The sequence below is a fragment of the Kribbella sp. NPDC056951 genome, from assembly GCF_042674205.1.
Taxonomy (GTDB): Bacteria; Actinomycetota; Actinomycetes; order Propionibacteriales; family Kribbellaceae; genus Kribbella; species Kribbella yunnanensis.
On the sequence record NZ_JBHUQZ010000004.1, the window covers coordinates 113525 to 344210 of the forward strand.

Annotated in this window: 212 protein-coding genes and 1 tRNA gene (2 of these 213 cut by a window edge); 76 read left to right on the plus strand and 137 right to left on the minus strand. The window is 67.5% G+C overall.

What is annotated here, in order from left to right:
* Positions 1–83, plus strand: partial view of a helix-turn-helix transcriptional regulator gene (locus ACFTSF_RS18630; RefSeq protein ID WP_344165379.1) — the end only. It extends 790 nt beyond the left edge of the window; the window shows 83 of its 873 coding nt (coding positions 791–873); its start codon lies off the left edge, out of view; its stop codon occupies positions 81–83.
* 281 nt (positions 84–364) lie between these two features.
* On the opposite strand, the gene ACFTSF_RS18635 is transcribed toward ACFTSF_RS18630, so the two are convergent.
* The 9 genes from ACFTSF_RS18635 to ACFTSF_RS18675 form a co-directional block, all read right to left on the minus strand.
* Entirely contained in the window at positions 365–1234 is an 870-nt protein-coding gene (locus ACFTSF_RS18635) for a helix-turn-helix transcriptional regulator (protein WP_344165279.1), read from the minus strand.
* A gap of 16 nt (positions 1235–1250) precedes the next feature.
* Entirely contained in the window at positions 1251–2165 is a 915-nt protein-coding gene (locus ACFTSF_RS18640) for an alpha/beta fold hydrolase (protein WP_380154931.1), read from the minus strand.
* Between the two features lie 17 nt (positions 2166–2182).
* The gene (locus ACFTSF_RS18645) at positions 2183–2884 is read right to left on the minus strand and encodes a TetR/AcrR family transcriptional regulator (protein ID WP_380154932.1); all 702 of its coding nucleotides are present in this window, start codon (positions 2882–2884) and stop codon (positions 2183–2185) included.
* Between the two features lie 14 nt (positions 2885–2898).
* Positions 2899–4116 carry an FAD-dependent monooxygenase gene (locus ACFTSF_RS18650; RefSeq protein ID WP_380154933.1) on the minus strand — a complete coding sequence of 406 codons (1218 nt, stop codon included), beginning with the start codon at positions 4114–4116 and terminating at the stop codon, positions 2899–2901.
* 85 nt (positions 4117–4201) lie between these two features.
* Complete coding sequence (locus tag ACFTSF_RS18655; RefSeq protein WP_380154934.1) at positions 4202–4828, minus strand: DUF2461 domain-containing protein; 627 nt, start codon at positions 4826–4828, stop codon at positions 4202–4204.
* Between the two features lie 18 nt (positions 4829–4846).
* Positions 4847–5392, minus strand: a complete 546-nt coding sequence (locus tag ACFTSF_RS18660) for a LuxR C-terminal-related transcriptional regulator (RefSeq protein WP_380154935.1) — start codon at positions 5390–5392, stop codon at positions 4847–4849.
* Between the two features lie 122 nt (positions 5393–5514).
* Positions 5515–6633 carry an epoxide hydrolase family protein gene (locus ACFTSF_RS18665; RefSeq protein ID WP_380154936.1) on the minus strand — a complete coding sequence of 373 codons (1119 nt, stop codon included), beginning with the start codon at positions 6631–6633 and terminating at the stop codon, positions 5515–5517.
* Positions 6634–6675: 42 nt separating this feature from the next.
* Positions 6676–6963: a hypothetical protein gene (locus ACFTSF_RS18670; RefSeq protein ID WP_380154937.1), complete on the minus strand. Its 288-nt coding sequence runs from the start codon at positions 6961–6963 to the stop codon at positions 6676–6678.
* 187 nt (positions 6964–7150) lie between these two features.
* Complete coding sequence (locus ACFTSF_RS18675) at positions 7151–7429, minus strand: DUF1905 domain-containing protein (protein WP_376025602.1); 279 nt, start codon at positions 7427–7429, stop codon at positions 7151–7153.
* Between the two features lie 67 nt (positions 7430–7496).
* On the opposite strand from ACFTSF_RS18675, the gene ACFTSF_RS18680 reads away from it, so the two are divergent.
* On the plus strand, positions 7497–8015 hold the full coding sequence (locus ACFTSF_RS18680; RefSeq protein WP_380154938.1) for a GNAT family N-acetyltransferase: 519 nt from the start codon (positions 7497–7499) through the stop codon (positions 8013–8015).
* Here the strand turns inward: ACFTSF_RS18680 and ACFTSF_RS18685 are convergent.
* Both ACFTSF_RS18685 and ACFTSF_RS18690 read right to left on the minus strand, forming a co-directional pair.
* The gene (locus ACFTSF_RS18685; RefSeq protein ID WP_380154939.1) at positions 7969–8952 is read right to left on the minus strand and encodes a cation diffusion facilitator family transporter; all 984 of its coding nucleotides are present in this window, start codon (positions 8950–8952) and stop codon (positions 7969–7971) included. The two genes, ACFTSF_RS18680 and ACFTSF_RS18685, sit on opposite strands and share 47 nt — an antisense overlap.
* Position 8953: 1 nt before the next feature.
* Entirely contained in the window at positions 8954–9349 is a 396-nt protein-coding gene (locus tag ACFTSF_RS18690; protein WP_344165310.1) for a metalloregulator ArsR/SmtB family transcription factor, read from the minus strand.
* Between the two features lie 85 nt (positions 9350–9434).
* Here ACFTSF_RS18690 and ACFTSF_RS18695 point away from each other — a divergent pair, with 85 nt between their 5' ends.
* The 3 genes from ACFTSF_RS18695 (at position 9435) to ACFTSF_RS18705 (ending at position 18553) form a co-directional block, all read left to right on the plus strand.
* Positions 9435–12479 carry a BTAD domain-containing putative transcriptional regulator gene (locus ACFTSF_RS18695; RefSeq protein ID WP_380154940.1) on the plus strand — a complete coding sequence of 1015 codons (3045 nt, stop codon included), beginning with the start codon at positions 9435–9437 and terminating at the stop codon, positions 12477–12479.
* 2 nt (positions 12480–12481) lie between these two features.
* A complete protein-coding gene (locus ACFTSF_RS18700; RefSeq protein ID WP_380154941.1) occupies positions 12482–15448 on the plus strand; it encodes a BTAD domain-containing putative transcriptional regulator in 2967 nt (988 codons plus the stop codon).
* A gap of 135 nt (positions 15449–15583) precedes the next feature.
* Positions 15584–18553, plus strand: a complete 2970-nt coding sequence (locus ACFTSF_RS18705; protein ID WP_380154942.1) for a BTAD domain-containing putative transcriptional regulator — start codon at positions 15584–15586, stop codon at positions 18551–18553.
* On the opposite strand, the gene ACFTSF_RS18710 is transcribed toward ACFTSF_RS18705, so the two are convergent.
* Both ACFTSF_RS18710 and ACFTSF_RS18715 read right to left on the minus strand, forming a co-directional pair.
* The gene (locus ACFTSF_RS18710; protein WP_380154943.1) at positions 18550–24306 is read right to left on the minus strand and encodes an RHS repeat domain-containing protein; all 5757 of its coding nucleotides are present in this window, start codon (positions 24304–24306) and stop codon (positions 18550–18552) included. The two genes, ACFTSF_RS18705 and ACFTSF_RS18710, sit on opposite strands and share 4 nt — an antisense overlap.
* 2 nt (positions 24307–24308) lie before the next feature.
* Positions 24309–28250, minus strand: a complete 3942-nt coding sequence (locus ACFTSF_RS18715; protein WP_380154944.1) for a LamG-like jellyroll fold domain-containing protein — start codon at positions 28248–28250, stop codon at positions 24309–24311.
* Positions 28251–28425: 175 nt separating this feature from the next.
* Here ACFTSF_RS18715 and ACFTSF_RS18720 point away from each other — a divergent pair, with 175 nt between their 5' ends.
* Positions 28426–28938, plus strand: a complete 513-nt coding sequence (locus ACFTSF_RS18720) for a DinB family protein (RefSeq protein ID WP_380154945.1) — start codon at positions 28426–28428, stop codon at positions 28936–28938.
* On the opposite strand, the gene ACFTSF_RS18725 is transcribed toward ACFTSF_RS18720, so the two are convergent.
* From ACFTSF_RS18725 to ACFTSF_RS18755, 7 genes are all read right to left on the minus strand, one after another.
* On the minus strand, positions 28917–29546 hold the full coding sequence (locus ACFTSF_RS18725; protein ID WP_380154946.1) for a response regulator: 630 nt from the start codon (positions 29544–29546) through the stop codon (positions 28917–28919). The two genes, ACFTSF_RS18720 and ACFTSF_RS18725, sit on opposite strands and share 22 nt — an antisense overlap.
* Positions 29543–30685 (minus strand): sensor histidine kinase, encoded by a 1143-nt coding sequence (locus ACFTSF_RS18730; protein ID WP_380154947.1) that lies wholly within the window; start codon positions 30683–30685, stop codon positions 29543–29545. Before ACFTSF_RS18730 ends, ACFTSF_RS18725 begins: the two co-directional genes overlap by 4 nt.
* Positions 30686–30692: 7 nt before the next feature.
* Entirely contained in the window at positions 30693–31127 is a 435-nt protein-coding gene (locus ACFTSF_RS18735) for a hypothetical protein (RefSeq protein ID WP_380154948.1), read from the minus strand.
* Between the two features lie 172 nt (positions 31128–31299).
* A complete protein-coding gene (locus tag ACFTSF_RS18740; protein ID WP_380154949.1) occupies positions 31300–31725 on the minus strand; it encodes a hypothetical protein in 426 nt (141 codons plus the stop codon).
* Between the two features lie 42 nt (positions 31726–31767).
* Entirely contained in the window at positions 31768–33366 is a 1599-nt protein-coding gene (locus tag ACFTSF_RS18745; protein WP_380154950.1) for an ABC-F family ATP-binding cassette domain-containing protein, read from the minus strand.
* A gap of 407 nt (positions 33367–33773) precedes the next feature.
* On the minus strand, positions 33774–35183 hold the full coding sequence (locus tag ACFTSF_RS18750) for an ATP-binding protein (protein WP_380154951.1): 1410 nt from the start codon (positions 35181–35183) through the stop codon (positions 33774–33776).
* Between the two features lies 1 nt (position 35184).
* Complete coding sequence (locus ACFTSF_RS18755) at positions 35185–35868, minus strand: response regulator transcription factor (protein WP_344165348.1); 684 nt, start codon at positions 35866–35868, stop codon at positions 35185–35187.
* A 165-nt stretch (positions 35869–36033) separates the two neighbouring features.
* Here ACFTSF_RS18755 and ACFTSF_RS18760 point away from each other — a divergent pair, with 165 nt between their 5' ends.
* The 5 genes from ACFTSF_RS18760 to ACFTSF_RS18780 are packed head-to-tail and all read left to right on the plus strand — an operon-like array spanning position 36034 to position 41709.
* A complete protein-coding gene (locus tag ACFTSF_RS18760) occupies positions 36034–37827 on the plus strand; it encodes an ABC transporter substrate-binding protein (protein ID WP_380154952.1) in 1794 nt (597 codons plus the stop codon).
* Between the two features lie 4 nt (positions 37828–37831).
* Complete coding sequence (locus ACFTSF_RS18765; RefSeq protein ID WP_380154953.1) at positions 37832–38806, plus strand: ABC transporter ATP-binding protein; 975 nt, start codon at positions 37832–37834, stop codon at positions 38804–38806.
* Positions 38803–39816, plus strand: coding sequence for an ABC transporter ATP-binding protein (locus ACFTSF_RS18770; RefSeq protein ID WP_380154954.1), 1014 nt, complete (start codon positions 38803–38805; stop codon positions 39814–39816). Before ACFTSF_RS18765 ends, ACFTSF_RS18770 begins: the two co-directional genes overlap by 4 nt.
* Positions 39813–40739: an ABC transporter permease gene (locus ACFTSF_RS18775; protein WP_380154955.1), complete on the plus strand. Its 927-nt coding sequence runs from the start codon at positions 39813–39815 to the stop codon at positions 40737–40739. Before ACFTSF_RS18770 ends, ACFTSF_RS18775 begins: the two co-directional genes overlap by 4 nt.
* A gap of 10 nt (positions 40740–40749) precedes the next feature.
* Positions 40750–41709, plus strand: a complete 960-nt coding sequence (locus ACFTSF_RS18780) for an ABC transporter permease (RefSeq protein WP_380154956.1) — start codon at positions 40750–40752, stop codon at positions 41707–41709.
* Here the strand turns inward: ACFTSF_RS18780 and ACFTSF_RS18785 are convergent.
* The gene (locus ACFTSF_RS18785; protein WP_344165364.1) at positions 41706–41957 is read right to left on the minus strand and encodes a bacterial transcriptional activator domain-containing protein; all 252 of its coding nucleotides are present in this window, start codon (positions 41955–41957) and stop codon (positions 41706–41708) included. The two genes, ACFTSF_RS18780 and ACFTSF_RS18785, sit on opposite strands and share 4 nt — an antisense overlap.
* A 22-nt stretch (positions 41958–41979) precedes the next feature.
* On the opposite strand from ACFTSF_RS18785, the gene ACFTSF_RS18790 reads away from it, so the two are divergent.
* Positions 41980–42978 carry a 2-dehydropantoate 2-reductase gene (locus ACFTSF_RS18790; RefSeq protein WP_380154957.1) on the plus strand — a complete coding sequence of 333 codons (999 nt, stop codon included), beginning with the start codon at positions 41980–41982 and terminating at the stop codon, positions 42976–42978.
* An 80-nt stretch (positions 42979–43058) separates the two neighbouring features.
* On the opposite strand, the gene ACFTSF_RS18795 is transcribed toward ACFTSF_RS18790, so the two are convergent.
* Positions 43059–43955 (minus strand): GNAT family N-acetyltransferase, encoded by an 897-nt coding sequence (locus ACFTSF_RS18795; RefSeq protein ID WP_380154958.1) that lies wholly within the window; start codon positions 43953–43955, stop codon positions 43059–43061.
* A gap of 13 nt (positions 43956–43968) precedes the next feature.
* Positions 43969–44535: an isopentenyl-diphosphate Delta-isomerase gene (gene idi / locus ACFTSF_RS18800; RefSeq protein WP_380154959.1), complete on the minus strand. Its 567-nt coding sequence runs from the start codon at positions 44533–44535 to the stop codon at positions 43969–43971.
* 209 nt (positions 44536–44744) lie between these two features.
* Between idi and tyrS the strand changes: the two genes are divergently transcribed.
* Positions 44745–45950: a tyrosine--tRNA ligase gene (gene tyrS, locus ACFTSF_RS18805; RefSeq protein WP_380154960.1), complete on the plus strand. Its 1206-nt coding sequence runs from the start codon at positions 44745–44747 to the stop codon at positions 45948–45950.
* 1290 nt (positions 45951–47240) lie between these two features.
* Here the strand turns inward: tyrS and ACFTSF_RS18810 are convergent.
* The 12 genes from ACFTSF_RS18810 to ACFTSF_RS18865 all read right to left on the minus strand — a co-directional run bounded on the left by ACFTSF_RS18810 (position 47241) and on the right by ACFTSF_RS18865 (position 65204).
* The gene (locus ACFTSF_RS18810; RefSeq protein ID WP_380154961.1) at positions 47241–48386 is read right to left on the minus strand and encodes a lytic transglycosylase domain-containing protein; all 1146 of its coding nucleotides are present in this window, start codon (positions 48384–48386) and stop codon (positions 47241–47243) included.
* Positions 48383–49150, minus strand: a complete 768-nt coding sequence (locus tag ACFTSF_RS18815) for a phosphate ABC transporter ATP-binding protein (protein WP_380155292.1) — start codon at positions 49148–49150, stop codon at positions 48383–48385. Before ACFTSF_RS18815 ends, ACFTSF_RS18810 begins: the two co-directional genes overlap by 4 nt.
* Before the next feature lie 120 nt (positions 49151–49270).
* Positions 49271–51904: a hypothetical protein gene (locus ACFTSF_RS18820; protein ID WP_380154962.1), complete on the minus strand. Its 2634-nt coding sequence runs from the start codon at positions 51902–51904 to the stop codon at positions 49271–49273.
* A gap of 83 nt (positions 51905–51987) precedes the next feature.
* Positions 51988–53001 (minus strand): PstS family phosphate ABC transporter substrate-binding protein, encoded by a 1014-nt coding sequence (locus ACFTSF_RS18825; RefSeq protein WP_380154963.1) that lies wholly within the window; start codon positions 52999–53001, stop codon positions 51988–51990.
* A 158-nt stretch (positions 53002–53159) separates the two neighbouring features.
* Positions 53160–54842, minus strand: a complete 1683-nt coding sequence (locus ACFTSF_RS18830; protein WP_380154964.1) for a PPC domain-containing protein — start codon at positions 54840–54842, stop codon at positions 53160–53162.
* 28 nt (positions 54843–54870) lie between these two features.
* A complete protein-coding gene (locus ACFTSF_RS18835; protein WP_380154965.1) occupies positions 54871–55749 on the minus strand; it encodes a sortase in 879 nt (292 codons plus the stop codon).
* Entirely contained in the window at positions 55746–57431 is a 1686-nt protein-coding gene (locus tag ACFTSF_RS18840; protein ID WP_380154966.1) for a phosphate ABC transporter substrate-binding protein PstS, read from the minus strand. Before ACFTSF_RS18840 ends, ACFTSF_RS18835 begins: the two co-directional genes overlap by 4 nt.
* Before the next feature lie 11 nt (positions 57432–57442).
* Positions 57443–58507, minus strand: coding sequence for a phosphate ABC transporter permease PstA (pstA, locus tag ACFTSF_RS18845; protein WP_380154967.1), 1065 nt, complete (start codon positions 58505–58507; stop codon positions 57443–57445).
* A complete protein-coding gene (gene pstC / locus ACFTSF_RS18850; protein WP_380154968.1) occupies positions 58507–59499 on the minus strand; it encodes a phosphate ABC transporter permease subunit PstC in 993 nt (330 codons plus the stop codon). The genes pstA and pstC overlap by 1 nt, the downstream gene beginning before the upstream one ends.
* The gene (locus tag ACFTSF_RS18855; RefSeq protein ID WP_344165481.1) at positions 59496–59831 is read right to left on the minus strand and encodes a hypothetical protein; all 336 of its coding nucleotides are present in this window, start codon (positions 59829–59831) and stop codon (positions 59496–59498) included. The genes pstC and ACFTSF_RS18855 overlap by 4 nt, the downstream gene beginning before the upstream one ends.
* 142 nt (positions 59832–59973) lie before the next feature.
* Positions 59974–60504 carry an isochorismatase family protein gene (locus tag ACFTSF_RS18860; RefSeq protein WP_380154969.1) on the minus strand — a complete coding sequence of 177 codons (531 nt, stop codon included), beginning with the start codon at positions 60502–60504 and terminating at the stop codon, positions 59974–59976.
* Positions 60501–65204, minus strand: a complete 4704-nt coding sequence (locus ACFTSF_RS18865; protein WP_380154970.1) for a DUF2961 domain-containing protein — start codon at positions 65202–65204, stop codon at positions 60501–60503. Before ACFTSF_RS18865 ends, ACFTSF_RS18860 begins: the two co-directional genes overlap by 4 nt.
* Positions 65205–65390: 186 nt before the next feature.
* On the opposite strand from ACFTSF_RS18865, the gene gndA reads away from it, so the two are divergent.
* Complete coding sequence (gene gndA / locus ACFTSF_RS18870; RefSeq protein ID WP_380154971.1) at positions 65391–66866, plus strand: NADP-dependent phosphogluconate dehydrogenase; 1476 nt, start codon at positions 65391–65393, stop codon at positions 66864–66866.
* Positions 66867–66976: 110 nt separating this feature from the next.
* Positions 66977–67414, plus strand: coding sequence for a DUF6319 family protein (locus ACFTSF_RS18875; RefSeq protein ID WP_380154972.1), 438 nt, complete (start codon positions 66977–66979; stop codon positions 67412–67414).
* Positions 67415–67570: 156 nt separating this feature from the next.
* Here the strand turns inward: ACFTSF_RS18875 and ACFTSF_RS18880 are convergent, their stop codons facing one another.
* Complete coding sequence (locus ACFTSF_RS18880) at positions 67571–68185, minus strand: Type 1 glutamine amidotransferase-like domain-containing protein (RefSeq protein WP_344165495.1); 615 nt, start codon at positions 68183–68185, stop codon at positions 67571–67573.
* Positions 68186–68541: 356 nt separating this feature from the next.
* Between ACFTSF_RS18880 and ACFTSF_RS18885 the strand changes: the two genes are divergently transcribed.
* Entirely contained in the window at positions 68542–69153 is a 612-nt protein-coding gene (locus tag ACFTSF_RS18885; RefSeq protein WP_380154973.1) for a hypothetical protein, read from the plus strand.
* A 5-nt stretch (positions 69154–69158) separates the two neighbouring features.
* Here the strand turns inward: ACFTSF_RS18885 and ACFTSF_RS18890 are convergent, their stop codons facing one another.
* Positions 69159–70169: an alcohol dehydrogenase catalytic domain-containing protein gene (locus ACFTSF_RS18890; RefSeq protein ID WP_380154974.1), complete on the minus strand. Its 1011-nt coding sequence runs from the start codon at positions 70167–70169 to the stop codon at positions 69159–69161.
* An 11-nt stretch (positions 70170–70180) separates the two neighbouring features.
* Positions 70181–70924 carry an SDR family oxidoreductase gene (locus tag ACFTSF_RS18895; protein ID WP_380154975.1) on the minus strand — a complete coding sequence of 248 codons (744 nt, stop codon included), beginning with the start codon at positions 70922–70924 and terminating at the stop codon, positions 70181–70183.
* A 113-nt stretch (positions 70925–71037) separates the two neighbouring features.
* Between ACFTSF_RS18895 and ACFTSF_RS18900 the strand changes: the two genes are divergently transcribed.
* On the plus strand, positions 71038–71952 hold the full coding sequence (locus tag ACFTSF_RS18900; protein ID WP_344165508.1) for a LysR family transcriptional regulator: 915 nt from the start codon (positions 71038–71040) through the stop codon (positions 71950–71952).
* Here the strand turns inward: ACFTSF_RS18900 and ACFTSF_RS18905 are convergent.
* Positions 71938–72075, minus strand: a complete 138-nt coding sequence (locus tag ACFTSF_RS18905) for a hypothetical protein (RefSeq protein ID WP_344165511.1) — start codon at positions 72073–72075, stop codon at positions 71938–71940. The genes ACFTSF_RS18900 and ACFTSF_RS18905 overlap by 15 nt on opposite strands.
* Before the next feature lie 237 nt (positions 72076–72312).
* On the opposite strand from ACFTSF_RS18905, the gene ACFTSF_RS18910 reads away from it, so the two are divergent.
* Both ACFTSF_RS18910 and ACFTSF_RS18915 read left to right on the plus strand, forming a co-directional pair.
* Entirely contained in the window at positions 72313–72849 is a 537-nt protein-coding gene (locus ACFTSF_RS18910) for a DUF6817 domain-containing protein (RefSeq protein ID WP_380154976.1), read from the plus strand.
* A 39-nt stretch (positions 72850–72888) separates the two neighbouring features.
* Positions 72889–73302, plus strand: coding sequence for a hypothetical protein (locus ACFTSF_RS18915; RefSeq protein WP_380154977.1), 414 nt, complete (start codon positions 72889–72891; stop codon positions 73300–73302).
* Between the two features lie 74 nt (positions 73303–73376).
* Here ACFTSF_RS18915 and ACFTSF_RS18920 read toward each other — a convergent pair whose 3' ends face one another.
* From ACFTSF_RS18920 to ACFTSF_RS18945, 6 genes are read right to left on the minus strand one after another with little or no spacing between them, the layout of a single operon-like run.
* Positions 73377–74099 carry a PIG-L deacetylase family protein gene (locus ACFTSF_RS18920; RefSeq protein WP_380154978.1) on the minus strand — a complete coding sequence of 241 codons (723 nt, stop codon included), beginning with the start codon at positions 74097–74099 and terminating at the stop codon, positions 73377–73379.
* A 10-nt stretch (positions 74100–74109) separates the two neighbouring features.
* Positions 74110–75414, minus strand: a complete 1305-nt coding sequence (locus ACFTSF_RS18925; RefSeq protein ID WP_380154979.1) for a D-arabinono-1,4-lactone oxidase — start codon at positions 75412–75414, stop codon at positions 74110–74112.
* Positions 75411–76577: an amino acid deaminase/aldolase gene (locus tag ACFTSF_RS18930; protein ID WP_380154980.1), complete on the minus strand. Its 1167-nt coding sequence runs from the start codon at positions 76575–76577 to the stop codon at positions 75411–75413. The genes ACFTSF_RS18925 and ACFTSF_RS18930 overlap by 4 nt, the downstream gene beginning before the upstream one ends.
* A 49-nt stretch (positions 76578–76626) precedes the next feature.
* Positions 76627–77733, minus strand: coding sequence for a succinyldiaminopimelate transaminase (dapC, locus tag ACFTSF_RS18935; protein WP_380154981.1), 1107 nt, complete (start codon positions 77731–77733; stop codon positions 76627–76629).
* The gene (locus ACFTSF_RS18940; RefSeq protein ID WP_380154982.1) at positions 77730–78596 is read right to left on the minus strand and encodes an alpha/beta fold hydrolase; all 867 of its coding nucleotides are present in this window, start codon (positions 78594–78596) and stop codon (positions 77730–77732) included. The genes dapC and ACFTSF_RS18940 overlap by 4 nt, the downstream gene beginning before the upstream one ends.
* A complete protein-coding gene (locus ACFTSF_RS18945; RefSeq protein WP_344165534.1) occupies positions 78584–79069 on the minus strand; it encodes a MarR family transcriptional regulator in 486 nt (161 codons plus the stop codon). Before ACFTSF_RS18945 ends, ACFTSF_RS18940 begins: the two co-directional genes overlap by 13 nt.
* 86 nt (positions 79070–79155) lie before the next feature.
* Here ACFTSF_RS18945 and ACFTSF_RS18950 point away from each other — a divergent pair, with 86 nt between their 5' ends.
* Positions 79156–79533, plus strand: a complete 378-nt coding sequence (locus ACFTSF_RS18950; RefSeq protein WP_380154983.1) for a DoxX family protein — start codon at positions 79156–79158, stop codon at positions 79531–79533.
* A gap of 11 nt (positions 79534–79544) precedes the next feature.
* Here the strand turns inward: ACFTSF_RS18950 and ACFTSF_RS18955 are convergent, their stop codons facing one another.
* The 6 genes from ACFTSF_RS18955 to ACFTSF_RS18980 are packed head-to-tail and all read right to left on the minus strand — an operon-like array spanning position 79545 to position 84508.
* Entirely contained in the window at positions 79545–79838 is a 294-nt protein-coding gene (locus tag ACFTSF_RS18955) for a GroES family chaperonin (RefSeq protein WP_376026441.1), read from the minus strand.
* Between the two features lie 41 nt (positions 79839–79879).
* Positions 79880–80143 carry a DUF3618 domain-containing protein gene (locus ACFTSF_RS18960; protein WP_344165541.1) on the minus strand — a complete coding sequence of 88 codons (264 nt, stop codon included), beginning with the start codon at positions 80141–80143 and terminating at the stop codon, positions 79880–79882.
* Between the two features lie 17 nt (positions 80144–80160).
* Complete coding sequence (locus tag ACFTSF_RS18965) at positions 80161–81204, minus strand: glucose 1-dehydrogenase (RefSeq protein WP_380154984.1); 1044 nt, start codon at positions 81202–81204, stop codon at positions 80161–80163.
* Between the two features lie 4 nt (positions 81205–81208).
* Positions 81209–82051, minus strand: a complete 843-nt coding sequence (locus ACFTSF_RS18970) for a transglutaminase domain-containing protein (protein ID WP_380154985.1) — start codon at positions 82049–82051, stop codon at positions 81209–81211.
* Positions 82048–82992 (minus strand): alpha-E domain-containing protein, encoded by a 945-nt coding sequence (locus tag ACFTSF_RS18975; RefSeq protein ID WP_344165550.1) that lies wholly within the window; start codon positions 82990–82992, stop codon positions 82048–82050. Before ACFTSF_RS18975 ends, ACFTSF_RS18970 begins: the two co-directional genes overlap by 4 nt.
* A gap of 16 nt (positions 82993–83008) precedes the next feature.
* Positions 83009–84508, minus strand: coding sequence for a circularly permuted type 2 ATP-grasp protein (locus ACFTSF_RS18980; RefSeq protein WP_380155293.1), 1500 nt, complete (start codon positions 84506–84508; stop codon positions 83009–83011).
* A 202-nt stretch (positions 84509–84710) separates the two neighbouring features.
* Here ACFTSF_RS18980 and bcp point away from each other — a divergent pair, with 202 nt between their 5' ends.
* From bcp to ACFTSF_RS18995, 3 genes are all read left to right on the plus strand, one after another.
* A complete protein-coding gene (gene bcp / locus ACFTSF_RS18985; RefSeq protein ID WP_344165556.1) occupies positions 84711–85178 on the plus strand; it encodes a thioredoxin-dependent thiol peroxidase in 468 nt (155 codons plus the stop codon).
* Between the two features lie 302 nt (positions 85179–85480).
* Complete coding sequence (locus ACFTSF_RS18990) at positions 85481–87139, plus strand: substrate-binding and VWA domain-containing protein (protein WP_344165559.1); 1659 nt, start codon at positions 85481–85483, stop codon at positions 87137–87139.
* Between the two features lie 48 nt (positions 87140–87187).
* A tRNA-Leu gene (locus ACFTSF_RS18995) sits at positions 87188–87268 on the plus strand.
* 9 nt (positions 87269–87277) lie between these two features.
* Here ACFTSF_RS18995 and ACFTSF_RS19000 read toward each other — a convergent pair.
* Positions 87278–87712 (minus strand): VOC family protein, encoded by a 435-nt coding sequence (locus ACFTSF_RS19000; protein ID WP_344165562.1) that lies wholly within the window; start codon positions 87710–87712, stop codon positions 87278–87280.
* A 32-nt stretch (positions 87713–87744) separates the two neighbouring features.
* On the opposite strand from ACFTSF_RS19000, the gene ACFTSF_RS19005 reads away from it, so the two are divergent.
* The gene (locus ACFTSF_RS19005; RefSeq protein ID WP_380154986.1) at positions 87745–88971 is read left to right on the plus strand and encodes an RNA polymerase sigma factor; all 1227 of its coding nucleotides are present in this window, start codon (positions 87745–87747) and stop codon (positions 88969–88971) included.
* 235 nt (positions 88972–89206) lie between these two features.
* Positions 89207–90310, plus strand: a complete 1104-nt coding sequence (locus ACFTSF_RS19010) for an IS701 family transposase (RefSeq protein ID WP_380154987.1) — start codon at positions 89207–89209, stop codon at positions 90308–90310.
* A gap of 56 nt (positions 90311–90366) precedes the next feature.
* On the opposite strand, the gene ACFTSF_RS19015 is transcribed toward ACFTSF_RS19010, so the two are convergent.
* The 7 genes from ACFTSF_RS19015 to ACFTSF_RS19045 all read right to left on the minus strand — a co-directional run bounded on the left by ACFTSF_RS19015 (position 90367) and on the right by ACFTSF_RS19045 (position 95762).
* Entirely contained in the window at positions 90367–91155 is a 789-nt protein-coding gene (locus ACFTSF_RS19015) for a maleate cis-trans isomerase (protein WP_380154988.1), read from the minus strand.
* Positions 91152–91814 (minus strand): transglutaminase family protein, encoded by a 663-nt coding sequence (locus tag ACFTSF_RS19020; protein WP_380154989.1) that lies wholly within the window; start codon positions 91812–91814, stop codon positions 91152–91154. Before ACFTSF_RS19020 ends, ACFTSF_RS19015 begins: the two co-directional genes overlap by 4 nt.
* Before the next feature lie 9 nt (positions 91815–91823).
* Positions 91824–92942 (minus strand): acyl-CoA dehydrogenase family protein, encoded by a 1119-nt coding sequence (locus ACFTSF_RS19025; protein ID WP_380154990.1) that lies wholly within the window; start codon positions 92940–92942, stop codon positions 91824–91826.
* 72 nt (positions 92943–93014) lie between these two features.
* Entirely contained in the window at positions 93015–93389 is a 375-nt protein-coding gene (locus tag ACFTSF_RS19030) for an ectoine synthase (protein WP_344165580.1), read from the minus strand.
* Between the two features lie 16 nt (positions 93390–93405).
* On the minus strand, positions 93406–93672 hold the full coding sequence (locus ACFTSF_RS19035) for a phosphopantetheine-binding protein (protein WP_344165583.1): 267 nt from the start codon (positions 93670–93672) through the stop codon (positions 93406–93408).
* The gene (locus ACFTSF_RS19040) at positions 93669–95099 is read right to left on the minus strand and encodes an AMP-binding protein (RefSeq protein ID WP_380154991.1); all 1431 of its coding nucleotides are present in this window, start codon (positions 95097–95099) and stop codon (positions 93669–93671) included. The genes ACFTSF_RS19035 and ACFTSF_RS19040 overlap by 4 nt, the downstream gene beginning before the upstream one ends.
* A gap of 219 nt (positions 95100–95318) precedes the next feature.
* Positions 95319–95762: a MarR family transcriptional regulator gene (locus tag ACFTSF_RS19045; RefSeq protein WP_344165589.1), complete on the minus strand. Its 444-nt coding sequence runs from the start codon at positions 95760–95762 to the stop codon at positions 95319–95321.
* Positions 95763–95901: 139 nt separating this feature from the next.
* Between ACFTSF_RS19045 and ACFTSF_RS19050 the strand changes: the two genes are divergently transcribed.
* From ACFTSF_RS19050 to ACFTSF_RS19065, 4 genes are all read left to right on the plus strand, one after another.
* Positions 95902–96222, plus strand: coding sequence for an SMR family transporter (locus ACFTSF_RS19050; RefSeq protein WP_344165592.1), 321 nt, complete (start codon positions 95902–95904; stop codon positions 96220–96222).
* 27 nt (positions 96223–96249) lie between these two features.
* On the plus strand, positions 96250–96654 hold the full coding sequence (locus tag ACFTSF_RS19055) for a DMT family transporter (protein ID WP_380154992.1): 405 nt from the start codon (positions 96250–96252) through the stop codon (positions 96652–96654).
* A 96-nt stretch (positions 96655–96750) separates the two neighbouring features.
* Complete coding sequence (locus tag ACFTSF_RS19060) at positions 96751–97236, plus strand: nucleoside deaminase (RefSeq protein ID WP_380154993.1); 486 nt, start codon at positions 96751–96753, stop codon at positions 97234–97236.
* The gene (locus ACFTSF_RS19065; RefSeq protein WP_380154994.1) at positions 97233–97874 is read left to right on the plus strand and encodes a DsbA family protein; all 642 of its coding nucleotides are present in this window, start codon (positions 97233–97235) and stop codon (positions 97872–97874) included. Before ACFTSF_RS19060 ends, ACFTSF_RS19065 begins: the two co-directional genes overlap by 4 nt.
* On the opposite strand, the gene ACFTSF_RS19070 is transcribed toward ACFTSF_RS19065, so the two are convergent.
* The 4 genes from ACFTSF_RS19070 to ACFTSF_RS19085 form a co-directional block, all read right to left on the minus strand.
* Entirely contained in the window at positions 97871–98458 is a 588-nt protein-coding gene (locus ACFTSF_RS19070; RefSeq protein WP_380154995.1) for a hypothetical protein, read from the minus strand. The two genes, ACFTSF_RS19065 and ACFTSF_RS19070, sit on opposite strands and share 4 nt — an antisense overlap.
* A gap of 3 nt (positions 98459–98461) precedes the next feature.
* Positions 98462–99067, minus strand: coding sequence for an RdgB/HAM1 family non-canonical purine NTP pyrophosphatase (gene rdgB, locus ACFTSF_RS19075; RefSeq protein ID WP_344165611.1), 606 nt, complete (start codon positions 99065–99067; stop codon positions 98462–98464).
* Positions 99064–99780 (minus strand): ribonuclease PH, encoded by a 717-nt coding sequence (gene rph / locus ACFTSF_RS19080; RefSeq protein WP_132405575.1) that lies wholly within the window; start codon positions 99778–99780, stop codon positions 99064–99066. Before rph ends, rdgB begins: the two co-directional genes overlap by 4 nt.
* A gap of 174 nt (positions 99781–99954) precedes the next feature.
* The gene (locus ACFTSF_RS19085; protein ID WP_380154996.1) at positions 99955–100794 is read right to left on the minus strand and encodes an SGNH/GDSL hydrolase family protein; all 840 of its coding nucleotides are present in this window, start codon (positions 100792–100794) and stop codon (positions 99955–99957) included.
* 147 nt (positions 100795–100941) lie between these two features.
* Here ACFTSF_RS19085 and ACFTSF_RS19090 point away from each other — a divergent pair, with 147 nt between their 5' ends.
* From ACFTSF_RS19090 to ACFTSF_RS19100, 3 genes are all read left to right on the plus strand, one after another.
* Complete coding sequence (locus ACFTSF_RS19090) at positions 100942–102114, plus strand: Gfo/Idh/MocA family protein (RefSeq protein WP_380154997.1); 1173 nt, start codon at positions 100942–100944, stop codon at positions 102112–102114.
* Between the two features lie 464 nt (positions 102115–102578).
* Positions 102579–103379: a hypothetical protein gene (locus ACFTSF_RS19095; RefSeq protein ID WP_380154998.1), complete on the plus strand. Its 801-nt coding sequence runs from the start codon at positions 102579–102581 to the stop codon at positions 103377–103379.
* A gap of 106 nt (positions 103380–103485) precedes the next feature.
* Positions 103486–104451 carry a DNA glycosylase AlkZ-like family protein gene (locus tag ACFTSF_RS19100; RefSeq protein WP_380154999.1) on the plus strand — a complete coding sequence of 322 codons (966 nt, stop codon included), beginning with the start codon at positions 103486–103488 and terminating at the stop codon, positions 104449–104451.
* Here ACFTSF_RS19100 and ACFTSF_RS19105 read toward each other — a convergent pair.
* Genes ACFTSF_RS19105 through ACFTSF_RS19115 form a run of 3 tightly spaced genes read right to left on the minus strand, consistent with a single transcriptional unit; the run spans position 104438 to position 106784 of the window.
* Positions 104438–105283 (minus strand): alpha/beta fold hydrolase, encoded by an 846-nt coding sequence (locus ACFTSF_RS19105; protein WP_380155000.1) that lies wholly within the window; start codon positions 105281–105283, stop codon positions 104438–104440. The genes ACFTSF_RS19100 and ACFTSF_RS19105 overlap by 14 nt on opposite strands.
* The gene (locus ACFTSF_RS19110; RefSeq protein WP_380155001.1) at positions 105264–106010 is read right to left on the minus strand and encodes an MBL fold metallo-hydrolase; all 747 of its coding nucleotides are present in this window, start codon (positions 106008–106010) and stop codon (positions 105264–105266) included. Before ACFTSF_RS19110 ends, ACFTSF_RS19105 begins: the two co-directional genes overlap by 20 nt.
* A gap of 9 nt (positions 106011–106019) precedes the next feature.
* Positions 106020–106784 (minus strand): TetR/AcrR family transcriptional regulator, encoded by a 765-nt coding sequence (locus ACFTSF_RS19115; RefSeq protein WP_380155002.1) that lies wholly within the window; start codon positions 106782–106784, stop codon positions 106020–106022.
* A gap of 75 nt (positions 106785–106859) precedes the next feature.
* On the opposite strand from ACFTSF_RS19115, the gene ACFTSF_RS19120 reads away from it, so the two are divergent.
* A complete protein-coding gene (locus tag ACFTSF_RS19120; RefSeq protein WP_380155003.1) occupies positions 106860–107003 on the plus strand; it encodes a hypothetical protein in 144 nt (47 codons plus the stop codon).
* On the opposite strand, the gene murI is transcribed toward ACFTSF_RS19120, so the two are convergent.
* Positions 107000–107812 (minus strand): glutamate racemase, encoded by an 813-nt coding sequence (gene murI, locus ACFTSF_RS19125; RefSeq protein WP_344152386.1) that lies wholly within the window; start codon positions 107810–107812, stop codon positions 107000–107002. The genes ACFTSF_RS19120 and murI overlap by 4 nt on opposite strands.
* A gap of 194 nt (positions 107813–108006) precedes the next feature.
* On the opposite strand from murI, the gene ACFTSF_RS19130 reads away from it, so the two are divergent.
* Positions 108007–108366, plus strand: a complete 360-nt coding sequence (locus ACFTSF_RS19130; RefSeq protein WP_344152389.1) for a hypothetical protein — start codon at positions 108007–108009, stop codon at positions 108364–108366.
* Between the two features lie 13 nt (positions 108367–108379).
* On the opposite strand, the gene ACFTSF_RS19135 is transcribed toward ACFTSF_RS19130, so the two are convergent.
* The 4 genes from ACFTSF_RS19135 to ACFTSF_RS19150 are packed head-to-tail and all read right to left on the minus strand — an operon-like array spanning position 108380 to position 111503.
* Complete coding sequence (locus ACFTSF_RS19135; protein WP_344152392.1) at positions 108380–109327, minus strand: pyridoxal-phosphate dependent enzyme; 948 nt, start codon at positions 109325–109327, stop codon at positions 108380–108382.
* Positions 109328–109329: 2 nt separating this feature from the next.
* A complete protein-coding gene (locus tag ACFTSF_RS19140; protein ID WP_344152395.1) occupies positions 109330–109608 on the minus strand; it encodes a MoaD/ThiS family protein in 279 nt (92 codons plus the stop codon).
* Between the two features lies 1 nt (position 109609).
* Positions 109610–110062 carry a Mov34/MPN/PAD-1 family protein gene (locus tag ACFTSF_RS19145; protein ID WP_380155004.1) on the minus strand — a complete coding sequence of 151 codons (453 nt, stop codon included), beginning with the start codon at positions 110060–110062 and terminating at the stop codon, positions 109610–109612.
* 1 nt (position 110063) lies between these two features.
* The gene (locus tag ACFTSF_RS19150) at positions 110064–111503 is read right to left on the minus strand and encodes an MFS transporter (protein WP_380155005.1); all 1440 of its coding nucleotides are present in this window, start codon (positions 111501–111503) and stop codon (positions 110064–110066) included.
* 106 nt (positions 111504–111609) lie between these two features.
* On the opposite strand from ACFTSF_RS19150, the gene ACFTSF_RS19155 reads away from it, so the two are divergent.
* Positions 111610–112557 (plus strand): LysR family transcriptional regulator, encoded by a 948-nt coding sequence (locus ACFTSF_RS19155; RefSeq protein WP_380155006.1) that lies wholly within the window; start codon positions 111610–111612, stop codon positions 112555–112557.
* On the opposite strand, the gene ACFTSF_RS19160 is transcribed toward ACFTSF_RS19155, so the two are convergent.
* Together ACFTSF_RS19160 and ileS are read right to left on the minus strand one after the other, a co-directional pair.
* Complete coding sequence (locus ACFTSF_RS19160) at positions 112526–113503, minus strand: aldo/keto reductase (RefSeq protein WP_380155007.1); 978 nt, start codon at positions 113501–113503, stop codon at positions 112526–112528. The genes ACFTSF_RS19155 and ACFTSF_RS19160 overlap by 32 nt on opposite strands.
* A gap of 10 nt (positions 113504–113513) precedes the next feature.
* Entirely contained in the window at positions 113514–116627 is a 3114-nt protein-coding gene (gene ileS / locus ACFTSF_RS19165; RefSeq protein ID WP_380155008.1) for an isoleucine--tRNA ligase, read from the minus strand.
* A gap of 62 nt (positions 116628–116689) precedes the next feature.
* Here ileS and ACFTSF_RS19170 point away from each other — a divergent pair, with 62 nt between their 5' ends.
* Positions 116690–117484, plus strand: a complete 795-nt coding sequence (locus tag ACFTSF_RS19170; RefSeq protein WP_380155009.1) for a phosphotransferase family protein — start codon at positions 116690–116692, stop codon at positions 117482–117484.
* A 395-nt stretch (positions 117485–117879) separates the two neighbouring features.
* Here the strand turns inward: ACFTSF_RS19170 and ACFTSF_RS19175 are convergent, their stop codons facing one another.
* Positions 117880–118431 carry a DUF2017 domain-containing protein gene (locus ACFTSF_RS19175; RefSeq protein ID WP_344152416.1) on the minus strand — a complete coding sequence of 184 codons (552 nt, stop codon included), beginning with the start codon at positions 118429–118431 and terminating at the stop codon, positions 117880–117882.
* Entirely contained in the window at positions 118428–118715 is a 288-nt protein-coding gene (gene clpS / locus ACFTSF_RS19180; RefSeq protein ID WP_344152419.1) for an ATP-dependent Clp protease adapter ClpS, read from the minus strand. Before clpS ends, ACFTSF_RS19175 begins: the two co-directional genes overlap by 4 nt.
* 94 nt (positions 118716–118809) lie before the next feature.
* On the opposite strand from clpS, the gene ACFTSF_RS19185 reads away from it, so the two are divergent.
* Together ACFTSF_RS19185 and ACFTSF_RS19190 are read left to right on the plus strand one after the other, a co-directional pair.
* Positions 118810–120099 (plus strand): nicotinate phosphoribosyltransferase, encoded by a 1290-nt coding sequence (locus tag ACFTSF_RS19185; RefSeq protein ID WP_380155294.1) that lies wholly within the window; start codon positions 118810–118812, stop codon positions 120097–120099.
* Positions 120096–120566, plus strand: a complete 471-nt coding sequence (locus ACFTSF_RS19190; protein WP_380155010.1) for a MarR family winged helix-turn-helix transcriptional regulator — start codon at positions 120096–120098, stop codon at positions 120564–120566. Before ACFTSF_RS19185 ends, ACFTSF_RS19190 begins: the two co-directional genes overlap by 4 nt.
* 91 nt (positions 120567–120657) lie before the next feature.
* Here ACFTSF_RS19190 and ACFTSF_RS19195 read toward each other — a convergent pair whose 3' ends face one another.
* The gene (locus ACFTSF_RS19195) at positions 120658–122046 is read right to left on the minus strand and encodes a PepSY-associated TM helix domain-containing protein (RefSeq protein WP_380155011.1); all 1389 of its coding nucleotides are present in this window, start codon (positions 122044–122046) and stop codon (positions 120658–120660) included.
* A 97-nt stretch (positions 122047–122143) separates the two neighbouring features.
* The gene (locus ACFTSF_RS19200; protein WP_380155012.1) at positions 122144–123328 is read right to left on the minus strand and encodes a D-arabinono-1,4-lactone oxidase; all 1185 of its coding nucleotides are present in this window, start codon (positions 123326–123328) and stop codon (positions 122144–122146) included.
* A 143-nt stretch (positions 123329–123471) separates the two neighbouring features.
* On the opposite strand from ACFTSF_RS19200, the gene ACFTSF_RS19205 reads away from it, so the two are divergent.
* Positions 123472–124458 (plus strand): hypothetical protein, encoded by a 987-nt coding sequence (locus ACFTSF_RS19205; RefSeq protein ID WP_380155013.1) that lies wholly within the window; start codon positions 123472–123474, stop codon positions 124456–124458.
* Between the two features lie 19 nt (positions 124459–124477).
* Positions 124478–125494, plus strand: a complete 1017-nt coding sequence (locus tag ACFTSF_RS19210) for a YdcF family protein (RefSeq protein WP_380155014.1) — start codon at positions 124478–124480, stop codon at positions 125492–125494.
* A gap of 265 nt (positions 125495–125759) precedes the next feature.
* Here the strand turns inward: ACFTSF_RS19210 and ACFTSF_RS19215 are convergent, their stop codons facing one another.
* Both ACFTSF_RS19215 and ACFTSF_RS19220 read right to left on the minus strand, forming a co-directional pair.
* Positions 125760–126524 carry a sulfite exporter TauE/SafE family protein gene (locus tag ACFTSF_RS19215; RefSeq protein ID WP_380155015.1) on the minus strand — a complete coding sequence of 255 codons (765 nt, stop codon included), beginning with the start codon at positions 126522–126524 and terminating at the stop codon, positions 125760–125762.
* 46 nt (positions 126525–126570) lie between these two features.
* The gene (locus tag ACFTSF_RS19220) at positions 126571–127272 is read right to left on the minus strand and encodes a FadR/GntR family transcriptional regulator (protein ID WP_380155016.1); all 702 of its coding nucleotides are present in this window, start codon (positions 127270–127272) and stop codon (positions 126571–126573) included.
* An 81-nt stretch (positions 127273–127353) separates the two neighbouring features.
* On the opposite strand from ACFTSF_RS19220, the gene ACFTSF_RS19225 reads away from it, so the two are divergent.
* The 4 genes from ACFTSF_RS19225 (at position 127354) to ACFTSF_RS19240 (ending at position 136022) form a co-directional block, all read left to right on the plus strand.
* Positions 127354–128610, plus strand: coding sequence for an SLC13 family permease (locus ACFTSF_RS19225; RefSeq protein ID WP_380155017.1), 1257 nt, complete (start codon positions 127354–127356; stop codon positions 128608–128610).
* A complete protein-coding gene (locus ACFTSF_RS19230; RefSeq protein ID WP_380155018.1) occupies positions 128604–129992 on the plus strand; it encodes a carboxyl transferase domain-containing protein in 1389 nt (462 codons plus the stop codon). The genes ACFTSF_RS19225 and ACFTSF_RS19230 overlap by 7 nt, the downstream gene beginning before the upstream one ends.
* An 18-nt stretch (positions 129993–130010) precedes the next feature.
* Positions 130011–132983: a BTAD domain-containing putative transcriptional regulator gene (locus tag ACFTSF_RS19235; RefSeq protein WP_380155019.1), complete on the plus strand. Its 2973-nt coding sequence runs from the start codon at positions 130011–130013 to the stop codon at positions 132981–132983.
* Positions 132984–133046: 63 nt separating this feature from the next.
* Entirely contained in the window at positions 133047–136022 is a 2976-nt protein-coding gene (locus tag ACFTSF_RS19240) for a BTAD domain-containing putative transcriptional regulator (RefSeq protein WP_380155020.1), read from the plus strand.
* Here ACFTSF_RS19240 and ACFTSF_RS19245 read toward each other — a convergent pair.
* The 4 genes from ACFTSF_RS19245 to ACFTSF_RS19260 form a co-directional block, all read right to left on the minus strand.
* Positions 136012–136578, minus strand: coding sequence for a DUF3105 domain-containing protein (locus ACFTSF_RS19245; protein ID WP_380155021.1), 567 nt, complete (start codon positions 136576–136578; stop codon positions 136012–136014). The genes ACFTSF_RS19240 and ACFTSF_RS19245 overlap by 11 nt on opposite strands.
* The gene (locus tag ACFTSF_RS19250; protein WP_380155022.1) at positions 136575–137735 is read right to left on the minus strand and encodes a hypothetical protein; all 1161 of its coding nucleotides are present in this window, start codon (positions 137733–137735) and stop codon (positions 136575–136577) included. Before ACFTSF_RS19250 ends, ACFTSF_RS19245 begins: the two co-directional genes overlap by 4 nt.
* The gene (locus ACFTSF_RS19255; RefSeq protein WP_380155023.1) at positions 137732–138823 is read right to left on the minus strand and encodes a HesA/MoeB/ThiF family protein; all 1092 of its coding nucleotides are present in this window, start codon (positions 138821–138823) and stop codon (positions 137732–137734) included. Before ACFTSF_RS19255 ends, ACFTSF_RS19250 begins: the two co-directional genes overlap by 4 nt.
* Before the next feature lie 326 nt (positions 138824–139149).
* Positions 139150–140229 (minus strand): aldo/keto reductase, encoded by a 1080-nt coding sequence (locus ACFTSF_RS19260; RefSeq protein ID WP_380155024.1) that lies wholly within the window; start codon positions 140227–140229, stop codon positions 139150–139152.
* 111 nt (positions 140230–140340) lie between these two features.
* Here ACFTSF_RS19260 and ACFTSF_RS19265 point away from each other — a divergent pair, with 111 nt between their 5' ends.
* From ACFTSF_RS19265 to ACFTSF_RS19310, 10 genes are all read left to right on the plus strand, one after another.
* The gene (locus ACFTSF_RS19265) at positions 140341–141225 is read left to right on the plus strand and encodes an AraC family transcriptional regulator N-terminal domain-containing protein (protein ID WP_380155025.1); all 885 of its coding nucleotides are present in this window, start codon (positions 140341–140343) and stop codon (positions 141223–141225) included.
* 120 nt (positions 141226–141345) lie between these two features.
* The gene (locus tag ACFTSF_RS19270) at positions 141346–142467 is read left to right on the plus strand and encodes an inositol-3-phosphate synthase (RefSeq protein ID WP_380155026.1); all 1122 of its coding nucleotides are present in this window, start codon (positions 141346–141348) and stop codon (positions 142465–142467) included.
* A gap of 469 nt (positions 142468–142936) precedes the next feature.
* Positions 142937–143911: an SCO3242 family prenyltransferase gene (locus tag ACFTSF_RS19275; RefSeq protein ID WP_380155027.1), complete on the plus strand. Its 975-nt coding sequence runs from the start codon at positions 142937–142939 to the stop codon at positions 143909–143911.
* The gene (locus tag ACFTSF_RS19280) at positions 143908–144732 is read left to right on the plus strand and encodes a sugar phosphate isomerase/epimerase family protein (RefSeq protein ID WP_380155028.1); all 825 of its coding nucleotides are present in this window, start codon (positions 143908–143910) and stop codon (positions 144730–144732) included. The genes ACFTSF_RS19275 and ACFTSF_RS19280 overlap by 4 nt, the downstream gene beginning before the upstream one ends.
* Positions 144729–145280 carry an EboA domain-containing protein gene (locus ACFTSF_RS19285; protein WP_380155029.1) on the plus strand — a complete coding sequence of 184 codons (552 nt, stop codon included), beginning with the start codon at positions 144729–144731 and terminating at the stop codon, positions 145278–145280. Before ACFTSF_RS19280 ends, ACFTSF_RS19285 begins: the two co-directional genes overlap by 4 nt.
* Positions 145281–145288: 8 nt before the next feature.
* Positions 145289–146140 (plus strand): TatD family hydrolase, encoded by an 852-nt coding sequence (locus ACFTSF_RS19290; RefSeq protein WP_380155030.1) that lies wholly within the window; start codon positions 145289–145291, stop codon positions 146138–146140.
* On the plus strand, positions 146137–147282 hold the full coding sequence (gene eboE, locus ACFTSF_RS19295) for a metabolite traffic protein EboE (RefSeq protein WP_380155031.1): 1146 nt from the start codon (positions 146137–146139) through the stop codon (positions 147280–147282). Before ACFTSF_RS19290 ends, eboE begins: the two co-directional genes overlap by 4 nt.
* Positions 147279–148646: an alkaline phosphatase family protein gene (locus ACFTSF_RS19300; RefSeq protein ID WP_380155032.1), complete on the plus strand. Its 1368-nt coding sequence runs from the start codon at positions 147279–147281 to the stop codon at positions 148644–148646. Before eboE ends, ACFTSF_RS19300 begins: the two co-directional genes overlap by 4 nt.
* A 140-nt stretch (positions 148647–148786) precedes the next feature.
* Positions 148787–149104, plus strand: a complete 318-nt coding sequence (locus tag ACFTSF_RS19305) for a hypothetical protein (protein WP_380155033.1) — start codon at positions 148787–148789, stop codon at positions 149102–149104.
* 12 nt (positions 149105–149116) lie between these two features.
* Entirely contained in the window at positions 149117–149956 is an 840-nt protein-coding gene (locus ACFTSF_RS19310) for a hypothetical protein (RefSeq protein ID WP_380155034.1), read from the plus strand.
* A gap of 46 nt (positions 149957–150002) precedes the next feature.
* On the opposite strand, the gene ACFTSF_RS19315 is transcribed toward ACFTSF_RS19310, so the two are convergent.
* The 7 genes from ACFTSF_RS19315 to ACFTSF_RS19345 form a co-directional block, all read right to left on the minus strand.
* Entirely contained in the window at positions 150003–151067 is a 1065-nt protein-coding gene (locus tag ACFTSF_RS19315) for a hypothetical protein (RefSeq protein WP_380155035.1), read from the minus strand.
* Positions 151068–151223: 156 nt separating this feature from the next.
* Positions 151224–152519, minus strand: coding sequence for an FAD-binding oxidoreductase (locus ACFTSF_RS19320; RefSeq protein ID WP_380155036.1), 1296 nt, complete (start codon positions 152517–152519; stop codon positions 151224–151226).
* A gap of 68 nt (positions 152520–152587) precedes the next feature.
* Positions 152588–153181, minus strand: coding sequence for a HutD family protein (locus ACFTSF_RS19325; protein WP_380155037.1), 594 nt, complete (start codon positions 153179–153181; stop codon positions 152588–152590).
* Positions 153181–153477, minus strand: a complete 297-nt coding sequence (locus tag ACFTSF_RS19330) for a hypothetical protein (RefSeq protein ID WP_344152509.1) — start codon at positions 153475–153477, stop codon at positions 153181–153183. Before ACFTSF_RS19330 ends, ACFTSF_RS19325 begins: the two co-directional genes overlap by 1 nt.
* A 77-nt stretch (positions 153478–153554) precedes the next feature.
* Complete coding sequence (locus ACFTSF_RS19335; RefSeq protein WP_380155038.1) at positions 153555–154493, minus strand: hypothetical protein; 939 nt, start codon at positions 154491–154493, stop codon at positions 153555–153557.
* On the minus strand, positions 154490–156151 hold the full coding sequence (locus ACFTSF_RS19340) for a hypothetical protein (RefSeq protein ID WP_380155039.1): 1662 nt from the start codon (positions 156149–156151) through the stop codon (positions 154490–154492). Before ACFTSF_RS19340 ends, ACFTSF_RS19335 begins: the two co-directional genes overlap by 4 nt.
* Positions 156152–156277: 126 nt before the next feature.
* The gene (locus tag ACFTSF_RS19345; RefSeq protein WP_380155040.1) at positions 156278–157390 is read right to left on the minus strand and encodes a sugar phosphate isomerase/epimerase family protein; all 1113 of its coding nucleotides are present in this window, start codon (positions 157388–157390) and stop codon (positions 156278–156280) included.
* A gap of 187 nt (positions 157391–157577) precedes the next feature.
* Between ACFTSF_RS19345 and ACFTSF_RS19350 the strand changes: the two genes are divergently transcribed.
* Entirely contained in the window at positions 157578–158357 is a 780-nt protein-coding gene (locus ACFTSF_RS19350; RefSeq protein ID WP_380155041.1) for an SDR family NAD(P)-dependent oxidoreductase, read from the plus strand.
* 19 nt (positions 158358–158376) lie between these two features.
* On the plus strand, positions 158377–158955 hold the full coding sequence (locus ACFTSF_RS19355; protein WP_380155042.1) for a nicotinamidase: 579 nt from the start codon (positions 158377–158379) through the stop codon (positions 158953–158955).
* Here ACFTSF_RS19355 and ACFTSF_RS19360 read toward each other — a convergent pair.
* The 6 genes from ACFTSF_RS19360 to ACFTSF_RS19385 are packed head-to-tail and all read right to left on the minus strand — an operon-like array spanning position 158948 to position 165264.
* Positions 158948–160480 (minus strand): AbgT family transporter, encoded by a 1533-nt coding sequence (locus ACFTSF_RS19360; protein ID WP_380155043.1) that lies wholly within the window; start codon positions 160478–160480, stop codon positions 158948–158950. The genes ACFTSF_RS19355 and ACFTSF_RS19360 overlap by 8 nt on opposite strands.
* Positions 160477–161415, minus strand: coding sequence for an alpha/beta hydrolase family esterase (locus ACFTSF_RS19365; RefSeq protein WP_380155044.1), 939 nt, complete (start codon positions 161413–161415; stop codon positions 160477–160479). Before ACFTSF_RS19365 ends, ACFTSF_RS19360 begins: the two co-directional genes overlap by 4 nt.
* Before the next feature lie 37 nt (positions 161416–161452).
* Positions 161453–162196 carry a creatininase family protein gene (locus tag ACFTSF_RS19370; protein ID WP_380155045.1) on the minus strand — a complete coding sequence of 248 codons (744 nt, stop codon included), beginning with the start codon at positions 162194–162196 and terminating at the stop codon, positions 161453–161455.
* Positions 162183–162905, minus strand: a complete 723-nt coding sequence (locus ACFTSF_RS19375) for a FadR/GntR family transcriptional regulator (RefSeq protein ID WP_380155046.1) — start codon at positions 162903–162905, stop codon at positions 162183–162185. The genes ACFTSF_RS19370 and ACFTSF_RS19375 overlap by 14 nt, the downstream gene beginning before the upstream one ends.
* 32 nt (positions 162906–162937) lie before the next feature.
* Positions 162938–164434, minus strand: coding sequence for a glycoside hydrolase family 20 protein (locus ACFTSF_RS19380; protein WP_380155047.1), 1497 nt, complete (start codon positions 164432–164434; stop codon positions 162938–162940).
* Complete coding sequence (locus ACFTSF_RS19385) at positions 164434–165264, minus strand: alpha/beta hydrolase family esterase (RefSeq protein ID WP_380155048.1); 831 nt, start codon at positions 165262–165264, stop codon at positions 164434–164436. The genes ACFTSF_RS19380 and ACFTSF_RS19385 overlap by 1 nt, the downstream gene beginning before the upstream one ends.
* Positions 165265–165338: 74 nt before the next feature.
* On the opposite strand from ACFTSF_RS19385, the gene ACFTSF_RS19390 reads away from it, so the two are divergent.
* On the plus strand, positions 165339–165920 hold the full coding sequence (locus tag ACFTSF_RS19390) for a TetR/AcrR family transcriptional regulator (protein ID WP_380155049.1): 582 nt from the start codon (positions 165339–165341) through the stop codon (positions 165918–165920).
* On the opposite strand, the gene ACFTSF_RS19395 is transcribed toward ACFTSF_RS19390, so the two are convergent.
* The 3 genes from ACFTSF_RS19395 to ACFTSF_RS19405 all read right to left on the minus strand — a co-directional run bounded on the left by ACFTSF_RS19395 (position 165917) and on the right by ACFTSF_RS19405 (position 169190).
* Complete coding sequence (locus ACFTSF_RS19395; protein WP_380155050.1) at positions 165917–167365, minus strand: M1 family metallopeptidase; 1449 nt, start codon at positions 167363–167365, stop codon at positions 165917–165919. The two genes, ACFTSF_RS19390 and ACFTSF_RS19395, sit on opposite strands and share 4 nt — an antisense overlap.
* Positions 167366–167436: 71 nt before the next feature.
* Positions 167437–168087 (minus strand): response regulator, encoded by a 651-nt coding sequence (locus ACFTSF_RS19400; RefSeq protein WP_380155051.1) that lies wholly within the window; start codon positions 168085–168087, stop codon positions 167437–167439.
* Positions 168084–169190, minus strand: coding sequence for a sensor histidine kinase (locus tag ACFTSF_RS19405; protein WP_380155052.1), 1107 nt, complete (start codon positions 169188–169190; stop codon positions 168084–168086). The genes ACFTSF_RS19400 and ACFTSF_RS19405 overlap by 4 nt, the downstream gene beginning before the upstream one ends.
* A gap of 112 nt (positions 169191–169302) precedes the next feature.
* Between ACFTSF_RS19405 and ACFTSF_RS19410 the strand changes: the two genes are divergently transcribed.
* The gene (locus ACFTSF_RS19410) at positions 169303–169557 is read left to right on the plus strand and encodes a PLD nuclease N-terminal domain-containing protein (protein ID WP_380155053.1); all 255 of its coding nucleotides are present in this window, start codon (positions 169303–169305) and stop codon (positions 169555–169557) included.
* On the opposite strand, the gene ACFTSF_RS19415 is transcribed toward ACFTSF_RS19410, so the two are convergent.
* The 3 genes from ACFTSF_RS19415 to ACFTSF_RS19425 all read right to left on the minus strand — a co-directional run bounded on the left by ACFTSF_RS19415 (position 169554) and on the right by ACFTSF_RS19425 (position 172782).
* A complete protein-coding gene (locus ACFTSF_RS19415; protein ID WP_380155054.1) occupies positions 169554–170357 on the minus strand; it encodes a hypothetical protein in 804 nt (267 codons plus the stop codon). The two genes, ACFTSF_RS19410 and ACFTSF_RS19415, sit on opposite strands and share 4 nt — an antisense overlap.
* Positions 170354–170869: an RNA polymerase sigma factor gene (locus tag ACFTSF_RS19420; RefSeq protein ID WP_380155055.1), complete on the minus strand. Its 516-nt coding sequence runs from the start codon at positions 170867–170869 to the stop codon at positions 170354–170356. The genes ACFTSF_RS19415 and ACFTSF_RS19420 overlap by 4 nt, the downstream gene beginning before the upstream one ends.
* Before the next feature lie 68 nt (positions 170870–170937).
* On the minus strand, positions 170938–172782 hold the full coding sequence (locus ACFTSF_RS19425; protein WP_380155056.1) for a bifunctional metallophosphatase/5'-nucleotidase: 1845 nt from the start codon (positions 172780–172782) through the stop codon (positions 170938–170940).
* Between the two features lie 104 nt (positions 172783–172886).
* Here ACFTSF_RS19425 and ACFTSF_RS19430 point away from each other — a divergent pair, with 104 nt between their 5' ends.
* A complete protein-coding gene (locus ACFTSF_RS19430) occupies positions 172887–173669 on the plus strand; it encodes a polysaccharide deacetylase family protein (protein ID WP_380155057.1) in 783 nt (260 codons plus the stop codon).
* 1 nt (position 173670) lies between these two features.
* Here ACFTSF_RS19430 and ACFTSF_RS19435 read toward each other — a convergent pair whose 3' ends face one another.
* Positions 173671–174288, minus strand: coding sequence for a hypothetical protein (locus ACFTSF_RS19435; protein ID WP_344152564.1), 618 nt, complete (start codon positions 174286–174288; stop codon positions 173671–173673).
* 345 nt (positions 174289–174633) lie between these two features.
* Entirely contained in the window at positions 174634–175830 is a 1197-nt protein-coding gene (locus ACFTSF_RS19440) for a homogentisate 1,2-dioxygenase (protein WP_380155058.1), read from the minus strand.
* Positions 175831–175902: 72 nt separating this feature from the next.
* On the opposite strand from ACFTSF_RS19440, the gene ACFTSF_RS19445 reads away from it, so the two are divergent.
* From ACFTSF_RS19445 to ACFTSF_RS19455, 3 genes are all read left to right on the plus strand, one after another.
* Complete coding sequence (locus ACFTSF_RS19445; protein WP_380155059.1) at positions 175903–176748, plus strand: hypothetical protein; 846 nt, start codon at positions 175903–175905, stop codon at positions 176746–176748.
* Complete coding sequence (fahA, locus tag ACFTSF_RS19450; protein WP_380155060.1) at positions 176745–177920, plus strand: fumarylacetoacetase; 1176 nt, start codon at positions 176745–176747, stop codon at positions 177918–177920. Before ACFTSF_RS19445 ends, fahA begins: the two co-directional genes overlap by 4 nt.
* A 61-nt stretch (positions 177921–177981) precedes the next feature.
* Positions 177982–181716, plus strand: coding sequence for an endo-alpha-N-acetylgalactosaminidase family protein (locus ACFTSF_RS19455; RefSeq protein WP_380155061.1), 3735 nt, complete (start codon positions 177982–177984; stop codon positions 181714–181716).
* Positions 181717–181783: 67 nt separating this feature from the next.
* On the opposite strand, the gene ACFTSF_RS19460 is transcribed toward ACFTSF_RS19455, so the two are convergent.
* The 7 genes from ACFTSF_RS19460 to hppD form a co-directional block, all read right to left on the minus strand.
* On the minus strand, positions 181784–182221 hold the full coding sequence (locus ACFTSF_RS19460; protein ID WP_380155062.1) for a hypothetical protein: 438 nt from the start codon (positions 182219–182221) through the stop codon (positions 181784–181786).
* 100 nt (positions 182222–182321) lie between these two features.
* Positions 182322–183563, minus strand: a complete 1242-nt coding sequence (locus ACFTSF_RS19465; RefSeq protein ID WP_344152580.1) for a HAMP domain-containing sensor histidine kinase — start codon at positions 183561–183563, stop codon at positions 182322–182324.
* A 1-nt stretch (position 183564) separates the two neighbouring features.
* Positions 183565–184263: a two-component system response regulator CseB gene (gene cseB, locus ACFTSF_RS19470; RefSeq protein ID WP_132409936.1), complete on the minus strand. Its 699-nt coding sequence runs from the start codon at positions 184261–184263 to the stop codon at positions 183565–183567.
* A gap of 6 nt (positions 184264–184269) precedes the next feature.
* Positions 184270–184869: a hypothetical protein gene (locus ACFTSF_RS19475; protein WP_380155063.1), complete on the minus strand. Its 600-nt coding sequence runs from the start codon at positions 184867–184869 to the stop codon at positions 184270–184272.
* A 148-nt stretch (positions 184870–185017) separates the two neighbouring features.
* Positions 185018–186394 carry an FAD-binding oxidoreductase gene (locus ACFTSF_RS19480; protein ID WP_380155064.1) on the minus strand — a complete coding sequence of 459 codons (1377 nt, stop codon included), beginning with the start codon at positions 186392–186394 and terminating at the stop codon, positions 185018–185020.
* A gap of 49 nt (positions 186395–186443) precedes the next feature.
* Positions 186444–186917, minus strand: a complete 474-nt coding sequence (locus tag ACFTSF_RS19485; RefSeq protein ID WP_380155065.1) for a hypothetical protein — start codon at positions 186915–186917, stop codon at positions 186444–186446.
* 150 nt (positions 186918–187067) lie between these two features.
* Positions 187068–188270 carry a 4-hydroxyphenylpyruvate dioxygenase gene (hppD, locus tag ACFTSF_RS19490; protein ID WP_344152594.1) on the minus strand — a complete coding sequence of 401 codons (1203 nt, stop codon included), beginning with the start codon at positions 188268–188270 and terminating at the stop codon, positions 187068–187070.
* A 150-nt stretch (positions 188271–188420) separates the two neighbouring features.
* Here hppD and ACFTSF_RS19495 point away from each other — a divergent pair, with 150 nt between their 5' ends.
* Positions 188421–188891 (plus strand): Lrp/AsnC family transcriptional regulator, encoded by a 471-nt coding sequence (locus ACFTSF_RS19495; RefSeq protein WP_380155066.1) that lies wholly within the window; start codon positions 188421–188423, stop codon positions 188889–188891.
* Here ACFTSF_RS19495 and ACFTSF_RS19500 read toward each other — a convergent pair whose 3' ends face one another.
* Positions 188892–189536, minus strand: coding sequence for an IclR family transcriptional regulator (locus tag ACFTSF_RS19500; RefSeq protein ID WP_132409924.1), 645 nt, complete (start codon positions 189534–189536; stop codon positions 188892–188894).
* A gap of 83 nt (positions 189537–189619) precedes the next feature.
* Here ACFTSF_RS19500 and ACFTSF_RS19505 point away from each other — a divergent pair, with 83 nt between their 5' ends.
* Positions 189620–190360, plus strand: coding sequence for a hypothetical protein (locus ACFTSF_RS19505; RefSeq protein WP_344152604.1), 741 nt, complete (start codon positions 189620–189622; stop codon positions 190358–190360).
* Here ACFTSF_RS19505 and ACFTSF_RS19510 read toward each other — a convergent pair.
* Together ACFTSF_RS19510 and ACFTSF_RS19515 are read right to left on the minus strand one after the other, a co-directional pair.
* A complete protein-coding gene (locus tag ACFTSF_RS19510) occupies positions 190357–191589 on the minus strand; it encodes an MFS transporter (protein WP_380155067.1) in 1233 nt (410 codons plus the stop codon). The two genes, ACFTSF_RS19505 and ACFTSF_RS19510, sit on opposite strands and share 4 nt — an antisense overlap.
* Before the next feature lie 28 nt (positions 191590–191617).
* Positions 191618–192352, minus strand: coding sequence for a phytanoyl-CoA dioxygenase family protein (locus ACFTSF_RS19515; RefSeq protein ID WP_380155068.1), 735 nt, complete (start codon positions 192350–192352; stop codon positions 191618–191620).
* Positions 192353–192453: 101 nt separating this feature from the next.
* Here ACFTSF_RS19515 and ACFTSF_RS19520 point away from each other — a divergent pair, with 101 nt between their 5' ends.
* Positions 192454–193083 (plus strand): helix-turn-helix domain-containing protein, encoded by a 630-nt coding sequence (locus ACFTSF_RS19520; protein WP_380155069.1) that lies wholly within the window; start codon positions 192454–192456, stop codon positions 193081–193083.
* 14 nt (positions 193084–193097) lie between these two features.
* Positions 193098–193643 (plus strand): NUDIX hydrolase family protein, encoded by a 546-nt coding sequence (locus ACFTSF_RS19525; RefSeq protein ID WP_380155070.1) that lies wholly within the window; start codon positions 193098–193100, stop codon positions 193641–193643.
* 109 nt (positions 193644–193752) lie between these two features.
* Here the strand turns inward: ACFTSF_RS19525 and ACFTSF_RS19530 are convergent, their stop codons facing one another.
* Positions 193753–194469 carry an SDR family NAD(P)-dependent oxidoreductase gene (locus tag ACFTSF_RS19530; protein ID WP_380155071.1) on the minus strand — a complete coding sequence of 239 codons (717 nt, stop codon included), beginning with the start codon at positions 194467–194469 and terminating at the stop codon, positions 193753–193755.
* A gap of 101 nt (positions 194470–194570) precedes the next feature.
* On the opposite strand from ACFTSF_RS19530, the gene ACFTSF_RS19535 reads away from it, so the two are divergent.
* Positions 194571–195401: a helix-turn-helix transcriptional regulator gene (locus ACFTSF_RS19535; RefSeq protein ID WP_380155072.1), complete on the plus strand. Its 831-nt coding sequence runs from the start codon at positions 194571–194573 to the stop codon at positions 195399–195401.
* A 334-nt stretch (positions 195402–195735) separates the two neighbouring features.
* On the opposite strand, the gene ACFTSF_RS19540 is transcribed toward ACFTSF_RS19535, so the two are convergent.
* From ACFTSF_RS19540 to ACFTSF_RS19560, 5 genes are all read right to left on the minus strand, one after another.
* Positions 195736–196071, minus strand: coding sequence for a hypothetical protein (locus ACFTSF_RS19540; protein WP_380155073.1), 336 nt, complete (start codon positions 196069–196071; stop codon positions 195736–195738).
* A gap of 518 nt (positions 196072–196589) precedes the next feature.
* Positions 196590–197537, minus strand: a complete 948-nt coding sequence (locus ACFTSF_RS19545; protein ID WP_380155074.1) for an alpha/beta fold hydrolase — start codon at positions 197535–197537, stop codon at positions 196590–196592.
* Positions 197538–197606: 69 nt separating this feature from the next.
* On the minus strand, positions 197607–200957 hold the full coding sequence (locus ACFTSF_RS19550) for a CARDB domain-containing protein (RefSeq protein ID WP_380155075.1): 3351 nt from the start codon (positions 200955–200957) through the stop codon (positions 197607–197609).
* Between the two features lie 183 nt (positions 200958–201140).
* Positions 201141–202928: a DEAD/DEAH box helicase gene (locus tag ACFTSF_RS19555; RefSeq protein ID WP_380155295.1), complete on the minus strand. Its 1788-nt coding sequence runs from the start codon at positions 202926–202928 to the stop codon at positions 201141–201143.
* 61 nt (positions 202929–202989) lie between these two features.
* Positions 202990–203565, minus strand: a complete 576-nt coding sequence (locus ACFTSF_RS19560) for a Uma2 family endonuclease (RefSeq protein ID WP_380155076.1) — start codon at positions 203563–203565, stop codon at positions 202990–202992.
* A 119-nt stretch (positions 203566–203684) separates the two neighbouring features.
* Here ACFTSF_RS19560 and ACFTSF_RS19565 point away from each other — a divergent pair, with 119 nt between their 5' ends.
* Complete coding sequence (locus ACFTSF_RS19565) at positions 203685–203951, plus strand: DUF3039 domain-containing protein (protein ID WP_380155077.1); 267 nt, start codon at positions 203685–203687, stop codon at positions 203949–203951.
* A gap of 6 nt (positions 203952–203957) precedes the next feature.
* On the opposite strand, the gene ACFTSF_RS19570 is transcribed toward ACFTSF_RS19565, so the two are convergent.
* From ACFTSF_RS19570 to ACFTSF_RS19580, 3 genes are read right to left on the minus strand one after another with little or no spacing between them, the layout of a single operon-like run.
* Entirely contained in the window at positions 203958–204515 is a 558-nt protein-coding gene (locus tag ACFTSF_RS19570) for a YqgE/AlgH family protein (protein ID WP_344152640.1), read from the minus strand.
* Positions 204516–204522: 7 nt separating this feature from the next.
* Positions 204523–204909, minus strand: a complete 387-nt coding sequence (locus ACFTSF_RS19575; protein WP_380155078.1) for a VanZ family protein — start codon at positions 204907–204909, stop codon at positions 204523–204525.
* Positions 204906–206339 carry an NAD-dependent malic enzyme gene (locus ACFTSF_RS19580; RefSeq protein ID WP_344152646.1) on the minus strand — a complete coding sequence of 478 codons (1434 nt, stop codon included), beginning with the start codon at positions 206337–206339 and terminating at the stop codon, positions 204906–204908. The genes ACFTSF_RS19575 and ACFTSF_RS19580 overlap by 4 nt, the downstream gene beginning before the upstream one ends.
* Positions 206340–206459: 120 nt before the next feature.
* Here ACFTSF_RS19580 and ACFTSF_RS19585 point away from each other — a divergent pair, with 120 nt between their 5' ends.
* Positions 206460–207461 (plus strand): LacI family DNA-binding transcriptional regulator, encoded by a 1002-nt coding sequence (locus tag ACFTSF_RS19585; RefSeq protein ID WP_380155079.1) that lies wholly within the window; start codon positions 206460–206462, stop codon positions 207459–207461.
* Positions 207462–207543: 82 nt separating this feature from the next.
* Here the strand turns inward: ACFTSF_RS19585 and ACFTSF_RS19590 are convergent, their stop codons facing one another.
* The 6 genes from ACFTSF_RS19590 to ACFTSF_RS19615 all read right to left on the minus strand — a co-directional run bounded on the left by ACFTSF_RS19590 (position 207544) and on the right by ACFTSF_RS19615 (position 215600).
* The gene (locus ACFTSF_RS19590) at positions 207544–208542 is read right to left on the minus strand and encodes a substrate-binding domain-containing protein (RefSeq protein ID WP_380155080.1); all 999 of its coding nucleotides are present in this window, start codon (positions 208540–208542) and stop codon (positions 207544–207546) included.
* Between the two features lie 14 nt (positions 208543–208556).
* Complete coding sequence (locus ACFTSF_RS19595; protein WP_344152655.1) at positions 208557–209588, minus strand: ABC transporter permease; 1032 nt, start codon at positions 209586–209588, stop codon at positions 208557–208559.
* On the minus strand, positions 209585–211141 hold the full coding sequence (locus ACFTSF_RS19600; RefSeq protein WP_380155081.1) for a sugar ABC transporter ATP-binding protein: 1557 nt from the start codon (positions 211139–211141) through the stop codon (positions 209585–209587). Before ACFTSF_RS19600 ends, ACFTSF_RS19595 begins: the two co-directional genes overlap by 4 nt.
* Positions 211142–211389: 248 nt before the next feature.
* Positions 211390–212532, minus strand: a complete 1143-nt coding sequence (locus ACFTSF_RS19605; protein ID WP_380155082.1) for a CaiB/BaiF CoA transferase family protein — start codon at positions 212530–212532, stop codon at positions 211390–211392.
* A 156-nt stretch (positions 212533–212688) separates the two neighbouring features.
* The gene (locus ACFTSF_RS19610; RefSeq protein WP_380155083.1) at positions 212689–213780 is read right to left on the minus strand and encodes an alpha/beta fold hydrolase; all 1092 of its coding nucleotides are present in this window, start codon (positions 213778–213780) and stop codon (positions 212689–212691) included.
* The gene (locus ACFTSF_RS19615; RefSeq protein WP_380155084.1) at positions 213777–215600 is read right to left on the minus strand and encodes a hypothetical protein; all 1824 of its coding nucleotides are present in this window, start codon (positions 215598–215600) and stop codon (positions 213777–213779) included. The genes ACFTSF_RS19610 and ACFTSF_RS19615 overlap by 4 nt, the downstream gene beginning before the upstream one ends.
* Before the next feature lie 96 nt (positions 215601–215696).
* Between ACFTSF_RS19615 and ACFTSF_RS19620 the strand changes: the two genes are divergently transcribed.
* Positions 215697–216443: a MerR family transcriptional regulator gene (locus ACFTSF_RS19620; RefSeq protein WP_380155085.1), complete on the plus strand. Its 747-nt coding sequence runs from the start codon at positions 215697–215699 to the stop codon at positions 216441–216443.
* Positions 216444–216446: 3 nt separating this feature from the next.
* Here the strand turns inward: ACFTSF_RS19620 and ACFTSF_RS19625 are convergent, their stop codons facing one another.
* The 4 genes from ACFTSF_RS19625 to ACFTSF_RS19640 all read right to left on the minus strand — a co-directional run bounded on the left by ACFTSF_RS19625 (position 216447) and on the right by ACFTSF_RS19640 (position 219314).
* Positions 216447–217037: a hypothetical protein gene (locus tag ACFTSF_RS19625; protein ID WP_380155086.1), complete on the minus strand. Its 591-nt coding sequence runs from the start codon at positions 217035–217037 to the stop codon at positions 216447–216449.
* Between the two features lie 24 nt (positions 217038–217061).
* Positions 217062–217670, minus strand: a complete 609-nt coding sequence (locus ACFTSF_RS19630) for a hypothetical protein (protein ID WP_380155087.1) — start codon at positions 217668–217670, stop codon at positions 217062–217064.
* 98 nt (positions 217671–217768) lie between these two features.
* A complete protein-coding gene (locus ACFTSF_RS19635; RefSeq protein ID WP_380155088.1) occupies positions 217769–218386 on the minus strand; it encodes a hypothetical protein in 618 nt (205 codons plus the stop codon).
* Between the two features lie 76 nt (positions 218387–218462).
* A complete protein-coding gene (locus tag ACFTSF_RS19640; RefSeq protein WP_380155089.1) occupies positions 218463–219314 on the minus strand; it encodes a helix-turn-helix domain-containing protein in 852 nt (283 codons plus the stop codon).
* A 127-nt stretch (positions 219315–219441) separates the two neighbouring features.
* On the opposite strand from ACFTSF_RS19640, the gene ACFTSF_RS19645 reads away from it, so the two are divergent.
* Positions 219442–220512 (plus strand): aldo/keto reductase, encoded by a 1071-nt coding sequence (locus ACFTSF_RS19645; protein WP_380155090.1) that lies wholly within the window; start codon positions 219442–219444, stop codon positions 220510–220512.
* A gap of 147 nt (positions 220513–220659) precedes the next feature.
* Here the strand turns inward: ACFTSF_RS19645 and ACFTSF_RS19650 are convergent, their stop codons facing one another.
* Together ACFTSF_RS19650 and ACFTSF_RS19655 are read right to left on the minus strand one after the other, a co-directional pair.
* Positions 220660–221973, minus strand: a complete 1314-nt coding sequence (locus ACFTSF_RS19650) for a hypothetical protein (protein WP_380155091.1) — start codon at positions 221971–221973, stop codon at positions 220660–220662.
* Between the two features lie 52 nt (positions 221974–222025).
* Positions 222026–223480 carry a flavin-containing monooxygenase gene (locus tag ACFTSF_RS19655; protein ID WP_380155092.1) on the minus strand — a complete coding sequence of 485 codons (1455 nt, stop codon included), beginning with the start codon at positions 223478–223480 and terminating at the stop codon, positions 222026–222028.
* A gap of 65 nt (positions 223481–223545) precedes the next feature.
* On the opposite strand from ACFTSF_RS19655, the gene ACFTSF_RS19660 reads away from it, so the two are divergent.
* Together ACFTSF_RS19660 and ACFTSF_RS19665 are read left to right on the plus strand one after the other, a co-directional pair.
* Complete coding sequence (locus ACFTSF_RS19660; RefSeq protein WP_380155093.1) at positions 223546–224172, plus strand: TetR/AcrR family transcriptional regulator; 627 nt, start codon at positions 223546–223548, stop codon at positions 224170–224172.
* A 466-nt stretch (positions 224173–224638) separates the two neighbouring features.
* The gene (locus ACFTSF_RS19665) at positions 224639–226033 is read left to right on the plus strand and encodes a glycosyl hydrolase family 18 protein (protein WP_344152700.1); all 1395 of its coding nucleotides are present in this window, start codon (positions 224639–224641) and stop codon (positions 226031–226033) included.
* Positions 226034–226035: 2 nt separating this feature from the next.
* Here the strand turns inward: ACFTSF_RS19665 and ACFTSF_RS19670 are convergent, their stop codons facing one another.
* A complete protein-coding gene (locus tag ACFTSF_RS19670) occupies positions 226036–227823 on the minus strand; it encodes a heparinase II/III family protein (protein ID WP_380155094.1) in 1788 nt (595 codons plus the stop codon).
* Between the two features lie 149 nt (positions 227824–227972).
* Positions 227973–228788: a phosphotransferase gene (locus tag ACFTSF_RS19675; RefSeq protein WP_380155095.1), complete on the minus strand. Its 816-nt coding sequence runs from the start codon at positions 228786–228788 to the stop codon at positions 227973–227975.
* 233 nt (positions 228789–229021) lie between these two features.
* Between ACFTSF_RS19675 and ACFTSF_RS19680 the strand changes: the two genes are divergently transcribed.
* The 3 genes in view from ACFTSF_RS19680 to ACFTSF_RS19690 are tightly spaced (at most 18 nt apart) and all read left to right on the plus strand, a layout consistent with a single transcriptional unit that may run on beyond the window.
* Positions 229022–229921: an ABC transporter ATP-binding protein gene (locus tag ACFTSF_RS19680; protein WP_344158190.1), complete on the plus strand. Its 900-nt coding sequence runs from the start codon at positions 229022–229024 to the stop codon at positions 229919–229921.
* On the plus strand, positions 229918–230652 hold the full coding sequence (locus ACFTSF_RS19685) for an ABC transporter permease (protein ID WP_380155096.1): 735 nt from the start codon (positions 229918–229920) through the stop codon (positions 230650–230652). Before ACFTSF_RS19680 ends, ACFTSF_RS19685 begins: the two co-directional genes overlap by 4 nt.
* Before the next feature lie 18 nt (positions 230653–230670).
* Positions 230671–230686, plus strand: partial view of a sensor histidine kinase gene (locus ACFTSF_RS19690; RefSeq protein WP_380155097.1) — the start only. 1103 nt of this gene lie beyond the right edge of the window; only the first 16 of its 1119 coding nucleotides appear in the window; its start codon is at positions 230671–230673; its stop codon lies beyond the right edge, outside the window.

The following is a 230686-nucleotide window of genomic DNA, read 5'->3' on the forward strand; positions in this document are numbered from 1 at the left end:
TGGAAGCGCTCTGTGTCGCAGCCCCGCCGCCGAACAAAACCCGCGACATCCTCACCGACATCCGCCGCGACTTCGACGCCTGACGGACTCTCCGCAATCCCCCAGTCCCACGCGGCTGTGGTCGACGGGATCGCAGTGGTGGAAAGCGGGACGGACACGGGCGTCAGGGATCCAGCATGCCCGCCCCGCTGCTCTGGGACCGCTGATCCGTTGATGGAACATCTGGTCGTCATAAAACGACAGTACGGACGGTGATCACATCGTCACCATCCGAATTTGGGTGCTCGATCGGGGTCGGGCGCCTCCCCTTCCGACCCAGCTTTGTACCTATGGGGAGCGAAAACGCGAGGTTGTGGACAACCGCCTACCGGGCGATCAACTCGGCGATCAGCGAGCTCGAATCGCGTGGGCTCAGTGCCCTGGCGCGCAACTGGTCGAAGACATAGCCGTACCGGTCGATCTCGGCTTCCAGCTCCAGGAAGAGATCCCCCGCCAGTCGCTCCTCATAGACCAGGTCAGGTGCCAGGCTACCGAAGACGAACCGTACGAACGGTCCCGTCATCCCCGGATGGGCACCTTTGGCGAACGGAATGACCTGCAGGTTGATGTTGGGCCGTTCGTTCATCTCCAGCAACCTGCCGAGCTGTGCACGCATGACGGCCGGGCCTCCGACTGCCCGGTGCAGAACTGCTTCGTCGACGACTGCCCAGAACTGGAGCGGGTCGGCCCCTTGCCGCTTGCGGGTCAGGACAGTTTGCCGCTCCATCCGCATCTGAACGCGCCGCTCGATGCCTTCGTCCTCCATCGGCAGGCCGTCGATCATCGTGGCCCGCGCGTACTCCTCCGTCTGCAACAGCCCGGGAACGACGATCGTCTCGAAGTTGTGCAGCGCCTTCGCCTCGGACTCGAAGCTGATGTAGGTGGCATAGCCATCTGACAACTCGTTGGTGTACTCACGATACTGCCGCAGCCACCCCGGATACTTCGCGCCGCTGGCCAGATCGATCAACTCGGCTCGGCGTCGCGCCGGAACGTCGTACAGATCGAACAACGTCTCCAACGTGCCGTTGTGGGGCTTGGCGCGACCTTTCTCGATCCGCCACAGGGTTCCCTGGTTGACGCCGGTCTGGTCCTCGACCTGCTCGCGGGTCAGCTTGGCCGCTGCCCGGAACGCTGTGAGTTCGGCGGCCAGGCGGCGGAGGCGCACGGTGGGTGGGCCTGGCGATCTCGGCATCTACCCATCGTACGAGTCAGAGTCCCTTCAGGAACTCGAGAAGCGCGGTGTTGACCAACTCCGGGTTTTCTTGTTGGGTCCAGTGGCCGCAGTTGGGGATGTCTACTGTGGCGCGGAGGTTGGGGACGATGGCGCGGGCTGCTTCGTCGAGGGGGTACATGGCTCGTACGCCGTCGTTCTCGCCGCTGATGTAGAGGGCGGGCGGGGTGATGGGTGCGTCTTGCCAGGCTGCTGTTTGTTGCCAGTTGTGGTCGAGGTTGCGGTAGTAGTTGAGGCCGCCGGTGAAGCCGCTCTTGGTGAACTGTTTGACGAAGACGGCCAGGTCTTCGCGGGGAAGCCAGGCGGGCAGCGTTTCGGGGTTGAGGAAGCGGCCGGCGAAGCCTGGGGTTGGGTCGGGGGCGGGGACGCCGGCGTAGATGCGGCGGAGTGCGCCTTCGACATCCTTATTTAGTTCGGCGTCGGCGATGCCGGGTTCCTGGAAGTAGTTCTGGTAGAAGTCTGGGCCGAAGCGTTGTTCGGTGACGGTTAGCGGCGGCAACGTGCCGCGCGGGATCGGCGGCACACTGATACCGACAACACCTCGTACGACGGCCGGTCGGAGGAGCGCGGTGTTCCAGGCGACGATGGATCCCCAGTCGTGGCCGATGACAACGGCTTGCTCCTCCCCCAGTTCGCGGATGAGCGCGACGACGTCGCCGACCAGGTGGAAGATCGAGTACTGGTCGATTGCGGTCGGGCGATCGCTGGCGCCGTACCCGCGTTGGTCTGGAGCTACGGCGTGATAGCCGGCTGCGGCCAGTGCTTCGAGTTGGTGGCGCCAGGAGTGGGAGGTTTCGGGGAAGCCGTGCAGGAGCACGACGAGCGGGCCTTCGCCCTGCTCAGCTAGGTGAATGTCGATGCCATTGAGTCGGACATATCTGTTGCTGGGCAAGGGTTTTGGCTCCTCTGTTATTTGCCGATGGATTCCAGGAGGGCTTCGCGCCTGGTCGCGAGTTCGGCGAGGGCTGCGTCGGCGGTGGCGCTGATGTCGCCGGGGCCGGGCTCTTCCGGACCAAGTAGAGCGGTCACCGCGGCGGCGAGGACTCGGATCGGATCGTCGACCGAGATGTGGGCCAGCACTCGCTGCTCGGCGGAGATGGTGACGAAGCCGCGGATCAGGGCTTGCAACGCGTAGGCCTGGTCGTCGAAGGCCCAGTCGGTGCGAGCGAGATGGTGCTTGCGCCACACCGGCAGCGCGATGCGCATGAGTGCGGCGGGACCGAGGTTCTCCAGGAGCGAGGCACTGCGCGGGTGCTGGGTGAGTACGCCGAGCAGGTCGTCGTCCTCGACCTGCAGCGCGCGGATGAACGGGTGCTCGACCGTGCTCTGGATCAGCAGCGGCAGCAGCCGGCTGGGGCGCGCGACCTCCGGATCGGCGGTGAGCTCAGCACCGAGCTCATCGAGGGATGCAAGGAAGTCGCGGCCGAACAGGCCGACCAGCAGGTCCTCGCGAGTGCTCCAGTGCAGGTAAATGGTGCCCTTGGCAACATGTGCCCGCTCCGCGATCTCCGCGACGGTCAGCCCTTTGACACCGCGTCTGAGCACCAGCTCCCGCGCCGCGCCGAGAATGCGCGCCGCGCTGCCGGAATCCTGCTCGGCCAGTACAGCCATGGTCGTCCTTCCGTTCACACCCGGGCGATGTCGAGGTCCTTCATGCGACCGGACTTGTTGTGTGTCCGCACGAATCGCAGCACCTGCGAGGCTACCGGCATCGTCATCCCCCGCATCATCAGGCGGCGCACGGTGATCTGCTTGCGATTGGGCGTGAAGACCGCGGTCTGCTGGAACCCGAGCTGCTGGTAGTAGCCCATGTGCGGCCGCAGCTGGTTCTCCCACTCGGACAGCGCGCGCCCGATGTCGTCGTACCGGCCGAGCATCGTCCCGAGCAGGTCGGCTCCGGCCAAACCGGCGGATACGCCCATGCCGGCGTACAGGGTGACGCACCAGGCCGAGTCACCAACCAGTACGACGCGGCCCTGGTGCCAGTGGTCCATGTGCACCTGCTCGACGGAGTCGAACAGCAACTCGTCGGTCGCCTCCAGCGCTTCCAATGCAGCACCAAGCACATCGCCAGTCGGCTCCGGACCAAAGGCCTTGCGCACTCGCGCTCCCGGTGACTCAGCGAACTCGGCGTCCACGTCGTCGGTCTGGTAGCCGATGAGCACGGTCGGCGCATGATCGGCGAACGGGAAGACCCACAGCGAACGGTCAGGCTCCAACAGCGTGAGCCCATCATGTACGGCGAGTTTGTCGAGTCCACCGGGCAGTTGGAACGCGGCGATCATGTAGTTGAGCCGATGCAGGTAACGCTCATCCGGTCCAAAGGCCAGCTTGCGAACCGTCGATCGCAAACCATCAGCGCCGACGACGAGATCGAACCGCTCGGTGACGCTACTGCCGTCGGAAGTGTTGGTCAGCGTGACGTCGACACCGTCGGAGTCCTGCTCGATCTTGGTGGGCACAGTCGAGTAGCGAACCTCGGTGTCCGCGGGCAGCGCTTCGAACGCGGCCTGCTCGACATCACCGCGCACCATCAGCCACGGCTCGCCCGGGATGTCGCGGAAACCGAAGCCGGCGCGCCACTCACCGAAGCGGTCGACGTCGTAGTTCCGCCCGTCGAACGCGGTGCGGTCGTGCAGAGAGTCCAGGAGGCCGAGCCGCTCGGCCGCGGTCTTGCCCGCGCCGAACAGACCGACGAAGTACCCGCCGGAACGCCGTTGGGGCGCCTTCTCGATCAGAACCGGTGTCCAGCCGGCCCGGAGGAGCGCGAGTGCTGTCGAGGTGCCGCTGATGCCGAGCCCAACAACCAGTGCCCGGCGCTGCCGTTCCGATGTCGTGGTCATAGCTCCACGTTAGACGTACTGACCAAATTCGTCATTTGGTTCAGTCGGTGAGGCGCGTCACAGCCAGCGACCGGGTCAACACGGCTTAGGAGTTGTCGGTCAGCCAGGTCAGGAGCGGCTGGGTGGCCTGCCAGTCGGCGCGGATCGCGGCCGCCAATTCAGGCGTGTGGATGACGGGTTCGAAGCCGTACGACTTGGTGACCGTCAGGGATTTGTGCCGCAGCAGCTCGATCCGCGGGTGCTCAGCGTCGTAACCCCGCGGGCTGGTCTTGAGCCGATCGCCACCGACCGTCCAACCGGCTGCGGTGAGGTCGGCCAGCAGTCCCTCGAGTTGCTTGCCACGACGGTCGTCGTCGATCGCAGTGCGAACCCGCGCCAGCCGCTCGGCGCTCGCCTCGTAAAAGCCCGCCGCGACGCGAACCCCGGGGGCCGCCACCTCGACGTACCAGCCGGTTGCGGGGGCCAGGTCGATGAACGCACCCTGATGAGTCTTGTACGGCGTCTTGTCCTTCGCGAACCGGACATCGCGGTACGGCCGGAAGAGTTTCGCCTTACCGAACTCGGCTTCCAGCTCGGCCAGCAGTGCCGCCATCGGCGCCCGGACCGACTCCTCGTAGACGTGTTTGTTCGCCGTCCAGTACGTCTTGCTGTTGTCCATCTCGAGGTCGTCGTAGAAGTCCAGCGCTGCCGCCGGGAAACCGGTGAAACCCATACGAGCAAGCCTAGTCCGTCAGATCCAGCCCGCCTGCTCGGCCTTGCGGATCGCCTCGATCCGGGTCCGTGCATGGGTCTTCGTCAGGATCCGGGACAGGTAGTTGCGAACCGTCCCCGCACTCAGACACAGCTTCCGCGCCACCTCCTGCGCAGTCGCCCCGGTGGTGACCAGCTTCAGTACTTCGCACTCGCGATCGGTCAGCGGATTGTCCCGGACCCGGATCGCGGCGAGCATCAGCTCCGGATCCAGCACCGGCTCGCCTCGCGCGATCTGCCGGATCGCACCGACCAACTCACCAGGTGAAGCATCGGTTGCGATCAACCCCACTCGCGGCGCCTGCCGAACGAGCCGCAGACTCGCGCCCGCCGACAGATCCCGGTCGGACAGCACCAGCACTCCACCGGCTGCCGACCGACGCGCCAGCACATCGATGCCAACGGCACCTGGTAGGTGCGCGTCGAGCACCATCACGTCGGGCTGCCCTCGCACGGACGCCGGCAGTACGTCGTCCCCGTGGTCGATCACAGCCACGACTTCCAGATCATCCTCAGTTGCGAACACCGTGGCCAATGCTCCACGCAGCAATGCGCCCCGGTGTCCGAGCAGCACTCGGATCACGGCCCCGCCCCCCATGACGACGTTCCGCCACTCTGATGGCCCCCCAGCCGATGTCATGACCTAACTTAGGACAAGCTCGTGAAGAACGCACGAACGTCCCCGACGAAAACGGCCGCTTGTTCGATGGCCGCAAAATGCCCGCCGTGTGGGTGACTCGTCCAGCGGACGATGTTGTCGGTCCGCGAAACCTTGTGCCGCAACGGGATGAAGTTCTCGTGCGCGAGATCGAGCAGAGCGGTCGGAGTCGCCGACGTCAGATCCCCGTACGACGTGTGCGCGCGCTCGTAGTAGACCCGGCCCGCCGAGCCCGCCGTACGGGTCAGCCAGTAGAGCATCACGTTGGTGAGCAGGTGATCGCGATCGATCTCGCTCGCCGGATCACTCCACGCCACGAACTTCTCCGCGATCCACGCCAACTGGCCAACCGGCGAATCCGTCAACGCGTAAGCCAGCGTCTGCGGTCGGGTCGACTGCAGATCGGCGTACCCCTGCTCTTCCTTCGACCAGTTCTGGAACCGTCGCCACGACGCCCAGGTCCGATCCCGCTCGGCCTGGTCGAGCGGCTCCAACTCCTCCGCCGTCGGTTCCGCGGTCGCGCCGGCTCCGGGGATCAGGTTGAGGTGTACGCCGATCACCCGCTCGGGGTGGATCCGCCCGAGTTCGCGCGAGATCGCGGCACCCCAGTCGCCGCCCTGTACGCCGTACCGGTCGTAACCGAGCTCGCTCATCAGGACCGCCCAGGCGCGCGCGATCCGCTGGTACTCCCAGCCGCGATCGCGGGTCGGCCCGGACAGCCCGAAGCCGGGGATGCTCGGGATGACCAGGTGGAACGACTCCAGCAATGGGCCGGCGACCTCGGTGAACTCGACGATCGAGCCGGGCCAGCCGTGCGTCATGATCAGCGGGATCGCGTCCGGCGCGGATGAGCGGAGATGGGCGAAATGCACCCGGGCGCCGTCGATCGTGGTGGTGAACTGCGGCCACTCGTTGAGTCGCGCCTCGGCCGCTCGCCAGTCGTAGGCGTCTCGCCAGTACGCGACGAGCTCCTGCAGATACGCGAGAGGTACGCCGTACTCCCAGCCGGCATCGGGGAGTTCGTCAGGCCAGCGGACCAGGTCGAGCCGGGTCCGCAGGTCTGCGAGCTCGGTGTCGGGGATCGCGAGCCGGAAGGGTTCGATAGTCATCCCGGACACCATCTCGCGACCGGGCGGTGGTCGCACCCGAATTCAGTCGCCGACGCGGGCCGAGATCTTCTTCACGGCGATCGCGCCCACCAGCAGCGCCACGCCGACGGCGATCACCACGGTGACCAGCGTGCCCGCGCTGCTCAGCGCGCTGTCGCACGTCATCGGCGTGATCCCGGCCGCGGTCCGGAAGGCCGAGCCACAGACGGTCCCACTCGACGACACCGAGCGGAATCCGAGCGCGATCCCGCCCAGCAGGACCACCACCCCGGCGACACCGAGCACCCTGTTCAGCACCGTCACGATGACCGCTCCGGCGCGTGAGGGCATGCCGACGGCACACCACGCGAGCCCCGTTGCACGTTCCTTCACCCCAAACCTCGACGGACCACCCGCACCGAACTTACGGTCCGGACCGGATGAACCACAGCCGAGGAGGGGGTCAGCAACGATTCTTCACAGAGTCCTTACTCAGAACATGACAGATTGTGATCGTCGCCACGAGATCCTGGCCGGTTCAGAGCCGCTCGGTGAGGTGCACGGTGATCTCGTCACCAGGGTTTTTCGCCAGTACGGCGCGCAGATCCGCCTTCACCGGCAGTTTGTGGGTTCCGTCACCCAGAGCCATGAACGAACTCTCGAACGGATGCCCGTCCATCGTCCCGCGCACCTTCACCAGCCCGCGGGTCCCGAAGTACTCCGCCGATCCCGGCAGCTGCACGTAGGTCCAGCCACCCTTGGCCGGGCTCTTCTGCAGCGGTGCGGTGAAGGTCTTGTCCAGCTTCTGTGCGCTCACTTTGAGCTCCTCTCTACACACCTAGGTAGAGACTGGCAGACGGGTTTCGACATCTATCCTGAAATACGTGCAGATCACGATGCGGCCGGGTGGCGCGGACGACGTACCGACGGTGTTGGCGTTGCTGGACGGGGCGACCGAATGGCTGGTTGCTCAGGGTCGGACCGACCAGTGGGGTACGCAGCCGCACTCGACGAGCCCGTGGCGGATAGAGCAGATCACCGGGTTCGCCGCCGATGGCGGACTGTGGATCGCTGGGTACGACGGTCGTCCGGTCGGCGCACTTGCGATCGGCGACGCGCGGCCGCCCGTGCCGCCTGCGGAGGAGCCCGAGGTGTTCGTCCGGCTCCTCGTCACCGATCGGAAGTCCACCGGCCAGGGCATCGGCGCCGTACTGCTCGATCACGCCCGCAAGCTCGCCCGCGACGCAGGCGTCGCCCAAGTCCGGCTCGACTGTTTCGCCGGGAACGACGGCGCCCTGATCCGGTATTACGAGTCGCAGGGCTTCACGCGGGATGTCAGCTTCGTCGTCTCGCGGGTCAATGCGCCGGATTGGCCAGGTCAGGTCCTCGTCCAGCGGCTGTGATCGAGCGGTGCACAGTGCCGTGCGCGTCCGAACAGTGCGCGTCTATCTCGTCGCCGGTCGCGTGGTCGACCTGAAGTGTGGAGTGCGTGAGCCCGTGGCGCTCGGCCAGTAGCTCCTCGATCCGGACCCGGATCTGGTGACAGTCGAGGCCTTCGGCAACCAGGATGTGCGCTGAGGCCGCCGGCTCACCCGAGGTGATCTCCCAGACGTGCAGGTCGTGTACCTCGACGACGCCATCGATCGCGCACAGTTCGGCGCCGAGCGCCTGCGGGTCGATCGCGGCCGGGGCAGCCTCGAGGAAGATCCGGCCCGAGTCGCGCACCAAGGCGACCCCCGCCTTCAGCATCAGCGCGGCGACGACCAGCGCGGCGATCGCGTCAGCCCGGGCGAACCCGGTCAGCAGGACGATCAGACCGGCGATCGCGGTGGCGATGAACGCGAACAGGTCGTTGAGGATGTGCTGGAACGCGCCTTCGACGTTCAGGCTCGAGCGGTTCGCCTTGCTGATCAGCCAGGTCGCGAACAGGTTCACCACGATGCCGACCACGCCGGTGATGAGGACCAGTGCACCCTTGACCTCGGGCGGGTTGATCATCCGGTTGACGGCTTCATAAACGAAGTACACGGCGAGCAGCAGCAGGGTGATCCCGTTGGCCTGGGCGGACAGGATCTCGACCCGCTTGAACCCGTACGTGAACCCGCCGGCCGGTGGCTTCGCCGACAACCGGATCGCGACCAGCGCGAGCACGATCGCGATCGCGTCGGTCAGCATGTGCGCGGCGTCCGTGATCAACGCCAGCGATCCGGCCGCGAACCCGACGACGACCTCGGCCAACATGAACCCGACGATCAGCGCCAGTGCACCGCTGAGGAGCTTCCGGTCCGCGTTCCCACTCACCGCGTGCCCGTGACCGTGTCCGTGCCCAACTTCGGCCATGTCAGCGCTCCGGGTGAATCGCGTCGGTGTGCTCGGTATGCGCGACCGCGAGATCGACCAGCATCCGCACGTGCGCGTCGTCCAGCCGGTAGAACGCGTTCCGCCCATCCCGCCGTACGGCGACCACTCGATGCGCGCGCAGCAGCCGCAGAGCATGCGACGTCGCCGACTCACTGAGCCCGGTCACGGCGGCCAAGTCGCAGACGCACAGTTCGCCGTCGAGCAACGCGACCAACAGCTTCAACCGACGCGGATCCCCGAGCAGACTGAACACGTCAGCGGTGTCGACGATGTCGTTCTCGGCCGGCATCCGAGCGTTGACACTCGTCACCCGCTCCGGATCGACGAGCCGGACCGCACACTCGTCCAGACCCTGCACATCTGCAGAACTGTTCATATGTGGAGGCTAACCCATCGCATCCGGCGATGCCAGTTCCGTGATCGCGGTCACCCTAGACCGTTGAAATGTTAAATTTCCGCGCATGCCGCCTCCCCCGTCCAGGATCCGGTTGCTCGGCCCGATCACCATCGAACCCACCCGCCTAGGCGCCCCCAAACTCGCGTGTGTGCTAGCCGCCCTAGCCCTCCGCCCCGGCACCCCGGTCGCCCAGACCGAACTGATCGACCGAGTCTGGGACGGCGACCCGCCGGATGCCGTCCTCAACGTCCTCTACTCGTACGTCGCCCGCCTCCGCGCAGCCCTGAAGTCCGTGCCAGGTGCAGCCATCCGCCGAGCCGGCTCCCACGGCTACGTCCTCGACATCGACCCAAGCGCCATCGACCTACACGCAGTGCGGGCGCTGCGCGACGAGGCTCGGAGAACTGCAGGACGCCCAGACGAGGCAACTGAGGGAGTGCGACGCCCGCACGAGCTGCGCAAGCGAGCGGGACGCCCAGAGCAGGCACTCGAGCGAATGGGGCGCCCAGACGAGGCGCTTGAGCTTTGGCGCCAGGCGTGTGAGCTGGTTGGCGATGACGCGCTGGTGGGGTTGAGCGGTCGATGGGCCGACGAGACCCGCGCGGCGCTCGCGGCCGAGCGGCTTGAGTTGCTGACTGAGCGGTACGCGGCCGAGCTCGACGCCGGCCACCACGCCGCCGTACTGGGAGACCTCACCGCACTCAGCGACGCCGAGCCCCTGGCCGAACCCGTCGCCGAACTGCTGATGCTCGCCTACTACCGCAGCGGCCGACCCGCCGACGCGCTCACCCGCTTCGAGACCACCCGCACCCGGCTGCGCGAAGAACTCGGCGCGGACCCATCCCAGCGCCTACGCGACCTCCACCTACAGATCCTGAACCACGACCCCACCCTCGATCTACCAACAGCCGCACCCATCCAACTCCCCTCCGACATCACCGGCTTCACCGGCCGAACCACCGAACTGAAAGCGTTGGAGCAACTGGCAGAGTCTGCGTCACTCGCCGCGGTCGTCGGCCCGGGCGGCGCAGGCAAGACCGCGCTGGCTGTGCACTGGGGACATTCGATGATCGACCGGTTCCCAGGCGGTCTGCTCTACGTGAACCTCCGCGGCTTCGACGAAGGCGACATGGTGTCACCGCGCGAGGCTCTCGGACGGTTGCTGGTGGCAATGAACCTGCCGGGTGACGCCGTACCCGACGATGTCGATGCGGCTGCCGAGCTGTTCCGGGCGACGACGGCCGATCGCGGCGTGCTGGTCATCCTCGACAACGCCCGCAGTGCCGAGCAAGTCCGGCCGCTGCTGCCGGGCGCCGGCGCCTTCACGATCGTGACGAGTCGCGACCGGCTCACCGGACTGATCGCACTGAACGACGCCCGCCCGGTACCCGTCGGCATGCTCGACCAGGCCGAAGCCATGGAATTGCTCACCCGGATCCTCGGCGCGGACCGGGTCCAGTCAGAGTCGGAGGCAGCCGCGAGACTCGCCGAGCTGTGCGGGCATCTCGCCTTGGCGTTGCGGATCGCCGCGGCACACCTGGCCGGTGAACCGATCATCCGGATCGCCGACTATGTGGACGAACTGGAACGGCGCGACCGGCTCGACGTACTGGCCGTCGACGGCGACCCTTCCGCAACCGTCACCGCGAACCTGGAGCTGTCCTACCGCGTCCTCGATCAGGACACCCGCGATCTGTTCGCCCGCTTGGGGATGCTGCCCGGGGAAGACTTCGCCGAAGAGCTGATCACCTCGGCGTCCGGGTCGGCCGAGACCGCCACCCTGCGAGCGCTGCGACGCCTCGTCACCGCACACCTCGTGGAACAACCCCGGGTCCGCCGCTACCGGATGCACGACCTGGTGCGTCTGTACGCCGCACGGACGGGCGAACGGGAGTTGAGCGAGCACGACCGATCGACACTCATCGACAGCTTCATCGAGTGGCACCACGACCGTGCCTACCAACCGATCAACGACGAAGAGACCAACATCTTCCTCGCCTGCGAAACGTTGGCGGACCATCCGAAGCTGTGGCGACTCGTACTCCCCCTGCGCAACACGATCAACGAGTGGCGTTTCATCAGCCGCGTCCAGCGACTCATCGAAGTGGGCAAGCGCCGAGCAGAAGAGGCGGCGGACGGTCTCGGGTTGTTCCGGATGACGAGCATGGCGGCCACTGCGCGCCGCGCGACCGGCGACAGCGATGCCGCGATCGAGCTCGGCACCCGTGCACTCACCCTCGCCGAACCGCTCACTGCCCGAGAGCAAACCGTCGCGAGCGGGAACCTCGGCATCTACCTGTTCGACTATGGCGACCTGGCCGGATCCGCGGCGGCGTTCATCCGGGGCGTCGACCTCGCCATCGCGTCGGGCAATACCCGGTCTCAGCTCATCTTCACCAGCAGCATGGCTCAGGTACTGGTCAGGCTCGGCCGGTTCGATCAGGCCGAGGCCTACGTGCGGAGCGCCGAGGCCCTGGGCGAAGACGCACTCTCCCCCGAGCAGCGCATCCGGCTCGAGCTGTCCAACGCGGAGATCCATTTCAACCGCGGCGATTTCGAGCGGGCGATGGTGGCCGCCGACCGAGCCATCGCCATCGCCCGCCAAGGCTCGTACGGCCATCTCGACATGTGGTGCATGCAGGTCCAAGCCCAGATCCTCCTGCACAGCGGCCGCGCCGAAGAGGCCCGCGCCCTGTACGACGAGGAGGTCCGGCAGGTCCGAAGCCGCAAGATGGTCTCCTACGAACCGGAGGCCCTGTCCTACCTCGCCAGCGTGCTGGTCGAGCTCCGCGAGTACGCCGGGGCCGGCGAGCTCATCGCCGAGGCTCGCCGGAAACAGCCGCAGGTCGGCCGCGGCCTCCAGGTCTTCGTGAACCTGGTCCTCGCGGGTGTCCACAACGGCTTGGGCGAATTCGAGACCGCGCTGGCCCACGCGACGGAAGCGGTCACGGGCTACGCAGCAATGCCGTGGCCGGCGCGGCACGAGCTGGCGCTGGTAGCACTGGCCGACGCGTACGCGGGCCTCGGCGATCCCGGCACCGCACGCGAGCACCGAGCCTCGGCCGACCGGATCGCGTGTCCGGTCAACCAACTACGAAGGCACCGCTAGACATGCCGCCTCCACTGACCAGGATCAGGTTGCTCGGCCCGATCACCATCGGGCCAACCCGCCTCGGCGCGCCGAAACTTGCGTGTGTGCTGGCCGCCCTCGCGTTGCGACCCGGTACGCCGGTCGCCCAGACCGAACTGATTGATCGAGTGTGGGACGGCGACCCGCCCGACGCCGTCCTGAACGTTCTGTACTCGTATGTCGCCCGGCTGCGCGCGGCTCTCAAGTCGGTGCCGGGGGCCGCGATTCGACGGGCCGGCTCGCATGGGTACGTCCTGGACATCGAGCCGGGCGACATCGACCTGCATGCCGTCCGGGCACTGCGCGACGAGGCGGTTGAGCTGAACGCGTCGGGGCGAACGGATGAGGCTCTCGAGGTGTGGCGCGAGGCGTGCGACTTGGTTGGCGATGACGCGTTGGTGGGGTTGAGCGGTCGGTGGGCCGACGAGACCCGTACGGCGCTCGCGGCCGAACGACTCGAGCTGCTGACCGAGCGGTACGCGGCCGAACTCAACGCCGGCCAGCATGCCGCCGTACTGGGGGATCTGGCAGCGCTCAGCGACGCCGAGCCGTTGGCCGAGGCGGTCGCTGAACTGCTGATGCTTGCGTACTACCGCAGCGGCCGACCGGCTGACGCGCTCACCCGCTTCGAGACCATCCGGATCCGGCTGCGCGACGAGCTCGGCGCGGACCCGTCACAACGACTGCGCGACCTCCACCTGCAGATCCTGGACCACGACCCGCAACTAGACGCAGCGGAGACACCAGCCACGCCGATCCAACTCCCATCGGACATCAGCGGGTTCACCGGCCGGACGGCAGAGCTGAAGGCACTCAATCAGCTCGCCGAGTCGGTGCCGCTTGCCGCGGTCGTCGGGCCGGGTGGCGCGGGGAAGACTGCGTTGGCTGTGCACTGGGGACATTCGATGGTCGACCGGTTTCCCGGCGGCCTGCTGTCGGTGAACCTGCGCGGCTTCGACGAAGGCGAGATGGTCTCGTCGCGCGAGGCGCTCGGGCGGTTGCTGGTCGCGCTGAACATTCCCGGCGAAGCGGTACCGGAGAATGTGGATGCTGCTGCCGAGCTCTTCCGGGCCACCACCGCCGACCGGCGCGTGCTCGTGATTCTGGACAACGCGCGCAACGCCGAGCAGGTCAGGCCGCTGCTTCCCGGGGTGGGCTGCTTCACCATCGTCACGAGCCGCGATCGTCTCACTGGATTGATCGCCTTGAATGACGCCAGGCAGGTGCCCGTCGGCACGCTCGGCAAAGTGGAAGCCGTCGAACTGCTCGCGCGGATCCTCGGCGCGGAACGAGTCGACGCAGAGGCACAGGCGGCCGAGCGGTTGGCCGAGCTGTGCGGACACCTTGCCCTGGCCTTGCGTATCGCCGCCGCCCACGTGGCCAGTGAGCCGCACATCCGGATCGCTGACTACGTAGGCGAGTTGGAACGGCGGGATCGGTTGGATGTCCTGGCAGTCGACGGCGATCCGGCCGCGACCGTGACCGCCAACCTCGAGCTCTCCTACCGCGTCCTCGACGACGACACCCGCGATCTGTTCGCCCGGCTGGGAACGTTGCCCGGCGAGGATTTCTCCGAAGAACTGATCGTGTCCGTTGCCGGGCTCGCCGAATCTGACGCACCACGAGTACTGCGCCGGCTCGTCACCGCGCATCTCGTCGAACAACACCGCGCACGCAGGTACCGGATGCACGACCTGGTCCGCTTGTACGCCGCCCGGACGAGCGAACAAGAACTGAGCAAAGACGACCGGATGGCGCTCATCGACCGCTTCATCGAGTGGCACCACGACCGCGTCTACGAGCCGCTCAACGACGAGGAGACGAACGTCTTCGTCGCCTGCGAAGCGCTCCGCGATCATCCGAAGCTGTGGCGACTGGTCTTCGCCCTGCGCAACACCGTCAACGAAGGCCGCTCCATCGGCCACATCCAGCAGCTCACCGAGGTCGCCGCCCGGACAGCAGACGAGGCCGGGGACGACTTCGGGCGGTTCCGGATGGCGAGTATGAAGGCCAACACCCTGCGCGCGCAGGGCGATGCTGCCAGCGCCATCGCACTCGGCACCGAGGCGCTCGCCCTCGCCGAGTCGCTCAGCGACCGCGAACAATCCGCAGCAGGTGGAAACCTCGGCATCTACCTGTTCGATCACGGCGACTACACCGGATCCGCCGCAGCCTTCATCCGCGCGATCGACCTCGCGATCGCGTCGGGGAACACGCGATCCCAGCAGATCTTCACGCACAGCATGCTCACGATGCTCGTCCGACTCGGCCGGTTCGACGAAGGAGCGCCGTACATCCGGAGCGCCGAGACACTCGGCGGAGCTGAACTCACCACCATCCAACGCATTCAGCTCAGCCTTTCCACCGCGGACCTGCAGCTGGGCGCGGGGGACTACGACCGGGCCATCGAAACCGCCGACGCGGCGCTCGCTGCGGCTCGCCACGAGCCGCACCCCTATCTCGACATGTGGTGCCTGGACGTCCAGGGCCGGATCCACTTGTCCGCCGGACGTCCGGAAGCGGCACGTGACTCGTTCGCGGAGGAGCTGCGACTGGCGCGGGTCCGAAAGCTGTCCTCCTTCGAGCCGGAGATTCTGTGTGATCTCGCCGAATCCCTCGTCGACCTCGGCGACTATCAGCAAGCCGCAGAACTCGTCGCCGAGGGTCGCCTCACCTGGTCCGACATGGCCCGCGGCTCCCAATCCATTCGGGAGCTCGTGATCGCTCGAATCCACAACGGACTCGGCGAATACGACGTGGCGCTCGCCCACGCGAAGACCGCGATCAACGCCTTCGCGGCACTGCCATGGCCCGCGCGACACGAACTGGCGCTGCTCGCACTGGCCGACGCTCACGCGGGCCTCGGAGAAACCGAGGTCGCTGCTCAGCACCGAGCTGCCGCCGACCGCATCGCAGCCCCGATCAACCGAGTGCGGAGACACCGCTAGCCAGCCTCCGAAGGACAGGACGTATTTGCCGGTCTCGTCTTCGGATGGCCGCCGTGAGCGGGGCCGATGCGTCCAGCAGACGTATACGTCCTGTTGCTCGGCGGATTGAGACCGGCGGCTGTTAACGTGCACAGCATGCCGCCTCCCCCGTCCCGGATCCGGTTGCTCGGCCCAATCACCATCAACTCGGCCCGCGTCGGCGCGCCCAAGCTCGCGTGTGTGCTGGCCGCGCTTGCTCTGCGGCCCGGTACGCCGGTTGCTCAGGCCGAACTGATCGACCGGGTCTGGGACGGCGACCCGCCTGATGCCGTCTTGAATGTTCTCTACTCGTACGTCGCTCGCCTGCGGGCCGCCCTCAAACCGATTGCAGGCGCGGCGATCCGTCGAGCTGGATCGCACGGCTACGTCCTGGACATCGAGCCGGAAGACATCGACCTGTATGCCGTGCGGGCGCTCCGCGACGAAGCGGTTGAGCTGAACGCCTCGGGGCGATCCGACGAAGCCCTCGAGCTGTGGCGACAGGCGTGCGAGCTGGCCGGCGATGACGCGCTCGTGGGGTTGAGCGGTCGGTGGGCCAACGAGACCCGTGCGGCGCTCGCGGCCGAACGCCTGGAGCTGCTGACCGAGCGATTCGCCTTGGAGCTCGACGCCGGGCACCATGCCGCCGTACTGGGTGATCTGGCAGCGCTCAGCGACGCCGAGCCGTTGGCCGAGGCGGTCGCTGAACTGCTGATGCTTGCCTACTACCGCAGCGGTCGGCCGGCTGACGCGCTCACCCGCTTCGAGACCATCCGAGTCCGGCTGCGCGACGAGCTGGGGGCGGACCCGTCGCAGCGACTGCGCGATCTGCACCTACGGATCCTGGACCACGACCCGCAACTAGCCGCAGCGGAGACACCAGCCACGCCGATGCAACTGCCGTCGGATATCCGTGGGTTCGCCGGTCGGGTCGCCGAGCTGAAGGCGCTCGACCAGGTCGCCGACAGCGTGCCACTTGCCGCGGTGGTCGGCCCAGGCGGCGCAGGCAAGACCGCCCTGGCCGTGCACTGGGGACACTCGATGGTCGACCGATTCCCCGGCGGCCTGCTCTACGTCAATCTCCGCGGCTTCGACGCAGGCGAGATGGTGTCGCCGCGCGAGGCGCTCGGACGGTTGCTGGTGGCAATGAACATCCCGGGAGAAGCCGTACCGGAGGATGTCGCCGCCGCTGCCGAATTGTTCCGGACCACCACCAGTGATCGGCGCGTACTGGTCGTTCTGGACAACGCTCGTAACGCCGAGCAGGTACGACCGCTGCTTCCCGGGACAGCCTGCTCCACGATCGTGACCAGCCGCGACCGTCTGACCGGGCTGGTCGCCCTGAACGACGCACGGCAGGTGCCCGTGGGAACGCTCGGTCAGGCCGAAGCGATCGAACTGCTCACCCGAATCCTCGGTGCGGACCGGCTCGAGCCCGAGCCGGAGGCGACCGAGCGGCTCGCGGAACTGTGCGGGCACTTGGCGCTGGCACTACGCATTGCCGCGGCCCACCTGGCCGGCGAACCGCACATCCGGATCGCGGATTACGTTGGCGAGCTGGAACGGCGGGACCGGTTGGACGTGCTGGCCATCGACGGCGACCCGGCCGCCACCGTCTCCGCGAACCTGGACCTGTCCTACCGAGTCCTCGACGAAGACACCCGAACGCTGTTCGCCCAGCTCGGAGCACTGCCGGGTGAGGACTTCAGCGAAGAGCTGATCGTATCCGTGTCCGACCTGCCCGAAGCCGACGCCCTGCGGGTCTTACACAGGCTCGTCGCCGCGCATCTCCTCGAGCAGCACCGGGCACGCCGCTACCGGATGCATGACCTCGTGCGTCTGTACGCCGCGCGGATCGGCCAACGGGCCCTGAGCAACGACGAACGGGCAGCGCTCGTCGAGCGTTTCATGGAGTGGCATCATGACCGCGCCTTCGAGCCGATCGGCAAGGAGGAGACCAACATCTTCCTCGCGTGTGAGGCGCTGCGGGATCATCCGAAACTGTGGCGACTGGTGCTGCCCCTGCGCAACACCATCAACGAATGGCGCTCGATCAGCCGCGTCCATCGCTTGATCGACGTGGCAATCCTCCGGGCCGAACACTCGAAGGACGACCTCGGGCTGTTCCGGATGACGAGCATGAAGGCCGGCGCCCATCGCTCGCACGGTGACAGTGCCGATGCCCTGGAGTTCAGCACTCGTGCCCTGGCGCTCGCAGAGTCTCTCAGCGATCGGGAACAGGCCACGGCGAGCGGAAACCTCGGCATCTATCTGTTCGACTGCGCAGACTTCACGGGATCCGCCGAGTCGTTCATCCGGGCGGTCGATCTGCTGGCGGCTACGGGGCACAGTCCGGCCCAGCTCATCTTCTTCACCGGCAACATGATCCAAGTCCTGGCACGGCTCGGCCGGTTCGATGACGCTACGGCATACCTACGGAGTGCCTGGACACTCGGGGAAGCCGGTCTCACGCCCGAGCAGCGTCTCCGGCTCACGCTCTCCGACGCGGAGTTCTGTCTCAGCACAGGTGAGTTCAAGCTTGCTATGGCCGCCGTCGACGCGGCCGACGCCATCGCCCGCCAGGACTCGTACGGTCAGCTGGACATGTGGCGCCGGCAGGTACGGGCCCAGATCCACCTGCATGCGGGCCGCCCGGAGGCGGCACGCGAAGCCTTCGAGGACGAACTGGCGCTCGCGCGCGAGCGGAACATGGTCTCCTTCGAACCGGAGATCCTGTGCGATCTCGCCGATGTCCTGGTCGAACTCGGCGAGCACGCCCAGGCCGGAGAGCTCGTCGCCGAGGGTCGCCGGAGATGGCCCAAGCTGGCCCAAAACTTCCAGGTCTTCCTGAACCTCGTACTCGCCGGCATCCACAACGGACTCGGCGAGTACGACGCGGCGCTCTCACACGCGAAGATCGCGGTCGACGCGTTCGCTGCGATGCCATGGCCGGCGCGGCATGAGCTGGCGTTGGTCGCCCTGGCCGATGCCCACGCCGGCCTCGGAGATACCGAGACCGCACGTGAGCACCGAGCCGCCGCCGATGGGATAGCCGCGCCGATCAACCGGCTACGACGAGGGCGCTAGTCCCAGGGTGACCCACCTGTCCCGAACCACTCCGGATCGAAGATGCCCCAACTGTCGAGCTCGTCGAAGGTCCACGCGTAGCCCGTTTCCTCGAAGCCCGTGAAACTCGCTGGGAGGAGACCGACTCCGACGCTGACGAAGGGGTTGTACGTCAGGTCGCCTGAACCATCTGCCACGACGGCCGTGCTCCCCACCCCGAAGAAGTCACCGATACCAGTCTCGCCGCCGACGCCCTTCCCTGTGCCACCCAGCTCGGCGGCCGAATTGGAGGTCGTCCACATCGGGCCGACGTTCACTCCGACGCCGAGGTTGCTTGTAAAGCCCTCCTGGAATGCGCCCGACAACACCATGCCGTCGTTCCTCGTGTACACCGCGCAAAGACTGACGCCGAAGGAATAGCCTGCTGCACCGCCGGCGCCGAGGCAGCCGCCGTAGCCACCAATCGGCTCCTGAGCGGCTCCGCCGAGGGGACAGTTCGGGGACGACGCCATCGCCGTACAGATGGCGTTGTTCACGGTCCAGATGGCGTCACTCCAGGCCCAGAACTTCTCCGAACCGCCGGGGGCAGCGTGCCCGACGCCGTTGCCGCCTGGGTGGTGGATCTTGGGAGCGCCACGTTGGCGCCTGCGGTCGTGGTCGTAGTTGTCGGGGAGGGGTTTCGGGATGCGCGGCGGCTGGAGTTCGGTACCTCCGCCGGCCCGGTGTTTGGGGCCTCTCTGTTGGGTGCTGCTCTTGGACTGCTTTTTGACCTTCTTGCCTGGCTTGGGGACTCTCGGGGCCTTCTTCACGCTCTTCAGGCCGGTGGCGTCCGACATTGTCACTGGGGAGTTGTTGGCGTAGGCGTAGCCGTTGATTTGTTGGGGGTCGGTCAGGTCCATGATCGGGTCGGCGGAGAGGAAGCGGCCGGTGGTTGCGTCGTATTCGCGGGCTCCGACGGTTGTCAGTTGTACGTCGTTGTTCTCGAGACCGCCGACGAAGCCGCGGGCGTCCGGCCAGCTTGGCGGGGTGGCGCCGCGGACAGCGCCGAACGGGTCACGTCGTCGTACTGTGGCTGTCAGGGTGTCGCCGTTGACGATCCATTGGTTGGTGCCGTGATGGTCGCCGGTGAGCCACTGGATGTCGCCGAGGCCGTTGCGGACGGCTACGACGGCGTCGCCGTGTTTGTAGTAGCGGGTGGCTTCGACGGCGTCGGTTGCCTTTTTGTAGGTCAGTTCGTAGCCGGCGACCCATGCCGTCAGGTCGCCGTTGGCGTCGGCGCGCAGGATCCGTTGGCCGTCGGCGTTGTCGAAGAACTTCGCCGTACCCTCGTCTGACTTGATCGTCTCCACTCGGCCGGTGGGGGCCCAGTTGAGGACATCCACCTGGCCGCCACGATCGATACCGGTGGTGAACCCGGCCTTGTCGTAGGTGAAGGCGGTCGAGGCGCCGCCGGTCGAGGTCACACCGGTCAGCTCATGCGGTCCCGCGTCGCCCGCACCGGTGTAGGAGTACTTCTTCTCCACCGGACCGCCGGGCGTCCACTTGGTCTCACTGGTCCGGTTGCCCACCACGTCGTAGCCGTACGACGAGCTGTACGCGCCCGGCCCGCCGACTGCGGGCTCCGCGGCACACGGCGCCGAGGCACCGGCTTGAGCCCAGGCATCCGTCAGCCGCTGCAAGTAGTCGTATCGGAAGCACTGGGTTTCCGGGTCGAGCTTGTCCGAGGTGTGTACCGGATCGTCCTTGATGGACAACACGTTGCCTGACTTGTCGTACTTGTACGACAAAGCCGCGATCCCGTAGTTGCTGCCGTCGAACTCCCCGGCAGTGTCCTTGTCGAAGTAGAACTCCGCGAGCCTTCCGGTCCCCTCCTCGTAGATCCAGGTCTGCCACGTCTGCCCCGAGGTCCCGCTGACATCAGCAGGGTCACCGAGCTTGCGCTGCAACAGTTGCCCGTACGGCGAATAAACGGCCTTGTCGACGTAGACCTGCCCGAAGCCGAAGTCGTCGCCCCACGCGGTGACACGCCCCGGCCGGCCCATCGAGTCGTACGACTGCGTCATCACCTCCTCGTTGAGACTGCCCGCGGCCTTCGCGCCCGAGGTGTGCAGCGAACCGTCCTCGTTGTAGGTGTACGCCTCCCAATACGAGCCAGCCAGTGCGCCGGCAGCGGCAGGCAGGTGCGTGTAGACCTGCTTCGGCTGCCCTTCGGCCGTGTACTTGCGGGTCTCGGTCGTCCAGGCCTGACCGTCGACCCATCGCGTGGCCTTGAACGGCATGCCGATGCCGAACTCAGCTCCGTCGTAGGTGCGCTCGGTGAGCGCGGTGCCCCCGGAACTCACCTTTGTCGGGCGACCCAACGCGTCGTACGCGTAAGTGAGGGTCTTGTTGCTGGCATTGGTCGTCGACACGACCTGACCGCCAGGGTTGTACGTCGTCCTTGACGTCCCGGTGTCCGGATCGTGCAAGGCGCTTCGCCGACCCCGAAGGTCGTATTCGTACGTCCACTTGTTGTTCGCCGGGTCCGTGACCTGAGCGAGCTGGCCGTTGCCGGCGTACGAGTATTTCGTGGAGTCGAATGCACCGGTCGCACCGCTGTCGCGGAACTGCCGGAGCTCGACGGTACGGCCGAGTGCGTCGTCCAGGGTGGCCTTGGTAGTCCCGCCTTCCGGAGGGATGGCGGTGGTTTTCCAGTTGGTGGTGTCGCCTCCGAAGCGGTACGACGTGCGCCACTTCTCGGTGCCCTTCACGACGAAGATCTCGTCGGTGACTCGGCCGGCGCCGTCGTAGGCGAACTCGGTGCGGGACAGGTCGTTCGTCCTGCTGATCTGGACGAGCTTGTTGGTCGGGCCGGAGTCGTTGTTGTAGACGGCTCCAGAGGTGTAGCGCTCCCGCCCGTACGAGTCGTAGACGGTCTGGGTGATGAGCCGGCCGCCGTCGGTCTGGGCTTGTACCTGACGCTCGCGGAGCAGCGCGTCGTACAGGGAGACGCTGGTGAGGTACGAACCGTCGTGGATCATTCGCTCGGTCTTGACCGTGGTCGGAGCGGTCTGCGAGATGGTGTAGGTGAACTTCTGGTTGGGACCCTCCGTCGCCGGATCCCTGCCGGGTAGCCAGACCGCGGTCCGGCGGCCGAGTGGGTCGTAGGAAGCGACCGTACGCCGGGAGTTCGCGTCCACTGTCTCGGTGGCTGTGCCCCGGGCGGGCGAGAGCTTCGTGGTGGTGGCGTGTCCCAGGGCGTTTGTGGTGACCGTTGAGGTGACCGGGCCGCCGGCGCTGGGGGTGTGGGCGGTTGTCGTTTTGTTGCCGAGGGCGTCGGTTGCGGTTAGTTGGCGGCCTAGCGCGTCGAAGGTGGAGGTGCCGATCGTTTTGTACGTCGCCGTGCCGTCCCACGTCTCGAGCGCGTCGGACCGGGTCATCAGGCCCCTGGTTGGGGCGCTAGTCAATGAACTGCTGTTGTCGTAGAACGCTCGCACCGAGCCGATCACGTCGGCCGGCCGGTTGACCGCGGCGGCGCAACCGACTGAGACCGACTCGACGGTTGACACCGACTCCAGGAGCCAGGCCGTCGCGTTGTCGGCGTACGTCGTCCGCACGCAGCGCTCGTCGCCGGGCTTGCTGATATCACCCTGCTGGTCGACTCGCACCTCGCGGCCGAGCTCGTCGTACGCGGTCTCGGTGCGGGCGGTCCGCCAGACCGAGGACGCCAGCAAAGTGCGGGCGTCGGTACGGCGTTCGCCCGTTAGCCAGGCTTCGATCGTGCCACCGTCATAGGTGCGTTTCGCGGTGCGTGATGTCCAGTACCAGGTGGTCTCGGTGCCGATCAGGGTGGTGTCGTCGAAGGAGGCGGTTTCCCACTCGGCTCCGGCGAGGGCGCGATGATCGGGCGCGGTGTTGCCGGCTTCGCCGGTGACCGTGACTGTGCGCTTCTCGCCACCAGGCAGCCGATCGCCGTCGAGCCCCCGGTAGTAGCGGGAGCGGGAACGCAACTGCGGTCCCGGGTCCGCCGGGTCGCCGGTCAGGGTGGTGACCTGCGCGTAGCCGCGCCACTGGTTCCAGTCGCGGTCCTTCTTCTGCACGAACTCGGCGTCGTTCCACGCCCACAGCGCATTCGTGCCACCGCCGTCGGTGGAGTACTCGTAGAACTTCCAGACCGTGTCACCGCCACCGGTCGCATCCGACTCGCCGATCGACCGTACGACGTACTTGTGGAAGTACACGTCGACGGGCTCGGTCAGACCCTCTGGGGTATAGCGCGAGGGGAAGCAACGCCGGTTGTTCTGGTGAGCACTGGTCGGCAGACTCCCGGCGCGACAGTCCGGCTCGGTGTAGTTGATCGTCGTGACGCCGCCGGTCTCGCTCTTGATCGACGTGAGTCGCGGGCGCCAGATTCCGGGGAACGACTCCCCGTTGTCGACCCGGTTCGGCAGGAAGCTTCCGCCGAACTCGGTCGGCGGGGTGGTCGCCGTACCGCCGACGTGACCGGTGTGCTTGATCGATGAGAGCCAGAGGACGATCTGTTCCTTGTCGCCGTAGTTCTTGAACTCGTGGGCCAGCGCCCAGGAGTCGACCGGCGAGTATCCGGTGCCGGAGGCAACATAGGTGGTGACCGACGCCAGCCGCTTGGCCGAGAAGAAGGCCGGCGAGTACTCCTCGCACTTGGTCCCCGCCGTACACGTCAGCTTCCATGGCGTGTCCGGCCATTTCGACGTCTTCGGATCACCATTGGACTCGCGGCAGTCCGCAAGGCAGCGGTCGGCCGTGGTGAATTCAACCTTGGCCGTCTTCACAGACGTGCGTTGACCGTACTCGACGGTCTTCAGCCAGCCATCACGGATGTACGTCGCCTGGGTGTCGGAGGAGACTGCCGGTGCGTACCGACCGGTCGCGGTCTCGTACGTGTACTGCGCGAAGTTGCCGTGGACATCGACCGACTTGTCGAGCATCCAGCGGTACGCCTGGTTGCAGCGGGAGCCCTTGAAATCGCCTGCCTTGTAACAGGTTTCGCCGGAATGGTTGCCGAACACCGGCATCGTCCAGCGGGACGTGGCCACGGATCCGAAGTGGTGCTTGGTTCCGTCAGTGGTCGTGATCGTCCACTGTTCGGTGGTCGCGCCACTCGCGGTGGCGCGGGATCCGGTGTGCTCGACGCGCCAGTTGACGTCGTCCGCGGCCTTCCACTTCTTCGTGGTGTCGTCGAGGACGAGCGACGTACTGACGCCGTCAAGCGTGACGCTCAACGACGGCGAATCGCCTTCCCAGCAACGATCTCCGGTCGGGTCGTCGCCCTGGTTGCCGTTCTTGTCGTCGGAGCAGGCGATGTAGGTGCGCTCGATGAAACTCGGCGAGGCGGACCAGCCGTCACCCACCATCGACGCCTGGTTGTTCGTCCCGGAGGTCCGCCCGTCGTGCTCGGCGGACGAGTAGGACAAGCCGACCGAGGGTGTTGGTCCGGCGGCTGGTGGCAGCCGCAGGTCGTAGTTGTAGGAGAAGCCGCCGGACGAGCCGCCCTGTGACCAGGCCCCGGCCGCAGCCAGGTCCGTGGCCGACCAGTTGCCGTCGTCGGCGTCACCGGCCGCATCGGACGTTTCGCCCGACCAGTCCGCGGCGGCGTCCTTGAACGCCGAGTCGGCACCGGCGACGGCCTCGACGGGTGTCGAGGAATACGCCTGTGGGTTGCGCTCGAAGTTCGCGAACGCCGAAGACGAGAGCGCTAGCAGGGACAGGACCATCGAGGTCGCGACCGCACCGGCCTTGACCTTGAGATTTCGCATCGTCAACTCACCACCGTCTCGTTGGTGCCGAACATGTTCTTGACGGCTTTGGCAGAGACCGTGCTGTGCCAGACCACGACGTCGTCCACCCGGCCCTTCAAGTAGTGCGAAGGTGAGCCGGTGGTTGTGTCATGGGCACCGATCGCCAGCGGCCCCGCAGCCTTCCACGGGCTGGCCGGGCCTGTGGTGCCCCCGACCTCGTCGCCGTTGACGTACAGCCGCATGGCCTTGGTGCGCAGGTTGAAACTGCCGACGACGAAGTACCAGGTACCGACCGTCGGCGCCGGACCGCCACTCGTCCAATGAGTCGTGCTGTCGGCGACGTCCTGCGCTGCCATACCGAACTCAAAGCGCTGGTACGTCGGGCTGTACCGCAACCGGAGCGCGGTGTTGTGCGCACCGCCTGCCGCCACGATCGTCTGGTGCACATCGAGCGCGTCGAGTCGCACCCAGGCTCCGACGGTGAACGACTCATCGGTGTTGACCACCGGCGTTGTCGTCGCCGCGTAGTTCGTGCCGTCCAACTCGAGAGCGCTGTCCGGGTTGTCCCAGAAGCCGTCGTTGTACCGCGGTGTGCCAGTGAAGGTCAGGTTGCGGCCCTTCCCGGACTCGTCGACGCCGGTCTCCTCCAGCGCCCACCACGAGGCAACCTCCGCCGGCGCGGATTCCTTCAGCGAGTACGTCGGCTTGACCCCACGCCACACCTGGACGTCGTGGATCAGGCCCTTGAAGAAGTCACCCGTCTTGTGGCAACCAACGGTCAGCGGTGCATCCGCGCGACCGGGCAGACCACGGGTCCAGATTTCGCCATCGCGGCCGTCGACACTGGCCGTCCATTTCGCATTGCCGTGGTACTGGAACTCGACGTACTGCCAGCCGACCTTCGGTGCGATGTACATGCCTCCCGCCGACCGAGTGCCCATGGTCGTCAGGCCGATCTGGGACAGCGATCCCAGCTCCCACCTGCCTTCGGCGGTGATCATCATCGCGAAACCGTCCCCGGCGGAGTCCGCCTGGGAGAACAGCACCTGGCGTCCGCCCTTGACCTGCTCGGGTTTCACCCAGGCACCGATGCCGAACGGCGTGTCCGACGGAACGATCGGCGTACTCGTCGTGGCGCACGACTGACCGTCGAGAACCAGCGCGCCGTCCGGGCGACCGAACGGGTCGAAGGACTGTTCGGCCGAGGCGGGCAGGGTCAGATCGCGACCGAATCCGCTGGAGTCCGTGCCGTCGCCGCGAAGGTCCCAGTGCGCGATCTCGCCGTACGGGAGTTTCGCTCCAGCCGTGATCTCGGCTGGGGTCATCAGGCCTTGCCAGACACCCACGTTGTCCACCGCGCCGGTGAACGCGTGCGAAGCGCCGCCGCTCGAGGTGGGCAGGCAGCCGAGGCTGAAGAAGCCGGTGGCGTTCCACGGCGTGAAGCTCACGGCGCGTTCTCCGGCGAGGGTGCCGTTGAGGTAGATCCGCTGCAGTCCGGCATCCGGATCGTACGTCGCGACGATGCGCAACCACTTGCCGAGAGCAACCGGGTTGGCAACGGTGACGCTCTTCCACCCGTACGTGTCACCGGGTGCGTCGACCAGCGAGAAGGACCAGGTGTTGTCCACCCCGTTGTGCTGGATCTGGTACATCGAGTGAATCGTGTTGCCCTGGGCAAGCACCTTTGTGTAGCCGGTGGTGTTCATGGCGTCCATCCGGACCGACAGGGCGACGCTGAACGCGGCGTCCGTGCGGATCGCAGTGGGTGCCTTGAGGCAGTCGTTGCCGTCGAACTCGACCGCGGAGTTGGTGGGATCGACGGTGTCGGTCACGAACGCCGGGTCGCCGGTGAGCACGGTCATGTCCTTGCCATGGCTCGTGTCGTCGACCAGATCGCTGCCGAGCGGCCAGGCGGCCATCGGCGTCTTCGGGATGGTGCGGCCCGCGAAGAACGTGAACACCTTGTGCTTCGACTTGTTGCCCGCGGTGTCCACCGAGCGGACGTACAGGACATGCCGGCCCGCGGTGACCGCCGGGCGCGAGATGGTCGCCGTACCGGTCGAGGCGGTCTTCTGGTCGAAGGCATCGGTGTTCCACGAGTACTCGAAGCGGTTCAGGCCCGAGCGGGAACCGTTGACGGTCGGGTCGTTCGCCGACACCGCGAGATTCACGGTCGATCCTTCGGTGACGGCCCCCGTCGGTCCGGTCACCGCAGGAACGGTCGGCGTGGTGGCGTCCACCCGGAAGTAGCAGTAGTTCGTGTAGCCCGAGTTCACGGCCTCGCTCTGCCGCGAGTCGCTGCGCGCCTGCCACTTGTACGGCCCGTCGGGGAGCGACGTCGTACTCTTCTTGGACTGCGGGGACGCAGCGACGGGGGCCGGTGTGCGGTAGTAGTGGAAGTTGGTCTCCGAGGCCGATTTGCGGACCCGGAATCGCCAGTAGACCGAGTCCGACTCCGAGGTCCGCACGCGTGACGAGAAGGTCGGGAAGCGCTCGTTGATCCACGGCGAGCCGGATTCGGTCGGGTCGCACGCGGTGCCGTCGACGGTCAGCCGATCCGGGTGTGGCGGGTAGATGTAGTACGTGACGTGCAGCTTGACGCTTGAGGTCTTGATCCGCCGCCAAGCGTCCCGAGACGACTCGTTGGACGACCGCAGACCGAAGGTGATGGTGGAGTCCTTGTGTGCAGCCGCCGACTGGACCCGCTTCTTGACGTTCGCGCCGTCGAACTCGACCCATTCGTCGGACTTGCCGGAGCAGCCGGTCGTGTTCGACGAAGGCACGGTCTTGGATTGCAACGGAGCGCCGTACCACCAGTTGACGTTCTTCCAGGACGTTCCGTTCGAGATCTCGCCGGTGCGCCACAGCTGCAGGCCTTGGTCGCCGCAACCGCCGGTGTGCGTCTGGAGCATGTTGACGCTGGCTGAAGCGATGTACTTCCCCTTCAGCTTGCCGATGTCGAGTTTGATCGCCGAGCGCCACAGGCCGCAGCCGTCACCACAAGTGCTCCAGGTGTCGTTGCCGACCCGCATACCACCGGATCGCGGCCAGCTGCTGTCTCCCGTCCAGCCCTGGCTCGGGCGACCCTGAAACACGTTCGCCCACGCCTTGCGCGTCGACGTGAACGGCGGGTCGATGTACAGCGGGAACCTCAGCGTCCGGTCAGCCAGCATCTTCGTGTCCGGAACCAAGGTGAGACCCGTCGCGGTCTTCTGTACGTCGACATCGCCGATCCGAGCGGGATCGGCCGCCGTCTGCTTGCGCGCTCCGGCGGGTGTGGAGTCCCACATGATGCCCTGGCCGGCCTCGAAGATGACGTCACCGTCAGCATCCAGTACGTCGATCCGCCCCGACTCAGGGTCTTCTCGCACGGTCAGCCCGGTGGTGGTGATGCCGACCCGGATCGTTTCCAGCTCCGGGTTCTCGGCCGCCTCGGGGGTCTTCACCACGAGCACCCAAGAGAAGCCGACGGCCTCGGCCTGCACGGCGAGGTCTACATCCGGAAGCACATTCGGGAAGGTCGCCACCGCGCCGCTGATCACCGGCTTGGGCAGCGGGCCCTTCGGCCAAGTCAGCGACAGTACGCCGCCGTCCGGATCGGTGGCGGTCACGAACGGCGTCGTACCGCCGGCGCCGGTCTCGATGCGGATCACCGTCGCGGCCGCCTGCGCGGACCCGTCCGGTCGCGCGGCCAGCGTCGGGTCGATGTCGACCCAGGCGCCCGCGGAGTTCTGCACCCAGTACGGCTCAACCGCGATCTGGGTGTCGAGCACACCGGCGGGCGTCGCGAACGCCTGCCGGTCGATATCGCGCAACGACAGCACCTCGACGTTGCGGTTGCAGGCGAGCGCGAGCTGGTACGCCTCGAACTCGTCCGCGGCGGTGGGATCGCCGTTGAAGGTGGGACACGTGCGGGGCGGGAGCTCGCCGTCCGGCGGCTCATCCGCCGCCTGGGCGGTCATCGCGGTAGTGGCCAGCAGAGCTAGGGCCGTGAGCAAAGTGGTGGTCAGACGTCTCAGTGGCGGGTGACCGAACATAGAAGCCTCACAAATAGGCGGGCACGCGGTGTGAACTCACCGCTGGGCGCTGCCACCGTAAATTTCCACCGCCTCAAGTTTCTTGAGCGAAACTTGAGCGGTGACTTATCCCAGTACGACCGCGGACGAGCGCGACGCCCTCGAACAGTTCCTCGACTTCCACCGGGACCGCGTCTTGAAGGCACTCGACGAGGTGTCGGACACCGAGGCGGCCACCCGGGTCCTCGGCGCTACCGACATGACCGTCGGCGGGATCGTCAAGCATCTCGCGGCCGTGGAAGACTTGTGGTTCCACCGCAAACTGCTCGACGTACCGAGCTCTGAGCCGTGGCGGTCAGCACCCTTCGACCAGGACCCCGACTGGGAGTGGCACTCGGCGGCCGAGCAGACCGTGGTCGAGCTGCGCAAGCTGTACGTCGATGCGTGCGCGACCAGTCGCGCGGTCGCGGGGCGGATCAGTTCGCTGGACGAGCAGGCGAAGCGGGCGTCGTTCGGGGAGCAGTTTGTGAACCTGCGGTGGGTCTACCTGCACATGATCGAGGAGACCGCGCAGCATCGCGGGCATCTCGATCTCCTGCTGGACGCGATTCGTCAGGCGAGACCGAGCCGGTAGGCGTAGGCGACGGCCTGGGCTCGGTCACGGAGGTTGGCCTTGGCGAACAGGTGGTTGATGTGGGTCTTCACCGTCGCCTCGCTGACGACCAGGTGGCGGGCGATCTCGGTGTTGGAGAGCCCTTCGGCGATCAGGCGCAGTACGTCGAGCTCGCGTGGGGTGAGACCGGTGTCGACCGGCTTCGGGGCCTCAGTGGCGCCTTCGATCAGGCGGCGCTGGACGTCTGCGTCGAGGATGGACTGACCTGCGGCCGCGGCTTCGAGGGCACGGCCGATCGCTTCGGCATCGGCGTCCTTGGTGAGGAATCCGCGGGCACCCGCGCGCAGGGCGGACAGCACCGAGTCGTCATCGCTGTACGTCGTGAGTACGACGACCTCGGTCCGCGGGTACTCGGCGCGGACCTGGCGGGTCGCTTCGACACCGTCGACGTTCGGCATCCGCAGGTCGACGAGCAACACGTCCGGATTGTGCTCGGCCACCAACTGGACCGCTTCGGCGCCGTCGGAGGCGGCCGCGACCACGTCGATACCGGGCAGCAGCTTCAGCAACGTCACCAGGCCGTCGCGAACCACCCGCTGATCGTCGGCAACCACGACCCGCACACTCATCCCGGCACCTTCAGCTCGACGCGCCAACCCTCCGCGGTCGGCCCGGCCACCAGCGAACCACCCAGCAACTCGGCCCGTTCCCGCATCCCGACCAGACCATAACCGCCCGGCGCGGCGCGATCCGGCCGCCGCCCCGGGCGGTCCGCCACAGTGAGCCGGACATCTTCGCCGTACTCCAACGTCGCCGCCACCGGCGCGCCCACCGCGTGTTTGCGCGTATTGGCGAGGGCCTCCTGGAGCGTCCGGTACAGCGCGGTCATCACCTCGGCCGGCAGCTCCCGCGGCGTACCGACGATCTCGAAATCCGCGGTGCCACTGTCCAGCCGGTACGCCGTGACGAGATCGGCGAGCGCTCGTTCGTCGGGGACTGCATCCTCCCGCAGCGCCGCGACCGCCCGCCGCGCCTCGGCCAGTCCTTCGGCCGCGAGCCCTTGCGCCCGCGTCACCTGCTCGATCGCCTCCGCCGACGCACCGTCGCGAACCAGCATCAACCGCGCGCCCTGCAGGTTCAGCGACAGCCCCGCCAGTGAATGCGCCAGTACGTCGTGGACGTCGCGCGCAATCCGCGCCCGCTCGGCCAACGCCGCCGCGCGACCGTGTTCCTCGAGCGCCGTCTGTTTGCGGGCGAGCGAGACCTCGCGTTCCTCCAACTGGACCTCGCGATTGCGACGGTTGGTCGACGCGAGGACCAGCGCGGCCATGCCGAAGACGGCGCCGAACGCCACGCCGACGGAGTCCGTGGACAGGTACAGCGGAAGACCGGCGCCGAGCGTGGCGATGCCGACGACGACCCACTCCGCGGGACCGGCGCGGTGATAGCGAACGGCCATGCGGGCGGCCCAGTACGGCAGGGCGATCAGTGGGCTCGACGGCAGCCCGAACCACAGCAGCGAGCCGGCGATCGCAAACGCCAGCAGCGCGATCGCCCGGCGCCCAATCGGCTCACCGTCCTGCAGGAAGAGCAGCCAGCCGTTGCTGACGACAACGATTGCCGCGAGCGCGATGAGCACCGGGAAAGGCAGCCGACGCACGTCGTCGGCCGTGACGACCGTGAACACGACGAGCACGCTGGGCAGTGCACGCAACACCATGCCGGGTCCGGCAGAGCGCCGTACCCGGTCCTGGAGTGTCAGTTCCACGGTCTCATCATGCCCGCTGAGCTACCAGCGGGATGTGCAACTGCTGGGCCCGGCGGTAGATCATCGCGCTCTGAGCCGCGATCGTGACGCCGATGGTGAAGACCAGCGAGGCCTCGCTCACCGCGTTGTGCGGCCAGATCGCCTGCGAGACCAGCGCACCGCCGATCCGGATCCCGATCGTCAGCAGCCACAGCAGGAGCGTCGTACCGGTGCCCTTCTGCCAGAGTCCGTCCGGGGTGCTGGTGAGTCGCAGGCTGGCGCCGCGGGCGACGCCGAAGCCGACCAGGACCACGCAGTCGAGCAGGAGGAAGGCGACCTCACCAGGCGACGCCTGGCCGAGGACCGGCCACAGCGTGAGCAGTCCGATGGTGAGCAGGACGCCCGGCATCAAGAACAACGAGCGCTGCGAGACCAGCGAGCCGGTGAGCTGCCGCCCGACCACCCGCACCCAGCACGAAGCCCGCCACCAAGATCGCGAGTAGGACGTGGGCCGACATTTCAGGGTCCTTTCCGAGGAGTTTTCGTTGTCTCCAATCTCCTCGGAAAGAACCTCGGTGACGTCAGCCCGCAGTTCGCTCCCGGGTGGAACCTCGGCCTCAACCCTGGGGTTGAGGTCAGGGCGTGAACTTGAAGGGAGCCTCGGCTGGTTCGGCGCAGACCGCGTCGCCGGCCCCGTCGGTCGATTGCAGGATGAAGACCTTCGCTCGGTAGCTGGTCCAGGTCTGACCGTGCACGCCGTTGATGGAATCCGGGCCCAGCGCACGCCGGCCCTCGATGCGCGCGACGCCGTCGGATCCGGTGGCGACTACGCCGAGAACCACGCCGTTCGGGCCCAGCGCGGAGAACTCCACCTTGACGCCGACGACTGGATCACCGTCCTTGGTCAGTCGTGCTTCGAGCGGCATGTCGACGGTCCGCCGACCATGGCCGACGATGGTCACCGGCTCCACCGACAGCTCAACGCCACAGCCGCAGCCGGACAGGGCGGTTGGCGACGCCAGCACCAAGGCCAGCGCCGCCAGTCCCGAACGATTCCTCACGGGCCGAAGCTATCCGAGCATCAGGCCAATCTCAGGCCACTCTCAGGCCAGCGAGACCAAGGAAAGGTAGTCGTCGGACCACAGATCCTCGTCGGCGTCGGGCAGGATCAGGACCCGGTCCGGACGCAGTGCCTCGATGGCACCCTCGTCGTGGGTGACCATCACGATCGCGCCCGGGTAGCTGCCAACCGCGCCCAGGACCTCGTCACGGGAGGCAGGATCCAGGTTGTTGGTCGGCTCGTCGAGCAGGAGCACATTGGCGCCGGAGTGGACCAGACCGGCCAGGGCCAGCCGGGTCTTCTCGCCACCGGACAGTACGCCGGCCGGCTTGTCCACGTCGTCGCCGCTGAACAGGAACGAGCCGAGCACGTTCCGAACCTCACCGTCGGTCAGACCGGGCGCAACCGCCGCCAGGTTCTGCCGGACCGTCCCTGCCAGGTCCAGGGTGTCGTGCTCCTGCGCGAAGTACCCGAGCCTCAGACCATGACCGGGTACGACGCGGCCCGCGTCCGCCTCTTCCCGACCCGCGAGCAGCCGCAACAGCGTGGTCTTGCCTGCGCCGTTGAGGCCCAGTACGACGACTCTGCTGCCGCGGTCGATAGCCAGGTCCACACCGTCGAGTACCTGCAGACCGCCGTACGCCTTCTTGAGGCCTTGAGCGGTCAGCGGCGTCTTGCCGGACGGTGCAGGCTCGGGCAGCCGGATCTTGGCTACCCGGTCGGTACGGCGTGCTGGTTCGAGTCCGGACAGGAGTTTGTCGGCCCGGCGCGCCATGTTGCGCGCGGCAACGGTCGTGTTCGCGCCGGCCATCATCTTGCGCGACTGGGCATGCAGGATCGCGGCCTTGCGCTCGGCCGTGTTCCGCTCCCGCGTCCGGCGGCGTTCGTCGAGCTCGAGCTGCTGCAGATACTTGTTCCAGCCGGTGTTGTGCACGTCGATCGTGATCCGCTGCGGGTCCAGGTGGAACACGCGGTTAACCGTTGCCTTGAGCAACTCCCGATCGTGGCTGATCACGATCAGCCCACCCGGGTACCCGAGCAGGAACGACCGCAACCATACGACCGAGTCGGCGTCCAAGTGGTTGGTCGGCTCATCGAGCAGCAGCGTCTCATGCTGCGCGAACAGGATCCGCGCCAACTCAACCCGCCGCCGCTGCCCACCGGACAACTCCCCCACCGGCTGCTCCAACGCCCGCACCGGCAACCCAACACCCCCGGCCAACCGAGCCGCCTCAGCCTCCGCGGCGTAACCGCCGCCCGCCTGAAACCGCGTCTCGGCTCGCGCGTACGCCGCCATCGCGCGCTCCTGGGCGGCACCAGTCGCCGTACTCATGGCCGCTTCGGCTTTCCGCAGGTCGCGGATCGCCGTGTCGAGGTCACGAGCGGACAGGATCCGATCGGTGACCGTCGTACCGGGGTCGGCCGCGCGAGGATCCTGCGGCAGGTAGCCGACAGACCCGGCAACCGTGACAGTCCCCGCCGCGGGCCGCTCTTCCCCCGCAAGCGTCCTCAACAACGTGGTCTTGCCGGCGCCATTACGCCCGACAAGCCCGACCCGATCCCCCGGGCCGACATGAAACGAAAGGTCGGACAGCAACAAACGAGCGCCGACGCGAAGATCTACACCACTGACGGTGATCATGACTATAACTCTCTGTGAAGGCATGCGGACACACTTCGGGTACGGAAGCGGGTCGCACACCTAGACACAGAGGCAAGTAGCCATGCCCCCACACTAAATGCCCACCTTGAGCACGCACCAACCATTTTCCACCCACCACCCGACCTGAGCGGTGCACAAGGCCGACGCGCCCCACCACAACCACGCCATCCGACGTTGTGCACCCCTCAACCACGAATCGACGCAAGACGTGGCTGGTGGGCGCCCAAGGTGATCCACGAAAGTCACCTTGGGCACGGATCAGTCGTCGCGGAAGGCGCGAAGTGGTTGGTGGGTGCTCAAGGCGCTGGGCGGAGGCACGCCGACGGTGGGTCGGCTGCTGGCGTTCGGGGCGCGGGGAGCGCGGAGCGCGAGGGAGGGTGCTGGGGTTATTTGGCTGGTAGTTCGATGGCGAAGCGGGCGCCGTTGGTGGGGCTGGTGGTTACTTGGATGGTGCCTTGGTGCCACATGACGTGGCGGGCGACTATGGCCAGGCCTAGGCCTACGCCGCGGCCTCGGCCGCTGGTTTCGCCTCGGCCGAAGCGTTCGAAGATTCGGTCCCGGTCTTCGGGGGCGATGCCGGGGCCGGCGTCGTCCACGGTGATGATGACGCCTAGGCCGCCGGGGGCTACGGTGACGCCTTTGCAGCCGCCGGCGTGGTCTTCGGCGTTTTCTACGAGGTTGGCGATGACGCGTTCGAGGCGGCGTTTGTCGGCTTGCATGACGAGGAATTCGGCGCGGGGTTCGACGGTGGTGATGGGGCGGCCGGCGGTGGCGTCGGCGGCGGCGCGGACGAGGTCGGCGATGCGGACGATTTCGCGGCTGCCGCGGTCGCCGCCGTCGTCTCGGGAGATCTCCAGGAGGTCGATGACCAGGCGGCGGAAGCGGTCGAGGTCGTCGCCGAGGAGGTCGACTGGTTCGCGGACGGCTTCGGGGAGTTCGGCGCGGTGGTTCTGGATGAGTTGCATCGAGTTGAGCATGGTCATCAGCGGGGTGCGGAGTTCGTGGCTGACGTCGCCGGCGAAACGGGCGTCGGCGGCGACTCGGCGTTCCAGGTTGGCGGCGGTCTGGTTGAAGGAGCGGGCGATACCGCCGAGGTCGCGGTCCTGCTCGGCGTCCAGGCGAGCGTCGAGCCGTCCGCGGGCGACAGCGTCGGCGACTTTGGTCAGCTCGGCCAACGGGCGAAGCGCGAGGGTGCTGGCCAGCCGCCCGACCGCGAGGCCGACCAGCAGAGTCGCGATCGTCGCGGCGATCAGGGTGAGTCGCAGCGTCTGCAGGGTGTCGTCCAGTCCGGACAAGGGATGCCACTCGAAGAGCGCATTCCCCGGTCGCTCCAGCGGTACGCCGACCGCGAGCACCCGCTGACCGCTCACGACGATCCGCTGGTCGGTCGCCGTCCCCAGTCGGGCCGACTGGATCAGGTTCTGCGGTAGGTCCTCGGGACGGCCGGTCAGCGAGTACCACTCGCCGTCGACGTAGACCATCGAGGCGGCCGAGTCGCTCGTCGGCAGGCTGTTCAGTACATCCATCGGCGTCACGCCCGGTCTTGGCTCCGCCGGAACGCACTCCACGCGCAGCCGGGCGGGCGTGCAGGGCGTCGAGGCGCCGTACAGACCGTAACGGAAGGCGGCCGCGTTGTCGGCGGTCTGGCTGATCGCGGACTCCCGGCGCTGTTCGGTGAGGTAGTCCGAGACGATGCTCCACGTGACGATCGCGAGCACCAGCGACAGCCCGAGCGCGAGCAAGCCGTAGGCGATCGTCACCCGCCCGCGCAGACTCGTGCTGCCCAGGAGCCGCAACTCAGCTCACCAATCGGTAGCCGAGACCGCGGGCAGTCACCAGGTGCGTCGGGCTGGCCGGGTCATGCTCGATCTTCAGCCGCAACCGCCGGATGTGGACGTCGACGATCCGGCTGTCCCCGAAGTACCCGTAGCCCCACACCTTCGACAGCAACTGCTCCCGCGACAGCACCCGCCCCTCGGCACCGGCCAGCTCGGCGAGCAGCTTGAACTCGGTCCGCGTCAGCGGCAGCACCGTGTCACCCCGCGTCACCTCGGCACCCGGTACGTCGATGGTCAGATCACCCACGACCAGTACGTCGGGCTGCCGCGCGTTGGCGGGCTCGACCCGGCGCAGCAGCGCGCGGATCCGGGCCGACAGCTCCTTGGCGACCAGCGGCTTGGTCACGTAATCGTCCGCACCAGCCTCCAGACCGGCGACCACGTCGTGGCTGTCGGTCCGCGCGGTCACCATGATCACCGGTACGTCGCTGTTCCGCCGGATCTCGCGGCAGACGGCGAACCCGTCCCGGTCCGGCAGCATGATGTCGAGCAGAACCACGTCCGGTGGTTGCCGGCGCAGCGCCGCGAGCGCGTCGAACCCGTTGGCCGCCTCCGCGACCTCGTAGCCCTCGTCTTCCAGGGCGAGCCGCAGTACCCGGCGGATGCGGGGCTCGTCGTCGACCAGCAACAGGCTGTGTGCCACGGGACCAGTGTCGCTCACCAGCGGTCCGGACGGCGGTTACGGCTGTCATGAATCCGTCATGTTCGCCCCGGAGCCAGATGACAACTCCTTGACGCTTGGGTGATCGCCGTTCCGGCCGGGTCCGGAAGTCCTAATTTCAGGCCATCCAGTCCTGGAGGAGGACACATGGCACGAAAGAGGCTGGCGGCCGTATCCCTTGCCGCCGTGGCGAGCCTGTTGCTCGCCGCCTGCAGCAGCAACGGCGGATCGCCGACCGGATCCGGTGGCACCGCCGGTGCACCGGTCGCCGGTGGAACGCTGAACATGCTCGGCGCACAGGACGTCGACTACATGGATCCGAATATCAGCTACTACTCCGTCGGCTATCTGAGCTTACGCCTGTGGAGCCGCCAGCTGTTCACCTACCCGGCCGAACTCAACGGCAAGAACACCACGCCGGTCCCGGACATCGCGCCGGAGATCCCGACCACCGCGAACGGCGGGATCAGCGCGGACGGGAAGACGTACACGATCAAGATCCGTCCGGGCGTGAAGTGGGGGACGACACCGGCCCGCCAGGTCACCGCGGCCGATGTGGTCCGCGGCGTCAAGCGGACCGCGAACCCGGTCCAGCCGTTCGGCGGTACGCCGGACTTCGCCGACCTGATCGTGGGTTACCAGAAGTTCGCCGACGGATTCGCCAAGGCGCCGAAGACGGTCGCCGGGATCCAGGACTACATCGAGAAGACCCCGCTGCCCGGTGTCGAGGCGAAGGACGACAGCACGGTCGTCTTCCACCTCACCCAGCCGGCCAGCTACTTCGTCGACATGCTGACGCTGCCGGCCTTCTCGCCGGCTCCGGTCGAGTCGCTGAAGTACCTCCCGGCCAGCACCGAGCTCGGCAACAACTTCCCCGCCGACGGTCCGTACAAGGTCGACTCATGGGTGCCGAGCAAGTCGATCACCTACTCCCGCAACCCGGCCTGGGATCCCGGCAGCGACCCGGTCCGCAAGGCGTACGTCGACAAGGTCGTGGTCACCCAGGGTCTGACCCAGGACTCGATCCAGCAGCAACTGCAGACCGGTACGCCGAACGCCGACATGGAGTTCGATGTCGCGCCACCGCCCTCGCAGCTGCCGGCATTGCAGGCCAAGAAGGATCCGAACCTGCAGATCGGTGACACCGCGGGCTCCAACCCGTACGTCATCTACAACACTGCCTCGCCGAACAACAACAAGGCGCTGGCGAACCCGAAGGTCCGGCAGGCGATCAACTTCGCGATCAACCGCGACCACGTCCTGCAGGTGCTCGGCGGCAAGACGCTCGCTCCCCCGCTCACCCACGTGCTCCCCGACGTGATCGTCGGTTCCAAGCAGATCGACCCGTACCCGTACGACCCGGACAAGGCCAAGCAACTGCTCGCCGAGGCCGGCTACCCGAACCTCACGCTGAAGTTCCTCTACCGCAACGCGGCCGAGGGCAGCAGCAAGGCGTTCCAGACGATCCAGCAGGACCTGTCGAAGGCCGGGATCACGGTGACCGGCGTACCGTCGCCGAACTCGGACTTCTACGTGAAGTACTTGCAGGTACCGACCGTGGCGCAGAAGGGTGTCTGGGACATGTCCCTGGCCGGCTGGGGCGCGGACTGGTACGGCAACGCGGCGCTGTCGTTCTTCAAGCCGCTGTTCTACGGCAAGGCTGCGTTCCCGCCGGTCGGCAGCAACTTCGGCCTGTACGACGACGCGGAGACCAACACGCTGATCCAGCAGGCCGCCAAGGCGCAGACCGAGGACGAGGCCGCCGAGCTCTGGGCCAAGGCCGACGCCCGGGTGATGGACCAGGCGCCGTTCTTCCCACTCACCAACAACAAGCAGGCGAACTATCACGCCTCCCAGGTGCAGAACGCCGTCTACGTGCCATCCCTGCAGAACTTCGACCCAGCCAACGTCTGGCTCTCCAAGGACAAGCAGGGCGGCTGACCTCATGGCTCTGCTTGAAGTAAGGGACCTAAGGGTCTCCTTCGACACCCCGGACGGTACCGTCCGCGCCGTCCGGGGCCTGTCGTTCGATGTCGAGGCCGGACAGACCCTCGCGGTGGTGGGCGAGTCCGGCTCCGGCAAGAGCGTGTCCACGCAGACGGTCACCGGTCTGACCCGCGGTGCGACAGTGTCCGGTACGGCGTACTTCGACGGCACCGACCTGATCACCGCGGACCAGTCGACGCTCCGCCGTCTGCGGGGCGCGCGGATCGGGATGATCTTCCAGGACCCGTTGTCGAGCCTGCATCCGCACTACCGGATCGGCTGGCAGATCGTCGAGATGATCCGCGCGCACGACCACGAGATCAGCAAGCAGGATGCCCGGAAACGAGCCGCCGAGCTGCTCACGCTGGTCGGCATCCCGCGGGCCGAGGAACGCATCGACGACTACCCGCATCAGTTCTCCGGCGGGATGCGGCAGCGGGTGATGATCGCGATGGCGATGGCACTCGACCCGGCGCTGCTGATCGCGGACGAGCCGACCACCGCACTCGACGTGACCGTGCAGGCCCAGGTCCTGAACGTGATGCGCCGCCTGCAACAGCAGTTCGGTACTGCGATCGTCCTGATCACCCACGATCTCGGCGTGGTCGCCGAGATGGCCGACGAGGTCGTGGTGATGTACGCCGGGACCGTGATGGAGCGGGCACCACGCCGGGACATCTTCTATCGCAACCACCACCCGTACACCCAGGGACTGCTCGCGTCACTGCCGGCGCGCAGCGGCGAACGGCTGACCCCGATTCCCGGCAGTCCGCCGAGTCTGATCAGCCTGCCGAAGGGCTGCCCGTTCGCGTCCCGCTGCCCGCACGTGTTCGACAAGTGCCGGACCGATGCACCGCCGTTGGCCGATATCGGGCCGCGGCACCAATCGGCCTGCTGGCTCCCGGTTCAGGCAAGCGAGGCGATTGCGTCATGAACGACGTACTGCTGAAAGTGGACAACGTTCGTAAGGAATTCCCGACGCACTCAAAGGAGGTGGTCCGGGCAGTCGACGGTGTCTCGCTCGAGGTCTTCAAAGGCGAGACCCTTGGCCTGGTTGGCGAAACCGGCTGCGGCAAGTCGTCGTTGGCCCGCTGCATGGCTCATCTGTACGACGTGACGTCGGGCTCGGTGTCGTTTGAGGGTACCGAGATCAGCGCCCTGTCCCGGCGAGCGATGCGGCCGATCCGCCGGGAGATCCAGGTGATCTTCCAGGACCCGTACGGTTCGCTGAACCCACGCCGGCGAGTCGGTTCGATCATCGGCGACCCGTTCGCCATCCACGGGATTGCCGCCGGCAACGCAAGGAAGAAGCGAGTTCAGGAGCTGATGGAGCTCGTCGGCCTGAATCCCGAGCACTACAACAGGTTCCCGGCCGAGTTCTCCGGGGGCCAACGGCAACGAATCGGAGTCGCGCGAGCACTTGCACTCCGCCCGAAGCTGATCATCTGCGACGAACCGGTCTCCGCGCTGGACGTGTCGATCCAGGCCCAGATCATCAACCTGCTGGCCGATCTCCAGCGGGAGCTGGACCTGACCTACGTGTTCATTTCGCACGACCTCTCCGTGGTCCGGCATGTGAGCGACCGGATCGCGGTCATGTACCTGGGCAGGATCGCCGAGCTGGCGCCGACGGACGAACTGTTCGGTCAGACCCGGCATCCGTATACCCGGGCCCTGCTGTCGGCGCTACCGGTCGCCGACCCGGATACCGCCGACAGCAGGGAGCAGATCATCCTCGGGGGCGACATCCCCGCCGCGACGAACCCGCCGGAGGGGTGCAGGTTCCACACGCGGTGCCCGAAGGCCCGGGCCGACTGTGCGTCGATCGAGCCGCCATTGGTCGCCGTACTGGAGGACACCGACGACCATCGGACGGCCTGCCTGCATCCGTTGACACTCGGCGAGGACCTGTCCACCGCCGTACCGAATCTGCAGGCATCATGACGGCCGCACTTGAGCTCGTCGACGTACTGGACGAGCCGAAGGCGATCGAGGGGCGCAGCCCGCTGGTACTGGCGTTGCGGCGGCTGCGGCGAGACAAGGTGGCGATGATCTCGCTCGTGGTGATCATCCTGATCGTGCTGATGGCGGTGTTCGCGCCGGTCTTCGCCGCGATCACCGGGCATCCGCCGAACGAGCAGTACCGCGATATCGGCCTGACGCCGGAGGGGTTGCCGCGCGCGCCGAACGGCACCTTCTGGTTCGGCACCGACGATCTGGGCCGGGACATCCTGGTCCGGATCGCGTACGGCGCCAGGGTGTCGCTGCTGGTGGGGGTGTTCGCGACCGCGATCACGGTCGTGGTCGGCGTCGTACTGGGTCTTGCCGCGGGGTTCCTCGGGGGGATCACCGACACGATCTTGACGCGACTGATCGACGTGGTGCTGTCGGTCCCGTTCCTGCTGGTGGCGATCGCCCTGGTGTCCATCACCGGGCCGAGCCTGACCGTGACCGTGCTGGTGATCGGCTTCTTCAGTTGGGCGTCGGTGGCCCGGATCGTGCGCGGCCAGGTGCTGTCCCTGCGCGAACGCGAGTTCGTCGAGGCGGCCCGGTCGCTGGGGGCGAGTGACGGCCGGATCATGTTCGTCGACGTGCTGCCGAATGTGCTGGCTCCGGTCATCGTCTACACGACGTTGCTGGTGCCGGTGGTGATCGTGACCCAGGCGACGTTGTCGTTCCTCGGGCTCGGGCTGCCACCACCAACCGCCGACTGGGGCGGAATGATCAACTCGTCGCAGAACTACTACACGACGTCATGGTGGTACATCCTCTTCCCCGGTCTGGCCCTGCTGATCACGACGCTCGCGTTCAACCTGTTCGGCGACGGCGTCCGGGACGCCTTCGACCCGCGCGCCGACCGGACGTAGGAGGCTTGTGATGGCTCGTTTTCTGCTCCGTCGCCTCGGGCACGGGGTGCTGGTGCTGTGGCTGATCTCGATGGCCATCTTCGCGCTGTTCTTCATTGCCCCCAGCAACGTTGCGCAGACGCTGGCCGGCCGCCAGGCCACCCCGGAGACGATCGCACTGATCCAGCACCGGCTCGGTCTCGACCTTCCGGTCTGGAAGCAGTACCTGAACTTCGTCACGAACGCCGTCCAGGGCGATCTCGGATACGACTACTACCACCAGGTGCCGGTGACAACGATCATCGGACAGGCCTTGCCGGTCACGTTGTCGCTGGCCCTGGGCGCCGCCGTACTGTGGCTGCTCCTCGGGGTCACAAACGGCGTCATCTCGGCGGTGCATCCGCGGTCGCTGGCCGATCGTGGACTGACGATGTTCGCGTTGTTCTTCTACTCGTTCCCGTCGTTCCTGCTCGGTCTGCTGTTGCTGTACTTCCTGTATTTCAAGCTGACCCTGGCCGGTTTCGACTGGTTCCCGGCCGGTGGGTACACACCGTTCAGCGCCGGGCCGGGGGCCTGGCTCCAGCACCTGGTGTTGCCGTGGATCGCGCTCGCGTTGCTGCTGGCGGCGACGTACACGCGGTTGACGCGCGGATCGATGCTCGACGTACTGGGCGAGGACTACATCCGTACGGCGCGGTCGAAGGGGATCCGGGAGACTCGGGTGGTCGTCCGGCATGGGCTGCGCAGTGCGCTCACGCCGGTGGTCACGCAGTTCGGGATCGACCTCGGGCAGCTGGTCGGTGGTGTCGTGGTGACCGAGACCGTGTTCAGCCTTCCGGGCCTGGGCCAGACCGTGGTCACCGCGATCAACCGGCAGGACCTACCGGTGATCATCGGCATCGTGCTGTTCGCGTCGGCCGCGGTCGTGGTCGCGAACATCCTCGTCGATGTCGCTTATGCGTTCCTAGACCCGCGAGTCCGGTTGCACTAGAACAGGAGGGCCGTCGTCTGCGGGCTCGGGATGGACTGAACGGCGGCCAGGATCTCGGTGAGCGCGTCGTACTGGCGGACGGCGGCCGCGCGGTCGCCCTGGATGAGATGCAGCGAGATCAGCGCGCGGTGGGCAGCCTCGAGCAGCGGTTCGAGGCCCACCGCCTGCTGATACAAGGCGATGCTCTCCTCTACCCGCCCCTCAGTGGCCTTGGCCTCGGCCAACGCCAGCAGATCCCCCTCCGCCATTCCAACAGCGTAGCCTCCTGGGATGGCGATCGTCGTGTATGGAGCTGGTGGAATCGGCTGTTATGTGGGCGGGCGGCTGGCGGCGAGCGGGAGCCCGGTGACTTTCGTCGGGCGGCCGCGGATGGCCGCCGAGCTGGCCACGCACGGCCTGCGGCTGACCGACTACCTGGGCGCGGAGCTTCGGGTCGAGCCTGGATCGGTGCGGTATGAGACGGCTCCTGCTGCGGCGGCCGAGGCGGATCTGGTCCTGGTGACGGTGAAATCCGCCGCGACCGCGGCTGCCGCCGACGAGCTCGCCGGTGTGCTCAAACCGGGGGCTGTGGTCGTGAGCTTCCAGAACGGGATCCGGAACGGTTCGACGCTGGCGGAGCGGTTGACCGAGCAGCGGGTCCTGACCGGGATGGTTCCGTTCAACGTGCTGAACAGCGGTGGCGGGCATTTCCATCAGGGGACGGAGGGCGCGCTCGATATCCAGCGGGACGCGGCACTGACGCCGTACGTCGAGGCTTTCGAGCAGGCCGGGTTGCCGCTCAAGCAGCACGACGACATCCTGCCGGTGCAGTGGGCAAAGCTGCTGCTGAATCTGAACAACCCGATCAACGCGCTGTCGGATGTGCCGCTGCGGGAGGAGCTGTCGCAGCGGGCGTTCCGGAGGTGTTTGGCGGCGGCTCAGGCTGAGACGCTGGAGTTGCTCGCGGCGAAGGGGCTTGAGCCGGCGCAGATTCTGCGGGTGCCGATGCGACGGTTCCCGACCATTCTGCGGCTGCCGGACTTCCTGTTCCGGCGGCTGGCCGGGGCGATGCTGGCGATCGACCCGCTGGCCCGGACGTCCATGTGGGAAGACCTGCAAGCCGGCCGAACCACCGAGATCGACTACCTGAACGGCGAAGTAGTCCGCCTCGCCTCCGAGCTCGGCCGAACCGCCCCCGTCAACGCTCGGTTGGTCGAGCTCATCCGCGCGGCCGAGGTTGACCGGCGCGCGTGGTCCGGGTCCGACCTGTACCGCGAGCTGCAGGCGTAGCCGCGCGCCCCTGCCCGCGAGCTGCAGGCGTAGTTGGCGCGAGCCCGATCCGCTGCCGCGGGTGTAGCTGTGCCAGCGACTTACTCCGGTGCCTGTAGGGGTAGCGGGCCGCGGACGGTGATGCTGGTCAGGCCGTAGCGGAAGCCGAGGTGTTCGTTCAGCGCCCGCATGTTGGCGTTGCCCTCTTGGGTCCACGTGTAGATCTCGGTCAGCCCGTTCTCGGCGGCCCACGCGGCGCTCGTCCGCTTCAGCGTTGACGCGACACCCTTGCCACGCCAGTCCCGCCGTACGGCGGTGTAACCAACCTCGGCGCGCTGCGGCTGATCGGGATCCGGGATCAGCCCGGCGAGACCGATCACCTCGTCACCGTCGATCGCCAGGAACATCGCCGCCGGATCGTTGATCCACTCAGTGGCCCACTCCTCGGGCGACACCTGCATCGGCCAGGCCAGGTCCATGTCCGGGAACGTCGGCAGCGCGACCTGCTCATACGCCTGCGCCCACAGCTCCGGCCGCTCCGCCACCGACACGATCCGGTACGCCGTGGGTGCGGGCGGCCGCGGTTCGTCGCCGATCGCGCGGAGCTGCTCGACCTGCCGCCCGGTCTCGGTGAACCCGAACCGCTGGGCGAACACGAAGGACCCCTCGTCGTCGACACTGGTCCCGCCGAACTCGTAGCCCTGGGCAACGGCATGGTCGACCAGCGGCCGCAGTATCGCCGTACCCACACCTTGACGGCGAGCTTCCGGACGGACACGCGCTGCGACAACAGCACGGCCGGCCTCCGACGAGCGATCGGCCATGCCGTGCCCGACGACCTTCCCGTCCACCTCGGCCAGGAGCAGCAAGCGCACCGGGCTCTCCAACTCACGCAACTCCGCCACGCTCGGGCAGCGCTCGTACGGCATGGCCGCGATGCGCACTTCCCGCCAGGCCTCGTAGTCCGCGTCGGTCAGCACCGGCCGAATATCCACCATGCTGACGGTTCTATCAGGGACGGGCCGCCGGTGGCAGCAGGTTTTCGTCGGCGACCGCCCAGTCGGCCGGCGCCGGGCCGAGCTGGTCAAGCTCGTCGAGCTGCAACTCGGCCCACGGGGACAACCCCGGTACGGCGCGGATCTCGGACCACTCGATCCAGCGGTACGCCGCGACCTCGGCCGGAGCGGGTTCCGGGTCGCCGGACCAGCGGACCCGGTAGACCGGGCAGACCTCGTTCTCGACCATCCCGTTCGGCATCTCGGCGCGGTACCGGAACTCGGGCAGCACGAGCTCGGCCGTACCGTCACTGATCCCGAGCTCGTCGGACAGCCGCCGTACGACGGCGTCCTCGATCGGTTCACCGGGCAGCGGGTGCCCGCAGCAACTGTTCGTCCAGACACCAGGCCAGGTCGGTTTGCCGAACGCGCGCTGGGTGATCAGCACCCGGCCGCGGTCGTCCACGACATAACTGGAGAAGGCCAGATGTAAAGGGGTGTGGGCATGGTGGACCGTCGCCTTGGCCTCGGTCCCGATCGACCGGCCCTGTTCGTCCAGCAACACCACCAGCTCCTGCGTCACCCCACGAGGGTATGCGGATATCGCCTGCGGGGCCGAATGCGTGCGTGTTAGGTTGGTGGCGTGATTATGCGAGGCGTGGCGTATCGACCGGCTCTGGGAGGAGCCGGCGTTCGGTAGTACCCACCTCGCTCCATCCAGAGCCTCCTCTTCTGTTGCCGGAGGCGCTGTCGCTGGGTGTCTCCATTCATTCTTCTTCTTGGAGCACCCTTATGAACGATCCCCTGACCGTGATCGGCCGATTACGCCGTACGACCGATGCCATCATCGGCGAAGCCGACCTGTGTGAACGCCTGGCCGCTGGTCGGCCGCTGCGGATCAAGTACGGCGTCGATTTGACCGCGCCGGACCTGCATCTCGGTCATGCGGTCAACCTCTGGATGATGCGCCAACTCCAGGACCTCGGCCACCAGGTCGTCTTCCTGCTCGGCGACCTCACCACCCGCGTCGGCGACCCGACCGGCCGCTCGGACACGCGTCCGGTGCTGACCCCTGAAGAGATCTCGGCGAACGCTTCGTCGTTCCTGGAGCAGGTTTCTTTGGTCCTTCGGACTGAGCCTTCGGTCTTCGAGGTGCGGCGGAATTCGGAGTGGTACGACGGGATGCGGATCGCGGAACTGCTCGGGTTGTTCGGGCAGGTGACACAGGCGCAGCTGATGAGCCGGGACATGTTCCGGGCGCGGGTCGAGGCCGGGCGGGAGATCGGCGTACATGAGTTGGTGTACCCGGTGTTGCAGGGGTACGACAGTTTCGCGATGCGGAGTGATTTGACGATCGTGGGGTCGGATCAGCTGTTCAATGAGCAGCTGGGTCGGCACTTCCAGCAGCGTTTGGGCATGCCGCCGCAGGTTGTCATCACCACGACGATCACGCCGGGTCTCGATGGGCGCGCCAAACAGTCGAAGTCCTTGAACAACTACATCGGTCTGACCGATACGCCGCAGGACAAATTCGGCAAGCTCATGAGCATCCCGGACGAACTGGTCGAGCCGTACGCCCACGTCTACACCGAACTCCCCCTCGAAACCGTCGCCGCCCTAGCCGCCTCAGCCGAAGCCGGCGGCCCCGCAGCCCGAGACGCCAAACTCCGCCTGGCCGCGGCCGTGGTCACGCGCTACCACGGAGCCGGAACCGCCCGCACCGAGCTGCAGTCCTTCCAACAGACCTTCACCCACCGAACCCAACCCACCGAGATCCCCACTGTCGTCCTGGACCACCCCGTAACCACCGTCCTAGACCTCCTAGCCGCCGTCCGCCCGTCCGAAACCCGCTCGCAACTCCGCCGCCTGATCCACCAAGGCGCAGTAACCATCAACAACACCCGAGCCACCGACCCCACCCACCCGGTCGACCCCGCAACCCCACTAGTAATCCGCTCCGGCCCCCGAACCTGGCACCAAATCCACCCCACCCCCTAACCACCCACCGCCCCCACTCGCACGCACGGTGGCTCCACTCGCAAGCGCGGTGGCCCACCCGCGACCGCACGATGGCCCCACCCGCGAGCGCACGATGGCTCCACTCGCGGGCGCACGGTGAACCCGCTCGCGAAAGCACGTGACTCCCCGCCGAGTGTGCAAACCGTGTCGCCGGTAAGCGCAATCCAGCAGCACGGTCCTTCCACTCACCACCGCCCCGCACGGTGGCTTCCCTCGCTAGCGCACAGTGGCTTCACTCGCGGGCGCACGGTCGCTTCGGTCGCGGGGCTCGCCACCTGGGCCGAGGGGTTCCACCGAGTGTGAGGAGAATGTCGCAGGCAATCGATATCCAGCGACACGGTCCACCCACTCGACGGCCGACTCCTCACACTCGCACGGTGGCTTCAGTCGCGAGCGCACGGTGGCTTCGGTCGCGGGGTGCGGTGGGTTCAGTCGCGGGGCATGGACACGGGGGCCATCACAACTGCAGGGTGCGGAGGTGGTCACGCGGGGGCGGGAGGATTCCGGGCGATTGTGATGGCGTCTGGGTCCGCCCTCAGGGCAGTTGGTTATGGGCTCCACCCGATCCGGTACGACGTTGAGCACGGGTCAGCCATTTGTGCGGCCGGAGGGTGGTTGAGGGGTGCTCAAGGTGTGGTGGGCGGGGCGACCTTGAGCACGGTTCGACCGTTTCGGTGGGCATCAGAAGGTTGGTGGGTGCACAAGGTGCGTCCCTGTGAAGCGCGCTCGGCGGCTCGCCGTTCAGGCCGGCCAGCTGGGCGGCCAGTTCGGGTGGCCGATTTGGCGGTCGGGTGGGGTGGGGCGCGGAAGAACTCGGCCGGGGACGTGGGCTGTGGCTGATCGGCGCTGCCGGCCGACTACAAGGACGGGTGGCTGGGCGCCGCGGTGGTGGAGGTGGATGGCGAGGCGGCGAAGTCGGCTTCACGTCGCCTGGGGTTGCCGGGCTGTGGTTGCTGTGCGGGAAGGAAACCGGCAACGGCGCGGTCCCATCCCCCTCAGCCATTCGTAACGTCCGACGATTCGGAGACCATGCCTGCAGGTCCTTCGGACGTTAGCCGGGAGCGGTGGCTCACGTCCGACGATTCGGAGAACGTGCCTGCGGGTCCTTCGGACGTTGGCCGGGAGCAGTGGTTCACGTCCGGCGATTCGGAGAACGCGCTTGCGGGTTCATTGGACGTTGCGGTGGGGCGGGATGGCGCAGAGGGGTGGGGGCCGCAGTACGGCGCGGCCTAGCTCCAGCGCTTGAGCAGGGGGCTTGCGGTCCGCCTCTCAGGTTGTCGGGGTTGCGGCGGAGGGCTCCGGTGCCGGGGTTGGGGTGGGCGTCGGCTCCGGGGTTGGGGTGGGGGTGAGTGTCGGCTGCGGGGTTGGCGTCGGCGTGGGCGTTGGGGTTGTTGGGGTGCTTGGGCGGGTTGGGGGCTGGTACGGGGGTTTGGGGGATTGTGGTTGTTGGGGTGGGGGTTTGAGGGGCGGGGGGAGGACGACTGGCGGGGTGACGGGTGGTGGGGTGATGGTGGGTTGGGCGGGGCGGGTGGGGGTTGGTGGTGTGGGGATGGGCTTGTCGGGGGTGCCCTTGTCGTCGGGTGGGGGCGGGATTACGCCTTCGGAGTCTGGGACTTGGACTGTTTGGCTGGTGTAGGACTGCATCCAGCGGAGGACTGTGGAGACGTACTCCATTGAGTGGTTGTAGCGCAGGACGGACCGCACCAGGGTTTGGGGATCGGCTAGGTTGGCGCCTCCCCAGCAGAGGTAGTTGGCGGTTGCGCGCGAGGCGTCGTAGATGTTGTGGGGGTCTTTCAGGCCGTCGGCGTTGCCATCGGCACCGAAACTCGCCCAGGTGCCGGGGATGAACTGCATGGGGCCGACCGCTCGGTCCCAGACCGGGTTGCCGTCGTAGCGGGCTTGGTCGGTGTCGGGGATGGCGGCCAGACCGGGGCCGCCGTTCAGGACCGGGCCTAGGATTCGGCCGCGGGTGTTGCCTTGGGCATCTACCTTGCCGGACCCTGCGTGGTCGGACTCGACCTTGCCGATTCCCGCCAGCAATGGCCAGGTCAGATGGCAACCCGGCAGCGCAACACTCACATCGAAAGCAACCCGTTGGTACGCCGCCAACACCGTCCCAGGGATTCCAGACGCATCACCCGCGATCCCCGGAATCGGCTGCACCGTTCCATCCGTCGTACCAGTCTCCGGTACGTCGGCCGGTTGCAGCACTGGCAGTTGACCGTCCACCCCGGGTCCCGGTGGCAGGTCCGCCGGCTGGTCGATGAACCCGGTCACCGCATGAGCATCGACCACCAACTGATTCGCAGCGCCACCACCGCCGGAGGCGATCACCAGCGCCATCAGTCCGAGCGGCGCCGCGCACGCCCAGCCCGCGATCAGTTTGATTCGCCACGTATCGCCCCGGGTGATCACCCGAACCGCCCTTCCACGTAGTCCGCCGTTCGCGAGTCCTCCGGGGTGGAGAAGATCTTCGTCGTCGGTCCGGATTCGACGATCACGCCCGGAGTCCCCTGCTCGGCCAGGAAGAACGCGCAGGTCTGCGACACCCGCGCCGCCTGCTGCATGTTGTGCGTGACGATCACGATCGTCACCTCGCGGCGCAGTTCATGGATCGTCTCCTCGATCCGTCGAGTCGACGTCGGGTCGAGTGCCGAACACGGCTCATCCATCAGCAGTACGTCGGGTCGCACGGCCAGCGATCGTGCGATACACAACCGCTGTTGCTGCCCACCGGACAGCGCCCCACCCGGTGAGCCGAGCCGATCCCGGACCTCCTTCCACAGCCCGGCCTTGCTCAGGCACTCCTCGATCAGCTCAGACCGTTCACTCCCCCGAACCCGCGTGCCGGTCAGCTTCAACCCGGCAGTGACGTTCTCCGCGATGCTCATCGCCGGGAACGGGTTCGGCTTCTGGAACACCATCCCGACCCGCTTGCGAGTGTCGGTGATCCGCCGTTCCGGCTCGTAGATGTCGTCGCCGTCGAGCAACACCCGCCCAGCCAGCGATGCACTAGGCACCAGCTCGTGCATCCGGTTCAGGATCCGCAGGAACGTCGACTTGCCGCACCCCGACGGGCCGATCAGGGCAGTGACCTGACCGGACTCCATCCGCAACGAGATGTCGGCCAGCACCTTGTGATTCCCGAACCAGGCCGCGACCCGGTCGCTCTCCAGCATGCTGCCGCCACTGACCGGCGGCAGCACGGTGGTCTCATCAGACGCCGCACTAGGAACGGCAGGCAGTACAGACGTCATGCGAGTCCTTCCGATCGAATAGAGCTGATACGAGCAGGCAGGTCAGCCACGGCGCCGGCCCCGACGCAGCAGCCCGACCAGATACGAACCACCGGCGGCCAGACCCCGCCGTACCGGATGTCCCGGCTGCGAGATCACCCGGATCCCCGGTGACGCGACTCCGGCCGCCAGGCCAGCGGCAAGCAACGCCGGCAACCCCCAAGCCAGCCAGCCGAGCGACTCACCGGTCGTGGCCGCGATCGGCTTCGTGCTGGAGTTGTTCACCGGCGGCTGACTACTCGGCCCACCAGACGGCGTACCCGGGCCTGGCGTGGGACTGGGCGTCTTCCCATCCCCAGGACCGTTCGGGTTCTTCGGTTCGTTGGTGTTGTGATGAGGTGAGTTCTTCGGCGGATCGTTCGGCGTCGGGTCCTTGGGATCGTCGACCGGGTCCTTCGGCGGAATCGGCGGCGTACCGGTCTGTGCCCCGACGGCATCGGCAACCCGGCCGGCCTGGTCGCGCATCTCCTGGGTCAGCGCGAGGTAGCCGTCCGGCAGCTGCCCGGCCTCCTGCCCCCACTGCTGCCCCTGCGTGCTGATCCACCGCAGGTTGTCCGCATACCGCTGAGCCAACGTGCTCGGCAGCGACGACGTCGGCACGGCCGCGTAGCTGATCATCGTGCCGGGGTAGCCGCGCTTGTCCATCGCGTCGTAGTCGAGCTTCCAGGTCCCGGAGTTCTTGTCCGGCTGCGCGCCATCCAACGCGTACCCCATCGACTCGACCGTCGGTCCGACGAACTCCCCCGCGCTGTTGCGCAGCTCAGCAGCCCGTACGCCGGTCTTCTCGAGCTCGGGCAATACCGAGAGCACGAAGATGTGTCGCTCACCGAAGTTCTGCGCGTTGTCCCGCTTCCCCGCGAAACCGCTCGTCGGCGTACTCGGGTCGCGCAACTGCGGGCTTTGGGTCAGCGGCCAGCCAGACATCGTGATGTCGGAACCGTTCGCCCACGAGTTCGTGTTCTGCGCCCAGAACGTCTGCGGCTGGAAGCCAGCCCAGTCACCACCGGTCTTCGGGATCTGCCAACCGTCGTTCAGGTTGTAGTCGTCGGTCGGCAGCTCCCAGCCGCGGTAGGTCTTATTGACCGTCATCCCCCACGGATCCGCCTTGCCCTGCAGGAAGGAACGCGCGGTCGGATCAGCCCAGATCCATCGAGTCAGCGCAAGGAACACGTCACTGCGAGCCGTCGGCATCGCCAGCTGAGTCCCCTCGGCCGCGTTGGCTCCGGCGTAACCGGCCGCCGCGGGATTGAGCTGCTGGAACTCGGGATCCTTGAAGATGTTCGCCGGGTTGCTGGCGGTGTTCGGATTCACCGGCAGCTTGTCGGTGTTCGGGCGGAACTTGCCCGGGTAGGACTGGGACAGCATCTTGGCCACCAGCCGCTGGTTGAGCTTCACATCGGTGACCTGGCTGAGGGTCCCGCCCTGGTTCTGGTCGACCGTGTAGCCGATGGCGAACCCGGTCGTCGCGATCGGCGCGTACCCGAGCCTGCGATCGCTCGACACCGGGTCGTCAGGCGACGCCGGCTCGCTCACCACCGCAGCATCCGCGGCGTACTTCGACGTCGAGGCGGGGTCACGCAAGCCTAGCTGACGCAGCGAGTCCGGTTCCCAGGCACGGGTGAAGTCCAGGGCGGCCGGGCTCTCCTTCTGGCAGCGAGCCGGCACCCAGCGGCGCATCGCCTCGGCAGTGAGTTCGGATCCGAGGAACTTGGCCTGGTCGGTGCGACCGATGCACTTGGGCAGGCTCGGGCTGAACGAGAGCTTAAAGACGTACCGCTCGTACCAGTTGGCCAGCAACTGCCAGTTGCCGATGCCGGCCTGGCCAACGGCCTTGGCGCAGTTGCTGATCGTCAACGGCGGCGCGCCCTGTTTCGCGTTCCGACAAGGACGCTCCCGCACTGGTACGACGACCAGGGAGCAAGGCGATGTGTCCGAGCACCCGAGTGACGGGTTCTCGACCGCCGTGTTGACCCAGGTCTGCACCTGTCCGGTGCCATCCGCCTGAGTCACTCCGCGCCGGAAGTTCCGCGTTCCCGGCGTGAAGTCGTCGATCGGTCCGAGCTTGTGCTCCAGGTCCGGCTCGATCAGCAGCGGCATGGTGTTCCAGAACCCGTTCAGGGCATTACGCCAGCCCTGGTACTGATCCTTCGTATCATCGGCCGAGTCGACCTTGCGGAACGGCACCGAGAAGAACGGACCGGCCGGCAGGGTCTTGGGCTGGCTGTACCAGTCCGACGTCTCGACCGGTGCGTAGTACGTCGCCTTGGCCTGCAGCTTGTTCGTGCCCTGCGCGTCGCCGTTGTCGGCGACCGAACCCATCCAGCAGTCCTCGCGACTCGGATTGGTGCCGCGGCACTGCATCACCACGACGGGGTAGATGAAGTTCGTCGGAGACCGGTCGAGGCCCTTCCACGACACCGACACCATCTGCCGGGTGAGGTTCCCGGTCTTCGATGCGGTGACACTGACGCCGTCCCGTTGCAGCGTCACCGGGTTCGCGGACGGTTCGGCGACCATGGCCGCGTCCGTCGGGTCCGGCGGCGGATCGTCGTCCGCGGCGACGGCTGGTCCGGGCACCACCGACAACAGCGCCAGCAGGCACGCACCCGCGATCATGGTGAGCTTCTTGGGCCTCACAGCATTCCTCCCTCTCAGTACCTGAACCCCGGTGGGCGCGGAAGCTCCGCACCCACCGGGGTTTGTTGCGTTTAGTGCGAAAGTCAGAGCACGCCGCAGGTGCCACCGTTGGCGGCGTCGCCCAGCGGCAGGAAGCCGTTGGCGGTCACGACGTCACCGGCCGTGGTGGTGGCCGGGTCGGTGTCGGCGTCCTCGCAGACGAACGGCGTACCGCCCAGCGAGGAGAAGCCCGAACCGTCACCGAAGACGTCGGCGAGGCCGGCCGGAACCGAACCGCTGACGGTCTTCACGACGTTGTAGAGGTTGCGGTCGTACGCCGCGGAGTCGGCGGCCGCGATGTCGCCGCGGACGGTGCCGCTCTTCTCCGTGGCGGTGAGCAGGTTGTAGCGGCCGACGGAGAACGGCGCGATCGCACCGGCGTTGGCCTTGATCAGGGTCGGGCTGTGCTCCTGCACCGGCGTACCGCCGACGTTGTCCTTGACGCAGGACGGGAGGCTGCTGGCGTTGATGCCGACCTGGGTGGCCCAGAAGGTGCGGGTCCCCGAACCGGCCTGCGGGATCAGCGGCAGGATGACCTGGTTCGGTCCGCCCACCTGGTTCCAGTTGGTGATGGTGCAGTTGTAGATGCCGGTCAGCTGGGCGTCGGTCAGCGAGGTGACCGCAGCGACGCCGCTGTGGGCGGCCCAGCGGACGCTGTCCTTGGCGAACGGCAGGAAGGCGAGACCGGCGCAGTCACCGGTGGCCGGGCCACGCGACGAGCGCGCCGCCGACACGTTGGCGTTCGAGCACAGCGCGGCGATACCGGCGCTGGAGCCGTTCGGCCGGGTGACGGAGGCGGTGCCGGAGCGCAGCACGATCGGCGAGGTGCCGGTCGCGTCCCACGAGGCGAGCTTGGCCGACGGGGTCGGCGTCCGGCCGTTGTAGACGGCGGCGAGGTCGTTCAGCACGTTCTCGCTGGTGTCCGAGCCGACCAGGACGATGTCGTTCGCGTCCGGCGTGAACGTCGGGTCCGCCGCAGCGGTCAGCGCGGAGGTGGCGACCAGCGCGACCGCGGCAGCGGCGATCGCGGTGGCACGGGCGGTACGGGTGAAACGCATTAGGGGAATTCCCTTCCTCACAAGCGTTTTCGCGACCTTCGTGAGGTCGCGGTGCCGGTTTGCGGTCACATCCCTAATTCATCGTGCCGGGGTCACCAGCAGGTCGCTGTTCGGTTAACCGGACATGACCCGCTGGCTAGCCGGAAACGTTCTCACTCTCAGCAGGGGAAGCTGATTCCCCACGCAATCGCGTTCAGGGCGTTCTGGCTGCCGGTCAGGCCGGAAGCCGGGTTGTAGGTGTCGGTCTTGTAGTCGACGTCGAGGTCGTCGGCGGTACCGCCGAAGCCGTCCGGACCCACGCCGTACAGGCCGGGGAAGTTGCCGTCGGCATCCATCAGGGTGGCGGTGGTACTCGCCGGGTCGGCCGGAGCGGCGCCGTACAGGGCACCGAGTTCGCGGCTGGCCAGGTTGCCCAGGGCGGTGCCGACGAACGCGATCCGGTCGGAGGTGGCGGTGAGGTAGGTGTTCAGGCTGAGCGGGCCGGTGGCCGCGCTGATCCGGTCGAGCTGGACGAGAGCGGTCTCCTCGTGGGCGAAGTTGCCCGGGTCGATGGACTGCGCGGTACCGATCCGGCCGATTCCGGACTCGGCGGTCTTGCCACCGATCACCACACGGCTCACGTTCGGGCTGCCGAAGGTGTCGGTGTCGTCGGCGCTGGTGCGGATTCGCACGTTGACGTCGTACCCGGCGCGGACGGCGTCAGTGCGCAGGTTCTCGCGGACAGTGGCCGTCGCCTTGGCGATCACGGCGGCCTCATCGGCCGCGGTCAGACCCCAGTTCGGCAGGTACGGCGTCAGTCCGGACAGCTGCCGTACTCCCGTACCACCGAGCGGCGCGAGGTCGATCGAACCACCGTCGAAGTCGAGGAACACCGTCTGCGGAGCGTCGTCGACGGCCGGCCGGGATACCCCGAGACTTAGGTCGTACGGGCCGAAGCCGTCGGTGACTGAGACGGCGTACCAACCGGCCTGGTCGGCGACGACCGCCAGGTCGACTGCACCGCGCGGAAGCGTGGAGGCGGCCGGCACCTTGCCGAGGCTGTGCAGATCGGTGCCCACAGCAACCGATCCGTTCGGCCGGATCACCGTCAGCCGGTCGCCGGATGCACCGAGCGCGGCGCCGAGGACATCGCCCTCGGCCAGCTTGACGGCGTAGAAGTCGCGGTCGATCGGAGCCGCGGCGATCAGGAGCTGGTAGGCGCCGGTGTCGGCACCGCCCAGACCGCTGCCTGAGTTCTGCGGGTCGGTCGGGAAGTCGCCAGCCGCACTCTTGCCCGCAACGGCCACGTAGTAGTCAGCAGTCGCGGTGATCGGGAACTGGAGCTTGCTGAGCGCACCGGCGCCGCTGTCGTCGTCAGACGCGAGCAGTTGGCCGGCCGCGTCGTACAGGCCGACGACGGTGTTGGTGGAGGCGGGCGAACCGTCGGTGCTGACGGTCAGCGTCTGCCCGGCCTGACCGGCTACCTGGTAGAAGTCGAAGTCATTGGTCTTGTCGCCGAGCGAGCCGTGCGGCCCGTCGCCGAGTGTCCCGCTGGTGGTCACGGCCCGGACTGCGCCGGTACCGATCCCGGTGGCCGTCGCGGATGCGATCGACCCGTTGTCCTCGTCACCGGCGGTCAATGCGACCGGGGCGGGCGAGAGGGTGCCGTGGACGGTCGCCGTACTGACGCCGTACAACCGCTCTGCAGTGGCCCGGCTGTCGTTCTCCCCCGCTGCCGTGGCCACTTCGTGCTCTTGGTGGTTGGTGGTGGTGACTACCGCGGACGAGACCCCCGGGGTGGTGGCTAGCAATGCAGCGATCAGCGCCGCGCCGACCACTGTCCGGTGGATTCGTGCGTTCATCGTTTTCCCCTCCAATGAACTGATCTGGTCAGATCAGGTTCGGAAGCATGGCGGCGATCTGCTCGAACACCCGCCATACCAGCGCGACGACTACCGGCGCGCCGATCAGGTAGGACTCCCAGCGGCCGATCCGGGACCGGAACCAGACGAGTCCGATGGCGACTGCGATCAGTGCCTGCAACCACAGCACCAGCGTCAGCACACCGGACAGGTTCACGCCGAACGCCTGCTCAGAGTCCGGGACCCGGGCCAACCGCCCGCCCGGGTCGGGTATTGCAGTGCCGTCGACAAGCTCGGCGTCGACGTACACGGTCTTCGCGGGTACCGGTGCGCCCTCGGCGGTGACGAGTGTGACGCGGGACCCACCGCTCGGCAGGACTGCGGGCAACGGGTCCCCCGCCCGTCGTACCGCCTTCACCTCGTAGTTGAAGCGTCCCTCCCCGGTGACGACCTCGAACCGCGCACCGGGCCCCAACTTCGGTACGGCGCGGAACGGGCCGCCGTAGCTGAGCGCGCGACCGTAGATGACGGCGACACCAGCCTCACCGGGCAACGGACTGTCGGCCCGATGCCCCGGTCCCTGCATCAGGATCGAGCCGGTGGTCCCCTCGCGAATCACCTGCCGCAGCCCGAGCCCCTGAATATCGAGTACGGCGACCGGAGCGCCGTACTCGACGCCCGGACCGATCGGTGCCGTTGCTTCGGCGAGCTGACCGCGGATCTTGTCGTAGGCGATGTCCTGGGCGCGGTTGTACTGCAGCGCGCCGAGGAGCAGCACGTAGATCACGAACACGAGGATTCCGAGCGCGAACAGCCGCAACGCATCCGACGTCAGCTGCGGCCGGAGCGCGAGTTCCTCACGCGCTTTGGTTGCCATCCGCAACGGTGCGGAGACGGCGACGGTCACCGGCCTGCTCGCTTACGCTGCAGGTGCCGGGACACCAGGGTCGGAACCAGGAGCAGCAGGAGTGCCTCGGCGGAGACCAGTACGGCGAGGTTGCGGAGCATGTCGCCACTGCCGCGACTGCCGTTCAGGTCGGTCACTTGTCCGGTCGGCACGTACCCGCCGTTGTTCGGGCCGCCGGCGTTGATCACTTGCCCGGTCTCCGGATCGACCACCGGCGCGCTCGTCGGACCGCTGCCAGGTTGTTGTCCTGGTTGAGTCGGCTGACCGCCGTTCCCGTTGCCGTTCGGGTTGCCGTTCCCGGTGCCGTTGTTGTTACCGGTGCCGTTGTTGTTACCGGTTCCGTTGTTTCCATTGCCGTTGTTGTTCCCGTTGTTGTTGCCGTTCCCGTTGTTGCCCGCGGCAACACACTTGCCGTTGACGGGAGGGCCGGCGCCGTCGCGGTCACAGGGCAACGGCTGCGGAGCGACCACGGCAAGGACGTTGCGGTTCAGATTCTTTCCGTCGAACGTCGGATTGCCGCATTTCTTGATGTCCGTCGCCCCGGCCTTGCTCCCCGGCACCCTGGCGATCTGATGGAACCCGGCCTGCACCAGGTTCAGCGGCAGCGGTGAGTAGCCGAGTGGGGCCGCCTTCTGCTGGCCCTGACAGAGGAAGTACGCCGCGAAGTCCGCCAGGGTCTGGCCCTTGTTGGCGCTGAGATTCGCGGTCGGCAGGATCATGTACGAGTACGACGACAACGGGTACGCGCGCGGATCCGGGTGGTTGTAGACCCCGGTCAGCTTCTGGGTGAGGTAGAGCGGCGACTTCGAGTTGGTCTCGATCTGCGCCCGGGTCAGCGCGACCGCGGTGTTGTAGGCGTTGGGCTCGGTGTAGTACCCGGCGGTGTTCTTCACCTTCGCGACCGGGTAGCTCTTGCCGAGTGCGTACGAGTACTCGACGTACCCGATCGCGCCGTCGGCGTAGCTGGCCGAGATGTACCCGGCCATCTGACTCGAACCACCTTGCGCCTTCACACCGGAGAAGTTCGTGGTCGGGAAGTACGACGTCTGGCCGCACTTCCGGTTCTGCGTGGACTGACAGAAGCCGTCCCACAACGCCTTGTGCTGAGTGTTCATCCAGAGCGTGAACTGGGCCGTCGTACCGGAACCGTCCGAGCGGACGACCGGGATGACCTTCTTGCTCGGCAGCTTCTTGCCGTTGTTGTCGCGAGTGATCTGCGGATCGTTCCAGTTGGTGATCTTGCCGGTGAAGATCTTGGTGATCGTGTCCCCGGACAGCCGCAGATCGCGGTACAGCTGACCGCGGATCCGGATCTGGTACATGAACGCCGTGCCGCCGGCAACGATCGGCATGTAGGCATACGCACGGCCGTGGGCGTTGTCGTCGGCCTGGGTCAGCGGGTCCTTGCCCTGGTACGGGATCTCGCTGATCGCGAAGTCGACCAGGTTGTTGGCGAAGTCGAGCCGGCCCCGCGACGACCCGCCGCCGCCGTACTCGACCCGCATCCCGAGCGGCTCGACATCGCGGATCCATTGGTCGAGCGCGTTCTGCGACCAGGTCGACCCGGTGCCATAGATCGGCGCGTACGCCGTACTGCCGGCCGACGCCGGGAGCGCCGCCGACGCGAGTGTCAGCAGCAGGGCGAGCACGAAGGCGCTGAGCCCTCTGATGGGCCTACGCATGGCTGGTCCTTTCATCGGGAACCGGACCGGCCGCGACCGGCCATCCAGCGGGAGAAGGCGAACAGCAGCAGGACCAGGACCAGCAGCAACGCCGCGGCGCCGAACGCCCGGCTGATGTAGTTGGCCTCGGGCGACTGCGACATCTTGAAGGTGAACAACGGCAGCGAAACCATCGGGCCGGAGAACGGGTTCAGGTTCAGGTACGTCGTGAATCCGGCGGTCAGGAGGACTGGCGAGGTCTCGCCGATGCCGCGCGCCGTACCGAGCACGAGCGCGGTCGCGAGACCGGGTCGCGCGGTCGGCAGCACGACTGACCAGACAGTTCGCCACTGGGTTGCGCCGAGGGCTAGGGACGCTTCCCTTAGGCCGCTGGGAACTAGCCGGAGGACTACTTCGGACGAGCGGGCGATGATCGGCAGCATCATCACCGAGATCGCCATCGCCGCCACGAAGCCGGACAACCGCATCCCGAATCCGATCAGCAGTACGACGTACGCGAACAGGCCGGCGACGATCGACGGCAGCGCGGTCATCGCCTCGACCACCGAGCGCACCAGCCGCGACGCGCGGCCGCCGACCTCAGTCAGGTAGACCGCGCACAGGATGCCGAGCGGGAGGGTGATCGCGATGGCGATGCTGATCTGGATCAGCGTCCCGGCGAGGGCGTGTAGCGCGCCACCGGTGCTCAGCGGCTCGAGTGGTCCGGCCGTGCGCAGGTCCTGCGTGAAGAAGTTCTTGTGGATCAGAGCCCGGGCGCCACGGATCAGGGTGTACCCGATCACCGTCGACAGCGCGAAGCCGACGAGTGCCGCGCCACTATGGGCGAGCAGTACGGCGAAGCGGTCGGCGAGGACGACGCGGCCGCGCCGGAGTCCCGTGTAGAGCAGGTACAGCGCGGTGAACGAAAGCCACCAGCAGACGATGAATCCGAGCGTGCCTTCGGTCGGCAGGATCCGGCTGTAGACAACCCAGGTCAATGACAACCCGGCAACCGCCGACCCGACCAGCCCGGCCCGGTCCTCCACGTCCACGATCCGCAGCTGACGTCGTACCGGTTCTTCCGCAATGGCGGCCATCAGATCTCCGTTCCGGCGCCGCTGCGGCTGCGAGCAACCACGAAGCCGGCGATCAGGTTGACGATCAGCGTGATCACGAACAGCACCAGGCCGGCCGCCATCAGGGCGTTCAGCTGGGATCCCTGGGCCTCGCCGTACCGGAGCGCGATCATCGACGAGATGGTGATCGAGCCGGACTGCAGGACGTGCCAGTTGATCTCGAACAGCGGCGACACGATCATCACCACGGCGATCGTCTCGCCGAGGGCGCGACCGAGGCCGAGCATCGTGCCGCCGATGATGCCGCCGCGGCCGAATGGCAGGACGACTGCGCGGACGACTCCCCAGCTCGTCGAGCCGAGTGCCAGGGCGGCCTCGCGTTCACCGGCCGGGGTCTGGTCGAAGACCTCGCGCATCACCGCGCAGGCGATCGGCATCACCATCATCGCGACCACGATCCCGGCGATGAACGCCGAGGATGCGTACGTCGCGCCGTCGAAGACCGCGGCATCCGGATCGGTGTCGACCTTGAAGATCGGGATCCAGCCGAAGAAGTCGGTGATCCAGCGGGACAGGTGGATGACGCGCGGCTGCAGCAGGAAGAAGCCCCACAGGCCGTAGACGATCGACGGCACCGCGACCATCAGGTCGACCACCGCGACCAGGCTCTTCTTCAAACCCCGCGGCGCCCACTCGGTGATGTAGAGCGCGGTTGCGACCGCCAGCGGGAACGAGATCGCGATCGCGATGGCGGCGACCACGACGGTTCCGAAGAGGATCGCGGCGACGCCGATCTGGTTTGCCTCGGGCTGCCAGGACTGCTCGGTGAAGAACTTCCAGCCGTACGTCTGGAGTGTCGGTTTTGCTTGGTAGGCCAGGAAAATTCCGATCCCACCGGTGATCAGCAGCACCAGGCCACCGCCGCCGCGGGCCACGAGCCGGAAGATCAGGTCGGACGGTGCGAGCGACGACCGCAGCCTGCGCGGTGCCGGCTCGACGGTCTGTTCGGTCACCGCTGCTCCCGTTGGGTCAGCTGCCCGGAGGTGACCTCGGCCAGCTCAACCGCTTGCGTGAATCGATGGAATGCGCGGCGAGCGTCGATCCGGCGCGCGAAGACCCCGGGACAGCGGACATCAGGCCCGTTGTCCGCGGCCAGCTCCCAGCGCCACCGTCCCTCCGGATCCCGCCGCAGGGCCGGCTCCGCCTCGCGCGCAAGCCGCCGTACCGCCGCCAGCTCTTCCTGCGGCGACTCCCGCCCGCCGCGCCCCATCGCGAGTGGGCGGTTGTTGCCGGAGAGCAGTCGCCACAGCCGTTCACCTCCTCGCGGATCCTCGAGAAACTGCATCCGCACCCCCACCTCGCCCCTCCAACCTCTCCCCCAGAGCAGTTAGTCAGGGGGACTGTTGCCAGGAGCGGACAACGCGTGGTGAACCGAACCGAAGCGGAGCATGAACACGCTTTTCGGTTACGGCCGGGGCCGGAATGTCTTAGTCGCTGAGGGCGGCGATGTACTCGGTGCCGGTACAGAGCGTGCCGAGACGTGGGAAAACCTTACTGAGGGCGAAGTTGTGGGACTCCTCGTCGAGGCCGGTCATCGCGTCGATCAGGTAGACGGTCTCGTAGCCGAGATCGTCGGCAGCGCGGGCGGTGGACTCGACGCCGAAGTTGGTGGCGATACCGGCCAGGGCGAGGGTGTTGATGTCGCGGCGCTGGAGTTCGGCGTCGAGGGTGCTGCGGCCGAAGGCGCCCAGGGTGTTCTTGACGATCTCGAGGTCGCCGGGCTGTGGGGCAACCTCGGGTGCGAAGCCGCTGCCTTCCGGCTGGTAGTCAACGCCCGGGCGTTCGACCCGGACGTTGACCACCAGACCGCCGACAGAGCGGGTGGCCTTCGCCAGCGCGGCACAGCGCGCGAGCACCTCGGTCCCCTTCAGGGGCGCGGTGTCCAGAGCGATGATGCGGGGCATCAGGTCGATCAGGACGAGCGCCGTACGGCGGGGATCAAGGCTGAACGTGGTCATCCGCCGAGCGTAGCCGCCAAGGCGTTCGCGTAGGTCACGTCCCGCTCGGTGCCGGAGAAGCCGACGCGCCAGGTGCCGCCGTCGTACGTGCCCTGCGGCCAGGCGCGACCGCCGGGTTGCCAGAGCGGCTGCCACGCGACGCCGTCGCTCACCGGGTCGTACCAGTGGTTGTCGTTGGACCAGGCGTTCTTGTGCGCGGTGACGAGGCTGAGTCCTGGGCCAGTCGCCATCGACCACTTCGGAAGGCCGGGGACATCGCCGTCCCGGCCGAAGCCGCCGGGATCGCCCTGATCCGGAAGGGCCGAGTCGACGTTGAAGGCCACCTCCCAGAGCGTCGCACTTGTTGCCCCGTTCACCTTCCAGGTCAGACCGGTATCGAAGGTCCGCGCACCGAAATCGAAGGTCCAGTCGGCGGTCACGGGCTCGTCGCCGAACGGGATGCCGGTCAGCTTGAGGCTCGTGCCGGTCGTCTCGACCTGCGCGGCCGGACCGGTGATGTCGGTGGCACCGAAACCACCAACTCCCAGGTACGGCGCGGTCGCGCGACCGGTCTCGTCGAGCGCCTGGCGGTACTGCTTTTGGCCGGTCGGGTCGACCTCGAGGCTGGTGATCGCCGTACGGGGACTGGTCTGGATCGTGGCGCGGTAGTGGTCGTTGCTGACTACTTGTCCCTTGGTCACCTCTTGTTTGGCGAAGTCGAGTGGGGCCAGGAAGAGACCGCCCTTGCCCCAACCGGCACCGGTCACGTACCAGTTGTCGCCGTCCTGCACGACCTCGGCGGCATGCGCCTGGATCGTGCCGGCCAGCTGGTCGGTGGTGAAGTGCAGGGGATCCTTGCTCTTGTAGACCTTTGTCGACTCGTAGCCCCCGTCGCAGCAGACGAACAGGTACCAGTCGGTCCCCCGTTGTACGACGAACGGCGACTCCGTCGGACCGCCGTACGTGCCGGTCGCCGGGTGCTGGAACGCCGTCTGCCGTGCGCTCCAATGCTTCAGATCGGAACTGGTGCGGTAGGCAACGATGTGGTTGCCGCCGGATGGCGTCGAGTTCGCGGTGTAGTACATCACCCATTGGTCGCCGACCTTGCGAACCATCGGGTCTCGACCGTCGAAACCGTCAGTGAACAAGGGATTGGCCGCGTCTCGGGTCCACGTCTTGAGGTCGGTCGAGGTGGCCAAATGCATCCGGTACGCCGTGTGGTCCGGCGTACCGGCCGCGTAGAAGAGGTAGTAGGTGCCGTTGTCGTAGATGGCGTGCGGTGCCCAGATGTGACTCTCACCGGCATTCGGGTCGGCGACCAATGCAGGCGGTTGCTTGGTCCACGGGCCGTTGGCGGTTGGGGCCGTGGCGTGGCCGAAGCTCTTCTCGTCGAGCGGGTTGGCCGGCTCGGCATGCGTGATCGCGTACACGTGCCAGGTACCGGTCGTGCGGTCCTGGATCAGCGTGTGATCGTTGTAGTACCACGGACCGGTCTCGCCGGTGCTCGGGTCGTAGATCTTGGTGAACTTGCCGGCCGCAACCACTGTGTCGGTCTTCGAGTACGGCGTGATCTGGGTGCTGTTCAATTCCAGGTCCAGGAGGTCGAGGCCGGCCAGGTAGCCGGTAGCGGCCGGGTTCTTACCGGTCAGCGTGACGGTCAGGTTGTGCTTGCCCGCGGCGAGTTGCCGGGTGCCGAGGCTTTGGCGTTGCGTGCCGACACCGCTTGCTTGATAGCCGTCGAAACTCCTGGCCTCGCCGGCGTCAACTTGCAGGTCGACTGTGCCGTAGTCGGCGGCCTTGGTCAGTACGGCGTTGAGCTCGTAGGTGCCGGTGGTCGGCACGGTGAAGGCCAGCGTGGTCTTGTCACCAGCCTTGGTGCCGTGGATCCAGGCTTGTGCGCCACCCGACCAGCTCACGCCACAGCAGTTACCCTGCGGATCTACAGGCACGCTCGACGAGACAGGTGGCAGCATCGCCTCCCCCTCCACCCGCAGCACGTTGCCACTCGTCCCCTCGACCGCCGTCGACCTAGGCCCCACGTTGCCCGCCAGGTCGACCGCCGCCACTCGATAGGACCACGCCTCGTGGAGTCCGAGGCCGCGGTGGACGAAGCCTGGCAGCGGCGTGCTCCCGAGCAACTCCTCGCCGCCCTGCGCTGCCTGCCCACCCCGCGTTTTCTCCTGACCCCGCGCTTTCGTCCCGACCACCTTGGTCCCATACACGTTGTAGTGCGCGACACCTGACTCATCAGGTGCGTCCTTCCAGCTCAGGTTGATCGCGTTGCCTGTTTGGCCGGTCGCCCGCACGTTGGCAACCGCGGCGGGTGCGCGGCGGTCGACGTACGGGGTGACGAGCGACTGGACGACGTACCGGCTGGCTGTCCACGGTCCGGTGGGTCGCAGCTCGATGTCGAGTGTCGACCTGCCGGCGGTGAGCGTTGCGGGCAGTTGGTAGTTGTCGTCGAGCCAGCGCTGGTGGGTATTGCCGAGCGGCTGCAGCCACGTGCCGGCGGCCTTGCCGTTGACGAAGACCTGCGCGGACTGTCCGGCGACCTTCTGATCGCTGCTCCTTCTGAGCGTCACGCCCTGGTTGACCGGGTCGATCTTCGCGGTGAAGCGCAGCAGTTGACCGACCTGATCGGTCAACGCGACATCATCGTGATCGCCTTCGTAGACCGACGTCAGCTCGGTCCCTGGTACGTCGATGCGATCGGTCTCGCGGGCTCCGAACTTCGCCGACGTGTAGAGGAACGCCGTGGAGCCGTAGATCGCCGGGTGATCGTCCTGCTGACCGTGTTCGATACCGATGTCGAGCTGGTTCTGGAACCCAATCGCGTCGGTGATGTGCAGTCGCCAAGCGCCATCGCATTCATAGGTACAGAAGCCGGCCTGGACCTCGTGGGCGGAGTTGCCGTGGAACGGCGTGGAGTAGGTGCCAGCGTTGAAGTACCAGCCGGACTCGTAGTAGTCCTCGGTCCCGGTACCGTGAATCGCCGGGGTCCGCTCACCGTCGACGTACACACGCTCGTCACCTTCGAGGTAGCCGCGAGTGTTGCCGTTAGCAAGCAATCCCTCCATGGTCTGGACGACGCCGACGAACTTGCCGCGCCCCGAGGTCTGTGCGAGCGTCCAGTCGCTGCCCTGCGGTGTCTCACCGCGTTTCGAGATCGCAGTGAAGTAGCCGGTCTTCCCGGTGACCAGGTCGACGGCCTTGCGCGCGTCACGGGACGCGGTGACCTCGGACTGACCAGTCAGCGGGTACGCCGATTTATTGACCAGGCTGACCGTGGCACGGGCGACGTACGGCATCGGCCACCAGGCGGAGTACCAGCCGTTGGGGTCCATGGCGAAGAAGAGCGAGCGGACCGGGTTCTCGCCGAGACCGGAGCCGAAGAACTCACCGATGGGGGCATCGACGCGTTTCTGACCGTCGATCGTCACCTCGACGCGGACACCGGCCAGCAACGAGTCGGAGGGCTTGACGCGAGCACCGTCGGCTTCCGTTGCGGCGTACGGCATCGTGTGGGCGCCGCTCCAGGCCTGCTTGGTGATTTCGTAGCCGTGCGCCTGCTCGTCGGCGACGTGGTTCGGCCCGACATCGAGGGTGTCGGTGCGCTTGGGTGAATCGACCCAGTAGGTGAACTCGTTGAAGTCGAGGTCGGAGGAGATGAACTGGTTGGTGATGGTGATCTGCGACTTGCCCGCGGTGAGTGCGGCCGGGAGGTCGACGGTCTGGTCGTGCCACTGCGCACCGGCCGCCTTGAGCGGAGCCCACTCCCCTGCTTCGACGCCGTCGACCAGAACCTTGGCTCGCTGGTTGCCGATCCGCAGGTCCATCCGACGCGTCAGCTTCACCCCGGTGTTGGCAGGGTCGATCTTCATCGTGAACTTGCTGCTGCCGGTGAAGGCGCGGCCGTCGTCGGCGAACTCCGGCAACTCGAGGCCGACGATGCTTGGAAGCTTCAGCCGGAGCGCACTGAGCTCACCTGGTCCGTAGGTATCGGCCAGCGTGACTCGCTTGCCGGGGGCAAGTTTGAGCGTGCTCTTGGTGGTCTGGCTGTTCGGCTGGGCAGGTTTGGGGTCCTTGGTGCCGGCGTCCTTGAGCAGCTTCAGTACATCCTCCGCCTTGTCTGCCGGGTCGAACGTGCGGATGCCAGTTGCGTCCGGGAACTCGCGGTAGCCGACGTGGTAGAAGTACGGGTTGCTCTGGGTGGTGATGCGCATCGAGGAGCGGTACGGCATCGGGACGCGGATGTAGACACCACCGCTGCTCTGGACGCCGTTCGCGACCAGGGGGTAGCTGAACGGCGCACCGAGCTTGCCGTCGACGATGTCTTGCAGTGAGCCGTGCAGTACCTGCTTGCCGTCGAGTTCGACGGTGATGGTGCCGGTCTTGGTCACGTTGCCTTCGTCGCGGGTGAACCAGATGGAAGCGACCTCACCAGGGCCGCTGTCCTCCGCGATCACGCAGCCGGCTTCCGACGTACGCAGACAGGAGAAGGCGCCGTCGAAACCGTCGTTGTTGGTGCCGTCCCGGCCGAAGCTGGAGAACTGCTTGGTGCGGACGCCGGTCTGGAGTTCCGGCAGGCGGTCCAGGTGGCGGTAGACGTCCCATCCGACGGGACCGTTGTTCTGCGGAAGCGGCGTCGTACCGGCTGTTGCTGTTGCGGTCGGGAGCACCAGTACGGCGGCAGCGACCACCGCGACTATGCGACGGAACATGGGCGAGCCCTCCGGCGGAATGGATGGCGGGAAATCGATTTCTCAGTGTCTACCATCGTTGGACCGCGCTTGAGAAGGGCACAGCTTCGAGGAGTTGGCTGTCCGCTGGCCGGGCCGCTGCGGCGACCGCTTGCCGGGCGCGCAAAGATGGGTCCGCACACAACCTGAGACTCCGGGAGTAATTCGATGAGCTCTGCAGACGCCGACCCCACCCCACCACCCCGGTCGGGGGAGAAAGCCGAGATCGCCGTCACCGGCCTCGCCGTGATGGGGCGCAACCTGGCCCGGAACCTGGCGCGCAACGGGTTCCGCGTCGCCGTCCACAACCGGTCCCAGGGCCGCACGGACGCGCTGATCGAGGAGTTCGGGCACGAGGGTGACTTCACCGCGGCCGCCGACCTGCCCGCGCTGGTCGAGGCGCTCGAGCAGCCGCGCAAGATCATCATCATGGTCAAGGCCGGCGAGCCGACCGACGCCGTCATCGACGAACTCGTCCCGCTGCTGGACCAGGGCGACATCGTCATCGACGCCGGTAACGCACACTTCCTGGACACCCGGCGCCGCGAGAAGGCGCTGAGCGAGAAGGGCCTGCACTTCGTCGGCAGCGGCGTGTCAGGTGGCGAGGAGGGCGCGCTCAACGGGCCGAGCATCATGCCCGGCGGCTCTGTCGAGTCCTACGCCGCACTCGGCCCGATCCTGACCAAGATCTCCGCACACGTGAACGGCGAGGCGTGCTGCGTGCACGTCGGCCCGGACGGCGCCGGTCACTTCGTGAAGATGCTGCACAACGGGATCGAGTACGCCGACATGCAGCTGATCGCGGAGGCGTACGACCTGCTGCGCCGCGTTCTGGGTCTGTCCCCGGCCGAGCTGGCCGACGTGTTCCGCGAGTGGAACACCGGCGACCTCGAGTCCTTCCTGATCGAGATCACCGCCGACGTCCTCAGCCAGGTCGACCCGACCACGGGCGGGGCGTTCGTGGACGTCGTACTGGACCAGGCGGAGCAGAAGGGCACCGGGCGCTGGACGGTACAGTCCGCGCTCGACCTGGGCATCCCCGTGAGCGGCATGGCCGAGGCTGTGTTCGCACGGTCGCTGTCGGGCGACGTCGTACGGCGTGAGGCGGCGGCCGGCGTACTGCCGGGGCCGGCGTCGGCGAAGGTCGATGTGGATCGGGACGCGTTCATCGAGGACGTGCGGCACGCGCTGTACTCGTCCAAGCTGGTCGCCTACGCGCAGGGCTTCGACGCAATCCGGGCCGCCTCGGAGCAGTACGACTGGAATGTCGACCTCGGCGCGATGGCGACGATCTGGCGCGGCGGCTGCATCATTCGAGCCCGCTTCCTGGACCGCATCAAGGAGGCCTACGACCGGAACCCGGCCCTGCCGTCACTGCTCGTCGACGACTACTTCAAGGACGCCGTCGCCAACGGCCAGGACGCCTGGCGACGCGTGGTCGCGACCGCAGCCACGGCCGGCGTACCGGCTCCGGGCTTCTCGGCGGCACTGTCGTACTACGACGGCCTGCGTGCGGACCGGCTGCCGGCGGCGCTGATCCAGGGTCTGCGCGACCTCTTCGGGGCGCACACCTACAAGCGCGTCGACGCCGAGGGAACCTTCCACCTGGAGTGGTCGGGCGACCGTTCGGAGACCAAGTCTTAGGTCGGGCGACACGCGGGCGGGTTGGCGTTGGGGTCGAACGTATGTTCTAATGTTCGCACAGTGCCAGCCCGCTCACCGCGGGCGACGTTACTAAGGAGATCGCCGCAACGATGACTGTAGACACTCTGGCAGTAGAAACGCCGTCGGACGACGTCGACACTCCCGTCACCGCCGACACCACCCCGGCTGCATCCTTCTCGGCTCCCGACGCCGAGGCTGAGTCTGAGGCTCCGGCCCCGGCCCCGAAGAAGGCGCCGGCCAAGAAGACCGCTGCCAAGAAGACCAAGACGATCGAGCTGACGCTCACCGTCACCGGCACCGCCGACGGCGAATGGACCGCCGAGCTCAAGCAGGGCTCGACCTACCTGGCCCGTGGCGTGGCAGTTGCCGCCGCGGCCGTCTCACGCGCCGCCAAGGAGCTGCACGAGGACCTCTCGACCCCGCTCGACGAGGTCATCGAGGAGGCCCGCGCCCAGCAGGCCGCCAAGGTCGCCGCCCTCGAAGCCGAGCTAGAGGCCGCCCGCCAGGCACTCGCCGACCTCTCCTGACCCACCCACCCGTTGTCTGGCCCTCGCCGGCCGGACTCTCCGGTCCTGGCAGCCACCTTCCCTGGCGACCAAGACCCGCCGATGCTCGTCCTCTTCCCAGGACGCACATCGCCCCCGCAGCCCAGGTGCCCCGCGCATCTGGGCTGCGGTCTTTACTCAGCTGATGTCGTGCAGCTCCAGCATCTCCCCGTCCCGCAGCCGTCGATGCTCTAACCCGCGCTCGGCGAGATAGGCCGCGGCTAACTCCGCCCCTTCCGTCTCAGCATGTTCAGACCGCCAGTGCGGAACGATCCGAAACGGCACCAGCCCGAGGCACTCCGGTCGAGTCGACGATGAATACCCCGCGGGCAGAACGCCCGGCTCATCCATCAGCTCGATCCCCTGAAGATCCGGCCCGGCCACACAGGCCCCCGCCGAATACCCGCCGTACACGAAGTCCGTCCGCTGCCCCTGCTCCTGAACAGCCGCCCGAAATCCCGCCCGAGTCATCGCCCGAGCCAACACAAACGCGTTCCCACCCAGGACCCAGACGAGGTCGAGGCCGCCCAGGCGTTCAGTGAGTTCCTCGGGCCCTGCAAAGTACTCGCGGAGATCGAGCTCCTCACAGGAGTACCCGAAGGACTCCAGAGTGCGGCTCTCCCGGCCATAGTCGCGAGCGCGCGATACGCCGTACCCATCAAGCGCATTCAGCACGATTCCAGCCCGGCCCCCGGAAAGCACCAACGGCTGGTTGTCAGGGGTCAGGAACCAGGAACTCAACAGCAACCTCATCGACACCTCTCGCGCATCGGACCGGGGGCGTGAACAAGATCCAGTGGCCCTGAACAAGGTATTACCTGTCCACGGCCCCCGCCGGCTACGCCCACCCCCGGGTTGTGGCCGGTACGACGTTGAGCACGGGTCAACCATGTGCGCGGCCGGGAGGTGGTTGAGGGGTGCCCAAGGTGAGTCGGCTGGTTGACCTTGAGCACGGTTCGACCGCTTCGGTGGGGGTTAGATGGTTGGTGGGGTCTCAAGGTGACCGCCGGGCCGGCGCCCGGCTGTCAGGGGTCAGGGCTGCGCTCGTTGCGACCTCGTGAGATCGGCGCGAGACGCCGGTGAAACAGGTTGTGACGACGATCTCGGGTATGAAGATCTCACTGACGAAGAAGGTGATCGCGGGGGCCGGCGCGGTCACCCTCGCGGCCTTAGGAGTACTTGCGGGTGTGCGGGGTGCGGCGCCGGCCAGCGCGGACACCGTCACGGTGACCTGGTTGCGCAACGGCGGCCAGTACGGCGATGGCCGCGAGAACCTGTGCCTCGACGTGGTCGACACCGATCTATCCCTGACGACGCGACCGTGTACGGGCGCCCGGACGACACAGAGCTGGAAGATCACCACTGTCTCGTCCACGACCGCCTGGATCGAGAACACCCAGTACCGCAAGTGCATCGGCGTGGTGGGGGCGAGCAAGAAGCCCGTCCTGATGGACTGCGGCTTCCCGAACGCCAAGGGCTTCTTCACCACGAAGCAGTACGACCCCAGTTGGTTGTCGATCCACAAGCCGGACACCTTCGACGAGAGAAGGTCCTGGCTGGCTACCGCGTACACGCCCTCGGTGACCCTGCAGAGCGAGTACTACGCCGGCCCCACCTACGGCGCCAACGGACTGTCCCGCTGGCAGCAGCTCGGACAACTCGTCTACTACCCACCGCCGAAGAACCCGTGCTCCGGCATCCGCTGCGAAGACCCGATGTAACCGAGTCAGGTGCCGGGCTGGGTTTGGAGGACTATGCGGAGGTTGGCTTTGGGTTGGTTTTGCCAGGCTGTTTCGGCTTCTTCGAGGGGGTAGGTCTCGATGATGGGGCGGATGTTTTTGAGGACGGCGAAGTTGAGGGTGTCTTCGGAGTCTTGGGCTACGCCGGAGTACCAGCCGGAGACGGTGAGGCGGGTGTCGGCCAGGTCGTGGCCGGTGACTTGGATGGGGTCGGAGCCTTCCAGGACGATGAGTTGGCCGTTGGGGCGGAGGCCTTTGACCAGGTCGGATTGGAGTTCGGCGCGGGAGACGGTGGCTAGTACGGCGGCTGCTCCGCCCAGCGCTTTGAGGGCTTCGCCGGCGTCGCCTTCGGTGCTGTCGATGTAGTCGTCGGCGCCTAGTCGGCGGGCCAGCTCCTCTTTGTCGCGGCCGCGGTTGATCGCGACGGTGCGGAAGCCCATCTTGTCGGCGAACTGGATCGCGAGGTGTCCGACACCGCCGACGCCCTGGATCGCGACCAGGTCGCCGGGTCCGGCCTTCGCGTGGCGGAGGGCGTTGAACGCGGTGATGCCGCCACACATCAGCGGGGCTGCTTCCTCGAAGGTCAACCCCTCGGGGATCCGCGCGACCGCGTCCTGCGGGGCGACCATGTATTCGGCGTAACCGCCGTCGTACGACGTGCCGACGATTGTGTGCTGAACGCAGTTCGTGAAGTCGCCGCGGCGGCAGAACTCGCAGGTGAAGTCGACGCCACCGGACCAGCCGACGCCGACCTTCTCGCCGACCGTCCAGAGCGTCACGCCTTCGCCGACCGCGTCGACCACGCCGGCGATCTCGTGGCCGGGGGTGCGTGGCAGGACCGTACCGAACAGGGCGTTGCGCGGGATGGCGTCACCGCCGCAGATCCCGCAGGCGTAGACCTTCACCCGGATCTGGCCGGGTGCGGGTTCCGGGATAGCTACATCCGTTACCACGAAGGGGCCGCCGGGCTGCTGAACTTGAGCTGCTCGCATAGTCATCAAAAACCCTTTCAGTGCATTCCGCCGTCGGCGACCAACTGCTGTCCGGTGATCAGGCCGGCGTCGTCGCTGGTCAGGAACGCCACGACGCCCGCCACGTCCTCCGTCGTACCGAGGCGCCCGATCGGCACCATCTCGATCAGGCTCTGCTTGTACTCGTCGTTCGCCGGGTCGGTGAAGATGCCGGCGCCGTCGATCGGACCCGGTACGACGGTGTTCACGGTCACGCCGCGTGGTCCGAGTTCGAGCGCGAGCACCCGGGCCAGGTATCCGGTGGCCACCTTGCTCGTGCCGTAGAGACCGACCCCGAGTTGCGGAACCGTGGTGGTGTTCGACGAGATCGTGACGATCCGGCCGTTGTCCGCGATCCGGCGAGCCGCCTCGCGCAGGACGAAGTACGGGCCCTTGGTGTTGACCCGGAAGAGCAGGTCGAAGTCCTCCTCGGTCACGTCGGTGACCGGGATGTTCACCTTCTCCATCCCCGCGTTCGCGACCACGATGTCGATCTGGCCGAACGCCTTCATCGCGGCGTCGAAGACCTGAGTGATCCCGTCCACCTGGGACACGTCGGCCGCGACCGTGATCGCCTGTACGCCGAGTGCCTCCGCGGCCGCCTGAACCTCGGCCGCGGCGCTCTCGTCGCGCGAATAGTTGACCACGACATTCGCACCCTGCCCGGCGAGCCGGAGCAGGATCGCCCGGCCCAGCCCTTTCGACGAGCCGGTGACGAGCGCGGTTTTCCCCTGCAGCGTCATACTTACTTTCTCCCATCAAGTCGCCTTGTTCCGATCGTCCGGCGTGATCCGACTGAACGGAAACAGAGACTTGTTGGGGAGGTCACAAGATTTCGTTGTGACAGGATGCAGAGGTGGATCTGAGCTTGCGCCTCCTGCAAGCGCTGGCCGCCGTCTCCGAGGACGGCAGCATGACGCGAGCCGCCCGGCGACTGAATCTGACCCAGCAGGCAGTCAGCGGGCAGATCCGTCAGCTCGAGCGCGTCGTCGGTACGCCGCTCGTCGTGCGGCTGCCGTCGGGAATCGAGCTCACCGCGGCCGGCCAGGTTGTCCTGAAACAAGGCGAGGCGCTGCTGTCGTCCGCCGAGGCGATGATGTCCGAGGCCCGGATGGTCGCGGCCGGCCGGTCCGAACCACTGCGGATCGCGTTCAAGGCGCAGAGCACCGCACATTTCATGCCGGCGGTCGAGGCGGCGCTGCGTCGACAGGCGCCGGATCTCGAGGTGCAGCCGATCGCCTCGCACACCCTGCCGGACGAGATCGACGCCCTGGTCGAGGGGCGCGCCGATGCTGCGTTCCTGTGGTTGCCGATCGGCGACGATCCGCGGTTCGTCATCCACCCGCTCTTCGCCGAGGACCGCTGGGTCGCGCTACCGCCCGGGCACCCGTTGACCGGGCGGAACAGCCTGACGATCGCCGACCTGGCCGACGTACCGGTGGTGGGTCCGCGCGAGGGGATGCCCGAGGCGGTCGTCAGCTTCTGGTTCATCGATCCGCGCCCCGACGGGTCGCGGGCGGTGTTCGGGCCTGAGGGGCGGACTCCGGAGGAGTGCCTGCATCTGGTGGCCGCGGGTCACGGCTGCTGGATCGCGCCGGCGTCGACGGTCACGTACTTCGCGCACCCGCGGCTGGTGTGGCTGCCCTTGGTCGACGCGCCGCCGAATCAGCTGGCGCTCATGTGGGCTGTGCACAACCCGAACCCGTACCTGCCATTACTGCTGCAGGAGACAAGCCGGGTGCTACTGCCGATCACGTCACCTACTAGCTGACTGTCCGGTGGACTGAGCCGGCTTGTCGAGGGCGCCGTCGAGGCGCGTGGTGATGGTGATCGTGAGGAGCGTGAGGACGGCCAAGGCCGCGATCAGGGTCCAGCGGGCTGCGGTGTTGCTCATGAGGAAATCGTGGCGCGCGGCACGGGCTGGGCGAAAGGGTGCGGCGCGGGTTTCAGGGGCTGGTCCGGGGTGCCCTCCGGGGGTTCCCTTGTGCAGGGTGGCTTCGGTCGCGGGCGCACAGTGGCTCGGGAACGGCGGGTGAACTGGGTGTGACCGAATCGGCACGCCGGGGTGGTGGGCGATCGGCGGCCTGTGGCCTTACGGTTGGTGCCTGGGCCGGCGCCGAGAAGGGGTCAGATGAGCACTTTCCAGGACTTGGGTTCGTTGTTGCTGGTCCGCGGTGCCGACGAGATCGACCATGCCGGCGGAAGCCTCTACGTGCATCTGCATCGCGTCGCCAAGCGGCTCACCACGCTGGGTGCGTCGGAGACGCTGACGCTGGCGGGGCTCGCGCATGCGGCGTACGGGACGGACGGGTTCCCGACCCATCTGTTCGACTGGCAGACCGAGCGGCCGGTGCTCGAGTCGGTGATCGGCCCGGAGGCCGAGCTGCTCGTCTATCGGTACGGCGCCTGCGACCGCGAGACCAGCTGGCGCGATCTGGCCGAGCACCGCACGGTCACCGACCGCTTCACCGGTACCTCGGAGGAGCTGAGTGGTGAGGAGCTGCGGGAGTTCGTCGACCTCACGATCGTCAACGAGCTCGACGTTCTCGACCACGCCCCGAAGCTCGCGGACAAGCTGCGTCCGTTCCTGCAGGAGCAGATTCCGCGCTGGCAGTCGCTGACCTCGCCGGCTGTGCTGGCCGAGGCGCAGCGGATCCTCCAGCTCTGATTTCTGGAGTTCCGCGACCGGGCGACGCATGATCGAAGTATGTCCAGGTACGAAGTGATTGCTCACGCCAAGCCGGTACGCCGCCTGACCGAGCCCGAGTACGTCGCCCTGTCGCTCACCTCGTACCCGCTCGACCGCGGACTGCGGTTCCAGCGACTCGACGAGTTGCCCGACGGGAAGATCGCGATCGTTCTTCAGCACAAGTCCTCGGCCCGCAAGCAGGATCAGGCCTACGCGATGGCGCAGCGGACGCTGTTCCAGCTCGGCATCGCCGCCACCGAGGTCGAGCGCGTCGACCTACTCCGGCTCACCCGCAAACACGGGCGCACGCTGGTGCGTTCCTGGATGGGGCCGCAGGGTGGTCCCGGCGACCCCGCCGGAGATCGCGAACCGCGGAGGCCGAAGCCGACGCCTCCACAGCTGCGGGCCGCGCAGGAGCTGCCGACAGACTGAGCCGAGCGGTCGGCGGACAGTTCGGTGTGCCCGCCGACCGCGCGATGCTCCCACCTGCGCGACCGGACCTGGCGCTACGGGGTGAAGACCTCGAAGCGGGTGGCGTACTTGGTGCCCAACGCGGTGCCGGTGGGGCGGGAAGTTCCTTCGAGGAACTCTTCGGCGTCGAAGTGCGGCCAGTTGAGGCCGTCGATGTAGGCCTTGTGCGCCTTCAGGGACTCGACACCGATGCTGAACGTGTCGGTGGTGTCGGCGGCATGCCGCGAGTTCGGCGAGCCGGCCGCCCAGACCTGCTTGACGCCACCCCAGCGCTCACCGGCGTCGGGGAAGATCCAGCGGTTGGCCGCGTCGCGGACCGCGTCCAGCGTGGCGCGGCCGGTGTTGATGTGGTCGGCCTGGTTCAGCAGTACGTCGCCGTCCCAGGTGTCGCGGAAGTTGTTCGTGATCACGATCTCCGGCTGGTGCCGGCGGATCACCTCGGCGATCACGCGGCGCAGCGGTACGCCGTACTCGATCGTGCCGTCGGGTTGACCGAGGAACTCGACCGCCGACACTCCCACGATCCGCGACGACTCGATCTGCTCGGCCTCGCGGAGCGGGCCGCACTCGTCGGGTGCGATCCCGTCGATCCCCGCCTCCCCCGACGTGAGCAGGACATACACGATCTCCTTGCCCTGCGCGGTCCAGCGCGCGATCGCCGCCGCCGACCCGAACTCCAGGTCGTCCGGGTGCGCGACCACGGCCAGCGCCTTCTGCCAGTCCTCGTCGACCGGCTGCAATCCCTCCGAAGTACTCATGGAGTGCAGGCTAGTCGCCGAAGACCTTGCGCGTGTACGGGTTACTGAACGTGCGGCCGGGGTCTACCCGATCGCGCACGGCGAGGAAGTCGTCGAAGTGCGGGTAGCGGGCGCGGAGGTCGTCGGCACCGAGGGTGTGCAGCTTGCCCCAGTGCGGGCGCCCTTGGTACTCGGCGACGATCCGCTCGAAGGCCTGGAAGTAATGGTCGTGCGGCAGCCGGTGGTACTGGTGGATCGCGATGTACGCCGTGTCGCGGCCCGACGCGGTCGACAACCAGATGTCGTCGGCCGCAGCCACCCGGACCTCGATCGGGAACGGGAAATGGTGGCCCGAGTCATCGATCCAGCGCCGAAGCCGGTGCAGCACCTCGACCACGTGCTCACGCGGTACGGCGTACTCGGACTCGCGGAACAGCACGTTGCGCTCGGAACAGAACACCTTGTACGACGCGTCGACGTACTCGCGGGCGGAGAGGGCGCGGGATGCCAACCGGTTGATTCGCGGTACCAAGGTCGGCCGTCTCATCGCCAGCCGGTTGGTGAGCTCGAAGACGCGGTTGGACAGCAGCTCGTCGTCGACCCAGCCACGGATCGCGTTGACCGGCGACGGTCCGACGCCCGCGGCGACCCGGTTGTTGCGCTTGGTCAGCGCGATGTCGGTGTGCGGGAACCAGTAGAACTCGAAGTGATCGTTGCCATCGGCAAGTTGATCGAAACCGTCCAGCACTTCGGCCAGCGGCAGCGGCATCTCCTGCGCACGCAGCAGATACGCGGGAACGGTCTGCAGGGTGATCGAACTGATCACGCCGAGCGCGCCGACCGACACTCGGGCCGCGTTGAAGACGTCGGCGTTCTCCTCCGACGAGCAGTGCAGGATCGAACCATCGGCCGTGACCAGGTCGAGTGCGGCGATCTGAGTGGCGATTCCGCCGAGACGAGCCCCGGTCCCGTGTGTGCCGGTGGAGATCGCGCCCGAGATGGTCTGCTTGTCGATGTCGCCAAGGTTCGCCATCGCAAGATCGAACGCGGCCAAGCCGGCATTCAGCTTGCGCAACCCCGTCCCCGCGCCGACCGTGACGCGCCCAGACTCCTGGTCGGCATTGGTGATCGCGGACAACCCGTCGAGGCGAACCATCACCTGCTCAGGCACCGCACAACCAGTGAACGAGTGACCGGAACCAACTGCCTTGAGCTTCTTGCCCTGCTCCGCCGCAGCCTTGACCGCCGCAGCCAACTCGTCGACCGACCCCGGCCGCAGCACCTCAACCCCGGTAGCCGCCTCAGTGCCGGACCAGTTCCGAAAGGTGTGGCTCATCCGAAGTTCCGCCCCTCACCTCGGTAGGTCGTCAGCTCGGTGACCACGTCGCCGTCGATCGCGTGAACGACCTCGAATCGCTCGAACATCTCCCCCGCCTTCGCGTAGCGCATCCAGACTCGATCTCCAAGATGCAGGCCGTCGGCGGACTTTCCAAGGACCGGAGTCTGCACTTCTCCGGCACCTTCTGTGCCCAAAAGCTTCAGGCCGGCCGGCCAAGCGGGTGATGGCAGGCGGGACTTCTTGGCGGGGCCGGACGCGACATAGCCGCCGCCGAAGAGGGTGGCGATCCGGGGCGCGGGCCGGCGTACGACGTCCAGGGCGTACGCGACCGCGGGTTCGGGCTGGAAGATGTCGTACTTGTCGAAGAGAGTCGGACCGTAGAGACCGGAGCCGGCGGTGACCTCGGTGACGGCCGGGTCGGCACTGCTGATCTCCAGGCTGCCGGTGCCCCCGCTGTTGACGATCCGCAGCGGACCGAGCTGCTTGACCGCGTCCACGACCGCACCACGCCGGTCGGCGAGCTCAGCGGCGGAGCGACGCTTCACCCAGCGCACGGCCGGGGACGTGTCAGGCAGACCGGCGATCTGCGCCTCGTAGAACATCACGCCGGTCAGCTCGAACGCATCGTCCGCGACAACCTGGCGAGCCAGCGCGGTGACGTCATCCGGGGTGCGGAGCGGCGACCGCCGTACGCCGAGGTGCTGGCCGAAGACCCGCAGCGACGCGTCGACGTCGAGCGCGACCTGAATCTTGGCGCCGCCAGCGTCACCACCAGAGGTCACCGACCGAATGAACGCCAGGTGCTCAGGTGAGTCGATCATCAGCGTGATCTTCGCGGCCGCCTCGGGGTTGGCGGCCAGCTCGCGCAGCGCAGTGCGGTGCGCGGTCGGGTAGCCGAGCAGGATGTCGTCGACACCGTTCTCGGCCAGCCAGAGCGCCTCCACCAGTGAGTAGCCCATCACCCCGTGGAACCCGGGCCGCTCCAGCGCGGCCGCGAGCAGCGGCCGGCACCGCACCGACTTGGACGCGACCCGGATCGGGGTCCCGGCGGCTCGGCGGACCAAATCGTCCGCGTTCCGCCGGAACGCGGCCAGATCCACCACGGCGAACGGGGCTTCCAAGCCCGCGGTCAGCCGTCCGTATCGCTCGAACTCACCCATCTTCGGAGTGTAAGCGAAGAAATACTGAAAGGTAATACATCTTTTGGAGTTAGCTGCTCAGCCGGGCGGCCGCAGCCTCGACGCGCTCGTCGGTGCCGGTCAGCGCGACCCGGATGTGGCGATCGGCGTCCGGGCTGTAGAAAGTGCCCGGCGCGACCAGGATGCCGTGCTCAGCAAGAGCGGCCACCGACCCATAGGAGTCGTACGTCGGGTGGTCCGCCCACAGGTAGAGCCCGCCGTTGGACAGGGTGATGTTCCAGCCGGCCCCGGTGAGCGCGTCGCGCAAGAGGGTACGGCGACGGAGGTAGCGCTCGCGCTGCTCGTCCACATGGGTGTCATCGGCGAACGCAGCAGCCATGGCCGCCTGGATCGGCGACGGCACCATCAGTCCGGCGTGCTTGCGGACTGCGAGCAGCTCCGCGACCACCGTCTCGTCACCCGCAACGAATCCGCCGCGGTAGCCGGCCAGGTTGGAGCGCTTGGAGAGCGAGTGCACCGCAAGCAGGTTGTCCAAGCTCCCACCGCAGATGTCAGGGTGCAGCACAGACACCGGCTTCTCGTCCCAGCCGAACTCGGCGTAGCACTCGTCACTCACCAGCAGTACGTCGTTCGCCCGCGCCCACTCGACAGCCCGCCGCAGGTCTTCCGCAGGCGTGATCTGCCCAGACGGGTTGCGCGGCGAGTTCAGGTACGCGACCCGGACCGGACCGCCGTCGTACGCCGTCGGGTCCGCCACCGGCACGCTGGTTGCGCGCACCAGCGCCGCACCGGCCTCGTACGTCGGGTAGGCCAGGTCGGGGATCAGCACAGTGTCCCCAGCACCGACACCGAGAAGCGTCGGCAGCATCATGATCAGCTCTTTGGTCCCGATGACCGGCAGTACGCCGTCCTGCGGGTCCACGCCGACCACTCCGAGCCGGCGGGCCATCCAATCGACAGCGGCCTGCCGAGCGGACGCCGTACCGATCGTGGTCGGGTACGCCGGTGCGTTCGCCGCGTCAGCCAGCGCCTTCTGCACCAGAGCGGGCACCGGGTCGACGGGACTGCCCACGGACAGGTCGACGATGCCGTCCGGATGGGCGGCCGCCTTGGCCTTGTAAGGGGCGAGCTTGTCCCACGGGAAGTCGGGCAACCGGCTGGAGGTCTCGAATTTCACTCCCCCATTGTCTCCCGCACAACCGCCGGCCCATCCCCGGGCGCCCGCTCCGCGAGAAAGTCCACCGCCTGCTGCACCAGCGCCGCATCCCGCAACACTCGTCGGTGCCCCAGCCCATCGCTCGTTTCCAGCCGTGAACCCGGCCACTGGTCGAGCAGCGCAACACTCCCCTGGTACGACGTCTCCGGGTCAGCGCGGTCGTGAATCAGCAGCAGCGGCGGCAGGTCGAGCCCGGCGATCACGTTCGGCAGCGCGAAGTCCTCGAGGGGTCCGAAGTCTCGCTGGAAGCGCGACAGGAACCCAGCGCGGACCCGCGGTCCGAATCCGAGCAGCGCCGCGAACTGGTCGAGTGTCTCGCTGAAGTCGGTGGCTGCGGCAACAAACACCATCCGCTCCACCTTCAGGCCGGCCCGCAGCGCCAGCGCAGTCGCAACGGCGCCGCCCGAGTGCGCGATCAGGCCGTGCGCCGGGCCGTGCTCAGCCACGACGGCTTGGAGGGCTTCCGAGGCTTCCAGCATGGTGGACCTGCCTGGGCCCAGCTCTCCGGGATCCGCGTCCCCATGGCTCGGGGCGTCGTACGTGATGACCCGGAAACCCTGCTCGACCAGCGGAGCGACGTACGCGCCGAGCTGCAGGCCCCAGCCGGCCCACCCGTGGACCAGGTAGACCAGCGGCCCCTCGCCGTACGCGCGTCCGCGCACTGCGCCGACCTGGAACGGCGTTGCCTCGGGGAGACCGGCACGCGGCGCGCGCACCTTCTCCGGTACGTCGCGGACCTGGAACCACGTCCGGTAGAGCAGTGCGGCGCCCAGAGCAGGCGCAACCCGCTCCAGGAGGGCGAAGGGCGGTCTTATTCGCTGCATGGCTTGCCTGGGTCCACTCTCTGGAGGATCTGGTCGGCGATGGCCTTCAGCTGAGCGAGTTGCTCCGGCGTGAGCGCATCGATCACATACTCGCGGACGGTACCGACATGTCCGGGCGCTGCGTCCACGAGGAACGCGTAGCCGGCATCCGTCAGGGTGGCGACGGTGATCCGGCCGTCGTCCGCAGCAGGACGCCGTACGACGAAGCCGCGCCGCTCCAGCCGTTTGACCACATGCGACAGCCGCGACAGCGAGCCGTTGGCGAATCCGGCCAGATCACTCATCCGCCGGGACCGGTCCGGTGATTCGGACAGCCCAGCGAGCACCAGATACTCGAAATGGGTCAGACCGGAGTCCCGTTGGAGCTGGTAGTCGAGTGCTCCGGGCAGCTTGAACATCAGTCCGGCCAGGGACATCCAGGCCGCGAGCTCATGGGGCTCGAGCCACCGGGTGTCTTCGTTCGTCTCCGCCACGCCAATAGTTTACGCGATTTGTTGACGCTTCAAGTCTTAACGACCTACCTTGGGTTGAAACATCAACTCATCACCGAGAGTGGGCTATGAACGTCTTTCTGTGGATCCTCGCCGGAGTCCTGGCCGCCTTCTTCCTGGCGGCGGGCGCGACCAAGCTGGCGCAGTCGCGCCGCAAGCTGCTCGCGAACCCGAACATGCAGTGGGTCGAGGACTTCTCGGCCGGCACCATCAAGCTGATCGGCACGGCCGAAGTGCTCGGCGCGATCGGCCTGATCCTGCCGGCGGTCCTCGACATCGCCCCGATCCTGACCCCGCTGGCCGCCGTCGGCCTGGCGGTGATCATGCTCGGCGCGATCGTCACGCACGGCCGCCGCAAGGAGAACCAGCCGATCATCATCAACGCGGTGATCCTGGTGCTGGCCGTCGTGGTCGCGATCTTCCGGTTCGGCCCGAACAGCTTCTGATCAGAGGGCTCTCAGAGGTAGAGGCCGGTCTGACCGTCCTCGAGCCGGTTGGAGGCGACGGCGTGCAGATCGCGCTCACGCAGCAGGATGTAGTCGTCGCCCCGGACCTCGACCTCGGCCCGGTCCTCCGGGTCGAACAGGACCCGGTCGCCGACCTCGACGGTCCGGACGTTGGCGCCGATCGCGACGACCTTCGCCCAGGCCAGCCGGCGGCCCATCTGGGCGGTGGCCGGAATCAGGATGCCCGCTGACGACTTCCGCTCACCCTCGGCCTCCAGCGAGACCAGGACGCGGTCGTGCAGCATCCGGACCGGCAGCTTGTCGTCGGTCAGCTTCTTGCGAGCAGTCACCGGCGTCCCACCAGGCGACGGATCAGCAGCAGGACGGCCACCACGCCGACGGCCGCACCGGCGACCGCGACGACCTTCTGGGTGCGCAGCTGCCCGGTTTCGTCGAAGACCTGGGACTTGGCCTGCTCGACCTGCCGCAGGGCCACGTTCTTCGGGTGCGCGCGGTCGACCAGCTCGTCCACGGTCGAGGCCAGCCGGGCCCGGGTGGCGGCGATGTCCGCTTCGATCTGCTCGGCGGTCCGAGCTTTCGTCTCCGACATACCCCCATCCTCGCAGGTCAGCCCTGCATGTCCACGACCACCTTGATGTCGTCCGGCTCCCGGGCCAGCGCCGACGTCCAGTCGGACAGCGGGACGGTCCTGGTGATCAGGCGCGCCAGCCAGTCCGGATCGGCCGCCTGCAGCACGTCCACAGCGTCGGCGTAGTGCCGCTTGCCGGCGTTCACTACGCCGATCAGCGCGACGTTGCGCACCACGAGCTGCCGGACCAGCGCATCGAGCTGTACGTCGATCGACGCCGGCCCTGGCGAGATTCCGATCAGACACATCACCCCGGCCGGCCCCAGCAGCTTGGCGCAGTCGAACACCACCTGCCCGACCCCAGTCGCTTCGATGACCACATCCGGTACGACGGGCAGCTGGCTGAGGTCCGTCAGATAGCTGGCCCCGAGTGCCCGGACCAGCTCCGGCTTGAGCCCGTCGGACATCCGGTCGAGCACATGGACGTCGTACCCGCGCTGCCGCGCGACCATGGCGGCCAGGAGCCCGATCGGCCCGGCCCCGGTGATCAGGACGTGCTCGGGCCCGTACCAGGACCGCTGTCCGACCGCATCGATCTGTTCCCAGCTCTTGGTGAGCACACTGGCCGGTTCCACCAGGACTCCGAGGTTTCCGAGCTCAGCCGGGACCGGTACGGCGAAATAGGGGTCGACGCGCCACCGCTCAGCGCCGTACCCGTCCATCAAATTGATGCCGCGCTCGCGGTACAGGCCGTTGCGGCAGAAGTCCCACTCACCGCGTGCACACGCCGGACAGGGCACAGGGTCGGGCCGGCGGACCACTCCGGCGACCAGGTCACCCGGTGCGAAGCCGGAACCCGCAGGTGCTTCGAGGACGCGGCCCAGCGACTCATGGCCGATGACCAGTTCATCAGAGCCCGGCGGAGCAGAGCCGAAGTGAGCTGACACCAGCTCGAGGTCGGTCCCGCAGATACCTGTCAGCAGGGCTTCGACGAGGACCGATCCGTCGGTGGACGGCGGCTCTGCCACCTCACCCAACCGCGCCGAGTCAGCCTTGCCCGGTGTGATGGTCATCGCCCGCATGGGCTCAGGCTAACCGGGTCATGTCCACTGTCACCTCGATCGCCGTGGCCGCGCCACCCGAGTAGATGCCCTTCAACGGAGACACGTCGGCGTAGTCGCGACCAGTGGCAACCCAGACGTGCCGGTGCGCGATCGGAATGTCGTTGGTCGGGTCGAAGCCCCACCACTCACCGGTCCACGCTTCGATCCACGCATGGCTCTCACCGACGACTGTTTCACCCACTGCCGCGTTGGGCTTGGTGTGCAGGTAGCCGGAGACGTAGCGGCTCGGGATACCGACAGCACGCAGCATGGCGAGCGTGAGATGCGCGTAGTCCTGACACACTCCCTCACCGGCCTGCCACGCGTCGATGGCCGACGAGTGCACGCCTGTCGTGCCGCGCTGGTACTTGAGGGTGTCGTGCACCCACTTGGAGACCGCGAGAACCGTCTCCTGGGGAGTCCGCCCCTTGCGCAGTCCGCGAGCCACAGCGGTCAGCTCGCGGTGCTTCGGAACGTAGCTGGTCCATTCGAGGTACTCGGCGTACAGGTCGACGGACTCCGAGGACCGCACCTCGTTCCAGGACGCATCGACCGCGGGAAGCGGCCGGCCGGTCGTCTCGACCACGGAGGCCGCGACGACCTTCAGCTCGGTGTGCGGGGTGAACAGGTCGAAGGCGTTGACCTCAGTACCCCAGTAGTCCGTGTACTTGTAGGCACGTGTGGAGGGGACAGTCTCCAGCCGCGCAACCATCAGGTTCTGCCGGTCATCACTGCGGGGGGTGAGCCGAGCCTCGTTGTAGGACTGGGCGACCGGACCGTCGTACCGGTAGCCAGTTGTGTGCACTACACGCAGACGCCACTTCACAGGTTCACCTCCGCGTTGTTCCACTCGATCCAGGGCACGGCGTGGAAGTACTGGCGAGACACTGCCTCACCGACCTCGCGCACTGTGGTCTGCAACGCCTGCAACCGACCAGTGAGGTTGTCGAGCAGTTCGGCCGGGCGCAGGAACTCCAGGTCGCTCCGCGCCTTCCCCAGTAACCGGGACGCCTCCGCACCGGTACCGATCCGAGCCGTCGGACCGCGGTCGAGCTCCTCCAGGCACGCCTCAGCCTGCAGCAGTGCGTGGAACGCCGACCGCGGGAACAGCCGGTCAAGCAGCAGGAACTGCACGACCCGGGACGCATCGAGTGCACCCCGATAGGTGCGCAGATACGTGTCGTGCGCACCCGCAGAGCGCAGTACTGTCACCCACCCGGGAGACGTCGGCTTGTCACCCACACGCGACATCAGCAGCCGGACGATCATGTCGACCCGCTCCACCGAGCGCCCCAGCACCAGGAACCGCCACCCGTCGTCACGGCTCATCGTGGAGTCCGCCAGCCCAGCGAACATCGCCGCCCGGTCCTCCACGAACGTCAGGAACCCGTGCGGCCCCAGCCGCCGGGCAGCACGCTGCCGCTCCGGTACGGCGTTGTACGTCGCGTTGATGCACTCCCAGAGCTCACTCGACACCACCTCTCGGGCGACGCGGGTGTTCTCCCGGGCACTGGAGATCGACGAGATGATCGAGCCGGTCTCCGGTGACATGGCGACCAGCTCGGTCAGACCCCACACGTCCAGCGGTGCACCGTCGGGCGGGTTGATCCCGAGCACGTGCAGCAGGGTCCGGCTGGCCGTGTCGGCGTCCACCGAGGCATCCTCGAGCAGCTGGTGAACCGAGACGTCGAGAATCCGCGCGGTGTCGTCCGCGCGTTCGACGTACCGGCCGATCCAGTACAGCGATTCGGCGTTGCGTGCGAGCATCGTCAGCACCTCCCCATCACTGTTGCTGCTGTTGCTGGGCGATATTGAGTTCCGGTCCGCGTTCCGGAGTGGCTGCGTCGTCCGAGGTCACACCGAGTCCTGCGCCGCTGAGCTCGGCGATTCCGGTCGAAGCACGTGGCGCCAGAACCCAGGTGTCCTTGGAACCGCCACCCTGCGACGAGTTGACGATCAGACTGCCCTCGGGAATCGCCACTCTGGTCAGTCCACCCGGCAGTACGAAGACGGAGTCCCCGTCGTTGACTGCAAACGGCCGCAGGTCCACATGCCGTGGCTTGAGCCGTCCACCGACCTTGGTCGGCACAGTCGACAGCTGTACGACGGGCTGTGCGATCCACCCGCGTGGATTCGTCTTGATCCGGCGCCGCTGGGCCTGCAACTCCTTGGGCGAGGCATCCGGTCCGAAGACGATGCCATAGCCGCCAGAACCCTCCACGGGCTTGGTGACCAGTTCGTCGAGCCGGTCCAGCACCTCATCGTGTTCAGCGGGCAGCCAGCAGCGGTAGGTGTCCACGTTGGGCAGTAGCGGCGCTTCACCGAGGTAGTACTTCAGGATCTCCGGCAGGTAGGTATAGACGAGCTTGTCGTCACCGACACCGTTTCCGATCGCGTTCGCGATCACCACGTTGCCCGCACGTGCCGCGTTCACCAGGCCCGCGACACCGAGCACGGAGTCCGGTACGAAGTGCACGGGGTCGAGGAAGTCGTCGTCGATCCGCCGGTAGATTACATCGACCCGCTGTTCACCCTCGGTGGTCCGCAGGTAGATGACGTTGTTCCGGGCAAACAGGTCGCGGCCCTCGACCAGCTCGACCCCCATCTGCCGGGCCAGCAGCGAGTGCTCGAAGTACGCCGAGTTGAAGACGCCTGGTGTCAGTACGACGACATTCGGGTCAGTGGCACCCGGTGGAGCCGCAGCGCGGAGTGATCTGAGCAGGTGCACCGCATAGTCGCCGACCGGCCGCACCCGGTGCTTGGCGAACAGGTCCGGAAAGACTCGCGCCATCGTCCGGCGGTTCTCCATCACGTAGGACACTCCGGACGGACTACGCAGGTTGTCCTCCAGCACCCGGAAGTCGCCCTGCTCGTCACGCACTACGTCGATCCCGGCCACGTGGATCCGGACGCCGTTCGGCGGGACGATGCCGGCGGCCTGCCGGTGGAAGTGCTCGCAGGAGGTGATCAGCCGGCGCGGCAGTACGCCGTCCTTCACGATCTGCTGGTCGCCGTAGATGTCAGCCAGGAACGCCTCCAGCCCGCGCACCCGCTGCACGATTCCGCGCTCCAGCCGAGCCCACTCCGAGGCCGTGATGACCCGCGGCACCAGGTCGAGTGGGAACGGCCGCTCCTGGCCGGACAGGCTGAACGTGATGCCCTGGTCGACCAGTGCGCGGTCCAGCGCCTCGGACCGGGTCGTCAGGTCCCCCGGCTGCAACGGGCTGAGCGAATCGTGCAGCCGCTTGTACGCCGTCCGGACACCGTCGACCGGATCGAACATCTCGTCGTACGCATCGGCATGCGGCCGGCGCGGATCGAGGTATCCGGCGAACAACTGAGGTTCCGGGCGGCGACTCATGTCCGCATCCTCACTCACGAAAGCCTTGTCCGCACCTGGAACGAGAGGCGTGCCCCCTGCGACCCGGTCAGAGTTTTCACGCACGTAACATTGCGGGCATCTCACTCGATCCGTGGAGGGCCTGATGTCCGAACGTCTGTCCGTCGGTGACACCGCACCTGATTTCACCCTCCAGGATGCCGACGGCAACGACGTCGCGCTGAAGGACCTGCGCGGCAAGAACGTGATCGTCTACTTCTACCCGGCCGCGATGACCCCGGGCTGCACCAAGCAGGCCTGCGACTTCCGCGACTCGCTGGACTCACTGCAGGCCGCCGGGTACGCCGTACTGGGGATCTCCCCCGACAAGCCGGCCAAGCTGGCCAAGTTCCGCGAGCGCGACGGCGTGACGTTCCCGCTGCTCAGCGACCCGGAGAAGGAAACGCTGACGGCGTACGGCGCCTTCGGGGAGAAGACCATGTACGGCAAGAAGGTGACCGGGGTGATCCGGTCGACCTTCGTGGTCGACCCGGACGGCAAGATCGCGGTCGCGCAGTACAACGTGAAAGCGACCGGTCACGTGGCCAAGTTGCGGCGTGATCTGGGGCTGTAGACCTGGTTGCTGATTCACCGGCCGGACGCCGTTTGCGGAGGGAAACCTTCGACCGTTTCATGTGAGCGGTCCAGAGGCCGGTCCGGCTGGTGTGATTTGGATCACACCGCTAGTTCAGCGATCCGCAGCTACGGCATCACCCACCGTGAGATTTCCCGCTTTCCTGTGAACGAGCAGTACTCCGGAGCCCGTTGCAGTATTCCGGAGAAGCCGTTTCGGTTCGCGGTGAACTTCGCTCTGACCTGCCGAAACCGGGTACTCTGCGCGCGCAGTGAGCCTCTGGGAGGGAGGGACCAACCGCGATGGGAAAGCATTCCTCTGCGGTAACGCGAAGTAACAAGAGCAACAACAACCGCCGGCCGGTGTACATCACCGCGGTCGGACTACTGGTGCTGTCGATCGGCGGCGTCTTCGTAGTCCGGTCCTTCGGCTCGGAGTCCGGCTCCGACGGGATCCTCGGGGGTAAATCCTGCGACGACCCCACGCAGATCAAGCTGACCACCGCACCCGAACTGCAGCCCGCCATCGAGACCGCGGCCAAGTCGCTGTCGGCCAAGGGCGGCAAGGACGGCGTTCCGTGTCTGCAGTTCACGATCACCGGTACGCCGGCGGCCAAGGTCGCCCGGAGCCTCGCGACCGGTGCCGACGACCGCCCCGACATCTGGATCCCGGACTCCTCACTCTGGGTCTCCCAGGCCGACGACGGCGAGACCGTCCCGTCCGTCGCCGTACCGTCGGTCGCCAGCTCGCCGATGGTCCTGGTCGGCCGCAACACGAACTTCGCCGACACGTCGTCCTGGCTGCGGGCCCTCGGCGGCGCGCAGCCGGCCCTGCTCGACCCCTTGGGTACGTCGCCGGGTGCGCTCACGCTGCTGGCGATCCAGGCCGAGCGGCAGCAGACCTCGACGTCCAACACCACGGTGAACAACGTCGTCGTACCGCTCGCGCAGCGTCTCGGCTCGATGCCCAAGCCGTTCACCGATGTGAACGCGCTCTTCGGCCGCGCCAGCCAGGAGGGCAGCGACGTCATCGTCCCGGCCTCCGAGCAGGCGTTCGTGAAGTACCAGGAAGAGCACCCCGAGGGCGAGCTCAAGGCCGTCATGCCGGCCACCGGCACGCTCTCACTCGACTACCCGGTCGTGGTCACCGCCAAGGGCGACACCGCCAAAGCGACCGAGGCAGCCAAGACACTCGGCGGGGAGATGATCGGCGACGCCGCCGGCCAGGCCCGCGACCAGGCCGGCTTCCGCGACCAGCTGCTCGGTCAGCTCAGCGGCGGCCGTGGCGTCGGTGAGATCAACCAGCTCCCGAAGCCGAACGCCGACTCGATCGACCGCACGCTCGGCACCTGGAGCCGGCTCTCGCTGTCCACCCACTCGCTCGCGGTGATCGACGTCTCCGGCTCGATGGCGGAGAAGGTCGGCAACAAGACCCGGATGCAGCTCACCATCGAGGCGGCCAGCGGCGGCCTCTCGCTGTTCCCGGACAGCGCCTCCCTCGGCCTGTGGACGTTCTCCTCGAACGTCGGCAAGGACGGCGCCGACTACAACAAGCTGGTTCCGATCGCGCCGCTGTCACCGAAGCAGCGCAACACGATCGGCAACGTCCTGAAGCAGCAGAAGCCGATCCCGAACGGCGGCACCGGTCTCTACCAGACCGCGATCGCCGCCGTCCGCGCGGTGCGCAGCAACTACGACCCGAACGCGGTCAACTCGATCCTGCTGTTCACCGACGGCAAGAACGACGACCCGGGCAGCTCCGACCTGGACGCGACCATCCGCAGCCTGCAGAGTCTCAACGACCCCGACCGCCCGGTCCGCATCATCGCCCTCGGCATGGGCCCGGACGTCAACGCCAACGAGCTCAGCCGCCTGGCCCAGGCCACCGGCGGCCGCTCCTACGTCGCCGACAACCCCAGCGACCTCCGCCAGGTGTTCATCGACGCCCTGCAGAGCCGCTGACGCAACCCGCTCCCCTAGGATGTCTGTCCTAGGGGAGCTCTTTCCCCGGCCAGAGTGGTGGAACGGCAGACACGCCGGCTTTAGGTGCCGGTGCCCTTGGGCGTGCGGGTTCGAGTCCCGCCTCTGGCACAACCCTGACTAGTCGAGGCAGAACTCGTTGCCCTCGACGTCCTGCATGTTGATGCACGACTCGTTGATGCCGTCGGCGTACAGGATCTGGCCTTGTACGGCGCCAAGCGCGACGAGGCGGTCGGATTCGGCCTGGAGGGTGGCGAGCCGCTCGTCGCCGACGAGGCCGGTTCCGGCGCGGACGTCGAGGTGCACACGGTTCTTGACGACCTTGCCTTCGGGGACGCGCTGGAAGAACAGGCGCGGCCCGACGCCGGTGGGGTCGACGCAGGCGAACGCGGAGCCCTGACTCTCCGCCGGGAGGGACTGGTCGAACTCGGTCCAGGACGCGAAGCCCTTCGGGGGCGGCGGCACCTCGTACCCGAGCACCTCGCACCAGAACCGCGCTACCCGCTCGGGTTCTGCGCAGTCGAACGTCACCTGAAACTGCCTGACCGTTGCCATGCCCTCCACCCTATTTGCATTAACTTGTCGAGGTGGCTGTTTCCGTGGATGACGCGATCAGCCGGGTCCACCGCGAGGAGTGGGCTCGGGTGGTGGCCGGGCTGGCTCGGCGGTTCGGGGATCTGGACGTGGCCGAGGAGGCTGCGGCCGAGGCGTTCGCGGTGGCGGTGGAGCGGTGGCCGAGTGACGGCGTACCGCCCAATCCAGGTGCGTGGCTGACGACGACGGCGAACCGGAAGGCCATCGACCGGCTCCGGCGGGAGAGCAAGCGCGACGACCGGCAGAAGGAAGCTCAGCTCGCGTACGACGAACCTGTCGAGCCGCTCGGGGTGATCGACGATGAGCGGCTGCGGCTGATCTTCACGTGCTGCCATCCGGCCCTGGCGCCGGAGACGCGGGTGGCGTTGACGTTGCGGATGGTCGGTGGGCTGACCGTGCCGGAGATCGCGCGGGCGTTCCTCGTGCAGGAGACCACGATGGGCCAGCGGATCACCCGCGCGAAGGCGAAGATCAAGGCGGCCAAGATCCCCTACCGGGTGCCGGCGACAGAGGACCTTCCGGCGCGAGTGACCGGCGTACTCGCGGTGTTGTTCCTGGTCTTCAACGAGGGCTATCTCGCGACCGGTCCCGACACAGATCCGGTCCGCGCGGACCTCACCGCCGAGGCGATCCGCCTGACCCGCCTGATCCGCGGGCTGCTGCCCACCGACGGCGAGGTCGCGGGGTTGCTGGCACTGATGCTGCTGACCGAAGCCCGCCGTACGGCGAGGGTGTCGGCGACCGGGGAGCTGGTTCCGCTCGGGGAGCAGGACCGCGGAGTCTGGGACGCCGAGCTGATCGCGGAAGGGCATCAGCTCGTCCGCGAACGCCTGGCCGCCGGTGTCGCCCCCGGGCGGTATCAGATCCTCGCGGCGGTGAACGCCGTACACACGTCGGCTCGCGATGTCCGAGACACCGACTGGTCGCAGATCGTCGCTCTCTACAACCAGCTCATCCGCGTGGACCCCTCGCCTGTGGTGGCGCTCAACCGAGCCATCGCCATCGCCGAGCTGGATGGACCGGAGGTAGCGCTGGCCGCGATCGACGAGCTGGAACCGGCACTGTCGGGCTATCACGCCTACCACGCGACCCGCGCCGATCTGCTCCGCCGGCTCGGTCGCAGCGACGATTCGCGGGCTGCCTACGACCAGGCGATCACCCTCGCCGGGAACACTGCCGAAGCAGCTTTTCTGGGCCGTCGCCGCGATCAACTGGGCTAGCCCGGAAACTATTCAATTCAGGTCGAAACAATCCATCCAAACGCTTGGCCGAATACCCGCACGGTAACTGCACAATTACCCAAGTGATAACTCCGGGGAGCTTTTGCCGAACGTGACTTGGCAACATGGTGAAGTTGCAGCGAGGTGCCGCGAAAGGCCTAAAAAACATAGCGGTTGTTCTTTATTCTCTTGAGGGCGTCCACCAGCCCCGGTGGGCCTCAGGGGAGGAACTTCAGTGACGGCTGCGCGATCGACGAGCTTCGACGGATTTACCGACCAGTTGTTCAGACGAATACCCAGGGCCGATCAGCGGCGGTGGGCCGAGGTGTACGTGCAGGGACTCCTCACGACACCGGGCAAGAAGACGGTCCGGCGGATGGCAGCCGCCGTCACCGATTCCGATACCGCGGCCCAGGCCCTGCACCAGTTCGTCAATGCGAGCCCCTGGGAATGGGAACCCATCCAGACCGAGATCACCCGCTGGGTCGAGCGGCACACGCAGCCCCGCTGCTGGAGCCTCGCGCCGGTGGTGCTCCCGAAGCGCGGCGGGCAGTCCTGCGGTGTGCACCGCCGGTTCATTCGGCAGACCGGCCGGACCGTCAACTGCCAGATCGGGATCGGCGCTTTCCTCTCGTCGAGCACCGGCGACCTGCCGGTGGCCTGGAACCTGCTGATCCCCGAGGAGTGGTCCGACAGCGCGCGCCGCCGGCAGGCCCGGATCCCGGGCACCGCAACGGCGGCCTCGGCGATCCCCAACGCCTTGAAGCTGACCAACGGCCTGGCGCTCTACGCGACCGAGGACTCGCTGCCGGTGGTGGCCGACATGGTCGGATACCTGGACACGTCCGCGATGATCCGCGGACTGGTCGAACGCGGTCACGACTTCGTGGTCGCCGTACCGGACAACCTGCTGCTGCAGCCCGGCAGCCACCTGGCCGCCCGGCAGTGTGCTGAAGGCGCACCGGTGCGCGCCGCGCAGTTCCTGGACGGACGCGCCGGCCACGCGCCGCACCCGTCCGGCCTCGTCTACCTGCCGCGCACCCACACCAGGCCGGGTCTGCAACGCACCTATCGCCTGTTCGCGCGCCCGGAGGACGACCGCGGCCGTCCTGGTGGTCTCTGGCTGACAAACATGACGAACCGGCCCTTCGGCGAACTGCTCGCACTGGTGGACGCGCAGACAACGACCGCGACCACCATCGGCCGCCTCGAGCGGGACTTCGGTCTGCGGGACTTCGAGGGCCGCTCGTACCCGGGCTGGCATCACCACATGACGCTGGTCTCCGCGGCGTACAACTATCAGCAGTTGGCAGTGCGCCACCTGCGCCAGGTCGCCTGACGACACAGCAGGGCCGCGCTCTTCAGTACGTCGAAGAGCGCGGCCCTGACTGGTGTTTACGGCTTGGTGCTGAAGAGATGACCGTAGTCGGTGATGCCGGCCGCGATGTGCGCGGCATCCGCGAGGTGCAGCGCGTGCCACATGATCACCTGGTTCGCGGTGACCACGTGGAAACCGAGCTCCTCCTCGAGCGGCTTGATCGTCCCGACCGCGCGAATCCCGTTACCAGCAACCAATACGGCGTCCGGCTGGTGGGCGGCGACCGTCGTACGGATCCAGGCCGACAGGTTGGTCGGCGTGATCGCCTTCTGGTTCGACGGCAGACCGCACGGCCCATGATGTACGACGTCGAACCCGAACTCACCGAAGTAGTCGGCGCCCTGTTGCGAGAGGACGTCGTCGAACCACGGCGGATTCACGATCGCGATCTTGTGTGCACCGAGCGCGCGGAACGCCGCCCGAGCCGCCACGGTCGTGCCGGTGATCGGCAGACCGCGAGTGACGGGGGCGAGTCGTTCGAAGAGCTCCTCCTCCCCTTTCGCCTTCAGCACATAGCTCGACGAGGTGAAGGCGAGCGCGAGGGCATGCAGCGGGCTCGCGGCGACGAGCTCCACAGCCTGGTCCAGGAACGGCGGTTCGACGAACGCGCGGACCGGGTCGTGCGGGATCTTCTCGTCCATCTCGCCACCGGCCCGCATTGCGGCGAAGTGGATCCGCGATCCGTGAATCGACACCGACGAAGGAGCCATCGCCTGGAGCTCGGCCTCGGGACCGACATCGGCATGCGGTACGACGACTCCGATCCGGGTGCTCGCGTCCCAGCCGTCAAGTGGTGCATTGCTCATCGAATTGTCCCTTCTGCGGCGAGACTCCCGCCGGCGACGGTTCCCGTGCCCGAGAGGAACTTGGGGTGTTTGGCGCGCATGGTGGCGATGACGAACTCGTACGGGACGTCGTCGAAGCTGCCGTGGTCGGTGAGGAACTCCATCGACCCGCCACCCTCGGCGTACGGGTGGTAGAGGCTGTCGCTGAGGCCGTCGAACTCGAGGGCCTCCATGCCGTACAGCTTGCAGAGCATCTTGTTGAAGACCGGTGTGGCCTTGACCCACTTGCCGTTCAGGTGGACCTGGGTGAGGCCGTGGAAGAAGACGTCACCACCAATGTGCTCGATCAGTCGCGGCGAGGCAAGGTGGTTGCGCACATCGCCGTACACGAGGCGCGACGGGATGCCGACGGCGCGCACAGCCGCCGCGTAGACCGCGGACTTGTGCAGGCAGAAGCCGGACTTGGCCCGGACCGTGCTCGACGCCTTCAGCCCCTCGGGCGACAGGTCGGCGTCGTACACCTCGTAGAAGATCCCGTCGCGTACGGCGTAGTACAGCTCGATCGCGTTGGTCGTCGGGTCGGCCGAGCGGTCCTTGACGGCATGGTCGACGAAGGCCTGGACCTCGTCGGTCTCGTAGTCGAGGAACTCGGTCGGCCGGGTCAGCTCGTGCAGGTTCATGGAAACTCCTCAAAGGCCCATCAGGGTCGCGATGCGGTTGCGCTGGATCTCGGAACTGCCGGAGTAGATCGTCCCGGCGATGGAGTTGCGCAACTCGCGCTCCATCCCGAACTCGGTGAGCACGCCGCGTCCGCCGTGAATCTGGACGGCGTCCAGCGCGGTCTGCACGTTGGCCTCGGAGACGATGGTCTTGGTGGCGGCCAGATCGAAGGCGGCGTCCTGCCCGGCCTCGACCTTGGCTCCGGTGTCGGTCAGCCACTTGCGGGCGGTCTCGACGCGCATCTTCATGTCGGCGAGCTTGTGCGAGATCGCCTGGTACTTGCCGATCGCCTGCCCGAACTGCGTGCGGGTCTTGGCGAACTCGACGGTCTCCTCCAGCCGGCGGGTCATCTCGCCGAGGGTGAGCGAGAATCCGAACAGGACCTCACGCTTCATCACGTAGTCCAGGACCAGGAATCCCGCGCCCTGGGCACCGATCCGGTTGGCGACCGGGACGCGCAGGTCGTCGAAGGCGAGGGTCCCGATCGGGCTGGTGCGCAGGCCGAGCTTGTCCATCACCGGTCCGACCGACAGACCCGGCGTACCGGCCTCGACCAGCAGCGTGGTCAGACCGAACGGGCCTGGCTTGCCGGTGCGGACGTACAGCAGGAACAGGTCGGCGATCGGCGCGTTCGTGATGAACATCTTGCTGCCATTGATGACGTAGTCGTCACCGTCGCGATGGGCCACGGTCGACACGTTCGTCGCGTCCGACCCACCGGTCTCCTCGGTGATCGCGTGCGCGGTGATCAGGTCACCGGCCATGATCCGCGGCAGGTACCGGCTCTTGAGCTCGGGTGTCGCGAACCGCTGCATCGGGATACCGACGGAGACGATCTGGGTGGACGTGGAGAAGGACAGGCCGGCGTCACGCGAGGTGTAGCCGAGGCCTTCCAGGGCACGCATGGTGTCGGTCAGGCTGCGACCGCTGCCGCCGAGTTCGGGGGCGAAGGGGGTCCGCAGGATTCCGGAGTCCTGGATGGCCTTCCATTTGTCCTGCGGAAAGGCACCGGCTGCGTCCGACTCCTGCAGGTCGGCGTTGAGCTGATCTGCCCACGGGGTGGCAAGGTGGAAAAGGTCGTCGTTCAAGAGGTGTCCTCGGTTCGGCTGCGGGCGCCTGCCGGCCGTTGCTTGTGGCAACAGCCGGCAGGCTCGGACGGCTCAGTACTGCGAGAAGCCGTCCGCGGACAGCGTGTGCTTCTCGTTGCCGACGATCGGCGGGTTGAACACCGAGATCAGGTGCAGGTCCTCGTCCTCGGACGCGACCAGGTAGTGCGGGTCGTGCTCGTTGAGGGCGTACATCGTGCCCTCGACGATCTTGTGGCGGGTGCCGTCCTTTTCGACGACCTCACCCGAACCACCGACGCAGAAGCAGGCCTCGAGGTGGGCGCGGTACTGCAGTGCGCTCGTCGTGCCGCGGCGGACGAGGGTGTCGCAGATGGCAAAGCCCATGCCATCTGCATCCGTCAGGACGCGGTAGCTGAGGCCGTTGCCCCACTCGACAGGGGCGACGTTGTCGATGCTGCGGACGATCATTTCTTGCTTGCTCCTTCTACTGGACGGGTACGACGGAATGGGTCTGGACGAGGGCGACGATCGCGTCGAGGCTGCGGAAGTTGTCCGGGCCGAACTCGATGTCGTCGAAGGAGACCTGGTAGGTCTCGGTGAGATGCGAGATCAGGCGGATCAGCCCGAGGCTGTCGATGACGCCGGACTCGATCAGGGCGTAGTCACCGGTCAGGTCGGAGGTGTCCTCACCGGCCAGGTACTCGGCCACCACGTAGGCGCGGATCTCGCCGGCGATGTCTCGGGTGCTCATGAGTGGATCTCCTTCAGGCGGTTGCTCTTGATCAGGTTTCGGTCGGGCTTGCCCGTGGACGTGCGGGGCATCGGGTCGTCCGTGACGTGCACGGACGTGGGAATGGCATGGCGGGGCAGGTGCTGACCTGCGTGCGTTCGCAGCCGAAGGCCGGTCAGCGCACTGCTGTGGCGCCGGCTGACATGTGCATGCAGCCGTACGCCGGCCTGTTCGTCCGGCAGCGGTACGACGACCGCCTCGATCACGTCGGGGTGCGCGGAGATCACCCGCTCGACCTCCTGCAGGTTGGTCCGCACACCGCGGACCTTCACCTGCCAGTCCGCACGGCCTTGCAGGCTGTACAGACCGTCGTCGTCTTGGGTGACGAGGTCGCCGGTGCGATAGAACGTGCGGCCGTCGATCTCTTCGAAGACCTCGGCGTTCAAGGCGGTGTTGAGATAGCCGTCGGTCTGGAACGGCGTTGCCACCAAGAGCTCGCCGTCGCGGATGAGCGCGTCGGTTCCGGCGATGGGACGGCCGATCGGCATCTTGCCGGTCAACGTGGCCGGGTCGACCTCGTGGATGAACGAGTCGTTCGTCTCCGTGCAGCCGAAGATGTTGTGGAACCGGGCATTCGGGAAGGCCGCGCTCACCGGCTTGAGCAGCGAATCCGGCACGCTGTCCCCGGTGAAGATCACCTCGCGGACCGGAGCGAACGCCGTACCGGCTTCTGTCAGGAGGCGGTAGAGCATCGGGACGCCTTGGATGAAGGTGACGTCTGCGACCAGGCTTTCGACGTACGGCGCGTCCGTCGCCCGGCCCTGGTCGACCAGGACGACCTGCGCTCCCAGCTGCAGGAAGGTCCAGATGTCGAGGAGCGCGAGGTCGAAGTTGAGAGGTGCGTAGGAGAGCGCAACCTCGTTGTCCGTAAGGGAAAACTCTTGCGTGGCCCAGGCTGCGAACGCGTCGAAACCGGTGGCCGCGATGGGCACGATCTTCGGCGTTCCGGTGGAACCCGAGGTGGTGAGCAGGAGGCAGGTGCGGGCGGGATCCGGGGCGGCGAACCCCGCCGCCTCCTGCTCGTCGGGCTGCACCGCGTCCGCGGTCAGGGCATCGATCGCGGACGCGGTGAGTACGTGGGTGGCGCGGGCCTGCTGCGCCAGGCGGGCCAGTGCGGCCGCGCCGAGATCAGGAGCGGGAGCCAGTACGACGAGGCCCTCGAGGAACGCGGCGAGCAACAGCGCGATGGTCTCCGGCGACTTGTGCGCCGGGACGCAGATCGTGCTTCCGGCCGGCAGGTTCAGCTCGATCAGGCTGTGCCGGAAGGACTGCGTGAGCTCGCCCAGTTCGCCGTACGAGACGGTGCGGTCGCTGGTGACCAGGGCGGTTGCGTGGGGTCGTAGGTGGCCGTGAACGGCGACGGCTTCGGCCAGGCAAGGTGATGGCACGGCGGAATTCCTCGCACTAGGGAAATCTCTGGACGGTGCACACCCACTCGGTTCGAAGGTTTCGAACCCGTGGCGGCGGTGCCGAAGGTATCCCGCGAGGTACATGCTTGGTCAAGCATCTACTTGGCGAAGTAGTAGTGAGCAGGATCATTGGTGCTTGTGCGGGCAAACAAAAACCCCCGCATCGCCGGATCGGCGAGCGGGGGTTGCTGAGCGGTATTACGCGGTGCGCAGCGCCTGGACCGTGGGGCCAAGGTCAGGGTCCGCGGCGAAAGCATTCAGGGCGGCCGACAGCACCTCGACGTACGTGGCATGGGCCGATTGGTAGCGCTTGCGCCCCTCGTCGGTGATGACCGCATAGACGCCTCGTTTGTCCGACGGGCAGAGGTCCTTGAAGGCGAAGCCGGACGCCTCCAAACGCCCTACCAGGCGGGTGATCGACGACTGACCGAGGCCTACTTTGTCGGCCAAATCCTGCATCCGCAGCTCACTGGTCTCGGAGCCGACGAGGTGCTCGAGGGACCGGTATTCCGACAGGCCGATGCCGTGCCGGCTCTGCAGGGCCGCGGCGAGCTCACGCTCGACCTGGGCGTGCAGGGTGAGCACGCGATCCCAGGCGCTGCGGTCGGAAGTGCGCGCGGGCGCCAGCTGCGAGGTCGTCATGGAGCCTGGTCCTCCTCGATTGATTCTTGAATCAGAGTACATGCCCATGCAACCTCTCGGGGTTTCCCTTGCTCAGGAGTTTGCCGTACAGTCTGAGCCAGACGCTTGCATGTACAAGCAACTCAACGGAGGACACCTCATGCACTGGCTCCTACTCGGCATCGCCGTCGTCTTCGAGATCGTCGTGGCGATCGCGGCCGGCAAGGCCGAAGGCTTCAAGAACCGCAAGTGGACGATCATCACCCTCGTCAGTGGTGCGTTCGGCACCTTCTTCCTCAGCCGGGCCCTGCTGACCTTCAACGTCGGCGTCGGGTACGCCCTGTGGACGTCGATCTCCGGGATCGGGATCACCGTCCTCGGCGCGCTGCTGTTCGGCCAGAAGCTGAGCTGGCGCAAGGGCCTGGGCATCGCCGCGATCATCGTCGGCGTCGTCGGCCTGCAGCTCAGCGGCGCAGCGTAAATCACCCTCCTTCGAAAGGAATCTCCGATGTCCTCGACGTCCCCCTCCGCTGCCAAGTCCTGGCTGATGCTCCTGCTCGCCGGTGTTTTCGAGATCGGCTACGCGCTGTCCGTCGGCGGCAGCCACGGATTCACCCGGCTGACCTGGTCCCTGGTCGCCGTCGTCTTCTTCCTGCTGACCCTGTGGGCGCTGAGCGCCGCACTGCGCACCATCGAGGTGGGGATCGGTTATGCAGTCTGGGCAGGAATCGGCGCGGCCGGCGCGGCAGCCCTCGGCCCGGTCTTCTTCGACCAGAGCCTCACGGTCGTGCAGTCCCTGTGGCTCGGCCTCATCGTCCTCGGTGTCATCTGGCTCAAGCTCGCCGACAAGTTCGACGCCCCCAAGGCTTCGGCCGAGCAGTCGACGCAGACGCCCGAGAACGCCGGCGTCTGAACCGCCCCTCGACGCACCCGGAGCGGCAACCTCGCTCCCGTCCGAGCAGACGGGCCGCTCCGGGTGTTCCCTCCCACCCCAAAGGACATGCGCCTGATGTCAACTGATCTTCTCGACCACCTGACTCCTCACATCGAGGAGGCCGTCCGGATCAGCAGCACCCACGTCGCCGAAGGCGGTATCCCGTTCTCCGGGATCGTCGTCCGCGACGGCCACGTCCTCGGCACCGGTTTCAACCGCGTCCTCGAGGACGACGACCCGACCGCCCACGCCGAGGTCGTCGCCCTCCGCGCCGCCGCCAAGAAGTCCGGCCGCTTCGGCGTCGCCGGCGCCACCCTGATCGCGTCCGGCGAACCCTGCGCCCTGTGCTACATGGCCGCGCTCTACTTCAACATCGAGCACATCGTCTACGCCGCCGACCGCAAGACCGCCGAGGCCTACGGCTTCAACTACTCCAGCTCGTACTCGATCTTCGCCAGCGACCCCACCGACTGGCCGATCCAAGTGACCCACGCCCCGATCGAGGGACACCAAGCGCCGTTCGAAGAGTTCATGTCCGGCCGGAAGGGAGCCCACCGATGACCGACAAGGTCAAGATCAAGATCTTCTCCGACTACGTCTGCCCCTTCTGTCTCCTCGCCGAAGGCCCGATCGAAGAAGCGACCAAGGACTTGTACGTCGACATCGAGTGGATGCCGTTCGAACTCCGCCCGCACCCGCACCCCACCCTGCGCCCCGAAGACGAGTACCTCCCCGCCATCTGGTCCCGAGCCGTCTACCCGATGGCCCGACAACTGGGCGTAGACATCACCCTCCCCACCGTCTCCCCCCAGCCCTACACCCACCTGGCCTTCGAGGGCTACCAGTACGCCGCCGCCCACGACAAAGGCACCGAGTACACCCACCGCATGTTCCAAGCCTTCTTCCAAGAAGACCAGGACCTAGGCAACCCCGACGTACTCCAGGCCCTGGCCGCCGAGATCGGCCTAGACGCCCCCGACTTCCGCAAGGCCCTCGACAACCGCACCTACCGCGAGAAGCACCAAGACGCCCTCCGCGAAGCCGAGGCCCACCAGATCCAGTCCGTCCCCACCATCCTGGTCGGCAACACCCGCATAGAAGGCGTCCCCACCCCCTACGACCTCCGCAAAGCGATCCTGGACGCCCAGGCCGAGCAAGCCATCGCGTTCGGCACGGCCTGCAGCGTCGACGGCTGTTAGTCGAGGGTGTTGAGGTACGCCGTTCCGCGGGGGGAGAGCTCGTAGCCGGTTTCGAGGCTGTAGGTCAGGCCTAGGTTCTTGAGTTTGCGGACGTCCAGTTTGAAGGGGGCGGTTTCGCGGCCGAGGGTGGCGGCTAGGTCGGCTGCTCGGGTGGCTGGCTTGGACTGGATGAGGCGGAGGGTTTGGGTGGTCCAGGGGCCGTGGGGGTTGCCGGCGTCGAAGCGGGCTAGGCGTTCCTTGATTTCGGCCAGGTCGTCGGCGGAGAGGTCGGTCTGGGCGGCGAGTTGTTCGCGGGGGTCGGGTTCCTTGACCAGGTGGAAGCGGATCAGGAAGGTCGGCCAGGTGTCGTCGCCGCGGAGGCGGCGGAGGATGTCGCCGGCGTTGCTGCGGTCGGCGCGGGCGACGTCGGGGTCGTTGTCGGCGATCAGGGCGGGGTTGATCTCGCTGATGCTGTCGATCTGGATCCGGCCGGCGTTGGTGCGGTAGATCCGGCCCTCGACGACGCGGGCCTCGGACCAGCGGCGGTAGGCCGAGGTGATCCAGCCGTCCTCGACGCCTTCCTTGTCACGTCCTGCGAACAACATGCGCTAGGCCCCCAATGCTTTCGCGACGATCGGAGCCAGGGCGCGCAACGCCTTGCCGCGGTGGCTGATCGCGTCCTTCTCCTCGATGGTCAGCTCGGCCGTGGTCACGTCATACCCTTCGGCCTGGAACAGTACGTCGTACCCGAAGCCGCCCGTACCGCGGACTTCGCGGATCACCGAGCCGCGCATCTCGCCGAGCACGAGCTCGTCGGCCGCGTTCTTCCGCACGAAGGCAACGGCCGCGACGAATGACGCACCCCGGCGCTCGTCGGGCACGTCCTCGAGCTGACCCAGCAGCAGTTGGTTGTTCGCGTCGTTGTCCTTGGCCGGACCGGACCAACGCGCCGACAGTACGCCGGGCATTCCGTTCAGCGCGTCGACGCAGATGCCGCTGTCGTCGGCGATCGACGGCAGGCCGGTCGCGGCCAGCGCGGCGTGTGCCTTCAGCAGGGCGTTGCCCTCGAAGGTCGGCTCGGTCTCCGGCGGTTCCGGGTACGGCGGTACGTCGCCCAGCCCGAGCACCTCGATCCCCGGCACGATCGGGGTCAAGATCCGGCGCAGCTCCTCGAGCTTCTTCTTGTTGTTCGAGGCGAGCAAGACGCGCGTCATCCGAGGGCCTCCTGCTGCAGCTTCGTCAGGTCCGCACAACCGGCAAGACCCAACGAGAGCAGGCTGTCCAGCTCGGCGCGGTCGAAGGGCGCACCCTCAGCCGTGCCCTGAACCTCGATGAACTTGCCGTCGCCGGTAATCACCAGGTTCATGTCGGTCTCGGCCCGGACGTCCTCCTCGTAGCAGAGGTCGAGCATCGGGGCGCCGTCGATGATTCCGACCGACACCGCCGAGACCGTGCCGGTCAGCGGCTCACTCTTCAGCAGCTTGCGGTCGCGCAGGTACGACACCGCGTCCGCGAGCGCGACGTACGCGCCGGTGATCGCCGCCGTACGGGTCCCGCCATCGGCCTGCAGTACGTCGCAGTCCAGCAGGATGGTGTTCTCGCCGAGCGCCTTGTAGTCGATCACCGCACGCAGCGACCGCCCGATCAGCCGCGAGATCTCGTGCGTCCGGCCACCGATCCGGCCCTTCACCGACTCGCGGTCCGAGCGCGTGTTCGTCGACCGCGGCAGCATGGCGTACTCGGCGCTGACCCAGCCCAGCCCGGAACCCTTCCGCCACCGCGGCACACCCTCGGTCACGCTCGCCGCGCACAGCACCCGCGTCTTCCCGAACTCCACCAGCACCGACCCTTCGGCGTGGTCGAGCCACTTCCGGGTCAGGGTTACCGGGCGGAGCTGGTCAGGGGTACGTCCGTCGATGCGAGCCATGGTCCAAACCCTAGGGCATGGGCGGTGATCTCCTGCCGTCGCGAGCAGGTGCTCGGTGGAGTGCCTCGGTGTGCTTCGGGCGAGGTCTCGATGCGGAGCATCGTGGCCTTGACCGAAGTGCGCCGAGGTGCCCACCGAGTGCCGCGCAGCAGGCAGGAGATCGCCGGCCATGCCCTAAGCCTCCAGCCGCTGGACCTCCGCATTGGTCAACGCGCCCGAGGCGGGCCGGCGCTGCGACAACGCCATCCGGGCGACGAACGGGAGCAGGTCGCCGGCGCGGCGGCCCAGCCACGGGACGCCCTCCTTGACCATCCAGACCGTGTCGGCCCACTTGCTCGGCGGTTTGTAGGCGCAGTCCAGATCCGGCGGTACGTCGATGCGCACGCCCCGACCGGTCAGTTCGTCGGCGAACATCCGGGCGAGTTTGCGGTGTCCACGCTCACCCGGGTGCATCCGGTCGATGCTCCAGAAGTCGCGGCGGTACACCTCGGGGTAATCGGCCATGTCGAGCCGGATCCCGCCGTACCGGGTGTGCAGGTCGTCGTACGCGAGGTTGACCTGCTCGATCCGCTGCCACAGCGGCCGGCCCATCCACTTCGGCAGGCCGAAGATCTTGGCGTGGTCATGGAACCGGACGGTGAGCAGCAGCGCGCCCCGCGCGGTCAGCTCCTCGGCGCACACGTGCAGGTGGTCGCGGACGCGGGCCGGGTCGAAGGTGGACCGCAGGGTGTCGTTGATGCCGACGATCAGCGAGGCGATGTCGATCGGGCCGCTGCCGATCTCGGGGAGTTGTCGGGTCGCGACCAGGTCGGTCGTCGCGCCACTGGTCGCGAAGTTGGAGAACGTCACACGGTGGGAGCTGCCCAAGGAGTCGGCGAGCAGCGAGGCCCAGCCCCGCCACCCCTCCCCCGGGCGCGCGCCGGCACCGGAAAGGTCGGTCGTACTGCTGCCGTTCATCGGGTCCCCGACACCAACTGTGGTCGAGTCCCCCAGTGCCACGTAGTGGAGGCTCACATTCCGTCATGGTGGCGACACGGGGCGAGGTCCCGCTGTCGACTGGGTGACCAGGAAGGCAATTCCATCCAGCGACCCGGTGATTGAAGGACGGAACTGCTCGGAGTTAGGCTGATTCAAACAACTATGTGCAGGAGTTGCTGGCTGATGACTGATCTTCGACTCGGCGTGGTGGGGCTCGGCGCCCGGAGCTACCTCGCGGGACACGCCCATCGCCCCGGGGAGGGCAGCGCGATCGTGGCCGTGGCCGATCCGGTGGCCGCGCAGCGTGACCAAGCCCTGGAGAAGTACCCCGAGGCGACCGCGTACGCCGATCACCGCGAACTGCTCGACCAGAAGCTCGACGGTGTCTTCCTGACCACCCCGGACGACCTGCACGAGGGTCCGGCGATCGACTTCCTCACCGCCGGGATCCCGGTCTTCGTGGAGAAGCCGCTGGCGATCACCACCGAGGGCTGCGACCGCGTCCTGCAGGCAGCCTACGAGTCCGGCGCCCGGCTGTACGTCGGACACAACATGCGCCACATGCCCGTCGTACAGACCATGCGGCAGCTGATCCAGGACGGCGCGATCGGCGACGTGAAGGCGATCTGGTGCCGGCATTTCGTCGGCCACGGCGGCGACTTCTACTTCAAGGACTGGCACGCCGACCGCCGCCGTACCACCGGCCTGCTGCTGCAGAAGGGTGCCCACGACATCGACGTGATGCACTGGCTGGCGAACGGCTACACCCGGCGCGTCAACGCGATGGGCGCACTCACCCTGTACGGCGGCATCGAGGACAGGCTCGACCGGACCGGCCAGCGGTTCTCCGACTTCGTGAGCTCGGACAACTGGCCGCCGCTGGAGCAGAAGGGCCTCGCGCCGGTGATGGACGTCGAGGACCTCTCGATGGCGAATCTCCTGCTGGACAACGGCGTTTTCGTCACCTACGAGCAGTGCCACTACACGCCGGACTACTGGCGCAACTACACCGTGATCGGCACCCACGGCCGCCTCGAGAACTTCGGCGACACCGCGGGTGGCGTGGTGAAGGTCTGGAACAGCCGCCGCTCCGGCTACCGCGAGGACGCCGACCTGGTCGTCGAGATCGCCGGCGAGAGCGACCACCACGGCGGCGCCGACCCGCACCTGGTCAACGAGTTCCTCACCTTCGTCCGGGACGGCGGTACAACGTTGACCTCCCCCATCGCCGCCCGCGCCGCAGTCGCCGCCGGCGTCGCCGCCACCAACTCTTTGCGGTCGAACGGCGTACCAATCGACGTACCGGACCTCGACCCCGCCCTGATCGCCTACTTCGACAACGGTCAGGCGCACTGACGGCTACGCCTTGAGCACGGATCAGTCACTTGTCCGGCCGGACGGTGGTTGAGCGGTGCTCAAGGTGGGCCAGGCGCGCGACCTTGAGCACGACCCAACCGTTTCGGCAGGTGTCACGTGGTTGGTGCGTGCACAAGGTGGCTGTCGCCTAGACCTTGGTCGCGCAGACATCGCTGTTGCCTCCTGGGAAGGGTCGGACGAGCCGAACCGTCGCACCACCCGGCGGACGACGTCCAGAGCGCTTGCTCCTCGAGCTCGCGCTCTGGGATAGGGCTGGTCAGTCCGATGGAGCGCATGACCGCAGGTGCTAATATCCACGACGTGACCCGGTACGCCGTCGCGATGCGAATGCTGAGCCCTCGATATGGAGGAACCTCGGCAGCGTAGTCACGTGTGCTTGCAGCGAGAGGCCTCCCTGTCGGGGGGCCTCTTCTCATGTCTGCAACCACCCCAGGAGACCTCGCATGTACCCGATCACCTACCTGACCGACTGTGTCGGCGGGAACGCCCGCGCCCGCCTCAGCACCCGCATCGGCGCCCTCTTCGGCCAGTCCCCCACGATCATCGCGCTCGACGACCCCGATCCCGAGTCGTTCGCGGCGTTGACCCTGCTCGACTGTCTGAGATCGACGGAATCCCTCGGCGAACCCGGCCACCCCACCATCACCCTGCTCAACCTCGCCCCTCGTGACGGTCATTGGCCGAACGGCGTCCCCTTCTGCTTCTTCCGGTACGGCGAACATCTCGTCGCGAGCACGTTCAATCCGCGCGCGCTCGGCCTGGTACGGCGGGAGCTCGGGATCACCGAGGTGTTTGTCACCGACATCGCCGAGGTTCTGGAAGCCCTCGACTTCGACCCCGTGGAATCCGAGCGGATCATCACCACCCAGTTCCGCAGCCTCTGGTACCTACCACTGCTCGCGAAATGGGTCACCGACGGCCGGCCGGTCCCCTCGACGCCGACCCCGATCCCCGTCACCCCGGACGAGGGTCCGCTGGTGACCGTCATCGACAACTTCGGCAACTGCAAACTCGACCGCGCCCCCGACGAACTCAAGCTGGCCGGCATACCGCGCTACCCCCACCTGACCGCCGTACCGCGTGATGAACCCGGCCTCATCCCCGGCAGCTCGGACGTAGCCGAACTGGTCGTCCGCGGCGGTTCAGCCGCCGACTACTTCGGCCTACGCCAAGGCGATCGGCTGGATGATCGTCGTGCGGAAGAGCTCGCGGACCGCGTCGGGCGCTCGAACGACAGGACATAGACACCTACGCATACGCCTTCCCCCGCCTGAGTGCAGCGGGCCCGGCGCCGATTCGGCCGATACCTCCTGTCGCTCGGGCTGTCGGGACGGCCTGGTAGACAGCGGTATGACTGCGCTCCGGATCGACCATCAGCAGGCGGTTCGGTACCGGTTGGCGGTCAATCACCTCGGTGAGCGGTTGCCGGCTGGGACGTATGTGGAGGCGGCGCGGTTCGGGTTGCAGGACACTGCGCCGCGGGACGCGTTGGTTGGGTTGCATGCGCGAGTGGCGGACTGTGAACCGTCGGCGTGGGAGGCGCCGGGGCTGGTTCAGACGTACAGTCCGCGGGCTGCGGTCTACGTGCTGCCGGCAGCTGACTTCGGTGTCTTCACGATCGGGCGGATGCCGCTCGATCCCGCCGAGCAGAAGTCGGTGGCTGAGCTGGCCGAGCGGATCTGCCGGGAGTTCGACGGAGCCGAGCGGCGACACGGTCATCCGGAGTTGCGGGGTGCGTGCGCGACCGGGCGGGTGGTTCTGCGCTGGACGACGAGCGCCTTGTACGCCCGGGAGGTCGCGCCACCGGACATCGACTTTCGCGAGGCCCACCTGGAGTTATGCCGTCGCCACGTGCGCGCCTTCGGACCGACGACCGCGGAGACCTTCGGTTGGTGGGCGGGCTTGTCACGGCCCGACGCCCGAACCGTCTGGAGCTGGCTGGCCGACGAACTACTCCCGGTCGAACTCGAGGGACGCGCCGCCGCAATCCTGGCTTCCGACGAGGACGCCGTACGGTCATCGCCGCCCGCACCCGGTGCGCGGTTCCTGGTGGCATCAGACCTGCGGTTGTTCGGTGCCGACCGGTACGAACTGTTCGCAGGCCCCGGCCAGAAGTCCCGAATCGAGTTCAACGACTGGCACCACCCGCACGGGCTGATGCTCGACGGCCGCATCCGCGGCGCCTGGGGCCGCCGACAGGGCTCGATCGAACTACGCGTCGCCGGCCGATTGACCGCGGCCGACCGGGATGCGATCGAGACCGAGGCACTCTCGATGCCGATCCCCGGCGCCACGATGACGCTCAAGGTGTCTTGAGCACCACGGCGCGGAGGATTTCGCGGACGGCGTCAGGCTGTTCGCGCCACGGGGAGTGACCGGCGTTGGGGATGAGGTGGAAGGACGGTTGCTGGGCGTGCTCGGCAAGAGCCTGTACGGCGGTGTGCGGGCGCGGGTCGCCTTCGCCGTGGAGGAAGGTGATCGGGGCGAGGATCGCGGCAGCGTCGTCGGTCTTGCGGCTGTCCGGCCAGCTGTTGATTTCGTTGCTGAGGGCGCGGTTTGCGGCGAAGTTGATGGGGAGGTCGACGGCTGCTTCCTCGGCGGCCCATTGCATTGCCTTCGACGTGTCGGCGTGGCTGGTGAACCAGGCGAGGACGCGGAACTCGGTTTCCTCGGCCGGGGTTCGGGGGCGGCGGGCGGAGAGGTCGTCGAGGCGGGCGGCTTGTTCGGGGGTCATGCGGCGGCGTTGTTCGGCCTCGCAGGGGGTGTGCCAGTCGCCGATGCCGACGCCGCCGAGGTAGACCACTGCGGCGACGCGGTCGGGGTGGGCGGCGGCGTAGGTGACCGCGAGGGTGGCTCCGAAGGAGTGGCCGATGACAACGATCTTCTCGTGGCCCCAGAACGCGCGTAGCTCGTCGATGTCCCGCACGCTGAGGGCCATCGACTGCTCGGCGGACGCGCCGGAGCGGCCGCAGCCCCGCTGGTCGAAGCGGTGTACGACGGTCAGGTCGTCCACCATCTCCGCGAGAACGGCGTAGTCATCCCAGAGCCCAGGGCCACCATGCAAGATGACTACCGGCGCGGCGGCAGGGGACGCCGTACCAGTCGTTGCGGTCCACAACGGAATGCCGTCAGATGTCGAAAACTGCATGGGGGGTCGCAATCTCGATCGGTCCCGAGTAGGTGCGCCGGGCGTTCTCCGCTTGGGTCACCCGGTTGTACCACGGTGGGACGTGCGTGATCACGAGCTTTTTGGCGCCGGCCTTCTTGGCGTGTTCGCCGGCGTCGGAGGGGGTCAGGTGCAGGTCGGTCGGGTTGTTCGGATTCTCGTCCTGCAAGGCCGCTTCGGACAGCAGCACGTCGGCGCCGCGGGCGAGCTCGACGAGTGCGTCGTTCGGCCCGGTGTCTCCGGTATACACCAGCACCTTGCCGGCGTGCTCGACGCGGATCGCGTACGCCGGGACCGGGTGCACCATCTGTGCGGTGCGGATCGTGAAGGGGCCGATCTGCTGAACGTCCTGCCAGGTATGGAATTCCAGCTCTTCCTCCATCCCGGGGTCGATGGGCAGGTCATAGGCCAGAGCCATGCGTTCGGCCGCGTTGGGCGGCGCGAACACGGGGATGCGGGGGATGGGTGAACCTGGCGCGTATTTGGCCGCGACGTACAGGCCGGTCAGGTCCATACAGTGGTCAGGATGCAAGTGGGACAGGCCGATCGCGCCGATCTGCGGAACGGCGATATGCCGCTGGAGCGATCCGAGTGCGCCGCTGCCGAGATCGAGGACCAGGTGGAAGTCCTCGGCAGTGACCAGATAGCTCGAGGCGGCCGAGTCCGGCCCGGGGACGGACCCGGAGCAGCCGAGCACGGTGAGCTTCATATCTTGAGATTACCGGCGGGTTGCCGGCTTCGCAGGGCAACTCGTCGCGTCGCGGAACAGCTGATCGAGTTGCCTGGCAATGATTTCGCGCACATCACGGGCAGATCTGGTGCCGTGGACAACATCCATCGCGAGCCCGGTGACACCGGAGACAAGCATGTCAGCGGTCGAGGCGATATGGACGCCGGGGCGCAACTCGCCTTGCTCTTCGGCGTACCGCAGGATCAGTGCGACGAACTCCTCCAGCGAGCGGTCGCCGTTCAGGAAGATGGCGGCCAGCGTGGGGTCGGTGAGACTCCGCGTGTAGTACCCAGCCAGGGCGCGCAGGCTCAGTCGCCGGTGCGCGTCCAGCGGCAGGAATTCGTCCAGGACCGCGCATAGCAAGGCTTTCGGCTCGGTCAGGTCGGCGTGTATACGTCCGGCGGCGAGTTGTTCGTTGGTGCGATGCAACAACTCCAGCGAGTCCACGAGCAGCTGATGCTTGGTTCCGAAGTGATATTGCACAACGCGCACCGATACTCCGGCCGCGGCCGCCACCGATCGCATGCTGACGGCATCCAGCCCTTGCTCGGCCGCGATCTTCCACACCAGCTGGGCAATCTCGGTACGGCGCTCTGCCCGGCGACCGCTCTCGGGTACCTCGACCGGCCGCACCGGCCCGCGTCGCGCGCGGTAGGACTTGGCCTGGCACGCGCGTGAGCAGTAGACCGGCCGTCGGCCACGCTCCGGCGGGCTCAGCCGCTGTCCGCAGACCCGGCACATTTCATCACGCACAAGCTCATTCTATTCGTGACGTAACGGCACATTTCAAGACTAAAGTCGCACGATCCCGTTGGTACGGTCGTATCCATGGACGAAGGAATGTATCGACTGATCATGGTGGCGGTGGGGTTGGACGCACCGTGGTGCTACGTCGTGGCGGGAGCCACGATCGTGGTCGCGTTCTTGCTACTGGCCGTGCTGGAACCGCGCCGCGCGCGGGCAGATGCCTAACGCACCCAGGCGAACTGGTCTACCCCGGAGAGCACCGGGCCGAGGAAGCGGGAGCCGATCGCCTCGAACTCGGACGGGGTGCCGGTCGTGACGAAACGGTGCTTGGGTTCGGCCAGCGCGTCCGACCGCAGCAGCCCGGTCTTCGTCAGCACGCCGTAGACATCCTTCGCGCACTCCTCGGCGCTGCTCACCAGGGTCACGGCGTCACCGACGACGTACTGGATCACGCCGGTGAGCAGCGGGTAGTGCGTGCAGCCGAGGATGAGCGTGTCGACGCCGGCATCGACCAGCGGGTCGAGGTACTCGTGGGCCGCCTCGAGCAACTCCGGTCCGGACGTCACGCCGGACTCGACGAAGTCGACGAACTTGGGGCAGGGACGCGTGATCAGCTCGACCTGCGGTGCGGCGGCGAACGCGTCGTCGTACGCGAGCGACTGTGCCGTGGCGCGCGTGCAGATCACGCCGACCTTCTGATTGCGCGTCGCGGCAACCGCTCGCCGAGCAGCCGGGAGGATCACTTCGACGACCGGTACGTCGTACCGTTCGCGGGCGTCGCGCAGCATCGCGGCGCTGGCCGAGTTGCAGGCGATGACCAGCATCTTCACGCCGGCCTCGACCAGGTGGTCCAGACACTCCAGTGCGTACTCACGAACCTCGGCGATCGGCTTCGGCCCGTACGGCTGCCGGGCGGTGTCTCCGAGGTACAGAACCGGTTCATGCGGCAACTGATCGAGCACTGCGCGGGCGACGGTGAGACCGCCGAAACCTGAATCGAAGATCCCCACCGGCGCATCTGTCACGTCGCGCATTCTATCGGGGACACGCCGACCGCCGATTGCGACCCGTAACCGGGGCCGGATTCGGGTCGTTCTAGAAGACACCCCGTCCCTTCTCCTGAAACGACACGCCGAACATTGTCCACATCTTTACGTTATGTAATTGCCAACCGACGTGATCCGCGCCACTCTGGACCGATGTTCGTACGATCCGCCCTCGAGCTGCCATGAGTCTGGCTCATCACTTCGTGGCGGTGCTGAGCAGCACCGCCGGACCGAATCCGCAACCTGATCACGTCGCCGCCTCCGGGCAGGCCGCCAACCAGGCCGCGGAAACCAACAGCACGGCCGCAGACATCGCGTCGTCCCTCGGGCCGACCGGAGTCCTGCTGCTGATGCTGATGGCGGCGTTCTTCCTGTACGTCGTCTCGCTGTCGCTGCACCCGAATGCCAAGTGCAACCGTTGTAAGGGCGCCGGCCGTCACCACGGTGGCGTCTTCAGCTACGCACAACGCCCCTGCACGAGCTGCAAGGGACGTGGCGTGCATCCCCGCATCGGCCGCCGGATCCTCTTCAAATCCCCATAACAGGCACGACTTCTCAGGCCCAGAGCTGACCCTCGAGGCGGTCCTCCGCCTCGTCGATCGTGCCCTCGTAGGCGCCCGTCGACAGGTACTTCCAGCCGCCGTCGGGAACCACGAAGGCGATATCGGCTTGCTGTCCGTCACGCACGCACTTGGCCGCCTGGCCGAGCGCGGCGTGCAGGATCGCGCCGGTCGAGACGCCGGCGAAGATGCCTTCGTTGTCGAGCAGTTCGCGGACCCGCCGGACGGCGTCCCGCGGGCCGACCGAGAACCGTGCGTCGATCAGCGTCGCGTCGTACAGCTCCGGGACGAAGCCTTCCTCGAGATTGCGCAGACCGTAGACGAGCTCGCCGTACCGCGGCTCGGCGGCGACGATCCGGACATCCGGCTTGTGCTCACGGAAGAAGCGGCCGGCACCCATCAGCGTGCCGGTCGTGCCGAGGCCTGCCACGAAGTGCGTCACCGACGGGAGGTCGTCGAGGATCTCGCGCGCGGTGCCGTCGTAGTGCGCGGCCGCGTTCGACGGGTTGCCGTACTGGTAGAGCATCACCCAGTCGGGGTGCTCGGCGGCGACCTGCTTGGCGACCCGGACCGCTTCGTTCGAACCACCCGCGGCCGGGGAGGAGATGATCTCGACACCCCACATCCGCAGGATCTGCCGGCGCTCCTCCGAGGTGTTCTCCGGCATCACGCAGACCATCCGGTACCCGCGCAGCTTGGCCGCCATCGCCAGCGAGATCCCGGTGTTGCCCGACGTCGGCTCGAGGATCGTGTTCCCCGGCCGGAGCCGGCCGTCCTTCTCGGCGTCCAGCAACATCCGCAGCGCCGCCCGGTCCTTGATCGAACCGGTCGGGTTGTGGTCCTCCAGCTTGGCCCACAACCGCACCTCGGCCGACGGCGACAGCTTCGGCAGACCGACCAGCGGCGTGCCTCCGACCGAGTCGAGCAGGCTGTCGAAACGCATCGTCAGCCGCCGGCCACCGCAGGCAGGACCACGACCACGTCGCCGTCTTTCACCCCGGTCGCCAGCCCACCGGTGAACCGGACGTCCTCGTCGTTCACGTACACGTTGACGAACCGGCGCAGCTCCTCCGGCTCACCCTCGACGATCCGCTCCTTGATCCCCGGGTGACTGCCGTCCACGTTGTCGATGAACGCGGCCAGCGTCTCCCCCGCCCCGGTGACCAGCTTCTCGCCACCGGTGAAAGTGCGCAGGATCGTCGGGACCCGCAACTCGATCGCCATCTCAGTTCTCTCCTGTTTCACTGTAGGCCGTCACGACCTGGACCTCTTCTTCGGTGACCGTACCGTCGACGATCCGGAACGACCGGAACTCCACCGGCCCGTCGTACGTGAGCGACTCGGCGCCCTCCCGCGTCGACACCAGCACGTAGTGCGCGTTCGGCTCCCGCGCCTCCGAGATGTCGGTCCGCGACGGGTACGCCTCGGTCGCCGTGTGCGAGTGGTAGATCACGACCGCTTCCTCGTCGTTGTCCCACATCTCGTCGTACAGCGTCTTCCAGTCGTCGTCATCGAACTTGTAATACGTCGGCGACATCGCCGCGTTCAGCATCGGCACCACCCGCACCGGCCGGTCCGAACCCTCCGGCCCGACGACCACACCACAGGCCTCGTCCGGGTGGTCCTTCCGCGCGTGCGCAACGATCGCGTCGTACGCCGCCTGCTCGATGATCAACACGTCACCCACGGTACGGCGACCGCTCGGCCGCCCCCGCCATCTCGCCCGACGGTCCACGATGTGGACGCTCAGCAGTCATGATGACGGCCGCCAGCGCCGCGCCGAGGACCAGGACGCCGGCCGCCACCACGAAGGCCAGGCGGTAGCCGCACACGACGGCCTCTTCGACGTTCAGGCCGGTACGGCGTGCTGCCGCGGCGTGGCTGAGCGCGATCATCGTCAGCACCGCCAGCCCGAGCGCACTGCCCAGCTGCTGCACCGACGTCTGTACACCCGAGCCCAGCCCGGCGTCAGCCTCGGACAGACCGTGCAGTGCGGCGTTCTGGAGGGCCGGCAGGCCGATAGCCAGACCCAGCGCCGGCACGACCGTCGCAGGCAGCAACTGCCCCCAGAACGAACCCTGCGCGTCGATACGGGCCAGCAGCAACATGCCTGTCGCAGACACCACGAAGCCGGTGCAGATGGCTGTCTTCGTGCCGAAGCGAGTCACGAGCTGCGTCGACAGCACCATGCCCGGGACGAAGGCGACGCAGAACGGGACATAGGCCAGCCCGGACCGCAGTGGTGAGTAGCCCAGCACCTGCTGCACGTACAGCGTGACCATGAAGAACATCGCGGCCATCGCACTGGTCAGCAGGATCGTCGTGAGGTTGGCCGTCACGCGCGTCCGGTTCGCGAAGAACCGCAGCGGCATCATCGGGTCGCTGGAACGCGCCTCCACCAGGGCGAACAGAGCAAGCAGCAGGAACCCGGCCACGAACCAGCCCCAGTGGTGGCCGTCGCGCAGCAGTCCGTTCACCACCAGGATCAGTCCGCTGGTCACCAGCAGACCGCCGGGAATGTCGAGCGTCCGGCGTCCGCCCTTGGCGGGGATGTCGGGAACCAGCCGGGCGCACAGCACCAGGGCGACAACGGCCACCGGGAGGTTGATGAAGAAGACCCAGCGCCAGTTCGCGAGGTCGACCAGTACGCCGGACAGCAGCACTCCGACGGTCGCGCCGAGACCGGCCAAACCGCCCCAGAGGCCGAGCGCCTTGGCACGCTCTTCGCGGGTGGTGAACATGACCACGATCAGCGCCAGTGCCGCGGGCGAGGCGAGGGCCTCTCCGGCACCTTGGACGAACCGGCCGGCGATCAGGACACCCGAGTTCCAGGCGGCTCCGCTGATCAGCGAGCCGAGCGCGAAGACCGCCGTACCGGCGATGAAGATCCGCTTGCGGCCCAGCAGATCGGCGCACCGCCCGCCAAGCAGCAGTAGACCGCCCGCGGTGAGCAGATAGCCGTTCAGCACCCAGGCGAGCCCGGCCTGTGAGGTGCCCAGGTCGGTCCGGATCGACGGCAGCGCAATATTCACCACGGTGTTGTCGATGACGATCATCAGCTGCACCATCGCCAGCACGGCCATCGCGCGCCACCGACGAGGTTGCGTCAATGTGGACATCAGAACTCCCTTCGGACTCCTTCCAGCGAACGCCGTACGGGCTGCTGCGGTCCAACAACCGTCGGTCCTGCCTTGACAACCACTGGTTGTCGCACACGATGGATAGGTGGAACTGGACCTGGCACAGGTACGGGCTTTCGTCGTCGCCGCCGAAGAACTGCACTTCGGGCACGCTGCGGAGCGCCTGGCTGTGAGCCAGCAGGCAGTGTCCAAACGCGTCGCCAAACTCGAGGAGTCGCTCGCGACGCGGCTCTTCGACCGCGGGACCCACAAGGTCGAGCTCACCGCGGCAGGTGCGCGGTTCCTCCCCCACGCGATCGAGGCGCTCGCCGCCGCCGACGCCGCGATCGCCTCCGTGGTGCCGACCACGCGCACGCTGCGGCTCGACGTACTGGATGAGCGTCTGGCACCGCTGCAGCTCGTGCAGCACGCCGTACGACGGCTTGACGACTTCCCGATCGAGGTGAGCATGCGGCACGGGCTACCGGCCGCACTGCCCGCGCTGCGCAACCGTGAGGTGGATGCGGCGTTCGGGCGGGTGCATGCGCTGACACCTGGCCAGCTGGCTGAGCTGGATCATCAGCTGGTGCTGCTGGAACCGCTGGCGCTGCTGGTGAGCCGTGAGCACCCGCTGGCCGACGCCGAGACGGTGACGCTGGCGTCCTTGCGTGAGGTTCAGCTGTGGGCGCCTTTGGGTGGTGCGGTGGCGGAGTGGGCCGACTACCTCGCGCAGTTCGCCCACGCCTGGCAGCTCGAGCTGGACACCACAGGTCCCGCGCTGAGTCTCGACTACCTGGTGGACGAGGTCGCGGCCCGGCCGGACGTGGCGACACCGATAGGCGCCCGGATGCAGCTACCGCCCACCTCGCACACCGCTGTGGTGTATCTGACCGACCCGACGCCGGTCTACCCGTGGTCGCTCGTCTGGCGCGATGAGCACCCGCTGCTGCCGACGCTGCTGGAGTCGATCACCAGGGGCTTCACCTGGCCGTCGGACGTGTGGCTGCCCGAGGCCGACCGCGCTACCAGCGGTCGTGGATCTGCGGGCGGATGAGGTCGTCGTAGATCTCCCGTACGGCGGTCTGCTGATCGTCAGTGAGTTCGTTCAGAGCGGCGGCGGCGATGTTGCCGGCCACCTGCTCGGGGTTGCGGGCGCCGGGGATGACGACGGAGACACCGGGCTGGTCGATGATCCAGCGGAGGGCGAACTGGGCCATGGTGGCGCCGGCAGGGAGCCAGGGCATCAGGCGGCGGACGGCTTCGAGGCCAGTGCCGAAGTCGACGCCGGAGAAGGTCTCGCCGACGTCGAAGGCCTCGCCGTGGCGGTTGTAGGTGCGGTGGTCATCGGCGGCGAAGACGGTGTTCTCGTCGTACTTGCCGGAGAGCAGGCCGCTGGCGAGCGGGACACGGGCGATGATGCCGACACCCGCCTCCTGGGCCGCCGGCAGAACCTCGTCGAGGGGCTTGAGGCGGAGCGCGTTCAGGATGATCTGGACGCTGGCCACGTTGGGGCGCGCGATCGCGGTCAGGGCCTCAGCGGTGGTCTCGACACTGACGCCGTACGCCGCGATCCTGCCCTCGTCGACCATCGCGTCGAGGTCGTCGAAGACCGCGTCGGTGGAGTACACCGGGGTCGGCGGGCAGTGCAACTGGACGAGGTCGATGGTGTCGACACCGAGGTTCTGCCGAGAGCGGTCGTTCCAGGCGCGGAAGTTGGCCGGGTTGTAGTTCTCCGGGAGCTGTTCGACCCGGCGGCCCATCTTGGTCGCCACGGTCAGACCCTCGTGTTCCTTGAGGATCTGACCGACGAGCCGCTCGCTCCGGCCGTCGCCGTACACGTCGGCGGTGTCGATGAAGGTGACGCCACCCTCGATCGCCGACCGCAGCACGGCGAGGGCGTCGCTCTCGTCCACCGAACCCCAGTCGGCGCCTAGTTGCCAGGCACCCAGCCCGACGACGCCTACATCCCGACCGGTCCGTCCCAGCTTCCGCGTCTCCATGGGCGCAACCCTAGGACCTCAGGTCGATCTCCAGCTCAGAGCCCTCCTGTACGACGAGATCCGTGGCCAGCGTCTCCCGCATGATCAGCTCGCGATGCGTCTCCACGGCCCGAGCCACGGGCGGTTCCGCAGTCACGGTCAGCCGAATCCGGTCCGTCACCTCGAGCCCCGAATCCCGCCGCGCCTGCTGAATCGACCGAATCACATCCCGCGCGGTCCCCTCCGCCTCGAGCTCAGGAGTGATCGTCGTGTCGAGGACAACGAAGCCGCCGCCCGGCAACAACCCACTGGCCGTTGAGGCCGAGGCGCCGGCCGGCCCGCTCGACTCGCCCGCGCCACCGAGCCCGAGTGGCCCGCTCGACACAGCCTCCGTCGCCAGGGTCGTTGTCAGCGTGTACTCCCCGTCGACCAGCTCGATGCCCCCGGCAACCACCACACCATCCTCGGCGATTGACCAGTCGCCGGTTTTCGAGGCCTTGATCGCTGTCTGCACGGCCTTGCCCAACCGCGGTCCGGCGGCTCGGGCGTTGACCGTCAACTGTTGTGACACCGGGGCGTCGATGGCGTCCACCGAGGTGAGCACAACCTCGCGGACGTTCACCTCGGCGGCGATCAGGCCCGTCAGCGCGTGCAGATCATCAGCCGTTGCCACGGTCAACTTTTCCAGCGGCTGCCGGGCGCGGATCCCGGTCGACTTGCGGATCGCCGACGCGACCGAACACACCTCGCGGGCGCGCTCCATCTGCGCCACCAACGCCGGATCGTCCGGCAGGTCGTCAACGACCGGCCAGTCGGTCAGGTGGACCGAGCGCTCACCCGTCAGCCCGCGCCAGATGTCCTCGGCAACCAACGGCAGCAGCGGTGCGACCGCACGACAGAGCGTCTCGAGGGCCGCAAACAGCGTGTCGATCGCCGCCTGCTCACCCGCCCAGAAGCGGTCGCGGGAGCGCCGGATGTACCAGTTCGTGAGCACATCGACGTACGAGGAAACCGCGTCACAGGCCGAGGCGATGTCGTACCGGTCCAGCTTGTCCTGCACGTCGGTCACGAACAGCCGCAACCGCGCCAGCAGGTACCGATCGAGCAGATCCGTTGGCTGCTTGGTCGCTTGCCCCTCGATACCGGCGGCATTCGCGTAGAGCGCGAAGAACGACCACGCGTTCCAGAGCGGGATCAGCACCTGCCGGACGCCCTCGCGAATACCCTCCTCGGTGACGATCAGGTTCCCGCCGCGCAGGATCGGGCTCGACATCAGGAACCAGCGCATCGCATCCGCGCCGTCCCGGTCGAACACCTCGCGCACATCGGGGTAGTTCCGCAGCGACTTGCTCATCTTCTGACCGTCGCTGCCGAGCACGATCCCGTGGCTCAGTACCGACTTGAACGCCGGCCGGTCGAACAGCGCGGTCGCGAGCACGTGCATGGTGTAGAACCAGCCGCGCGTCTGCCCGATGTACTCGACGATGAAGTCACCCGGGAAGTGACTTTCGAACCATTCCGTGTTCTCGAACGGATAATGCACCTGCGCGAAACTCATCGACCCCGAGTCGAACCACACATCCAGTACGTCGGGCACCCGGCGCATCGTCGACTTCCCGGTCGGGTCGTCGGGATTCGGCCGGGTCAGCAGATCGACGTACGGGCGGTGCAGGTCCTTGACCTCGACCCCGAAATCCCGCTCGAGCTCGGCGATCGAGCCGTACACGTCGATCCGCGGGTACGCCGGATCGTCCGATCGCCAGACCGGGATCGGCGAACCCCAGAAGCGGTTCCGGCTGATCGACCAGTCGCGGGCGTTGCTCAGCCACTTGCCGAACTGGCCGTGCTTCACGTGTTCCGGGGTCCAGGTGATGTCCTCGTTCAGCTCGACCATCCGGTCGCGGATCCGGGTCACCTCGACGAACCAGCTCGAAACCGCCTTGTAGATCAAGGGATTCCGGCACCGCCAGCAGTGCGGATAGCTGTGCACGTAGCTGTCTTCGCGGATCAGAGCGCCGTTGGCTTTCAGGTCGCGGATGATCGGGCGGTTGGCCTCGAAGACGTGCAGACCTTGGTACGGCGGGACCACGCTCGTGAACCGGGCTCCGTCGTCCACGGTGAGGATCGTGGGGATCCCGACGGCATCACATGCCAGCTGGTCCTCCTCGCCGTACGCGGGGGCCAGGTGTACGACGCCGGTGCCGTCGTCGGTGGTGACGTGATCGCCGACGATCACCTGGAAGGCGTTGGGGGTGTCGGCGAAGAAGTCGAAGAGCGGGGTGTACCGCTTGCCGATCAGCTCAGTGCCTTTGAACCTCTTGATGATGTCGGTGAAGCCGTAGGCCTGCAGCCGCGCCTCCGCCAGAATCGTCGGGCCGTCCGGGGTGGCAACGACGACATAGTCGAGGTCCGGGCCAACCGCCATCGCGAGGTTGCTGGGCAGCGTCCAGGGTGTGGTCGTCCAGGCGAGCAGCCGCTCCCCGGTCTCCAGCTCGACCGCAACCGTCACCGAGGGGTCCTGCCGCTGCTGGTAGACGTCATCGTCCATCCGCAGCTCGTGAGTCGACAGCGGGGTCTCGTCGTTCCAGCAGTACGGGAGGACGCGCAGCCCTTCGTACACCAGCCCCTTGTCGTACAACGTCTTGAACGCCCAGATCACCGACTCCATGTAGTCAGGACTGAGCGTCTTGTAGTCGTTGTCGAAATCCACCCACCGCGCCTGCCGAGTGACATAACTCCGCCACTCGTCGGTGTACTTCAGCACTGCCTCCCGGCAGGCCGCGTTGAACTTCTCGATCCCCAGCTCGAGGATCTCCGCCTTCGTCTTCAACCCCAGCACCCGCTGAGCCTCCAACTCAGCCGGCAACCCATGCGTATCCCACCCGAACCGCCGCTCCACCCGGAACCCGCGCATGGTCCGGTACCGCGGGACCAGGTCCTTCACATACCCCGTCAGCAAATGCCCGTAGTGCGGCAGCCCATTCGCGAACGGAGGCCCGTCGTAGAAGACGAACTCGTCCTTCGTCCGCCGCTCCACCGACCCCCGGAACGTGTCGTCCGCCTCCCAGAACGCCAGTACCTCCCCCTCGACCTCGGGGAAATCCGGAGCCCCACCCACCCTGCCACCAGTCCGCGGATAACTCACCCGTGCATCGTAGGCGGGATATTCGGTCGCGTCCGTCGCTGCCTGAATGGTGAGGTGGCACGGTGATCGATCTGGCCTGGGTGCAGGAACACCTCGACGCCGGCGAACGCGTCGTCGACGCCGAGCCGCTCCACGGTGGTCTCACCGCTGATATGCGGCACCTGACCATCGCCACCCCCGACGGCAGTCGCCGTCACCTCGTCCTCCGCACGTACGTCGATCGCCCCGACGCCGCCGACTGGCTGTTCCGGGAGTCGCACGCCCTCACCGAGCTCGAGACAACCGCCATACCGGCCCCTGAGCTCATCGCCGTCGCCGATCCGGCGCTTCTGATGACGTGGATGCCCGGCCGTACAGTCCTCACCGACGCCGGCCTCGCCGACCGCATCCCAGCCCTGGCCCAGCAACTCGTCGCCATCCACGCGGTCCAGCCCGTTGAGCGTCCACGCCCCTTCGTGACACTGACAACCGCCGACACGGTCGTCACCCCGGTCGGCGCCGACTGGTCAGCCGCCATCGACGTGATCCGCGGCGGGCACCCGCCGTACGAGGGCGTCTTCCTGCACCGCGACTACCAGCCCGGCAACGTCCTCTTCGACGGCAACCGCATCACCGCCGTCGTCGACTGGGCCGGCACCTCCTGGGGTCCCACCGACCTCGACGTCGCCCACTGCGCCACCAACCTGGCGCTCCTCCACGGCCCCACCTGGGCCCATCACTCATCGCCGCCTACGAACAAGCCGGCGGCACCCTCTCCCCACACCGCCACTACTGGCTCATCCGAGACGCCCTCGCCTTCTCCGAAGAACTCGAACCAGCCACCCACCCCTGGCGCAACTCCACCCGCCCCGACCTAACCCCCGAACTAGTCGAAACCCGCCTCACCACCTACGTAACAACCCTCATGCCCCCCTAGCCGGACCGCACGCCCCCGCGCGGACCGCCACCGATGAACCTGTGCGCCGACGGCCATTCCACGCTGGAACACCCGACACCAACAGACGGGTTTCGCGGACCGCCCCCACTCACCAACTCCCGTCCGGCGGGAACGCCCCGCCTGGCGACTGCTCGCACGTCGGCCGTTCGCGAGGTTGGTGAGTGGCTGGCGTCCGCCCACCCGCTGCCCCCACCCGGCGACTCACACGCACACCCCATCACTCGCACGGTGGCTTCAGTGGCGGGGGCACGGTGGCTTCGGTCGCGGCGCACGGTGGCTTCGGTCGCGGAGGTGGTGTCGCGGCCGGAGGTGGGGTCAGCGCATGTTGTGGAGGAGGGCTGATTGGAGGTAGCCGAGCCAGTCGTAGAGGTCGTAGGTGAGGCGGCGGGGGTCGTCTTCGGGGAGTTTTTCCCAGGTGGCGTAGTCGTCTTCGTCTTTGATGTCGAGACGGGTGCCGATGGCCAGGCGGAGGTCGTTGAGGGCCCGGAGCCAGGACAACTGTTCGTCGGGTTCCAGGGCGATCTCGTCGGCGCCGGACTCTTCGAGGGCGGACAGGACGCGTTTGGCGTCGGCGATCTTGCCGTCGCGGAGGCCGCGTTCGGTGAAGCGGCGGAATTCGGCCGAGGCCATGTCGTCGGAGCCGTAGGCGTCGGGGAAGAGGCGCTGGAGGACGATGTCCTCGGGTGGGGAGGTGGGTCCGTCGGAGTCGAGCAGGGCGGCCAGGGGGTCGCTGGACTGGGTGGCACGCGGGGGCATGCCGTCGTACAGGAGTTCGACCAGGTTGCGGAGCAGGTTGGCGAGGATGTCGGCCTCGTGCTCGGCGAAGCTGACCGCGACGATCTTGCGGCGCTTGCGGAACCGCGTCACGACTTCTCGCAGGTTGCCCACAGGCCGTAGGAGTGCATCGCCTCGACGTCGCGTTCCATGGCTTCCCGGTTCCCGTTCGACACCGCCGACTTGCCCTCCTCGTGGACCTGCATCATCAGCTTCTCGGCCTTGGACTTGGAGTAGCCGAAATACGTCTGGAAGACGAAGGTGACGTAGTCCATCAGGTTGACCGGATCGTTCCAGACGATCGTCACCCACGGTGGGCTCAGCTGGATCGCCTCGTCGACTTCGGGGCTCTCGAGCTCGCTCGGTGCGGTGGTCACTGACCCATTCTCTCCACTGGTAGTTCCGGACTCGCAATAGGCTGCCCCTGTGAACACCTCGACCGCGCTCCTGACGGACCACTACGAGTTGACCATGGTGCAGGCCAGCCTGGCCGACGGCACGGCGCAGCGCCGCTCGGTCTTCGAGCTGTTCGCCCGCCGACTGCCCGACGGCCGCCGGTACGGCGTCGTCGCCGGGGTGAACCGGCTGCTCGACGCCCTCGAGCAGTTTCGCTTCGACGAGCGGGCGATCACCTTCCTGGCCGATCGCGGTGTTGTCGACCAGGTTACCTCCGACTGGCTCGCGAACTACCGCTTCAGCGGCGACATCTCCGGCTACGCCGACGGCGAAATCTTCTTCCCCGGCTCCCCGGTCCTGGTCGTCGAGTCGAGTTTCGCCGAGGCGGTACTCCTGGAGACGGTCTTCCTGTCGATCCTGAACCACGACTCCGCGGTCGCCTCGGCCGCGTCCCGGATGACCTGGTGGGCCGGCGGTCGGCCGTGTATCGAGATGGGCTCCCGGCGGACCCACGAGGAGGCCGCGGTCGCGTCCGCACTGGCGGCGTACATCGCGGGGTTCGCGACCACCTCCAACCTGGAGGCCGCCCGTCGCTTCGGCATCCCGAGCGCGGGCACGGCGGCTCACTCCTTCACCCTGCTGCACGACACCGAGCGGGACGCGTTCACCTCGCAGGTGGATGCCCTCGGCAAGCGCACCACGCTCCTCGTCGACACGTACGACGTCGCCGAAGCGGTCCGGACCGCGATCGACATCACCGGCCCCGAGCTGGGCGCCGTACGGCTGGATTCGGGCGACCTGCCGTCACTGGCCGGTCAGGTCCGCGAGCAACTCGACTCGCTCGGCGCGACCAAGACCCGGATCATCGTGACCTCGGACCTGGACGAGTTCCAGATCGCCGCGCTGGCCCCGGCGCCGGTCGACGGCTACGGAGTCGGTACGTCGCTCGTCACCGGCTCGGGCTATCCGACCTGCGGGTTCGTGTACAAGCTGGTTGCCCGCGAGGACGCGAGTGGCGAGCTGCTCCCGGTCGCGAAGAAGAGTGTCGACAAGATCTCCATCGGCGGCCGCAAATGGGCGCTCCGCCGTCGAACCACCGCCGGAGTCGCCGAAGCCGAGTTGATTGGTGTCGGCAGCCGCCCCGAAGACGACGGCGACGACCGCGAGTTGCTCCGACCACTCGTCAAGGGCGGCGAGATCGTCGGCCGCACCACCCCTGCCGAGTCGCAGGCCCACCATCTAAAGGTCCGCGACGAGCTCCCCCGCTTCGCCAGCCAGCTGAGCCGCGGCGAGCCCGCCATCCCCACCCAGTACGTCGGCGACTACGCCGCGCAGAACCCCTTCGCCCCGCGGAGTCACACATGACCACGCTGGACGAGAGCTGGCCGGTGGATTCCCCCGCCGGCCCTCGTGACGTGCTGATCGCGTTGCGATTCGCCGACCGCGCCGCCCGGAAGGCAGTCGCGGCCGAACTGGTCGGTACCGGACTGCACACTGGCCAGGAGCTGGTCCTCGCCAAGCTCCTGCACCACGGCTCGCTACCGGTCGCGAAGCTGGCCAAGGTCCTCGACGTCGAGGTCCCCACCGCCACCAAAACCACCCAGCGGATGGAGGCGGCCGGCCTGGTCCGCCGCGTCAAGAACACCGCCGACGCCCGCCGGGTAGCCATCGAGCTCACCGACCACGGCGCCGAGCTGGCCCAAACCGTCCAAGACATCTACGACCGAGCCGGCAGCCGAGCCCTGGCCGACCTCTCCCCCGAAGACCGCCGCCAGCTCCGCAACCTGCTCTGGACCCTCACAACAACCCTCGAGGGCGACCCCCGCGACTGACGTCCGGACCTGAACAGCATCACAACTGACCCGCGCGACTACCTTCCACGCTGGGAAGGGAGCGCCGCGGGCAATTGTGATGGCCCTGGGGTCACACCAGGAGCTCGTCGCTCTCTCTCGCGGGCTGGGGTGTAGCGGCGCGCCAGCGGTAGAAGCCGATACACAGGTCGATGACGACGAAGGCTGCGAGGGACAGGCCGAGGAGCGGGAGGAAGAGGCCGACTCCTACCGCCAGCGCCAGGATGGTGATCAGGGCCGGGATCGGCAGTTCACGCCAAGTACCGCGGCGGGCCGGGCGGCCGAATCGGAGCGGATGGCTTCTGGTCGGCCGACGCAGCCACCACATCCGGTAGCCCCAGATCACCATCGCCACAATCGTTCCGGCGACGAACAGCAACACGACCTGATTCCCCACGCCGAACAGCAGGCCCATGTGCGCGTCGATCCCCCACCGCGACAGCTTCGCGACCAGCGGATAGTCGGCGAACCGGACGACGTCGACCACCTTGCCCGACATCGGATCGACGGCGACCGCGTCGGCCTGCGTCGGCCACGCCTTCCCGATCTCTTGGGCGACGAACGACGTACCGGCTTTCTTTGGCGCGGTGATCTCGAGCGGGCCGTCGAGCTGGGCGGAGCGTGCGGACTGCAGGGTCTGATCCCACTCGCCGACCTCAGGATCGACCGCGCCGCCGGGCATCGCGTGCCCTTCGTGCCCGACGTGATCCGCCGCGGTGAGCGCCGTACTGACCGCAGGTGTCTTCCACTCCAGCGAGGCCCGCAGGTCCGTCACGTTCTGGCCGGCGAGAGTCGACCAGGTCAGACCGGTCGCGGACAGGAACAGCATCCCCAGGATCACCCAGGTGCCGAGGACGCCGTGCCACGACAAGGTACGCCGACGTGCGCTGCCGTCCCGCTCGACGCGCACCCGAGAGCCGGTACGGCGACCTGTCCACCAGAGCACGAGCCCGGCCAGCGCAACCACCCACAACCACGACGCGGCGAGCTCGCTGTAGAGCCGGCCGGGCGCGCCGAGATGCAGGTTCGCGTGCAGATGCGACAGCCAGGTCCGGAACGGCAACGCACCACTGGAGCCATAGGCGGTGAGCTCACCGGTGACCGCAGCGGTGGCCGGATTCACGAACACCGCAAGGCGTTCCGACTCACCGAGACCGGGTACGTCGAACAACACCCGCGTCGTGTCACCCGGCCCAGCGGCTGGCCGTACGGCGAGCAGCGTGCCTTCCGGCTGGCGGTCCCGGGCAGCCGCAACCTGCTCGCTGATCGGGACCGTCGTACCGGAGCTCTCGACGAACATCGTGTCGCGGTAGAGCGCGTTCTCGATCTGCGGCGCCAACGCGTACACGAAACCCGTCAGCGCAGTGACGAGCAGAAAGGGGCCGACGAGGATGCCGGCATAGAAATGCAGCCGCATCAGGAGCGGCCTGGTCCGGGACACAGCGTGAGCAATCGGGGGCATTCGGTCACTGTGGCGGGCCTGTGTTGCCGACGACATCCCCTCCGGTTGCCGTCCCGTTTCTCTTTGCTCTCGTCAGTCGCGCACCTCTGAGAGGACCTCACCGAGGCAGGTAGGTGTCCAAGTATTCGTTGCGGAACTTGCCGTCCGGGTCGTACCGCCCGGCCAGCGCGATGAAGTCCCGCACCTTCGGGTAGCGCGCGGCCAACGTGGTGGCGTCGGCCGCGAAGACCTTGCCCCAGTGCGGCCGGGCGTCGAGCGGAGCCAGCGCCTCCTCCAAGACCTCAAGAACCGGCCGTACGGCGGCCTCGTCCTGAATCCAGGTGAAGTGCAATGCGACCGTGTCCCGCCCCTGGCTCGGGCTCAGCCAGAGGTTGTCGGCGGCAATCGTCCGGATCTCCGAGACCTGGATGACCTCGGCGAACCGCTTGCCCAGGGCCCGTAGTTTCTCGACCGCCTCGGCGGCGCGCGACCGCGGAACGAAGTACTCGGACTGCAGTTCGTCCCCGTTGCTCGGCGTGAACTCGAGCCGGAAGTGCGGCAGCCGCTCGTTCCAAGGACCCGGTACGCCGCCCTGCTGGGTCGCGTAGTCGGCCGGCATCACCTTGATCGGGTGCCGGGCGCCGTCCGCCACCTTCGCTCCGAGCCATTCGCGCTCGTACGACGTGGTCTTCTGCTTCCGCCACACCATCACGTCGGGATCGACCCAGTCGGTGAACGCGCTGACGCTGTAGGCGCTGCTCATCACCTTGTCGAAGTCCGACTGCAGCCGCCGTACCGGCAGGCCGTCGTACACGACCTGGCTGATCTCGTACGTCCGCTCGACGTTCAGGGTGAGACTCACGATCACGCCGAGGGCGCCCAGCGAGATGACCGACCCGTTGAAGTCGGGGTCGTCGCGGGTCAACGTGACCAGCTCGCCGGAGGAATCGACGAACTTGATCGCGTAGACGGCATCGGCCAGCGGCCGGTTGGTGTCACCGGAACCGTGGGTCCCGGTCGAGCAAGCGCCGGCCACCGAGATGTGCGGGAGCGAACCGAGGTTGTGCAGCGCCAGGCCCCGGGCCTGCAGGGCCGCGGTGATCTCGCCGTACCGCAGGCCGGCCGAGACGGTCGCCCCGGACCGCCCGATCTCGAGCACTTTCGGCAGATCCGCGACGGTGACCAACGTGCCGCCCGTGTCGGCGATCCGGTTGAACGAATGCCCGGTGCCGAGCACCCGGACCTTCTCCGAGCGGGCCACCAGCTCCTGCAGCTCCGCCACTGACCGTGGTCGCTCGAGCACGCCGGCGAATTCAACATTTCCGGCCCAGTTTGCAACCACGGCGCGTCCCTTTCCGTCGTACCGGTCCCAGCTGACTCTTTCACACCCCTCGACGTTAAGGTCGGGGAATCGTCTCTTGGAGAGGAATCATCTTGCGTTTCGACATGACCCGTCGCCGGGTCGTCATCACCCTCGGCCTGGCCGGCCTGCTGGCCGCCGGCACCGCCACCACCGTCGCCCTGACCGGCCCGGAGAGCTCGCAGGCCGCGACCACCGCGACCGTGGCCGCGACCCGCGCGATCAGCTGCGACACCAAGACCGGTGGCGGTAGCTTCGACTACGACGGCCCGTCGGCCTCGACGAAGTACGACAGCCGCTTCAGCAACAGCGCCGCGCTGCCGCAGCTGGGCAAGTACATCCCGCAGGGCATCGGCACCTGGTGGAACTGGTCCGGCAAGAAGAACCTGCTGCTGGTCACCATGTACCACCCCGGCCAGAAGTCGCTGATCGTCGGGATCGACCCGGCCACCAACAAGGTCGTCGGCGACGTCAAGATCGCCGAGACGCACGCCGGCGGCATCACCACGTCGATGGGCTGGGCGTTCGTCCAGGGCAGCACGAACGGGATCCGCAAGTACAAGCTGTCCACGCTCGCCGCCAAGCTGAAGGCGTCCGGTACGCCGACGATCGACCCGGTCGGCCCCGAGCGCAAGGTCTACGGCGCGTCGTTCCTGACCAGCTACGGGGACTCCCTGTGGGCCGGGAAGTTCAACGACAAGGGCCGCGACAAGATGTACGAGTACAAGATCAAGGCCAACGGCTCGCTGGTCACGGTCAACAAGGCCTGGGAGGTCCCGACCAAGACCCAGGGCCTGCTCGTCACCAAGTCGCACTTCATCTACAGCACGTCGTTCGGGCGCAAGAACCTGAGCAACCTGTACGTCGTGCGCCGGGGCCAGCCGGATCTCGACAAGGCGAAGCTGTCCTGCTTCCGGGCGCCGAGCATGTCCGAGGGCATCACCGAGTTCGGCGGCCGCGCCTACCTGGTGTTCGAGTCGGGCGCCTACGAGTACCGCTCGGACCCGAAGACCAAGAACGTCATCACCCGCTTGCACAAAGCATCGATTTCGTCACTGACCAGCCTGGCGTGACCTGATCGGGCGCCATCCGATGGTTGGATGGCGCCCGATGAACATCTGCTTCGCCATCGCCGGGTTCTGGTTCCTGGTCTTCGTCGCCAGCTTCCTGTACGACCGGCGGTTGTTCCGCAACAGCATCTTCCTGATCCTGACGCTGATGTTCGCCGGGCTCGGCGTGATCTTCGCCGTCGAGTCGGTGAACCGGGGTCTGGCCCGCTGGCTGGTCTACGGAATCCTGTTCCTGATCCCGGTCACGATCGCCGTCCTCGCGGTCTTCCTGGTGGTCAACGGCGTGACGATGATCCGCCGCGAGGGCCGGCGGCCGAAGAACCTGCTGTCGCTGGCGGCCGGGCTCGGCATCTTCGGCCTGGTGATCTTCGGGGTCGTCGTGCAGCAGCTCGACTGGGCGCCGCTGGCCGCGCTGCGCACCGCCATCATCAGTGTGCTGACCTACATCTCGTTCCTGTTCGTCTGTTTCCTGATCTATGCCTTCGTCTACAGCCGGGTCCGGTCGTCGCGGAAGATCGACTTCGTGATCGTGCTCGGTTCCGGACTGCGCGGCTCCCGCGTCCCGCCGCTGCTGGCCAGCCGGTTGGACCGTGGCAAGCTCGTCTACGACCGTGCTATCCGAAAAGGCCGCAGCCCGATGCTGATCACGTCAGGCGGGCAGGGCCCGGGTGAGGACATCCCCGAGTCGCACGCGATGGCGACGTACCTGATCGAGCGTGGAGTACCAGCCGACCGTGTGCTGCGCGAGGACCGGTCGACCTCAACCACCGAGAACCTGCTGTTCAGCCGGGAGCTGATGGTTGCCCGGGTCCCGAACTACCGGTGTTTGATTGTCACGAACAACTTTCACGCCTTCCGCGCCGCACTGACCGCCCGCAAGGTGAAGGTCAACGGCCAGGTGGTCGGGTCGCCGACCGCGCGCTATTACTGGCCGACGGCAACGATTCGCGAGTTCGTCGCGATCCTCTTCAGCCACAAATGGATCAACGGAGTCATCTGCGGCGCACTCTTCGCGCTCCCGTTCATCCAGTTCCTCTAACCGGTCCGACCGTCGCGCGGGGGGCGGACACCCAAAGGTGGGTCGCCTTCTCTTTGTGCACGAGACCCAACTTTGTGAACCCACCGACCATTTTCGTGAGCTCGAAGTGGTTGGTGGGTTCTCAAAGATGAGTTGGGTGCACAAAGAGCAGCGAGGGGGTTGGGGAATGGGGGGCTGCTCTTTGGGGGCGAGATGGGGGGCGAGGTGGGGGCGAGCCGGAGATGCTTCTATGGATGGACCGCTCAGTTGTCAGCATGCTCAGTTGTCAGCGCAGCATGAGGATGGCGGCGGTGATGCCGGCGATCACGATGAGCGTTCGGAGCAGGCCGCCGGGGATGCGGCGGCCGATGTGCGAACCGACGTAGCCGCCGACGATCGAACCTGCTGCGAGTAGCGCGGCGGCGGTCCAGTCGACGTCGGCGATCACCACGAAGATGGAGCCGGCGACGACGTTGGCCGCCAGCAGGGACAGGGTTTTCAGTCCATTCACGACACGGAGTTCCAGGTCGAGGCCTAGGCCGAGGACCGCCATCATCATCACGCCGGCACCGGCGCCGAAGTAGCCGCCGTACACGCCGGTGAGGGCGGTGAAGAAGTACGTTGCCGGGGACATCGAAGTGCGCAGGCCGTGCGGGTGGTCGCTGCGAGCGCGGAGCCAACGGGAGATGCGCGGCTGGACGCCGACGATCAGGCAGGTGAACAGGATGAGCCACGGCGCGAGGGCGGCGAACACGCCTGGCGGCAAGGCGAGCAGCAGTACGACGCCACCGATCGAACCGACCGCGCAGATCGCCACCACCGCGATCGTGACCGGCCGCGGTACCTCACGCAGCTCACGCCGATAGCCGAACGACCCGGACAACGCGCCGGGAAGCAACCCGATCGTGTTCGACACGTTGGCGACCACCGGCGGGATCCCCAACGCGATCAACACCGGAAAACTAAGCAACGACGCCACACCGACGGTGGAGGTCAAAATGCCAGCGCCAAGCCCCGCAGCGACGACCGCGAGGTGCTCCGGCCCCGTCACACCTCCCTCCGCAGAGCGAGGCCGGCCCGGGGGTGGGCGGGGCCAGTCACTGGTTGTCCCGCAGGAGGGCGACGTCGGAGACGAGCATGACGTGTTCGTGCATGGCGCTCGCTGCGGCTACCGGATCACCGGCGGCGATGGCGTCGGCTACTTTGCGGTGGCCGGCTAGGGAGTCTTTCGGGCGGCCGGGTTGGGACAGGGACTCGAGGCGGGTCTCGCGGATCAGGTCGTGGATCGTCTCCATCATCTGCGCCAGCAACGACGACCGCGCCGCCGCCGTGACCGCGCCGTGAAACGCCTCGTCCGCCTCGACCCCGCGCCCGCCCGCCGCGATATCCCGCTCCATCTCCGTCAACGCCGTACGGATCGCAACCAGATCAGCATCGGTACGACGGCTTGCGGCGAGCGCGGCGAGTTTCGACTCGAGGGCGTCGCGGGCGTCGATGATCTCGGGCAACCGGTCGGCGTGGGCCCGGATCGCCTCCATCACCCGGCCGGTCCGCGCGCGCTCGGTCAGCAAGGTGCCGTCGCCGTGCCGGACCGTCACCGCGCCGATCACCTCCAGCGCGACGAGCGCCTGACTCAGCGTCGCCCGGCTGACGCCCAACCGCTGCGCCAACTCGCGCTCCGGCGGCAAGCGATCCCCGGGCTGCAGGCCGTTCTCGTTGATCCACGTGCTGATCTGGTCCGCCACCTGCTCGTACAGGCGGGACCGCGGCACCGGACGGGGTGGTAGCGGCAAGTCCATGAACCCCACTGTATTGACAGATGGCTCATTGGACTATTGGCTAGGCCACTCAGCCAATACTACTGTGAGGTAGGGCACGGAATGGGACCGGAATGGGTTGCGATCCTCGCGCTTGTCGCGCTGTTCGTGGTCGGCACCGTCCTGCCGATCAACATGGGTGCACTCGCGTACGTCGCCGCGTGGCTCGTCGGCATGTACTCGCTACACCTCAGCGAGAAGGAGATTCTCGCCGGGATCAGCGGTGATCTCGTCCTCACCTTGATCGGCGTCACGTTCCTGTTCGCGATAGCGAAGAACAACGGCACGGTCGACCTGATAGTCGCGGGCGCGGTTCGAGGGGTCCGTGGGCGGGTCGCGCTGATCCCGTGGGTGATGTTCGCGGTCACCGCCGTACTGACCGCGATCGGCGCCGCGAGTCCGGCGGCCTGCGCGATCATCGGGCCGATCGCCCTCGGCTTCGCGGCGCGGTACAAGATCAACCCACTGATGATGGGCATGTTCGTCGTACACGGTGCACAGGGTGGCGGGTTCTCGCCGATCAGCATCTACGGCACGATCACCAACTCGGTGATGGCCGACAACGGCCTGCCGAACAGCGAGCTGACGGTGTTCTTCTCCAGCCTGGCCGTCAACCTGGTGATGGCGACCATCCTGTTCGTGGTCTTCGGCGGCCGGAAGCTGCTCGCCCAGCGGGCCGACCAGATCGAGCTGCCCGCGCCGACCGGCGACGAGCCGCAGGGCGCGCGCCGCGATCAGATCCTGACGCTGGTCGCGTTCCTCGGGGTCGCGGTCGTCGCGCTGGCGTTCGACAAGAACATCGGGTTCGTCGCGATCACCGCCGCGGTCATCCTCGCGATCCTCTCGCCGATCAAGAACAAGGACGCCGCCAAGCAGGTCGCCTGGCCGACCGTCCTGCTGGTCGCCGGCGTCAGCACGTACGCCGCGATCCTCACCGAAGCGGGTTCGCCGCAGTTCGTCGGCAAGTGGGCCGCCGGGCTCGGTGCGGCCGTGATCGGCGCGCTTGTGCTCTGTTACGTCGGCGGCGTGGTCTCGGCGTTCGCCTCGTCGACCGCGCTGCTGCCGGTCATCATCCCGATCGCGTTGCCGCTGATCGCCCACGGCCATCTGAACGCCGGCCTGTTCGTCGCCGCGCTCGCGGTCGCGTCGACCATCGTCGACGTCAGTCCGTTCTCCACGAACGGCGCGCTGATGCTCGCCAACCGTCCGGACACGATCACGGAACCCGTGTACTACAAGCAGATTCTGACCTACAGCGTGATCGTGGTGGTCGTCGGACCACTGCTGGTCTGGGCAGCCCTGGTGGCCCCGGGATGGTGAGTGCCGCGCGCGGTTTGGTCAACGCGTTCCTGGACGCCGACTCGTTCGAGTCGTGGGACCAGCCGGCCGTCCAGGTGGCCGATCCCGGGTACCAGGAGCAGTTGCGTCGCGCGGCCGAACGAGCCGGTACGGACGAGGCCGTGCTGACCGGGCGAGGCAGCGTGCACGGGCGGCCGGTCGTCGTACTGGTGAGCGAGTTCGCGTTCTTGGCCGGGTCGATCGGGCGAGTCGCGGCGGAGCGCATCACGGCCGCGATCCGCCGCGCGACCGCGGAGCGGCTGCCGATCGTGGCATCGACCTCGTCCGGCGGAACGCGCATGCAGGAGGGCGCCCCGGCCTTCGTCGAGATGATCTCGATCTCCACCGCGCTGATGGCGCACAAGGCGGCCGGCCTGCCGTACCTCGTGCACCTGCGGCACCCGACGACCGGGGGCGTGTTCGCCTCCTGGGGTTCGCTCGGGCATGTCACGGTCGCCGAACCTGGTGCGCTGATTGGGTTTCTCGGCCCGAAGGTCTTCGAGGCACTCAACGGACAAGCCTTCCCTGAGGGCGTGCAGACCGCCGAGAACCTGGCCGCGCACGGCGTGATCGACGGTGTCGTCGCGACCGCTGATCTCCCAGTCCTGCTCGACCGAGCGCTCGCCGTACTGGTCGATCCACCGGTCGCTCCGCGACTTCCCCGCCGTACCGGATCGATCGATCCTGGTGACGCCTGGGCATCAGTACTACGCACGCGGCGGCCAGAGCGCGCGGGCGTCCGCGACCTGCTCCGGTACGGCGCCACCGGGACCGTGCGGTTGACCGAACCGGACGCGAGCGTGCTGGTCGCGTTGACTCGACTCGACGGCCAGCCGTGTGTCGTCGTCGGCCAGGACCGCTCGCAATCCAAGCCAATGGGCCCGGCCGCACTCCGACAAGCCCGCCGCGGCATGAACCTGGCCCAGTCGCTAGGCCTCCCATTGGTGACCGTCATCGACACCCCAGGCGCCGAACTCTCCCCCGCCGCCGAGCAAGGCGGCCTAGCCGGCGAGATCGCCCAGTGCATCGCCACGTTGGCCACCCTGACCGTCCCCACCCTCGCCATCCTCCTCGGCCAAGGCACCGGCGGCGGCGCGCTAGCGCTCCTCCCCGCCAAAACCGTCATCGCCCCCGAACACGCCTGGCTAGCACCCCTACCGCCCGAAGGCGCCAGCCAAATCGTCCACCACGACCTCAATCACGCCGAAGCCCTGGCCAGACAACAACACATCACCGCCCTAGACCTCCACCTCAGCCGCACCATCCATCAGCTGATCCCCGAGAACGACAACGACACAGCGGCAGATCTCGCAATCGCAGTCGTCGCCGAGGCCGCCGTACAACTCAGCCGCTCGACCTCCTAGCGCTCGTAGACTGTTCCAGTGACCGAGCAGCTACGCATCGAGATCCTCGGCCCACTACGAGTCCTCCACCACGACAAGCCGATCGCCGTCGGCGCCCACCGCCTCCAGGCTCTCCTTGCCGTCCTGGCCCTGCGCGCCAACCAGGTCTGTACCCCGGAAGAACTCCTCGACCTGGTCTGGCACGACAACCCACCCGGCACCGGCCTCAAGGTCCTCCCGCCCTACATCTACCGGCTGCGCCGCGCGCTCCCCAGCGACATCCTGCATCGCACACCCGACGGCTACGTTCTTCAGCTGTCACCCGGCTCGCTCGACATCGATGACTTCGAAGGCGGCGCGGCCCAGGCGAGCCAACTGCGCGACGACAATGACCTCGACGCAGCGGCCGCGGCGTACGCAGAAGCCCTCGCCTACTTCCGCGGCGAGCCGCTCGCCGGCCTCCCCGGCGACTATCTGGCCGCCCAACGCCTACGTCTCACCGAGCGCCGCGACACGGTCTTCGCCGAACGCGTCGAGGTCGACCTCGACCGTGGCCAAGCCGCCAACCTCGTCGCCGAACTGGTCCCGGCGGCGGCCGCCAGACCTTTCGACGAACGCCTCACCGGCCAGCTCATGCGTGCCCTCACCGCCGATGGCCGCCAGGCGGAAGCCCTCGAGCTCTACACCCAGACACGGCGAACCCTGCTCGACCAGCTGGGCGTCGAACCCGGCCCGGCGCTGCGTGAGATCCACCGAACAATCCTGCGCAACGAGTCCGCCACCGGGCCCCGCGACGAACTTCCCGCCACTGCCGCCACCTTCGTCGGCCGCAAGACCGAGGTGGCCAGGCTCGCTGCCGCGCTCGACGGCAGCGACTCCACCGCGCCACCTGTCGTCGCCATCGACGGCATGGCCGGTATCGGCAAGACCGCGCTCGCCGTTCATCTCGCCCGGTCGCTCAGCACGCGGTACCCCGACGGCATCCTCTTCGTCGACCTGCACGGCCATACCCCAGGTCATCCGCCCCGCGATGCGAAGGCGGCACTGGATCATCTGCTCGCCGGAGTCGGCATCGCCGCCGCGCGCGTCCCGCGGGCCTTGGACGACGCCCAAACCCTCTGGCGATCCAGCGTCGCCGGCCGGCAACTGCTCGTCGTACTGGACAACGCGCCGGACAGCGCGACCGTGCTTCCGCTCCTGCCCGGATCGCCGAGCTGCGGCGTCCTGATCACCAGCCGCAGCCAGCTCACCGGCCTGGACGGCCGCGACCGCCTGCACCTCGACCTACTCGCCGCCGACGATGCATCCGCACTGCTGGCCCACCTCGTCGGCGCCGCGCGAGCCACCAATGATGTTGCTGCCAGCAACGATCTGATCGAGCGCTGCGGCCATCTCCCGCTCGCCATCCAGATCGCCGGCGCCCGCCTCCGCCGCCGCCCAGGCTGGAGCGTCGCTCAGATCAATCAGCGGCTCGACCGGGTCGAGAGCCGCCTCACCGAGCTCACCGCCGACGGCTTCGGCATCGCCGCGGCCTTCGAACTCTCCTACCAGCAACTCTCCGCGGACCAGCAACGCCTGTTCCGCTTGCTGAGCCTGCTCCCCGGCCAGGACATCGACGAGTACGGCGCCGCTGCCCTGACCGGCCTCGATCCGCACGAGGCATCGGACCTGGCCGAGTCACTGGTCGACGCGAACCTCTTGCTTCAGGCCACCCCGGGTCGCTATCAGTTCCACGACCTGATCCGCCAGTACGCGACCGACCTGGCCGGCGCGACCGAGACACCCGAGGCGCTGGCCGCGGCGGGCGACCGGCTCCTCGGCTACTACCTGCAGGTCAGCGTGCATCCGATGTCCCTCAAGGTCGGTATGCCGTACTTCGATCCAGGTCGTCCCCCGACGTACGCCGAACCTGACCTGGACACCCCCGAGAAGTCGATCGGCTGGTCCGATGCGGAGTCCGGCAATCTCGCCGCCGCGGTGGAACGAGCCGCCGGCCTCGGACACGACGAGCTGACCTGGCAGCTGGCGCTCACCTCGGTCGCCTACCTGTACCGCCAAGGCAAGATCCAGCAGAAGGATCGCGTTCTCGAACTCGCGGCTGCAGCCGCACGCAGGCTCGGCGACCGGGAGGCCGAAACGCGGGTCATCATGGCCGACGGACGGATGATCCGCGGCGACCGAGGCGCCCGGGCCGCGGCCGAACGCATTCAGCAGGCACTGGATCGCTGGCGACCCGGCGACGACCTGCGACTGCTTGCCTTCATCCACCTCAGCCTGGGCGAGGCCCAGCAGACGCTCGACCCGTACGGCGCGGCGCTACCGGCTCTGCACGAAGCGATCCGGCTGGCGCGCGACCTCGCCGACGACCACCTGCTCGGCAATGCGCTGACCACTGCCGGCATCCTGCACAACAACGTCTTGGAGTACGAGGCCGCACGGCCGCTGCTGGAAGAGGCCGTCCCGGTGTCCCGCCGCGGCGGGACCGTGCGACAGACGGTCAGTGCGCTGATGGCCTTGTCTGCCTCGTATGTGGGACTCGACAGGGCGGCGGACGCGGTCGAAACGGCCACCAGGGCCCACGATCTCGCCGTCGAGCGCAACTCCCCCGGCGGGCTGGCCTTCGTGCTGGGCGCACTCGGCCGCGCCCACCAGCTCGCCGGCGACCTGGATCGCGCCCTCGCCGCCCTCCGGCAAGCCGTAGCCGAGGCACGCAAGGAGCAGCAGAAGTTCGGGCTCTGGACGACGACGCTGAACCTCGGCGACGCACTGCTTGTCGCCGGCGACGTCGACGAGGCCGCCGACTGTTACCACTCCATCCTGAAGCTGGCGCTCGTGGACCAGGACCACCTGTACATGCTGGACGCCTGGAGAGGTCTTTCCGACCACGCCGTGGCGATCGGAGATCCCGAAGCCGCTGCCGAGTACCTCTCCCAGGCAATCGCTGTGGCCGAGGAGTTCGCTCCGCCGCACGCCGACGTCTTCCGCGAGAAGCTCGAAGCGCTCACTGGGTGAGACGTCTTGCCTGTTGATGCAGTTGCTTTGCCCGGTGGACTGACGGGAGGGCAGACTGCTGGGGTGACCGGGCAGCTACGCGTCGAGATCCTCGGACCGTTGCGAGTGCTCTGGAACGAGCAGCCTGTCGCCGTCGGGGCGCCGCGCCTGCAAGCGCTGCTCGCGGTCCTCGCGCTTCGCGCCAACCAGGTGTGTCTCCCCGAGGAACTGCTGGACCTGGTCTGGCACGACAGCCCACCGGGCACGGGTCTGAAGGTCCTGCCTCCCTACGTCTACCGTCTCCGCCGCGCCCTTCCGGTCGACCTGCTCGACCGCACCTCGGACGGTTACATCCTTCGCCTGCCACCTGACTCGCTCGACATCGAAGACTTCGAAACCGCCGCCACCCGAGCCACCCGCCTCCGCGACACCGGGGATCTCGATGCCGCCGCCGCCGAATACAACCGCGCCCTCGCTCTCTTCCGCGGTGAGCCACTCAGCGGCCTCCCCGGCCCGTACGTCGCCGCGCAACGCCGCCGCTTGATCGAACGGCGGCACCGGGTCTTCGGCGACCGTATCGACGTCGACCTGGATCGCGGCCGAGCCGCCGATGTGATCGCCGAGCTCGTCCCCGCCGTCGCCGCCAGACCTTTCGACGAACGCCTGGCCGGGCAACTCATGCGCGCCCTGAGCGCCGACGGCCGCCAGGCCGACGCGCTCGACGTCTACACCCGAACCCGCGAAGTCCTGCTCGACCAACTCGGCGTCGAGCCTGGCCCCGCCTTGCGTGCGACCCACCAGAGTGTCCTCCGCAACGAATCCGTTGCCCGCGGGCGTGACGAACTCCCGTACGCCGGCGCCACGTTCGTCGGCCGCGCCGCCGAGATCGACCGACTGACCCGTGCGTTCGTCGGCCAGGGCTCGACGGTTCCTCCGGTCGTCGCCGTCGACGGTATGGCCGGTGTCGGCAAAACCGCCCTCGCCGTTCACACCGCCCGTCGGCTGGCCGCCCGGTATCCCGACGGAGTCTTGTTCGTCGACTTGCACGGCCACAGCTCAGAGCACCCGCCCCGCAACCCGAAGGCCGCGCTCGACCACTTGCTCGTCGGTGCCGGGGTCGGCAATCTGGCCATCCCGGCGGGCCTCGAAGAAGCACGATCGCTGTGGCGTACGACGGTGGCCGGCCGGCGACTGCTGATCATCCTCGACAACGCTTCGAGCAGCAGCGCCGTCGTACCGCTGCTTCCGGGTTCACCGACCTGCGGAGTCCTGATCACCAGCCGGCAGCAGCTCACCGGTCTGGACGTTCGGGAACGACTGCACCTGGACCTGCTCACGCTCGACGATGCGGCCGACCTGCTGGCGAACCTGGTCGGCTCGGAGCGCGTCAGCCACGATGTTGCGGCGAGCAACGGCCTCATCGAGCGTTGCGGCAGTCTTCCGCTGGCGCTACGGATCGCCGGCGCCCGGATGCGGCATCGTCCGTCCTGGACCGTTGCCCACCTCAACGATCGCCTGGACCGGGTCGGCCGCAGGTTGTCCGAACTCGCCGCCGACGGAATGGGCGTCGGCGCCGCATTCGAGCTCTCGTACAGCCAGCTCAGCCCCGAACAGCAGCTGTCCTTCCGCCTGCTCGGCCGGGTGCCCGGCCGCGACTTCGACCAGTACGGCGCTGCTGCGCTCCTCGATCGCACGCCCGACGAAGCCTCCGATCTCGCCGAGTCGCTCGTCGACGCCAACCTCCTGCTGCAGCCGACGCCCGGTCGCTACGAGTTCCACGACCTGATCCGCGAGTACGCCGGCCACCTCGCCCGCACCACGGACCTGCCGGCGACGCTGGCCGCGGCCGCCGATCGGTTACTGGACTACTACCAGCAGGCCTGCTTCCACCCCTTCTCGTGGCAGGAGGGTATGCACTACTTCGAGCCCGGGACGCGATCGTCCCGCGCGCTGCCGGCGTTCGACAGCTGGGAGCAGGCGAAAGCCTGGGCCGATGGCGAGGCCGACAACCTCGCCGCCGCCGTCGAATACTCCGCGGCAGCCGACGATCACCGCCGTACCTGGCAGCTCGGCCTCGCGGCGGTCAACTATCTGGAACGCCGCGGAAAGATCCAGCACCAGGAGCGAGTGCTCGAGCTGGCCCTCTCGGCCGCGGCTGCCCTGTCCGACCGCGAGGCCGAGGCACGGGTCCTGCATGCACACGGCCGCCTGATCCGTGCACAGCGGGGTGGACGCCCGTCCGCCGAGCTGCTGCGGTCTGCGTTGGATCGGCTGCCGCCCGACGGCGACCTGCTGGTGCGCGCTCACATCCTGACCGGTCTTGGCAGCGCCCTGCGAACGCTCGACCCGTACGGCGAGGCTTTGCCGGTCCTCGAGGAGGCAACACGCCTGGCCCGTCAGCTGAAGGAGGACCGGCTGTTGGCTGCCGGCCTCTCCTCCATCGGCATGCTGCACGGCAACGCGTACAACTACGAACCGGCGGTGATTGCCTTCGAGGAGGCTGTCGTCGCCTTCCGCCGCATCCCCGCCGGTGGCCTCTTCGCCGACACGCTCGCTGCTCTGAGTGTGATGTATCTGGCCCTGGACCGGGTCGACGAGGCCATCGCGACCGCAACGGCGGCGTACGAGCTCGCGGTCGAGCTGGACAACAAGTTCAGCCTGCCCTGGGCCTTGGGTGCGCTCGGCGCGGCCTACCGCGACAGCGGCCGGGACGTGGAGCGCGCCGGCGAGCTGCATCGGCAGGCTCTGGTCGCCGCGGACGCGATCGGCTCCATCCTCACCGGCTGGACCATGCAGATGCACCTCGGCAACAGTTTGCTGGCGGCCGGCGACCTGGCCGGCGCGCTGTCCTGGTTCGAGACTGTTCTGGAAAGCGCGACAACTGCGAAGGACTACGTGTACATACTCGCCGGGCACGAAGGCGTTGCCGACTACGCCATCGCGGCCGGTGATCCGCGCACGGCCATCGATCACCTCGAGCGGGCAGTTGCCATTGCCGACGAGCACATCCCGCCGCGCAGCTCCGGGCTTCGCGAGAAGCTGGCCACGCTTACGGGGTGAGGCAGTCGGTGGCTCCGTTGCGCCATTGGTGGTCGTAGCGGCCGGCTGACTTGGTGATGAAGGACTCGATGCGGTCGTTGTCTGGGGCATCTAACTTCTGCAGGCGTTGCCAGGCGGTGAGGGCGATCGGGGTGGGGAGGCCGGGGTAGGGGGCAACGATGACGTCTCGGGGGTGGCGGCGGCCGATGCGTTCCAGGCGGTCGATGTCGGCGGGGGTGGTGTCGGGGGCGTACTGGAGGAGGACGTGGCCGTGTTCGAGGATGTGGACCTGGAGCTCGGGTGGGATGGGGGCTCGGTAGATGCCCGGGATGACGACTCTGGGCGAGTGCGGGCCTGAGGTGGGTGGGGTGGTTTGGTAGGGGTCGTGCGGGGCGTTGTGGTAGGCGAGGTGGCGGTTACCTTCGAAGGGTTGCGGGGTACCGGGGATCTCGTTGCAGGGTAGGGCTTTGCGGTCGTTGAACTGGCCTAGGAGGACGCCGAAGGCGAAGCTGGACATGGTGAGGACGCTGAGGGCGGTGACGAGGATGCCGACGATGAGGCCGAAGCGTTTCTTCATGCGGTGGCCGCCCTTCGCCGGTTGCGGATCGCTACGCCGAGGGGCAGGAAGACGTTCAGCGAGGTGAAGGCGAGCAGGATCAGGCCTTCGCACCAGTAGAGGCTGAAGGTTGGTGCTTGCAGCAGTACGCCGAACGCCCAGCCGAAGGTGACTTTCGCGCTGGGCACGATGAAGTGGATGGCGAACCAGACCATCCAGATCAGCCCGGTGATGTACAGCAGGCGATACCAGCGGGCGACCCGGAGATCGCGGTCGTGGGCGGTGCTCAGGACATTCTGCTCGGCAGGGGTGAGACGGCGTACCAGGCGTTTCAGGGACAGGCGCGTGACCTGGTGCAGGTTGCCGCAGCCGGTGGCGGTGGCCATCACGAGGTACATGTCGGTGCGGAGGTAGGCGAGGGTCTGGAAGGCGAGTTTGGCGACCTGGCTGAGGACGACCATGGCGAGGATGCGGATCAGCAGCGGGGACAGGTCGATCCAGCCGCGCGACCATGCATAACGAGGGGCGACGGCGAGGAACAGTACGACGCTGTCGATCGCCATGCCGGCGAGGAACGGACCGTAACGCTTGGCCGGTGGGAGCGCCCACAGGCCGGACAGGTCGGTTTCGAGGACCGGGAAGATGCCGCGCCGCTCCAGCCGGAGCCGGGACGGTACGCCGACGGCCGCGCCGGCGAAGGCGTGCCACGTCTCGTGCAGGAAGGTCAGGGCGATCACGACCACGTTGGTGACCAGCAGACTCAGGACGATGTCCGGGAAGACGAACGTGTCCTCGTACGTCGGCCGCAGCGACGGCTCGATCACGAACAACGCCAGCGTCACGACCAGGCAAGCGCCGTACACGACCCAGGCGGTCGGCCCGAAGAACGGCCGGACCAACCGGGCCGGGATCCGCGAGATCGACCAGTGCTGGGGTTCTTCGGTGGACCGCGTAACCCCAGCATCCCGCAGCACATCCAGGAAGTCCGCGGCGTCGATGACCTGGCCGGTCTCGCGTTCGAGCTGGGCGGCCGCCTCCTCGACGGACCGGCCGGCCACGAAGAGCTCGACCAGGCGGGCGCCGATCTCCGGTACGACGACGAAGTTGCCGCTGGCCGGATCGCCGACGACGTACTCGTCCTCGCCTTCTTTCCGTACGACGACATGCGCGAGGCTCATGTCCACCCGCAGGTCGGACAGGTCATGCCGGGGGTCGGGCGGACGGTGTAGTGATAGGTCAGGTCGGTCAGGCTGAGGTGGAACATCAGGCCGCGTGTCGTCGTCGGGATGCCGCCGAGGTGGTAGACGGCGTCGAGTGCGGCGAGGTGGCCGGTGAGGTTGGCGGTCGGTGCGATCACCGCGTGCCCATTGAACGGGAACAGGTCCTCGGGTTCCCTACCGTACTGATGAACCAGCCGGTCCCGGACACTCGGCAGACAATCCGGGCAGCAGGTCTCCCCCGGGACGAACAGGCCGACGACGGCCATCGGACCGGCGTACTGGGCGAGCATCCACGGGGTCTTCGTGCGGAGGGCGGCCGCGTTCGTCCACTCGCGGATCGTGTGCATCGGCTGATCGGCGCACAGGATGAGCAGGTCGCCCTGGTCCATCAGGTACGCGACGGCGTCGGCCGAATCGACCTTGAGCTCCTCACCGGTGACGACCGCATGTTTGTTGATCTTGCTCAAACGCTCGACTGCGACCGGGATCTTCGGCTTCCCGAGATCGTCCTCGGTGTACAGCAGTTGGCGGGTCAGGTTGCCGGCCTCGATCACGTCGAAGTCGGCACAATGCACCGCGCCGACACCGGCCGCGACAAGTGACGCCGCAACCGCCGAACCGGTACCACCAAGACCCAGTACGACGACTTTGCTCGCCTTCAGCCGGGCCTGTACGTCGTACCGGGAAGGGCGCGGGGTGAGGTCGACCCAGGCGTAGTAGGTGAGCGCGCGGTCGTAGCGGTCGACCTCTTCCGGGCTCAGGTTGTCCGGTGGTGGTGCGGCCGCGTCCTCGACGTACCCGGCGTCGATGATCGCCTGCATCGCCTCGGCGGCCTCGGTCGCGGTCAGGTCGTTGCCCTCGGCACACAATGCGTCGACGATCTCAGTGCGTGTTCGGCTTCCGTCCATCAGGCCCAGCAGCCGCCAGACCATACCGTCCTCGTCGTCGATCTCGGCGCCGATCCCCTGCTGCCGGCCGCCGATCGACACCAGCGTCGGCGTCAGTCGCGTCGGTTTGTGGATCCCTTTCACCCGCGGTCTCTCCATCGAGCCCCTCCCCAGAAGCCGCGAACCGGGGCGTGGTCGCGCCACGCCCCGGTCCTGATGCTGGTGACTAGCCGCAGACGTCGTTGCGGCAGCCCGGGTCGGTCACGATGACCGCGGTGGTCTCCAGCTTCTCGAGCCGGCGCACCATGATCTTGCGCGGTTCCGGCTTGGTCTCGATCTTCTCCATGACGGTTTCCCCTCTTCGTCGGGCGGCAACTACTGAAACGGCGGGCCCACCGCGAGCCTCAGTAGAACACCGAATTCCAGCCGGCGGCATGGGGGAAATCCCCATGATTTCGGGCCCTTTTCAAACCCTCGAATGAGAATCAGTACCGTTGGGCCGCGGCCAATGACGGATAAAGGGAATGCGCGACACCGTCGACAGTCGCACCGGCGAATTGCAGCATCGGTGCCAGTTCAGCATTGTTCTCCGCCGGGAAGTTCAGTTGCGGCGTTGAGACCTCGTCGAGCTGGGCGCGGAGCTCGGCGGGCAGGTCCACGCTCAGCGACCGCAGATTCGCGCGAAGCTGTTCGGGATGCCGCGCGCCGAGGATCGTCGAGGTCACCCCGGGCGTCCCGCGCACCCAGGCGAGCGCCACCTCGGCCGGCGTCTTCCCCAACTCCTCCGCCGTTGCGTGCAGCGCGTCCAGCACCGGGTACGCCGACGCGGGCGGACGGCGGTCCCGGCTCCGAACCGTGTCCTCGGGCTCGGCCGCGCCGGTCCGGAACTTGCCGGACAGCCAACCGCCCTTGAGCGGCGACCACGGGAACACACCGGCTCCCAGCGACCGCGCCATCGGCAGCAACTCACCCTCGGGCGTCCGCTCGAGCAGCGAATACTCGGCCTGGATCGCAATCACCGGCGCCCAGCCGTGCACGCGGGCCAGCACGATCGCCTCGGTCGTGGCCCACGCCGGTACGTCGGAAAACCCGACGTACCGGATCTTGCCGGCGGTCACCAGGTCGTCGAGCGCGCGCAGGGTCTCCTCGCGTGGGGTGGCCGGGTCGAAGTTGTGCAGCCAGTAGAGGTCGAGGTAGTCGGTGCGGAGTCGGCGCAGCGAGTCCTCGACCTGGTGCAGGATCGCCTTCCGTCCGGCACCGCCGCCGTTCGGGTCGCCGGGGTGCAGGTTGACGAAGAACTTCGAGCCGAGGACGAGGCGGTCGCGGCGGCTCGGGTCCTTGCTTAGCCAGTCGCCGATGATGACCTCGGAGTGGCCGTTGGTGTAGATGTTCGCGGTGTCGATCGAGTTGCCGCCGGCGTCGACGTACTCGTCGAGCATCCGTTCCGAGTCCGCGACCGAGGCACCCCAGCCGTGGTCCTCGCCGAACGTCATGGTGCCCAGAGTCGCCGGGCTGATCCGCAGTCCCGAGCCGGGAACGGTGCGATAGGAATCGAGTGTGGTCATGTCTTCGAGTCTTCGCCCGGTGCCGCGAGTTCCGTAGCCGGATCCGCCCGGCTTCTTGCCTGATCGGCTCTGCCGCGGTCAGGATCGAGCAAGGCGAGGTTTACTGATCTCATGGACGCTCTGACTTCGCTGCGGGATCTGGTGCTGGCAATGACCGGTGCTCCCAACCGGCGGATCGAGGTCGACGGGATGACGCTGGTGCAGAACTCGCGAACGACCGAATCGATGGGGTCGACCACCAACCCGACGGTCGCGTTCGTTCTGCAGGGCGCCAAGCAGTCGACTGTCGGCGAGCAGATTTACGAGTACCACGCTGGTGAATTCCTGATCGTGACGGTCGATCTGCCGATGATCGGGCGGATCACCGAGGCGTCCGACGAGACGCCGTTCGTCGGGTTCGGGATGCCGCTGCGGGCCGCGCTGATCGCCGAGCTGCTGCTCGAGGGGCCGGCCGAATACCGCAGGGTGCCGACTCGCGGCGTACCGGGTCTGGCGGTTTCGACAGCTGATGACCACTTGCTCGATGCGATCACGCGGCTACTGAGACTGCATCGTCGCCCGGCGGACTATCAGGTGCTCGCGCCGGGCATCATCCGGGAGATTCACTGGTGGCTGTTGACCGGTTCACAACAGTCGCTGGTCCGGCAGCTCGGCGACACCGAGTCCGGTACGACGCTCGTCGCGGCCGCCGTGCGTTGGATCCAGCAGAACGTCGACCAGCCGCTCCGGATCGACGAACTGGCAGCCGGGGTCGGAGCCGGCGTCTCCACGCTCAACCGGCATTTCCGGGCGGTCACCCAGCTGAGCCCGCTGCAGTACCAGAAGGCGCTGCGGCTCCAGCGCGCCCGGCTCGCGCTGCTCTCGACGCGCACCGAGATCGCCCGGATCGGGCACGAGGTCGGGTACCAGTCGCTGTCCCAGTTCAGCCGCGAGTACCGGCGGATGTTCGGCGTACCGCCGTCGGCCGACCGCGCCGGTGCGGCCGCGACGCTTTAATTCGGCGGTTGACCCAACAAAGTCAGGACAACGCCTTCCCAGGAAGCATTCCCGGACCTTAGAGTCTCGCTGCCACGGATAGTCCGCCGTCCATCACCATTCGTGGCGTGAGGAGCTTCCATGCGTCCACGCGTTGGTGTCTGGTTGTTCGGAGCCCGGGGGTCGGTCGCGACGACGACCGTGGCCGGCGCGGCTGCGCTCGCCCACGGCGCGCCTCCGGCTGGGGTGGTGACGGCCGGGCCTGCCTTCAGCGGTGCCGGGCTGGTGCCGATCGAGAGCCTGGTCTTCGGTGGTCACGACGTCACCGACACCCCGCTCGCCAAACAAGTCGAGCGCCTCGTCGCCGGTGGGGTGCTCCCGCCCGGGCTCGACGGGCTGATCGCGGCGGAACTGGCCGCGGCCGAGAGGAACCTGGTGGTCCTCCCGTCCGCCGCCAACCAAGCTGAGCAGATCTCGCTGATGGCGTCGGATATCCGGGCGTTTCGTTCGCGCCACGACCTCGACCAGGTCGTCGCGATCAACGTGGCGTCGACGGAGCCGCCGTACGACGTCTTGTACGACGACCTGGCGGCGTTGCGGTCGGCGCTTCAGGACGGGAACCCGCTGCCGGGGAGTTGTGTGGCGGCGCTGGCCGCGTTCGATGCGGGGGCGTCGTTCGTCGACTTCACGCCGTCGACGTCGATCCGGCCGCAGGTGATCCGGGACTGGGCTGTTGAGCGTGGACTGCCGTTCGGTGGGCAGGACGCGAAGACCGGCGAGACGCTGGTGAAGAGTGTGCTCGCGCCGATGTTCACCGCTCGTGCTCTGCCGGTCCACGCGTGGTCCGGAACCAACCTGCTCGGCGGTGGTGACGGAGCCACGCTGGCCGATCCGCTTGCCGCCGAGTCGAAGAACGTGTCGAAGGAACGCGGTCTCGCCGACATGCTCGGGCCGGACGTTGTCGGCCAGGTGCACATCGACTACGTGGACCCGTTGGGCGACTGGAAGACCGCCTGGGACCACATCCTGTTCTCTGGTTTCCTCGGTGTCCGCATGACCTTGCAGTTCACCTGGCAAGGCTGCGACTCCGCTCTGGCCGCTCCCCTAGTCCTGGACCTGGCCCGGCTGTCGGCTCTGGCTCTGGAGCGCGGTCACGTCGGCCCGATGCCCTTCCTAGGCTTCTACTTCAAGGACCCGGTCGACTCAACGGAACACTCCCTCACCACCCAGTACGACGCCCTCGTGCGCTGGGTCCAGTCATGACCCGCCCAGTGGCGCCACCGTGCAACAACGCGAATGTGACAAGCCTGCTGCCGGATATCGATTCCCGGCGACACACTCCATCCACTCGATGGCAGGGAACTCACACTCGCACGGTGGGTTCAGTCGCGGGGGCACGGTGGCTTCGGTCGCCCATCACCCAGCGCGACGCACCACGCCGAGCCGGCGTAGTTCCGGCGCCGCGAGTGGCGCCACTCTGCGCCCACCCGACTGTGAGGACCGTGCCGCCAGATATCGATTTCCAGCAGCACACTCCTTTCACTCGACCGCACACAACCCCCACTCGCACACTGGCTTCACTCGCGGGAGCACGGTGGCTTCGGTCGCGGGTGCACGGTGGCTTCACTCGCGGGGGCACGGAGGGTTCAGCGGCGGGTGGGGCGGTACCGGGTTGCGGACGGCGCGGGGTTCATGTGGTGGGCGGGGCGCTCGGCGTACGGCGGGGGTGCGCATGTTGAGGGCGTTGGTGGAGTTGGTGCGGGCGCCGGCCGGGTTGACTGTGCCTGGGGATGTGTTGGCGGGGGCTGCGGCGGCTGGTGATCTGCGGGTTGGGCGGGCTGTTGGGTTGTCGGCTTCGTCGATCTGCATCTACTGGGCCGGGATGGCGCTGAACGACTGGGCCGACCGAGAACTCGATGCCGTCGAGCGCCCTGAGCGGCCGATCCCGTCGGGGCGGGTGCCTGCGCAGACCGCTTTCAACCTCGCGGCCGGGCTCACCGCGGGCGGACTCGCACTGTCCGCCCTCAGCGGCGGCAAGTCCACCCTCGCCACCTCAACTGCGTTGGCCGCCACCGCGTGGGCGTACGACGTGTACGCGAAAAACACGCTGGCCGGTCCCGCGGTGATGGCCTCGGCCCGAGCCCTCGACGTACTGGTAGGTGCCGGTCCCAAGCGCCGTCGCGCCCTGGCCCCCGCCCTCGCCGTAGGCACCCACATCCTCGCCGTCACCACCCTCTCCCGAGGCGAAGTCCACGGCGGTACGCCGACGCCCGCCCGAGCCAGCCTCGCCACGACTGCCGCCCTCGCCCTCGCCGTCTCCACCCCACAACGGGGTACGGAGGGGAGGGGCACCCGCCCCCTCACCGCGCTCGGGCGGGTTATCGCGGCTGCCCTCGTCTCTCCACCACCTCACGCCACCCCCGGGCGGGGTGCGATCGTCTCGTCACCACGCCAGTCCGGTGTCGGGTGGGGTGTTGCGGCTGCGCTGGCGGGGTGGTTTGCGCGGGGGGTGGTGCCGGCTCAGTTGGCGGCGGCTCGGGAGCCGGATGCGGCTCATGTGCGCCGGGCGGTGGGGGCTGGGATTCATGGGTTGGTGCCGTTGCAGGCGGCTTGGGTGGCTCGGGCGGGGGCGCCTTGGGTGGGGGCTGGGTTGGCGTTGGCGTTCCCGGTGGTGAAGGCGTTGGCGAAGAAGGTGTCGTCGACATGAGGCTTGGTTATGGGACGAACGGGTTTGCCAACCATCGGTTGCCGGATGCGTTGGGGGTGATTGCAGACCTTGGGTACGACGGGGTTGCGTTGACGCTGGATCACAACCACCTCGACCCGTTCGAACCGTGGTTGCGGGAGCGGACTGCTGAGGTTGGGCGGTTGCTGGAGCGGCATCGGCTGAGTGTGGTGATCGAGACCGGGGCTCGGTACGTGCTGGATCCGTTCCGCAAGCACGCACCGACGCTCCTGCACACCGACGGCGCCGAACGGCGGATCGACCTTCTGCAGCGAGCGATTCAGATCTCCGCCGACCTCGGGGCCGAGGCGGTCTCGTTCTGGTCCGGCATTCTGCCGTCCGACGTCGAGCCCACCATCGGCTGGCAGCGACTCGTCGCGGGGTGCGAACAGCTCGCCGGGTACGCCGCCGACCGCGGCGTGCGGCTCGGGTTCGAACCGGAGCCCGGCATGCTGGTCGACGACCTGGCCGGTTTCCTCAAACTCCAGGCCGAGGTGGGCAACGACGCTCTCGGACTGACGCTCGACATCGGACACCTCGTCTGCAACGAGCCGCAGACACCGCCCGACTGCATCCGCACCGGAGCGCCGTACCTGGTGAATGTGCAGATCGACGACATGGTCCGGGGCATCCACGAGCACCTCGAGTTCGGGACCGGCGAGGTCGACTTCCCACCGGTGTTCGACGCGCTGCGCGAGGTCGGGTACACCGGTCTCGTCGCCGTCGAACTCCCCCGGCACTCGCACGCCGCGCCGACGATCGCCCGCGACTCGATCAACTTCTTACGGGAGGCCCAACGATGAAGGCCGCCGACCTCCCCGTCGATATCTCCGAGCTCCGCGACAAGCCGCTGGCCGAGGTGTTCCCGGCCGTCGGCCGGATCGTCGGTCGCGAACTGCTCGGCAACGGCTGGACCACCGACGAGGCCGCTCGCGCCGCCCTCCTCTGCACCGCGAGCGCCGAGGAGATCACCGAGATCTATCGGTACGGCGACGCGGCCGAGAAACGCGCTGTCCTCAAGGCACTCGCCCTGGACGAGGTCGCCGCCACCATGAGCGCACAGGGTGTCGACCTCATCGATGACGCTCTCCGCACCAACGACCCAAGGCTCATCGCCGCCGCCCTCGGATCGCCGTACACCACCGAGAAGTTGCCGATGGCAAGTTTCCGGCACGCGGTGCTGAAATGCGTGTTCGCCGGAATCCCGCTGGCCGAGGTCGACGGCCTGCCGGACCGGGTGGACGCCGAACTGCTCCGGATGATGAGCGACTTCGCCGCCGAGAGGAGGGCCGCCGGGCGCGCCGTACCCGCCGATCTCACGCCGTACCTCACCGACCGTACCGAAGGGTGACTCGACCGATGCGCATCTTCGACCCGCATATCCACATGACGTCCCGGACCACCGACGACTACGCGGCGATGGCCGCGCACGGCGTCCAGGCGGTGGTCGAGCCGGCCTTCTGGCTCGGTCAGCCGCGGACCAGCGCCGCGTCGTTCGTCGACTACTTCGACGGGCTGATCGGCTGGGAACCGTTCCGCGCCTCGCAGTACGGGATCAAGCACCACTGCACGATCGCGCTGAACCCGAAAGAGGCGAACGATCCGCGCTGCCGCGAAATCCTCGAGGTGCTGCCGCGGTACCTGGCCAAGGACGGTGTGGTCGCGGTCGGCGAGGTCGGGTACGACTCGATGACACCGGCCGAGGACGAGGTGTTCGCCCACCAACTCGAGCTCGCCGTCCGGTTCGGCCTGCCCGCGCTCGTGCACACCCCGCACCGCGACAAGGCGGCCGGTACGACGCGGACGCTCGACGTGGTCCGCGAGTCGGGGATCGAGGCGTCGTACGTCGTCGTCGACCACCTGAACGAGGTCACGGTCGAAGAGGTCGCGAACTCGGGGTGCTGGATGGGCTTCTCGATCTACCCGGACACCAAGATGGACCCGGACCGGATGGTCGCGATCCTGCAGCGGTTCGGCACCGCGCGGATGCTGGTGAACTCGGCCGCCGACTGGGGTCGCTCCGATCCGTTGCGCACGTACGCGACCGGTCAGGCGATGCTCGCCGCTGGTTTCACCGAGGACGACGTCGACCAGGTGCTCTGGCGGAACCCGATCGCCTTCTACGGCCAGTCCGGCCGACTCGACCTGAGCTCGGCGGAACCAGCCGAGACGTATGCGGGCAACTCGATCCTGCGGGGAGCCCGCGCATGAGATTCCGGCATCCCGACGGCTCACTCGTCCACCTCGCGTACTGCACGAACGTCCACCCGGCCGAGGATCTCGCCGGCGTGATCGCCCAGCTCGACGGCTGTTCGGCGCTGGTGCGGAAGGAGCTCGACGTACCGGTTCTCGGGGTTGGGCTCTGGCTCGCGCATGAGCTCGCCGAGCAGCTTGCGAACTCTTCCGACGCGCTGCATCGGCTGCGGCATGCGTTGCTGCGCAACGGTCTGGAGGTCGTGACGCTGAACGGCTTCCCGTACGCCGGGTTCCACGACGAGGTCGTCGGGAAGAAGGTGTATCTGCCGGACTGGACGCAGCCCGAACGACTCCACTACACGCGCAACCTGGTCGACGTACTGGCGCAGTTGCTGCCCGAGGATGCGGCGTACGGCTCGATCTCGACGCTGCCGCTGGCGTGGCGGTCGCCGTGGTCGGTCGAGCAGGACACGCTGGCGCGGGCGGCGGTGAGTCGGCTCGAGATGCACCTGGCGCACACCGAGGAGTCGACCGGGCGGCGGATCCGGGTCGCGTTCGAACCTGAGCCCGGATGCGTGATCGAGCTGGTGCCGCAGGGTGCCGAGTGGCTCAGCCCGTACGGCGCGGGCGGGCGGATCGGGTTGTGTCTCGACACGTGTCATCTCGCGGTGCAGTTCGAGGAACCGGAGTCGGCGTTCGCATCGCTGGATCGGGCTGGCGTGCCGGTGGTGAAGAGTCAGGTGTCGGCGGCTCTGCATGTGGCGGATCCGGGTGATGCGGAGGCGCGGCGGTTGCTGGCGGAGTTCGCCGAACCGAAGTTCCTGCATCAGACGCGGGAGCGGGGTGGTGGTGGGATCGACAACCTGGATGCGCTTGATCAGCTGGAAGGTTCTGATGCTTGGCGGGTGCATTTCCACGTGCCGGTGCATGCGGCGCCGCGACCGCCTTTGAGCAGCACGACCGACGTGCTGGAGGAGTCGCTCGCTCAGTTGGTGGGTGGGGCGCATCCGCGGACGCTGCACCTGGAGTCGGAGACATACACCTGGTCGGTGCTGCCGTCATCGCCGCGCGATACGGCCGAGCTTGCCGAGGGGATCGCCGGTGAGCTGGATTGGTTGCGTTCGCGCATCACCGGACTTGGTTTGGAGGCCTTGTGACGCGGCAGGTGGTTGTCATCAACGTGGTCGGACTGACTCCGCGGTTGCTGCGGAAGATGCCGCGGCTGCGGTCGTTGCCGTTGACAAGGAATCTGGAGACGGTACTGCCGGCGGTGACGTGTTCGGCGCAGGCGACGTTCCTGACGGGCTCATTGCCGTCCTCGCATGGAATTGTCGGGAACGGTTGGTACTTCCGGGATCTCGGCGAGGTGTTCCTGTGGCGGCAGCACAACCGGCTCATCCAGGGCGAGAAGGTTTGGGACATCGCCCGCCGGAGCAATCCGTCGTACAAGGTCGCGAACGTCTGCTGGTGGTACGCGATGGGTGCGGAGACCGACCTGCTGGTGACACCGCGGCCGATCTACTACGCCGACGGGCGGAAGGCGCCGGACTGCTACACCCGGCCGGTACCTTTGCACGATCGATTGGTGGACAAGCTGGGCGACTTCCCGTTGTTCAACTACTGGGGACCGACCGCGAGCATCAAATCCAGTCAGTGGATCGTTGATGCGGCCCGAGACATCCTCGCGTCGGATTCGCCGGATCTGTTGCTGACTTATGTGCCACATCTGGATTACGACCTGCAGCGGTACGGCGCTTCGTCGGTCGAGGCAACGCGGGCCGCGATCGAACTGGACGCCGTACTGGCGCCGTTGCTCGATGATGCGGTTGCGCGTGATGCGACGGTCGTCGTGGTTTCGGAGTACGGGATCACCGATGTCAGTCGGCCGGTCGACGTGAACCGCCTGCTTCGTCGCGAAGGGTTGCTGGAGGTGCACACGCAGGACGGGATGGAGTACCTCGACCCGTGGGCGTCACGTGCCTTCGCGGTTGCCGATCACCAGATCGCCCACGTGTACGTGCGCGACCCGGCCGACGTCGACCACGTCGCGAAACTGCTCACCGGGCTGCCTGGGGTGGCCGACGTACTGGATGCCGAAGGCAAGAAACGCCACGGCCTGGACCACGAACGGTCCGGCGAACTGGTCGCCGTCGCCGAACCCGACTCCTGGTTCACCTACTACTACTGGCTCGACGACGCCAACGCCCCCGACTTCGCGAGAGCGGTAGAAATCCACCGCAAACCCGGCTACGACCCCGCCGAACTCTTCTTCGACCCCACCGACCCCCTGGTCAAACCCCGAGCCGCCTCCTACCTCCTCCGCAAGAAACTCGGCTTCCGCTACACCATGCAGGTAGTCCCCCTGGACCCCTCCATAGTCCGAGGCTCCCACGGCCGCCTCCCCGCGAACCCCGAAGACGGCCCCGTCTTCCTCAGCACCGACCCCGATTTGGTCGGCGAAGGCCCAATCCCAGCCACCGCCGTCCGAGACCTCCTCCTCAAAGCCGCCGGCCTGGGCTGACCCCGGACCGCCCCCACTCACTAACCCCCTCCAACCGTGCTTTCCGACCACCACCTGAGCGTGGCGACCCAACCACCACCGAGGTTGGTGAGTGTTGGCGGTCCGCCCAGACTGTCCGTGACGCCCGGCATGCTTGCCCGGTGACCAACACCAGCAAGCTCGTCCGCGACCGCATCCCCGAGCTCATCCGCGCCCACGGCGAAACCCCCACCTACTACACCGCCGACCCCGCCGAGTACCGCAACCGCCTCCGCACCAAACTCACCGAAGAAGTCACCGAGTTCCTCGCCGCCACCGACGAAGACGCCCCCGAAGAACTCGCCGACATCCTCGAAGTCGTCTACGCCCTCGCCGCCGACCTCAACCTCACCCAGCCCGATCTCGATAACCTCCGCCACCAAAAGGCTGCCGACCGAGGCACCTTCGCCAACCGCATCGTGTGGACCGGCACCAAGTGACACACTGGCTCGATGCGCGGGCGCGAGTTACGTCGTGAGGAGCAGCGGGTCGCCGCCGGGTTGATCTACCAGGCGGTGATCGAGATCCGGGCCGAAGCCGCCGCAGGCCTACGCTCCGAGGAACCGGACGCGGAGCGCATCCACCTGCTGGCCGACGTCGTTCACAATCTGCCAAGTCTCCTCGGCGGTGGCCGAATTGGTGCGCGCAGTGGACCTCCTGGCTGGCCGGGCCCCGGCACCTTCGACTTCTACTACCTGTGGACCACCGCCTCGACAGCCCAGAAAGCCTGGCTGATCGAGCAGTTCGAGGACCTCGGCTACGACTATGCCTACCTCGACACTTACGGCGAGTGGCCTGTCCGCACCGAACCGTCAACCTCACTCTCGCTCCGACGCGGTGGCTGGCGCCGACCGTACGGCATCTCTTCAGTGCGGATTGTCTCCACAGCGACGCTCGCCAGACTCATGACCGAGGCGTTCGACCGCGGCTTGACCTCGAAGTCGTACAAGTCGAGCATCGCCCATCTCAAGGCGGACGCCACCCATGTCCTGTTGCCTCGCCATCCGGACGAGAACTTCTTCAGCGCACGACGCGATGGCGTTTGGGAGTACCGAGTGCTCCAGCGAATGTCAGACGATGCCCTGATCGACTGCCACCTGATCGCGCTCCGCAGCAGCATCGCGGCCCTCCCTGTGGACATCTCCAGGATCGAACAACTGCGGCTGGCCGCACTCCCCGAGAGCCATGCCCGGGACACCTACCTGTGGTTCCGCGATCACAAAGTCGTCCAGCCCGATTGTCCGGAATGCCCACCGGAGTCGCACGCCTCGATCTCGCTGGAAGACCTCTGACGAGCAGCCCGGGGCCCACACATGCGCGGTGTGGGCCCCGGTGTTCTCAGAGGATGGAGTTGGCGCTGACGGTGAAGCCGGTGTTGATGGGGGCGCCGGCGTTGGTGAAGCAGTTGACGTCTCGGACTATGAGGTCTGGGCCTGAGGTGCTGTTGGTCCAGAAGGTGTTGAGGCCGCAGAAGTTGGAGTTGGAGCCGTAGGCGGTGACTTGGACCGTGTTTTGGGTGAAGGCGATGCGCGGGAAGGTGACCAGGGAGAGGCCAGTGCCCGCGGGGAGGATGGTGTTGGCGCCTAGGCCGAGGACCGAGTTGAGGTTGGTGGACGGCGGGCCGGCGGGTGGTTGGTTGAGGAAGTAGCCGTAGTACTTGGGTGGGATGGCGGCGCCGTACAGGGAGACCTTGTACTGGTAGGTGAGGGTGAACCTCGTGTTCAGCAAAGCGCCGGCGGCGTTGAAGCAGAGGACGTTGACGTCTTGACCGCTGCCGGTCGAGACCCAGTTGCGGATCTTGCAGCGGGCGCCTTGCTGCGGGTTGACCGCGGTCGCCTGCAGGCTGCCGTCGAGGGTTCCGCCGGCCACCAGGCCCGGGAACCTGACCTGGTACTGGCCGACGCCGAGGTTGGTCGACGTGTTGCCGGCACCGACCGAGTTGTACTGGCTGATGATCCCGCCACCCGGAGCCGAGTCGACGTACCCGTATGGGCCGGGTGCGGGACCGCCGGAGGCGCGGACGAAGAAGACGCTGAAGCTCGAGACATCGAGTGCGCCACCGGCCCGGTAGCAGCGGATGTTGATGATCTCGTCGGGGCCGGACTGGCCCCAGTTCTCGGCCTGGCACCAGTGCGGCGAGTTGTTGATCGCTGTCACGTGGACGACGCCTTGCGGTGCGCCCTGGCCGACCAGCTTGACCTGGTAGCGGCCGGGTGAGATCGGGACGACGGAACTACCGGCCGGCCAGGTGCCGCTCGGCACCACGGCGCCGGCGGTCTGGTTCCAGAGTGCCCAGCCCTTCCGGTCCGGGACCGCGGCCTCCGCGGGTGAAACAACGGTGAGAAATCCCGCCAGCATCAACAGACTTGCTGCGAAGCGGGCGGGCAAAGACAGTCGTGGCATCGGATTCCCCCCTCAGGAAATTAGTGACCGATTACTGGCGGAATGCAAGCACGCACACTGCGCATTGAGCAATAGCCCAATGTCATGAATTGTTGACGTAGAGCGTTTGTTTGGTGAATTCAAGAATGCATGACAAAGCCGCCGGCGACGGTCGGCTCAATAGTCGGAGTCGGCATCCAGATCGCCTGATACACCGGCCGGCAGCGGGGTCGCGCTGAACACACCCCGCGGGTCGAGACGGCGCTTGATCCGGAGCAGCCGGCTGGCGTTCGGCCCGTACGCCGCCGCGGCCTGCTCCTTGTCGTCGGGACCGAGGAGGTTGGGGTAACCACCAGGCAGCGAGTACGGCGCCAGCGTGGTGCTCGCCGCCCGCGACCACTTGCCGTCGCCGCCGACCTCGATGAACTCGACCATGAAGTGGAAGTCCCGCTGACCGAACGCCGACCTCTTGATCGGCACCCGGGTGGCCGCGCCGTGGAAATGATGGATGTTGATGAAGGTGCCGGGCGACGTGCGAGCCTCGTACGCCTCGAGCAGCGCCGACACCACCTCGGGGGTGAAGCCGGCGACATTGCGAGTGCGGAGCGCGTAATGGACCCCATCCGGGAACGCACCGTCGAACTCACGCAACTTCGCCAGCGGGGACTTCACCGTCACGTCCGCACTCAGCGGCGTACCCAGTGCGGCAAACCCGTCGAGGACATCCTTGCCCTCGGCAAGGTCTCCCGACCACGTCGGCGCCACCGAGACCAGCGGATTGCCGTCGGGACCGACGACAATCGCGATCACCGATGTGAGCTCATCCGGCCCACAGTCGAGAAGTTCGCCGTACCCGCGGAACACCTGCTCAGCCTCGTCATACGGGAACGCGAAGGACCCGACGAGCACCTCGGCCAACGGATGCACGGCAACCTGAGCAGAGGTGACCACGCCAAAGTTGCCGCCACCACCGCGCAACGCCCACAGCAGTTCAGGACCAGCCTGTACGGCGCTCCCGTCGGCGAGCACGACTTCCGCACCCAGCAGGTTGTCAGCCGCGAGCCCGAATCGCCCGCTGAGCGGCCCATACCCGCCGCCAAGCGTCAGTCCCAGCAACCCAACCGTGCCGACCGTCCCAGTCGCCACGGCAAGCCCCAGCCGATCCGCGGCCTCGGCGGCATCCGCAGCAGTCGCACCACCGCCGACGGTCGCGACCCCATCGTCGATCGAGACCTGACGCATCCGGGTCAGATCGACGATCAGCCCGCCATCCCGAAGCGCCCGCCCGGCCCAGTCATGACCACCACCGCGAACCGACAACGGCAGCCCCCGGTCGCGCGCCACGATGATGGCTTCCTGCACGTCGGCGGTCGACGTACAGAGCGCGACCACCTGCGGGCGATGGTCGACAGCCCCGTTCCAGATCGCGACAGAGGCGTCGTACTCGGGTCCTTCGGTGACGAGTTGAACCATGGAACCAAGCTAACTCCGATCGCCCAGCACACAGCGAAGCTTGCCCGGAGAACCCACCACATCTGCCCTCAGGAGATGCTGACGACAGCCACCACTCCATTGCCAGTGACCGTCAACCGGTCAGGCAACTCGCCTACCGCATCCCGCGGGGCGAGCACGACATCGTTCACCATCACGATGCCGTCCATCACCACCAGAAAGGCGGCACCACGAAGGTCGACCAGCGCCCGGTCGGCGATCCGATGACAGACCACCGTCGCCGCAGCACGACCCCGCCGCGTCATCACATTGAGGTTCATCGTCGGCCCCGACGGCACACCCCGGACCTCGGCCTCACCAGGAAACGCGAACGGCTCGAAGCGCCGCAGCACCTGCACCTCACCGTCCGCCATCTCCAGCGTGAGCTGCGCGCCGGATGCCAGCGTGATGATCCGATCAACCCCGGGGAACGTGGAGAACGGTCCGGGCCGCTCGACGGCAGCGAAGCTGAGCCGCCAGTCGAAGTCGGCACCATCGAAGGCGGCACCCTCGGATCCCGCCACCTCGGGACGCGCCACGTCGGACTGCGCGACCTCGGACCGCGCCATCTCGTACGTGAGCCCTCGCCCGTTCTTCCACTCCACCCGCCGGTAGTCGGCGTGCCGCAGCACCCGCAACCCCATCAGTCCTGCTTGACCTGCGACCGTCGCGCCAGCGCGCCACGCACGAAGTTGACTACCAGGATCACCGGCAGGAAGAACGCCTGGAAGAACATCCAGTAGCTGTCCCCCTCGGACATGAAGCCCAGGAAAACGCCGTACCCAAGGAAGGCCGCACCCACGACGCCGCCGAGGATCCGCGCCCCGTCCGACTGCCCGGAGTTCTTCACCAGCGCCATACCCACCATCGCCACCCCGCTGATGCACAGCAGCACGACGTACCACGAAAACGTCGGGTCAGCCCCGAAATCGATGTTCACAAATCCCCCACCAGTAAGCAGTTGAATGAATCCCCCGCGCGGGACGCTACCGGACAGACCGGGCCAGCGCAGGCTGGTCAGCTGACGGTCGATCGAGCCTTGCGGAAATTCTTGGTCGAGTCGCCCCCGGCGTACTGCCACGGATGGGTGGTGACCTGATCTCCGAGCCGAGAGAACACGGCTGCGGCGGCGGGCTTGTCGCCGGCATTGACGAAGGCCATCGCAAAGGTGTTGAAGTACAGCGGCCAGCCGGGCCGCAGCTCGGCGGCCGGGTGCAGAACGGATCGCTCCGCGGCCATTCTGAGCTCCGCTCGAACCTCGGGTTGATTCATGTAGAACCAGGCGCCATCGTCCTCGCGGTCGATCATCACCTCCAGATGGGCCAGCGGGATCAGCGCGTGCAGCATGTTGCCGTCCGGTGCCGCTCCGGCCGCGGACCGGGCCACCTGGAACATCCGGGCGTGGCTGCCGCTCCACTTCTGGCAGCAGGTCTGCAGCCACTCCGCGTGTGCCTTGAGGTTGGTGGCGTGCCGGGAGGTCGCCTGCTGAAACCGGAACTCACCATCTTCGAGGCCTAGTTCCAGCCCGCGGGCGGTCCGCACCAGGAAGGCCCAGGCCGCGACCTCATCCGGGTTCGCCGCGACCACGTCGTACAGGCAGCTCTCAGCAAGGCGGAGCCGTTCGAAGAAGAGCTGGAACTGCTCGGCCCGGGTGTACTGCGCGCCGTACGCGCCCCGCGCATCCCAGGCCCATGCGGTGGCATGGCAGCCGCGAACCAGTTGCGCCAGCGGGTCAGCGGCAGCGATCGGGCCGATCCACTCCTGTACGTCGGCAACGGATCCGCAGGCGTCGAGCAGGAAGCAGCGGTCGTCCGGGTGCTCGGTGCCGAGCAGGATCTGGCGAGCGGTCGGCCAGTCGCGGTGGGCCAACGCGTCGCAGAACGAGCGGGCGAGCGGATCACCCATGCAGGGGTCGATCGCGGGCACCGACGAGGCGCGGCGGCGTCTGAGCTTCACTTCTTGCTCCTGAGTTGTCTGAAGAAGGTGACCGCCCCGATGGCGAGACCGATCGGTATGGCGCGTTTGGCCAGGGACGCGATCTCGTCCGGTGCGACGGTCAGCACCACGGCCAGGATGAGAAGCACCACGAACGGGACCCAGACGACCGGTTGGTCGAGCCAGTACCGGACCTTGTCGATCCGGCGGACCTTGACATGCGGAATCTGGTCCTTCGGCCGTTCCGGCAGCCGAATGTGCAGCGCGGACGGGACCGCTGAGTCGAGCAGCGCAACGGCCTGCGAACCGTGATGCCACAACGTCGGCTCGACCTGCACTTGATAGCCGTCGTGCCGGATCAGCTGCCGGCCACCGTCCGGGTACCTGACCATGCCCGCAATGTCGTTGTACGCAGCGGACACCCGCCCGTCGGCCGCCTCCCGGTGCACGCCGGTGGTGCCAACCGTCAGCGCGCCCTTCGACTCCGGGTGGATCGGCCGGAACCGGCGTCCGTCCAACGGCTTGACCACATCCGGTGGACTTCCCAGCCAGGTCAGTTGCGGATCGCCGCCACCGTCCGGATCGACCGACACGAGCAGATCGCGCCACACCGACACTGCGACTCCGCGCACCTGCGCCACGGTCACCGCATCCGTCTCGGCTGCCAATTCCTCAACACTGTTCGTCACTGGTGTCCCGAGCAGCGCATCTCGAGCGGCCAGGATGGGGAGCCACTGATGAGCGGGCCGGGTGCCGAACTGGCGGATCTGGGCAGCGAGGTCGTCTCGCAGTTCGACCGGATCGGGCCCGCGGTCGCGCAGCCTCCGCAGTACGGCGATGGATTCGCTGACCGCGGACCGCAGTGCCTCCGGGATCACATCCATCCCGACCGTCAGCATCGCCCGGTCGGCATCGACCAGCTCGTACGACGACCAGGCGCTGTAGCCGACTCCGGAGTCGTGCCGAAGTCCGCCCTGCAGGCCTCGTTCGAAGGCTCGCAGCATCGCACCGGCCGCTGTCGACCGGGCAGCCGTCCCGGACAGGGCGATCGCAGCGGGCCGGCCTGCGAAGCCGCCGGGCAGCGGTTGGTCGCACTGGACCGAGCGAGCGGGAATCATCCGAGGGCCCGGGCGCAGCGGCAGTTCGAGCCCGGCGGGCGGTGGCCCCGACAGGGCGAGTACGGCGTTGCCCTGGGCATACGCACGCGCTGCGAGCTCACGCAGCCCCTCCGGCTCGGCGGTGTAGAGGCCGAACTCGTCGTACTCGGCGAGCCCCGCTCCGCGCGCGCCGTACCGCCAGAGCAGATGGCTGCCGACCGGGTTGCCGCCGCGCCGGGAGCTCTCGGCCCGCAGAACGCGGCGCTCGTGGTCGAGATCGGAGAAGACCGGCTCACTCAACCAACGGCACAGGTCGCGCAGGTGCGCGACCACCTCATCAGGCTCACCCTCAACGTCGAACGAGGTGTGCAGCAAGCTGACATGACCGTTGACCGGCGTCCGGATCGAATGCCGCCCATGCAGAGCCAGATGCTCCAGCAGGTGCAGCCAACCGTGTGCTGGGAGCTGCTCGTCCACCATCCCGGCCCTGAACCACAGACTGGCTTGGAGAGTGCCGGGACCGGGCAACCAATACACCGGTACACCGTCGACCTCTGCCAAACGCAGCTTCTCGCCGCTCATTGCCCAGATCCCCCCAGCGCTCGTCAGTAACCGGCCAATCGTGCCGGATGTCGAGCGCTCACAGCAGAGGCTTTGGACGAATTGCAGCTTTTGACATCGACCGAGCGCGAGACTTGGCGGAACCGGTCAGCGGCGATAGATGGTGAGCTCGGACATGTTGGTGTAGCTGGATGCGGCGAAGTTCAGCGATTGCGCCGGAATCGCCGTACCGCCGGAAGCGTTGTCGTGCTCCCAGTTCGCGTGGTGGAGGTGCGGCGCGCCGATGGTCTGGAAGAACTGCTGGAAGTTGATGTCGCCGTCGCCGAGCGGGACCATGTCGTGCCCGTCGGGAACGGACGGGTTGCGGTCGCCGTCCTTGGCGTGGAACAGCGGGAACCGGGTGGTGCGCGGGGCGACGGTCAGGATCGGGTCGAACAGGTCGGTCTGCTGATTGCCTCGCCAGTCGGTGTACGTCGTGTGCTTGAACCGGGCCACGTACGCCCAGTAGATGTCCATCTCGAAGAACACGTAGCGAGGGTCGGCCTGGTCGAAGAAGTACTCCAGCCGGCGCAGCCCGGACGACCGGGTCGGCTTGCCTGCCGCGTCCAAGGGGCCGGTGTCCAGCAGGAAGTCGTAGGCCTCATGGTGATTGTGGGTGTACAGCCGCAGGCCGCGCGCCTTGGCGCGGCGGCCCAGCTCGTTCCAGACGTCGGCGGCGGCGTCCCAGTCGGCTTTGTACGCGCTGTTCGTGGGGTCGCCGCCGGTGCCGATGTGCTTCATGCCCAGCTCCTGGGCGATGTCCATCTGCTGCTCGAACGTGCCCGGGTTGATCTGGGTATGGGTACCGTTGGCGATCAGGCCGTTGTCGTCCAGGATCTTGCGGATCTCCTTGGGCGTGATCTGCCGGCCCAGGATCGCGATGTTCTGGGTGTAACCGGCGAACTCGACCTCCTTATAGCCGATCTCGGCCAGCCGGGCCAGCACCCGCTCGAATCCGTACGGCACGCCGGTGTTGTCCGGCGCCGCGCCGATCCGGTCGCGGACGCTGTACAGGATGATCCCGCGGTTACCGGACGGGATCAGTGGCTCGGCCCGCAGGCCACCACCGTGGCCATGGTCGCCGCCGGTGGCGAACGCCGGAGTTCCGGTGGCCAGCACCGGCAGTCCGGCCGCGCCGAGCGCGGCGGCGGCGCTCGCGGAGGCCGTGAGGACGTTGCGACGGGTGAATCTGGCCGGAGCCTGCTCTTCCTTCTCGTGCATGAGGGTCGCGCCTTTCGACTGGGGCGGGCAAGAGTCGACGGTGCTGGGTGCTCGTGGAAAACCCTTACAGAGGCGCGCCGAAGTTTCTACGGGTCGCAGGAGACTTTCGTGTCGCGCTGCTTGTCCCGGAATAATTAGTCGGCTAAGTTCTTCATGTAGTCGGCTAACTATCTCACAGGAGCGAGTCATGGAACTGGGACTGAAGGACGCCGCGGTACTCGTCACGGGCGGGTCGTCCGGGATCGGGCGGGGTGCGGCGATCGGGTACGGGCGGGAGGGGGCTCGGGTCGCGATCACCTACGGGTCGCGGAAGGAGGCGGCCGCCGAGGTCGTCGCGGAGATCGAGGCGGCCGGTGGACAGGGGTTCGCCGTACCGATGGATTTGAATGCTGCGGGGTCGATCGAGGCTGCGGTGGCGGCGGTGATCGAGCGTTGGGGTGGGCTGGATGTGGCCGTGGCGAACGCGGTCAACTGGGGCAAGCTCGGCTTCCACGGGCGGCCGGAGAAGATCGAGGATGCGCCTGAGGACTGGTGGACCGAGGTGCTGCGGGCGAACCTTGAAGGCAACTTCCGGTTTGTGCAGCAGGTCGCGCCGGCGTTGCGGCGGTCGGCCGCCGGGCGGCTGGTCCTGGTGTCGACCGACGTCACCCTGCGGCCGCTGCCGGGTTCCTGGCCGTACGGCGCTGCCAAGGCCGGGCTGCACGGATTCATGACTGCCCTGAGTTACGACCTGGGCGCGGACGGCGTACTGGTCAATGTGGTGATGCCGGGGATCACGCTCGAGGACGGCAAGCACCGGGTGATTCCGCAGGAGGCGACCGACGAGATCGCCAAGGCCTTCAGTGCGCGGCGGCTGCCGCACACGACCGAGGTGGCTGACACGATCCTGTTCCTGACCTCGCCGCGGACGCCTGCGATCCAGGGCGAGATCATCCGTGTCACCGGAGGTGCGCTACTCCAGCAGTAACCGGCTGTACCTTGGGGACATGACTCGGGCACTGATCGTGGTGGACGTGCAGAACGACTTCTGCGAGGGCGGAAGCCTGGCCGTCAGCGGGGGCGCGAATGTTGCCTTCCAGATCGGCGAGCTGTTGCACAAGTGGCACGAGGCCGAGCCGGACGAGCGCCACTACCAGTACGTCGTGGCCACCCGGGACCACCACATCGACCCGGGTGACCACTTCTCCGACGAGCCCGATTTCGTGAACTCCTGGCCGCGGCACTGTGTGGCCGGGACGGACGGGGTGAGCTTCCACCCGAACCTGGACCCGCAACCGTTCGACGCAATCTTCGACAAAGGTGAGTACGCGGCCGCTTACTCGGGCTTCGAGGGCAAGTCCCACGAGGGCGGGCGCGGGCTTGCCGAGTGGTTGCGCGAGCGCGGTGTCACCGACGTCGACGTGTGCGGGATCGCCACTGACTACTGCGTGCGGGCGACCGCGCTGGACGCCCGCGTCGAAGGCTTCGGTACGACGGTCATCACCGGCCTGACCGCTGGTGTGGCGCCCGGCAGCACGGAACAAGCCCTGAGCGACCTGCGTGCTGCCGGGGTCACCCTCACCTGACCGGCGCGCCCGGGCCGAGCGGGATCCCGAGCGCCCACCAGGCGAGGAAGAGCAGTGTCCAGGCGACCGTCATCGCGAGCGCCAAAGGCACCGTGTACGACGCCAGGGTGCCGACGCCGGCGTTCTTGCGATAGCGCTGCAGGAAGCCCAGTGCCATCACGAAGTACGGGCTCATCGGGGTGATCGCGGTCGAGCCCGAGTCGGCGATCCGGAAGAGCGCCTGGGTCGTCTCGGCCGGCACGTCCAGCAGCATCATCATCGGGACCAGGATCGGCGCGGTCAGCGACCACATCGCCGAACCGCTCGTGACGAGGATGTTGATCAACGTCAGCAACACCAGGATGCCGAGGAAGATCACGATCGTCGGCGCTCCGAGATCACCCAGCCAGCGGGCCGATTCGGCCGACAGCAGGTCGCCGATCCGGCTCCAGCTGAAGTAGGCCAGGAACTGCGCGATCGCGAAGAACAGCACCAGCACCGGCGCCATCTGTTTGATGCCCTCGGCCATCAACTTCGGTACGTCGGCCGCCCGCTCGATCGCGCCGACAGTGACGCCGTACGTGATGCCGACCAGTCCGAACAGCACCGCGACGACCATCGCGATCCCGTCCAGGAACGGCGAATCGACGATGCTGCCGTTCTCGCCACGCAACGGCGAGTTGTGCGGCACCAGTACGGCGACGATCGCGACCGCGGCGAGTCCGAACACGATGGTTGCCCGCAGCAACCCAGTCTTCTCGCGGGCCGACAATGTCAGCGCGTCCGGGTCGTCACCAGGGGCGTCCGGATCGGCCTCCAGGTCGTCCCGTTTGCTCAGCACCAGCTTGGTGACGAGCGTGATGACGAGCGCGAGCAGTACCGACGACGCGATATTGAAGAACCAGTTCGACAACGGCGAGATCGAGGCGTTCGGGTCGACCGTCTTGGCCGCGGCTTCGGTGATCCCGGCGAAGATCGCATCGTTCGGCGTCGGGATCGGACTGGCGTCGTACCCGGAGGCGATCGCGGTGTAGGCGACCACGATGCCGAGGATCGGCGACTTCCCGACCGCGCGGAACGCGAGCCCGCCGAGCGGGACCAGGATGATGTACGCCGCCGCGGACGCGACATGCGCCATCGTGCCGGCGAAGGCGACCGCGAAGACCACCATCGAGGTCGGTACCCGCGAGACGCTGACCTTCATCAGCGACTGCAGGAACCCGGTCCGCTCGGCCAGCGCGACACCCATGATGACGACCACGATGGTTGCCATCGGCGGGAACTCGGCGAAGTTCGAGATCGCTGTGGACACGGCCATCTGGAGGCCGTCGCCGGACAGCAGGTTCTGGACCGCGACCGTCTTACCGTCCTTCGGCGAGACGACCGACACGTCCAGCGCGGCCAGGATCGCGCTCACCACGGCGAGGATCCCGGACAGGATCCAGAACAGCCAGAACGGATGCGGCAGCGCGTTGCCGGCCCGCTCGATGACGGCCATCGCCCGGACCAGGCGTGGCAGCTCCTTCGTATCGGTTGCGGTGCTCATCGCCTGTGCTCCTTGAAGAACTTACCGATCAGCTCGTGCGCCTCGAAGGTCTGCGTGACATAGCCCGGACCCGACGCCGCGTCCGAACCCGGCCAGCTGTGTCCACCATCCGTGACGGCGACATGCACGACATCCGCGTCGCAGCCCTTGTACGTGAACTTGAGGACATCGTCGCCGACCTGAGATTCCCGCGGGTTCTGCTCGCAGTGGTTGCGCACCGACCAGTCCCGCACCCACGTCTGTACGTCGGGAAGATCGCGCTGACCGTCGCCGCCGTACGGGATCGTGGTGTCGCCGGTGCCGTGGATGTCGAGCACGGGGACCGGCCGGCTCGGGGCGCAGCGACCGCCTTCGATGTAGAACGCGCCGTCGACCGGCGCGATCGCCGCGAACCGGTCGGCCAGCTTGCAAGCCAGGATGCCGGTGAAGCCGGCGCCGTTGGATTTGCCGGTCGCGTAGACGGTCCGGGTATCGACGCAGTAGTTGGCTTCCAGCTGGTCGAGTAGGTCGGAAGTGAACTTCACGTCGTCCACACCTTTGGCGGCGTACGGCGCTCCTTGCCACGCCTGCTTGTTCTCGTCACCGATCACCCCGTTGGGGTAGGCAACGACCGCGTCCAGCTTGGACAGGTCCGAGAACGCCTCGGTCTGCGCGCCGGTCTTGCCCCGGCCGTGGAACACGAGGATGAGCGGGTAGCTCTTGGTGGCCTTGTAGTTGTCCGGCACATGCAGCCGGTACGTCCGGTTCAGGCCGCCGCTCTGCACAGTGTAGTCACCGGTGGCCGCGGCCTTGCCACAGCCCGCCGTACGGGCAGTGGTCGAGGCAGTTGCCGTGGGCAACGTGGTGGCGGCGGTCACCAGGCCGGCCGCCACCAGGACGGCGCCGAGGCGCCGGTGCCATTCGGTACCGCGCGTTTTCGGGCATGCGTCAGTCATCGGGGTGCCTCCTCAGGCAGGGGTGGTACGGCGGGGGTCAGGCCGAGAGGAGTTCGTCGGCGAAGGCGGCGATGCGGTCGGCGGCGGTCTCGACGAGGAGGCGGCCGGTGTCGGCAGTGGCGGTTCGGGGGTCACCCAGGACGCCACGCTTGTGGTAGTCGTCGAACCCGACGGACAGTCGCGGCCCCCGGCCACGACGGGACAATCGGGCCGGGACGGAGAGCTCGTCGAGCGTGGTGGCGCCCGGTTCCAGGCGGTCGGCCTGGACGAGTTCCGGGGCCAGGTACAGCATCTGCGCGGTTTCGGCCTCCCCAGCGTGACCGTGCACCTCGCTGACACCGGTGATCAGGTCGGCCACTACTTCGGTGACCGGGGTCCAGGTGAAGGTGAGGTCTTCGCGCAAATACTCTTGTGCCAGTACTGAGAGCGCAGCGTTGTTGCCGCCGTGCCCGGTCACCACCAGAAACTGTTGCCAGCCGTGCGATCGCAGGCTGGTGATCAGATCCCGCACCACCTGCATGAAGGTTGCCGGTGACAACGACATCGTGCCGGCGAACGCCAGATGATGCGGCGAAACGCCATACGGTACGACGGGTGCCACGACCGCCCGCCCGGCCAACCGCTCAGCCACGCGGTCGGCGACTCCGACCGCACGCACTGTGTCGGTGGACATCGCCATCCCACCACCATGCTGCTCCTGCGCACCCACCGGGATGATCACCAACGGCGCCGTCCGAACAGCCGCAGCCGCCTCATCAGTCGTCATCTCACCGAGCCGCATCGGAGCCTCCCGCGGTGGGCGCGGAGTCGACGACTGCGGCTTCTACTGCGATGCGGATGTTGTCCAGGTGCTCGCGGGTTAGGCGCTCGGCTCGGGCGGGGTCGCCGGCGCGGACGGCGTCCAGGATTGCGACGTGCTCCTCGTGGTCCTGGGTGCGGTTGTCGTACAGGGAGCGGATCTGCTGTTGCTCGCGGACTCGCACCTTCAGCAGGGAGGCGAGGACCTCCTGCAGGAGCGGGTTGCCGGAGGCGGCGGCTAGCTCGATGTGGAAGTTCAGGGCGAACGACGGGCCGCCCGGCGGGACGAGGGCGTTCGTGACGGCTGCTTCGAGGCGCTCGAGGTTCTCCGGCTGGCGTGCAACCGCTGACTGGGCGGCGATGGCCGGCTCCAGGACCAGGCGGGCGCTGATCAGCTGCAGGACCGAGTCCTTGGTGATCGGCGGCCGGTGCGGGTTGGCCAGGACCACGTGATTGATGGTCGGGCCGACGTACGTCCCGGAACCGTGCCGGAACTCGACCGCACCGGTCGCCTCCAGCTTCCGCAGCGCCTCCCGGACGGTCGGCGTGGTGATCGCGAAGCGTTTCGCGAGTTCGCGCGCCGACGGGATGGCATCACCAGGACCCAGCCCGCCGTCCCGGATGATGCCGAGAATCGACTCGGTCAACCGGTCGGACAGGCTGGGCGGTGCCTCAGACGCTGAGTAAGTCACAAAGTGACTAAATCACTTAGCCTTTCCCAGCGTCAAGAGCTCGGGGCCGGGCCAACAGCAGTCATCCGCCCCGCGAACTGGGTGTAGAACGGCGGCGCGGGACTTCGCCACGTGTGCTGAGCCATCACCCGCAGCCGCGGATACACCTCGGCGGCCAACTGTTGCTCGTTCTGCCGATCAGGCTGATCGCACCACAGGTGCAGCTTGGCGCCAAGGCTGTCAGCCAGCCTGCTCCCATCGACGAACAAGCCGGGATCCCAGGTGTCGTACATGACCGCCGGCGCGGTGTTAAGCAGGGCGCCGAGCCCACCCACGGTGTAGTACGTCGGCGTGATCGAAGCGTTCATCACCTTGTGGCCTGCGGCAACGAGTTCGGCCGGGCGCCACGCCGGGCCGACCCACGGCGTCAGGCCGCTCATCGACCAATGCTCGACGACGATGGCCGAGTTCACCGTCAGCGTGCCACCGGTCCGGACAAGGCCGTCGTTCCACATCCGCGTGGTCTTGCCGGCCGCCCGGACGATCCCGTCGGCCCAGTTCACGAAGCCGAGATAGGCGTCCTGACCGGTGGCCGCCGTACCGTAGTGCTGCTTGGCATACCGCTCGAGCTGCGGATACTCAGCGAAGTTCTCGACGTACTCATCCGCGCCGATATGCCAGTACCGGCTGGGAAAAAGCGGCAGGAACTCGGTGATCAGGTCACGCATCAGCTCGTACGCCGCCGGCTGCGACAGGTCGATGTTCCCGTGCTGCACCTGCCCCTTCACGTTGACCAGCTTCAGTTCGGGATGAGCGGCCAGGATCGTCTGCATGTGCCCCGGGAAGTCGAGCTCGGGGACGACCTGGATGCCGTAGCGACCGGCGTACGCGATCAGCTCCCGGATCTCCTGGTTGCTGTAGTGCTGCTCGGCGGTGATCTCCGGATGGGTTGCGCTCTCCAGCCGGAACCCGTGCTCGTCGGACAGATGGAGATGCAGGTAGTTCAGCTTGAGATAGGCCATCTCGCGGATCTGACTGCGCAGCCAGTCCAGACTCAGGTACTTCCGGCCGAGGTCGACCATGAAACCCCGCTCCTGGTACGTCGGCCAGTCGCGCACCTGGCCGCCCGACAGGCGGGTCTGCTGGCGGAGCAACTGGACCACCGACCGGGTCCCGAGCCGAACCCCGGCCACCGCACCCTCGACGCCAAGCACCGGCCCGATCTGCAGCACATAGCCTTCGGGACCGCCGGACGCCGTACCCAGCCGCAACTCGATGTCGCCCGGTGCCGCCGGGCCGCCGACGACGTAGCCGACCGGCCGGTTCAGCACCTTGCCAAGATCCTCAGCCAGCAGCCGAGCCGGACCGGCCAGTGCCGAGGGCGCGACCACCTTGCTGCTACTGGTGAAGGTGTAACCGACACCTCCGGGAGCCCACTCACGCACCGCCGGGATCGTCGGTGGCAGGACAGCCGTTCCGCCCCGTGCGGGAACGGTTGTCGTGGTGGCGCAGACCAGCAGCGCAACGAGGGCAAGCAATACCCGCTTCATCACGGCAGCCGGTGCGCGGACAGGAAACGCCACGCGCGCTCGCGGAAGTCCGCACCGGCCGTGCCGGTCGGGTACGCGTGACCGAGGCCCTGGTACGACCGCCAGCTGACCGTGACGCCGGCCGCACAACCTCGGTAGGTCTGGGCAGCACCGTCAGTGACCGGCTCAGTCACGGGCACCGGCGAACACTTGTTCCGCGCGACCCACTCATCCCGGGTACGGCGACCCTCCGCGACCGGGATCAGCGGGTCGCTCTCGCCGTGGAAGAGCGCGACCGCGATCGGCCGAGTGGGTCGGCATCCGCCGAAGGTGTTCGGCGACCCGCCCATGAATCCCGCGGCCGCGGCGAAGGTACCGGCGGCGTCGCACGCGGCCCGCTGACTCATCCACGAGCCGAGTGAGCCACCCTCGACGTACACGCGGGAGCGGTCCACGCAGGACTCGGCGGCGATCCGGGCGACGACGTCACGGAGGAACCGCACATCGGGCGAGCCCACCGCGAGATTCCAGTTCGGGTCGCCGGCGGGGTAGGCCACGATGAACTTCTCGGCGTCGGCGGTCTGGCTCCAGCCGGTCGCCTGCTCCTGGAAGAACGGCACCGAGCCGAGTCCGTGCAGGCTGAGCAGGAGCGGCGCATTGCCGGTCAGGCCGGCCGGGACACGCAGGTTGTAGGAGCGGGTGGAGGCGGGAAAGAAGCTGCGGGTGACCGTGCCGCCGGTCGGCGCGAGCGAGCACCCGGCGATGGTGGTCGCGGCGGAGGCTGCGGTGGTCGCTTGGGGCGCGGTGAGGGTGGCGGTGGCCAGGGTCAGGCTGAGGAGCAGACGCTTCATGGCATCTCCTGAGGGCGGGGGCGGGGACATACCCGACGGTAATGTAAGAGCGTTCTTACGTCTACAGTTACGCTGTGGCTACTGGCACCCGCGACCGGATCATCGACGCGGCCCTCGCGCTGTTCGCCGAGCGAGGTGTCGCCGCGGTCCCGGTGACCGCGATCGAGGCCGCGGCCGGCCTCGCCGCCGGCAGCGGGGCCTTCTACCGGCACTTCCGGAACAAGACCGAGCTGGTCGACGCCCTCGTCGACCGGGAGCTCGCCCGAGCGCGCGACCGCGTGCCGCCGGCCCGCGACGAGGCCGACGGCAACGCCACCGAGGTGCTCACCACGCGGCTCCGGGGCGACTTGGACTTTCTGCGCGAGCTCGGTCCACTCATCCACATCCTGGTGTGGGAACGCGGGCGGAACCCGGAGCTGGTCGAGCGGCTGCGCTCGACCGTCTTCGAGGCCAGCATCGAGTCCGGAATGGCCGAGGTACTCTCCCTCGCGCCGACCCAAGCCGTGCAGGACGACCCCGAGGCGGCGGCCCAGGTGATGCTGTCCGCGATGATCGGCTTCTTCCTGGCCGAGGAGTACTACGGACGTCCAGCCGGTCCCGTCTCCGCGGACCGGTTCGCTCGCGCTCTTGCCGCACTCCTCACCAGCGAACCCTAGGCCGGGCCGACCTTCCAGTCCGGGTAGCCCGGCATCGCGGGGAGGGTCTTGCCGTACAGCCATGACCGGAGGAACGGGCCAAGGTCCTTGCCCGCGACCAACGATGCCAGCGCGATGAAGTCCTCGGTCCCGGCGGTCGAGTTCGCGTACCGCCGTACCCAGGTCCGCTCGATCGCGTCGAACGTCTTGGCGCCGACCTCCTGCTTGAGCGCGAACAGCACGAGCGCTCCCCCGGCGTACGCCGCATCGCCGTACGGCCGGATCTCGGCCGAGTCACCGGTCCATTTCGCCGGGTCGGGCGCAGCGATCGGCCCGTTGTCGAGAATCGCGTTCCCGCGCTGCTCGTAGGCGTGTTTCGCCGAGTCGACGACCTTCGCGCCGTACCGGATCTCGCTGTACTCGCCTTCGTAGAAGACCGCGTGGCCCTCGTTCAGCCAGACGTCGGACCAGCGGCGAGGCGAGACGGAGTTGCCGAACCATTCGTGCGCGACCTCGTGCAGTACGACACCGTCGGTGCCGTTCTGCTCAAACCCCTCCTTGGTCATGTGGGACGCGGTCATCATGGTCAGGCCCTGCGTCTCGAGCTCGCCACCCAACGGGGTGATGTACGACCCGGCCTCGGTCCCCGGGAACCGGCCGAGCCGCTCCTCCAGAAACCGGACCGACGTGTCGAACGACTTCAGCTGCGGCTCGATCGCGGCCAACTGCGCAGTCGGTACGGCGTAGCGCAGCGGCAGGCCGTGCGGACCCTTGCGGTTGAGCACGGTGAACGGCCCGACCCCGATCTGGAACAATTCCGGCGCGATCTTGCGCTGCTCGCGGAACACGCGGGTCGTGTTACCGCCGCTCGACCGGACACTGAGAAGCTTGCCGTTGGCAACCGAGTTCTGATCGGCCGGCGCGGTGATCGAGAAGGTGGCCGGCGCCTTCTGCACCGGATGGTCGGCGACGGCCAGGATCTTCCGCGCACCCGACGGCTGGTTGAGCGCCTGCACGAATCCTTCGTGCCAGATCAGACCGGGCGGCAGCGCGCTGGTCTTCGTCACGTCGGTCACGTCACTCCGAACGTCGACCCGGACCACGAACCGCAGGTGCTTGCGGACGGCCTTGCTCGGAGTGATCACCAACTCCCCGTTCGGCGCGCTCTTCCACGTGCTCGGTGCGCCGTTCACCTGCACCCCGGTCACCTGAGGCCCGAGCAGATCGAGGTCGAACGCGCTCAGATCCTGGGTCGCCCGCGCTGACAGCGTGGTGGTCGCCGTGTAGGACCTCAACCCCTTCGCGAACCGGAAGTCGAGCCGCTGGTCGAGGACGTCGTACCCGCCGTTCCCCAACTCAGGCCAGACAGTGTCACCGACTCCCGAATTTCCTGGTGCGGGCGCGGCTTCCGCTGGAAGACCGAGCAGGGACAAGGCTGCTGTTGTCGCAACAAGACGTTTGAACATGCCTTGAAAACTAGGCAATTCCGGACCCGCGATCGTCGGTCCTCGGGTGGGACCGGTGTCATCCTGAGGTCTTAGGCGAGGCCGATGTCGTGCACCAGCAGGGCCAGTTTGGTCCGGTTCGAGAGCCCGAGTTTGGCCATGATGTGGGTGATGTGCACCTTCACCGTCGACTCGCTGAGCTCGAGCTTGCCGGCGATCTCCGCGTTGCTCATCCCCTCGGCGACCTCGATCGCCACCTCACGCTCGCGCGGTGTCAGCTCCTTCAACGGATCGTCGCCGACCGCGGTCTGCGCCGGCGCGGGGTGTGCCGTGTACGAGCTGATCAGCCGCTTGGTGATCCGCGGCGAAAGCATCGAGTCACCCCGGACGGCCTGCTCGACCGCCTCGACCAACGCCCGCGGCGCAATGTCCTTCAGCAGGAACCCGGTGGCCCCGGCCTGCAACGCCTCGTACACATACTCGTCCAGATCGAAGGTCGTCAGTACGACGACCGCCGGCGGATCGGGCATTGCCGTCACGCGCCGGGTCACCTCGATCCCGTTCACCTGCGGCATCTGGATATCCGTCAGCACGACGTCCGGCCGATACTTCTCGACTAACTCAACGACCTGAGCACCATTGATGTCCTCGGCAACGACCTCGGCGGTTCCACCGGCCTGCAGGATCAGCCGGATCCCGTTGCGGACCAGCCCTTCGTCGTCGAGCAGGAGCACCTTGATCATTCGGCCACCATCCTCGGTAGGACTGCCCGGACCTGGAACACGCTGCCAATCCAACCGGTCTGCAATGAACCGCCGGCCAGCGTGACCCGTTCCCGCATACCGAGCAGACCGTACCCGGACCCCGGTACGACGCTCTGCCCGACCCCGCGCGGGTTCGTCACCTCGACCACCAGCTTCTCGTTGTCGACGGCAACAGTCACCGACACCACCACACCCGGCGCGTGCTTGGTCGCGTTCGTCAGCGACTCCTGAATCACCCGGTACGCCGCGCGCCCGGCCGCCGGATCGACCTCGGGAATCGGGTCGGGCAGCGTCAGATTCACCTTGAGCCCGGTGTCGACCGCATCGGCCACCAGCACCGGTACGGCGTCCAGCGACGGCGCCACGTGTCCCGGCTCACCGGGCAGCTCGTCCCGCAGTACCTGGAGAATCTCCCGGAGCTCCGTGAGCGCCGCCGTACTGGTCTTGCGGATGATCTCCGCGACCTCTTCGGTCTGTTTGTCCGGAGCGGTCATCGTCAGTGCACCTGACTGCAGGGCGATCGCGCTGACCCGGTGCGCGACGACATCGTGCATCTCCCGGGCGATCCGGCGGCGTTCGGCGACGACGACACGCTCGGAGCGCAGGTCCCGCTCGCGTTCCGCCTGCTCGGCGCGTTCCCGCAGTGCGACGAGGAGCGCGCGGCGCTGATAGACCCACAACCCGATCAGCATCGGAACCAGCACGAAGAACACGACATAGCCGACATCCGCGCCGATCCCGACTTCCCGTTTCGTCGGGAAGAACAGAATCACCGCACTGCCGATCACGAACGAGACCGCGGTCTGCCAGTGCAAACCCTTGCGACTGGCAACGGTGTACGACGCGATCGTCACCTGCACGCTGGGCCACCACTGCGCGACCGGTGTCAGCGCAACGAACAGCAGCGGGAACCGCCGTCGTACCAGCATCGCAGCGCTCTGCGCACCGACGAGCAGGAACGTGTACCACCGCAGGTCGCTGTTCTTGGAGATCTCCAGGACCAGACCGCTTGCCACCAGCAACGTGAACAGGACGTCGAACGCCAGAATCCGGCGCTTGCCGTCCCACCACGCGAGCCGCATACCCAAACGGTAGCGCTACCGACGAACGGTCAGCTGCCTACCACCTTCGTACTACCGCAGATTGCGCTGCTTGGCCGATGCCTCCAGCACCCGTTCCCGAGAAGCTGGAGGCATGCTCACCCTCATCGCACACACCACCACCTCGACCGACCAGACCTGGGGCTTCCTGGGCGCCGCGGGCATCATCGCCGTCCTGGCCGCCTATGCCCTGCTGGTGATCGGCGCCTTCTTCAGCGCCCTGTTCTCGCCCGCCTCGGGCGGGATGAAGCTGGTCTGGATCGTCTTCATCGTGATCGCGCCGTTCATCGGCAGCCTGCTGTGGTTCATGGTCGGCAAGCGCAACGCTCACGAAATCGCATACCGCTAGGGCGTGACGAACAGGATGACGTGCCGGTCCGAGCTCGGAATCGCATCCTGCACCACCCAGCTCGGCGGCGCGGAGTCGGACTGTTCGGACTTCTTGCCGACCCGGTACTCCGCCGTCATACCGCGCTCGGTGAGCTTGCCCAGGAGGTAGGCGACAGTCCGGCCCTTGTACTCGACGCCCTCCAGCGCCTCACCCGGCGCATCGATGTCGCCGGCGCCGGAGTACGCCTCACCGGGCTTGGCGGTGCGGCCGACGTACAGATCGGCCTGGCCGCGGAAGCTCAACGGGATGGTGAACTCCGGTACGCACGGGGATGCCGGAGTGCCCTTGCAGCCCTTGGGATAGCGCCCGGGGACGATCGGGTCCGGGTCCTCGGAGGTGCCGGACATGGCGATGGACTCGCCGACGATCGACGGCGACACCGGCTGCAGGTGCAGCGTGATGTTGAGTCCGTGCTGCTTGAACTCCTCGTTGTACCGCGCGACATCCGCCGCCGGATCGAGGACGCGGACCTTCATCACGTCTCCTTCGGGGGTGAAGGACAGCGCCGACCCGAGGGCCTCCTGGCGGTCATTCCCGTCCGGCACCCGGACGATGAGGGTCGTGACCACGGCGACCGCGGCGGCGACAGCGAGCACCGGCACCAGGCGCCGTCGTACCGGGCTGTGGCTTTTGAGGGCCACCGGGGTGGCGGTGATGCCGCGGAGGAGGTCGGCTCGGGATTCGGGAGTCACCTGCTCAGCCGGGTCAGCAGTGGCGACTGGGTCGAGAGTGCGGAGGAAGTCCAGGGAGTTGGTCATGACTTTGCTCCAGCCGGGGTGTGGTCCAAGAGGCGCTCGAGCCGACGGCGGGCGCGGTGCAGGCGGACCATGGCGGCGTTCCGCGAGCAGCCGAGCGCGGCGGCGAGCTGGGTGGTGTCCAGGCCCTCCCAGGCAGCGAGGGAGAGCACTTCGCGATCGGTGTCCGACAGCTGCTTGAAGACCTCAGCGGCCTCGACGGCTACCGGTTCAGGGTCCGGTACGGCGGTACGCAGGTCGTCGCGCAGCCGGTCGGCCAGACCGTGCCGCCGGGACTCGCCCCGGCGATGGTTGCTCAGAACGCGCCGCGCGACGCCGTACAGCCAAGGCAGGATCTGCCCCTCCGGTACGTCGTCCAGCCGCCGCCAGGCGACCAGGAACGTCTCGGCCACCAGGTCAGCCGCGTCCGCCCGGATGTCGAGCCGACGCACGAAATACCGCAGTACGTCGTCGTGGTGGCAGGTGAACAGATCCTCGAAACGGGCCAGCCGGGGGTCCGGCGGAGATTCGATCACGCGCACGGGCCCCCTTGTGAGTAAGTGCGTCATACCCAGTAGATGTCCGGGTATGACGCGTTCTTACCTCAAGGGTTGATGACGATGGGGGCACCGTTGGAGACGAGGGACCAGTCGCCGGTGTGGAAGCTGGCCGGGTCGACCTCGCCGGTGGCGGTGACGTAGTCGATCATCAGCTGCCGGATCTCGACCTGGCGGTTGTAGACGACCGGGGCCTTCGACACGTGCGGGAAGTTGCCGCCGCCGGACTGGCGGTAGTTGTTCACCGCGACCACGAACTGCTGGTCGTCGGCGACCGCGACCCCGCCGTACTGGAGGTCGAGGATCCGGGAGCCGACTGCCTTGGCGATATCGATCTTGTAGGTGAGCGGCTTCGACAGGCCGCCCATCACGTCGTAGTTGTAGTCCGGCGTGCCGGGCGGCGCGGTCGGCGTCGGGGCGTTGGTGACCTCGCTCGACGGGAACGGGCCGGGGCCGCTCACCTGCTTGTAGTAGACCGCGGAGAACTCCAGGTACGCCTTGATCTGGACACCCGTCATCGTGACCGCGAGCAGGGTGTTGTCGAAGATGTAGAGCCCAGCCACGTCGCGCACCGAGACGTCACCGGCCGGGATCTTGGCGGCCCGGTTGAACGGCGCCGCGATCGCCAATACCGGCAGATTCGCCTGCGGCGTACCGACGAGGGCCTTGGAGACCGCGTCGGCCTGGACAAAGTTGATGAAGTCGAGGGCGGCGGTGTCCTCCCACGGCGCGGTCGCCGCGGACATCGCCTCCTTGCAGGTGCCGATCTTCGAGTTCACATAGCCGACGACCTTGTCGTGGTCCTTCTGCAGGACGTTGATGACCTTCGGGTCGGCGGCGACGGTGTTCGCGTTCAGGACCTGGCTGTGCCGGCTGACGACCTTCCAGCAACCGCGAACGTGCTGCAGGTCGAGGTCGATCACCGACAGCCGCATGCCCCATTTGAGCGGCTCGGTCAGCAGGACCTGGTCGCCGGTGACCTTGTTCGTCACCAGCCGCTCCGGGATCTCCTGGTGGGCGTGACCGACCAGGACCGCGTCGATCCCCGGAACCGTCTCGGCCATCAGAACCGACGCGTTCTCCGGGACCGGCAGGGCGTCGCCGTACGACGAGGAGGTATCCATCCCGGAGTGCGCGGAGACGATCACCACGTCGGCGCCCGCCTTGCGCACCCGGGGGACCCAGAGTTTCGCGAGCTCGACGATCCCGCCGAACTTGATCTTGTTCTCGACCGTCGCCTTGTCCCAGATCGCGATTCCGGGGTTCGTCAGGCCGAGGATGCCGACCGTGATCGGTGCCCGGCCGGGCACGTGCACCTTCTTCAGCACGTACGGCGGGAAGACCGGCAACCCGGTCGTCCAGTCCTGCGCGTTCGCCCCGAGCAGGGGGAACTTCAGCTGGCGCTGGAATCGCCGCAGGATGTCGAGACCGTAGTTGAACTCGTGGTTGCCGAGCGCGGCGGCGTCGTACCCGATCTCGTTCATCGCGGCGGCCATCGGGTGGATGTGGCCGCCGGTGATGGGCTCGATCTTCGCGAAGTAGTACGACAGTGGGGTGCCCTGGATCGTGTCACCGGCGTCCAGCAGCAGCGGGCGCGGGGCGTGCCGGTCCTTGGCGACCTGCTCGCGGTAGGCGGTGACGAGGGTGGAGATCTTCGCCAGCCCGATGTCGTTGTGCGCGGAGTCGTCGTACTCGGCGTTCTTGAAGTAGTCCCAGTTGAAGACATTGCCGTGCAGGTCCGTGGTACCGAGCACGCTCAGCCGGACGGTCTTGCCGTGGCCGCTGCCTGCTGCCTCGGCGGGAACCGCCTGGAAGCCGGCCGCTGCGAGCGCTGCCGCGCCACCGATCGCCGTACGCCTGGTCATCGTGGTCCGCTCACCGCTGTCCGTCATTCGTCTGCCTCACACATCGTCGGGTCTGGCCTCCGACACCTTACGCGCGACACACCCCGGTCCCGATTCGGAGATGGCCCTGGGCCTGAGAGAAGATGCAGCCCATGACCAAGCCGCCCGGCAAGCTTCTGCCGTTGGTCGCCGCCCTCCTGTGCGGTGCCGTTCTCGCTCAGGCCGCCCAGCCTTCCGACTCCCCCGTGACGGCGTCGTCGCCTGCCGTCCGCACGGTGGCCGCCGGCCCGCTGAGCGGAAGCCCGATCGCGGCCAAGCCAACTCATCAGCGCGGGCCGAGGCGCCAGGGACAGTCGCCGCACACCAAGCCGGCTGCCGACGACTGGAACCTGACCAAGCACGGCAAGGTGCTGTACCTCACGTTCGACGACGGCCCGCACGCCGGCTGGACGCCGCAGGTCCTGCAGATCCTGCGGCGTCACCACGCGCAGGCGACGTTCTTCGTGCTCGGGGCTGAGGCCGCCAAGCGCCCGGACCTGGTCGAGCAGACCCGCGCGGCCGGGCACCACATCGGCAACCACACCTGGGACCACCCGATGCTGACTCACATTCCGGCCGCGAAAATGCGGCAGGAGATCTTCTCCGGGGTGAAGTCGAAGTGCTTCCGGCCCCCCTTCCGCGACACCAACGCCGCGGTCGAGGCGGCCGCCAAGGCCAACCACCAGCGCCAGGTGCTGTGGGACGTCGACACGAACGACTGGAAGAAGCCGGGCGCCGCGTCAATCGAGCACGCCATCCTCGCCGGCGCCTATCCCGGCGCCATCGTCCTGATGCACGACGGCGGCGGCAACCGCGCCCAAACCATCGCCGCCCTCGAACGAGCCCTAACCAAACTCCAACGCCAGGGCTACAAGTTCCGCGCCCTCCCCTGCTGATTCAGCGGCGTACGGCGGCTGTGCCGTTGGAGTAGTGCTGGAGGGCTTGGTCGATGACGTGGACTGGTTGGTCCAGGGCCTTGACCAGGAACATGCCGATCGGGTGCAGGAGCGGGCTGGGCTTCACGACAGCCCGTACGGCGGGCTGGTCGAGACCGCGGACTCCGGCGGTCGTGGCGCCGACCCCGGGAGCCAGCGCTACCTCGAGCATGTATTGGCCGAAGAGCTTCTTCTGCCGGAAACCTTGGACGGTTCCCCACGGGAGCATGACGGGGTAGCCGGCGCCGTCGCAGGCGAGTTCGAGACCACGCTCGGACATTCGCATCGCGACCGGCTGGAGCGGGAAGGCGGCGTACCAGCGCTGGCGCTCGGCGTCGAGGCGGAGGGCGAGCACGGTGCTGACGACCAGCGGGAGCATGGCGAGGATCAGCAGCAGCGCGAACGGCCAGAGGCCCGAGTAGCGCAATGTGACCAGCACGTAGACCGCACCGAGGATGCCAACGGCACCGATCCCCAACGTCGCCCAGGCACCCCGGCGCAACACCGTGCTGACAATCTCACGCCGCCGCATCACCGCCTGCCGGTCAACCCCGACGACGAACCCCGCCTCCTCGCTCATCCGGTAAGAATCCCATCCCACCGGCCCACCCCCAACATCCCCCACCACCTTGAGCACCGATCGCCCACTCCTGGCGGCGAAATGTGGTTGACGGGCGCCCAAGGTGTAAGCGCGAGGCGACCTTGAGCACGGTTCAACCATCCACCCGCCGCGGAAGTGGTTGACGGGTGCCCAAAGTGCAACGCCTGTACGACGTTGAGCACGGGCTGACCTTGAGCACGGATCAGTCACCCCGGCCGGCGAAGAACGGTTGAGGGGTGCTCAAGGTGTGAGCGCGAGGCGACCTTGAGCACGGTTCGACCACTTGCACGCGGCCCGGGTGGTTGAGGGGTGCTCAAGGTGGGGTCAGGGGTGGAGGCGGCGGCCGGCCCAGGTGTAGGCGTAGACGCCGTCGTCGACGGACTGGCCGCCTTCGCCGAGTTCCAGGGGGCGGAAGGTGTCGACCATGACGGCTAGTTCTTCGAAGCGTTCGGCGCCTAGGGAGGCTTCGATCGCGGAGGGTTGCGGGCCGTGGGCGTAGCCGCCGGGGTGGAGGGAGATGGAGCCGAGGGCGATGCCGGAGCCCTTGCGGGCCTCGTAGTCGCCGCCGCAGTAGAACATCACCTCGTCGGAGTCGACGTTCGAGTGGTAGTACGGCACCGGCACGGACAGCGGGTGGTAGTCGACCTTGCGGGGGACGAAGTTGCAGATGACGAAGTTGTAGCCCTCGAACACCTGGTGCACGGGTGGCGGCTGGTGGATTCGGCCGGTGATCGGCTCGTAGTCGCTCACGTTGAACGTGTACGGGTACAGACAGCCGTCCCACCCGACCACGTCGAACGGATGCGTCGCGTACGTCATCCGGCTGCCGACGATCCCGCTCGGACCATGACCGCGGTGCTTCACCAGCACCTCGACATCCGTGCCTTCAACCGTGAACGGCTCGGTCGGTCCGTGCAGATCACGCTCGCAGTACGGCGAGTGCTCCAGGAACTGCCCGTACCGCGACAGGTACCGCTTCGGCGGGGCGATGTGCGAGTTCGCCTCGATGCAGTAGGCGTGCACCCCGTTCGGACCCGGCAACCAGCGGTGCGTGGTCGCCCGCGGGATCAGCACGTAATCACCCTCGACCGCGTTCAGTACCCCGAACACCGTCTCGACGGTCGCCGTGCCCTTCTCGATGTACACGCACTCGTCGCCGATGGCGTTGCGATAGTACGGCGAGGGCTGCTCGGCCACGACGTACGAGATCCGTACGTCGCCGTTCCCGAGAACCAGTCGCCGATGCTCGACCACGTTCGTCGCGGACGTGTCGGTGAACAGGTCATGGAGCTTCAGGTGCCGCGGTGTCAGCGGGTGGTTCGCGACCGTGGCCAGATCGGGCAGCTCCCACACCTGGGAGTCCACGATCGCCGACGGGACACCGGAGTGGTAGAGCAGCGACGAGTCCGACGAGAACCCCTCCTCGCCCATCAGCTCCTCGTAGTACAACGCGCCCTCGGCGTTCCGGAACTGCGTGTGCCGCTTGGGCGGAATCTCGCCGACCTGCCGGTAGAACGTCATTCTTCAGACTCCCGAGTACGATAATCGAACGCATGCGTCCGCTTACCGAAAGCATCCGTTAGGCTCGGACCCATGTCAACCGTCCCTGCCCTGTACCGGCACCTGGTCGACGACGCGGCGATGTTCCCACCCGGCAACCTCCCGCTGACCGAGGCCGTGACCGCTCACCGCGCGCACCGCGCCGCGCCGTACGCCGATCTGGTCGGCCCGTTCGTGTGTACCGACGAGGACCTGCCCCGGGTCGCGGAAGCCGCAGGCGACGAGCCGCTGCAGGTGACCGTCGTGGTCACCGGCGGCGCGGGCGGGATCGAGCCCGCCGTCCGCTGGGCCGAGCGCTCCCCCGCGATCGAGCTGACCGCGGTCGAGGTCCGCCTGCGCGACGAAGGCGACCTCGCCCGGAACGCGCTGCGCGTCGTACGGGCCGCCGAGGCCTGCATCGACGACCAGACCGTGTACGTCGAAACCGGGCTGGACGGCTCCTGGGAGCAGGCGCTGGGCGCGATCGCCGAGGCCGGGTACGCCGCCAAGCTCCGCACCGGCGGTCTCGACGCCCATCTGTTCCCGTCGGCCGACCAGGTGGCCAGCTACATCACGCGCTGCCTGGACGTCGAGGTGCCGTTCAAGTGCACCGCCGGCCTACACAACGCGATCGCCCACACCGACCCGGCGACCGGCTTCGAACACCACGGCTTCCTGAACGTGCTGCTCGCCACTCGCGCTTCAATGGACGGCGCCTCCCACGACGAGGTGGTGCAGCTGCTGGAGTGGCGCGACGCCCTCGAACTGGTCGAGCGCACACGCGAGCTGACCGAGGACCGGGCCGCGAGCACCCGGCGATGGTTCCACTCGTTCGGCTCCTGCAGCATCGCGGAGCCGCGCGCCGATCTGAACACCCTGAACCTGACGGAGGACCTGTGAGCTGGATCGACATCCCGGACGGATCGCCGTTCGGGCCGGATAACCTGCCGCTCGGCGTGTTCAAGCGCGGCGACGAGGAGCCGCGGATCGGCGCCGCCATCGGCGACCAGATCATCGACCTGACGCCGATCGCGTCCGCGCAGCATCTGGACAGCGCTCAGCAGTTCGCCCAGCCCACGCTGAACGGTTTCCTCGCCCTCGGCCGCCCAGCCTGGAGCGCGACTCGCGCCTGGCTCCTCGATCTCGTCAACGATCGCGACACCGTCGAGCCGCATCTGATTCCGCAGTCGGCGGCGACCATGTTGCTGCCGTTCGAGGTGGGCGACTATGTCGACTTCTACGCCTCCGAGCAGCACGCGACGAACCTCGGCCGGCTCTTCCGCCCGGACTCAGAACCCCTGCTCCCGAACTGGAAACACCTCCCGGTCGGATACCACGGCCGCGCCGGCACAGTCGTTGCCAGCGGCACCGACATCGTCCGCCCGTCCGGTCAGCGCAAGGCACCTGACGCCGACGCACCGACGTACGGGCCGTCCACGCGCCTCGACATCGAGGTCGAACTCGGGTACGTCGTCGGAACACCATCCACCCTCGGCAAGCCGGTCTCGGTCGACGACTTCCGCGAGCACGTGTACGGCGTTGTGCTGGTGAACGACTGGTCGGCCCGCGACATCCAGGGCTGGGAGTATGTCCCGCTCGGCCCGTTCCTCGGCAAGTCGTTCGCCACCTCGATCTCCCCCTGGGTCGTCTCACTCGACGCACTCGAGGCCTCCACCGTCCCGCTGCCGACCCAGGACCCGCCGGTACTCCCGTACCTGGCCGGCACGAAACTGGTGAACTACGACATCACCTTCGAGGTCCGCATCAACGGTCACCTGGTGAGCACCCCGCCATACCGCGACATCTACTGGTCGCCCGCCCAGATGCTCGCCCACATGACCGTGAACGGCGCGTCCGTCCGCACCGGCGACCTCTACGCCTCCGGCACGGTCAGCGGTACCGAACCGGACCAGCTCGGCTCCCTGATCGAGCTCACCAAGGCCGGCCGCGAGCCGATCACCGTCGACGGCAAGGACTACACCTTCCTCCAGGACGGCGACGAGGTGAGCATCACCGCGCGCGCCGGAACCCTCCACCTCGGCGAGGTCACCGGACGGATCATTCCCGGGTAATTCTGTTCATTAGTGTTCGTTTCTCTTGACGAGTTGGCGCTTACGTGCGAGTTTTCTGCGCATGAAACGTTCAGTGGGGTGTGCGGTGCTGCTCGTTGCCGGTGTGTTGACCGTGCCGACGAGCGCACAGGCAGCGGATGACCTGACGCTGCGGTCGCGGGAACTGACGGTCACGGTGGGAGCCGACTTCCCCCGCGTGATCAAGTACGTCGACAACTCGTCCGGCCAGGCATTGGCCGGGCGGGCCGAGGCGTTGTCGGCGGTCACGATCGACGGGGTCGCGCGCACCGCGCACCTCGCCGCGACACCCACGGTCAGCGACGGCACGGCGTCGTACAAGCTGGCGTTCGACGCGCTGCCGGGGGTTGAGCTCGACGCGAGCCTCAGCCTGGCCGGTCGGGTCACGACGTTCCGCATCGACGCGGTCCGCGACACCGAGACCACTCGGGTGCACACGATCGACATCCCCGACCACGACCTGGTTTCGGTCGCGAGCACCGATGCGGGAGCGACGACCGCGTTCACCACGCTGGATCCGGACTCGACACGGACCGCGGACAAGATCGCGGCGGTCACCGGTACGACGCCTGCCGATGCCGCGGCGGTCGGAGCAACGTACGCGTTCGTGAACACCACTGGACTGGCCGCCGGGATCGAGTCGAACTCGGTGTACGACAAGCCGGCCGGGCAGTCGGTCGACGACGGGGCGCGGTTCTGGCATCGCGCGCGGAAGGCGACCGACGGGAGCACCCGGGTCGGCGTGTGGAGTGGGCAATGGACCTACCGCGCGGACACCTCGCCGTACACGGAGCCGTTGCCGTGGGCAAAGGTTGTGGTGACGCCGGATGCGAACCAGGACAAGACGGTCGACTGGCAGGACGGCGCGATCGCGTTCCGCTCGATCATGACCGAGCCGCCGGGTGGCGACCAGGTCAAGGACCGGGTGATCACACACATCCCGTTCAACTTCGCGAGCCAGGCAACGCATCCGTTCCTGCGCACGCTGGACGACGTGAAGCGGATCTCGCTGGCCACCGACGGGCTCGGGCAGATGGCGATCCTGAAGGGCTACGGCTCCGAGGGTCACGACTCCGCGCATCCGGACTACGGCGGCAACTACAACATCCGTGCCGGTGGGCTTGCTGACCTGAACACGCTGCTGAAGAAGGGCAAGAGCTGGAACGCCGGCTTCGGTGTGCACGTGAACGCGACCGAGTCGTACCCGGAGGCGAACACCTTCAGCGAGGACCTGGTCGACAAGAAGGCCAAGGGCTGGAACTGGCTGAACCAGAGCTACTACATCAAGCAGCGCCCAGACCTTGCCTCAGGCAACATCGTCAAGCGGTTCCAGCAACTGCGCGACGAGACCGACAAGAACCTCCAAGAGCTCTACATCGACGTCTACTACCAGTCGGGTTGGCTAGCCGACGGCCTGACTCGGCAGCTCGGCAACCAGGGTTGGCAGATCGCCACCGAGTGGGCCGATCGGCACGAGCGCACCTCGCTGTGGTCGCACTGGGCCACCGACCTCGACTACGGCGGCCCGACCAACAAGGGTCTGAACTCGCAGATCATCCGGTTCGTCCGCAACCACGAGAAGGATGTCTGGAACAACGACCCGATCCTGGGCCAGGCCAGCCTGGTCGAGTTCGAGGGTTGGACCGGTGAGGTCGACTGGAACAAGTTCTACGCCAACATCTGGCAGAAGAACCTGCCGACGAAGTTCCTTCAGCAGCAGAAGATCACCGACTGGAACTCCGGCGAGATCGGCTTCACCGGCGGCGTCCGCGGCGCGGTCGAGGGCGGCAAGCGCGCCCTGTACGTCGGCAACGCGAAGGTGCTCGATGGTGACAAGTACCTGCTGCCGTGGGATGGGAACAAGAAGCTCTACCACTACAACCCGGCCGGCGGCAGCACCACCTGGACACTGCCCGCCGCGCTCGCGAAGGTCCCGTCGTTCGGCGTCTACAAGCTGACCGACACCGGCCGCGTGAAGGTCGGTACGGCGCGCGCCCGGAACGGCGCTGTCACCCTCGACGCGGTCGCCGGGCAGCCGTACGTGCTGTACCCGATCGCGGCTCCGACCCCGCCGCCCGCGAATTGGGGTGACGGCACCCATCTGCAGGATCCCGGTTTCAACGCGGCGACCCTGAGCGCCTGGAACGCGGTCGGCGGCGCGGAGATCGACACGTTGGCGAACGGGCAGCATGTTGCCTCGCTCGGAACTCGCGCATCCTCGCTGCAGCAGCGGATCACCGGGCTGACCCGAGGCAAGACCTACAGCGCCTCGGCGTGGATCGAGGTCGAGCCGGGGAAATCCCGCCCGACCACGATTTCGGTGGATGGTGTGCAGAACACGGTCGTCCGGTCGACGGCCAGGAACCAGGTGGCGTCCGACGACAAGCAGGATGCCTACTACCAGCGTGCGAGGGTCGTCTTCACCGCCAAGGGGTCGACGGCTGACCTGCGCATCGGCGCGGTCGCCGGTACGGCGAAGGTTCGCATCGACGACGTCCGTGTCGTCGAGACCACGAAGGTCGCGACGGAAGGCTTCGAGGACGTCGATCAGGGGTGGGGACCGTTCGTGAAGGGTGACGCCGGTGGCGTGACCGATCCACGAACCGTGCTCGCCCGCAAGCACGCGCCGTACACGCAGGCCGGCTGGAACGGGAAGCTGGTCGACGACGTACTGGATGGTGAGTGGTCGCTCAAGTCGCATGAGGAGAACGAAGGGCTCGTCTATCGGACTGCGCCGTGGACGGTGAACTTCCAGCCGGGACACAAGTACAAGGTCAGCTTCGACTACGCGAGCGGCCGGGCCGGGCAGTACGCCTGGGTGCATGGGGTGGATCGGCCGGATTCGGTCGAGATCAAGTCCACCCCGATTGGCGAGCAGCGGACCAAGGCGACAATGAACCAGGAGTTCGTGGCCGGGTGCGGTGGCGACAACTGGGTCGGGCTGCGCAAGCTCACCGACGGCGGCGACCAGTCCGACTTCATCATCGACAACTTCGCGGTCACCGATCTCGGCGCGACCTCTGAGCCGGCTGACTGCACGTCGGTGGCGGTGACCGGGACGAGCGGTCTGGTCTCCGGTGAGGCGAACACGATCACCACGTCGTTCACCAACAACGATGTCGTTGCCGCGGCCAACATCACGCTGGGCCTGACCGGACCGGCAGGATGGACGATCGCGGCCACCTCGCCGGCGACGTACAACTCGGTTGCCGCTGGGGCCACCGTGAAGACCACCTGGGATGTCACTCCCCCGGCAGGCACGGCCGAAGGCAAATACGTGCTGACGGCAACGGGTGGTCAGTCCGTGGCGACCGCGGAGGCAACTGTGCTGCCGCCCGGGATCGTGCCGCAGTCCCGGATCAAGGTTGCCGATGTGAGCAGTGAAGACGCTGGAACCGGCGGCGCGGCGACCGCAGCACTGGACGGGAATCCCAGCACCCTCTGGCATTCCGCCTGGTCCGAGGTGAGCACCCCGGCGACGTTCCCCCATCACCTCACGCTCGACCTCGGGTCGACGTACCAGGTGAACGGCCTGGGCTACCTGCCCCGGCAGTCGGGCACAAACGGGATGTTCAAGGGCTACGAGATCTACGTCAGTACAGACGGCCAAACCTGGGGCTCCCCAGTCGCAACCGGCCAGTTCCCGAACTCCACCGCCGTACAACGCGTCGACTTCACCGCCGTCACCGGCCGCTACGTGAAGTTCGTCGGCACGAGTTCCCTGAACGGAGCAGTCTTCGGCTCAGCCGCAGAACTCAACGTCTACGGCACTCGATAAGTCAACAGAACAAGCGGCGCCCGGCTTCTCCCCGAGGGGAGCCGGGCGCCGCTGGTTTTGGTTCAGCTCACTTGGTGATAGTGACGGCGACCGGGGCGCTGGCGGTCTTGGCGGCGACGACGCGGAACTTGTTGACGCCGACGCGGCCGCTCTGGACCCACACCGAGTAGGTGGACTTCGAGGTGACCTTGGTGGTGGCCGGGAAGTTGACCCACTTGTTGTTCTCCAGGCGCTGCACCTGGACGACCGTGCCCTTGGCGATGCCGGTGGTCTTGCCGGTGAACGAAACCTTGGCCCACGCCTTGGCGGTGGTCTTGTCCGACTTGATGGTGACCGACTTGGCCACGGCCGGCTGCGTGACGGCGACCGGCTTCGTGTCCGCGGCGTTGGCCTGCAGTGCGCCGGCGACACCGAACCCGGTGGCGGCGAGAGCGATACCCGCGACGGTGGCGGCGGTACGACGGACGAACTGCGAACGGTTGCGGATGATGTTTGCCTCAGACATTGAAAATTAGCCCCTCGTTGTTCCAGGCCCTCGGTGAGCCTTTCACCAGAGGAGACGCCCTGACTCCGCAAGAGGTTGTGTTAAGACTTCGTCACAGCTCCTAGGCGTCACTTTCCAGTGCTGGCAGGACAAGTCGAGCCAGCGCTCCGCCATCCGGGGCGGTGCCGAAAGTGAGCTCGGCCCCGAGGACCTTGGCATGCCCGGCCGCGATGGTGAGACCGAGACCGTGGCCGACACCGCGCTCGGCCATCCCGGAGCGGAACCGACGGGGGCCCTCGGCAATCAATTCCTCGGGGTAGCCGTTGCCGTGGTCAACGACCTCGACGATCCGGCCGGTGACCGTCACCTCGATCGGCGGGCGGCCGTGGCGCAGACCGTTGACGATCAGGTTCGCCAGGATGCGCTCGATCCGGCGCGAATCGGTCGAGACCGTCTCGTCCTTCCCGTTCAGCTGTACGACGACGCTGTCCGGCGCGAGCGATTGCTGCATCCGCAACCGCGCGACCGCGGACCCGACGAACGCCCCGAGCCCGACCAGCTCCAGATCGGCCTGCTCCACGCCGGAGTCGAACCGGGCGATCTCCAGCAGGTCCTCGACCAATCGGCGCAGCACCTTCGCGCGGTCCCGGACCAGCTCACTCGGCCGACCGGGCGGCAGCAACTCGGCCGCGGTGGTCAGCCCGGTGACCGGTGTCCGCAGGTCGTGGGCGACGTCGGCGGTGAACCGGCGCTCCGCCTCCAACTGACCGCGCAGCGAACTCGCCATGGTGTCCAACGCCCCGGCCAACGACGACACCTCGTCCTTGCCCTTGCCGACCACCTCGGTCGCCGACGCGTCGAGATCACCAGCCGCGATCCGGCGCGCCGTACCGGCAACTGCCACGATTCGTTTGGACAGGCCGCCGGCCAGGATCACGCTGACCAGCGCGACCAGGCCGACCGTGCCCAGACCGCCGACGATCAGCGCCTGCTGCAGCGCGCGCATCGAGTCGTCGGTGGTCTCGTAGTCCTGCACGATCGAGAGGATCTTGCCGTCCTTGACCGTCACCGCCGCCCACATCTTCGCGTTCGGGGAACCGGTCTTGAACGTCGCCCGCTTCCCCTCCAGCACCGCGGCCCGCAGCTGCGGCGGCAGCTCCGGATCGTCGACCTTCGACCCGAACACCGGGATCTCGGTCTGGTCGTAATTCTGCGCCGCGAGCTGCAGCCGCTCGTCGGCGAAGCTCCGCGTCCGGTCCAGGCGCGCCGACTGGGCCTGCGTGTAGACCGCCACGCAGAGCACCAGGATCGCCAGCGCCGAGACCAGCAGGAAGATGAGCCCGAGTTTGCCCCTCAGGCCCATGTCACGCCCTGAGCTTGTATCCGAATCCGCGGACCGTTTCGATGCGGTCGGCACCGATCTTGGTCCGCAGACGCTGCAGGTGGACGTCGACGAGGCGGCCGTCGCCACCCCATTCGTAGTCCCAGACCCGCTGCAGCAGCGTGGACCGGCTGAGCACGACACCCGGGTTGTTCGCGAACTCGATCAGGAGCTTGAGCTCGGTCGGCGTCAACTGGACGGTCGCGCCACTACGGCGTACCTCCAGAGCCTCGCGATCCAGCTCGAGGTCGCCGAACGACTCCACGCCAGAGCCCGCGGCCGGGGCCGGGCGCTCAGGGTCGGAGACCGCCCGCCGCAACACGGCTCGCAGCCGCGCCACCAGGACCTGGGTGTCGAACGGCTTGGTGACGTAGTCGTCGGCACCCGCCTCGAGCCCGAGGACGACGTCGAGCGCGTCACCGCGCGCGGACACCATCACGATCGGGACCGTGCTCGTCTCCCGGATCCGGCGGCACACCGAGATCCCGTCCAGCCCGGGGAGCATGATGTCCAGCATCACCACATCGGGATGGATCTTCTCGAATCGCTCGATCGCCTCCAGGCCGTCCTCGGCCGTGGTGACGTCGTAGCCGTGCCGCTCGAGGGTCAACTGGGTTGCCTCACGGATCACCGCGTCGTCCTCGACCATGAGAATGCGCGCTGCCGGTTCTTCCGGTACCACCGAACTTCAGTCTCCCTTTTGGTCCGTCGAGCTCACCTTGGCCATCTGCCGACCGTCCCAACGGTAGACCTCGACCTTGCGCCCGGAGGGGCAGCAGGGCTTGTCATCCGGCTGGAAGTTTTCGGATTCGACCACCAGGTCGCCCTGGGGACTAGCGTTGATCGTCGGCTGATCCACCTTCAGGGCCCAGATCCGCCGCGGGCCGCCCGGTTCGAGCGCCATCAGGAAGGCGCCGAACACGAACTTGTCCAGGGTGTGGATGTAGACGACCTGCTGGGGAACACCGTTGTGCATAACATCAACGGTCGGACCCGGGCCGAGGCAACGCGAAATCACTGTGCATTTCACCAGAACCGACCGCGAGTAGCTGTCGAGCGCCTTGTCGGCGAGCAATTTGGTCCGGATCTGGGTCAGCGGGGCGGGCGTCACGGGCTTCGCGCGCACCCCGGGAGAGCTGGAAGTTGTCGGCGCAGAGACCCGCGGACTGACCGAATTCGCGTCGGCCGGCTCGGCGCCCTCGACCCGCAGGCCGCTGCCGTTCCCACAGCCGGACAGGACGGCCAGCGCCGCCACGGCCGCGACGGCAGGGGCGAGCAGGCGCTGCATACGCATAGGGCGCCTCCTACCCTGCCTCATCGATGATTCCCCCGGGAGATTCAGACAACTACCTTCCATAGTGCTGGGCTCACGTCACATTCGACGGCCATGGACGTCGAATGGCCTCGGCAGTTCCGTTGCGGTTGGGTCACAGCCCTCAGCTCTCCACCACTTTGCCGGGATTCAGCAGATTTCCCGGGTCGAGCGCGGCCTTGATCGCCCGGTGCACGTCGACCGCGACCGGACCGATCTCCTCGGCCAGCCAGGTTCGTTTCAGTACGCCGACCCCGTGCTCGCCAGTGATGGTGCCACCCAACTCCAGGCCAATCTCCATGATTCGGTCAAACGCTTGTTGCGCCCGGTTGGCCTGGTCCGGATCGGTCGGATCGAAGACCACCGTCGGGTGCATGTTGCCGTCACCAGCATGCCCCAGCACACCGACAGTAATGTCGAGCTCGGTGGCCAGCGCCTCGACCGCACCAATGAAGTCGGCCAGCCGGGACCGCGGAACACAGACGTCGTCGATCATCGTCGTACCGAGTTGGTCGAGCGCGATCAGAGCCGCCCGCCGGGCCTCCAGCAGCAGCTCGCCCTCGGCCGGGTCGTCCGCCTCGATGCACTCGATCGCACCGTGGTCGCGACAGAGCTTGGCCACCGCGGCGACATCGGCCGCGCCCGCCTCACCACCCGCGTCGGACTGGGCGATCAGCATCGCGGCCGCCTCGGTCGGCAGATCCATCCGCTTGTACGAGTTCACGGCGGCGATCGTCGTACGGTCCATGATCTCCAGCAGGCTCAGCGAGACGCCGCTGCGGATGATCTCGACGATCGCTTCGCCGGCCGCGACACCGGAGCTGAACAGCGCCGCCATCGTCCGCGGGCGAGCGGTCTCCGGACGCAGCGCCAGGGTCGCCTCGGTGATGATGCCGAGCGTCCCCTCGCTGCCGACGATCAGCTTGGTCAGGTCGTATCCCGCGACACCCTTGACGGTCTTCCGACCGGTGCGCAGGATCCGGCCGTCGGCCAGCACCACCTCGAGACCGAGCACGTAGTCGGTAGTGACGCCGTACTTGACGCAGCACAGACCGCCGGAGTTCGTGGAGAGGTTGCCGCCGATCGAGCAGAACTCCCAGCTGGACGGATCCGGCGGGTAGAACAGCCCCTGCTCGGCCACGGCACGAGACAGTACGGCGTTGAACACGCCCGGCTGCGTGACGACGTACCGGTCGATGGGCTCGATCGCGAGGATCTTGTCCATCTTCTCCAGCGAGATCACGATGCAGCCGTCGAGCGCGTTCGCCGCCCCCGACAGGCCTGATCGCGCCCCTTGCGGAACGATCGGCACCCCGGCCGCGGCCGCCACCTTGACGGCGGCCTGGACATGCGCGGTCTCCCGCGCCAGTACGACGGCGATGGGCATCCCGGCCGGGCAGAACATGGCCCGGTCGTACCGGTAACTCTCCATCCGGTCCGGATCGGTCACCAACGCCTCAGGCGGCAACACCCGCCGCAGCTCCTCGAGCACCTCACTCATGTTGTGAGCCTAGTGTTCTCGGCGCCGTGGCGGGGGTTTGTCCCGAGTTTCAGCGGGCCTTGGGGGTCGCGTTCTCGGAGATCTCCTCGTAGCCGCCGCCGTAGTTGTGGTACTCACGACCGATCGCGGCGAAACTGATGTTGGTGTTGGTGGCCCGCACCTTGGGTGTGCGGCAGGTGCGCTGGCCCTGAATGACCGCGCCGTTGCCGCCACTGCTGTCACAGCTCAGCACGCGGCCGTTGTTGGATCCGCCGTACTGCACCAGGAACGCGTTGGCTCTGGCGTTGGCCGGCAGTCGTGAGTCCATCACGACCTCGGCCCAGTACTGCGAGCAGTTGTCGCGCATCAACCGGACCGAGCCCCAGCTCGGCGGACGGTGATCACGCAGCATCTGCGCGGACGAAATGGATCGTGCACCCGAACAAGCAGCGGCCTCGGCTGCCTGGGCCGGCGCCGCGGCGAGCGCGATCGCGCCCACTCCGGCCAGACCGGCGGTGCTGAGCAGAATGCCCAGTGTCTTCATGACGAACCCTTCCTGAACACACGCCCCGACGCGCGTTCAGTAGCGCACACTACGCCAACAACCCCTGCCTTGACAGTCATTCCGGTAATCGGACGGCGACACGCCGTACATCCGGGTGTGTCGCCGCCGCCCGTTGCCCGTGGCAAGCGATTACAGGTTGCCGCGGCGCTCCTGCTCGCGCTCGATCGCCTCGAACAGGGCCTTGAAGTTGCCCTTGCCGAAGCCCAGCGAACCGTGCCGCTCGATCAGTTCGTAGAACACCGTCGGCCGGTCGCCGAGCGGCTTCATGAAGATCTGCAGCAGGTAGCCGTCCTCGTCGCGGTCAACGAGGATCTTTCGCTTCTGCAACTCCTCGATCGGCGCCCGCACGTGACCGATCCGCTCCCGCAGTTCCGGGTCCTCGTAGTACGAGTCCGGCGTGTTCAGGAACTCGACGCCGTTGGCCCGCATGATGTCCACGGTGCGCAGGATGTCGTTGGTGGCCAAGGCGATGTGCTGCGCGCCGGCGCCGTCGTAGAACTCCAGGAACTCGTCGATCTGCGACTTCTTCTTCGCGATGGCCGGCTCGTTCAGCGGGAACTTGACCCGGTGGTTGCCGTTGGCCACCACCTTGCTCATCAGCGCCGAGTAGTCGGTGGCGATGTCGTCGCCGACGAACTCCGCCATGTTCACGAAGCCCATCACCTTGTTGTAGAACGTCACCCACTCGTCCATCAGACCGAGCTCGACATTGCCGACGACGTGGTCGATGGCCTGGAACAACCGCTTCGGGTGCCCCTCCGGCCGCTGGACCTGGGTCTCGGCCGCGACGAACCCCGGCAGGTACGGGCCGTGGTAGTTGCTGCGGTCAATCAGCGTGTGCCGGGTGTCGCCGTACGCCGCGATGGCCGCCCGGCGGATCGTGCCGTGCTCGTCGCTGATGTCGTTCGGCTCCTCGAGCACGGTCGCGCCCTGCTCACGCGCGTGCTTGATGCACTTGTCCACATCCGGCACCTCGAGCGCGATGTCGGAGACACCGTCGCCGTGCTTGCGGTGGTGGTCGTTGAGCGGGCTGTCCGGCGCGACCCCGCCGGTGATGACGAACCGGCCCGATCCCGCCTTCAGCACGAAGGCCTTGTGGTCCTTGTTGCCGTGCTCCGGACCGGAGTACGCGACCAGGTCCATCCCGAAGGCGAGCTGGTAGTACTTCGCGGTCTGGGTGGCGTTACCGACGACGAACACCACCGCGTCCATCGCGGTGACCGGGAACGGGTCAGTGCTCTCGTCGTACGGCACCAGGCCGACGAGTTGCTTGAGCTGGTCGAGGTCGAGATCGGCGTCGAGCTCTGCGGGGGTGAGGTCGGTGCTGGTCATCGGTGGCTCCTCCAGGTTCGGATCAGTACGCCGAGCCTCGTCCGATGCGTGCAGGTTGCGCAACAGTTCTCTATTTGCCTAGTCAGTCTGTCTAGTATTGACGTCGTACCGCTGGACTATTTGGTCAGTCTGACCATCGCAGGAGGCGTCATGTCGGTCGATGCACTGGATGCCCGGATCCTCGAGCTGTTCGCGGCCGAGCCACGAGTCGGCGTACTGGAGGCATCCCGCCGCCTCGGCGTCGCCCGCGGTACCGTCCAGGCCCGCCTCGACCGCCTCCAACGCGACGGCGTAGTCCGCGGCTGGGGCCCCGACATCGACACCACCGCCATCGGCTACCCGGTCACCGCCTTCGCCACCCTCCAGATCGAGCAAGGCTCCGGTCACACGACAGTCGCCGCCGCCCTCGCCCGCATCCCCGAAGTCCTCGAGGTCCACACCATCACCGGCGCCGAAGACCTCTGGTGCCGCATCGTCGCCCGCTCCAACGCCGACCTCCAACGCGTCATCGACCAGGTAGTCAAAGTCCGCAACATCCAACGAGCCTCAACCGTGATCGCCCTGGCCGAACAAATCCCCCACCGAGTCCTGCCGCTGGTGGAGGCTGCGACCAAGAGTTAGTCAGGCGAGGCGTTTGGCTACTTCTACGGCGGCTCGGGCTACGCGGGGGCCGACGAAGTCGCGGTCGAGTTTGCCGAGGACTACTACGCCGATGGAGGCTTCGACGCCTGGTACGCCGAGGACCGGCGAGGAGACGCCTTGGGCGCCGGCCTGGAGTTCGCCGGAGGTGACGACGAAGGGGCGGCCGGCGGGGTCGGGTTTGCGGCGGCCGGCCAGGATCGCCTTGCCGGCTGCGCCCTGGTCGAGGGCGTGCCGGGAACCCATCCGGTAGGAGACGTGGAAGTCGGTCCAGGACGGTTCGATGACGGCGATGGCCAGGGCTTCGTCACCGTCTGCGACGGTCAGGTGTGCGGTGGCGCCGGTGTCTTCGGCCAGGGAGCGGAGGACCGGGAGGGCTGCGTCACGCAGCGTGGGCTGGACGCGGCGGCTGTAGTGCAGGACGGCGAGGCCGAGGCGGGCCCGTCCTTCACTGTCGCGGCGCACCAGGCGGTGCAGCTCGAGCGTGTTCACCAGGCGGTAGACGACCGTCCGGCTGACCCGTAGCGCGGCGGCCAGCTCGGTGATCGAGAGACCGTCCGGCGCGTCCGCCAGCAACTCGAGGACGGTCAGTCCCCGGTCGAGCGTCTGCGAGGTCTCTGCGGGCACTCCTGAAGCCTATCCGCATTTCGGGCGGAGCCCAGTAAATGGCACCGTCGTGCAGGAACCCTTGGACCACGTATCTTGCTGCCGTGCGAAATTACTGGGCGCTCCTCCCCGCCATCGCCGTCATCGTGGGGCTGATCCTGCTCTACGCGATCCCCACCCTGATCAATCCGCAGTGGACGAAGACGGTTCTGAACCTGTTCCGCCAGTACCCGGAGGACGAGCAGGCCGAGGCCGGGAAGCCGGCCGGGACGCTCGGTGCCCAGCAGATCAAGTCGCGGCGGATGCTCGCCGGGCTGCTGGTGGTCGGCGCGTTCGCACTGGTCGGTTTCAACGTCAGCCTGAATCGGGAGTCCAACGGCTGCTACACCGCCGCCAGCGCCTTCGGAGCGATCGACAGCAAGGCGGCTGACGACCCCTGCATCTCGATGATCTTCGGGACCTTCATCGGCGACGGCACCGGCCCGTCCTTCGAGGAGAAGCCCCAGCCCATCACGGTTTACCAGGTGGTGGAGAAGAAGAACCCGAAGTACCTGCGCTGGATCCAGAACCCGCCGGCGTACGAGAACAACACCCTCCTGTTCGGTACGTCGATCGAGTGCGCGATGGACCTGCGCGTCGAAGAGAGCGATGACCAGATCAAGGCCTTCATCGACGCCGACACGCCGTGCTCCGAGTCCGGCAGTGTGTCGCTGACCCCGCTCAAGCTCAAGCAGCCGCTCGGCAATCGCAAGGTCGTCACTGTCGGCGGCAAGGACGTGCAGCGGATCGACCCGGACGCCGCCTCCTGGCCGAAGATCCTCGGCAAGCTGGTGACGGGCGGCTAACTCAGGGCCCGGACTTCGGAGTCGTAGACGCGGAACGGGCGGTTGCGGGCCAGCAGGATGAGCAGTCCGATGATGCAGACGCCGGCCCCGCCGAGCAGCGCAATAGTCGGGGTGGTGAGGGAGGCCGTCGTACCGGCGACGAAGTCTCCGAGGCGTGGCCCACCGGCCACGACCACGATGAAGACGCCCTGCAGCCGCCCGCGCATCGCGTCCGGCGCCGCCGATTGCAGCACGGTGTTCCGGTACGCCGAACTGACCATGTCGGCCGCTCCCGACAACGCGAGCAGCGCGACACCCAACCAGATCGTGCGGGCCAGGCCGAACAGCCCGACAGCCATCGCGTACGCCGTGATCGCGACCACGATCGCGATCCCCTGCCGCCGGATCCGGGTGACCCAGCCGGAGAACAGCACGCCGATGAGCGCGCCGATCGCCGGTGCCGCCTGTAGCAGTCCGACCGTCCGCACTCCCCCGGCGAAGAACGCGCCCGCGACCGCCGGGAACAGCGCCCGCGGCTGCGCGAACACCATCGCCAGGATGTCCGCGAGGAACGTCGCCAACAACGCGGGCGCGGCACGCAAGAACGTGAACCCTTCGAGCACCGACCGCAGCCCGGCCCGCCGTACCAGCCCGGTCGGTGGCACCGGGGGTAGCCGGAACAGCGCGTAGAGCGCCGCGGTGAACGTGATCACGTCGACCAGGTACGCCGCCGCGAAGCCGTGCCACGCGATCACCGCCGCCCCGATCAGCGGTCCGGCGGTGAAGCCCAGGTTGAACGCGGCCTGGCTGAGCGTGTTCGCGGCCGGCAGCAGTTCCGGCCGGATCAGTCGCGGGATGATCGCCGCCCGCGCCGGGTTGTTCACCGCGAAACACGCCGACTGGCAGGCGACGACGCCGTACAGGATCCAGGTCTGGTTCCACTGCAGTTGGGACTGTACGACGAGGACCATCGACAGCAGCCAGAGACCGCCGGACGAGAACAACGCGAGCCGGCGCCGATCGATCGCGTCGGCCATCGCGCCGCCGTACAGGCCGAAGACGACCAGCGGGACGAGCGAGCAGAGGCCGACGAGACCGACTGCGAAGGTGGAGTGCGTGAGCGCGTACACCTGGATCGAGACGGTCACCGCGGTCATCTGCTGACCGAGCTGCGACACCGTCGACCCGATCCACAACCGGCGGAAATCGGCGGACTCCCGGAGCGGTCGGATATCGGTGAGAAGCGGCACGAACCCTCACTTTATGTCATGACGTGAATTAACTCACTCGGGGGAAGCGTTCGTGGTCGAGCGGCTGGCCCGGGGTGAGGTCCAGGCCGTCGCTCACGACGTGACCGCCACCCGTGTACGTCGTCTCCGCGTCGATGTAGATCGTCACGTGCGCGATCCGCGGGTCATCGGTGAGATTGGGGGTCGCGGAGTGCGCGAGATACGCGTTGTGGAAGGTGCAGTCGCCGGCCCGCAGCGGGATCGTCAGGCGCGTGTCCCAGCGCAGGTCCGGCGCGACGCGGAACAGGTCGTCGCGGTCCGCGAGGTCCTGGGCGCGCAGTCCTTGGTGGTCGTGGGAGCCCGGGATGAACGTCATACAACCACGCTCGACCGGTACGTCGACCAGCGCGATCCACGCCGACAGCGAGTGCCGCGAACCGCTGTGCGGCCAGTACGGCGCATCCTGGTGGAACTCGGTCGCCGCCCCGTTGTGCGGCGGTTTGATCAGCAGATGGTCGTGCCACATCTTGAGCGGTACTCCGGCGAGCGCGGTCGCAGCCTCGGCGACTCGCGGGTGCAGGGTCAGCTCACGCAGTACGTCGTTCTGCTGCCAGACGTTGACGTATTGGTTGAAGATCGCCGAGCCACCGGCGTAGTCGCTCGCTCGGCTGCTCACCTCGACGGCCGCGTCCCGGAACTTCGCCGCCTCCTCTGGCGTGATGACGTTGCGGACCCGGACCACGCCGTCCCGGCGGTAGGCAGAAATGGACTTCTCGTCGATCATCACGGCTCCTTGAGCTTGTGCATCTGATGCATCCAGCTTCGTGGTGCGGTTAAGTTGACGACCAGACGGCTGTTGACCACTCCTTGACTGGAATTGACCTCATGCACAAGATCCTGAGCAGTGAAGTCTTCGTGGAACCCCGGCTGCCGGTCGCCGAGGAATTGCTCGCGGTCGACGCCGACGTGGCGCCGCACAGCCACGCGTTCTTCGAGATCGCGGTCGTGGTGGCCGGGACCGCCGTACATGTCTCGGCCGATGGGTCGCGGGAGTTGTCGGCCGGGTCGGTCGTCGTACTGCGGCCTGGGCAGTGGCACGGGTACTCGCAGTGCGAGGGGTTGGTCGTGCGGAACGCCTACCTCGGGACTGACGTCTTCGGGCTGCTGTCCGGATCGGCCGGCGCGCCGGCCGGGCATCCCGCCGTACAGCATGCGATGCGGTTGCTGGAAGCGGACCTGACCGCCGGGTGGACCCTCGACCGCCTCGCCGCCGCCGTGAACCTAGCCCCCGGCTACCTCGTCCGCCTCTTCGGCCGGACCGTCGCGGTGTCCCCGATGGCCTACCTGCAACGCCTCCGCGCCGAGCGCGCAGCCGGCCTCCTCATCGAGACCGAGCTCCCGATCGCCACCATCGGCACCCTCGTCGGCTGGCCCGACCCGAGCCACGCCACCCGCCGCTTCCGCGCCCATTTCGGTCTGAGTCCAACCCGCTACCGAGAGGCATTTCGGCCATAAGTAAAGATGTGCCTGTGACTTCTGTGCGCACGCCTGACCCGAACCCCGGCTGGCTGTCCGACCTGGCCCTGCAGGAGACCCGTTCCCGGGTCCCGATCCTCTACGTCGAGGCCGTCCCGGCCCGCGTCGACGCGACCGGGCACATCGAGCACGTCGGCGTCCTGCTCCGCGGCTCGGCCCAGACCAACCAGATCGTCCGAACCCTGGTCTCCGGCCGCGTCTTCCACGGCGAGACCATCCGCGACGCCCTCCAACGCAACATCGAAAAGGACCTGGGCCCGGCGGCCTTCCCGCGCCTCCCGGTCAGCCCGGTCCCCTTCACGGTCGCCGAGTACTTCCCGCTGCCCGGCCTGACACCGTTGCACGACCCCCGCCAGCACGCCGTAGCCCTCGTCTACGTCGTCCCGGTCACCGGCGAATGCAACCCCCGCCAAGACGCCCTGGAACTAACCTGGCTCACGCCGGAGGAAGCCCAGGCCCCGTCGTTGTTGGCCGACCTAGAAGGCGGCCGAGGCCAGCTCCTGAAACAAGCCCTAGCCTGGTCCGGCGCCCTCATCTAACGTCCGAAGGACCCGCAGGCGTGGTCTCCGCATCATCGGACGTTAACCACCGCTCCCCGCTAACGTCCGAAGGACCCGCAGGCGTGGTCTCCGGATCGTCGGACGTTAGCTACCAGGGGAGCTGGCCGGCTTCGGCGTGTACTTCGCCGGTCGGGCCGGTCTCGTCCAGGGTGGCTAGGCGGACTGCTACGGCGGCGCCTTGGGCTGGGGTGCGGGCGGCGTCCCAGCCGCCCATGTCGGTGGCACAGTTACCGGGGTCGGCGGCGTTGACGAGGATGCCGGTGTCGCGGAGTTCGTTGGCGAGCATGACGGTGACCATGTTCACCGCCGCCTTGGTCGCGTTGTAGCCGACCGTCCGCACGGTCGACATCCGCGACTCCGGATCCCCGACCAGCGTGAACGACGCCAGCGACGTGGACAGGTTGACGATCCGCGCCTGCTCGGCCTTCCGCAACAGCGGCAGCATCGCCTGCGTCACCGCGACCAGCCCGACCACATTCGTCTCGAACCCATCCCGCAGTACGGCGCTCGCAACCTCCGACACCGCAGTGTCCCCGACCGGGATGATCGCCGCGTTGTTGATCAGCACGTCCAACCGCCCGTACTCGGCCGCGATCTGATCCGCGGCCGCCTGCACCGACTCCGGGTCGGTGACCTCGAGCTGGACGGCCGTCGTACCGTCGAGGTCCTTGGCTGCTTCCTCGCCGCGGCCCAGGTCGCGCGATCCGAGGAGCACCTGGTAACCAGCCTCGCCGAGCTGCCGCGCGATCTCCTTGCCGATGCCCTTGTTGGCGCCCGTGACGAGCGCAATCTTCTTCTCAGTCATGCCTCCCAGGCTGGTGCGCGCCCGCCGCCCGTGGCAGAGCGAGCCGACCCTGGGACCGGCAGTCCCTGTCTGGCGTTCCCGCCGCCTGCAACCATGGAGATGTGGACCGAGCACAGCTGGCAGAGTTCCTCCGAGTACGGCGAGAGCGCCTCACCCCCGCCGATGTCGGCCTCCCCGCCGGCCTGCGCCGCCGTACCCCCGGTCTCCGCCGCGAGGAGGTGGCCACCCTCGCCACCATGTCCACCGACTACTACACCCGCCTCGAACAGGCCCGCGCCCCGCGCCCGTCCCGCCCGGTCCTCACCGGCCTGGCCCGCGCGCTGCGCTTGAGCGACGCCGAACGAGCACACCTCTTCCGCCTGGCCGGCGAACAACCCGGCCCACCCCCAGGCCCACCCTCCGACGTCCGCGACGGCGTCCTCCGCATGATCGCCCGCCTGGACCTCCCGGCCATCGTCCTCGACGCGAAGTACGACGTACTGGCCTGGAACCGCCAAGCCGCCGCCCTCCTCACGGACTTCTCCGCCCTCCCACCCCGCGACCGCAACCTCCTCCGCCAACGCTTCCTGAACGGCGACCAGTCCCGCTTCACCCCCGAAGCCACCCGCGAGTTCGCCCGCGAAGCCGCCGCCGACCTCCGAGCCGCCTCCGCCACCTACCCCGACGACCCCGCCGTTGCGACCCTGATCGCCGATCTACTGGCCGGCAGCCCCGAGTTCCGCGACCTCTGGTCCCACCACGAGGTAGCCCGCCAACAATCCCTCTGCCAGACCATCCTCCACCCCGAAGTCGGCCGCATAGACGTCATCTGCGAGATCCTCGTAGTCCCCGACCGAGACCAACGAGTAGTCCTCTACACCGCCGACCCCGGCACCCCCTCAGACCAAGCCGTCCGCCTCCTCGACGTCATCGGCACCCAGTCCCTCACGTGATCTCCCCCGTCGCGACCTGACGACGCCCACTCCTACGTCGCGTGCTCCGCAGGCCGCCCACCCACTCCATGCGCGCTCGCAACACTCGCTAACCTGCTCGCTCCGCTCGCGACCGACCACAGGTGGTCGGCGGCGTGCAGTGGTGCGGGACCGGAATGGGTTCACGGGGGATGGGGCGATGCGGGATCGGGATGGCGGTCCCCCCGGAGGGCTGAGGCGGTCCCGGGGGGAGATGCGGCTATGCGGGATCGCGATGGCGGCTCCGGCGGGAGAGATGCGGCATGACGGATGCGTCCTCTGCAGGCACTCCCACCTGAGCGTGATCGTCGGTGGCCTACATCTCCTGTGGGTCGAACAGCACGAGGCCGTGCTTCTCCGCGAGAACAGCCGCGTACTCCGCGACCTCACCGGCGTACTCGAACTGCACCCCGAACGGGAACAGGTCACCCACCGCGTCCGCGATCAACGGCTCGACCACCCACGGCCCACCGGCCGACATCTCCGGCCACCGCTCCAGCAACGCATTCGCGAACTCGACCAACCGCGGGTTCGGCGGCGTCTCGTCGTCGTCATTGTCTTCCTGGAGCTCCATCAGTTCCTCGTACAACTCCTCCAGCGCATCACCATCCGCCGGCCGCGCCCCCGCCCAAACCACCAAGTCGTAGCTCATGAGCCAGATCCTGACACCCACCAGGCTCACCCTCAAAGCTCCTCGAGAGCTAGTCAGCGCAACACGGCGGACCCCCAGGCCATCACATCTGCAACTCATTCCGCTCCGCGCGCTCACCTCGCACCCGGGGTGCGCGATTGTGATGGCCTGTGTGTCCGGTCCACCCCCGACGGCTACCTCCGGGGCGGTTCGTCGCTAACGACACGTACTACCTGCCTCCCGCAGCGCGTTGCACGCTTGGGCGACTGGTTCGAGGGGCTCTCCAACCGACTACTACGTGTCCTTCCCGACGCGGCCAGACGGAAACCTCCGCCGGAACACCGCCACAGCACTCGACAACGCCTGCCTTCGACAGCGAGCGTGCGAGCCAACTCGCGAGGGGAGTGAGCAGGTGGAGCGAGCGTCGCGAGTGTGGGAAGGGTGGGTGGGGCGGACTGCGTAGCACGCGACGTAGGAGTGGGCGTAGTCGGCCGCGAGGGTTCGACGCGGGATCGGCCGCGGGAGGTCGGCGTACGGGGTTAGCTGCGGGCTACTAGTTCTTCTATGGCGGCGGCTACTTCGGTTGGGGCTGAGATCTGGGTTAGGTGGCCTTGGTTGGGGAGGATGGTGGGTGGGGGTGCGCCTACTCGGGTGGCGGTTTGTTCGGCGGAGCCGCCTTGGTTGTCCAGGGCACCGAAGAGGACTGATTTGGCGACTGGGGAGTTCTTGAGGAGGGCCAGGCGGTCGGGTTGGACGGCGGGGATGTCTCGGCCGACCATTTGCCATAACGCCTTCTCGGCGCCTTGCTGGCGGAAGGGGCGGGTCCAGACTTGGACCTCGTCGTGGGTGAGCGGGGCACACCGATCCGCGCAGGCGTCGTTGTAGATGTTGCGGATGAGGGTGTCGGAGCCTAGGACCAGGCGGAGGGCGCTGGTTCGGTAGGGGTCGACGATGAGGGTGTTGACGACGGCTCGGGGTGGGCCGCCGCCGGGGATGGGGAGGCCGTCGCCGTCGAGGAACATGATGCCGCCGACTTTCTCCGGCTGCTCCAGGGCGGCCTCGGCTACCACGCCGGCGCCCAGCGAGTGACCGACCAGGACCGGCTTGGTCAACTTCATCGCATCGAGGAAGCCGAGCAGTTGCGCTGCGAGATGCTCGATCGTGTACGGCGCTTTGCGTTCGCTGTAGCCGTATCCGGTGATGTCGTAGGCGTAGACACGATGTGTCCGCGCCAGCACGGGGACGAGCGCGGACCACGATTCGACCGACTCGGCGGCGCCATGGACGAGCACGATCGGCGAACCCGTCGTACCCCAGGAGTCGTACCGGGTCTGCAGGTCGGCGGTCTGGACGAATCTAAGCCCGGGTGGTGGCTCGGCGCGTTCCCGGGTGGCGAAGTTGTAGGTCAGGGACGCTCCGGTGATGACGAGCCAGATGACCACCAGTACGACGAAGATTCGCCGCAGTACCCGCACGAGCCGCTTCACAGAGGCAAGTTTGTCCGACGGCTCAAGGGCCTCGCACCCTGGGGCAGCAGGGTGCGAGGCCAGTGGGCGCTACTGCCCGGTGAAGGTGAAGGTGGAGCCGGGTTCCTTGGTGATGTCGCCGTCGCGGGAGTTCGTGACGACGACGTTGGTCAGGGTGGCGCTGCCGCGGGCGCCGCCCATGGCGAGGATGCCGGAACCGTTGTTCGACTTGTCGATGCGGAGGTTGGTGAGCTGGACGTTCGGCATCTCACCGCCGCCGGTCTTGAACTGGATCCCGTCGTACGTCGAGTCGTGGATCTCGGTGTCGCGGATCGTGACGCCGGGGATCGGCAGATTCGACGGGAAGAGCGTGATCGCGCCGAACTCCTGGTCCTCGTTCCAGAAGACGCCGCCGCAGCGGTAGAGCGCGTTGTTGGCGATCAGCGTGGTGCCCGAGAACGGCAGTGGGTCGTGGTCGGTGGCCAGCATGATGCCGGGGTAGTTCATCGTGTCGTAGATCAGGTTGTTCTCGATCTTGTTGCCGTAGCCGCCGTAGATCGCGATGCCGTTGGCGCGCCAGGGCAGCTGGACGGTGTTGTTGGTGAACGAGTTGTCGTGACCGATGTCGACCGACTGGTCCTTGACGTACTTGCTCGCCCACACGGCCAGCGCGTCGTCGCCGGTGGTCCGGAACGACGAGTTGAACACCTTGGAGTTGCGGGTGCCGTTGGCGAAGTTGATGCCGTCGGCGTAGGTGTTGCGGATCCGCATTCCGGAGAACTCGAGCCCGTCGCCCGGACCCCACAGCTCGGGGATGTTGTCGAAGTCGCGGCCGACCCAGGCGCCGACGTTCGCGTGCTCGATCCAGACGTTGGTGATCTTCGTCCCGGTCCCGAACCGGCCGTTCAGGCCAACGCCACCTTCGGCGTTGCCGTCACCGCCGCGGATCCGGCCGGAGCCGAAGATCGCGATGTCCGACAGTTGCACGTTCTTGTCGATGTCGAAGCCGAAGTTGCCTTCGTGCGGGTGGTTGATGCCACCGGCATTCTGCGGTTCGGTAGTGGAGTAGAGAACCGAGTACCACATGCCGGCACCGCGGATCGTGGCGTTGCTGATCCCGACCTGGTTGAACTGACCCCGGTTCAGCGGGTCGTCGGTGAGGATCTTCTTCTCCTGCCGCCACTGCCCTTCGGGGATCCAGACGCAGCTGATCACACCGTTCTGGTCGTCGGTGACCGCGCGCTGGATCGCGTCCGCGTCGTCGATCCCGTCTCCGGGGACCGCGCCGTACTGGGTGATCGACGTGCAACCGGCAGGCTGACCCAAAGCGGGGGCGACTTGCTCGAGGTCGATCGAGTCGACGATGTAGTACGACGCCGTGTCGCCGGAATCGCGCTGCAACTTGAACTTCGTTCCGGCCGGGTACGACGTACCGAGCAGGGCGTGCGATTCGTCGAAGAGCCGGCGCGCGTCGCCGCCCGGGGTGTTGGTCAGCGCCTCGGGGCCGTCGCTGTTGCCGTAGAGCCAGCTGTAGTGCGAGGACAGGTTGAGTTTCTGCTTGAAGGTGCCGTTGACGTACAGGCTGATCGTGGCGTCGATGCCCTGGCCGTTGGCCGAGTCCGGGATCGAGTTGCGGACCACGATCGAGTTCGTCTGCACGGTCGAGGTGAACTCGACGTACTGACCGGTCGAGTTGAGCCGGACCGACGAGCGGCCGGACGACTCGGTGGCGAAGTTGGTGTGACCGAAGGTGCGCAACGGGTCGGTGGTCAGGAGTGCACCGGTGTACGCCGCTCCTTCCGCCTCGTACGACGTGTACGGTACGGCGGCGCCGCGGCCGACCACGATCGCCTTGGTGAACGTGTTGTTGTTCTCGTTGGTCTCGGTGACCGCATTCGCCGAGTCGGCGGTACCAACCACGTTGGCGCCACCGTTGACCGCGGTCCACGTGCCCGAGATCGCGACGTTGGCAGTCGCACCGGCGGCGATCGTGCCGGTGGCCCCGGTGAGGGTGGTCGACCCGACGACGAGCCGAGTCGTGCTCGCCCCGGCGGCCGTCGTACCGCGGTTGTTCACGGCAACCGTGAAGGAGACGGCCGTGCCCGGTGCCGGGTTCGACGGGTTCGAAGTGATGCCGGTGATCAGGAGGTCCGGGCCGGGGGCCTGGGCGACCTGGAGCTGACTCGTTGCCTGGAGCGTGTTGTTGGTTTCGCTCTGCTCGGTGACCGCGTTACCGGCGTCGGCGACCGCCGCGACGGTGTAGCTGCCTTGCGGCTTGGTCCCGACGTTCGCGGTGACCGTGGCCGAAGCACCTGCTGCGAGTGCGCCCACTGAAGCCGTACCAGCGACTGAGCCGCCGAGCAGGAAGTTCAGGCTGCTGGCGGGAGCGGCCGCCGTACCGGAGTTCTTGACCGTCGCCGAGAGCGTGATCGGCGTGGTCTCGGACGGGCTGGCCGGGGACCAGTCGACCGCGGTGACGACCAGGTCCGGGTTCGGCGCCGCGGCACCGAAGACCTGCAGTTCGGCGACCTGGCCGCCGGGGGCGCCGGTGTTCGAGAAGACCTGCAGCCGTACGTCGGCGTACCGGCCGGTGACCGGGATGGTGATCGTGTTGGCAGCGCTGTTCGGGTTGAACTGGTAGTCGGCGCGTGCCTTGATCGAGGTGAAGGCGGTCGCCGACTGCTCACGGCCGAGGACCTCGACGCTCTGCGTGCGCGGACCCCAGGCCGAGTCGGGGTTGAGTCTGACGACGAGCGAGCTGAGGTCGGCGTTCGCACCGAGCTTGACGGTCAGGGTCGACGGGAACCCGTTCGATTCCCAGTAGGTGCCGACGTTGCCGTCGTTCGCGTTCGTCGCGACGAAGTTGAAGACCGCGCTGGACGCCTCGATCGGCTTGTTCGCCGCGAGATCCGTACCGGTCGGGGGTTCGACGGGCCCGCCACCAGGTCCGGCCAGGTCGAACTCCGACAGTTGAGCGGCCGGCCAGCCCGTGTTCGCGGTGAAGTTCAGCCGGATGTAGCGGGCCGCGGTGGTACCGAAGTCGATCGTGACGACATTCGATCCGGTGAAGTTGTACGCCGTACCGGTGACGATCGTGCCGTACGTCGAACCGTTCGTGCTGCCCTGGATCGACAGGGTCTGGGTGCGGGCACCCCAGCCGCTCGGCAGCTTCAGGGTGAGCTGGTTGACGTCCGTGGTGGAACCCAGGTCGGCCTGGATCCACTGCGGGAACGCGTTGTTGGCGCTCTCCCAGTACGTGCTCTGGTTGCCGTCAGCCGCGTTGGTGCTGGGGTATCCCCCGACCGAACTGCTGGCTGACAAGGTCTTGGCGAGGTTCGCGGTCACGGCCGCGGTCGCTGCGGGCACCAGCCCCACCGCGACCACCACCGCCACCAGCATCCCGGTCAGGATCCGGCGGACAGGACTTCTCTTCCCTTGCATAAGGGCTCCTCCGTCAGAGGGCGGATAGACGGACAGCACCGTGCAAATCTGAAATTTTCAATGCTTTGCTAATTTCTTGCACGACGGTAGTCGCATGTTGCAGCACTCCGTCGGGAAGGTCAACAGCTCGCGCACGCAAAAACGCCCCCACCCGATGACCCGGGTGGGGGCGTTCTCAGACCGTCAGGCTCGGCGCTGGGTGGCCCAGTCGCGGATGAGCTCGATGCGCTCCTTCAGCTGTGTGGAGGAGGCCTGGGCGGCCGCCGGGCCGCCCAGTTTGCGGCGCAGCTCGTTGTGAATGACGCCGTGCGGCTGGCCGGTGCGATGGTTCCAGGCGCCGACCAGGCCGTTGAGCTCGCGGCGCAGCAGGGCGATCTGCTCGTGGGTCGCGAGCTCGGTCGGGGTCGGGTCCTCGCGCTCCTCGCCCGAACCGCGTTGCGACCGCTTCTGCGCGGCGATCGACTTCGCCTGCCGCTTGCGGAGGAGGTCGCGCACCTGGTCGGGCTCCAGCAGGCCCGGCAGCCCGAGGAAGTCCAGCTCCTCGTCGGACGCCTGGTCCCCACCGGTCCCGTAGTCACCACCGTCGAAGACGACCCGGTCGAAGCTCGCATCCGACCCGAGCGCCTCGAACTTCGCGTCCAGCTCGTCGCTCGCGCCCTCGGCCTCGTTCGCCTTCTTCAGCAGGTCGTCCTCGAGGGCGAAGATGTCGCCGTCCTCGTTGTTGTTCTTGCGGCCGAGGACGTGGTCGCGCTCGACCTCCATCTCGGCGGCGAAACTCAGCAACCGGGTCACCGAGGGCACGAACACCGAGGCGGTCTCACCGCGCTTGCGCGCTCGCACGAACCGCCCGACCGCCTGCGCGAAGAACAGCGGCGTCGAGGTCGGCGTCGCGTAGACCCCGACCGCCAGCCGCGGTACGTCGACCCCTTCGGACACCATCCGGACCGCGACCATCCACCGCGACTCGTCCGCGGAGAACTTCGCGATCTTCTTGCTCGCGGCCTTCTCGTCGGACAGTACGACGGTCGGCGCCTGCCCGGTGATCTCGCGCAGGGTCTTCGCATACGCGCGGGCCGAGTTCTGGTCACCGGAGATGACCAGACCACCGGCATCCGGCATGTGCCGCCGTACCTCGGTCAGCCGCTTGTCCGCAGCCGACAGTACGGCGCCCATCCACTCGCCGGTGGGGTCGAGCGCGGTCCGCAGCGCCTGCGCGGTCAGATCCTTCGTCAGCGGCTCACCCAGGCGGGCTGCGACCTCATCACCGGCCTTCGTGCGCCACCGCATCTCGCCGGAGTAGGACATGAAGATCACCGGCCGTACGACGTGGTCGCGCAGCGCGTGGCCGTAGCCGTACGTGTAGTCGGCCTTGCTCCATGCGTGCCCATCAGCCCCGTGCTCGTACGTGACGAACGGGATCGGGTTGTCGTCGGACCGGAACGGCGTACCGGTCAGGCACAACCGGCGGGCAGCCGGCTCGAACGCCTCCCGCACCCCTTCACCCCAGCTGAGCGCGTCCCCGCCGTGGTGCACCTCGTCCAGGATCACCAGCGTCTTGAACCGCTCGGTCCGCACCCGGAACGCCAGCGGATTCACCGCGACCCCGGCATACGTCACCGCGACCCCGGTGAAGTCCTGGTTCGTCTTCCCGCGCCGCCCGGCGAAGGCAGGATCGATCGCAATCCCGGCCCGGTCCGCCGCCTCGGCCCACTGCACCTTCAGATGCTCGGTCGGCGTCACCACCGTGATCCGGTCGATCACCCGCCGCTGCAGCAACTCGGCCGCCACCGTCAGCGCGAACGTGGTCTTCCCGGCTCCCGGCGTCGCGACCGCCAGGAAATCGCGCGGATTGGTCTCCATGTACAACGTGAGCGCCTCCGCCTGCCAGGCCCGCAGCTTGCTCGCGGTACCCCACGCAGCACGGTCCGGATAGGCCGGAGGAAGCACGCCCGATCCACCAGGCACGTGCATTTCCACAGGCGGAACTCCCCCGATCGACGACAAGTACGCCGTACAGGAACGTTACCCGACATCACCGACAGAACAGATTCGCCGGCACGACGGACACCTCGAACGGACTCGTCAGATACGCCGTTTCGTCGCCGGTGACCTTCGCGACCTGCACATATGCCCCGTCCCGCAGTTCCCACGCAATGAGACTCGGCGTGTCGGGATCCACCACCCAGTACGCCGCACAGCCGGCATCCTGATACCGCGACCACTTCAGCATCAGATCGAACCGGCGAGTGCTCGGTGACAACACCTCGACCGCGAGGAGCGGGGCAACCGGAAGATCCTTCTCGCCCACGTCGGCGTGCCGGGCGACCAGGAGGTCCGGCTGCAGGACCGTGTCCGGCCCGAGGGCCACGTCCAAGGGAGCGACAAACACTTCCAGCTCCTGCGGGCAGGCGGCATACAGCAAGACATGCAAGCCGCCAACCGCACGCTGATGCTGCGGCACCGGCGCGGGGCTCACCAGGAGATTCCCGTCGATGAGCTCGTAGCGGCGGCCGTCATCGGGCATCAGGTCGAGGTCGGCCCTGGTCAACGGCGTTGACGGATGGCCGGCCGCCGGAAACGGCGTGGGCATCATGTTCACAGCACTCATAGTGCCTCCTTGGGTTGGTCACACCAAGAATGTGCAGTGATCTGCCCCGGGATGCCCCGACGAGTTCCCCGGCTGTGGATAAGTGTCTGTTGGCTGGCGGGGCGGCTTACACTCGGGGCATGAGTACGCAGTTGAGCCCGGGTGCGGACACGGTTGTCGATGAGCGGACCCAGCCCCTGGAGGGCGGGGATCACGAGCGGTTCTCGCACTATGTGCCGAAGGACAAGCTGACCGAGGCGATGGTGATGGGGACGCCGGTGGTCGCGTTGTGCGGCAAGGTGTGGGTGCCCAGTCGGGACCCGCAGAAGTTTCCGGTGTGTCCGGAGTGCAAGGAGATCTGGGAGTCGCTGAACCCCGGGGACGGCGACGGTAGCGGCGGAGAGTAGCCGCGGTCAGTTCTGCGTGGGGTCGTCCGGGTAGGTGGCCACGTAGGCGAGCTGGTCGGTCTGGCGGCGCAGGACTCGGCGCCAGAGGGTGTCGGGGTCGAGGCTGAAGACGTCGTCGGGTTCGGACTTGACGACGTACCAGGCGCCTTCGGTGATCTCGCCTTCGAGCTGGCCGGACGACCAGCCGGCGTACCCGGCGAAGATTCGCATCCGCTGGATCGCGCCTGCCAACAGCTCAGGCGGTACGTCGAGATCGACCAGCCCGATCCGGCCGAAGCACTCGCGCCAGCCGGGCGGGTCGGCGGACTCGATCACCTCCGCGACGGCCAGGGCGCTGTCCATTCCGACGGGACCGCCCATGAAGAGGACGCCGGGTTCGTTGACCGTGTCGGACCAGTCCGGGAGGACTCGGTCGACGGTGAGGTCGGCCGCGCGGTTCACGACCACGCCGAGCGCGCCGTCGTCGTCGTGATCCAGCAGCAGGATCACCGACCGGCGAAAGGGCGGCTCGTCGAGCAACGGGGTCGCCACCAGCAGTGAGCCGGTGAGGGTCGTGGCCGTCATACCCCCATCATGTCGTGCGCGCGGTTCGGCGCACCACGGCCCACCCCGCCCAGGCGCCTGCGGCGACTCCGAGCAGGTCCGCGAGGGCGTCGAAGACATCACCATCGCGGTGCGGCAGGAAGTAGTACTGGACGAGCTCGCTGCCGATCGCGTTGGCTGCCAGCGCGGCCAGCAGCCAGCGCGCCGGGACGCCGACAATCAGGCCGGTGAACGCCACCGCCGCGAACAGGCCGAAATGCGCGACCTTGTCGACCCCCGGGAACAGCTCCGACGGACCCGGCTCGCCCGGCGAGTAGACGCCGTACAACTGCAGCGCGCAGGCCGCGACGAACGCGACCCGCCACACCCAGACCGCCGTTCGCGCCCCGGCGGCCCCAGCTACCTCGGATGTCATCCCAGAACAGGCGAGTCGTCCGGGAACAGCTCCGCGGCCGGCGCCTTGCCTCCGGCGGCCTCCCGTACGGCGTGCGCTACGCGCTTGTGCACCTCGGGGTGGAACACGCTCGGCACGATGTATGTCGCGTTCAGCTCGTCGTCGGTGACGACCCCGGCGAGCGCCTTCGCGGCGGCCAGTTCCATCTCGATCGACACCTTGGACGACTGCGCGTCGAGCAGACCGCGGAAGACACCCGGGAAGACCAGCACGTTGTTGATCTGGTTCGGGTAGTCGCTGCGGCCGGTCGCGACCACCGCCGCGTGCTCACCGGCCTCGCTCGGGTCGACCTCGGGGGTCGGGTTCGCCAGCGCGAAGACGATCGCGTTCTCGTTCATCGTGGCGATGTCCGCGCCGTGCAGGATGTTCGGCGCCGATACCCCGATGAACACGTCCGCACCGGCCAGCGCGCCCTTCAGATCACCGCTGTACTGCGCCGCGTTCGTGTTCTCCGCGATCCAGCGCAGCTCGGGCGACAGGCCCTCGCGCTCGGTGTGGATGATGCCGCCGATGTCGGCGACGCAGGTGTCCTTGACCCCGGCCGCAATCAGCAGCTTCAGGATCGCCGTACCGGCCGCGCCCGCACCGGACAGCACGACCTTCACCTCGCTGATGTCCTTGCCGACCACCCGCAGCGCGTTGTAGAGCGCGCCCAGTACGACGACCGCCGTACCGTGCTGGTCGTCGTGGAAGACCGGGATGTCGAGCTCCTCGCGCAGCTTCGCCTCGATCTCGAAACAGCGCGGGGCCGAGATGTCCTCGAGGTTGATCCCGGCGAAGCCCGGGGCGATCGCCTTCACGATCGAGACGATCTCGTCCGGGTCCTGGGTGTCCAGGCAGAGCGGCCAGGCGTCGATGTCGGCGAACCGCTTGAACAGCGCGGCCTTGCCCTCCATCACCGGCAGCGCGGCCTTCGGGCCGATGTTGCCGAGCCCGAGGACGGCGGATCCGTCGGTGACGACGGCGACCGTGTTCCGCTTGATGGTCAGCCGGCGCGCGTCGTCGGGGTTCGCGGCGATCGCCAGGCAGACCCGCGCGACACCCGGGGTGTAGATCATCGAGAGGTCGTCACGGTTGCGGATCGGGTGCTTGGCCTCCATCGAGATCTTCCCGCCGAGGTGCATCAGGAAGGTCCGGTCCGAGACCCGGCCGATCTCGACACCCGGTACGGCGCGCATGGCCTCGACCAGCCGGCCCGCGTGCTCGGTGTCGGCGGCGGCACACGTCACGTCGATGCGCAGCCGCTCGTGGCCGGACGCGGTCACGTCGAGCGCGGTCACCAGGCCGCCGGCCTGCTCGACCGCGGTCGTCAGCTTGCTCACTGTCGAGCCGCCCGCGGGCACCTCGAGGCGAACGGTGATGGAGTACGAAACACTCGGCAAGGCAGTCACGCGGGTGATCCTCTCATGTCACTGGTAAGGCGCCGGAGTTCCGTAAGTAAAGTGCACGGCAGACCTCTGGGAAATCCATTACCCGCACGGTTAGGGTGTCGCAAAGCGAGGGAGGCATAGGTGCCGACTATCAGCGACGTGGCGGCACGCGCGGGGGTGTCGACGGCGACCGTGTCGCGGGCGCTGAACGGGAAGGCGACCGTCGACCCGGAGCTGGCCGCGCGGGTCCGGCAGGCCGCGGCCGAGCTCGGCTACCAGCCCAACGGCCCGGCCCGGAACCTGCGCCGTCAGGAAGCGGCCGTGGTCGCCCTGATCATCTCTGATGTCGAGAATCCGTTCTTCACCGCGATCGCCCGCGGCGTCGAGGACGTTGCCCACGAGGTCGGCTACTCGGTCGTGCTGTGCAACTCCGACGAAAGCGCCGAGAAGGAGAACCGCTACATCGACATCGCGATCCAGGAGCGGGTCGCCGGTGTCATCCTCTCCCCCAGCGGTCCGGCGGCCGGTGTCGCGAAACTCGCAGCCCGCGGTACGGCGTACGTCGCGGTGGACCGCCCATTGCCGGATTACGCGAGCGACGTCGTACTGGTCGACACCCGCCTGGCCGCCGCTCAGGCGACCGCACACTTGGTTGCCCAGGGCTACCAACGGATCGGGTGCCTGAGCGGGCCCACCGGCGTTCGTACGGCGGATGACCGCGTTGCCGGTTATCGCGACGCGCTCCGCGCCGCCAAGCATCGCGCCCGGCTGGTTCGGCGTACCGAGTACAAGGCAGCCGGAGCGCGCCTCGCCGCGCTCGACCTGCTGTCCCAGCCCGAGCCGCCCGACGCGCTCCTCGTCGCCAACAACGCCATGGCCGTCGGCGTCCTCCAAGCACTCCAGGAGCTGGGACGACGCCCCGGCCGCGACGTCGGCGTAGTCGCCTTCGACGACGCCCCTTGGGCCGAGTTGCTGGATCCCCCGCTGACCGTGGTCGCCCAACCGGCGTACGAGATCGGCACGGAGGCGGCCCGCCTGCTGCTGGCGAGAATCGCCGACGGCACCAGACCGCCCACCGTCACCACGCTGGGCGCCCGCCTCATCGAACGAGCCAGCTCGCACCGCTCGAAGGACAGGACATAGGTGGCTGCGTACAGCCGTCCGAGCGCCTGAGCCGGGGGTCCACCGGCCCGGATCAGGCGTATACGTCCTGTCGTTCTGCAGATCAGCCCGCCGGGTTTTCCTCGGCGTAGATCTTGGCGGCGTTGTCTTTGTCGATGAGGCGGGTGGGGAGGATTTCGGAGCGCTCGATGGTGCCGCAGTCGACGAGGAGCTTCTTGGCGGCTGCGATCGCTTCCTTGCCGTTGGTCGGGTAGGTGAAGGTCGCGCTGAGGCGGCCCTGTTCGACGGCCTTGATGCCGCCGGACGGGATCGGCAGCGCGTCGATGCCGATGAACTTCATCTCCTTCTCGCGGCCGACCGACTTCGCGGCCAGGTAGGCACCCTCGGCCATCGGGTCGTTGTGGGCGTAGACGACGTCGATCTTCGGGTTCGCCTTGAGCAGCGCGTCCATCTGCGCCTGCCCCTTCTCGCGCAGCCAGTCACCACTCGCGTCCGCGATGATCTTGATCTTCGGGTTCGCCTTGATCGCGTCGACGAAGCCCTGGTGACGCTCCGCCTGCGGGGTCGCGCCGGCGAGCCCCTTTAGCTCCACGATGCTGCCGCCGTTCGGGAGGAGCTTCTCGGCCACGTACTTGCCGGCTTCGGAACCGATCTGCACGTTGTCGCCGCCGATGAAGCCGGTGTACGCGTCGCCCTCGACCTTGCGGTCCAGCACGATGACCGGGATGCCCTTGTCGAAGGCCTTCTTCACGACCGCGGTCAGCGGCTTCGCCTCGTTCGGGCTGATGATCAGCAGGTCGATCTGCTGGGTGATGTAGTTGTCGACGTCCGCGACCTGCTTGGCGTTGTCCTGGGCCGCGTCGGCGAACTTCACGTCGAACTGCGGCACCTCCTTGGCCGCCGCCCGGATGTCGTCGTCCATCCGCTGCCGGTACGGCTCGGCGACGTTCGCCTGACTCATCCCGATCGTGTATTTGCCGTCGGCCCCCTTGCAGGACTTCGACGCACCGTCCGACGGGCTGCCTGACGTACGGTCGCTCGTCGTACCGCAGCCGGCCAGGACCAGCGCGGCGACCGCCGCAGCAGCCAAGGGAATACGCATGGTGGGAACCTTCCTCACGAGGCGGGCCGGAGCCGTTGCAGCGCGGCGGCCGCAACGATCACGAGACCCTTGATCAACAGCTGGATGTTCGAATCAATGTTGTTCAAGGCAAGGATGTTGTTCAGTACGCCGAGCAGCAGCGCCCCGGCCACCGTTCCAGCGACCGATCCCCGGCCGCCGGCCAGGCTGGTACCGCCGATCACCACCGCGGCGATCGCGTCCAGCTCGTACCCGATGCCGTCGTTCGGGCTGCCCTGGTTGAGCTGGACCGCGTGCACGATGCCGGCCAGCGACGCCAGCAGACCGCAGATCGCGAAGACCGCGATCTTGACCCGGACCACCGGTACGCCGGACAGCCGGGCCGCCTTCTCGTTGCCACCAACGGCGTACAGATGCCGGGAGAAGGCGCTGACCCGCAGGAAGACCACGGCCGCGATCGCAACCACCGCGAAGATCAGTACCGGGATCGGGACCAGTCCGCCGAACGTCCGCTCACCGAGCAGCGCGAACGACGCCGGCGCTTCGTGCGGACCGTCGCCGTACGAGATCGCGACGCCTTGACCGCCGGACCAGATCCGCGCCAGACCACGCGCTATCTGCAGACCGGCGAGCGTGACGATGAAGGACTGGATGCCGATCATCGCGGTCGCGACGCCCTGCAGCGCTCCGAAGATCAGGCCGATCACCAGCACCAGCAGGACCGAGGGGATGAAACCCCAGTCGTTCTCGACCATCAGTACGGCGGATCCGACCGCCGCGAGACCGAGGACCGCGCCGACCGACAGGTCGATCCCGCCGATCAGGATCACGAACGTCATCCCGACCGCGATGATCCCGATCTCGGACACCGCCCGGACCACGTTGGCGAGGTTGTCCGCGCTGACGAACAGGATCGCTCCGTTCTTGCGGGGCGAGAAGATGATCGCCGCGATGAACACCGCGAGCAGCCCGAACACACTCTGGAACCGGAACAGCGTCGCCACCACTCCGCCCGCGGATTTCTCCACCGGCGTCGCCGCGACCGTCTTGTCCTGCACGTCCGTCACCGCGTTCCTCCTCCGACTTCGCCCAGCACTGCGCGCTCTCCCATCGCTGCCGCGAGGAGATCGCCCTCGCTCGCATCCGCCGTACTGAACGACGCCACGTCCCGCCCGTCCCGCAGTACGACGACGCGGTCGCAGACGCCGATGAGCTCCGGAAGCTCGGACGACGCGAGCAGTACGCCGAGGCCCTGGCCGGCGAGTTCGCCGAGCAGACGGTAGATCTCGGCCTTCGCGCCGACGTCGACACCACGGGTCGGTTCGTCGAGCAGCAAAAGCTTGGGCTCCGTGAGCAGCATCCGGCCGAACACGACTTTCTGCTGATTGCCACCGGACAGTGTCCCGACCTCGTCTTGCAGGCGACCGAACTTGAGCCGCAACCGATCCGCCATCCCCACGGACGCCGCCCGCTCGAGCCGGCGCGCGATCACCCCGACCCGCCCGTACGCCGGGAGGCTCGACAGCACGGTGTTGGCCAGGATGCTGTGGAACAGCACGAGCCCCGACGCCCGCCGATCTTCGGGGACGAGACCGATGCCATGGGCAAGCGCCTGGCGCGGACTGCGCGGCTTGATTTCCGAACCCTGCAAGAGGATTCGGCCGGACCGCGTTCCGGTCGGGGCGACGCCGTACAGGGTCTCGAGTAGTTCGGTGCGGCCTGCGCCGAGGAGGCCGGCCAGGCCGACGATCTCGCCGGCGCGGACGGTGAGCGAGATGCCGTCCGGGTCGCGACGGCCCGGTCGCGGGCGGCGGGCGGTCAGTTTGAGGTCCTCGACACGGAGTAGTTCGTCGCCCGTGTCGGCGTCGGGGGTGGTGAACATGGTCTGCACCGGGCGGCCGACCATCGCCTCGACGACTTCCGCCGTACTGAGCGTGCGCGGGTCGAAGCTGGTGACGATCTCGCCATTGCGGAGGACGGTCGCGCGGTCGGCGACCTGGGCGATCTCCTCCATCCGGTGCGAGATGTAGACGATGCCGACGCCGGCTCGGCGGAGTTCGCGGATGACCTCGAAGAGGCGGTCGACCTCGGTCGTGGTCAGGGCCGAGGTCGGTTCGTCCATGATCAGCACCCGGGCGTCCAGCGAGATCGCCTTCGCGATCGTGACGAGTTGCTGTTCGCCGACCCGCAGTTCGCCGACCGGGCGGCGCGGGTCGATCCGGACGCCGCTGCGGTCGAGCAGGGCGCGCGCCTCGCGGTCCATCCGGCGGCGGTCGACGGTTCGCAGCGGGGTGCGCAGTTCGCGGCCGAGGAAGATGTTGTCGGCGACGGAGAGTCCGGGGACGAGGTCGAGCTCCTGATGGATCATCGCGATCCCGGCCGCCTGCGCGTCGGTCGGCCCGCCGAACGACACCGGTTCGCCGTCGATCTCGATCTGCCCGTCGAAGTCGGTGACATCACCGGACAGGATCTTCATCAGCGTCGACTTGCCCGCGCCGTTCTCCCCGAGCAGCGCATGCACCTCGCCCGCACCGAGGGTGAAATCCACCGCCCGGCACGCCTGCACGCCGCCGTACCGCTTCCCGATCCGTTCCATCCGGACCAGGGCCGGGCCTTCCATCGCGCCTCCGGCGTCGGGTGAGTAATCGATTTCCCGGACGCTATGCCGCACCGTCGCAGCCCGTCAACCCCTCACCGACCGGCACGCCCGAACCGTGACCCAGCTTCGTCGGGCGACCGACCAGGCGGGAGCTATTCGATCTGAGTGGAATAGCGCGGACCCAGAAGCCATCACAATTGCGCCTGCGCGACTCGCTCCCGCCTACGCGCCCGGCGATTCGGCAGTTGTGATGGCCCCCAGGTCCGGGTCTACTCGGCCAGCCACTCCCGGACGGACTCGTCGTGCTCCCCGAGTCGCGGCGGTGCGAGGTTCGTTTCGCGGGCGCCCGCGTACGGCTGGTCGTCGAAGCGGAGGGGCGGGCCGGGGAGCTGGATGCTGCCGAGAGTCGGGTGGTCGACGTCGATCAGCAGACCCTGCGACAGCGTCTGGTCCCACTCGTAGACCTGCTGGATGTCGCGCACCTTGCCGGCCGGAATCCCCTGCTCAGCCAGCGTTTCCAGCCACTTGTCAGCCGGTGCCGCCGAGAACGCCGCCTCGATCACCGCGATCAGCTCATCGCGATTCCCCACCCGATCCGCGTTCGTCGCGAACCGCGAGTCCGCCGGATCCAGCCCCACGATCGGCGCAAACGTCCGCCACTGTCCTTCGCTGCCCACCGCCACCTGCACGCTGTCGTCCGCCGTCCGGAACATCCCGTACGGCGCGATCTGCGCATGGTGATTGCCGACCCGCCCGGGCACCTGTCCGGCGACCGTCCATTTCGTCCCGTGGAACGCGTGCACCCCGACCATCGCGGCCAGCAGGCTCGTCCGGACCACTCGGCCCTTCCCGGTCACCGAGCGCTCGTGCAATGCGGCCAGCGCGCCATAAGCGCCGTACATGCCGGCCAGCAGATCGGCGATCGGCACACCGACCTTCGTCGGCTCGGCGTCACCGGTGACGCTCATCAGACCGCCTTCGCCCTGCGCGATCTGGTCGTACCCGGCCCGGCCGCCCTCCGGCCCGTCGTGCCCGAACCCGGTGATCGACAGCACGATCAGCCCCGGGTTCAGCTCATGCAGCCGCTCGACCGAGAACCCGAGCCGATCCAGCACCCCCGGCCGGAAGTTCTCCAGCAGGATGTCGGCCTTGCGAATGAGCTTGGTCAGGAACTCCTTGCCCTCCGCAGACTTGAGGTCCGCGGTCACCGACTCCTTGTTCCGGTTCGCGGACAGGAAGTACGTCGACTCACCCTCGACGAACGGCGGTCCCCAGCCCCGGCTGTCGTCCCCGCCGGCCGGTGTCTCCACCTTGATCACCCGCGCCCCGAGATCGCCGAGCATCATGCCCGCATGAGGGCCGGCCAGCGCCCGGGTCAGGTCCACCACGACGACATCCGAGAGCAGCTGCATGCCCCCGACCTTAGAGCCCCCACCCTCGCCCCGCAGCGAAATGAGACTGACCCCTCAACGCCCCCATTTGCCTGGCTAGCCACCGAGCTCGGGGGTTCCGCACCGTGGTTAAGGGTGCCTAACCCCCAATTTGCGTGCCTAGCCAGCGAAATGGGATCAGGCGAGGGCTTTGCGGGCTAGGGAGGCTAGGCGGTGGGTTACGTCGCGGGGGCGTTCTTGGGGGAGCATGTGACCGGCGCCGGGGTACATCCACAGGCGGGCGCTCGGCAGCTCGGCGGCGATCCGGTTCGCGTGCCGCGGCGGCAGCAGGCGGTCCCGCGTACCGTGCATGACCTCGACCGGAATCTGGTCCAGCACCTTCAGCGCATGCGCCCGCTCATGCTGCAGGATCGCCTCGAAGAACCCGCTGTACGACGGCCCTGGCAGCAGCGCGAGCCCTTGCTGGAAGATCGCGATCTCGGCCGGATCGACCTTCTTCCCGAACACCATCTGTCGGAGTGCCGGCCGCTGCAGGAGCGCGGCGATGTTGGCCCGGGCAGCACGGGCCATGTCGCGCCCGCCGACAACTCGTCCCGCGGCCCCACCGGCGGTCATCGCGACACCTTCGACAGCGCCGGCGGCAGTCGTCGCCGCGCGTCCAGCAGCGTCAGCGACTCGAGAGGCGGCGCCTTCAGCGGCGACCACGGCGGTATCCGCAGCAGCCGCCAGGCGTTCGGCGCGACGGTCGACGCGAGTGCCGACCACTTGCGCGACGCGCGGTGCGAACCGTACGGCGGCCGGCTCGAAACGCGCTGGCATGCCGAAAGCGCCCCGGGCCGCCTGACCGGACGACGTACTGATGAGGGCAGCCGCCTTGATCCGCGAGCCGAAGAGATCCGGTCGCTTGTCGGCCAGCTCCATCAGCGTCATCCCGCCCATCGAGTGACCGGCGTACACGACCGGTCCGTCGCCCACGACCTCGTCGAGCACGGTCACCAGGTCGTCCGCCAACTGCGAGATCCGCAACGATCCGGGCGGCGCCGCATCCGACTGCCCGTGACCGCGGTGGTCATACGTCACCACCCGTACGGCGTTCGTCCCGAGAATGCGAGGCAGCCCGTCGACCTGGTTGTGCCAGGCGCGGGTCGAGCACGTCCACCCGTGCACGAGCAGCACCGTGACCGGCGCATCGGCCGGTCCGGTGGTCTCGACGTTCAGATGAATGCCGTCGGTCGTGGTCACGCCCGATCGCTCCGCCTGGATCGTCACGCAGTCTCCCGTTCCCGTTCACCGGCCGCCAGGTGGGCCGCTCGCAGTCGCCCGCCGCGGGCGCCACGCCCGACCAGCCAGGCGATACCGGCGATCTCCAGTAGACCGACCACACCCAGCAGGGCGTAGCCGCCGTTCCACATCCATCGTGGCACGTCGGTGCGCTCTTCGCGACGCAGCGTGTGCTGCTCGTTGATGAAGGCAACGGTCTCGCCGTCGGAAACCTGGATCGCAGGCTTCTCGATGGCCGCATCCTCGGGGGCGTAGATCCACATCGCCTTCAGGTCCCGCTGACCGGTGTGCAGCCGGATCATCGACTTCCACTTGCCGTACATGGGTACCGCATCCTCGGACCGGTAGGTGCCCTCAGCAACCTTCTTCATCGGGTGCAGGATCCGTCCACCACCCTGCCAGGAGAGCGCCTCGAACCATCGCGCATCGTCAGCCGCAGTGGCCGGATCCAGCTTGACCGTGACGTACGCCGTCGGCTCGGCCCCCGTGGCGATCCGCTCCAGCGAGACAGTCCCGGTCACACCCGGCTCGGCCGACCGCGGTACACAGAAGAAGATGATGGCGACGACCGCCACCAGCCCGACCGCACCAAGCTGATGCGTACGACGAACCGCCTCCGGCCGCGAGTTCCGTACGTCGGTAGCCCGCTGCTCGCCCGCAACTTCGGCGTACCGGGTGGCGAGCCAAGCGCCGACGAGACCCGCGCCGGCGCCGACCACCACGCCGTACCCAAGAGCCGACGGAAGGATCGCCGACGGCCAGGCGATCGGCATCCAGACCTGGCTCCAGGCGTATTCGGCGACCACGCCGACGGTTCCGATCAGGGCGCCGGCGACCAGGCCGAGGCGGAAGCGATTCTTGTTGCCGAGGGCAAGTGCCACGGCCTCGACCAGGACCGCCTCGACGATCAGCAGCGGGAAGTGGCCGAGGATCTCGCCGAGCGGCTGGTCGACCGCCCACGCGATCCCACCGCGGACGACCAGGTAGATCGCCAGCGCGCCGAAGGTGATGCCGGGGCCACGACGCGCGCGCAGGATGGTGAAGGCCATCGCCGCGCCGAACGCGATCAGCAGCGGGTGCAGAATCAGCGGGAACTGCGGTACGCCGTAGTTGAACTCGGTGCTGAACAGGTCCCACGCGATCAGCAGCGCGCCGACCGCCGCGACCTCCTGGAAGAGGCGGCGCTTGTTCATCCCCATCAACTGCTCGACCTCGGCGACCGCCAGCAACCGAGCGAAGATCGAGAAGACCACGCCGCCGATCATCAGCAGGTGGGTCGGGCCCCATAGCGTGACATCCTCACCGAAGAGCCGGTGCCAGGTGTCGTCGAGCGGGAATCCGACCAGCGCGAAGGTGCCGCAGACCAGGATCAGCGCGGCACTGCACGGGATCCGCCAGTTCTTCGTGAGCTTGATCGTCCGGGCCGGCAGCGGCTTCCCGGCGAGCGCGATCGGCAGTACGCCGGTCACGATCACCCCGAGGATGCCGAAGAAGATCGGATAGTGCGCCGGCGTACCGAACGGGCCGGTGTCGCGGCCCTTGTCGATGTGGACGGCGATGTCCCACCAGACCCCGAACGCGCAGGCGAGCAGCGACACGACATGGATGTACGGCGACAGCGCGGCCCATCGGGGGACTCCGTCCAGTCGCCCGATGGTGTCCGCGAGTCTGCCGACCAGCGTGGCGCGCCCGGTCCGCTCCCGCCAGAGGAAGATGGCCAGAGCGACGTACAGCAGTCCCACCACGCCGGTCACGATCGCGATCTGATCGAAGGTCGCCGTACCGGTGGTGGCCAGGGGGATCGCCATTCGTCGCTCCTTCGGACTCGCCTTTTTAACAACAAGCATGCGCCATGGCAGATGTTACATACTCCATGTAACGTGTCATCTGGAAGACTGTCAAGGGTGGAACCAGACGAGGAGCTCACCGTCGACCAGCTCGCCGCCAAGGTGGGCATGACGGTGCGTAATGTGCGGGCCTATGCCGGGCGTGGATTGATCCCACCGCCGCGGCTGGTCGGCCGCACGGGTTACTACGGCCAGGACCATGTGGCGCGGCTCACGCTGGTCCGCGAACTACTCGACAAGGGCTACACGCTGGCCGCCGTCGAGCGGATGCTCAGCGACCTGCCCGACGGCGCGATGGCGCTCGGCGTCTTCGAAACCCTGGTGAACCCCTGGACCCCGACCGAGCCCGAGGTCATCACCGAACAACAACTCGCCGACCGGGCCGGCATCCCGCACAACCCCGCCACCATCGCCAAGCTGATCGACCTCGGCATCGCCGAGCGCGAGGACGGCGACCGCCTCCGCATCCCGAACCCGGACCTGCTCCGCACCGGCCTCGAGGTGATCAAACTCGGCGTCCCCCTGGACGCCATCTTCGAGATGCTCCCCAAGCTCTTCCAGCACGCCGACGCCGTCGCCAAGGTGTACGTCGAACTCTTCCGCAGCACCGTCTGGCGCCAGTTCGCCGACGCCGGCCTACCCCCCGAAGGCTGGCCCGAGATCCAGCGCACCCTCGAAGGCATCATCCCCCTGGCCGGCCAAGCCCTCGTAGCCTCCTTCCGCGAAGCCATGGGCCGCGAAATCGAACTGGTCGCCTACGAGGAACTCGGCGTAGCCCCCAAGGAACTCCCCTCCACCGGCTGAGGTTCAGTCGCCGTTGTAGAGGGAGTAGGTGGAGCGGGCCAGGACGGTGCCGAGGAACTTGGCGTTCTTCGGGGAGCCGGCGACGGTGATTTCGTTGGTGGCTTGGTCGTAGCCGTAGGTGCCGAGGTAGCGGGTGGCTACCCAGCGGGTGGTTTTGCCGCTCCTGTAGGTGTAGACGATGGTGCTCGCGGTGAGCGGGCCCATGCCGGTGTTCGACTTCAGCTTCTTGGTCGCCATGCTGATGATGTGCAGGCCCTTGGTGCCCTTGAGGGCCTTCTGCTTGGCCTTCATCTCCTGGGCGGTGGTGCGGTCACTGCCGCCGATGGTGTTGTTGAACTTGACGAACTGGTTGCCCGCGCCAAGGAACTTGTAGTCGTACGCCGTCGGCTGGATGAACCGCCAGGTGCTCGGCACCTCCGCGCTCGCCAGGCAACCTGTCGAGCTGTAGCAGTCGAAGTACCGGGTCTTGAACTTGACCGCCGACGCGGCCTGCCGGGTGACGGTGGTTTCGGCGTGGCTCGGCAGGGCCGAGGCGCCGACAATCATTCCGCCGGCGGCGATGGTTGCCGCGACACCACTGATGAGCTTTCGCATTGTTCTACTCCCCCGAGTCGATTGTTAGTGGAAGGACGCCAACGACGTGGTTGCCTTGAGCAACACAGTGCCGAGGAACTTGGAGTTCGCCGGGACACCGGCGACGGTCAGCTCGGCGCCGGCGAGGTTCGAGCCGTAGCTGCCGATGTAGCGGTTGGCGACCCAGCGGGTGGTCTTTCCGCTCTTGTAGGTGTAGACGATCGTGCTGACCGTCAGCGGCCCGCTGCCGGAGGTCGACTTCATCGTCATGGTCTTGGTGCTCAGGACCTTCAGGCCCTTGGTTCCCTTGAGCGCCTTCTGGCGGTTCTTCAGCGCCTGCGCCGTGGTCAGCTTGTTGCTGTAGTTGACGTCGAAATAGACCGACTGATTCGACTTGTCGACGAACCGGGTCCGGAACTCCGAGACCTCGACGTACCGCCAGGTGCTCGGCACGAGCGCGCTGTTCGTGCACTCCTCACCGTGGACGCAGGTGAAGTAGCGCGTCTTGAACTTCACCGCCGCGGCCGGAGCCGCAGCCTGTCCGACGTCGGTCTTCTTCGGCGCGGTGTCCGCGGAACTGTGCAGCGCGGCCCCGCCGAGCACGACTCCCCCGGCCGCGATCGTTGCCGCGACACCGCTGATGATCTTTCGCATTGGTCTAATCCCCCAAGGTGTTGGTCGCTTACGAAGGATCAGACGACCGCACCACTTCGGCGGTTGGCTGCACCTCGGGGGTTGGCACCTTCGGGCAGTCAGCCGGCCAGGGCGAAGGACTGTGTTGCCTTGAGCAACGCTGTACCCAGCAGCTTGTAGTCGGTGGGCGCACCGCCGACGGTGATCTCACGCTCGGCCTGCTTGCTGCCGTGCTGGCCGAAGTAGCGGGTGGCGACCCAGCGGGTGGTTTTGCCGCTCTTGTACGTGTACACGACCGTGGTCAGGGTCAGCTTGCCCTGGCTGTTGGTCGACTGCATGGTCGTCGTGTAGACGTTCTGGATCTTCAGCCCCGGCGTGCCCTTCAGCGCAGCAACCTTCCGCTGCCCGGCGACCACTGTCGTCGGCGGCTTGTCCCCGAGCCACACGTTGAACCTGATCATCCGGTTCGCCGTCGGATCCAGGAACGCCGTCTTGCTGTCGCCCTGATCAACATGCTTCCACGTCTTCGGCAGTACGGCGGAAGCGTGGCACTCCTTCGGCTTCCAGCACTCGAAGTATCGCCAGGTGTAGCTGACCGCGCTCGTCGCCTCGGCCTTCGTCGTCACCTGCTGACCGGTGGTGTCCGCCGAACTCGGCAGCATCGTCGCCAGCACCAGACCGGCCGCCCCCAACGTCGCCCCAACCCCAGCCAGTACGACGGAACGCTTCTTCTGCATGGTGATTCCCCTCCAACTCCACGCCGGGTCGTTGTGAACCCGACGCGGAGACAGACGCAGCCACCTACCGAATAGTTCAGCCCGCCAAGGCACGATCTCCGGCGGAGACCATCGCGGCGATCCGGTCCAACGCCTGCTGCGAGGCCGCGTCGACAGCCCGGTACACGATCAGCCGCTGCGCGGTATCACCGAGCGGCGTCAGTACGTCGTACTCGATCGTGAGCCGGCCGACGTCGGGGTGGTTGAGGCGTTTGCGGCCGGTGCTCTTCACTTTGACGTCGCGTCGCGCCCACAGACCGGCGAACTCGCGGCTCTCGTCGCACAGCGTGCGGACCAGGTCGGCCAGGCCTTCGTCGTCGGCGTGCGCCGCCCAGGCTGCGCGCAGATCCGCAATCCCCTCGCGGATCACTCGCTCCCGGTCGGTGTAGTAGTCGAAGAACGCGGGCTCGAGCGTGCACAGCACCATCGCGTTCCGCCGCTCCGGCGGGACATTGGCGAAGTTCAGCATCAGCACCGCGAGCTCCGGATTCCACGCGCGGATGTCGAAGCGGTGGTTGATCAGCATCGCCGGCAGCGGCGACACCGCCTGCACGAGCGCTGCCAGCGACGACGACTCCGGCTGCGGCTGACGTCGTACGGCGGTCCATTGCCGGGTCAGGTCGAAGACATACGCGTGCTCGTCATCGGACAACTGCAACGCCCGCGCGAGCGCCTCCAGCACCTCACCCGACGGTCGCAGACCGCGTCCCTGCTCAAGCCGGATCACGTAGTCGACGCTGACCCCGGCGAGCTCGGCAACCTCCTCCCGCCGCAGCCCCGGCGTACGGCGCGCGCGACCCGCCCGGACGAGACCCGCCTCGGCAGGCGCGAGCCGCTCCCGGCAGGCGCGGAGGAAGACAGCAAGTTCCTGAGCCACGTCGACGGTCATGCAGTCCACCTTACGAAGGTAGGCCACTCTTTTCAGAGTAGGAGGGCCAGTCCCAGGACGAACCTTCCCTTACCCAAGAACGCGACCCGGCCGAAGGTGGTGACACCACCACGGAAAGAGGACTTCAGTGAGCACCACACTTGACACCTATCGGCTGCTCGGCCGTTCCGGGCTGCGCGTGTCGCCGCTGTCGCTGGGCACGATGACGTTCGGCGAGGACTGGGGCTGGGGCACCGGCAAGGACGAGGCCCAGCGGATCCTCGACACGTACGTCGACCGCGGCGGCAACTTCGTCGACACCGCGAACATGTACACCAACGGCACCTCCGAGCAGCTGCTCGGTCAGCTCACGCAGGGCCGCCGGGACGAACTCGTGCTCGCGACCAAGTACACGATGATCACCAACCCGAAGGACCCGAACGCCGGCGGCAACCACCGCAAGAGCATGGTCCGCTCGGTCGAGCGCAGTCTGCGCAACCTGCAGACCGACTACATCGACCTCCTCTACCTGCACGCCTGGGACTTCACGACCCCGGTCGAGGAGATCCTGCGCGCGATGGACGACCTGGTCAGCCAGGGCAAGGTCCTGTACGTCGGCATCTCGGACGCGCCGGCGTGGCAGATCTCGCGGATGCAGGCGATCGCCGATCTGCGCGGCTGGTCGCCACTCGTCGCACTGCAGGTCGAGTACAGCCTGGTCGAGCGGACCATCGAGCGTGAACTGATCCCGATGGCGCGCGAACTCGGTCTCGGCGTACTCCCGTGGTCGCCGCTGGCCAGCGGTGTGCTGACCGGCAAGTACACGGCGGCCGACCTCGACCACGGCGGCGGCGAGGCGAGTGCCGAGGGGACCCGGAAGAACGTGGCGGCCGGCAACAACTCGCTGACCGAACGCACGCTGGGGATCGCGGACGTGGTCAAGAAGGTTGCCGAGCGCAATGGTCGGACTCCGGCCCAGGTCGCGCTGGCGTGGACCCTGCTCAACCCCGGGGTTACCTCACCGATCATCGGCGCCCGCACGCTGACTCAGCTCGAACAGAACCTGACCGCTCTCGAGGTGGATCTCGGCGAGCAGGACATCGCCGAACTGGAAGCAGTCAGTGCGATCGATCTCGGGTTCCCGCACGAGTTTCTGCAGCGGCCGTTGACGCGGAGCGTCGTTCAGGCCGACCTGCGGGTCGAGGCTCGCTCACACTAGCCGGGAGGTCGCCGAGGTCGGCGTCCCAGTCGTCCTCTTCGCCTGGCGACGCCTCATTCCGCCGCGCGATGCGGATGAAAGCGATGATCAGCAGGATCGGGCCGAGCACCATCGCGGTCTCCGGGATCCCGCCCATGTGCAGCGCGATCATGAGGCCGTCACCAGCGCGATCCCGCCGACGGTGAAGGCGACCATCGCCGCCAGCATCGGGTACTGCGCCTGCCGCAGTTGCCGCCGCCGGAACAGCCCGGCCGCGCGATCGTGCGCGGACACCACCCCTAGTACGTGTCCGAGCACGATCGCGCCGATCTGTACGCCGGCGATCACCCCGGTCCCGAGGAACGCGTAATCGATCCGCAGTCCGCCGGTCCCGAGCAGGTCCCAGCCGCGGCCGAACGGATCGGTCGCCAGCAGCACACCTTCCTGCCCCTGGAAGATCGCGAACGAGAAGTAGTGCGCGACCGCGTACCCGATCGCGATCGGGACGAGCGAGTGCACGAACGCACCCGGCAGCCCGGCTTCCCCGACCGCGCCGGGCCGGACGTCCGCCGTACCGGTGGTTCGGGCGGCGAGGACGAACAGCGCGGTCACGATTGCGACCGCCCCGAGTAGCCCGAGGGTGTAGACGAGCAAGTGCTGTCCTCGGCTCAGATCGCCGGTCCGGCTGGTCCAGGCCGACCAGCGCGAGATCCCGTCGAACGCGGTCGAACCGAGCAGCAGGCAGAGCAGCGCGACGATCCCGGACCGCTGCGGCATCGCAGCCAGCCCGGCCAACGGGTTGCGGAGCACGATCCGACCATTCTCGCGCCCCCACGGACTCAGTCGCGCGAGAACTTCGGCGTACACCTCGAAGGCGTCGCCGATGCCGAACCAGGCCGGCCCGTAAACGATGCCTGCGGCAACATTCACCAGTGCGTAGACGGTGACGAAGGCTGCGACCACGATCGGCTCAGAGGCGTCCGGGTAGACGAGTTCCAGCCAGAGGAATCCGGCCAGCCCGGCGACGGCGGGCCAGTACGCGATCCGATCGGGAAGACGCCGGTACGACGTACGCCGTACCAGGCTCGCGATTGTCCGCAGCGGGTTCGCGAGCCGCCAGATCGGGCCGAAGAGCAGGGACAGCGGGATGATGCCGACCCAGATCCAGACGTATAGCCAGGTCGGCGCCGGGTTCTCGGCGGGAGAGTCGCTGCCGAACCAGGCCGCGCCGATCAGCAACCCGAGCGCGGTCAGGCCCGCCAGCTTGAGCAACCAACGCACCGGGCGGGCGTCGACGAGGCGGGTCAGATGAGCGAGCGCCGTACCGCCGGAGGTCTCGAAGCGCGGGCGCGACCAGAAGGCCGCGAGGGCGAAGAACGAGACGGCCACGGCGGCGCCGGCCGAGTAGATCGCCAGCCAGAGCGGGACCGGCAGGTCTCCGCGACCGCCGATCCCGTGCAGCGGTACCAGCAACTCCAGCACGGCGGCACCCTCCGATCAGCTATCTGACCGATCGAATGTAACACGCACGATGTCACATAGCGAGGGTCTGGTATTCGTCCGGATCGAAGTGCCGGGTGAGCTGGCGGAACCGGAAGGTGAACGACGGCCAGAGCGTGGTGTTGCGGCCCTCGGAGTCGACGTACCAGCTCGTGCAGCCGCCACGGGTCCAGACGGTGTTCTTCATCGAGGCCCGGACGCCGTCGACGAACGCGCGCTGCACCTCCGGGCGGACCTCGACCTCGCGCAGACCCCGCGCGTCGATCGTCTTGAGCGCGTCCAGGATGTAGGCGATCTGGGACTCGATCATGAAGACCATCGAGCTGTGGCCGAGGCCGGTGTTCGGGCCGATCAGCATGAAGAAGTTCGGGAAGCCGGAGACCGCCGTACCGAGATGGGCCTCCATGCCGTCCGACCAGGCCTCGCGCAGGGACTGGCCGTTGCGGCCGCGCACCATGTCCATCACCGGGAGGTCGGTGACGCGGAAACCGGTGCCGTAGATGATCGTGTCGACCTCGTGCTTCACACCCTGCTCAGTGATCACGCCGGCCGGCGTCACCTGGGCGATCCCGTCGGTGACGACCTCGACGTTCGGGCGGGCGAGGGCCGGGTAGTAGTCGTCGGAGATCAGGACGCGCTTGCAGCCGAGGGTGAAGTCCGGCGTCACCTTGGCGCGCAGCTTCGGGTCGCGGATCTGGTTCTGGAGGTGTTTCTCGGCGACCTTCTGCGCCTGCTTCATGATCGCGGGCAGCTTGGCGAAACCGAGCACCATCGATTCACGACCCCAGTAGATCCCGGCCCGAACCGCCTTCTGGACAAAGGGAAACCGGCGGTAGACGGCCTTCTCGGTCGCGCTGATCTTGCGGTCCGGCCGCGGCATCACCCACGGTGGCGTCCGCTGGAACAGGTGCAGCTCCTCGACCTCGGGCTGGATCGCCGGGACGAACTGGATCGCCGAGGCGCCGGTGCCGATGACAGCGACCTTGCGGCCGGCGAGATCGAGATCGTGGTTCCAGCGCGCCGAGTGGAAGACCTCGCCCTCGAACTCCTCGATCCCGGGAAGCTTCGGGACCGACGGTTCGGCCAGCGGACCTGTCCCGGACAGCACGAACTGGGCGACGAAATCACCCTGGTCGGTGCGGATCCGCCACTCGCCGTCCTCCCAGTTGGCGGATTCGACGGTGTGACCGAAGCGGATGTGGCGGCGAACGTCGTACCGATCGGTGACGTCGCGCAGGTACTGCTCGATCTCGGGTTGCGGGGAGAACGTCGACGACCAGTCCGGGTTCGGCGCGAAGGAGAACGAATACAGATGGGACGGTACGTCGCAACGGCAGCCCGGGTAAGTGTTGTCCCGCCAGGTGCCACCGACGTCGTGCGCCCGCTCCAGTACGACGAAGTCGTCGTACCCGGCCTGCTTGAGGCGGACCGCCATCCCGATCCCCGCGAACCCGGTGCCGATGACCACGATCCGGTGCTTGTTCTCCATGCCAGAACCTCCAGGTGGACGAACTTACTCGCAGTAAGTTACTCGGAGTCAGTTACGCTGTGCAAGTGACGTTCACCACTGAGCAGCCCCCCAAGCGCCGCCGCGACCGAGCCGCCCGCGAGCGCGAGATCCTCGCCGCCGCCGAGCAGATCTTCGGCGAACGCGGCTACCAGGGCACCTCGATGGACGATGTCGCCGCCGCGGTCGGCGTCTCGAAACCGCTGATCTACCAGTACTACGGCTCCAAGGACGGCCTCTTCCTCGCCTGCCTGGCCCGCCTCCGCGCCCAGCTCCTGGAAACCGTCGCCGACGCCGTCATGGCCGCGACCGACGCCGAGGACGCCCTCTACGCCGGCTTCGTCGCCTGGTTCCAGTTCCTCGACGACCACCCACAAGCCTGGTCGGTCCTGATCGACGAAGGCCTACTCGCGGCTGGCCCGATGGCCGCCGCCACCGAGGAAGTCCGCAGCGCCTTCGTCGAGTTGATCGCCGCGATGGTCCGCCTCAACCTCCCACCGACCCGCCCCACCGACCCCGACGAGATCGACATCCTCGCCCACTCCATCTCCGGCGCCACCGAACGCCTGGCCATCTGGCGCACCCGCACCCCCACCCCACCCACCCCGCAAAAGGTCGCCCAAACCCTCAAAGACCTCCTCTGGCAAGGCCTGGCCACCCTCAGCACCGAGTAAAGGACACCGCTTCGCGGCGACAGACCTTCAGCCGCCTCCGGCGGGAGGCGGACCGCGATCCCGCGCAGACGCGATTCGCGCAAGCACGGGTGGATTCGGCGCCAATTGTTCGCCCGACGATCAACACACGGCATGGAAATCACCTGGGTGCGACGACCGGGGCGACCACGACCCGCTGTTCCGTGCGCATCAGCAAGCCGCCACCCATTCCCCGGACGCAGGACCACCGCGGCAAGCGTTGTCCTAACCCGGTACCGCTTTCCCAGCGGGGTTTTCCGGGGGCGGTGAGAATGCGCATTCTCGTATGTCACGACACCTTGACGCGGCTGTGAACGACCAGCAAACTAGCGGCACTTCGGTCAGATCTTTACTTATCTTCGCCTTCGCAACAACCGCCCCCGGAAGGTGCGAGTCGACCGTTCGCTGGCTGCTGCCCGGGGGTCCCCTCCGAAAGGACACCGCCCCCATGAAGTTTTCCCGAAGTCGCATTGCGCTTGCCGCACTGGCCCTGGTCACCGGCACGGCCGGATTGATCCACACGACCGCCGCCGCCCCGAAGGCCGAGGCTGCTCCGACGGCGACTACCGCCGCCGCGGCCTTGCCGGCCGGATTCAAGAGTGTCGGTTACATGCCTTCCTGGTCGGGCAGCGTGAGCGCGATCCAGTACAGCAAGCTCACCCACATCAACTACTCGTTCGCGCTGCCGAACTCCAACGGTTCACTGCAGGCCATCCCCGACCCCGGGAAGCTGAACCAGTTGGTCAGCCTCGCGCACCAGAACGGCGTCAAGGTGTCGCTCGCCATCGGCGGCTGGAACGACGGCAACGACTCCAACTTCGAGGCGCTGGCGGGCAACTCAGGTGCCCGCACCACCTTCGTGAACGCGGTCATGGGCGCTATCAACCAGTACAACCTGGACGGCGTCGACATCGACTGGGAGTACCCGGACCCAGGCACCTCCGGCAACAACTACACCGCGCTGATGCAGCAGTTGAGCACCACGTTGCACAACAACGGCAAGCTGCTCACCGCGGCCGTCGTCTCCGAGGGCGGTACGGCGAACGGCGTCCAGCCGGCCGTGTTCAACGCCGTCGACTGGCTGAACATCATGGCCTACGACGGCGGCAGCCCGCACGCCAACTACGACTGGTCGATCAACGCGGCCAACTTCTGGAAGGGCCGCGGCCTGCCGAAGGCCAAGACTGTGCTCGGCGTCCCGTTCTACAGCCGGCCGACCTACGTGGCCTACAAGGACATCGTCGCGGCGAACCCCAACAACGCGAACGTGGACTGCTACAACAACGGTGGTCAGCAGTGCTACAACGGCATTCCGACCATCAAGCGCAAGACCCAGTGGGCGGTCGCGAACGCCGGCGGCATCATGAACTGGGAGCTGTCCCAGGACGCCACCGGCAGCCTCTCGCTGCTCAGCGCGATCTTCGACGCGGCCGGCGGTACCCAGAACCCGCCGACCGGTAAGACCGGCCCGATCCGCGGCTACGGCGGCAAGTGCGTCGATGTTGCCGGCAGCAACAGTGCGAACGGAACGGCCGTCCAGCTCTGGACCTGCGCCGGTAATGCCGCACAGACCTGGACCGTCGGCAGCGACGGCACCATCCGGGCGCTTGGCAAGTGCCTGGACGTTGCCGCCGCCGGCACCGCAAACGGCACCGTGACCCAGCTCTACGACTGCAACGGGACCGGCGCCCAGACCTGGCAGGCCGGGGCGAACGGATCCCTCCGCAACCCCAACTCGGGCCGTTGTCTCGACGCCACCGGCCCGAGTTCGGCCGACGGCACCCGCCTGCAGATCTGGGACTGCGCCGGTAGCGCCAACCAGAACTGGATCCTCCCGGCCTGAGCTCAGTTCAAGCGGGTCAGCCGTCCCTCCGGGGTGATCTTGATGCTGACCCGCTGGGCGCCAACGACGAGATCCAGTACGACGTTGGCGCCCGCCGGCCGGGTCGTGTAGCTGACCTGCTCCGCCGCCTTCGCCGGCACGATCACGGAAAGAATCCGGGCGCTCTGTCCGGTGTGCGTGAACTTGACCACCGGCGCCGGCAACACCGTGAAGATGTCCTTGAAGAACCAGCCCTGCGGCGGCTTCTTCACCCCCTCCTCCACAGTCGTCGTCCCCGAATCGGCACCGATCGGGATGTGGAAGAGGTGCGTCCGGACGGCGTCTCCCGGCTTACCCGCCACGGCCGTCGTGGGCGATTGCACATCAACCTTCTGCCCCGGTGCGAGATGCCACAGCGTCTCGTACCGCTGGTCGCGCCCCGACACCGCCCGGTCCAGCGCGATCACCAGATCAGGGTCCTTGAGAACCAGCACATCCCGCGTCCGGTCAACCCCTTCCGCGGGCTGATCCGAGAACTCGAAGTAGTCCGAGTTCGACGTACTCACCGAACCCACCAATTTGGTCACCGGGCTCTTGGCGGTCGCGGTCGGGATCGTCAGCTGATTGTGCGCGGCCGGCCCTTTGGCCCACTCCTGCCGCTCCTCCGCCTGATGACCGCCGTACCCGGGGTCGATGAGGATGTCGTGGCCCTTCCAGTTGTAGGTGATTGCCGTGTGGTCCTGGTGACCGTGCCACCGGCGCGCAACCCCGAAGCGCAGCGAGTACGTCGACTCCTCGGCGAACGGCCGCTGTTCGCCCCACCCGGTTCGCCCGAACACGTATCCCGCCTTGTAGATCGCCGTTCGCAGCCGCGGCTTCTTTCCCTTCTTGCCCTGGGTGGCGACGAACTCCATCGGCGTACCGGGAACGTTGGGCAGCTTCGAGTAACCGGTGTTGCCGATCTGATGCAGGTACCCGGTCGAGGTGGTTGCCGTGGCCAACCATTCCCCGAGGGCCTGCCGGCGCTTCTCGATCGCCGGACCGGGGTCGACCCCGCAGTCCCGCAAGCGATCGGCAGCGCGTCCCCACAACCGATAGTTGAAGTCGGCGTACCCGACCGCCTGCTCGTTGGTCGACCCTTCCTCATCGATCGCCGTCTTGACCGCCTTGTTCAGCCGTCCCGCGGCGATCCTCATCAAGTCACTCCGCCCATAGGTGCATCCCACGCCCAGCAACGCGATGCTCTGATCGGTCCCGTGGTTGTGCGCGCCGCTCCAGTTGTCGATGAGATACCGGGCGTGTGTCATCAGTGCCTCATCGAGCCACTTGTACTTTGCCGGCAGCTCGCGCGCTTTCAAGTGAGTCAAGAGCGACTGCCGCACACAGATCAGCACATTCGTCCGATGCATCGTGGACTCCGACGCACTCGTGTTGCTCTTCCAGGAAAACGGGTTGTCCCGTACCCAGTCCTTCACGATCGCGAGCACTCGCTCGGTCGCCTTCACGTCACCGGCCTTCATCGCATGCACGCCATTGCCCAGCCAGCGCAGCGAGTGCAACCACAAGTGCCAGCTCAGATTCTGATAGGGATCGGAGTCCCACTTGATATCGCCCGATCCGTTCCCCACCTTGTACGGCGCAGTGTTGCCCCAGGCAAACGTATCGTCCATCAAGGCGGGCAGCGGCACCTTCTTCTCGATCCCGCTGAACCCCTGACACGGATATCCCGGCGCACCCACCGCCGGTGCCGACATCGTCACCCCGGGAACCGTCGTCGACCCGATTCCCTTACCAGGCTCGGATCTCGCCACGAACCGTGGCACCACGACCGCCGTACCGCACACTACGAGACACGCAACGCCCAGCCCTACGCTCTTCGACCCAATGCCCATCGGTGCCGCCTCCGCATCCGCCGCCGTGCAGGCAAAACGGATCCACGGAAGCGAACCGTTGCACGGAGCTACCGATCCGGAACCAGGCGCCCGACTTCCGCGAACGCCTGCAGCCCCTCGCGCACCATCACCTCGGCCAACTCGACAGACCGCCGTACGACGTCACCCAGAAACATCGCGCTATTGACCGCGAGCCCCCACGCCAGGCCGAGCTCCGACACCACACCACCAGCGGCCCGATACGCCGTCAGCGCCGCTTCCCCACCGGCCATCGTCACGTCCAGCTCGGCCGGTCCGACCCGCGCGCTCCCCCAGTCGATCAGCTGGGTCCCGACGACATTCCCGCCGTACACATCACCGTGCAGCAAAGTCGCAGGCAGTACGTCGAGCGCTCTCGTCAACCGCTCATCCGCCACGAACAAGTCGAGCATCGCCAACGCGTGCTCACGAATCGGATGGTCGACTCTCACTACGCCCGCCCGCGCGAACCGCCCGAACGACATCCGCAAGAACTCCCCGTCCACCCGAGGCAACTCCACCGGCAACTCGCGTCCGGCGTACTCCCCATGCAACCGAGCCAACGCCGCGTAGACCTCCCCCGGTGGCTCAGCAGACCAATCGAGCACCTCGCCCACCGCGTACGACGTCACCACCCACGGCCCGTCCGCATCCACCCCCGCGTCATACAACCGTGGAAACCCCGCATCCCCCGGCAACAACCGCAATGCGGCGGCCTCGGCCGCGGTCGCCCGTTTCGCCACGAACTCCAACGACCCCACCCGCACGAGCTCCACCGAAGGCGACGTGATCCCACCAGCCAACGCCGTACGCCGAACCTCCCCCGCCGGGAAACGATCAAGCCGCAACGGCACCTGGCGAGTCACCGCATCAGTATCGCCGTCGGCAAGGACATGTAGTAGTCATATACGTACCTGCCGACTCCCGCCTGGCTGCGATCGCGCCGGCCCGCTCTACCCCACCACTACGTGTCCTTAGCGACATCGACCCCTGAGCGGACCCCTGAGAGGCGACCCTGAGAGGCGGCTGACGGATGTCACGGGCGGGTCGTGACGGCTGGCCGAGGGACGGGGCGGGCTGCGCCAGCAAGCTTCTTGGTATGACGACAACGACTGCGGTCAGCCTGACGGGCGTGACCAAGAAGTATGGGGCGGTGCAGGCTGTCGCCGGGGTGGATCTGAGTATCCGGGCCGGTGAAGTCGTCGCATTGCTGGGGCCGAACGGGGCCGGCAAGTCGACCACGATCGAGATGCTGCTCGGGCTGGTGCGACCGGACCAGGGCAGCGTGCAGGTGTACGGCGGGTCTCCGGAGGAGGCGATCGCCAAGGGGCAGGTCGGGGTGATGCTGCAGAGCGGCGGGATCATCGAGGACGCCAAGGTCGGCGAACTGCTGAACCTGGTGGCCGGTCTGCACACCAAGCCGATGCCGGTACCCGAGGCGCTCGACCGGGCCGGGATCGCCGACCTGTACGACCGCAAGATGAAGGGTCTGTCCGGCGGTCAGAAGCAGCGGGTGCGGTTCGCGATGGCGATCATTCCGCAGCCCGACCTGATCGTGCTGGACGAGCCGACGACCGGCATGGATGTCGAGTCCCGCCGCGACTTCTGGGCGTCGATGCACGCCGAGACCGCGCGCGGCCGAACCGTCCTGTTCGCCACCCACTATCTCGAAGAAGCCGACTCGTACGCCGACCGCGTGGTACTGATGCGCAACGGCAAGATCGTTGCCGACGGCACCGCTGCGCAGATCAAGGCGGGTGTGTCCGGCCGCACCATCCGAGCCACCGTGCCCGGCGCGGACCTTGCCACGCTCGCGTCCCTGCCCGGCGTTCGCAACGTCGAGACCCGAGGTGACGTCGTACTGCTGCAGTGCGCGGACTCCGACAACACCCTGCGCTACCTGCTCAGCAACACCGCCGCCCACGACATCGAAGTGACATCCGCCGACCTCGAGGACGCCGTACTCGCGATCAGCGCGCAAGAGGAGAGCCTCGCATGAACCGCAGCTACCTGATGTTCGACATCCGCCGCACACTGCGGAACAAGCGGGTGATGATCTTCGCGATCCTGATGCCCCTGGTGCTGTTCGCCGTCTTCGGCCTGAACATCCCGAAGGACGCGACCGAGGGCGGGATCTCCGCGATCGCCTACGTGATGGTCAGTATGGCGATGTTCGGATCGATGTCCGCCGCGATGAGCAGCGGCGGCGTGATCGCGGCCGAGCGCGACGGCGGCTGGAACCGGACACTGCGTCTCACGCCACTGAAACCGCAGGCCTACGTGATCAGCAAGGTGATCCTGTCGCTGCTGGTCGCCGTACCGCCGCTGATCGTGGTCTTCCTCTTCGGCATGACCGTCGGCGATGTCCACCTCAGCGCCGGCCACTGGATCACGGTCGCGCTCGTCTCCTGGCTCGGTGCCCTGCCGTTCGCCGCGATCGGGCTCGTCATCGGGTACGTCGCCAAGCCGGACAGCGTGCAGCCGATCACCGGACTCGCGACCATGTTGATCGCCGCCTTCGGTGGACTGTGGTTCCCGGTCGAGCAGATGCCGTCGGCGATGCGGCACATCGCGCAGCTGACCCCGGCGTACTGGACCGGATTGACCTCGCGGAGCGCGCTGACCGCGGGCGGGGTCGACACCCAGGCGCTGCTGGTGGTCCTCGGCTGGACGGTCGTCCTCGGCTTCATCGCCCTGCGCCGGTTCCGCGCCGACACCGCACGGGCCTGATCGCATACCGTGAGCTTCATGAAGCGAACCCTGC

Coding starts and splice junctions, on each gene's coding strand:
- ACFTSF_RS18635 (WP_344165279.1), bottom strand. CDS start 1,234: ATGCCGAGATCGCCAGGCCCACCCACCGTGCGCCTCCGCCGCCTGGCC.
- ACFTSF_RS18645 (WP_380154932.1), bottom strand. CDS start 2,884: ATGGCTGTACTGGCCGAGCAGGATTCCGGCAGCGCGGCGCGCATTCTC.
- ACFTSF_RS18650 (WP_380154933.1), bottom strand. CDS start 4,116: ATGACCACGACATCGGAACGGCAGCGCCGGGCACTGGTTGTTGGGCTC.
- ACFTSF_RS18655 (WP_380154934.1), bottom strand. CDS start 4,828: ATGGGTTTCACCGGTTTCCCGGCGGCAGCGCTGGACTTCTACGACGAC.
- ACFTSF_RS18665 (WP_380154936.1), bottom strand. CDS start 6,633: ATGACTATCGAACCCTTCCGGCTCGCGATCCCCGACACCGAGCTCGCA.
- ACFTSF_RS18670 (WP_380154937.1), bottom strand. CDS start 6,963: ATGCCCTCACGCGCCGGAGCGGTCATCGTGACGGTGCTGAACAGGGTG.
- ACFTSF_RS18685 (WP_380154939.1), bottom strand. CDS start 8,952: ATGGCCGAAGTTGGGCACGGACACGGTCACGGGCACGCGGTGAGTGGG.
- ACFTSF_RS18690 (WP_344165310.1), bottom strand. CDS start 9,349: ATGAACAGTTCTGCAGATGTGCAGGGTCTGGACGAGTGTGCGGTCCGG.
- ACFTSF_RS18695 (WP_380154940.1), top strand. CDS start 9,435: ATGCCGCCTCCCCCGTCCAGGATCCGGTTGCTCGGCCCGATCACCATC.
- ACFTSF_RS18700 (WP_380154941.1), top strand. CDS start 12,482: ATGCCGCCTCCACTGACCAGGATCAGGTTGCTCGGCCCGATCACCATC.
- ACFTSF_RS18705 (WP_380154942.1), top strand. CDS start 15,584: ATGCCGCCTCCCCCGTCCCGGATCCGGTTGCTCGGCCCAATCACCATC.
- ACFTSF_RS18710 (WP_380154943.1), bottom strand. CDS start 24,306: ATGCGAAATCTCAAGGTCAAGGCCGGTGCGGTCGCGACCTCGATGGTC.
- ACFTSF_RS18715 (WP_380154944.1), bottom strand. CDS start 28,250: ATGACCGCCCAGGCGGCGGATGAGCCGCCGGACGGCGAGCTCCCGCCC.
- ACFTSF_RS18725 (WP_380154946.1), bottom strand. CDS start 29,546: ATGAGTGTGCGGGTCGTGGTTGCCGACGATCAGCGGGTGGTTCGCGAC.
- ACFTSF_RS18745 (WP_380154950.1), bottom strand. CDS start 33,366: ATGATCACCGTCAGTGGTGTAGATCTTCGCGTCGGCGCTCGTTTGTTG.
- ACFTSF_RS18760 (WP_380154952.1), top strand. CDS start 36,034: ATGGCACGAAAGAGGCTGGCGGCCGTATCCCTTGCCGCCGTGGCGAGC.
- ACFTSF_RS18765 (WP_380154953.1), top strand. CDS start 37,832: ATGGCTCTGCTTGAAGTAAGGGACCTAAGGGTCTCCTTCGACACCCCG.
- ACFTSF_RS18770 (WP_380154954.1), top strand. CDS start 38,803: ATGAACGACGTACTGCTGAAAGTGGACAACGTTCGTAAGGAATTCCCG.
- ACFTSF_RS18775 (WP_380154955.1), top strand. CDS start 39,813: ATGACGGCCGCACTTGAGCTCGTCGACGTACTGGACGAGCCGAAGGCG.
- ACFTSF_RS18780 (WP_380154956.1), top strand. CDS start 40,750: ATGGCTCGTTTTCTGCTCCGTCGCCTCGGGCACGGGGTGCTGGTGCTG.
- ACFTSF_RS18785 (WP_344165364.1), bottom strand. CDS start 41,957: ATGGCGGAGGGGGATCTGCTGGCGTTGGCCGAGGCCAAGGCCACTGAG.
- ACFTSF_RS18790 (WP_380154957.1), top strand. CDS start 41,980: ATGGCGATCGTCGTGTATGGAGCTGGTGGAATCGGCTGTTATGTGGGC.
- ACFTSF_RS18795 (WP_380154958.1), bottom strand. CDS start 43,955: ATGGTGGATATTCGGCCGGTGCTGACCGACGCGGACTACGAGGCCTGG.
- tyrS (WP_380154960.1), top strand. CDS start 44,745: ATGAACGATCCCCTGACCGTGATCGGCCGATTACGCCGTACGACCGAT.
- ACFTSF_RS18815 (WP_380155292.1), bottom strand. CDS start 49,150: ATGCTGGAGAGCGACCGGGTCGCGGCCTGGTTCGGGAATCACAAGGTG.
- ACFTSF_RS18825 (WP_380154963.1), bottom strand. CDS start 53,001: ATGCGTTTCACCCGTACCGCCCGTGCCACCGCGATCGCCGCTGCCGCG.
- ACFTSF_RS18830 (WP_380154964.1), bottom strand. CDS start 54,842: ATGAACGCACGAATCCACCGGACAGTGGTCGGCGCGGCGCTGATCGCT.
- ACFTSF_RS18840 (WP_380154966.1), bottom strand. CDS start 57,431: ATGCGTAGGCCCATCAGAGGGCTCAGCGCCTTCGTGCTCGCCCTGCTG.
- pstA (WP_380154967.1), bottom strand. CDS start 58,507: ATGGCCGCCATTGCGGAAGAACCGGTACGACGTCAGCTGCGGATCGTG.
- ACFTSF_RS18855 (WP_344165481.1), bottom strand. CDS start 59,831: ATGCAGTTTCTCGAGGATCCGCGAGGAGGTGAACGGCTGTGGCGACTG.
- ACFTSF_RS18860 (WP_380154969.1), bottom strand. CDS start 60,504: ATGACCACGTTCAGCCTTGATCCCCGCCGTACGGCGCTCGTCCTGATC.
- ACFTSF_RS18865 (WP_380154970.1), bottom strand. CDS start 65,204: ATGTTCCGTCGCATAGTCGCGGTGGTCGCTGCCGCCGTACTGGTGCTC.
- gndA (WP_380154971.1), top strand. CDS start 65,391: ATGAGCTCTGCAGACGCCGACCCCACCCCACCACCCCGGTCGGGGGAG.
- ACFTSF_RS18875 (WP_380154972.1), top strand. CDS start 66,977: ATGACTGTAGACACTCTGGCAGTAGAAACGCCGTCGGACGACGTCGAC.
- ACFTSF_RS18880 (WP_344165495.1), bottom strand. CDS start 68,185: ATGAGGTTGCTGTTGAGTTCCTGGTTCCTGACCCCTGACAACCAGCCG.
- ACFTSF_RS18885 (WP_380154973.1), top strand. CDS start 68,542: ATGAAGATCTCACTGACGAAGAAGGTGATCGCGGGGGCCGGCGCGGTC.
- ACFTSF_RS18890 (WP_380154974.1), bottom strand. CDS start 70,169: ATGACTATGCGAGCAGCTCAAGTTCAGCAGCCCGGCGGCCCCTTCGTG.
- ACFTSF_RS18895 (WP_380154975.1), bottom strand. CDS start 70,924: ATGACGCTGCAGGGGAAAACCGCGCTCGTCACCGGCTCGTCGAAAGGG.
- ACFTSF_RS18905 (WP_344165511.1), bottom strand. CDS start 72,075: ATGAGCAACACCGCAGCCCGCTGGACCCTGATCGCGGCCTTGGCCGTC.
- ACFTSF_RS18910 (WP_380154976.1), top strand. CDS start 72,313: ATGAGCACTTTCCAGGACTTGGGTTCGTTGTTGCTGGTCCGCGGTGCC.
- ACFTSF_RS18915 (WP_380154977.1), top strand. CDS start 72,889: ATGTCCAGGTACGAAGTGATTGCTCACGCCAAGCCGGTACGCCGCCTG.
- ACFTSF_RS18920 (WP_380154978.1), bottom strand. CDS start 74,099: ATGAGTACTTCGGAGGGATTGCAGCCGGTCGACGAGGACTGGCAGAAG.
- ACFTSF_RS18925 (WP_380154979.1), bottom strand. CDS start 75,414: ATGAGCCACACCTTTCGGAACTGGTCCGGCACTGAGGCGGCTACCGGG.
- ACFTSF_RS18930 (WP_380154980.1), bottom strand. CDS start 76,577: ATGGGTGAGTTCGAGCGATACGGACGGCTGACCGCGGGCTTGGAAGCC.
- ACFTSF_RS18940 (WP_380154982.1), bottom strand. CDS start 78,596: ATGCAGCGAATAAGACCGCCCTTCGCCCTCCTGGAGCGGGTTGCGCCT.
- ACFTSF_RS18950 (WP_380154983.1), top strand. CDS start 79,156: ATGAACGTCTTTCTGTGGATCCTCGCCGGAGTCCTGGCCGCCTTCTTC.
- ACFTSF_RS18955 (WP_376026441.1), bottom strand. CDS start 79,838: ATGCTGCACGACCGCGTCCTGGTCTCGCTGGAGGCCGAGGGTGAGCGG.
- ACFTSF_RS18960 (WP_344165541.1), bottom strand. CDS start 80,143: ATGTCGGAGACGAAAGCTCGGACCGCCGAGCAGATCGAAGCGGACATC.
- ACFTSF_RS18965 (WP_380154984.1), bottom strand. CDS start 81,204: ATGCGGGCGATGACCATCACACCGGGCAAGGCTGACTCGGCGCGGTTG.
- ACFTSF_RS18975 (WP_344165550.1), bottom strand. CDS start 82,992: ATGCTCGCACGCAACGCCGAATCGCTGTACTGGATCGGCCGGTACGTC.
- ACFTSF_RS18980 (WP_380155293.1), bottom strand. CDS start 84,508: ATGTTCGATCCGGTCGACGGTGTCCGGACGGCGTACAAGCGGCTGCAC.
- bcp (WP_344165556.1), top strand. CDS start 84,711: ATGTCCGAACGTCTGTCCGTCGGTGACACCGCACCTGATTTCACCCTC.
- ACFTSF_RS18990 (WP_344165559.1), top strand. CDS start 85,481: ATGGGAAAGCATTCCTCTGCGGTAACGCGAAGTAACAAGAGCAACAAC.
- ACFTSF_RS19000 (WP_344165562.1), bottom strand. CDS start 87,712: ATGGCAACGGTCAGGCAGTTTCAGGTGACGTTCGACTGCGCAGAACCC.
- ACFTSF_RS19015 (WP_380154988.1), bottom strand. CDS start 91,155: ATGAGCAATGCACCACTTGACGGCTGGGACGCGAGCACCCGGATCGGA.
- ACFTSF_RS19020 (WP_380154989.1), bottom strand. CDS start 91,814: ATGAACCTGCACGAGCTGACCCGGCCGACCGAGTTCCTCGACTACGAG.
- ACFTSF_RS19030 (WP_344165580.1), bottom strand. CDS start 93,389: ATGATCGTCCGCAGCATCGACAACGTCGCCCCTGTCGAGTGGGGCAAC.
- ACFTSF_RS19035 (WP_344165583.1), bottom strand. CDS start 93,672: ATGAGCACCCGAGACATCGCCGGCGAGATCCGCGCCTACGTGGTGGCC.
- ACFTSF_RS19045 (WP_344165589.1), bottom strand. CDS start 95,762: ATGACGACCTCGCAGCTGGCGCCCGCGCGCACTTCCGACCGCAGCGCC.
- ACFTSF_RS19050 (WP_344165592.1), top strand. CDS start 95,902: ATGCACTGGCTCCTACTCGGCATCGCCGTCGTCTTCGAGATCGTCGTG.
- ACFTSF_RS19055 (WP_380154992.1), top strand. CDS start 96,250: ATGTCCTCGACGTCCCCCTCCGCTGCCAAGTCCTGGCTGATGCTCCTG.
- ACFTSF_RS19060 (WP_380154993.1), top strand. CDS start 96,751: ATGTCAACTGATCTTCTCGACCACCTGACTCCTCACATCGAGGAGGCC.
- ACFTSF_RS19065 (WP_380154994.1), top strand. CDS start 97,233: ATGACCGACAAGGTCAAGATCAAGATCTTCTCCGACTACGTCTGCCCC.
- ACFTSF_RS19070 (WP_380154995.1), bottom strand. CDS start 98,458: ATGTTGTTCGCAGGACGTGACAAGGAAGGCGTCGAGGACGGCTGGATC.
- rdgB (WP_344165611.1), bottom strand. CDS start 99,067: ATGACGCGCGTCTTGCTCGCCTCGAACAACAAGAAGAAGCTCGAGGAG.
- rph (WP_132405575.1), bottom strand. CDS start 99,780: ATGGCTCGCATCGACGGACGTACCCCTGACCAGCTCCGCCCGGTAACC.
- ACFTSF_RS19090 (WP_380154997.1), top strand. CDS start 100,942: ATGACTGATCTTCGACTCGGCGTGGTGGGGCTCGGCGCCCGGAGCTAC.
- ACFTSF_RS19095 (WP_380154998.1), top strand. CDS start 102,579: ATGTACCCGATCACCTACCTGACCGACTGTGTCGGCGGGAACGCCCGC.
- ACFTSF_RS19100 (WP_380154999.1), top strand. CDS start 103,486: ATGACTGCGCTCCGGATCGACCATCAGCAGGCGGTTCGGTACCGGTTG.
- ACFTSF_RS19105 (WP_380155000.1), bottom strand. CDS start 105,283: ATGCAGTTTTCGACATCTGACGGCATTCCGTTGTGGACCGCAACGACT.
- ACFTSF_RS19110 (WP_380155001.1), bottom strand. CDS start 106,010: ATGAAGCTCACCGTGCTCGGCTGCTCCGGGTCCGTCCCCGGGCCGGAC.
- ACFTSF_RS19120 (WP_380155003.1), top strand. CDS start 106,860: ATGGACGAAGGAATGTATCGACTGATCATGGTGGCGGTGGGGTTGGAC.
- murI (WP_344152386.1), bottom strand. CDS start 107,812: ATGCGCGACGTGACAGATGCGCCGGTGGGGATCTTCGATTCAGGTTTC.
- ACFTSF_RS19130 (WP_344152389.1), top strand. CDS start 108,007: ATGAGTCTGGCTCATCACTTCGTGGCGGTGCTGAGCAGCACCGCCGGA.
- ACFTSF_RS19135 (WP_344152392.1), bottom strand. CDS start 109,327: ATGCGTTTCGACAGCCTGCTCGACTCGGTCGGAGGCACGCCGCTGGTC.
- ACFTSF_RS19140 (WP_344152395.1), bottom strand. CDS start 109,608: ATGGCGATCGAGTTGCGGGTCCCGACGATCCTGCGCACTTTCACCGGT.
- ACFTSF_RS19150 (WP_380155005.1), bottom strand. CDS start 111,503: ATGTCCACATTGACGCAACCTCGTCGGTGGCGCGCGATGGCCGTGCTG.
- ACFTSF_RS19160 (WP_380155007.1), bottom strand. CDS start 113,503: ATGGAGACGCGGAAGCTGGGACGGACCGGTCGGGATGTAGGCGTCGTC.
- ACFTSF_RS19185 (WP_380155294.1), top strand. CDS start 118,810: ATGGTGCAGGCCAGCCTGGCCGACGGCACGGCGCAGCGCCGCTCGGTC.
- ACFTSF_RS19190 (WP_380155010.1), top strand. CDS start 120,096: ATGACCACGCTGGACGAGAGCTGGCCGGTGGATTCCCCCGCCGGCCCT.
- ACFTSF_RS19195 (WP_380155011.1), bottom strand. CDS start 122,046: ATGCCCCCGATTGCTCACGCTGTGTCCCGGACCAGGCCGCTCCTGATG.
- ACFTSF_RS19205 (WP_380155013.1), top strand. CDS start 123,472: ATGACCCGTCGCCGGGTCGTCATCACCCTCGGCCTGGCCGGCCTGCTG.
- ACFTSF_RS19210 (WP_380155014.1), top strand. CDS start 124,478: ATGGTTGGATGGCGCCCGATGAACATCTGCTTCGCCATCGCCGGGTTC.
- ACFTSF_RS19220 (WP_380155016.1), bottom strand. CDS start 127,272: ATGGACTTGCCGCTACCACCCCGTCCGGTGCCGCGGTCCCGCCTGTAC.
- ACFTSF_RS19225 (WP_380155017.1), top strand. CDS start 127,354: ATGGGACCGGAATGGGTTGCGATCCTCGCGCTTGTCGCGCTGTTCGTG.
- ACFTSF_RS19230 (WP_380155018.1), top strand. CDS start 128,604: ATGGTGAGTGCCGCGCGCGGTTTGGTCAACGCGTTCCTGGACGCCGAC.
- ACFTSF_RS19245 (WP_380155021.1), bottom strand. CDS start 136,578: ATGAAGAAACGCTTCGGCCTCATCGTCGGCATCCTCGTCACCGCCCTC.
- ACFTSF_RS19250 (WP_380155022.1), bottom strand. CDS start 137,735: ATGAGCCTCGCGCATGTCGTCGTACGGAAAGAAGGCGAGGACGAGTAC.
- ACFTSF_RS19255 (WP_380155023.1), bottom strand. CDS start 138,823: ATGGAGAGACCGCGGGTGAAAGGGATCCACAAACCGACGCGACTGACG.
- ACFTSF_RS19260 (WP_380155024.1), bottom strand. CDS start 140,229: ATGACCACACTCGATTCCTATCGCACCGTTCCCGGCTCGGGACTGCGG.
- ACFTSF_RS19265 (WP_380155025.1), top strand. CDS start 140,341: ATGGACGCTCTGACTTCGCTGCGGGATCTGGTGCTGGCAATGACCGGT.
- ACFTSF_RS19270 (WP_380155026.1), top strand. CDS start 141,346: ATGCGTCCACGCGTTGGTGTCTGGTTGTTCGGAGCCCGGGGGTCGGTC.
- ACFTSF_RS19275 (WP_380155027.1), top strand. CDS start 142,937: ATGTTGAGGGCGTTGGTGGAGTTGGTGCGGGCGCCGGCCGGGTTGACT.
- ACFTSF_RS19280 (WP_380155028.1), top strand. CDS start 143,908: ATGAGGCTTGGTTATGGGACGAACGGGTTTGCCAACCATCGGTTGCCG.
- ACFTSF_RS19285 (WP_380155029.1), top strand. CDS start 144,729: ATGAAGGCCGCCGACCTCCCCGTCGATATCTCCGAGCTCCGCGACAAG.
- ACFTSF_RS19290 (WP_380155030.1), top strand. CDS start 145,289: ATGCGCATCTTCGACCCGCATATCCACATGACGTCCCGGACCACCGAC.
- eboE (WP_380155031.1), top strand. CDS start 146,137: ATGAGATTCCGGCATCCCGACGGCTCACTCGTCCACCTCGCGTACTGC.
- ACFTSF_RS19310 (WP_380155034.1), top strand. CDS start 149,117: ATGCGCGGGCGCGAGTTACGTCGTGAGGAGCAGCGGGTCGCCGCCGGG.
- ACFTSF_RS19315 (WP_380155035.1), bottom strand. CDS start 151,067: ATGCCACGACTGTCTTTGCCCGCCCGCTTCGCAGCAAGTCTGTTGATG.
- ACFTSF_RS19320 (WP_380155036.1), bottom strand. CDS start 152,519: ATGGTTCAACTCGTCACCGAAGGACCCGAGTACGACGCCTCTGTCGCG.
- ACFTSF_RS19325 (WP_380155037.1), bottom strand. CDS start 153,181: ATGGGGTTGCGGGTGCTGCGGCACGCCGACTACCGGCGGGTGGAGTGG.
- ACFTSF_RS19340 (WP_380155039.1), bottom strand. CDS start 156,151: ATGAGCGGCGAGAAGCTGCGTTTGGCAGAGGTCGACGGTGTACCGGTG.
- ACFTSF_RS19345 (WP_380155040.1), bottom strand. CDS start 157,390: ATGCACGAGAAGGAAGAGCAGGCTCCGGCCAGATTCACCCGTCGCAAC.
- ACFTSF_RS19350 (WP_380155041.1), top strand. CDS start 157,578: ATGGAACTGGGACTGAAGGACGCCGCGGTACTCGTCACGGGCGGGTCG.
- ACFTSF_RS19355 (WP_380155042.1), top strand. CDS start 158,377: ATGACTCGGGCACTGATCGTGGTGGACGTGCAGAACGACTTCTGCGAG.
- ACFTSF_RS19360 (WP_380155043.1), bottom strand. CDS start 160,480: ATGAGCACCGCAACCGATACGAAGGAGCTGCCACGCCTGGTCCGGGCG.
- ACFTSF_RS19365 (WP_380155044.1), bottom strand. CDS start 161,415: ATGACTGACGCATGCCCGAAAACGCGCGGTACCGAATGGCACCGGCGC.
- ACFTSF_RS19370 (WP_380155045.1), bottom strand. CDS start 162,196: ATGCGGCTCGGTGAGATGACGACTGATGAGGCGGCTGCGGCTGTTCGG.
- ACFTSF_RS19380 (WP_380155047.1), bottom strand. CDS start 164,434: ATGAAGCGGGTATTGCTTGCCCTCGTTGCGCTGCTGGTCTGCGCCACC.
- ACFTSF_RS19385 (WP_380155048.1), bottom strand. CDS start 165,264: ATGAAGCGTCTGCTCCTCAGCCTGACCCTGGCCACCGCCACCCTCACC.
- ACFTSF_RS19395 (WP_380155050.1), bottom strand. CDS start 167,365: ATGTTCAAACGTCTTGTTGCGACAACAGCAGCCTTGTCCCTGCTCGGT.
- ACFTSF_RS19400 (WP_380155051.1), bottom strand. CDS start 168,087: ATGATCAAGGTGCTCCTGCTCGACGACGAAGGGCTGGTCCGCAACGGG.
- ACFTSF_RS19405 (WP_380155052.1), bottom strand. CDS start 169,190: ATGCGGCTCGCGTGGTGGGACGGCAAGCGCCGGATTCTGGCGTTCGAC.
- ACFTSF_RS19410 (WP_380155053.1), top strand. CDS start 169,303: ATGCTCACCCTCATCGCACACACCACCACCTCGACCGACCAGACCTGG.
- ACFTSF_RS19415 (WP_380155054.1), bottom strand. CDS start 170,357: ATGACCAACTCCCTGGACTTCCTCCGCACTCTCGACCCAGTCGCCACT.
- ACFTSF_RS19425 (WP_380155056.1), bottom strand. CDS start 172,782: ATGACGGACAGCGGTGAGCGGACCACGATGACCAGGCGTACGGCGATC.
- ACFTSF_RS19430 (WP_380155057.1), top strand. CDS start 172,887: ATGACCAAGCCGCCCGGCAAGCTTCTGCCGTTGGTCGCCGCCCTCCTG.
- ACFTSF_RS19435 (WP_344152564.1), bottom strand. CDS start 174,288: ATGAGCGAGGAGGCGGGGTTCGTCGTCGGGGTTGACCGGCAGGCGGTG.
- ACFTSF_RS19440 (WP_380155058.1), bottom strand. CDS start 175,830: ATGACGTTCTACCGGCAGGTCGGCGAGATTCCGCCCAAGCGGCACACG.
- ACFTSF_RS19445 (WP_380155059.1), top strand. CDS start 175,903: ATGTCAACCGTCCCTGCCCTGTACCGGCACCTGGTCGACGACGCGGCG.
- ACFTSF_RS19455 (WP_380155061.1), top strand. CDS start 177,982: ATGAAACGTTCAGTGGGGTGTGCGGTGCTGCTCGTTGCCGGTGTGTTG.
- ACFTSF_RS19460 (WP_380155062.1), bottom strand. CDS start 182,221: ATGTCTGAGGCAAACATCATCCGCAACCGTTCGCAGTTCGTCCGTCGT.
- ACFTSF_RS19465 (WP_344152580.1), bottom strand. CDS start 183,563: ATGGGCCTGAGGGGCAAACTCGGGCTCATCTTCCTGCTGGTCTCGGCG.
- ACFTSF_RS19475 (WP_380155063.1), bottom strand. CDS start 184,869: ATGCAGCGCCTGCTCGCCCCTGCCGTCGCGGCCGTGGCGGCGCTGGCC.
- ACFTSF_RS19480 (WP_380155064.1), bottom strand. CDS start 186,394: ATGAGTGAGGTGCTCGAGGAGCTGCGGCGGGTGTTGCCGCCTGAGGCG.
- ACFTSF_RS19485 (WP_380155065.1), bottom strand. CDS start 186,917: ATGAAGACACTGGGCATTCTGCTCAGCACCGCCGGTCTGGCCGGAGTG.
- hppD (WP_344152594.1), bottom strand. CDS start 188,270: ATGACCAGCACCGACCTCACCCCCGCAGAGCTCGACGCCGATCTCGAC.
- ACFTSF_RS19495 (WP_380155066.1), top strand. CDS start 188,421: ATGTCGGTCGATGCACTGGATGCCCGGATCCTCGAGCTGTTCGCGGCC.
- ACFTSF_RS19515 (WP_380155068.1), bottom strand. CDS start 192,352: ATGATCGACGAGAAGTCCATTTCTGCCTACCGCCGGGACGGCGTGGTC.
- ACFTSF_RS19520 (WP_380155069.1), top strand. CDS start 192,454: ATGCACAAGATCCTGAGCAGTGAAGTCTTCGTGGAACCCCGGCTGCCG.
- ACFTSF_RS19530 (WP_380155071.1), bottom strand. CDS start 194,469: ATGACTGAGAAGAAGATTGCGCTCGTCACGGGCGCCAACAAGGGCATC.
- ACFTSF_RS19540 (WP_380155073.1), bottom strand. CDS start 196,071: ATGAGCTACGACTTGGTGGTTTGGGCGGGGGCGCGGCCGGCGGATGGT.
- ACFTSF_RS19550 (WP_380155075.1), bottom strand. CDS start 200,957: ATGCAAGGGAAGAGAAGTCCTGTCCGCCGGATCCTGACCGGGATGCTG.
- ACFTSF_RS19555 (WP_380155295.1), bottom strand. CDS start 202,928: ATGCACGTGCCTGGTGGATCGGGCGTGCTTCCTCCGGCCTATCCGGAC.
- ACFTSF_RS19560 (WP_380155076.1), bottom strand. CDS start 203,565: ATGAGTGCTGTGAACATGATGCCCACGCCGTTTCCGGCGGCCGGCCAT.
- ACFTSF_RS19565 (WP_380155077.1), top strand. CDS start 203,685: ATGAGTACGCAGTTGAGCCCGGGTGCGGACACGGTTGTCGATGAGCGG.
- ACFTSF_RS19570 (WP_344152640.1), bottom strand. CDS start 204,515: ATGACGGCCACGACCCTCACCGGCTCACTGCTGGTGGCGACCCCGTTG.
- ACFTSF_RS19575 (WP_380155078.1), bottom strand. CDS start 204,909: ATGACATCCGAGGTAGCTGGGGCCGCCGGGGCGCGAACGGCGGTCTGG.
- ACFTSF_RS19590 (WP_380155080.1), bottom strand. CDS start 208,542: ATGCGTATTCCCTTGGCTGCTGCGGCGGTCGCCGCGCTGGTCCTGGCC.
- ACFTSF_RS19600 (WP_380155081.1), bottom strand. CDS start 211,141: ATGGAAGGCCCGGCCCTGGTCCGGATGGAACGGATCGGGAAGCGGTAC.
- ACFTSF_RS19605 (WP_380155082.1), bottom strand. CDS start 212,532: ATGCAGCTGCTCTCGGATGTCGTCGTGGTGGACCTGACCCGGGCGCTG.
- ACFTSF_RS19615 (WP_380155084.1), bottom strand. CDS start 215,600: ATGGCGATCCCCCTGGCCACCACCGGTACGGCGACCTTCGATCAGATC.
- ACFTSF_RS19625 (WP_380155086.1), bottom strand. CDS start 217,037: ATGCGAAAGCTCATCAGTGGTGTCGCGGCAACCATCGCCGCCGGCGGA.
- ACFTSF_RS19630 (WP_380155087.1), bottom strand. CDS start 217,670: ATGCGAAAGATCATCAGCGGTGTCGCGGCAACGATCGCGGCCGGGGGA.
- ACFTSF_RS19635 (WP_380155088.1), bottom strand. CDS start 218,386: ATGCAGAAGAAGCGTTCCGTCGTACTGGCTGGGGTTGGGGCGACGTTG.
- ACFTSF_RS19640 (WP_380155089.1), bottom strand. CDS start 219,314: ATGACCGTCGACGTGGCTCAGGAACTTGCTGTCTTCCTCCGCGCCTGC.
- ACFTSF_RS19655 (WP_380155092.1), bottom strand. CDS start 223,480: ATGGAGAACAAGCACCGGATCGTGGTCATCGGCACCGGGTTCGCGGGG.
- ACFTSF_RS19665 (WP_344152700.1), top strand. CDS start 224,639: ATGAAGTTTTCCCGAAGTCGCATTGCGCTTGCCGCACTGGCCCTGGTC.
- ACFTSF_RS19680 (WP_344158190.1), top strand. CDS start 229,022: ATGACGACAACGACTGCGGTCAGCCTGACGGGCGTGACCAAGAAGTAT.
- ACFTSF_RS19685 (WP_380155096.1), top strand. CDS start 229,918: ATGAACCGCAGCTACCTGATGTTCGACATCCGCCGCACACTGCGGAAC.